At 51.4% G+C, this 230,686-nt stretch carries 193 protein-coding genes, 17 tRNA genes and 1 riboswitch (2 of these 211 only partly in view); of the genes, 94 read left to right on the plus strand and 116 right to left on the minus strand.

The window, feature by feature from the left end; genetic code table 11:
* On the minus strand, window positions 1–117 hold the start of the coding sequence (locus K0H81_RS09045) for an ABC transporter substrate-binding protein (RefSeq protein WP_220060643.1). It extends 864 nt beyond the left edge of the window; only the first 117 of its 981 coding nucleotides appear in the window; it begins with the start codon at window positions 115–117; the stop codon falls past the left edge of the window.
* A 226-nt stretch (window positions 118–343) separates the two neighbouring features.
* On the opposite strand from K0H81_RS09045, the gene K0H81_RS09050 reads away from it, so the two are divergent.
* Window positions 344–1,990, plus strand: coding sequence for a methyl-accepting chemotaxis protein (locus K0H81_RS09050; RefSeq protein WP_144203204.1), 1,647 nt, complete (start codon window positions 344–346; stop codon window positions 1,988–1,990).
* A gap of 35 nt (window positions 1,991–2,025) precedes the next feature.
* On the opposite strand, the gene K0H81_RS09055 is transcribed toward K0H81_RS09050, so the two are convergent.
* Entirely contained in the window at window positions 2,026–2,340 is a 315-nt protein-coding gene (locus K0H81_RS09055; protein ID WP_144203206.1) for a hypothetical protein, read from the minus strand.
* A gap of 209 nt (window positions 2,341–2,549) precedes the next feature.
* On the opposite strand from K0H81_RS09055, the gene K0H81_RS09060 reads away from it, so the two are divergent.
* Both K0H81_RS09060 and K0H81_RS09065 read left to right on the plus strand, forming a co-directional pair.
* Window positions 2,550–3,044: a putative 4-hydroxy-4-methyl-2-oxoglutarate aldolase gene (locus K0H81_RS09060; RefSeq protein WP_220060644.1), complete on the plus strand. Its 495-nt coding sequence runs from the start codon at window positions 2,550–2,552 to the stop codon at window positions 3,042–3,044.
* A gap of 37 nt (window positions 3,045–3,081) precedes the next feature.
* The gene (locus K0H81_RS09065) at window positions 3,082–4,926 is read left to right on the plus strand and encodes an AsmA family protein (RefSeq protein WP_220060645.1); all 1,845 of its coding nucleotides are present in this window, start codon (window positions 3,082–3,084) and stop codon (window positions 4,924–4,926) included.
* A gap of 157 nt (window positions 4,927–5,083) precedes the next feature.
* Here the strand turns inward: K0H81_RS09065 and K0H81_RS09070 are convergent, their stop codons facing one another.
* A complete protein-coding gene (locus K0H81_RS09070) occupies window positions 5,084–6,619 on the minus strand; it encodes a LysM peptidoglycan-binding domain-containing protein (RefSeq protein ID WP_220060646.1) in 1,536 nt (511 codons plus the stop codon).
* Between the two features lie 98 nt (window positions 6,620–6,717).
* Complete coding sequence (gloB, locus tag K0H81_RS09075) at window positions 6,718–7,497, minus strand: hydroxyacylglutathione hydrolase (protein WP_220060647.1); 780 nt, start codon at window positions 7,495–7,497, stop codon at window positions 6,718–6,720.
* 137 nt (window positions 7,498–7,634) lie between these two features.
* Here gloB and K0H81_RS09080 point away from each other — a divergent pair, with 137 nt between their 5' ends.
* Entirely contained in the window at window positions 7,635–8,357 is a 723-nt protein-coding gene (locus K0H81_RS09080; protein ID WP_220060648.1) for a methyltransferase domain-containing protein, read from the plus strand.
* Window positions 8,358–8,386: 29 nt separating this feature from the next.
* Here K0H81_RS09080 and rnhA read toward each other — a convergent pair whose 3' ends face one another.
* A complete protein-coding gene (rnhA, locus tag K0H81_RS09085) occupies window positions 8,387–8,863 on the minus strand; it encodes a ribonuclease HI (protein WP_220060649.1) in 477 nt (158 codons plus the stop codon).
* 68 nt (window positions 8,864–8,931) lie between these two features.
* Here rnhA and dnaQ point away from each other — a divergent pair, with 68 nt between their 5' ends.
* From dnaQ to K0H81_RS09120, 6 genes are all read left to right on the plus strand, one after another.
* Window positions 8,932–9,660: a DNA polymerase III subunit epsilon gene (gene dnaQ / locus K0H81_RS09090; protein ID WP_220042563.1), complete on the plus strand. Its 729-nt coding sequence runs from the start codon at window positions 8,932–8,934 to the stop codon at window positions 9,658–9,660.
* Window positions 9,661–9,670: 10 nt separating this feature from the next.
* The gene (locus tag K0H81_RS09095; RefSeq protein WP_220060650.1) at window positions 9,671–10,993 is read left to right on the plus strand and encodes a TIGR03503 family protein; all 1,323 of its coding nucleotides are present in this window, start codon (window positions 9,671–9,673) and stop codon (window positions 10,991–10,993) included.
* Between the two features lie 117 nt (window positions 10,994–11,110).
* A tRNA-Asp gene (locus K0H81_RS09100) sits at window positions 11,111–11,187 on the plus strand.
* A gap of 49 nt (window positions 11,188–11,236) precedes the next feature.
* Window positions 11,237–11,313: transfer RNA gene (locus K0H81_RS09105), tRNA-Asp, on the plus strand.
* A 410-nt stretch (window positions 11,314–11,723) separates the two neighbouring features.
* Complete coding sequence (locus tag K0H81_RS09110) at window positions 11,724–13,169, plus strand: hypothetical protein (protein WP_220060651.1); 1,446 nt, start codon at window positions 11,724–11,726, stop codon at window positions 13,167–13,169.
* Between the two features lie 1,367 nt (window positions 13,170–14,536).
* A complete protein-coding gene (locus tag K0H81_RS09120; RefSeq protein ID WP_220060653.1) occupies window positions 14,537–16,468 on the plus strand; it encodes a cation:proton antiporter in 1,932 nt (643 codons plus the stop codon).
* 106 nt (window positions 16,469–16,574) lie between these two features.
* Here K0H81_RS09120 and fadE read toward each other — a convergent pair whose 3' ends face one another.
* A complete protein-coding gene (gene fadE, locus K0H81_RS09125) occupies window positions 16,575–19,022 on the minus strand; it encodes an acyl-CoA dehydrogenase FadE (RefSeq protein WP_220060654.1) in 2,448 nt (815 codons plus the stop codon).
* A gap of 240 nt (window positions 19,023–19,262) precedes the next feature.
* On the opposite strand from fadE, the gene K0H81_RS09130 reads away from it, so the two are divergent.
* Window positions 19,263–20,048: a class II glutamine amidotransferase gene (locus K0H81_RS09130; protein WP_144204280.1), complete on the plus strand. Its 786-nt coding sequence runs from the start codon at window positions 19,263–19,265 to the stop codon at window positions 20,046–20,048.
* Window positions 20,049–20,290: 242 nt separating this feature from the next.
* Here the strand turns inward: K0H81_RS09130 and K0H81_RS09135 are convergent, their stop codons facing one another.
* The 3 genes from K0H81_RS09135 to K0H81_RS09145 form a co-directional block, all read right to left on the minus strand.
* Window positions 20,291–21,082 carry a DUF3108 domain-containing protein gene (locus K0H81_RS09135; protein ID WP_220060832.1) on the minus strand — a complete coding sequence of 264 codons (792 nt, stop codon included), beginning with the start codon at window positions 21,080–21,082 and terminating at the stop codon, window positions 20,291–20,293.
* A gap of 47 nt (window positions 21,083–21,129) precedes the next feature.
* Window positions 21,130–21,456: an MGMT family protein gene (locus K0H81_RS09140; RefSeq protein WP_186300680.1), complete on the minus strand. Its 327-nt coding sequence runs from the start codon at window positions 21,454–21,456 to the stop codon at window positions 21,130–21,132.
* A 365-nt stretch (window positions 21,457–21,821) separates the two neighbouring features.
* Window positions 21,822–23,543, minus strand: coding sequence for an MFS transporter (locus K0H81_RS09145; RefSeq protein ID WP_220060655.1), 1,722 nt, complete (start codon window positions 23,541–23,543; stop codon window positions 21,822–21,824).
* A 179-nt stretch (window positions 23,544–23,722) separates the two neighbouring features.
* On the opposite strand from K0H81_RS09145, the gene def reads away from it, so the two are divergent.
* The 5 genes from def to K0H81_RS09170 all read left to right on the plus strand — a co-directional run bounded on the left by def (window position 23,723) and on the right by K0H81_RS09170 (window position 31,365).
* Window positions 23,723–24,214, plus strand: coding sequence for a peptide deformylase (gene def, locus K0H81_RS09150; RefSeq protein WP_220060656.1), 492 nt, complete (start codon window positions 23,723–23,725; stop codon window positions 24,212–24,214).
* Window positions 24,215–24,573: 359 nt separating this feature from the next.
* Window positions 24,574–25,374 (plus strand): translesion DNA synthesis-associated protein ImuA, encoded by an 801-nt coding sequence (imuA, locus tag K0H81_RS09155; RefSeq protein WP_220060657.1) that lies wholly within the window; start codon window positions 24,574–24,576, stop codon window positions 25,372–25,374.
* Entirely contained in the window at window positions 25,375–27,369 is a 1,995-nt protein-coding gene (locus K0H81_RS09160) for a Y-family DNA polymerase (protein ID WP_220060658.1), read from the plus strand.
* Window positions 27,369–30,620, plus strand: coding sequence for an error-prone DNA polymerase (locus tag K0H81_RS09165; protein ID WP_220060659.1), 3,252 nt, complete (start codon window positions 27,369–27,371; stop codon window positions 30,618–30,620). Before K0H81_RS09160 ends, K0H81_RS09165 begins: the two co-directional genes overlap by 1 nt.
* A 166-nt stretch (window positions 30,621–30,786) precedes the next feature.
* On the plus strand, window positions 30,787–31,365 hold the full coding sequence (locus K0H81_RS09170) for a DTW domain-containing protein (RefSeq protein WP_220060660.1): 579 nt from the start codon (window positions 30,787–30,789) through the stop codon (window positions 31,363–31,365).
* Here the strand turns inward: K0H81_RS09170 and trhA are convergent.
* Window positions 31,339–32,034, minus strand: a complete 696-nt coding sequence (gene trhA / locus K0H81_RS09175) for a PAQR family membrane homeostasis protein TrhA (RefSeq protein ID WP_220060661.1) — start codon at window positions 32,032–32,034, stop codon at window positions 31,339–31,341. The genes K0H81_RS09170 and trhA overlap by 27 nt on opposite strands.
* A gap of 418 nt (window positions 32,035–32,452) precedes the next feature.
* On the opposite strand from trhA, the gene K0H81_RS09180 reads away from it, so the two are divergent.
* From K0H81_RS09180 to K0H81_RS09220, 9 genes are all read left to right on the plus strand, one after another.
* Window positions 32,453–33,367: a hypothetical protein gene (locus K0H81_RS09180; RefSeq protein ID WP_220060662.1), complete on the plus strand. Its 915-nt coding sequence runs from the start codon at window positions 32,453–32,455 to the stop codon at window positions 33,365–33,367.
* Window positions 33,368–33,513: 146 nt separating this feature from the next.
* Window positions 33,514–33,612, plus strand: a riboswitch (TPP riboswitch).
* Between the two features lie 177 nt (window positions 33,613–33,789).
* A complete protein-coding gene (gene thiC, locus K0H81_RS09185; RefSeq protein ID WP_220060663.1) occupies window positions 33,790–35,826 on the plus strand; it encodes a phosphomethylpyrimidine synthase ThiC in 2,037 nt (678 codons plus the stop codon).
* A gap of 2 nt (window positions 35,827–35,828) precedes the next feature.
* Complete coding sequence (locus K0H81_RS09190; RefSeq protein ID WP_220060664.1) at window positions 35,829–37,616, plus strand: bifunctional hydroxymethylpyrimidine kinase/phosphomethylpyrimidine kinase; 1,788 nt, start codon at window positions 35,829–35,831, stop codon at window positions 37,614–37,616.
* Entirely contained in the window at window positions 37,603–38,451 is an 849-nt protein-coding gene (locus K0H81_RS09195) for a HesA/MoeB/ThiF family protein (protein WP_220060665.1), read from the plus strand. Before K0H81_RS09190 ends, K0H81_RS09195 begins: the two co-directional genes overlap by 14 nt.
* Window positions 38,444–38,653: a sulfur carrier protein ThiS gene (thiS, locus tag K0H81_RS09200; protein ID WP_220060666.1), complete on the plus strand. Its 210-nt coding sequence runs from the start codon at window positions 38,444–38,446 to the stop codon at window positions 38,651–38,653. The genes K0H81_RS09195 and thiS overlap by 8 nt, the downstream gene beginning before the upstream one ends.
* Before the next feature lies 1 nt (window position 38,654).
* Entirely contained in the window at window positions 38,655–39,428 is a 774-nt protein-coding gene (locus K0H81_RS09205; RefSeq protein ID WP_220060667.1) for a thiazole synthase, read from the plus strand.
* A gap of 4 nt (window positions 39,429–39,432) precedes the next feature.
* Complete coding sequence (gene thiH, locus K0H81_RS09210) at window positions 39,433–40,551, plus strand: 2-iminoacetate synthase ThiH (RefSeq protein ID WP_220060668.1); 1,119 nt, start codon at window positions 39,433–39,435, stop codon at window positions 40,549–40,551.
* A gap of 102 nt (window positions 40,552–40,653) precedes the next feature.
* Entirely contained in the window at window positions 40,654–40,923 is a 270-nt protein-coding gene (locus K0H81_RS09215) for a chemotaxis protein (protein ID WP_220060669.1), read from the plus strand.
* Between the two features lie 414 nt (window positions 40,924–41,337).
* Window positions 41,338–42,294 (plus strand): putative metalloprotease CJM1_0395 family protein, encoded by a 957-nt coding sequence (locus K0H81_RS09220; protein WP_434086884.1) that lies wholly within the window; start codon window positions 41,338–41,340, stop codon window positions 42,292–42,294.
* Here K0H81_RS09220 and K0H81_RS09225 read toward each other — a convergent pair.
* Genes K0H81_RS09225 through cmoA form a run of 8 tightly spaced genes read right to left on the minus strand, consistent with a single transcriptional unit; the run spans window position 42,271 to window position 51,016 of the window.
* Window positions 42,271–43,182: a LysR family transcriptional regulator gene (locus K0H81_RS09225; RefSeq protein ID WP_144204298.1), complete on the minus strand. Its 912-nt coding sequence runs from the start codon at window positions 43,180–43,182 to the stop codon at window positions 42,271–42,273. The two genes, K0H81_RS09220 and K0H81_RS09225, sit on opposite strands and share 24 nt — an antisense overlap.
* 15 nt (window positions 43,183–43,197) lie before the next feature.
* Window positions 43,198–44,349, minus strand: a complete 1,152-nt coding sequence (locus K0H81_RS09230) for a DUF3541 domain-containing protein (RefSeq protein WP_220060671.1) — start codon at window positions 44,347–44,349, stop codon at window positions 43,198–43,200.
* The gene (locus tag K0H81_RS09235) at window positions 44,324–46,090 is read right to left on the minus strand and encodes a gluzincin family metallopeptidase (protein ID WP_220060672.1); all 1,767 of its coding nucleotides are present in this window, start codon (window positions 46,088–46,090) and stop codon (window positions 44,324–44,326) included. Before K0H81_RS09235 ends, K0H81_RS09230 begins: the two co-directional genes overlap by 26 nt.
* Window positions 46,053–47,009 (minus strand): alpha-L-glutamate ligase-like protein, encoded by a 957-nt coding sequence (locus K0H81_RS09240; protein ID WP_220060673.1) that lies wholly within the window; start codon window positions 47,007–47,009, stop codon window positions 46,053–46,055. The genes K0H81_RS09235 and K0H81_RS09240 overlap by 38 nt, the downstream gene beginning before the upstream one ends.
* Before the next feature lie 2 nt (window positions 47,010–47,011).
* Window positions 47,012–48,517 (minus strand): inactive transglutaminase family protein, encoded by a 1,506-nt coding sequence (locus K0H81_RS09245; RefSeq protein WP_144204302.1) that lies wholly within the window; start codon window positions 48,515–48,517, stop codon window positions 47,012–47,014.
* Between the two features lie 15 nt (window positions 48,518–48,532).
* On the minus strand, window positions 48,533–49,270 hold the full coding sequence (locus tag K0H81_RS09250) for an ATP-dependent zinc protease family protein (RefSeq protein WP_220060674.1): 738 nt from the start codon (window positions 49,268–49,270) through the stop codon (window positions 48,533–48,535).
* A 25-nt stretch (window positions 49,271–49,295) separates the two neighbouring features.
* Window positions 49,296–50,288 (minus strand): tRNA 5-methoxyuridine(34)/uridine 5-oxyacetic acid(34) synthase CmoB, encoded by a 993-nt coding sequence (cmoB, locus tag K0H81_RS09255; protein ID WP_220060675.1) that lies wholly within the window; start codon window positions 50,286–50,288, stop codon window positions 49,296–49,298.
* Complete coding sequence (gene cmoA / locus K0H81_RS09260; RefSeq protein ID WP_220060676.1) at window positions 50,285–51,016, minus strand: carboxy-S-adenosyl-L-methionine synthase CmoA; 732 nt, start codon at window positions 51,014–51,016, stop codon at window positions 50,285–50,287. The genes cmoB and cmoA overlap by 4 nt, the downstream gene beginning before the upstream one ends.
* 284 nt (window positions 51,017–51,300) lie before the next feature.
* Here cmoA and K0H81_RS09265 point away from each other — a divergent pair, with 284 nt between their 5' ends.
* From K0H81_RS09265 to K0H81_RS09295, 7 genes are all read left to right on the plus strand, one after another.
* Window positions 51,301–54,186, plus strand: a complete 2,886-nt coding sequence (locus K0H81_RS09265; protein WP_258406428.1) for a transporter substrate-binding domain-containing protein — start codon at window positions 51,301–51,303, stop codon at window positions 54,184–54,186.
* A 169-nt stretch (window positions 54,187–54,355) separates the two neighbouring features.
* Window positions 54,356–56,134 carry an aspartate--tRNA ligase gene (aspS, locus tag K0H81_RS09270; protein WP_220060677.1) on the plus strand — a complete coding sequence of 593 codons (1,779 nt, stop codon included), beginning with the start codon at window positions 54,356–54,358 and terminating at the stop codon, window positions 56,132–56,134.
* 70 nt (window positions 56,135–56,204) lie between these two features.
* Window positions 56,205–56,951 (plus strand): YebC/PmpR family DNA-binding transcriptional regulator, encoded by a 747-nt coding sequence (locus K0H81_RS09275; RefSeq protein WP_220060678.1) that lies wholly within the window; start codon window positions 56,205–56,207, stop codon window positions 56,949–56,951.
* A gap of 7 nt (window positions 56,952–56,958) precedes the next feature.
* On the plus strand, window positions 56,959–57,480 hold the full coding sequence (ruvC, locus tag K0H81_RS09280) for a crossover junction endodeoxyribonuclease RuvC (protein WP_220042535.1): 522 nt from the start codon (window positions 56,959–56,961) through the stop codon (window positions 57,478–57,480).
* Window positions 57,477–58,094: a Holliday junction branch migration protein RuvA gene (gene ruvA / locus K0H81_RS09285; RefSeq protein ID WP_220060679.1), complete on the plus strand. Its 618-nt coding sequence runs from the start codon at window positions 57,477–57,479 to the stop codon at window positions 58,092–58,094. The genes ruvC and ruvA overlap by 4 nt, the downstream gene beginning before the upstream one ends.
* Before the next feature lie 19 nt (window positions 58,095–58,113).
* A complete protein-coding gene (gene ruvB, locus K0H81_RS09290; protein WP_220060680.1) occupies window positions 58,114–59,127 on the plus strand; it encodes a Holliday junction branch migration DNA helicase RuvB in 1,014 nt (337 codons plus the stop codon).
* Window positions 59,128–60,191: 1,064 nt separating this feature from the next.
* Complete coding sequence (locus K0H81_RS09295; protein ID WP_220060681.1) at window positions 60,192–62,702, plus strand: TonB-dependent receptor plug domain-containing protein; 2,511 nt, start codon at window positions 60,192–60,194, stop codon at window positions 62,700–62,702.
* Window positions 62,703–62,759: 57 nt separating this feature from the next.
* Here the strand turns inward: K0H81_RS09295 and gloA are convergent, their stop codons facing one another.
* The 14 genes from gloA to K0H81_RS09365 all read right to left on the minus strand — a co-directional run bounded on the left by gloA (window position 62,760) and on the right by K0H81_RS09365 (window position 73,225).
* Entirely contained in the window at window positions 62,760–63,170 is a 411-nt protein-coding gene (gene gloA / locus K0H81_RS09300; protein ID WP_220060682.1) for a lactoylglutathione lyase, read from the minus strand.
* Between the two features lie 579 nt (window positions 63,171–63,749).
* A complete protein-coding gene (gene nth / locus K0H81_RS09305) occupies window positions 63,750–64,391 on the minus strand; it encodes an endonuclease III (protein WP_144204261.1) in 642 nt (213 codons plus the stop codon).
* Between the two features lie 3 nt (window positions 64,392–64,394).
* Window positions 64,395–65,093 carry an electron transport complex subunit E gene (locus tag K0H81_RS09310; RefSeq protein ID WP_144204260.1) on the minus strand — a complete coding sequence of 233 codons (699 nt, stop codon included), beginning with the start codon at window positions 65,091–65,093 and terminating at the stop codon, window positions 64,395–64,397.
* The gene (gene rsxG, locus K0H81_RS09315) at window positions 65,086–65,724 is read right to left on the minus strand and encodes an electron transport complex subunit RsxG (RefSeq protein ID WP_144204259.1); all 639 of its coding nucleotides are present in this window, start codon (window positions 65,722–65,724) and stop codon (window positions 65,086–65,088) included. Before rsxG ends, K0H81_RS09310 begins: the two co-directional genes overlap by 8 nt.
* Window positions 65,725–65,744: 20 nt before the next feature.
* Complete coding sequence (rsxD, locus tag K0H81_RS09320; RefSeq protein WP_220060683.1) at window positions 65,745–66,797, minus strand: electron transport complex subunit RsxD; 1,053 nt, start codon at window positions 66,795–66,797, stop codon at window positions 65,745–65,747.
* Window positions 66,798–66,799: 2 nt separating this feature from the next.
* The gene (rsxC, locus tag K0H81_RS09325) at window positions 66,800–69,460 is read right to left on the minus strand and encodes an electron transport complex subunit RsxC (RefSeq protein WP_220060684.1); all 2,661 of its coding nucleotides are present in this window, start codon (window positions 69,458–69,460) and stop codon (window positions 66,800–66,802) included.
* The gene (rsxB, locus tag K0H81_RS09330; RefSeq protein WP_220060685.1) at window positions 69,454–70,023 is read right to left on the minus strand and encodes an electron transport complex subunit RsxB; all 570 of its coding nucleotides are present in this window, start codon (window positions 70,021–70,023) and stop codon (window positions 69,454–69,456) included. The genes rsxC and rsxB overlap by 7 nt, the downstream gene beginning before the upstream one ends.
* Before the next feature lie 2 nt (window positions 70,024–70,025).
* Complete coding sequence (gene rsxA / locus K0H81_RS09335; RefSeq protein ID WP_144204255.1) at window positions 70,026–70,604, minus strand: electron transport complex subunit RsxA; 579 nt, start codon at window positions 70,602–70,604, stop codon at window positions 70,026–70,028.
* 82 nt (window positions 70,605–70,686) lie between these two features.
* Entirely contained in the window at window positions 70,687–72,615 is a 1,929-nt protein-coding gene (locus K0H81_RS09340) for an EAL domain-containing protein (protein WP_220060686.1), read from the minus strand.
* Window positions 72,616–72,730: 115 nt separating this feature from the next.
* Window positions 72,731–72,806 (minus strand) — tRNA-Asn (locus tag K0H81_RS09345).
* Window positions 72,807–72,830: 24 nt separating this feature from the next.
* Window positions 72,831–72,906, minus strand: a tRNA-Asn gene (locus K0H81_RS09350).
* 24 nt (window positions 72,907–72,930) lie between these two features.
* Window positions 72,931–73,006: transfer RNA gene (locus tag K0H81_RS09355), tRNA-Asn, on the minus strand.
* Between the two features lie 26 nt (window positions 73,007–73,032).
* A tRNA-Asn gene (locus tag K0H81_RS09360) sits at window positions 73,033–73,108 on the minus strand.
* Window positions 73,109–73,149: 41 nt separating this feature from the next.
* Window positions 73,150–73,225 (minus strand) — tRNA-Asn (locus tag K0H81_RS09365).
* Between the two features lie 744 nt (window positions 73,226–73,969).
* Here K0H81_RS09365 and uvrB point away from each other — a divergent pair.
* Window positions 73,970–75,988: an excinuclease ABC subunit UvrB gene (uvrB, locus tag K0H81_RS09370; protein WP_220060687.1), complete on the plus strand. Its 2,019-nt coding sequence runs from the start codon at window positions 73,970–73,972 to the stop codon at window positions 75,986–75,988.
* 115 nt (window positions 75,989–76,103) lie between these two features.
* On the opposite strand, the gene rrtA is transcribed toward uvrB, so the two are convergent.
* Window positions 76,104–76,688 carry a rhombosortase gene (rrtA, locus tag K0H81_RS09375; protein WP_220060688.1) on the minus strand — a complete coding sequence of 195 codons (585 nt, stop codon included), beginning with the start codon at window positions 76,686–76,688 and terminating at the stop codon, window positions 76,104–76,106.
* The gene (queC, locus tag K0H81_RS09380) at window positions 76,682–77,365 is read right to left on the minus strand and encodes a 7-cyano-7-deazaguanine synthase QueC (protein WP_220060689.1); all 684 of its coding nucleotides are present in this window, start codon (window positions 77,363–77,365) and stop codon (window positions 76,682–76,684) included. Before queC ends, rrtA begins: the two co-directional genes overlap by 7 nt.
* 184 nt (window positions 77,366–77,549) lie before the next feature.
* On the opposite strand from queC, the gene queE reads away from it, so the two are divergent.
* Window positions 77,550–78,218, plus strand: a complete 669-nt coding sequence (gene queE / locus K0H81_RS09385; RefSeq protein ID WP_220060690.1) for a 7-carboxy-7-deazaguanine synthase QueE — start codon at window positions 77,550–77,552, stop codon at window positions 78,216–78,218.
* 121 nt (window positions 78,219–78,339) lie between these two features.
* Here the strand turns inward: queE and K0H81_RS09390 are convergent, their stop codons facing one another.
* From K0H81_RS09390 to K0H81_RS09405, 4 genes are all read right to left on the minus strand, one after another.
* A complete protein-coding gene (locus tag K0H81_RS09390; protein WP_220060691.1) occupies window positions 78,340–79,401 on the minus strand; it encodes a PLP-dependent cysteine synthase family protein in 1,062 nt (353 codons plus the stop codon).
* A gap of 317 nt (window positions 79,402–79,718) precedes the next feature.
* A tRNA-Tyr gene (locus tag K0H81_RS09395) sits at window positions 79,719–79,803 on the minus strand.
* A 41-nt stretch (window positions 79,804–79,844) separates the two neighbouring features.
* A tRNA-Tyr gene (locus K0H81_RS09400) sits at window positions 79,845–79,929 on the minus strand.
* 31 nt (window positions 79,930–79,960) lie between these two features.
* Window positions 79,961–80,045 (minus strand) — tRNA-Tyr (locus K0H81_RS09405).
* 125 nt (window positions 80,046–80,170) lie between these two features.
* Here K0H81_RS09405 and K0H81_RS09410 point away from each other — a divergent pair.
* The 3 genes from K0H81_RS09410 (at window position 80,171) to K0H81_RS09420 (ending at window position 83,367) form a co-directional block, all read left to right on the plus strand.
* The gene (locus tag K0H81_RS09410) at window positions 80,171–80,659 is read left to right on the plus strand and encodes a VC2046/SO_2500 family protein (protein ID WP_220060692.1); all 489 of its coding nucleotides are present in this window, start codon (window positions 80,171–80,173) and stop codon (window positions 80,657–80,659) included.
* 72 nt (window positions 80,660–80,731) lie between these two features.
* Window positions 80,732–81,019, plus strand: a complete 288-nt coding sequence (locus K0H81_RS09415; protein ID WP_144204248.1) for a DUF406 family protein — start codon at window positions 80,732–80,734, stop codon at window positions 81,017–81,019.
* Between the two features lie 158 nt (window positions 81,020–81,177).
* Window positions 81,178–83,367 carry a putative bifunctional diguanylate cyclase/phosphodiesterase gene (locus K0H81_RS09420; protein WP_220060693.1) on the plus strand — a complete coding sequence of 730 codons (2,190 nt, stop codon included), beginning with the start codon at window positions 81,178–81,180 and terminating at the stop codon, window positions 83,365–83,367.
* A gap of 127 nt (window positions 83,368–83,494) precedes the next feature.
* On the opposite strand, the gene K0H81_RS09425 is transcribed toward K0H81_RS09420, so the two are convergent.
* A complete protein-coding gene (locus K0H81_RS09425; protein WP_220060694.1) occupies window positions 83,495–83,974 on the minus strand; it encodes a YchJ family protein in 480 nt (159 codons plus the stop codon).
* Window positions 83,967–84,533, minus strand: a complete 567-nt coding sequence (locus tag K0H81_RS09430; RefSeq protein ID WP_220060695.1) for a YybH family protein — start codon at window positions 84,531–84,533, stop codon at window positions 83,967–83,969. The genes K0H81_RS09425 and K0H81_RS09430 overlap by 8 nt, the downstream gene beginning before the upstream one ends.
* A gap of 485 nt (window positions 84,534–85,018) precedes the next feature.
* On the opposite strand from K0H81_RS09430, the gene smrA reads away from it, so the two are divergent.
* Entirely contained in the window at window positions 85,019–85,609 is a 591-nt protein-coding gene (gene smrA, locus K0H81_RS09435) for a DNA endonuclease SmrA (protein WP_220060696.1), read from the plus strand.
* A 225-nt stretch (window positions 85,610–85,834) separates the two neighbouring features.
* On the opposite strand, the gene K0H81_RS09440 is transcribed toward smrA, so the two are convergent.
* The gene (locus K0H81_RS09440; RefSeq protein WP_220060697.1) at window positions 85,835–87,739 is read right to left on the minus strand and encodes a M2 family metallopeptidase; all 1,905 of its coding nucleotides are present in this window, start codon (window positions 87,737–87,739) and stop codon (window positions 85,835–85,837) included.
* A gap of 219 nt (window positions 87,740–87,958) precedes the next feature.
* Here K0H81_RS09440 and psrA point away from each other — a divergent pair, with 219 nt between their 5' ends.
* Window positions 87,959–88,597 (plus strand): TetR family transcriptional repressor PsrA, encoded by a 639-nt coding sequence (gene psrA / locus K0H81_RS09445; protein WP_011865850.1) that lies wholly within the window; start codon window positions 87,959–87,961, stop codon window positions 88,595–88,597.
* A gap of 8 nt (window positions 88,598–88,605) precedes the next feature.
* Window positions 88,606–90,882, plus strand: a complete 2,277-nt coding sequence (locus K0H81_RS09450) for an acyl-CoA dehydrogenase (RefSeq protein WP_220060698.1) — start codon at window positions 88,606–88,608, stop codon at window positions 90,880–90,882.
* A 138-nt stretch (window positions 90,883–91,020) separates the two neighbouring features.
* On the opposite strand, the gene pyk is transcribed toward K0H81_RS09450, so the two are convergent.
* Both pyk and K0H81_RS09460 read right to left on the minus strand, forming a co-directional pair.
* Window positions 91,021–92,460 carry a pyruvate kinase gene (gene pyk / locus K0H81_RS09455; protein WP_144204241.1) on the minus strand — a complete coding sequence of 480 codons (1,440 nt, stop codon included), beginning with the start codon at window positions 92,458–92,460 and terminating at the stop codon, window positions 91,021–91,023.
* Window positions 92,461–92,642: 182 nt separating this feature from the next.
* Window positions 92,643–93,497, minus strand: coding sequence for a MurR/RpiR family transcriptional regulator (locus K0H81_RS09460; protein ID WP_011865847.1), 855 nt, complete (start codon window positions 93,495–93,497; stop codon window positions 92,643–92,645).
* A 308-nt stretch (window positions 93,498–93,805) separates the two neighbouring features.
* Here K0H81_RS09460 and zwf point away from each other — a divergent pair, with 308 nt between their 5' ends.
* The 4 genes from zwf to K0H81_RS09480 are packed head-to-tail and all read left to right on the plus strand — an operon-like array spanning window position 93,806 to window position 98,488.
* Window positions 93,806–95,278: a glucose-6-phosphate dehydrogenase gene (gene zwf, locus K0H81_RS09465; protein WP_011865846.1), complete on the plus strand. Its 1,473-nt coding sequence runs from the start codon at window positions 93,806–93,808 to the stop codon at window positions 95,276–95,278.
* A 12-nt stretch (window positions 95,279–95,290) separates the two neighbouring features.
* Entirely contained in the window at window positions 95,291–95,989 is a 699-nt protein-coding gene (gene pgl, locus K0H81_RS09470) for a 6-phosphogluconolactonase (RefSeq protein WP_220060699.1), read from the plus strand.
* Window positions 95,990–95,998: 9 nt separating this feature from the next.
* Window positions 95,999–97,825, plus strand: coding sequence for a phosphogluconate dehydratase (edd, locus tag K0H81_RS09475; protein WP_220060700.1), 1,827 nt, complete (start codon window positions 95,999–96,001; stop codon window positions 97,823–97,825).
* 21 nt (window positions 97,826–97,846) lie between these two features.
* Complete coding sequence (locus K0H81_RS09480; protein WP_144204237.1) at window positions 97,847–98,488, plus strand: bifunctional 4-hydroxy-2-oxoglutarate aldolase/2-dehydro-3-deoxy-phosphogluconate aldolase; 642 nt, start codon at window positions 97,847–97,849, stop codon at window positions 98,486–98,488.
* A gap of 103 nt (window positions 98,489–98,591) precedes the next feature.
* Here K0H81_RS09480 and eco read toward each other — a convergent pair whose 3' ends face one another.
* A complete protein-coding gene (gene eco / locus K0H81_RS09485; protein WP_220060701.1) occupies window positions 98,592–99,149 on the minus strand; it encodes a serine protease inhibitor ecotin in 558 nt (185 codons plus the stop codon).
* 424 nt (window positions 99,150–99,573) lie between these two features.
* On the opposite strand from eco, the gene K0H81_RS09490 reads away from it, so the two are divergent.
* On the plus strand, window positions 99,574–100,656 hold the full coding sequence (locus K0H81_RS09490; protein WP_220060702.1) for a cation diffusion facilitator family transporter: 1,083 nt from the start codon (window positions 99,574–99,576) through the stop codon (window positions 100,654–100,656).
* Window positions 100,657–100,698: 42 nt separating this feature from the next.
* A complete protein-coding gene (locus tag K0H81_RS09495; RefSeq protein WP_144204234.1) occupies window positions 100,699–101,112 on the plus strand; it encodes a MarR family winged helix-turn-helix transcriptional regulator in 414 nt (137 codons plus the stop codon).
* 160 nt (window positions 101,113–101,272) lie between these two features.
* On the opposite strand, the gene K0H81_RS09500 is transcribed toward K0H81_RS09495, so the two are convergent.
* Window positions 101,273–101,488 (minus strand): hypothetical protein, encoded by a 216-nt coding sequence (locus K0H81_RS09500; protein WP_144204233.1) that lies wholly within the window; start codon window positions 101,486–101,488, stop codon window positions 101,273–101,275.
* Window positions 101,489–101,647: 159 nt separating this feature from the next.
* Between K0H81_RS09500 and K0H81_RS09505 the strand changes: the two genes are divergently transcribed.
* Both K0H81_RS09505 and K0H81_RS09510 read left to right on the plus strand, forming a co-directional pair.
* Window positions 101,648–103,276, plus strand: a complete 1,629-nt coding sequence (locus K0H81_RS09505; protein ID WP_220060703.1) for a phosphoethanolamine transferase — start codon at window positions 101,648–101,650, stop codon at window positions 103,274–103,276.
* Window positions 103,277–103,425: 149 nt separating this feature from the next.
* Window positions 103,426–104,454, plus strand: coding sequence for a GGDEF domain-containing protein (locus K0H81_RS09510; RefSeq protein ID WP_220060704.1), 1,029 nt, complete (start codon window positions 103,426–103,428; stop codon window positions 104,452–104,454).
* 102 nt (window positions 104,455–104,556) lie between these two features.
* On the opposite strand, the gene K0H81_RS09515 is transcribed toward K0H81_RS09510, so the two are convergent.
* Window positions 104,557–107,259 (minus strand): bifunctional acetate--CoA ligase family protein/GNAT family N-acetyltransferase, encoded by a 2,703-nt coding sequence (locus K0H81_RS09515; RefSeq protein WP_220060705.1) that lies wholly within the window; start codon window positions 107,257–107,259, stop codon window positions 104,557–104,559.
* Window positions 107,260–107,552: 293 nt separating this feature from the next.
* Between K0H81_RS09515 and K0H81_RS09520 the strand changes: the two genes are divergently transcribed.
* A complete protein-coding gene (locus K0H81_RS09520; protein ID WP_144204229.1) occupies window positions 107,553–107,996 on the plus strand; it encodes a DUF3718 domain-containing protein in 444 nt (147 codons plus the stop codon).
* 107 nt (window positions 107,997–108,103) lie between these two features.
* Here K0H81_RS09520 and K0H81_RS09525 read toward each other — a convergent pair.
* The 3 genes from K0H81_RS09525 to K0H81_RS09535 all read right to left on the minus strand — a co-directional run bounded on the left by K0H81_RS09525 (window position 108,104) and on the right by K0H81_RS09535 (window position 109,904).
* Window positions 108,104–108,180 (minus strand) — tRNA-Val (locus K0H81_RS09525).
* A 20-nt stretch (window positions 108,181–108,200) separates the two neighbouring features.
* Window positions 108,201–108,277: transfer RNA gene (locus tag K0H81_RS09530), tRNA-Val, on the minus strand.
* Window positions 108,278–108,518: 241 nt separating this feature from the next.
* Window positions 108,519–109,904: an MATE family efflux transporter gene (locus K0H81_RS09535; protein ID WP_220060706.1), complete on the minus strand. Its 1,386-nt coding sequence runs from the start codon at window positions 109,902–109,904 to the stop codon at window positions 108,519–108,521.
* Window positions 109,905–109,932: 28 nt separating this feature from the next.
* Here K0H81_RS09535 and K0H81_RS09540 point away from each other — a divergent pair, with 28 nt between their 5' ends.
* A complete protein-coding gene (locus tag K0H81_RS09540) occupies window positions 109,933–110,544 on the plus strand; it encodes a riboflavin synthase subunit alpha (RefSeq protein ID WP_220060707.1) in 612 nt (203 codons plus the stop codon).
* Window positions 110,545–110,676: 132 nt separating this feature from the next.
* On the opposite strand, the gene K0H81_RS09545 is transcribed toward K0H81_RS09540, so the two are convergent.
* From K0H81_RS09545 to K0H81_RS09555, 3 genes are all read right to left on the minus strand, one after another.
* On the minus strand, window positions 110,677–110,877 hold the full coding sequence (locus tag K0H81_RS09545) for a CPXCG motif-containing cysteine-rich protein (RefSeq protein ID WP_011865833.1): 201 nt from the start codon (window positions 110,875–110,877) through the stop codon (window positions 110,677–110,679).
* Entirely contained in the window at window positions 110,874–111,620 is a 747-nt protein-coding gene (locus K0H81_RS09550) for an SDR family oxidoreductase (RefSeq protein WP_220060708.1), read from the minus strand. Before K0H81_RS09550 ends, K0H81_RS09545 begins: the two co-directional genes overlap by 4 nt.
* Before the next feature lie 148 nt (window positions 111,621–111,768).
* Window positions 111,769–112,047, minus strand: a complete 279-nt coding sequence (locus tag K0H81_RS09555) for a hypothetical protein (RefSeq protein ID WP_220060709.1) — start codon at window positions 112,045–112,047, stop codon at window positions 111,769–111,771.
* Between the two features lie 314 nt (window positions 112,048–112,361).
* On the opposite strand from K0H81_RS09555, the gene thrS reads away from it, so the two are divergent.
* The 4 genes from thrS (at window position 112,362) to rplT (ending at window position 115,496) form a co-directional block, all read left to right on the plus strand.
* On the plus strand, window positions 112,362–114,290 hold the full coding sequence (gene thrS / locus K0H81_RS09560; RefSeq protein ID WP_220060710.1) for a threonine--tRNA ligase: 1,929 nt from the start codon (window positions 112,362–112,364) through the stop codon (window positions 114,288–114,290).
* Between the two features lie 3 nt (window positions 114,291–114,293).
* Window positions 114,294–114,836, plus strand: a complete 543-nt coding sequence (infC, locus tag K0H81_RS09565) for a translation initiation factor IF-3 (protein WP_041406632.1) — start codon at window positions 114,294–114,296, stop codon at window positions 114,834–114,836.
* Window positions 114,837–114,923: 87 nt separating this feature from the next.
* Window positions 114,924–115,118, plus strand: a complete 195-nt coding sequence (gene rpmI / locus K0H81_RS09570; protein ID WP_011865828.1) for a 50S ribosomal protein L35 — start codon at window positions 114,924–114,926, stop codon at window positions 115,116–115,118.
* 18 nt (window positions 115,119–115,136) lie between these two features.
* Entirely contained in the window at window positions 115,137–115,496 is a 360-nt protein-coding gene (gene rplT / locus K0H81_RS09575; RefSeq protein ID WP_011865827.1) for a 50S ribosomal protein L20, read from the plus strand.
* Window positions 115,497–115,787: 291 nt separating this feature from the next.
* Here the strand turns inward: rplT and trxB are convergent, their stop codons facing one another.
* The gene (gene trxB, locus K0H81_RS09580; protein WP_220060711.1) at window positions 115,788–116,738 is read right to left on the minus strand and encodes a thioredoxin-disulfide reductase; all 951 of its coding nucleotides are present in this window, start codon (window positions 116,736–116,738) and stop codon (window positions 115,788–115,790) included.
* Window positions 116,739–116,869: 131 nt separating this feature from the next.
* Window positions 116,870–117,985: an alanine dehydrogenase gene (ald, locus tag K0H81_RS09585; protein WP_144204222.1), complete on the minus strand. Its 1,116-nt coding sequence runs from the start codon at window positions 117,983–117,985 to the stop codon at window positions 116,870–116,872.
* A gap of 179 nt (window positions 117,986–118,164) precedes the next feature.
* On the opposite strand from ald, the gene lrp reads away from it, so the two are divergent.
* From lrp to serS, 6 genes are all read left to right on the plus strand, one after another.
* Entirely contained in the window at window positions 118,165–118,668 is a 504-nt protein-coding gene (gene lrp / locus K0H81_RS09590; RefSeq protein WP_011865823.1) for a leucine-responsive transcriptional regulator Lrp, read from the plus strand.
* A gap of 182 nt (window positions 118,669–118,850) precedes the next feature.
* Window positions 118,851–121,376, plus strand: a complete 2,526-nt coding sequence (locus K0H81_RS09595) for a DNA translocase FtsK (RefSeq protein ID WP_220060712.1) — start codon at window positions 118,851–118,853, stop codon at window positions 121,374–121,376.
* A gap of 159 nt (window positions 121,377–121,535) precedes the next feature.
* Window positions 121,536–122,162: an outer membrane lipoprotein periplasmic chaperone LolA gene (gene lolA, locus K0H81_RS09600; protein ID WP_220060713.1), complete on the plus strand. Its 627-nt coding sequence runs from the start codon at window positions 121,536–121,538 to the stop codon at window positions 122,160–122,162.
* Between the two features lie 58 nt (window positions 122,163–122,220).
* Window positions 122,221–123,552, plus strand: a complete 1,332-nt coding sequence (locus K0H81_RS09605; RefSeq protein ID WP_220060714.1) for a replication-associated recombination protein A — start codon at window positions 122,221–122,223, stop codon at window positions 123,550–123,552.
* A complete protein-coding gene (gene crcB / locus K0H81_RS09610) occupies window positions 123,545–123,919 on the plus strand; it encodes a fluoride efflux transporter CrcB (protein WP_011865819.1) in 375 nt (124 codons plus the stop codon). Before K0H81_RS09605 ends, crcB begins: the two co-directional genes overlap by 8 nt.
* A gap of 19 nt (window positions 123,920–123,938) precedes the next feature.
* Window positions 123,939–125,225: a serine--tRNA ligase gene (gene serS / locus K0H81_RS09615; RefSeq protein ID WP_144204217.1), complete on the plus strand. Its 1,287-nt coding sequence runs from the start codon at window positions 123,939–123,941 to the stop codon at window positions 125,223–125,225.
* A 224-nt stretch (window positions 125,226–125,449) separates the two neighbouring features.
* Here the strand turns inward: serS and K0H81_RS09620 are convergent, their stop codons facing one another.
* The 6 genes from K0H81_RS09620 to punR all read right to left on the minus strand — a co-directional run bounded on the left by K0H81_RS09620 (window position 125,450) and on the right by punR (window position 128,800).
* The gene (locus K0H81_RS09620) at window positions 125,450–125,773 is read right to left on the minus strand and encodes a TusE/DsrC/DsvC family sulfur relay protein (protein WP_144199425.1); all 324 of its coding nucleotides are present in this window, start codon (window positions 125,771–125,773) and stop codon (window positions 125,450–125,452) included.
* 8 nt (window positions 125,774–125,781) lie between these two features.
* Window positions 125,782–126,063 carry a sulfurtransferase complex subunit TusB gene (gene tusB, locus K0H81_RS09625; RefSeq protein WP_220060715.1) on the minus strand — a complete coding sequence of 94 codons (282 nt, stop codon included), beginning with the start codon at window positions 126,061–126,063 and terminating at the stop codon, window positions 125,782–125,784.
* Window positions 126,063–126,419 (minus strand): sulfurtransferase complex subunit TusC, encoded by a 357-nt coding sequence (gene tusC / locus K0H81_RS09630; RefSeq protein WP_220060716.1) that lies wholly within the window; start codon window positions 126,417–126,419, stop codon window positions 126,063–126,065. Before tusC ends, tusB begins: the two co-directional genes overlap by 1 nt.
* Window positions 126,420–126,455: 36 nt before the next feature.
* A complete protein-coding gene (tusD, locus tag K0H81_RS09635) occupies window positions 126,456–126,845 on the minus strand; it encodes a sulfurtransferase complex subunit TusD (RefSeq protein ID WP_220060717.1) in 390 nt (129 codons plus the stop codon).
* Between the two features lie 153 nt (window positions 126,846–126,998).
* On the minus strand, window positions 126,999–127,658 hold the full coding sequence (locus tag K0H81_RS09640; RefSeq protein ID WP_220060718.1) for a Bax inhibitor-1/YccA family protein: 660 nt from the start codon (window positions 127,656–127,658) through the stop codon (window positions 126,999–127,001).
* A 239-nt stretch (window positions 127,659–127,897) separates the two neighbouring features.
* A complete protein-coding gene (gene punR / locus K0H81_RS09645; protein WP_144199371.1) occupies window positions 127,898–128,800 on the minus strand; it encodes a DNA-binding transcriptional activator PunR in 903 nt (300 codons plus the stop codon).
* A gap of 131 nt (window positions 128,801–128,931) precedes the next feature.
* Between punR and punC the strand changes: the two genes are divergently transcribed.
* The gene (gene punC / locus K0H81_RS09650) at window positions 128,932–130,224 is read left to right on the plus strand and encodes a purine nucleoside transporter PunC (RefSeq protein ID WP_220060719.1); all 1,293 of its coding nucleotides are present in this window, start codon (window positions 128,932–128,934) and stop codon (window positions 130,222–130,224) included.
* An 80-nt stretch (window positions 130,225–130,304) separates the two neighbouring features.
* Window positions 130,305–130,395, plus strand: a tRNA-Ser gene (locus K0H81_RS09655).
* A gap of 414 nt (window positions 130,396–130,809) precedes the next feature.
* Here K0H81_RS09655 and K0H81_RS09660 read toward each other — a convergent pair.
* The 3 genes from K0H81_RS09660 to K0H81_RS09670 form a co-directional block, all read right to left on the minus strand.
* A complete protein-coding gene (locus K0H81_RS09660) occupies window positions 130,810–133,992 on the minus strand; it encodes an efflux RND transporter permease subunit (RefSeq protein WP_220060720.1) in 3,183 nt (1,060 codons plus the stop codon).
* A 6-nt stretch (window positions 133,993–133,998) separates the two neighbouring features.
* Complete coding sequence (locus K0H81_RS09665) at window positions 133,999–135,186, minus strand: efflux RND transporter periplasmic adaptor subunit (RefSeq protein WP_220060721.1); 1,188 nt, start codon at window positions 135,184–135,186, stop codon at window positions 133,999–134,001.
* A 631-nt stretch (window positions 135,187–135,817) separates the two neighbouring features.
* Window positions 135,818–136,939, minus strand: coding sequence for an ecdysteroid 22-kinase family protein (locus tag K0H81_RS09670; protein ID WP_258406429.1), 1,122 nt, complete (start codon window positions 136,937–136,939; stop codon window positions 135,818–135,820).
* Between the two features lie 237 nt (window positions 136,940–137,176).
* Between K0H81_RS09670 and K0H81_RS09675 the strand changes: the two genes are divergently transcribed.
* Window positions 137,177–137,872: an SDR family oxidoreductase gene (locus K0H81_RS09675; RefSeq protein ID WP_220060722.1), complete on the plus strand. Its 696-nt coding sequence runs from the start codon at window positions 137,177–137,179 to the stop codon at window positions 137,870–137,872.
* Between the two features lie 58 nt (window positions 137,873–137,930).
* Here the strand turns inward: K0H81_RS09675 and K0H81_RS09680 are convergent, their stop codons facing one another.
* Window positions 137,931–139,010 carry a hypothetical protein gene (locus K0H81_RS09680; protein ID WP_220060723.1) on the minus strand — a complete coding sequence of 360 codons (1,080 nt, stop codon included), beginning with the start codon at window positions 139,008–139,010 and terminating at the stop codon, window positions 137,931–137,933.
* A gap of 121 nt (window positions 139,011–139,131) precedes the next feature.
* On the opposite strand from K0H81_RS09680, the gene K0H81_RS09685 reads away from it, so the two are divergent.
* The 4 genes from K0H81_RS09685 to K0H81_RS09700 all read left to right on the plus strand — a co-directional run bounded on the left by K0H81_RS09685 (window position 139,132) and on the right by K0H81_RS09700 (window position 142,004).
* Window positions 139,132–139,698 (plus strand): GNAT family N-acetyltransferase, encoded by a 567-nt coding sequence (locus tag K0H81_RS09685; RefSeq protein ID WP_220060724.1) that lies wholly within the window; start codon window positions 139,132–139,134, stop codon window positions 139,696–139,698.
* 61 nt (window positions 139,699–139,759) lie between these two features.
* A complete protein-coding gene (locus K0H81_RS09690; RefSeq protein ID WP_220060725.1) occupies window positions 139,760–141,091 on the plus strand; it encodes an NAD(P)/FAD-dependent oxidoreductase in 1,332 nt (443 codons plus the stop codon).
* A 113-nt stretch (window positions 141,092–141,204) separates the two neighbouring features.
* The gene (locus K0H81_RS09695) at window positions 141,205–141,480 is read left to right on the plus strand and encodes a hypothetical protein (protein WP_011865802.1); all 276 of its coding nucleotides are present in this window, start codon (window positions 141,205–141,207) and stop codon (window positions 141,478–141,480) included.
* A 191-nt stretch (window positions 141,481–141,671) separates the two neighbouring features.
* Window positions 141,672–142,004 (plus strand): hypothetical protein, encoded by a 333-nt coding sequence (locus K0H81_RS09700; protein ID WP_144199355.1) that lies wholly within the window; start codon window positions 141,672–141,674, stop codon window positions 142,002–142,004.
* Between the two features lie 117 nt (window positions 142,005–142,121).
* Here the strand turns inward: K0H81_RS09700 and gap are convergent, their stop codons facing one another.
* Both gap and K0H81_RS09710 read right to left on the minus strand, forming a co-directional pair.
* A complete protein-coding gene (gene gap, locus K0H81_RS09705) occupies window positions 142,122–143,132 on the minus strand; it encodes a type I glyceraldehyde-3-phosphate dehydrogenase (protein ID WP_144199353.1) in 1,011 nt (336 codons plus the stop codon).
* Between the two features lie 211 nt (window positions 143,133–143,343).
* A complete protein-coding gene (locus K0H81_RS09710) occupies window positions 143,344–144,150 on the minus strand; it encodes a DUF2989 domain-containing protein (RefSeq protein WP_220060726.1) in 807 nt (268 codons plus the stop codon).
* 236 nt (window positions 144,151–144,386) lie between these two features.
* Between K0H81_RS09710 and K0H81_RS09715 the strand changes: the two genes are divergently transcribed.
* The 5 genes from K0H81_RS09715 to K0H81_RS09735 all read left to right on the plus strand — a co-directional run bounded on the left by K0H81_RS09715 (window position 144,387) and on the right by K0H81_RS09735 (window position 147,955).
* Window positions 144,387–145,823, plus strand: a complete 1,437-nt coding sequence (locus tag K0H81_RS09715) for a glyceraldehyde-3-phosphate dehydrogenase (RefSeq protein WP_011865798.1) — start codon at window positions 144,387–144,389, stop codon at window positions 145,821–145,823.
* Between the two features lie 233 nt (window positions 145,824–146,056).
* Window positions 146,057–146,132 (plus strand) — tRNA-Gly (locus K0H81_RS09720).
* 35 nt (window positions 146,133–146,167) lie between these two features.
* Window positions 146,168–146,241 (plus strand) — tRNA-Cys (locus K0H81_RS09725).
* Window positions 146,242–146,279: 38 nt separating this feature from the next.
* Window positions 146,280–146,366, plus strand: a tRNA-Leu gene (locus K0H81_RS09730).
* Window positions 146,367–146,761: 395 nt separating this feature from the next.
* The gene (locus tag K0H81_RS09735; protein WP_220060727.1) at window positions 146,762–147,955 is read left to right on the plus strand and encodes an amino acid aminotransferase; all 1,194 of its coding nucleotides are present in this window, start codon (window positions 146,762–146,764) and stop codon (window positions 147,953–147,955) included.
* A 61-nt stretch (window positions 147,956–148,016) separates the two neighbouring features.
* On the opposite strand, the gene yvcK is transcribed toward K0H81_RS09735, so the two are convergent.
* A complete protein-coding gene (gene yvcK / locus K0H81_RS09740) occupies window positions 148,017–148,928 on the minus strand; it encodes a uridine diphosphate-N-acetylglucosamine-binding protein YvcK (RefSeq protein WP_220060728.1) in 912 nt (303 codons plus the stop codon).
* A 135-nt stretch (window positions 148,929–149,063) separates the two neighbouring features.
* Between yvcK and K0H81_RS09745 the strand changes: the two genes are divergently transcribed.
* Window positions 149,064–149,891, plus strand: a complete 828-nt coding sequence (locus K0H81_RS09745; protein ID WP_220060729.1) for a glucosaminidase domain-containing protein — start codon at window positions 149,064–149,066, stop codon at window positions 149,889–149,891.
* A complete protein-coding gene (locus K0H81_RS09750) occupies window positions 149,869–150,492 on the plus strand; it encodes a DUF2987 domain-containing protein (RefSeq protein WP_220060730.1) in 624 nt (207 codons plus the stop codon). Before K0H81_RS09745 ends, K0H81_RS09750 begins: the two co-directional genes overlap by 23 nt.
* Window positions 150,493–150,563: 71 nt before the next feature.
* On the opposite strand, the gene ttcA is transcribed toward K0H81_RS09750, so the two are convergent.
* From ttcA to ccoN, 11 genes are all read right to left on the minus strand, one after another.
* On the minus strand, window positions 150,564–151,517 hold the full coding sequence (ttcA, locus tag K0H81_RS09755; RefSeq protein ID WP_220060731.1) for a tRNA 2-thiocytidine(32) synthetase TtcA: 954 nt from the start codon (window positions 151,515–151,517) through the stop codon (window positions 150,564–150,566).
* Between the two features lie 84 nt (window positions 151,518–151,601).
* Window positions 151,602–152,534, minus strand: coding sequence for a universal stress protein UspE (gene uspE / locus K0H81_RS09760; RefSeq protein ID WP_144199325.1), 933 nt, complete (start codon window positions 152,532–152,534; stop codon window positions 151,602–151,604).
* Between the two features lie 94 nt (window positions 152,535–152,628).
* Window positions 152,629–153,378 carry an electron transport transcriptional regulator EtrA gene (etrA, locus tag K0H81_RS09765; protein ID WP_011865791.1) on the minus strand — a complete coding sequence of 250 codons (750 nt, stop codon included), beginning with the start codon at window positions 153,376–153,378 and terminating at the stop codon, window positions 152,629–152,631.
* Between the two features lie 55 nt (window positions 153,379–153,433).
* Window positions 153,434–154,126 carry a sulfite exporter TauE/SafE family protein gene (locus K0H81_RS09770; RefSeq protein ID WP_220060732.1) on the minus strand — a complete coding sequence of 231 codons (693 nt, stop codon included), beginning with the start codon at window positions 154,124–154,126 and terminating at the stop codon, window positions 153,434–153,436.
* Window positions 154,123–154,308, minus strand: coding sequence for a cbb3-type cytochrome oxidase assembly protein CcoS (ccoS, locus tag K0H81_RS09775; RefSeq protein WP_220042481.1), 186 nt, complete (start codon window positions 154,306–154,308; stop codon window positions 154,123–154,125). Before ccoS ends, K0H81_RS09770 begins: the two co-directional genes overlap by 4 nt.
* Window positions 154,305–156,728 (minus strand): heavy metal translocating P-type ATPase, encoded by a 2,424-nt coding sequence (locus tag K0H81_RS09780; RefSeq protein WP_220060733.1) that lies wholly within the window; start codon window positions 156,726–156,728, stop codon window positions 154,305–154,307. Before K0H81_RS09780 ends, ccoS begins: the two co-directional genes overlap by 4 nt.
* A 6-nt stretch (window positions 156,729–156,734) precedes the next feature.
* Window positions 156,735–157,214, minus strand: coding sequence for a FixH family protein (locus K0H81_RS09785; protein WP_144199317.1), 480 nt, complete (start codon window positions 157,212–157,214; stop codon window positions 156,735–156,737).
* Between the two features lie 110 nt (window positions 157,215–157,324).
* A complete protein-coding gene (gene ccoP, locus K0H81_RS09790) occupies window positions 157,325–158,293 on the minus strand; it encodes a cytochrome-c oxidase, cbb3-type subunit III (RefSeq protein WP_144199421.1) in 969 nt (322 codons plus the stop codon).
* A 2-nt stretch (window positions 158,294–158,295) separates the two neighbouring features.
* Entirely contained in the window at window positions 158,296–158,463 is a 168-nt protein-coding gene (locus K0H81_RS09795) for a CcoQ/FixQ family Cbb3-type cytochrome c oxidase assembly chaperone (protein WP_011865785.1), read from the minus strand.
* Between the two features lie 15 nt (window positions 158,464–158,478).
* Window positions 158,479–159,084, minus strand: coding sequence for a cytochrome-c oxidase, cbb3-type subunit II (ccoO, locus tag K0H81_RS09800; protein WP_144199315.1), 606 nt, complete (start codon window positions 159,082–159,084; stop codon window positions 158,479–158,481).
* Window positions 159,085–159,096: 12 nt separating this feature from the next.
* Window positions 159,097–160,524: a cytochrome-c oxidase, cbb3-type subunit I gene (ccoN, locus tag K0H81_RS09805; protein WP_144199313.1), complete on the minus strand. Its 1,428-nt coding sequence runs from the start codon at window positions 160,522–160,524 to the stop codon at window positions 159,097–159,099.
* Between the two features lie 318 nt (window positions 160,525–160,842).
* On the opposite strand from ccoN, the gene K0H81_RS09810 reads away from it, so the two are divergent.
* The gene (locus K0H81_RS09810; protein WP_220060734.1) at window positions 160,843–161,286 is read left to right on the plus strand and encodes a hypothetical protein; all 444 of its coding nucleotides are present in this window, start codon (window positions 160,843–160,845) and stop codon (window positions 161,284–161,286) included.
* Between the two features lie 186 nt (window positions 161,287–161,472).
* Here K0H81_RS09810 and K0H81_RS09815 read toward each other — a convergent pair whose 3' ends face one another.
* Window positions 161,473–163,044 (minus strand): DUF3369 domain-containing protein, encoded by a 1,572-nt coding sequence (locus K0H81_RS09815; RefSeq protein ID WP_220060735.1) that lies wholly within the window; start codon window positions 163,042–163,044, stop codon window positions 161,473–161,475.
* A 320-nt stretch (window positions 163,045–163,364) separates the two neighbouring features.
* Between K0H81_RS09815 and K0H81_RS09820 the strand changes: the two genes are divergently transcribed.
* Window positions 163,365–164,636 carry a tyrosine-type recombinase/integrase gene (locus tag K0H81_RS09820; protein ID WP_220060736.1) on the plus strand — a complete coding sequence of 424 codons (1,272 nt, stop codon included), beginning with the start codon at window positions 163,365–163,367 and terminating at the stop codon, window positions 164,634–164,636.
* Between the two features lie 1,556 nt (window positions 164,637–166,192).
* Here K0H81_RS09820 and K0H81_RS09825 read toward each other — a convergent pair.
* The 5 genes from K0H81_RS09825 to K0H81_RS09845 form a co-directional block, all read right to left on the minus strand.
* Entirely contained in the window at window positions 166,193–167,092 is a 900-nt protein-coding gene (locus K0H81_RS09825) for an AraC family transcriptional regulator (protein WP_220060737.1), read from the minus strand.
* Window positions 167,079–167,735: a flavodoxin family protein gene (locus K0H81_RS09830; RefSeq protein ID WP_220060738.1), complete on the minus strand. Its 657-nt coding sequence runs from the start codon at window positions 167,733–167,735 to the stop codon at window positions 167,079–167,081. The genes K0H81_RS09825 and K0H81_RS09830 overlap by 14 nt, the downstream gene beginning before the upstream one ends.
* Window positions 167,736–167,884: 149 nt before the next feature.
* Window positions 167,885–168,820 carry an alpha/beta hydrolase gene (locus tag K0H81_RS09835; protein WP_220060739.1) on the minus strand — a complete coding sequence of 312 codons (936 nt, stop codon included), beginning with the start codon at window positions 168,818–168,820 and terminating at the stop codon, window positions 167,885–167,887.
* A 72-nt stretch (window positions 168,821–168,892) separates the two neighbouring features.
* Window positions 168,893–169,807: an alpha/beta hydrolase gene (locus tag K0H81_RS09840; protein WP_220060740.1), complete on the minus strand. Its 915-nt coding sequence runs from the start codon at window positions 169,805–169,807 to the stop codon at window positions 168,893–168,895.
* Window positions 169,808–170,230: 423 nt separating this feature from the next.
* Window positions 170,231–171,166, minus strand: coding sequence for a GGDEF domain-containing protein (locus K0H81_RS09845; protein ID WP_220060741.1), 936 nt, complete (start codon window positions 171,164–171,166; stop codon window positions 170,231–170,233).
* A 312-nt stretch (window positions 171,167–171,478) separates the two neighbouring features.
* Between K0H81_RS09845 and K0H81_RS09850 the strand changes: the two genes are divergently transcribed.
* A complete protein-coding gene (locus K0H81_RS09850) occupies window positions 171,479–173,881 on the plus strand; it encodes a Lon protease family protein (protein ID WP_220060742.1) in 2,403 nt (800 codons plus the stop codon).
* Between the two features lie 166 nt (window positions 173,882–174,047).
* Here K0H81_RS09850 and K0H81_RS09855 read toward each other — a convergent pair whose 3' ends face one another.
* The 4 genes from K0H81_RS09855 to K0H81_RS09870 all read right to left on the minus strand — a co-directional run bounded on the left by K0H81_RS09855 (window position 174,048) and on the right by K0H81_RS09870 (window position 178,239).
* Window positions 174,048–174,968, minus strand: coding sequence for a manganese-dependent inorganic pyrophosphatase (locus K0H81_RS09855; protein WP_144199304.1), 921 nt, complete (start codon window positions 174,966–174,968; stop codon window positions 174,048–174,050).
* A gap of 225 nt (window positions 174,969–175,193) precedes the next feature.
* Window positions 175,194–175,760 carry a GNAT family N-acetyltransferase gene (locus tag K0H81_RS09860; protein WP_220060743.1) on the minus strand — a complete coding sequence of 189 codons (567 nt, stop codon included), beginning with the start codon at window positions 175,758–175,760 and terminating at the stop codon, window positions 175,194–175,196.
* 161 nt (window positions 175,761–175,921) lie between these two features.
* Window positions 175,922–176,962, minus strand: coding sequence for a porin (locus K0H81_RS09865; RefSeq protein WP_350354839.1), 1,041 nt, complete (start codon window positions 176,960–176,962; stop codon window positions 175,922–175,924).
* 29 nt (window positions 176,963–176,991) lie between these two features.
* Window positions 176,992–178,239 carry an FMN-binding protein gene (locus K0H81_RS09870; protein WP_258406430.1) on the minus strand — a complete coding sequence of 416 codons (1,248 nt, stop codon included), beginning with the start codon at window positions 178,237–178,239 and terminating at the stop codon, window positions 176,992–176,994.
* A 298-nt stretch (window positions 178,240–178,537) separates the two neighbouring features.
* On the opposite strand from K0H81_RS09870, the gene K0H81_RS09875 reads away from it, so the two are divergent.
* The 5 genes from K0H81_RS09875 to K0H81_RS09895 all read left to right on the plus strand — a co-directional run bounded on the left by K0H81_RS09875 (window position 178,538) and on the right by K0H81_RS09895 (window position 185,233).
* Window positions 178,538–179,710 carry an FAD:protein FMN transferase gene (locus K0H81_RS09875; RefSeq protein WP_220060746.1) on the plus strand — a complete coding sequence of 391 codons (1,173 nt, stop codon included), beginning with the start codon at window positions 178,538–178,540 and terminating at the stop codon, window positions 179,708–179,710.
* A gap of 162 nt (window positions 179,711–179,872) precedes the next feature.
* Window positions 179,873–181,810 carry a sensor histidine kinase gene (locus K0H81_RS09880; protein ID WP_220060747.1) on the plus strand — a complete coding sequence of 646 codons (1,938 nt, stop codon included), beginning with the start codon at window positions 179,873–179,875 and terminating at the stop codon, window positions 181,808–181,810.
* Window positions 181,807–182,406 carry a response regulator transcription factor gene (locus K0H81_RS09885; RefSeq protein ID WP_220060748.1) on the plus strand — a complete coding sequence of 200 codons (600 nt, stop codon included), beginning with the start codon at window positions 181,807–181,809 and terminating at the stop codon, window positions 182,404–182,406. Before K0H81_RS09880 ends, K0H81_RS09885 begins: the two co-directional genes overlap by 4 nt.
* A 292-nt stretch (window positions 182,407–182,698) precedes the next feature.
* On the plus strand, window positions 182,699–183,751 hold the full coding sequence (locus K0H81_RS09890; protein WP_350354841.1) for a serine hydrolase domain-containing protein: 1,053 nt from the start codon (window positions 182,699–182,701) through the stop codon (window positions 183,749–183,751).
* A gap of 102 nt (window positions 183,752–183,853) precedes the next feature.
* Window positions 183,854–185,233, plus strand: a complete 1,380-nt coding sequence (locus K0H81_RS09895) for a Xaa-Pro dipeptidase (RefSeq protein WP_258406431.1) — start codon at window positions 183,854–183,856, stop codon at window positions 185,231–185,233.
* Between the two features lie 655 nt (window positions 185,234–185,888).
* Here the strand turns inward: K0H81_RS09895 and K0H81_RS09900 are convergent.
* From K0H81_RS09900 to K0H81_RS09910, 3 genes are all read right to left on the minus strand, one after another.
* Complete coding sequence (locus K0H81_RS09900; protein WP_220060750.1) at window positions 185,889–186,638, minus strand: tRNA-uridine aminocarboxypropyltransferase; 750 nt, start codon at window positions 186,636–186,638, stop codon at window positions 185,889–185,891.
* A 169-nt stretch (window positions 186,639–186,807) separates the two neighbouring features.
* The gene (pssA, locus tag K0H81_RS09905; protein WP_220060751.1) at window positions 186,808–188,121 is read right to left on the minus strand and encodes a CDP-diacylglycerol--serine O-phosphatidyltransferase; all 1,314 of its coding nucleotides are present in this window, start codon (window positions 188,119–188,121) and stop codon (window positions 186,808–186,810) included.
* An 11-nt stretch (window positions 188,122–188,132) separates the two neighbouring features.
* Window positions 188,133–188,465 (minus strand): DUF1904 domain-containing protein, encoded by a 333-nt coding sequence (locus K0H81_RS09910; RefSeq protein WP_220060752.1) that lies wholly within the window; start codon window positions 188,463–188,465, stop codon window positions 188,133–188,135.
* Between the two features lie 230 nt (window positions 188,466–188,695).
* On the opposite strand from K0H81_RS09910, the gene K0H81_RS09915 reads away from it, so the two are divergent.
* On the plus strand, window positions 188,696–188,872 hold the full coding sequence (locus K0H81_RS09915) for a hypothetical protein (RefSeq protein ID WP_220060753.1): 177 nt from the start codon (window positions 188,696–188,698) through the stop codon (window positions 188,870–188,872).
* Between the two features lie 127 nt (window positions 188,873–188,999).
* Window positions 189,000–190,532, plus strand: a complete 1,533-nt coding sequence (dacB, locus tag K0H81_RS09920; RefSeq protein WP_258406432.1) for a D-alanyl-D-alanine carboxypeptidase/D-alanyl-D-alanine endopeptidase — start codon at window positions 189,000–189,002, stop codon at window positions 190,530–190,532.
* Window positions 190,533–190,641: 109 nt separating this feature from the next.
* On the opposite strand, the gene K0H81_RS09925 is transcribed toward dacB, so the two are convergent.
* From K0H81_RS09925 to aroA, 10 genes are all read right to left on the minus strand, one after another.
* Window positions 190,642–192,393, minus strand: coding sequence for an acyl-CoA dehydrogenase family protein (locus K0H81_RS09925; protein WP_220060755.1), 1,752 nt, complete (start codon window positions 192,391–192,393; stop codon window positions 190,642–190,644).
* 162 nt (window positions 192,394–192,555) lie between these two features.
* Window positions 192,556–193,098, minus strand: coding sequence for a DUF2058 domain-containing protein (locus K0H81_RS09930; RefSeq protein ID WP_144199286.1), 543 nt, complete (start codon window positions 193,096–193,098; stop codon window positions 192,556–192,558).
* A gap of 38 nt (window positions 193,099–193,136) precedes the next feature.
* Complete coding sequence (locus K0H81_RS09935) at window positions 193,137–193,952, minus strand: SDR family oxidoreductase (RefSeq protein ID WP_220060756.1); 816 nt, start codon at window positions 193,950–193,952, stop codon at window positions 193,137–193,139.
* Between the two features lie 63 nt (window positions 193,953–194,015).
* Window positions 194,016–194,711 carry an orotidine-5'-phosphate decarboxylase gene (pyrF, locus tag K0H81_RS09940; RefSeq protein ID WP_160793343.1) on the minus strand — a complete coding sequence of 232 codons (696 nt, stop codon included), beginning with the start codon at window positions 194,709–194,711 and terminating at the stop codon, window positions 194,016–194,018.
* Between the two features lie 35 nt (window positions 194,712–194,746).
* Entirely contained in the window at window positions 194,747–195,907 is a 1,161-nt protein-coding gene (lapB, locus tag K0H81_RS09945; protein WP_220060757.1) for a lipopolysaccharide assembly protein LapB, read from the minus strand.
* Between the two features lies 1 nt (window position 195,908).
* A complete protein-coding gene (locus K0H81_RS09950; RefSeq protein WP_041407148.1) occupies window positions 195,909–196,226 on the minus strand; it encodes a LapA family protein in 318 nt (105 codons plus the stop codon).
* 122 nt (window positions 196,227–196,348) lie between these two features.
* On the minus strand, window positions 196,349–196,636 hold the full coding sequence (gene ihfB, locus K0H81_RS09955) for an integration host factor subunit beta (protein WP_011865753.1): 288 nt from the start codon (window positions 196,634–196,636) through the stop codon (window positions 196,349–196,351).
* Between the two features lie 72 nt (window positions 196,637–196,708).
* Complete coding sequence (rpsA, locus tag K0H81_RS09960; RefSeq protein WP_011865752.1) at window positions 196,709–198,376, minus strand: 30S ribosomal protein S1; 1,668 nt, start codon at window positions 198,374–198,376, stop codon at window positions 196,709–196,711.
* Window positions 198,377–198,475: 99 nt separating this feature from the next.
* Window positions 198,476–199,168 carry a (d)CMP kinase gene (gene cmk, locus K0H81_RS09965; protein WP_220060758.1) on the minus strand — a complete coding sequence of 231 codons (693 nt, stop codon included), beginning with the start codon at window positions 199,166–199,168 and terminating at the stop codon, window positions 198,476–198,478.
* A gap of 176 nt (window positions 199,169–199,344) precedes the next feature.
* Complete coding sequence (gene aroA / locus K0H81_RS09970) at window positions 199,345–200,625, minus strand: 3-phosphoshikimate 1-carboxyvinyltransferase (protein ID WP_220060759.1); 1,281 nt, start codon at window positions 200,623–200,625, stop codon at window positions 199,345–199,347.
* 389 nt (window positions 200,626–201,014) lie between these two features.
* On the opposite strand from aroA, the gene K0H81_RS09975 reads away from it, so the two are divergent.
* On the plus strand, window positions 201,015–202,205 hold the full coding sequence (locus tag K0H81_RS09975) for an amino acid aminotransferase (protein WP_011865749.1): 1,191 nt from the start codon (window positions 201,015–201,017) through the stop codon (window positions 202,203–202,205).
* Window positions 202,206–202,272: 67 nt separating this feature from the next.
* Here the strand turns inward: K0H81_RS09975 and serC are convergent, their stop codons facing one another.
* Both serC and gyrA read right to left on the minus strand, forming a co-directional pair.
* On the minus strand, window positions 202,273–203,367 hold the full coding sequence (serC, locus tag K0H81_RS09980) for a 3-phosphoserine/phosphohydroxythreonine transaminase (RefSeq protein WP_220058218.1): 1,095 nt from the start codon (window positions 203,365–203,367) through the stop codon (window positions 202,273–202,275).
* Between the two features lie 130 nt (window positions 203,368–203,497).
* Entirely contained in the window at window positions 203,498–206,137 is a 2,640-nt protein-coding gene (gyrA, locus tag K0H81_RS09985; RefSeq protein WP_220058219.1) for a DNA topoisomerase (ATP-hydrolyzing) subunit A, read from the minus strand.
* A gap of 253 nt (window positions 206,138–206,390) precedes the next feature.
* On the opposite strand from gyrA, the gene ubiG reads away from it, so the two are divergent.
* From ubiG to yfaE, 5 genes are all read left to right on the plus strand, one after another.
* Window positions 206,391–207,179 (plus strand): bifunctional 2-polyprenyl-6-hydroxyphenol methylase/3-demethylubiquinol 3-O-methyltransferase UbiG, encoded by a 789-nt coding sequence (gene ubiG, locus K0H81_RS09990; protein ID WP_258406265.1) that lies wholly within the window; start codon window positions 206,391–206,393, stop codon window positions 207,177–207,179.
* A 28-nt stretch (window positions 207,180–207,207) separates the two neighbouring features.
* On the plus strand, window positions 207,208–207,891 hold the full coding sequence (locus tag K0H81_RS09995) for an HAD family hydrolase (protein WP_434086885.1): 684 nt from the start codon (window positions 207,208–207,210) through the stop codon (window positions 207,889–207,891).
* Between the two features lie 502 nt (window positions 207,892–208,393).
* Window positions 208,394–210,682, plus strand: coding sequence for a class 1a ribonucleoside-diphosphate reductase subunit alpha (nrdA, locus tag K0H81_RS10000; protein ID WP_220058222.1), 2,289 nt, complete (start codon window positions 208,394–208,396; stop codon window positions 210,680–210,682).
* Between the two features lie 59 nt (window positions 210,683–210,741).
* Window positions 210,742–211,872, plus strand: a complete 1,131-nt coding sequence (nrdB, locus tag K0H81_RS10005; protein WP_220058223.1) for a class Ia ribonucleoside-diphosphate reductase subunit beta — start codon at window positions 210,742–210,744, stop codon at window positions 211,870–211,872.
* Window positions 211,841–212,221, plus strand: a complete 381-nt coding sequence (gene yfaE / locus K0H81_RS10010; RefSeq protein ID WP_220058224.1) for a class I ribonucleotide reductase maintenance protein YfaE — start codon at window positions 211,841–211,843, stop codon at window positions 212,219–212,221. The genes nrdB and yfaE overlap by 32 nt, the downstream gene beginning before the upstream one ends.
* Before the next feature lie 285 nt (window positions 212,222–212,506).
* Here yfaE and K0H81_RS10015 read toward each other — a convergent pair whose 3' ends face one another.
* Window positions 212,507–212,914 carry a YciI family protein gene (locus K0H81_RS10015; RefSeq protein WP_258406266.1) on the minus strand — a complete coding sequence of 136 codons (408 nt, stop codon included), beginning with the start codon at window positions 212,912–212,914 and terminating at the stop codon, window positions 212,507–212,509.
* Window positions 212,915–213,148: 234 nt separating this feature from the next.
* Complete coding sequence (locus K0H81_RS10020) at window positions 213,149–215,164, minus strand: oxidoreductase (protein ID WP_220058226.1); 2,016 nt, start codon at window positions 215,162–215,164, stop codon at window positions 213,149–213,151.
* A gap of 165 nt (window positions 215,165–215,329) precedes the next feature.
* Here K0H81_RS10020 and sppA point away from each other — a divergent pair, with 165 nt between their 5' ends.
* Complete coding sequence (gene sppA / locus K0H81_RS10025) at window positions 215,330–217,171, plus strand: signal peptide peptidase SppA (protein ID WP_220058227.1); 1,842 nt, start codon at window positions 215,330–215,332, stop codon at window positions 217,169–217,171.
* Window positions 217,172–217,292: 121 nt separating this feature from the next.
* On the plus strand, window positions 217,293–218,306 hold the full coding sequence (ansA, locus tag K0H81_RS10030; protein ID WP_011865738.1) for an asparaginase: 1,014 nt from the start codon (window positions 217,293–217,295) through the stop codon (window positions 218,304–218,306).
* 59 nt (window positions 218,307–218,365) lie between these two features.
* Here the strand turns inward: ansA and K0H81_RS10035 are convergent, their stop codons facing one another.
* The 5 genes from K0H81_RS10035 to K0H81_RS10055 form a co-directional block, all read right to left on the minus strand.
* On the minus strand, window positions 218,366–218,647 hold the full coding sequence (locus tag K0H81_RS10035) for a YeaC family protein (RefSeq protein WP_011865737.1): 282 nt from the start codon (window positions 218,645–218,647) through the stop codon (window positions 218,366–218,368).
* Window positions 218,644–218,961 carry a hypothetical protein gene (locus K0H81_RS10040; protein WP_011865736.1) on the minus strand — a complete coding sequence of 106 codons (318 nt, stop codon included), beginning with the start codon at window positions 218,959–218,961 and terminating at the stop codon, window positions 218,644–218,646. Before K0H81_RS10040 ends, K0H81_RS10035 begins: the two co-directional genes overlap by 4 nt.
* Window positions 218,962–218,970: 9 nt before the next feature.
* Window positions 218,971–220,098, minus strand: a complete 1,128-nt coding sequence (locus K0H81_RS10045) for a M14 family metallopeptidase (RefSeq protein WP_144199255.1) — start codon at window positions 220,096–220,098, stop codon at window positions 218,971–218,973.
* Between the two features lie 125 nt (window positions 220,099–220,223).
* The gene (locus tag K0H81_RS10050) at window positions 220,224–220,904 is read right to left on the minus strand and encodes a response regulator transcription factor (RefSeq protein WP_220058228.1); all 681 of its coding nucleotides are present in this window, start codon (window positions 220,902–220,904) and stop codon (window positions 220,224–220,226) included.
* Between the two features lie 165 nt (window positions 220,905–221,069).
* The gene (locus K0H81_RS10055) at window positions 221,070–222,848 is read right to left on the minus strand and encodes a DUF885 domain-containing protein (RefSeq protein ID WP_220058229.1); all 1,779 of its coding nucleotides are present in this window, start codon (window positions 222,846–222,848) and stop codon (window positions 221,070–221,072) included.
* 832 nt (window positions 222,849–223,680) lie between these two features.
* Here K0H81_RS10055 and K0H81_RS10060 point away from each other — a divergent pair.
* The gene (locus tag K0H81_RS10060; RefSeq protein ID WP_220058230.1) at window positions 223,681–224,223 is read left to right on the plus strand and encodes a substrate-binding periplasmic protein; all 543 of its coding nucleotides are present in this window, start codon (window positions 223,681–223,683) and stop codon (window positions 224,221–224,223) included.
* A 29-nt stretch (window positions 224,224–224,252) separates the two neighbouring features.
* On the opposite strand, the gene K0H81_RS10065 is transcribed toward K0H81_RS10060, so the two are convergent.
* Window positions 224,253–225,131, minus strand: coding sequence for an endonuclease/exonuclease/phosphatase family protein (locus tag K0H81_RS10065; RefSeq protein ID WP_144199247.1), 879 nt, complete (start codon window positions 225,129–225,131; stop codon window positions 224,253–224,255).
* Window positions 225,132–225,295: 164 nt separating this feature from the next.
* Here K0H81_RS10065 and cls point away from each other — a divergent pair, with 164 nt between their 5' ends.
* Window positions 225,296–226,810 carry a cardiolipin synthase gene (gene cls / locus K0H81_RS10070; protein ID WP_220058231.1) on the plus strand — a complete coding sequence of 505 codons (1,515 nt, stop codon included), beginning with the start codon at window positions 225,296–225,298 and terminating at the stop codon, window positions 226,808–226,810.
* A 166-nt stretch (window positions 226,811–226,976) separates the two neighbouring features.
* On the opposite strand, the gene K0H81_RS10075 is transcribed toward cls, so the two are convergent.
* The 5 genes from K0H81_RS10075 to nadA form a co-directional block, all read right to left on the minus strand.
* Entirely contained in the window at window positions 226,977–227,321 is a 345-nt protein-coding gene (locus K0H81_RS10075; RefSeq protein WP_011865729.1) for a zinc ribbon domain-containing protein YjdM, read from the minus strand.
* Between the two features lie 188 nt (window positions 227,322–227,509).
* A complete protein-coding gene (locus K0H81_RS10080; protein WP_144199243.1) occupies window positions 227,510–227,701 on the minus strand; it encodes a ribbon-helix-helix domain-containing protein in 192 nt (63 codons plus the stop codon).
* A gap of 267 nt (window positions 227,702–227,968) precedes the next feature.
* Window positions 227,969–228,056 (minus strand) — tRNA-Ser (locus K0H81_RS10085).
* A 147-nt stretch (window positions 228,057–228,203) separates the two neighbouring features.
* Complete coding sequence (locus tag K0H81_RS10090; RefSeq protein WP_220058232.1) at window positions 228,204–230,192, minus strand: methyl-accepting chemotaxis protein; 1,989 nt, start codon at window positions 230,190–230,192, stop codon at window positions 228,204–228,206.
* A 313-nt stretch (window positions 230,193–230,505) separates the two neighbouring features.
* Window positions 230,506–230,686, minus strand: the 3' portion of a protein-coding gene (nadA, locus tag K0H81_RS10095) for a quinolinate synthase NadA (protein ID WP_220058233.1). The gene runs 887 nt beyond the window's last position; 181 of the gene's 1,068 nt are visible here — the last part of the coding sequence; its start codon lies off the right edge, out of view — the gene reads right to left on this strand; it ends in the stop codon at window positions 230,506–230,508.

Here is a 230,686-nt window from a genome sequence, read left to right on the forward strand (position 1 = left end):
GGTTGCAATTCTTAACTTTACAGGTGGCTCGGTAGCGGGCGCCTTGCCACCCCACCAGTTGATCGATAAGAGCCCCATAACGACTATGACCAGAAGCACTATTCCCTTAGCTTTCATCGTGAAAGATTACCCTTATAAAAAGTACTGACACTTTAGTTTAGTTGTTATCGGCCGACACAGACGAATAATTAACCAATAGGTATTATATCCTGCTTTCGACCCCTGTTTAGTCCACTAAAGTATGCATTTATAGGTAGTTAGCGGCTTTGACAAAAGGATTTGAATAGGCGAGATTTAAAGGGATGTCCTAATTATTTCTGTCACTTGCCTGAAGGTGATCGCCATGAACGCCATTTATGCCCTGTTTCGCAAATTTAAAATTGCCCATCGTTTGCTGTTTATGCTACTGCTTGCCATCGTCGCGACCGGCATCATGTTTGTATTTGCGCTGGCTAATATCGAAGAGGTCTTGGTTAAGGAGAAGCAGGCCAAGTTATCGGCGCTATCGGATGTTGGCGAGAAGGTGATCAGCCAGTTTTATGAGGCGTCACAAGCCGGCACCATGAGTGAGGAAGAGGCCAGGCGCAACGCCATCGCCGCTCTGGATGCCCTTAGGTATGAGGGTAACGAATATTTCTGGACCATAGATAGGCAAGGGATCATGGTGCAGCACGCCTTTGCCAAGAAGCTGGTGGGCACCAATGTGTTGGGGATGAAAGATCCCAATGGTGTCAGGCTATTTGAGAAGATGGTGACAGGCACGGCAAACAGCGATTATGCGCTGATCGAATATATGTGGAATCGCCCCAATGCCTCGGCGCCCAGCCCTAAGATGAGTGTGGTCAAACGTTTCGTCCCTTGGGGATGGATAGTCGGGACCGGCATCTATGTGGATGATATTCAAGAGGAGATGCAGGCCTTCATCTACAAGTATCTGCTGATCTGCATTGCGGTGTGGCTGCCGGTGATCCTGATCTTAGGGGCCATCTCCCGCAGTATCTCGGCGCCTATGGCCGACACCATAGCCGCCTTTGAAAATATCGCGCGAGGCGAGGGCGACCTTACCCTGAGGCTCGAAGAGTCGGGCCGGGATGAACTCAAACAGGTGGCGGCGAGCTTTAATGAGTTCGTTGCCAAGATACAGGCGCTGGTTAATTCGGTGAGCGCTTCTGTGACCCACAGTCGCGAACTGGCCGAAGGGCTGGCGGATATCTCGGCCCAGGCCAGTATGGTAACGGCCAACATGCAGGCGGAGACCCAAAGCGTCGCCACCGCCATCAACGAGATGTCTATGGCTTCCTCTGAGGTGGCGTCCAATGCCCAGCTTGCCGCCGATAGCGCCGGTAGTGCCGATGGCGAAGCCGATGATACCGTGGCCGTTGTCGATGGCGCCGTGGCTAAGATCAAAGGCCTGTCTAATGAGTTAGAGGTGACTGCCGATGAGGCTCAGGCGCTGCAGATAAGCTCGGGCAAGATAGGCCAGATATTGGATGTGATCGTCGGCATTGCCGAACAGACTAACCTGCTGGCGCTTAACGCCGCCATTGAGGCGGCGAGGGCCGGTGAGGCGGGACGCGGCTTTGCCGTGGTGGCCGATGAGGTGCGCACCCTGGCCAGTCGAACTCAGGAGTCGACCCAGGAGATCAATGCCATCATAGAGGCGATCCGCGCCTCGGTAGACAGTGTCAACGCCTCGGTGGCCAGGGCTAAGGCGCAGTCGGAGCAAACGGTAGGTGAAACCAGTCAGGTGGTGGAGGCGCTGCAGACCATCAAGTCTTCCATCAGACAGATCTCCGACATGAATATTCAGATCGCCACGGCGACCGAGGAGCAGAGTGCGGTGATCGCCGAACTGAATATGAATGTGACCCGGATTAACGATATTTCGCTGGAGAACCAGCAGAAGAGTGAGGAGATTGGCAGTACCAGTGAGCAGATAAAATCGGGCTCGGCGGATCTAGAATCTCTAATTTCGACCTTTAAGCTGTAGTGGAAAATAACCTGCTATCTGGCAGGTTATTTGATTTACTTAACTCCTTGCTGCATGATCTCTAACACGCGGTCGTAAGAGATGCCATATTCGCGGGACAGGTTAATCACCTTGGTCTTATAGGTCTGAATGTTTTCCTGGCGGGCCAGATTGGCCTGCTCTTCGTCGACCAGCTTGCCAACGACCTCTTGCAAAATCAGCAATCTGCGCAGATTGAAGCCTAACGATCTAAGATATTTATCCATCTGCGCATGGGTACGGGCCTGACTCAGTTCGCTGCTGTGTTTTTGCTCATAGCCATATTCGTCGAGCGCAGCCATTGCATCATGTAAATTGAGATGATCTGTCATGTGATTCCATTATCGCTTGGTCGATATTGGTCAATATCGACGGGTCTATTAGCCAGGGTCTAGTATTTATTATCTTGATGATTTAATCGCCAATCTATATTAGCGAAGGCACATTCTAAAACCGATCGAATTTAAATTCATCTAATTTTCATTTTATATTCGCCTTGTTATAGTAACTTAACTTTTCTTAGTTCTGCAGGGAGGCTGCAATGCAAGATCTACTGCCCGATCTCTTTGACCAGTATGAGACTCAACTGTCGTTATTGGCGCCCCATTATCGACAGTTTGGCCAGAAGCGAATCTTCTGGGGAGAGGTGGTCACGGTAAAGTGTTTCGAAGACAACTCCAAGGTCAAGCAACTGCTGGGACAGCCTGGTGAAGGCAGAGTCCTGGTGGTTGATGGTGGCGGTTCGAACCGACGCGCCCTGCTTGGCGATATGATTGCACAGAGTGCGGTGGACAATGGCTGGAGTGGCATAGTGATCAATGGCTATGTGCGTGATGTCGGCGCCTTGGCGCAGATGACTATTGGAATTCAAGCACTTGGCGCTAACCCCATCAAAACGGATAAACGGGATCTTGGCGATGTTAACGTTACGCTTGAGATAGATCGCGTTATAATAAAGCCAGGTATGATGCTTTATGCCGACGATAATGGCGTTGCCGTGTCGTCAGAGCAGTTGGATCTCTCGCAATTGGCCTAACGGGCCAATTGCTCACCTTTACCAGACGGAACCTGTTATGAAATTTGTAAAATGGCTACTCATAGTATTTGCCTCCCTTTTCCTATTATTGATCGCCTATCTCACCCTTATATTCGATCCCAATGACTTTAAGCCGCAAATTGTCGAGGCGGTGAAAAAGCAAACCGGGCGCGATCTACTTATCAAGCAAGACCTCAGCTGGACCTTCTTCCCCAGCATAGGGATAGCCCTTGGTGACATCAGCCTGTCGAATCCTGAGGGGTTCAAACATGACACCATGCTTAAAGTCGACGGCATAGTGGCCGAGGTAGCACTAATGCCGCTGCTGAGTAAAGAGGTGGAGATCGCCCAGCTGAATTTAGATGGCCTGACCCTAAACTTCGACAGCTATAAGAATGGCCGCAGCAGCATGGATGGTTTGACGTCCGCTGGCGAAAAGGCCGAGAAGGCTGGCGACAAAGCGGGTAGCGATGGGGCCGCTCAGGGCAGCGTGCAGCTGAGTAGCCTGAATATCGGTGGCATCGCCATCACCAACACTCAGGTGAATCTTTATGATGAGGCGACGGGTAAGACCCAGGCACTGACACTTGAATCCTTAACCTTAGGCGAGTTCTCTCTGGGGCAGTTTGCCGATCTGGGTTACAAGTTCTCCATGACCCAGCCTGAGATGAAGGTCAGCAGCCAAGGTAAGGGACAGATCAAGGTCGACCCAAGTCTTGCGAAAATCGCCATCAAGGATTTTGAGATTGAAAACAGCCTGGAAGGGGATGCGATTCCCAATAAGCGCATGAACATCAATCTCACCACTCAACTCGAGCTGGACAACAACGCCAAGACCATGGCCTTGGTGCTCTCAAGTCTGAATGTCGAGCAGATTAAGGCACAGGGCAAAATGTCGGTCAATTACGGCGGCAAGGTACCGGACGTAGTGGCCTCTATGAGTTTTGGCGATATTGATGTCACGCCCTTTATGGCCAAAGATGATGGTGCCAAGGGCGAAGATAAGACGGCTAAAGGCGAGGGCGCGGCAACTGCCAAGGAGCCCGACCTTAGTGGCATGAAGGCGGTCAATCTTAAGCTGGATCTCGATGCCAAGTCTGTGACTGCCGATAAGATCAAGACAGAAAACTGGCAGATGAAACTGACACTGAAAAATGGTGTGCTAGATGTCAGCCAGCTAAGCGCCGATCTCTATCAGGGTAAATTACTTGCCAGTGCTCAGCTAGATGGTCGTAAACCTGTGGCCAGCTATCGCTTCAACAAGAAGATCTCCGGCATCAAGGTGCGTCCTTTGCTGACCGATGCTGCCGAGGTCGACATGCTGGCCGGTACCACCAACTTCGAGGTGACAGGCAGTGGCTACAGCCTGATCCCGGATAACATCAAGCGTAACCTCGATGCCAAGGGCCAGTTTGAGGTCGCCGACGGTGCGCTTTATGGGGTGAACATTCCCCAGATGCTGCGTGATGCCAAGGCAAAACTTGGGGGGGACCTCAATGCTGCCTCCAGCGGTGAGAAGAAGACCGACTTCACCAGCCTGACCGGCAGCTTTACCATGGCCAAAGGGATAGTGAACAACCCGGATCTTAATATGGCATCGCCGCTGATTCGTTTACAGGGTAAGGGTAATGTGAATCTGCTCTCCGAGGCGATCGACTATGCGCTGAAGACTTCGGTGGTCGGCTCGTTAGAGGGTCAGGGCGGCGCAGAGAAAGATGTGCTTTATGGGGTCGAGATCCCCTTTGCCATCGCTGGCACCATCAGCGAGCCTAAATTTTCCCTTGATACCGCAGCCCTGTTCGAGTCCAAGTTGAAAAAGGAAACCGAGAAGGCGACCGACGAGCTAAAAGACAAGCTGTTTAAGAAGCTAGGTGGTCTGTAAGCGAGCGGTGTAACCGATAGAGAAGTGCTAACAAATAAGCACTAATAAAAAAGCGATGCCGAGGCATCGCTTTTTTGTGTGCGGTAATCGCTGCTTAAATAAAAGCTGTGATGCTTGTAAGTACGTGAGATAAAAGCCGAGACTTTAAATTCAGGTTTTACACTCGAGATTTAGTCACATCCACATACAGGGTCAGCTTCTGGCCTGGCTGCAGATATTTCTTGGCCGAGAGGCTGTTCCACTTCACCAACTGGCTCACGCTGACATTAAACTTAGTGGCTATCTTAGCCAGCGAGTCGCCGGAGCGTACCGTGTAATTCACCGTGCGGGTCACCGCCTTGCTGTCGCCCTGTTGCCAGATCACCAACTTCTGACCGATAGAGAGGGGATCCTTTGGCGCCATACCATTCCACTTGGCAAGCTTGGCAACGCTGACTTTGTGCTGCTTGGCGATCAGCCAGAGTGAGTCGCCAGATTTTACCTTGTAACTCAGCTTGTAACCGCTGCCGCCGGACTGACGCTTTTGCAGGCGCTGCTCGGCCGAGAGCAGATATTTTGCCGGATCCTTGGAGGAGACAGGGATCAACAGATGCTTACCTGCGATGATGCGGTTGTTCTTAATGTCATTTACCGCGCGAAGGGCCGACGGTGTAGTGTTAAAACGCTTGGCGATCAGCCCCAGGCTATCGCCGGACTTGATCTTATAGCGCTGCCACTTGAGGCGTTGGTCTTGGTCGCTGGCGGCCAACTTGGTCTCAAACAGCTCGGCGTGATCCAGGGGAACCACCAGACGATGTGGGCCTTCGGGCGCCGTCGCCCACTGGTTAAAGCCTGGGTTGAGCGAGTGCAGCTCGTTGAGCTTCATGCCGGCCATGTCGGCGGCCAGTGCCAGATCGATCTGACTGCCCACCTCGACAACCTTGAGCTGTGGCTCATTAGGAATGGGGTAGAGGGAGATGCCGTAATCATCGGCGTTGGCGATCACATCGGCCAGTGCCAGCAGCTGAGGCACGTAGCGCTCGGTTTCCCGCGGTAAGTCCAGCGCCCAGAAGTCAGTTGCCAGCCCCTTGGCCTCGTTGCGCTTAACCGCGTTGAGTACCCGGCCTTCGCCCGTGTTATAGGCGGCGATGGCGTACAGCCAGTTGTTGTGCGTCTTCTGGTAGAGATACTCCATCATATCCAGCGCGGCAACGGTGGCGGCGGGCACATCGCGGCGACCGTCGTACCACCAGTTCATCTCCAGGCCAAAGTGTTTGGCCATGGGGGCGGTAAATTGCCACAGGCCTGAGGCGGCGCCGTGGGAGTAGGCGAAGGGATCGAAGGCGCTCTCGACGATCGGCAGCAGCGCCAACTCTATGGGCAGGTTGCGCTTCTCAATTTCTTCGACGATCAGATACATGAAGGGCTCGGCGCGCTCCGATACCCTGGCCAGATGCTGAGGGTGTTTCAGATACCAGTTACGGTATTGATTGACCAGTTTCTGATCCGGTACCGGCAGGCTAAGTCCTAGGCGGATACGTTGCCACACATCGGTGATCTGAATTGGCTCAGGCTCGACAGGAGCGGTAACTTGGGGCTCGACGACCACGGGCGCTGTGGTGATCGCCGGCGCAGCCGGTTCTGGCTGGGTAAAAGTTTGACAGCCTGCGAGCAGGGAGAGTCCCCCTGCGACCAGGACAATGGATAAGCGCATCGACAATAATTCCTTACTTTTGGGTCCCTCTGGTCGAGGCGATAACCCTAGGGCAGCCTCGGTGGGGACTTAATTAGCGCGCCATTGTATAGGAATTATCAGAAATTGTCCTTCCATTGACGTAGAAGCGTGAAACTGGTGTCGTTATCTGTCACATCCTGGGCGAAATGGCGACTCAGATTCTGTTTTATGCTTGGCTGCTCTGGGCGCAGGAAGGGGTTGATCTGCTTCTCTAAACCTATGCTGGAGGGCAGACTCGGCAGGTTTTGGTCACGAAGCTGTTTAACCTTGCCGGCGTGGGCGATGAGGGCCTCATTGTCACCTTCGACGGTCAGGGCAAACGCCAGATTGGCCTGGGTGTATTCGTGGGCGGGATAGACGAGGGTATCGTCATCGAGCTGCGCCAGGGTTTGCAGGGAATGGTGCATCTGAGCTGGGGTGCCCTCAAACAGGCGGCCGCAGCCGGCGCTAAACAGGGTGTCGCCGCAGAAGAGGTGTTCGTCAATCAGGTAGGCAATATGCCCCAAGGTGTGGCCGGGAAGATGAATAATCTTGGCGTCACTATCAAGTTTTTCTGGCCTAACGGACTCAGTTTGCCCCGAGATAGGATGATTAATTCCCTTGATGTTTTCGTTATCCGGACCGTAGACAGTGAGTTTATGGTCATGGCTTGCCTGTAGCTCTTCGATGCCGCCAGTGTGATCCTTGTGGTGGTGGGTGATTAAGATGCCATCGAGCACAATTTGATGTTGCTCGAGATAGTCCAGCACCGCCTTGGCATCACCGGGATCGACCACATAATGGCCGCCGCTGTCTTTAGCATGAATGAGCCAGATATAGTTGTCGTTGAAGGCGGGAATGGGGGTAACAGTATTCATACTTGTCTCTCACAGGGATTGGGTGACACGGATTTAGTTTACTGAGCAAAGTTATTGCGTGTATAGCGCTTTAGGGATTTAATACTAAAATAGTCAAATCATTAGGGAAACCGGAAAAGTGAGTCGCGGAGTGGCCAGTGTCCTTTAATGTGATAAAACCCCAGGCGTGGCAGGAGTTGCCTAACGGCTTGTGGCTGCAAGAGGCCATCGAGGATAAGTTGATGCCCTGGTGGCCCAAGGTGTTTGGCTATCATATGCTCTGCATGGGGCCCCTCAGTCATGCGCTTGAGAAGCCTAACCTGCCAATCGGCCGTGAGTTTTCTCTGTGTGAGTCCGCCCTGTGCTGCCTACAGGGAGAGTATTCCCAACTGCCGATTCAAAATGGGGTGATCGATGCCGTGGTCTGTTCCATGTTGCTCGATTTCGAGGCCAATCCCTATAGCGTGCTGCGCGAAACCGACCGGGTGCTTATCTCCGGTGGCTATCTGTTTATCATAGGTTTTAACCCACTGAGCCCGGCTTTTTTGGGTAAGATGCTCCCCAGTCGTCAGGAAAAGCTCCCCTGGAGCGGCCGTTTTTTTACCCCCGCCAGGGTCAAGGACTGGCTCGGCCTGCTGGGCTATCAGGTGGTGGGCGATGAGCGTCTGGTTTACCATCATCTGCTCAGTGAGATCCGCGGCGATTCCATCTGGCAGCATGCGCTGCAGGCCTGGCTGCCTGGCAGTGGCAGTGTCTATATTCTGGTGGCTCGCAAGTTAGACTCGCCCATGACGCCAATCCTGGACAGGCAGAAGGTGCGTCAGCCTAAATGGTCTACCGCGCCAACCGCGGGCAGGGTCAAACAGTTTAAGCTTAAGTAATGCGGCGTTAAGTCATTAGGTGTTAAGCGCTAGCCTTTTGCCTGATAGCCGGTATCTATCTCACTCGGGCCAGCCTCGGCGGCTTCTCGCGCCAGGGTATCGCAGCGCTCATTTTCGATATGACCCGCATGGCCCTTTACCCAGCGCCAGTCTATCTTATGCTCACTGGTGGCGGCATCCAGGCGCTGCCAGAGGTCGACATTCTTAACCGGTTCCTTGGCGGCGGTGAGCCAGCCGCGCTTCTTCCAGCCATGGATCCACTGGGTGATCCCCTGGCGCATATATTGGCTGTCGCTGGTGAGAATGATCTGACAGGGCTCCTTGAGCACCTCCAGCGCCATGATGGGGGCCAGGAGTTCCATGCGGTTGTTGGTGGTCAAGGCGAAGCCGCCACTGAGTTCCTTCACGTGGGCCTTATATTTCATCACCACGCCATAGCCGCCGGGACCCGGGTTGCCCAGGCAAGAACCATCGGTAAAGATTAAGAGTTGTTTCAGTCCGTGCATCAAGTTGCTACCATAGCCAAATAGGACTGCAGTATACCCAATATTTTTTTGTAAAAGCGTGTAATTATATGAATATTATCTCCAATGCTAAGCGCCAAGTGATTCTCGATACCGAAACCACGGGTATGAACCAGGGGGCCGGTGCCGTCTATTTTGGCCATCGTATTATCGAGATAGGCTGTGTAGAGGTGATTAACCGTAAGTTGACCGGCCGCCATTTTCACGAATATATCAATCCGATGCAGGCGATCGATGAAGAGGCGATCACGGTGCACGGTATCACCAACGAGTTTGTGGCCGATAAGCCTGTGTTTGCTCAGATAGCCCCAGCCTTCCTCGAGTTTATCGATGGCGCCGAGATTGTGGCACACAACGCGAACTTCGACGTGAGCTTCATGGATCACGAGTTTTCGCTGCTCACCCCCAGGGGACCCAAAACCACAGATATCTGCCAGGTGCTGGACTCGCTGGAGATCGCCAAGTTTCTTCATCCAGGCCAGAAGAATAACCTGGACGCCCTGTGTAAGCGTTACGGCATAGATAATTCACGCCGCGAACTCCACGGGGCATTGTTGGATGCCGAGATCCTGGCCGATGTTTATCTCATCATGACGGGTGGGCAGACCAAGTTTGAACTCTCAAATGAGAAGCCGGGGCAGGAGAGCGGTGGCATCATACGTCTCGCAAATAATCGTCCAAATCTTAAAGTGATCGGCGCATCGGCCGATGAACTGAATATGCATGAGCAAAGATTAGATTTAGTCGAAAAATCAGGACAATGTATTTGGCGAGGATAAACGTCATCCTATGAGAAATTGGCTGCTACGCGCAATTTTCACCTCAGGATTATTGCTGCTTACTTTGAATGCCACGGCCCAGGTCGTGCCTTCGTCCCAGGCGAGCGAGCTTAAAAACCGTTTCAGGATCGATCATATGGTCGATGAGCTGACCCTGTTTGTGCAGCGCGACTATGGCAGCGCGCCTGTGATCATCGTGCTGCCCGACGGCAGCAAGTGGTATGTCTCGCGCCATCCAGAGTCGGTGCAGTGGGTCGATGGCTTAAGCGGCGATATCATCACCATCAAATCCCCCATGCCTGGGCCTTGGCAGCTGCTGGGTAAAGTCGCCAAGGGCTCTAAAATCGATAAGGTCTCCAAGCTGGGGATCGAGGTCGACCCTATGCCGCAGCCGCTCTATCAGGGCGAGCGAATCAAGATAACCGCCAAGCTGTTAGGCGACGAGCAGCGCATGCGCATGCCAGGACTGGACTATTTGGTGGACTGGACGGCCAAGTTTATCAGCGAGCATAGGCCCGGCGACGAGAACTTTGCCGCCGGTACCTTAATCGTCGGCAGCTATAAGGATAACGGCGAAGGCTTGGATGGCGCGCCCGACGATGGCATCTTTACCGCCGATATTAACCTCAATCAGCCTTGGGGCCACTATCGTTTTCTGGTCAGCGCCAAGAACAACACCTTTAGCCGTGAGGTTGGTGGCGACATAGTCTTGCTGCCTATGCCGGTTTCTCTCTCTGTCATCGCCCCGGAGGATCACCTCAAAGGCCGCTGGCAGGTGGAGGTGATTGTCGATGATGAGCAGTTGCAGCTGGCAAATACCCATTTCGAATTTGAATTAGTCGGCCCCGCCGGGCTGCAGCTGACCCTCCCTGTGCAAAGTGTTACCGACAAGCGTATGCAGCTGACCTTGCCTCAGGTTTCTGAGTTCGGCAGTTATCGCATCAAGGGGATTGCCGCGGCCACCTCTGTCTCGGGGCGCGAGGTGCTGCTCACTCTGCCTGAGAAGTTCTTTAATCTGGTGCCACCACCCGAGCCACCGCCAACGGCTGAAGAGCTGGCGGCCATTGCGGCCAAGAAGGCGGCCATCGCCGAGGCCAAGGCGAAAGATGATGCCATGTTCTGGATAATCACAGTCAATATAACACTGCTTATTATAGGGACGCTGGCACTCCTGGTATGGCGTAAACGGCAGAACCTTAAGCAGGCACTGGCGGTAACCGCGGCGCGTCTCGAAGAGCAGCGGGCTAAGGAGATAGGACCGACCCTGGATGAGATCGACCTGACCATGCCGGAAGAGGGGGAGCTAAAAGGCGTCGAGCCGGATAAAAGCTAGCCGCTCTTATTGATTAATCAGGCTAGGTTGGCGAATTTTTAACTGATTAGTTTGTTTCAGGAAAAAAGTTATTGACGGGACTAGGTGGCCTAAGTATTATCCTTCGCAACTTGATGTGGAGCGGTAGTTCAGTTGGTTAGAATACCGGCCTGTCACGCCGGGGGTCGCGGGTTCGAGTCCCGTCCGCTCCGCCAGTCAAGTGCCTAATTTTGATGAGATGCCAAGGCGTTTTATCCGAGTTTAGGAGCGGTAGTTCAGTTGGTTAGAATACCGGCCTGTCACGCCGGGGGTCGCGGGTTCGAGTCCCGTCCGCTCCGCCAAATTAATAAAACGGGAATCAGTCACTACTGATTCCCGTTTTTGCTTTGGGGAATTTTAGGGGAAAATTCACTATTGCCGACATTTCTCGCTTCATCGCACAACTTTCATCTTCAAGCCATTTGGCGTCCAACTTTAATGATTAGACGGTAAGCCAAGCAACACTGACTGCGTAGCGATCTATTTGTGTTAACTCAAATTTTTTGATGTTTTTACTAAATTTACTGCTTAGCTTTACTGCACTTATCAGATACATACTGTAGTATCGTTAAAATTTTCTATCGAGATGGCCATGAAACTTCTGTCAAATAAAGCTATTACGAAAGGCTTTGCTGGATTGATGTGTTGATGTGTTGATGAACGGGTTGAGTAAGTCAGCTACATAATTAAAATAAACCAAAAGGAAGAAATAATGGAACAGGGAAGTCCGACTTTTTCAAAGTCATTGAAAAAAACGGTGTTTAAACAGCAAGAAGCCGCGAGAGTAGATTCTATTAACTCAAGGGAGCATATATTGCCAAGCTTGAGGGAACGTTTTCTATTAGGTGATGAATATTCAACTGTATTAAAGTTTGATAAGCAAGTTTTTTTTCCCGTTAGTTTTAGAGAAGCTTTAAAAAGGAATTACTCTTTAATTGTCTCGTTATATGAAGAGGCTATAGATATTCATAATTCATTCATTGCAGGAGGACGGTATCCAGAAGATGGATTTGAATGGTTTAATCAACCAGAGATATCTGAGGTACAACAAAAGCTGAGAATGAATTTCTCATCGATCGGGAAAGACTTGGCTTATAGAAAAAGAAGGTTGACAGCTGCTAAAGCACAATTGTTTTTGTTTCAGAATATTCTGAAACCATTAGATGAGTTTACTTGGTATGAAGGCAGGCATTTAGAGTTCTTTTTTGAACATGCAATAGATTTGTTAGTACAGTCTTTTTTAAGTGAGTTCATTGGTGGGCATATTTCACTTCCTGTAGGTAATAATTTTTTCAACCCAGCAGAAATTGACTTTAAAGGGTTTTGTCAATTACCTAGTGAAGCCAATTTTTTAAATAACCAAATGGAATTGTATAATGTAAGGGACTATATAGTAGTAGAGCCTTGCATAATAAGGGTTGTTAATGATATTGGAGTGGCAAAGCACAATGCTTTAAGTGTAACTAGCAGCGATGATAGGGCAAATATGATTTTTGATATTTTTGAGCTGATACCTCTCTATGTCAAGTCATGGGATCCTAATAAAAATAAAATAATAATCAATAATGATTTGGCGATATTTTTATTTATGGAGTTTGGATTTCCAAGCTTTGCCATTGGTAAACCAGAAGATAATGCAGATATCCATACAACATCAACCTATAGGTTTGCTTGGTCTGTTACACATGATTTTTGGTGCATGGCTAAACAAGATTGCAAAATTAAAGAGTTAGAGATATTAGGTGATTATGTGTTAAGCGAGTTTCATGACAAACTTTTGAGTTTGTATGCGGTGCGAAAAACACAGAGTATCAATACTGATGATTTTGATAATTTGGCAGATTTCACATTTGAATACCACTCTTCATTAACTTCAAATGATAGTGAGGTTGTTTTAGATGCTGGCGGTACAACTATAAAAAAAACAATTCCATCCGTCACTATGTCATCTTTTTTTGATTTCATGAGAAAGGCTTTTGATTGTTATGTTGAAAATGGAAAGGGTAGCGAGATAAAAATTTGGCGTAAAAACTCAAGAATATATACATTGGGAAGGCATAAGAGGGAACAAAAGATACATTCGTTTATAATTTCAAAGATTTTAAAAAGGCTAGATATATCTAAGAACGATTGGCTTGAAGCATTTATTAAGAAATAGAGCTTGACGTAATAGTTTTTAGGGTGGGGTAATTATTGATTTCATGTGACTGTAAGTTGTAGTGGTAAATTAACAGTGACTAGCTAGGACGAGTCACTGTTTTTCCAATGATTGTAACTTTTTTATTTCGCTATCTACAGTATTTTAGTAGGAGAGTTAGGCATTACGTATACTAACATCATAACCAATCATTTCAGACACACGTTTAGCTAGTTTTACTGAATCAAATGCAATCCACTTTCCATAGTGTTTCTTGATCATCGAAGTGTCATAGTGACCAAGTTGACGTACAATCCATTTTATCGGTACGTGACTCGATAGCATTTGACTAGCAAATGTATGACGGCATTGATTTGGGCCGTCGATGACGGACTTTGGCTTGTTTAAGTAAACCAGTAAACCATCTTCTTACGCTATGTTCATTCCATAAAAGACCACTTTGACTATTCCTGAAAATGAACTGGATATACTCTTTTTTTGAGTAATGTTGCGTTGTCTGATAAGGATTTCTAAAGGTGAATCTGACTGAGTATATTCTATTTGACGACGCAACCAATGTTTGGCGGGATCGATTAATTCAATGATCCGAATCCTCCCTTTTTCCTTTGGCACTTTGTATTCATTCAATACTCTGGCTCTTTTAACATGAATTGTCCTATTATCTGTATCTACGTCCTCTCAAGCAAGCGCGATCAATTCGGATAATGATAGTCCTGATCAACAGCAAAACATGATCATGTTTATATCAGCTTGATGCTTTGTATCAACTAATGATATCCGTTTCATTACCGTTCTCGTGAATGGAACAGCATTGAATCTATTTTTAAGTTACTTATTCGACTAAGAGGGGTGTTCTGCATTAACCCATTTTCGAAAGCATTATGCCAAATACTGCTAAGCACTGTAAAAACATAATTTACAGATCTAGGTGATAATCCATCACTTAATGGTTTGGCTTAAAATAGTAAAAGTTCATTTCGACTTATATCTGATACCTTCCTATCACAAAAGTGATTTATCACATGATTAGCTTTGTCCTTAAAACCTATGTATGTACTCTTTGCCTTAATTATCGACTGAATATTTAACCAATCTACAACACTGTCTTTTACATTGAGTTTTGCAACGCCAACTACATCCAAGCCTCTTTGATAATGACGGAACTATCAAATCTTTCAATTATCTTGTCTCTGTAACGAGCAGACTCTCCAAACTGCCTTTTCGCTTCTAGTTGTCCTATACATTTGAGCTGACAATGTTATCTTGCAAGCAAAGGGAAAGTAGGCGTGTTATTTAATCGCCCGTCTTGGCTATACTCATGCTAGTTACTGGGGCGAGTCAGCCTTAGCGTATTAAGGATTAAAATAATGGTAGAAAAGATCACGGCCATGTTGGGGTTAGTGGGGATCTTGTCAATTGTGTGTCAGTGGCTTGGTTGGCGCCTGCGACTGCCGGCGATACTCCCCTTGTTGCTCTGTGGTCTGTTGGTGGGGCCTGTATTTAATTTGCTGGATCCCGATGCCATTTTTGGCGATCTGCTGTTTCCTGTGATCTCCCTCGGGGTAGCGGTGATCCTGTTTGAAGGCGCACTGACACTCAATTTCTCCGAGATCCGCGAACATGGCCGCATGGTGACCCATCTGGTGTCGCTCGGCACCTTAGTCACTTGGCTCTGTATCGGTGTTGCGACGCACTTTATCATGGGGTTCTCTTGGGAGCTTGCCATGTTGTTTGGCGCGCTGGTGGTGGTGACCGGCCCTACGGTGATCGTGCCTATGCTGCGCAGCATCAAGCCAAAATCCCAATTGGCCAGTATTTTGCGCTGGGAAGGGATAGTGATCGACCCCATCGGTGCCTTGCTGGCCGTCTTAGTGTTTGAATACTTGACTGTGGCCGCTGAGCCCGCCAGTCATGTGTTGCTCTCGCTGTTTTCCATGCTGGGTGTCGGCCTGGGACTTGGCGCCCTGTTTGGTTATGGCATAGGGGTGATGCTGCGCCGTGCCTGGGTGCCGCATTATCTTAAGAATACCGCCGTGCTCACCATTATGCTGGGGGCCTTCGTGGCCTCTAACCTGCTGCAGGAAGAGTCTGGCCTGCTTACCGTGACCGTGATGGGGATCTGGTTGGCGAACATGCGTGGTGTGGATATTGGTGAGATCATCGAATTTAAGGAGACGCTCACCGTACTCTTCATCTCGGGCCTGTTTATTTTGCTGGCGGCCAGGTTGGACTCTACCGCGCTAATGCAGCTGGGATGGCAGGGGCTGGCGCTTTTGTTGGTGGTGATGTTTATCGCCAGACCTTTAAGTGTCTGGTGCTGCGCCGTGGGCACCTCGCTGCCTCGCGCCGATAAATGGTTTCTCAGCTGGGTGGCCCCGCGGGGGATAGTCGCGGCGGCGGTGTCTTCGCTGTTTGCCATCAAGCTTGAGCGCCTCGGGGTGGCGGGTGCCGACAAGATTGTGCCGCTGGTATTTTTGATCATCATAGGCACAGTGGTATCGCAGAGCCTCACGGCCGGGGCCTGGGCGCGGTTCTTAGGGGTGAAGGCGGGCTCTGCTCAGGGGCTGCTGATTTTTGGCGCCTCCAAGTTTGCCAGAGAGCTTGCCAAGGTACTTCTCCAGAAGAATGTGTCTGTGGTCTTGGCAGATAACAACTGGGATAACATACGTTTATCGCGCATGGATAATATTCCCGTGTACTTTGGTAACCCCGCCTCAGAGCATGCCGATAACGCGTTGGATATGACTGGATTGGGTCGCCTCCTGGTCTTGTCTCCCTATCGTCAGCTCAATCCGCTGGTGACTTTTCATTTTCAAGATATTCTCGGCAAGAATAAGGTGTTTGGCCTGAGAAGCGGCGAGGGTAACAGCGCCCGCCATCAGTTGTCCGAGTCTTATTTAGAGCGTCTGTGCCTGTTTGGCGACAATGTTACCTATGCAAGGCTCGCCAGCACCATCGCCAAGGGCGGCAAGATCAAGAGTACCAGCCTGACGGAGAACTTTAGCTTTGCCGATTTTAAGCAGCGCTACGGTGAAGGCGCCTTGCCGCTCATCTATCTGCAAGAGGGCAAGGTGAAGCTTATTACCCAGGCGGTGGATGACTTGCCTGTGGGCATAGAGCTTATTAGCCTACTATCCGAAGAGGCGCTCAATGTGGCGCTGCTGGCCGATGAGAAGAGGGCGGCAGCGTCCATTGAAGACGGTGAATGTGTGCTTTCTACGTCAGTTGATGGGAATCAGGAAAGTAAAAGCAGTCAGCAGCCGTCAGCAGTGACAGCTGACGAGAAAGCGGCAGGTTAATGTTTTAGCTTCAATCTTTCTCGCTTGAATAATAGAGTTTGCAGTTTTGGACATAAAAAAGGAGGCGGTTGCCTCCTTTTTTTACGAATCAGCTTTCGCCTTGAGTTCAGGCGGCCTGATGTTGAGTCTCATTGTCTAGGGTCTGGGCTCTGAGCTCGGCTGGGTCGAAGTCATCGACATTGATTGACTTCATGCGGCCGATTTCGGCGCGCTCGAGCAGCGCTACTTCCTCATCGCTCAAGATCCCCAGTGCCTTACCCTCGGCGGCTAGCTTATCCAGCCACATGAAGGGGTGGCGTTTACCGGTTGCCTTGCAGATCTTATCGTGCAGCGGTTCACAGGCCAGAATGTCTTTAAAGGTCTGCTCCTGAATACCGACGGCGTTGAATGGAGACGGTGTCCAGAACTGGCCTTTACCCAGACGGTCACGGCTTGCACAAGGGGTTTGCATGATTTTAGCCACCTTATGATCCAGAACATCGCTTGGACGTTTAATTGGACGACCAAATGGGAAGAGGATGACTCTTAGCACGCGGCCCAGTCCCATCGGGAAGTTGTTGAGCAGATCGTCCAGCGAGTCTTGCAGCTTGTAGAGGGCATCTTCAACCGCCCATTGTACTAGCACAAGATCTTCACTCTGACGGCCTTCGTCCTGATAACGCTTCAGGGTCGCCGAGGCCAAATACAGCTGACTTAGCAGGTCGCCAAGACGGGCCGAGACGCGCTCTTTACGCTTAAGACCACCACCAAGGGTTGCCATGGCCAGATCCGATAGCAGGGCCAGGTTGGCACTGAAACGGTTCATGTGCTGATAGTAACGCTTAGTCTTGTCCTTGTACGGGCTGTTCGAGAAGTAGCTCGAGGTCAAGCCCAACCAGAAGCTACGCACCAGGTTGCTGGTGGTAAAGCCGATATGACCAAACAGGGCAGAGTCGAAGTCGTTCAGCGACTTATGCATGTCAGGATCAAATGCCGCTTCCATTTCGGCTAAGACATAAGGATGGCAACGGATCGCCCCTTGACCATAGATGATCATAGAGCGGGTCAGAATGTTAGCCCCTTCAACGGTAATGGCGATAGGCGCCGCCTGATAGCCGCGGCCCAGGTAGTTGTTCTCGCCCAGACAGACACCTTTACCACCGTGAATGTCCATGGCGTCGATGACGCATTTCTGCATTCTGTCGGTCAGGTGATACTTAACGATGGCCGAGATAACCGATGGCTTCTCGCCAAGATCGATACCTGTGGTAGTCAGGGTAGTGACCGCATCCATCAGATAGGCGTTGCCGCCGATGCGAGCCATTGGCTCTTCGATCCCTTCCAGCTTACCGATAGGCAGCTTGAACTGACGACGAATGCGGGCGTAGGCACCTGTGGCCACTGCCGCGGTTTTGATGCCGCCGGCTGAGTTAGAAGGTAGGGTGATGCCGCGTCCAACCGAGAGACACTCGACCAGCATGCGCCAGCCCTGACCGGCCATCTCTGGACCACCGATGATAAAGTCCAGGGGAACGAACACTTCGTTTCCGCGTGTCGGACCGTTTTGGAACATACAGTTAAGCGGGAAGTGACGACGACCGGTTTCGACGCCAGGCACATCCGTTGGGATCAGGGCGCAGGTGATGCCCAGCTCTTCCTTGTCACCCAGCAGTTTGTCGGGATCTTGCAGCTTAAACGCCAGACCCAGCACGGTCGCAACCGGCGCCAGGGTGATATAGCGTTTGTTCCAGGTCAGTTTCATCCCCAGCACTTCTTCGCCTTGCCATTGGCCTTTACAGACGATACCAAAGTCAGGGATGGCGCCAGCATCCGACCCCGCTTCCGGGCTGGTTAGGGCGAAACAGGGAACTTCCAGGCCTTTGGCCAGGCGAGGTAGATAATGATCTTGCTGCGCCGGGGTACCATAGTGCTGTAGCAGCTCGCCGGGGCCGAGTGAGTTAGGCACGCCGACGGTTGAGGCCAGCTCGCTAGAGACACCCGCCAGCTTTTGCAGTACGCGAGACTGGGCATAGGCAGAGAATTCCAGACCGCCGTACTTTTTCTTGATGATCATGGCGAAGAAGCCGTTGTCTTTGAGGTATTGCCAGATAGATTCGGGCAGGTCGCCGAGCTGATGAGAAACCTGATGCTGGTTGAGCATCTTACACACTTCCTCAACCGGTCCTTCGAGGAAGGCTTGCTCTTCTGCGGTCAGACGGGCGACCGGATAGTTGTGCAGCTTCTTCCAGTTAGGCTTACCGGCAAAGAGATCCGCTTCCCACCAGGTGGTACCGGCTTCGATCGCTTCTTTTTCGGTGGAAGACATCTCCGGCATGATCCCTTTATAGAGTTTCAGCAGCGGACGGGTGATCACGCTCTTTCTGAAGGCACCTATGTTAAGCGGTAGGGCGATGGCCAGAAAGACCAGCCAGGCAAGGGGGGAAATGCTCGCGGTTGCTGTACCCAGTGCCATCACGATAGCCGCGATGATGGTCGAGGTCAGCAGGGATACTCTAAGGTAGGCTAAGGCGCCTAACGCAAAGAGCATCACAAAAATCCAAAGTAAGCTAGTCACGGTAATTCTCCTTCAATAGCGACCGAAAGCTGCTCTATGTCAGCATTTTTTATATGACCATTATCACAATTATAGATGCTGGTCAGACCTGTGTCGCATAAAATCTAACCCTATGGCGGGTTTTATACAAGTATTTTTCAAACAATTGTTTAACTTTTTTGTTGAGGCGAGGATTCCACAAATTGGGTCAAGTCGTTAGAATTAAATAAGATAAGCAATTTAGAGTTAAGGTGTCTGTTTATGTGTGAGTTGCTGGCCATGAGTGCCAATGTGCCCACGGATATCGTGTTTAGTTTTACCGGGCTGGCAGAGCGTGGTGGCGTCACAGGTCCCCATGTCGATGGTTGGGGGATCACCTTCTATGAAGGTAAGGGCAGCCGCACCTTTAAGGATGCCTGCCCGAGTAGCCAGTCCCATGTGGCGCAGTTGATCAAGTCTTACCCCATCAAGAGTGAAGTGGTGGTTAGTCATATCCGCCAGGCTAATCGCGGCTGTGTGTCGCTGGAAAATACCCACCCCTTCACCCGCGAGTTATGGGGACGCTACTGGACCTATGCCCATAATGGTCAGCTTAGCGATTATCAGCAAAAATTTGCGGTGCGCCGTTATCAGCCTGTGGGTGATACTGACAGCGAACTGGCGTTTTGCTGGATTTTAGAGAAGGTGGTGGAGCGTTTTGGCGATCAGGCGCCTGCGGATCTGCTGCCCGTTTATCGGTTTATCGCCACCTTGGCCGATGAGATCCGCGCCCTTGGGGTGTTTAACATGATCTTGAGCGACGGTGAGCATCTGATGAGCTATTGCAGCAATAACCTGTGTCACATCACCCGACGGGCTCCTTTTGGTAAGGCCAAGCTTATCGATACCGATGTGGTGATCGATTTCGACAAGGAGACCACGCCCAACGATATCGTCACCGTTATCGCGACCAGGCCGCTGACCGATAATGAAGACTGGCATATTCTTAAGCCCGGAGAGTGGAAGCTGTTTGCCCGGGGCGAGCTTGTTTTAACTCAAGAAGGCTAAAGCCAAGAGAGCTAAAGCCAAGAGCTGAAGCCAATAGAGGTTAAGCGTAGAGAGCTTAAGTTAAAGAGCTTAGGCCAAGCAAACGGTTAGTTGTAAACGTTGGAAAAAGCGAAGGGGCCTAAGGCCCCTTTTTAATGCTGATGTTGGTAGTGCTAATCCTTTGGGCAGAATGCGCGCGTGATTCAGACAAGTAACTCAGTCTATGTTTGATTGTCTATGGCTGACTTTTTATGGCTGACTTTCTATGGGTGAGATTGGTTTTGTCTGTCTACGAGGGCCTTGGCCTGTTCACCTGTCTGTTGATTCGTCTGTTTATTTGTCTGCTCGCTGGTTTGTGCCATAGTCGGCTCGTTGTACTGATAATTAAGCAGGGTGATATCCAGTTGTTTGCTGCCCTTCTCGAAGTGGGTGAGCCTGATAGGCAGATAACCGAGTTCGGGTGACATCCAGAAAAAGGTTTGGCGTTTATCGTTGTCCCGCACCACCTCTATCTTGACCGTCTCATAGGTGCCGCTCGCGATCACCATGCGCTCCTTGCCGACCACCTTAAAGTCATACTCATCTATCTCGCCGCTCTTGAGCATCTTGTAGTGCAGCTTATTGCCGCCCTTCATGATATCTAGCCTAAACTGCAGCTGAACCATTAGAGGGTCGAAGAGATCCGGGGTATAGGGAAACTTTGCCCGTTCATCCTTGTAGCGGCTGTGCACCAGTTTCTGATCCAGTACATAGGCGGATTGTTCCTGATAGTCGGAGCCTGTACCGCTGCGGTTATGGGTGAAACGCATGGGGATTAGCTGCTCACCATCCTTGCTGAAGGTACTGATGACGGTGCGTTTATCCCACAGCATCAAGAGGCTGACGTCGCTGTCGAAACGATATTGGTACAAGTTGCCCTGAGGCGCCGGCAGCTGATAGCGCGCCTTACCCAGCTCTATGCTGCCGTAGTTCACCTGATACTCGGCTGTGTGGGGGGTCAAGGGGTATTCATCGGCCTGTGCGGTAAGGGCAATGGCACAGAAAGATGAAATCATGAATGCGGATTTGAATATCGACAAGGCCTTCTCCCGGTAACTATAGGCTAAAAGGGTAATGCAAACACTAGGGTCGCCAGATCCGGCTGCCACTCATACTTGGACAGCTTAACCCTACCTCGGTTCACTTCTATCGCTTCACTTCTTAATCTCTGCATCTGCTCGATAAAATGGGGGCTGGTCTCGGGAAATGCGATCTTGCCTTGGCTGTTGATCACCCTATGCCAGGGAAGCTCCAATGTATCGGGCGCCATCTTGAGGGCGCGGGAGACGTAGCGTGCCCGCCCGGGAAGCCCCGCGAGATCGGCTATCTTGCCATAGGAGCTGACCTTCCCCTCGGGGATCAGGGCAATCACATGCCATATCTTGGCCATGGGTGATAACTGTGTCTGATCCACGTGTTCTCCGTTTTGGCCCTAAGGCCTCTGCATATTAGGCTAGTGATCTATTGCTTGAGCCCTGAGCGTTTAGCTCAAAGCGCTTAACTTAAGCACGCCTCTGTCTGGCTCAAGGCTATGTTCTGATAGTAAACCAGATTTTTTATAATTTCTAAGGTTAAAAGGAGAGTCAAACTATCCGAGAGCCTGAGCGGCGAGAGAGGCGAGATGAGGGAGATAGTTGCTGTAGTGCTTGACCGCTAGGTTGTGAGTTGTCAGGGGAAAAAGAACAGACAGGTTCTTGTCGCTCGGCCTGTCTGTTCAACTGTCTGTTTACTTATCTGCGTAAAGCGGCGGTTTCGCTAGCCTTGCGCGCCCAAGGCGGTTGGTTGCGCCTGTGATAGCGCCTGTTTGGCACCAAAGCGGTGAAACAGTACCAGGCCTATGGCAGCCAGCAGGCCGAAGCCGCCTATGATGTACCACATCAGGGCAGGCTGCCCGGCGCCCTTAGCCACTTCGGCGTAGAGGTAACCCGATAGCGGGCCCGCCAGCAGGAAGCCGATGGCAGATGAGACGAAATAGTAGCCCATAAACATCGCCTTCTTATCCTGGGGCGCGAAGCTGGCCACATATTCCTGGCTCTTAGGAGACGCCACCATCTCGCCGATAGAGAAGACTAAGATAGAGGTGAGCACCATGGCGCCGCCCATGAGTATGCCGTGGGCCAGTCCGCCAAGTGCCGTGCCCAGTGCCAGGATGAGGGTGCCGGCTACCAGTACGGGTAGTGGACTGAAGCGCTCGGCGATGCGACTCACCATCACCTGCATTAGCACGATGGAGAGGAAGTTCAAGCCGATAAGGTATTCGGGGTTAACCTGACGATACTGCTGGACGAACTGCTGACTATATTGATTGGCCAGCTCTGGGCTTTGTGCGATTGCGCCAAGGGCTGCGCCCAGCTCCTCCCTTGGGATCATTACTTTGGCATGCACCAAGTCGAAGTAGGCCTCTGACAGACTCTGACTCCCGGTGGTGTAGGCTTTTGCCGCGCTCAGAAGCTCGTCGCTAAGCAGAGTGATATCCACGGGGGCGAAGAAGTCGAGCAGTCCGGGCCAGGAGGCGAGCATAGCGACCAGGTCTGAGGTATCGACAAAGTCACGGATATAGATGGGCAGGGTGATAAAGATCTGCTGGTAGACCATCCAGAAGCCGGAGAGGATAAGCAGGTAGATCACGAAGGGCTTGTTGCCCAGGGCGATCTTCTGTTGATACCAGGGTAGTTGCTTGTCTGACTTGGCCAGCGCGTTCCAGAGAAAATGCAGGCTAAACCACACCAGATAGATGGTGAGGCAATGCTCGCCACTGATCCACTTGGCGCCGTAGGAGAGCAGGATCACTAAGGTGCCGAAAAATAGCAGGGCGAAACGGGCGTTGCCCAGTACCTCCTGAATATCGCGTAACACCTGAGACAGTGGCTTGCCCCGTTGCTGGTGGGGATCCGTTGGCTCGCGATAGAAGAAGGTCGCCGGTATGAAGTTAATGCCTATCCAGATCGCCGACATGATGAAGACCCAGTCCCAACTGATGGCGCGGACATAACCTGCGATGAAGGGGCCGAGGAAGCCGCCCACATTGACCATCATATAGAAGATGCCAAAACCCAGGCCGCGGTTGGTGTGATCTGTGGTGCGTGCCACAGTGCCCGTCACCACAGGTTTAAAGCAGGCCGCGCCTATGGCGACCCCCATGAAGGCGATGAAGAAGCCGCTAAAGCTGCTCACCTGACCCAGGAGGAAATAGCTGGGGCACATGATGGCGTAGGCGATCAGGAACATCTTACGGTAGCCATAGCGATCGGCCAGTGCGCCGGTAAGTACAGGAAACAGGTAGAGAAAGAAGGGGATCATTCCCTGCAGCAGGCCACGCTCCTGTTCGCTAAAGCCTAAGCCGCCTTGATGGGCGGGAGAGGTCATGTAGAGGGAGGAGAGGGTAAAGAAGCCATACCAGGCGAGACGCTCGAAGATCTCCATGGTGTTGGCCACATAAAAGGTACTGGGCAGAGGGGTACGTGTAGGGGTCGTCATTATTATTCTCGTATATTGTATACATTTGTCTGATCATGCTATCGACTTGGGCGATGAAATACAAGTCGCCGGCAAGGCTTGGCCTGAAGGGAAAACCCGATTGCGGTTGCCTTTAATGTGATTTCGGTCATAATGGCGCCACTTTATATGCCTAATTTGATTAACCAGAACCTGAGACTATGCCTGTACTCGATATATTGACCATTCCCGATGAGCGCCTGAAACGTAAGGCCAAGCCCGTAGAAGACATTGCCGCCGTGCAAGGTTTTATCGATGATCTTATCGAAACCATGTACCACACAGACGATGGCATAGGGCTGGCCGCTACCCAGGTGGGCAGCGAACACGCCATCTTAGTGATTGATCTGTCTGAGGATCGCGATCAGCCCTTGGTGGTGATTAACCCTGAGTTCGTCGAGCGTTCGGGTGAGATCGTCGGCGAGGAGGGTTGTCTCTCAATTCCTGGCTACCGCGCCAAGGTGACACGTTTCGAGAAGGTGAAGGTCAAGGCGCTTAACCGTGAGGGTGAGGCCTTTGAGATCGAGAGCGATGACTTCCTGGCTATCGTGCTGCAACACGAGATGGATCATCTCGATGGCAAGGTATTTATCGAGCACCTGTCGCCCCTCAAGCAGCAGATAGCACTCAAGAAGGTAAAGAAATACCGCTAATTGATCCCGCTAATCAATAGCGATAATTGATAACCGATAAAACCACCCTAGGGTGGTTTTTTTGTGCCTGTCTGCCGCTTACTGGCTCGATGCTTTGAGGTGATCTTCCACTCAAATCTTAGCTTTCTCTGCTTGCGATCTGCCAATTTATAAATATACTGTATTTATATACAGTATTTGCGGTATTTATATTGAGCGTGACTCGGTGTGTTTGGGATAACGCCAGGTTAAGTCAGATCTAAGCCCTGGTTTAGGTCTTGGTTTAGGCCCTGGCTTAGGCATTAGTCTTGATGAGGCCTTAGCCTATAGTCCGATTTCCGAGGGGGCGCCTAACCGAACCGAATGAGAGCGGGTGCATCATGGCCTTGGCAGATCTTCAACTTGAACGTTTACTCCAGCGCAGCGATCTCTGGCGCGGCGATGCCTATCATCCCCAGCAAATGGGGCTGGACAGCGGCTATCCCGAGCTTAATCGTCATCTGGGACAGGGAGGCTGGCCTAGTCAGGGGCTGTGCGAGATCTTCTGCTCCAGCGAAGGGATCGGCGAGCTGAGCCTGGCGCTGCCTCTGATGCGCCGCCTGATCCCTAGGCAATCGAGGGAGGAAAGATCTGCCGGGTTGGTGAGTCTGGTGGCGCCGCCTCACGTGCCTTATCCCCAGTCGCTGGCGATGCAGGGGATAGATGTCAGCCGTCTCTTGTGGGTCGATACTCAGACGCCGAAGGAGCAGCTTTGGGCCCTCGAGCAGATCTTAACCAGCGGCGCCTCGCCTCTGGTCTTATGTTGGCTCGAGGCTCTCAGTGTCAGTCAGGCCAGGCGTTTGCAGCTTGCCTGCGAGAAGGGCGAGAGCCTGTGTCTCTGTTATCTGCCAAGCAAGGTCAAGGAGCAGGCTCATCCCGTGCCACTGCGGATCGCCTTGCAATCCAGCACAGAAACCAATACAGAAACGGGGAGTGCTAGGCTTTTCGAGACCCAGGTGGATATTCTAAAGCGCCGTGGTGGCTGGCCAGCGCCGCGCTTCTCCTTATCCCTGCTACCCGAGCTACTGGCCCAGAGTCTGATGCTCGATGTGACTAAACTGCAGGAGCAGGATAAGAGATTGGAAAACGAGCTTAATAAGCAGCAGAGCGGTCAGATCTTACAAGGTCCCTGGAGTGCGTAGATGTTGTGGCTGGCGGTCTATTTTCCCCACTGGTTACTCCAGTATCAAAGCTATCATCAAGGCTTGCCCCAGGGCGGCGAGCTGGCCCTCTTTGAGCGTCAGTCGAGTCAGATTCTGATCGCATCGAGTGCCGCGGCTAAGCAGGGCGTGGAGTCGGGGCAGAGCCTGGCTACCGCCCAGGCGCTCTGTCCATCGCTGCAACTGCTGGCCTATGAATCCTCCTTGAGTCAGGAGGCCAGCCATTGGCTGTGCCAGTGGAGTTATGGTTACAGTGCCAGGGTCGTGCCGCCTGTCTGCCCGTTCGAGCAGGCCCAGCAGCATAGGCTAAATAAGCCGAGTAAGTCACATAAAGCAAGCAAGTCGAGTCGATCCTCTGATGTGCCCAGTGTGGCTGATATCCTACTGCTGGAGGTGGGCTCCATGGTGAAGATCTTCGGTGGTCTGGACAGGCTCATCCGTCAATATCAGAAGAGCGCCCAAGGCTATGGGCTCGAGTGTCAGTTTGCCCTGGGGGAGAATGCCTTGCTGGCTCAGTTGGGATCCAGGTATCTGCCGCTCACTGTGCCTGTTGAAGCTGGGTGTGATGAGCATAGGAATGCGGAACATAGGAACGCGGAACCAAGCCTTGAGCCTGAAAAAGGTGTCACGGCATCTACTCATCTTGCCAAACGAGAAGTGAGAGAAGCAGTCCAAGAAGATAAGGCACAAGGAGAGGAAGGCCAAGGAGAAGAAACCAAAGCCCAATCGAAAGATGATCAAGCGGGGGCGTATTCGGTGAATTTACCTCAGATCGCGCTCAAGCAGGTCGCGTCTCTGCCGCTTTCTGTCTTGCCACTGCCAGGGCATGTGCTGCAGTCTTGCGAGAACATGGGGCTGACTCAGGTGCAGGCGCTGCTCGCCTTGCCCCTCAAGGAGCTTGGTGAGCGATTTGGCGAGCGAGTCTTGACCCTACAGGCTCAGCTTAAGGGGCAGCTGCCTCAGGTGCATGAGTTTTACCAGATGCCAGAGTCTTATCGTCATAAGCTTGAATTGCTCTATGAGGTGAGCCACCTCGAAGGCTTGGCCTTTCCCCTCGGGCGCATGCTAGCAACCCTATCGGCCTATCTGGTGCAGCGCCAGCAGGCGGTGCTGGCGCTGTCATTAACCTTAGTGTTTCGCGATCTGAGTCTGGCGCCACTGCGCTGCGAGATCCGTTATCCCTTCGCCGAGCATAGGGGGGATGCCTTACTTAAACTCTGCCGTGTGCAGCTAGAGAGCCTCACCCTGGCGGCGCCGGTGATCAGTCTGGCCATTCAGGCCGATACCCTGGTGCCGCTATCTGTGCAGACATCCAATTGGTGGCAGGGCGAGGGGAAGAGTGATGCCAGCATGCGTTTGCTCTCACTGCTTGAGGCGCGTCTAGGAGCGGATAAGGTCAAGGGGCTTGAGCACTGCAGTCATCATCTGCCGGAGCTGAGTTGGCAGAGCCGCTCGCTTTCTCAGAGCCGAGCCTCTCAAAGCCAAGTATCTCAAAGCCTAGTATCTCAAAGCCGCTCGGGTGCCCCGGGGGGCAAACTATCTAATCAAGCTGTTTCTCAAAGCACTTCTCGTCAAAGTATGTCTAGTCAAAGTATGTCTAGTCAAAGCGTTTCTACTCAAGGTGCTTCCAGCCAAAAGTTTGAAAGCCAAGCGCTTGAGCGCCAAGCGTATGATCGGTGCGCCGAGCCGAGGGCAAGCTATCAGGGCAAGACCCGGGCGCTGAGCGAGGAGGCGATCTTACTTGCAGATCTGTTTCATGGCCTGTGTGATGGCCGTATCCGGCCCAATTGGCTCCTGCGCCAGCCCGAGCCCCTGGAGCTTGAGTCGGTGAGCCTGCTTAAGGGGCCGGAGCGGCTGCACAGTCCCTGGTCGGCGGCCTCGCCGCGGGATTATTACCTTGCCCGCATGCATCAGGGAGGGCTCTGCTGGGTATTTCGCTCGCCTGAGGGATTATTCCTGCAGGGATGGTTTGGCTAATGTACGCTGAATTACAGTACGCCGAATTGCACGTCCTCTCGAACTACAGCTTCTTGCGCGGGGCTTCCCATCCTCACGAGCTGGTGGAGCAGGCCAAGCGCCTTGGTTATCAGGCATTGGCGCTGACTGACGAATGCTCCTTTGCCGGTGTGGTCAAGGCCCATGAGGCGGCCAAGCGCTGCGATCTTAAGCTGATCCTGGGCGCCGAGTTTCATCTCGACCAGGGGCTGTTCGTGCTGCTGGCGCCTTGCCGTCTCGCCTATGGTGAGATCAGCGCCCTGATCACCAACGCCAGGCGAAGTCAGGGCAAGGGAGAGTACAGGGTGAGCCTGGAGGCCATCTTGGCTCAGCAGCAGAGCCTGCTGCTGTGGCGCCCGCCCACGCTGGCGCAGTTCAGGCAGGCTGGCGAGGCAAGGAGTGACGAGGCAAGGAGTGATGAGGCAAGGAGTGATGAGGCAAGGAGTGACTTGGCCGTAAACGATACGGCAGAGAGTGAGATGGCTGGGGGCGATACGGCAAAGGGCAGTGCGGCACATAGCGATGAGCCTAATCTGTTGTCCCGTTATCGTGATCACATAGCTAGCATCGCCTCACGGCTGGTTGTAGCCTTCCCGGATCGTCTGCATCTGCTGATGGAGCGGCTCTTGCTACCGGGAGAGGCCCTTAACTTGCAACAGTGGCAATGGCTGAGTCAGACTCAGAAGGTCCCCTGTGTGGCGGCCGGTGGCGTGCGCATGCATGAGGCGGAGCGTCAGCCGCTGCTGGATATTTTAACTTGTATCGCCCATGGTCGGGATCTCGACAGCGGCGCGGCGCTATGCTCCATCAACGCCGAAGCGAGCCTCAAGCCGATTGCGGCGCAGCGTAAACGTTATCCTCAGGAGTGGATCGATAACGGCCTGGCCCTGGCCCGTCGCTGCCACTTCTCTCTGGATGAGCTCAAGTATGAGTACCCGGCCGAGGTGGTGCCCGCCGGCATGCAGGCCCGTGACTATCTGGCGCAGGCGGTGCGTGAAGGCGCCAGTCGCCGCTTCCCTAATGGGGTGCCTGATAGGGTGAAGGCGCAGTATGAGAAGGAGCTAGAGCTGATCGCGGCGATGGCCTATGAATATTTCTTTCTGACCATCTATGACATCGTCTGTTTCGCCAAGTCTCAGAAGATCCTCTATCAGGGAAGGGGCTCGGCGGCTAACTCTGTGGTCTGTTACTGCCTGGGGATCACAGAGGTGGATCCCACTAAGATCAACATGTTGTTTGAACGTTTCATCTCCAAGGAGCGTAACGAGCCACCGGATATCGACGTGGACTTCGAGCATGAGCGGCGCGAGGAGGTGATCCAGTACATTTATCGCAAATATGGCCGTGAGCGTACGGCGCTGGCTGCGGCGGTGATCTGCTATCGATTCAAGAGTGCCATGGGCGATGTAGGTAAGGCGCTGGGGATAGATGCCGAGCAGGTAGCCTTGATGGTGAAAAATATCGATCGCCGGGATCCCAAGCATCACTGGACGGCTCAGCTTGCCGACATGTTGCCAGAGGCTGGGCGCGGGCGCATGTTACTGCCCTTGGTGCAGACGCTGATCGGTTTTCCCTGCCACCTGTCCCAGCACGTGGGAGGCTTTATCATTTCGGCAGGGCCCTTGTCTGAACTGGTTCCCATTGAAAATGCGGCCATGGCGGATCGCACCGTGATCCAGTGGGATAAGGATGACCTGGAGAGCCTAGGGCTGTTAAAGGTGGATATCCTGGCCCTGGGGATGCTGACGGCGATCCGTAAGACCTTCGCCTTGCTGAGTCGCCCAGAGAAAGCCTTCTCCATGGCCGATGTGACATGGGAGGAGGCCGAGGTCTATGGCATGTTGCAGGCAGGCGACAGCATAGGGGTGTTTCAGGTCGAGTCCCGAGCGCAGAGTGCCATGCTGCCAAGGCTTAAGCCAGCTTGTTATTACGATCTGGTGGTGCAGATCGCCATCGTCAGGCCTGGGCCTATTCAGGGGGATATGGTGCATCCCTATCTGAGGCGGCGGGACGGCCTGGAGGCGGTGGAATATCCCAGCCCTGCGGTCGAGTCCGTGCTGTCTCGCACCATGGGGGTACCTATCTTTCAGGAGCAGGTGATCCAGCTGGCCATGGTGGCCGCGGGGTTCAGTGGCGGCGAGGCGGATCAGCTGCGCCGGGCGATGGCGAGCTGGAAGCGTACCGGTGAGCTTGAAAAGTTTGAGGCTAAACTGCTCCAGGGGATGGCGGCGCGGGGTTACAGCCAAACATTCGCCGAGCAGATCTACAGACAGATCAAAGGCTTTGGTGAGTATGGCTTTCCCGAGTCGCATTCGGCCAGCTTTGCCCTGCTGGCCTATGTGTCGGCCTATCTTAAACATCATTATCCGGCGGCCTTCTGCTGCGCCTTGCTTAACAGTCAACCCATGGGCTTCTATAGCCCGTCGCAGCTTATTCAGGATGTGCAGCGCCGCGACGTCATGGTGCTGCCGGTATGTGTCAATCACAGTGACTGGGATAATAGCCTGGTGACCCTGCTGGAGGCTGAGCAGCCTGCGATACGTCTGGGATTTAGGCAAGTTAAGGGACTCAGGCTGGAGGAGATCAAAGCCCTTATCGCGGCTCGCCCCGAAGGCGGTTTTACCCGGGTCGAGCAGCTCTATGAGCTAGGTTTATCTCAGGGCTGTTTGACCCTGCTGGCCAGTGCCGATGCCCTGTTGACGCTGGCCGGGCATAGATATCAGGCGCGCTGGCAACTCAGTGCCTATCAGCCGAGCCTTCCGCTGTTCGATGACTTGCCAGCTGTCGCCAGTGAGGTGGTGCTGGCACCCCCAAGTGAGATGGCTGCCATGCAGAGCGACTATCGCCATCTGGGGCTCAGCCTGGGGCGCCATGTGATGGCTCAGCTCAGAGATAAGGCGCCTTTCGTGGGCTGTCGCCGCGCCTGCGAGTTAGCCGATTGTCGTCACGGGCAGCTTGTGCGTGTGGCGGGCGTAGTGGTAGGGCGTCAGCGCCCCGGTACCGCCTCTGGGGTCACCTTTGTGACCTTAGAAGATGAGACGGGTAACATCAATGTGATCGTCTGGAGCGCCACGGCCAGGGCGCAGCGACAGCCATTTTTGACATCAAAAATTTTAAAGGTAACCGGGGTGTTAGAGACTCAGTCTGGCGTGTCACATATCATTGCAGGCAGGCTGGAAGATCTATCTGCTATGGTGAATGATTTTGAATCGAGTTCGCGGGACTTTCGTTAGTGGTCGCACGTTAATCATGCCATCCGGGCGAGCCACAGCAGGCCTTCTAAGCTTGTTCCTGTCATTGTCCTCGTCCTAGCCCTTTGAGGTATACTCATCGCCTTTGGTTTAACGATAGGCGTGAGTTTAGGCTCCAAATACCAGCAAAATGACCGGGAGAGAAAGAGTGAAGTTTGTCTTGTTAACGCACGAGCGGGAGTACGATCGTCCCAGCAACACGGGACAGCTGGCGTTAGCCGCATTCCCTGAGCTGTGTCGTCGTGTGCTCTGGTCGCGGGTTACGCCCAATGAGGCGTTGAAACAGGCCTGCGAATCGGGTGAGGCATTATTACTCTTTCCAAAGGAGCACGATGCAGACGAGACGGACTCAGCCTCGAGCGTGGGCCCGATTGTAAATGCTTCGGCCGTGAGCTCGAGCGAGAAAGAGGCTATCATGCCCGAGCAGCTTCTGCTTAAAAAAGAGGGGGAGCAGGGCGTGCGTCAGGTGATCATTCTCGATGCCACCTGGCAGGAGGCCAGAAAGATGGTGCGTCAGAGTCCCTATCTGCAAGCGGCGAAAAGGCTGACGCTGCAGGAGAGCGAGCCATCACGTTATCGCCTGAGGCGGAATCAGTTATCTCAAGGTCTGTGCACCATAGAGTGCATCATCAGCCTGATGCACAGTTTAGGGATGAGCCAAGAGGCGCTGCAACTCAATGAGGCGTTTGCTCTCTTTATGTTAGATCACCGTCAGGTAGACGCATAGGAAGTGGCTGAGGGCGCCGGCGAGGACAAACAGATGCCAGATGGCGTGATTAAAGGGGATGCGCTTACCCACATAGAAGATCACCCCGACGCTGTAAAAAATTCCGCCAGCCAGGAGAAGCTGAAAGCCTAATGGACTCATGGCCGCAAGCAGCTGCTTCATCACTATGACACACAACCAACCCATCACCAGATAGAGTACCAGGCTAAAGATCTTAAAGCGGTGAATAAACGCAGTCTTAAACAGGATACCGCCTAGGGCCAGACACCAGATGGCGATGAGAATGGCATCGGCCTCGACACTGTCGAGCAGGATCTGCATCAGCGGCGTATAGGTGCCGGCGATTAACAGGTAGATGGCGCAGTGATCGGCTATCTTGAGCTTATGCTTTAATTTAGGCGCCGAGACACTGTGATAGAGCGTTGAGCAGAGAAACAGGAGTATGATACTCAAACAGTAAAGCGCCAATCCGCTCAGTTGTAGATCGGTTAGCCTGTCCCATCCCTTGTGCAGTGAAAACGCTAGCGCCAGAATGCCTGCAATGACTCCAAGACCATGGCTGAGGGCGTTTGCCAACTCTTCTGCTCGGCTGTAGGGGGCTACCGTGGTTGCTAAGCAGGGCTGATCACTCATGCTGATCTCTTGGGGCGGCAGGGTTTGTGGTGGCATTAGACTCTCTAAAACTGGTTAGACCTCGTTAATGGTGAGTCTAACAGCATGCTGGTGCAAAAGAAATAGTTAAGCGTACACGTGTATGCTTAACTTGGGTTTTGTTTTGTTAACAGTTGAATTTATAGTATTTTAATTTTCACTCTGTCCACTATCTATTCTTGATTGAACTAATAGCATCTCTTCTTCTCTAAAATGCTAAGTTTCCTAAGGAAAGGATGAGTTGCTATTGCGAGTGCACCCCAAGGATAGTCAATCTTCCTGGCTTGACCTCAATCTTAATCTAAACCTTAATGCTGATATTGATGTCGAGCAGTTAGTCTTCTGCCATCTCGTCAACGATCCATTAGCGAGTGAGCACGCCGGGCAAGGCTATTATGATAAAAGTCCTCATGCTAAAAGCCCTCGTGTCGAAGCTATGGCGGCGAAGATTGGCTGGAGAGAGTTGTTTATCTTCTTGGTTGTCTTGCTGGCGCACCTTGCATTGCTGGCCCTGCTGAGTTGGCAGTTTAAGGGGCCATATCTGGCTCAGGAATCAATTGAGCGAGACAAGAAGGCCATCAGTGCCTATATGCTCACTCAGACAGAGTTTGACGCCATGAAGGCCAAATCTCGCCCTGCCGAGGTACCAGTAAACGCGCCAAAGCAAGATACGCTTAATCAAAGGGCTGAAGTGACAGAGGACAGTCCGGCGCCGATTTTCGCTCAGCAAAGTGCCGAGCCGATTAAGCCGAGTCCAGAGAAGGGGGCGTCAGCGACTCAAGTTACTGGTTTCCAGCCTAATGTTACCCAAGCAAGTGTTGATCCTGCCCTTGATCCAGCAGTTGAGCTCTCCGAGCCTAACATCGTCTCTAAAATCGAGGTGCCCGCTGACACTCAGAAAGAGAATGAAGCATTCTCCTTCGATGGTACGAAAGGTCTTAATCTGGAGAGGGGAGCAACAGACTCGGAAGCGGTAAGCGCTGCAACTGGTGATTATATGGCGAGGCACAGACAGGAGCAGCTGGACAAGCTAGTTGAGCACGCCGCCGACAAGGCCACCCAGAAAAAGTCGATGAGCGAGATGGATGGCAAGATGAGAGTGTTAGCCCTGCCTAAGGAGAACGAGTATGAGACGGCAATCACCTTAGACAGCAAGGTGGATCCCAATCGCATCGTCAAGATAGGGGATACCTGTTATCGCGTGGTGAGTGTGGCGACACCAATTAACCCCCACGGGGAAAACTTAGGCTTCCCCTTTAAGTGTGGTGGCGACAAGGTGAAACAGGCGATTAAAGACTCTCTCGATAAGCATCTGAGTATGATGGGAGTGAAGGTTAAAGATAAAAATTAGTGTGATATATTTTCATTCAAATAATGATTTTGGTCTTGTGTTTTCCTCAAGCTTTTGATTTTACTTGGTTGTTGTGTACGGTTAATTTGATGTTAGTATTCATTTAAAGGGGCTTGCCACCCTCAATCCCTTAGGTCTATACTGAGGCCCTCTTGTCGGAGTGCCATTAGGCTGAGACCGTTTATTCGGGATCCGTTGAACCTGATCAGGTTAGTCCCTGCGAAGGAAACAAGCATAATATGACCTTAGTGTCCCGCCGTTTTTTATCGGCCAATGGGATTAAAATCGCCGCAAATTTGGCGAGCGCAATCCCAATGACACCCAGCATATTTTTGAATCAGGCCATTTGGCCTGACTCAATGCCCTCAACGCCAAACTTCTCCAGACAAGCAACTTCATCTAACCCTATAGTGAGATTGCTTATGTCAACACGTCGCGAAATGCGAGCAGAGGCCCAGGCCTTTATCGATAACCTCAAACCCTTACAACACCCTAATTCGCAGAAATTTTATCTCAGCGGCAGCAGACCGGATCTCAAGGTCGCCATGAGGCAGATCTTTCAGTCAGACACCCTGATTGGCGGCACGGCCGAGGCGCCTGTCTATGAGAAGAATCCCTCCATCACAGTCTATGACTGCGCCGGACCCTATTCAGATCCCGAGGCCGATATCGATGTGCGTCGTGGTCTTGTTAAGCTGCGCAGCGAGTGGATTGCCGAGCGCGGCGATACCCGGGAACTCGAGCAGGTCAGCTCAGGTTTTACCCAGCAGCGTCTGGCCGATGAGGGGCTGGATCATCTGAGGTTTGAGCAGCTGCCCAAGCCAAGACGCGCCCTTGAAGGTAAGGTGGTGACTCAGATGCACTACGCCAGACGTGGCATCATTACCCCAGAGATGGAGTATGTGGCCCTGCGTGAGAACATGGCTCGCGAGACAGTGACCGACGAGGTGCTCAATCAGCGCGCGCCGGGTGAGAGTTTCGGCGCCAAGCTAGGTGAGCCGATCACGCCAGAGTTTGTGCGTCAGGAGTTGGCGGCGGGCCGGGCAATCTTACCGCTCAATATCAACCACCCTGAGGCCGAACCTATGATCATCGGCCGTAATTTCCTGGTGAAGGTCAACGCCAACATAGGTAACTCGGCGGTTACCTCCTCTATCGAAGAGGAGGTGGAGAAGCTGGTGTGGGCCACCCGTTGGGGGGCGGATACCGTGATGGACCTTTCTACCGGTCGCTATATCCATGAGACCCGCGAGTGGATCATCCGTAACTCGCCGGTGCCCATCGGAACTGTGCCCATTTATCAGGCGCTGGAGAAGGTCAATGGCGTCGCCGAAGATCTCACCTGGGAGATCTTCAGAGATACCCTGATCGAGCAGGCAGAGCAGGGGGTGGATTACTTTACCATTCACGCCGGTGTGCTCCTGCGTTATGTGCCTATGACGGCTAAGCGCCTCACAGGCATAGTCTCTCGCGGCGGCTCCATCATGGCCAAGTGGTGCCTCTCTCATCACAAGGAAAACTTCCTCTATGAGCATTTCGATGAGATCTGCCAGCTGTGCGCCGCCTACGATGTCTCTCTCTCGCTGGGGGATGGCATGCGACCAGGTTCCATCGCCGATGCCAACGACGAGGCACAGTTTGCCGAGCTGGAAACCTTAGGCGAGCTGGTTAAGAAGGCCTGGCAGTATGACGTGCAGACCATCATCGAAGGGCCGGGCCATATCCCGATGCAGCTTATCAAGGAGAACATGGATAAGCAGCTCGAGCTATGTGACGAAGCGCCGTTTTACACCCTAGGCCCTCAGACTACCGACATTGCCCCAGGCTATGATCACTTCACCTCAGGCATAGGCGCGGCGATGATCGCCTGGTATGGTTGCGCCATGCTCTGTTACGTGACACCTAAGGAGCATCTTGGTCTGCCAAACAAGGAAGATGTGAAGCAGGGGCTGATCGCCTATAAGATCGCGGCCCATGCCGGCGATGTGGCCAAGGGGCATCCCGGCGCGCAGATCCGCGACAACGCCTTGTCTAAGGCGAGATTCGAGTTCCGCTGGGAAGATCAATACAACCTGGGACTGGATCCCGACACCGCCAGGGCGTATCACGACGAATCACTTCCTCAGGAGTCGGCCAAGGTAGCCCATTTCTGCTCTATGTGCGGCCCCAAGTTCTGCTCGATGAAGATCACCCAGGAGGTGCGCGAATACGCCGCGGCCCAAGCGATCGAGGTGAGGGAGATTGAGGTTGAGCAGATTGACGTTACTGCTAGCGCGCCGAAGGTAGATATTCAACAAGGGCTGGCGCAGATGTCGGCGCAGTTTAAGCAAAGTGGTAGCGAGCTCTATCACAGCGCGGTGAAGCAAAGCCCCGCCATTGAAAGTGCCTCTCTCGAACGTGCCGCTCTTGAAAGTACTTCTCTTGAAAGTACGGCTCTCGAAAAAGCAGAAGAGGTGTAGCCATGTCCGCTGAAAAACCTATCGTCTGGACCATTGCCGGTTCAGACAGCGGGAGCGGTGCGGGCATTCAGGCAGATCTTGCGACCATGGCGGACCTGGGCTGCCATGGTTGCAGCGTGATCACCTGCGTCACCGCGCAAAACTCGGTGGCGGTTAACGGTGTCGAGCCTGTGAGTGAGGCTATCTTGCTCGCTCAGCTCGATACCTTGCTGGCAGACCTGCCGCCCAAGGCGATCAAGATAGGGCTGCTTGCCAATCAGCGTCAGATTAATCTTGTCGCCGATTGGCTGGCGACCCATATTGCGCCACTGAAAACGGGTGATGGCCTGCCTATCTCGATTATTCTGGATCCCGTGATGGTGGCCTCCTGCGGCGATGCCTTGACTGGCGAATCTGCTGTTCAGGCCTCCGCCCAGACCAAAACTAAGCTCAAAACTAAACCTAAAACTAAGCTCAAAACTAAGCCCAAGCACCTTGCCGGGTTGGATTTCAGTCCCTTCGCTAAGCTGCTTACCCTGATGACGCCGAACGCCAGCGAGTTTGGCAAATTGGTGGGGAAAGAAACGGCATCAAGTGATGAGATGCTAGGTCAGGCAAGCGCACTCTCAAAACGCTTAGCCTGTAATCTGCTGATCACAGGCGGTGACAAGGGCTCGCTCTGGCGTAGCGATAGGGCAGAAGATCTCCTTATCTGCAACGCGGTGGCGCATACCTCACCGCTGCACCAGCACACTAGCTTTCGCCTGAGCGGCGAGCGAGTGGATAACCCCAATCATCACGGTAGTGGCTGCACCCTGTCATCGGCGATTGCCAGCTTTCTGGCTCAGGGCTTGGTGCTACATGACGCCATCTTGCTCGCTAAAACCTATGTAGTCCAAGGCATAGCGTCGGCCAAGGCCTTGGGCGCCGGCGCCGGACCACTGGCGCGCACAGGTTGGCCTTCGGGCCTGGTATCGCTTCCCCGTATCACAGAGTTGACCGGCGGGACTCAGTTAAGCTCTTCAGATAGCGCTAGTGATTGTTCTTTACTAGGTTCTTCACTAAGTTCTTCGGCAGCTAATTTTTCAAGGTATAGCTTTCCAAGGCTTAGCTTTCTAAGGCTTAAGCGTCCCATCGGGGTGTATCCCGTGGTGGATAATCTGAATACTTTGGAGCAGGTGCTTGCCGCCGGGGCCACCACGGCGCAGCTGCGGATCAAGCTTGAGGATGATGGCCAAGCAGGTCGCAAAGGAGAAGAAAGCAAACAAGGGAAGGGCAAACAAGAAGAGGGCCAAGGCGCTGCCGCGTTAGAAGCGCAGATACAAGCGGCTATCGCGCTGGGGCGCAAGTACGATGCTCAGGTGTTTATCAACGATCACTGGCAGCTGGCGTTAAAGCATGGCGCCTTTGGCATCCATCTGGGGCAGGAAGATCTTTTTGAGGCGGATCTCAATAGGATCGCCGAGGCGGGGATCGCCCTGGGTGTCTCCAGTCATGGCGTGTTCGAGTTGGCGCTGGCCAGTCAGCTTAATCCATCCTATCTGGCGCTGGGGCATATCTTCCCCACACCGACGAAATCTATGCCTTCTAATCCTCAGGGGCTGAGTATGCTCGCTCGTATGGTCGCGCTTTGGAAGCCTGATTGTCCGAGAGTGGCCATCGGCGGTATAGACGCTTCGCGTTTAGAGCGGGTTAAAGCAACAAACGTAGAGGCGGTGGCCGTTGTGCGTGCAGTGACCCAGGCAGACTCGCCGGGCGAGGCCTATAAACAGCTGGCCAGGACGTGGGAGAAAGCCTATGTCACTCAATGATAGGGCGTTTATCCGATATTCGCGGCAGATCATGTTGCCCGAGGTCGGCGAACTGGGTCAGCAAAGGCTGATGAATGCAAGCGTCGCCATAGTCGGCGTCGGCGGCTTGGGCCAGCTCTGCGCCCAGTATCTGAGCGCGGCGGGGATCGGCCAATTGACCCTGATCGATGATGACAAGGTGGAGCTGAGTAACCTGCCCAGGCAGCTGCTGTTTTCCCATGCCGATTGCGGCCAGTACAAGGCGGAAGTCGCCAGAGACAGGCTGGTAGAAAAAGGCTCTGCTCAAAACAGCCCACTATCAGCACAAGTGCAGATATCGGCCAAGGTTGTGCGTCTGGAACTCCACAACGCCGAGTCTCTGCTCTCAGGTGTGGATCTGGTGCTCGATTGCAGCGACAACTTCGCCACGCGCCAGCACGTCAATGCCGCCTGTGTGGCGCTGGGCACGCCAACAGTGGTGGCGGCTGCGGCCCGCTTTTCTGGTCAGTTGATGGCGTTCGATCTGAGCAAATCCCCGGACAATGGCTGCTATCACTGTCTGTTTCCGGCCGAACTAAGGGTGAGTGAGAGCTGCAGCACCATAGGCATACTTGGGCCCATGGTGGGCACCATGGCCTCGATGCAGGCGCTGCTGGCGATAAAGCTATTGCTGGGGTTACCGGCTCTAGGTGTGCTGCATAGGTTCGACGGATTAACTGGCGAGATGCGAAAGCTCACGCTGCGGCGGGATCCCAAGTGCTCGGTCTGTGTGGCAATTAAAGAATCGAATGAAAAGACTTATGCGATACATGGCGGGACTCCCTGTTCATCGGCCTTAGGAGAAAATGATGAGTGAGATCAGATTAAGTTTGAATGGTCAGTTAATACAGGTGCCAGATAACGCAAGTCTGCAGTCCATGTTGGAGAGCCAGCAGATAGCCCCGGATAGCGTGGCGCTGGTGCGGGCAGGCGAGGTGGTCCCCAAGTCGCAGTGGGCGTTGACCCTATGTGAGGCGGGCGATGTGATTGAACTCTTTGGCGTAGTGGCAGGAGGTTAATATGTTAACGATAGGCGATAGTCGGTTCTCTTCACGCCTGTTTACCGGCACGGGCAAGTTTGCCAGCTCTGATCAGATGTTGGCGGCCTTGGCGGCAAGCGGTTCGCAATTAGTGACACTGGCGATGAAGCGGCTCGATCTTAAGGCGGGCTTCGATGATATTCTGGCGCCCATACGTCAGAGCGGCGTTAAGCTGCTGCCCAACACCTCGGGAGCGCGCAATGCCAAGGAGGCGATCTTCGCCGCCGAGCTGGCTCGCGAGGTGCTGGGTACCTCTTGGATAAAGCTTGAGATCCATCCCGATCCTAAGTATCTGATGCCGGATCCAATAGAGACCTTTAACGCCGCCAAGGTGCTGTGTGAACGCGGCTTTACCGTATTGCCCTATGTGCATGCCGATCCTGTGCTCTGTCGTAATCTGGAATCTGTGGGCTGCGCGGCCGTGATGCCGCTGGGAAGCCCCATAGGCTCAAATCGCGGACTGGAGACGGCGGCATTTTTGAAGATCATCATAGAGCAGGCCAAGGTGCCCGTGGTGGTCGACGCTGGGATCGGCTCACCCTCTCAGGCGATGGCGGCGATGGAGATGGGGGCGAGCGCCGTACTGGTGAACACGGCAATTGCCGCCAGCCGCGATCCGGTCAAGATGGCGCTCTGCTTTGCCGATGCTGTCGCCACGGGGCGTAAGGCCTATGAGGCGGGCCTGGCCCAGGTGCACCAGAGGGCGATTGGCACCAGCCCCCAGCAGGCGCTCACCGCCTTCTTATCGGAGTAAGCCAATGAGTTTCTTGGATATCTTGAGTGGGCTCTCTCGCGAGCAGCTGCGAATGGCGCTCTATTCCACTTCGCCGGCCCAGGTAGAGGCGGCGATCGAGGGTGAGCAGGGAAACTTGAGTCATCTGTTGGCGCTGCTGTCGCCTGCCGCCGAGGAGTACCTAGAGCCGATGGCGCAGCGTGCAGCCGCCTTAACCCGGCAACGATTTGGTCATAACATCGGCCTCTATCTGCCGCTCTATCTCTCAAATCTCTGCGCCAACGAGTGTGACTACTGTGGTTTTACCATGAGCAACAAGCTTAAGCGCAAGGTGCTCAGCCATGATGAACTGGCGGCCGAGATGGCGGTGATCAAGCCTCAGGGATTCGATTCCATCTTGCTGGTTTCTGGCGAGCATGAAACCAAGGTCGGTATCGACTATTTTGCCGAGGTCTTACCCTTGGTGAAGGCGGAATTTAGCCATGTGGCCATGGAGGTACAGCCGCTAAGCCGTGAACACTATGAGATTTTGGTAGAGAAGGGGCTGGATGCCGTGATGCTTTATCAGGAAACCTACGATCCTGAGACCTATCGCAAGCATCACCTGAGGGGCAATAAACAGGACTATGGCTATCGTCTCGAATCGCCGGAGCGGATCGCCCAGGCGGGCGTAGATAAGATAGGCCTAGGGGTGTTGCTTGGGCTCGATGATTGGCGCATGGACGCACTCTTGATGGGCTATCACCTGGATTATCTTGAGCGCCGCTTTTGGCGCAGTCGTTACAGCATATCCTTGCCCAGGCTTAGACCCTGCGTCGGCGGTATCACGCCCAAGGTGCAGTTGACCGACAAGGGCCTAGTGCAACTCATCTGCGCCTTTCGTCTCTTCAACGAGCAGCTTGAGATCAGCCTCTCGACCCGGGAGACGCCTAGTTTGAGAGATGACCTGTTAGGGCTCGGCATCACCCAGATGAGCGCCGGTAGTCGCACCGAACCGGGCGGCTATGTCAATCCGGCCGCTCAGCTAGATCAGTTTGAGATCAGCGACGAACGCAGCGCCGCCGAGGTTGCCAGTGTCCTTCGAAGCCGAGGCTTTACCCCAGTTTGGAAAGACTGGGAGGCAGGCTGGATAGGCGCAGGCTAACCAATTCAAGATGTTAGCCGAGCCCTCTGTAAAGCTGTACTTTGCTTTGCTTTTGATTAATAATTAGCCATAACTGAGATTCATGAAAAAGGGCCATTAACTATGGAAATACCATCGAGCTTTTCATCCGGTCTGACCGGCTTGCAGAGCGCCCAGTCTGGCCTGACTCAGGCTACTGTGGATGTCGCCAAACCCAGCCAGCCTCAGGTGAGTGAAGCAGGCGGCACAGAGACGACTAATGCGGTCAACGCCACAGATAAAACTGAGGCCCTGGTCTCAGCCATCGAATCGAAAAACCAAGGGGAAGCCGCGGTTGAAGTATTAGAGACCGCAAACGAAACCCTAGGTACAGTGATAGATATCAAGGTGTAGGCCATGGCTGGCGCCATGACAACGCCATCTCTTACGGCGATGCGCCTCGGTGCATTGCCGTCTTCTTCTGCTTCAACTTCTTCATCCTCTACAGCTTCTTTATCTTCTTCAAATAGGGCTTCAAGTTCTGTAAGTGCTGTTTCAACGCCAGCAGTCACTCAACAAGCGTCACATGTCAGCCTAAAGGCCAACACCGCGGTTTCCTCGACGCCTTCGGTAGCAACCAGTGTTCTTACATCTGGTCACTTAAGTTCTAGCCTGTCAACGCAAAGCGGCTCAAGTAAGAGCCAGCCTATCTTCAATGGCAGTTCGTCGGCTCAAGGGGGGTATAGCCTCTCCAGCGGGCCGCTCGGGGTAGGTGGCCTACTCAACCAAACGGCGAGCTCTGGTTTTAGCAGTGGCTTGAGCAAAGGTATGGGCAATGGCGGCGGGACCGATGTTGCTTCTACACTACCGGATGCGGGAGGTAGCGCAGCAGGCTCTGGTTTACCCCCAGGTTCGGGAGGTAGCAATGACAAACCAAATGCGAGTATACCAGGCGGACAAGGCGGCGTTGACGTTAGTCGCGGCAGCTCAAATGAGGGTGAAAAGCCGGTAGTCGATATCTTTGGTGTGGCCGAGGAAACCCGCGGCGAGGCGTACAACCCCTTCGCGGATAAGCAAGAGGGGAAAGCCACACCAGGCGATGAGAGTCGCTCACAAGACCCGGAGCTTGCCCGCCAGGAAGCTGAGCTAAAAGAGCTGTCTAGACGTGACGCCGAGGTGAGAGCCCATGAGCAGGCCCATGCTAGCGTTGGCGGCACCTTCGCGCGCAGCCCAAGTTTTAAGTATGAGCAGGGGAGCGATGGCAGACGTTATGCGGTGGATGGCGAGGTGGCGATCGACATCTCAACCGTGCCAGGAGATCCACTTGCAACGTTGAACAAGATGAAGCAGGTTTACGCGGCGGCGATGGCGCCCGCGACCCCTTCGATGGCAGATATCCGGGTGGCCAGCGAAGCTCTGCGTAAGATGAATGCGGCCAAGGCCGAGCTTGCCAAAACGCGTCAGCAAAGCGCTATTACCCCAGACCAGATGAAGCCACTTATCGATGCCGGTAAGAGTGAGCAGCAGCGTCAGCTGCCTGAGCCTGTGACGCCTAAGGTGAGCGGTAGCGTGGATGATAAGGGCAAGATCTCTGCGGCCAGAGTCGATTCACTCTCGCCGCTGGATGATGACAGGAGCCCTTCACAATCGATAGAGCGGATAAGTCGCCAGATCTTGGCGGCCGATGGTCTTTTGTTTACCTCAGAAGCCCTGTCGATGCGCTACCAAGCGGGCGAGTCTGACTCTTCTTCAACATCCTCCTCATCCTTCGCCTTCTCCCTCTAAGACTGAATGATTCTTGAGGATCAACTGCTCCAGCAGCTGTGAGGCGGGTCCTTGCTTGTCGCGGTTGGGGATAACCAGGCTGAGCGGCACCTGACGATGACTCGAGCCCTTGAGCGTCAAGCGGGTGAGGCGACCTTCCTTGATGGCATCGCAGATCAGATGACTCGGGATCCAGCAAAAGCCAAGTCCCTTGGACAGCACTACAAGGGCCTCATGGAAATTGGCTACTGTCCAGCGCCGCTCCGCCTTGAGCCAACCCAGCTCGCCGCGGGCTATCTGACCCGTATCTTTAATCACTATCTGTAGCTGCTCAGCCAGGGTCTGGTCGTCCAGCGGCAACTCCATGCTCGCCAGGGGGTGAGAAGGATGACAGACCAGGTGAAAATCGACGTTGCACAAAGGCTGAGCCAGATGACCCTTCGGCGGCGCGCCGCCTATGATGGCGAGATCCACGGCTTCCGACTCGACCAGCTCTGCGCTGCCGCTGATCACCGAATCTAAGATGGTGATCCGGGTGCCACGCCCCTGAGGCTCAAACTCGGCCAGGGCGTCGATGAGGTGCTCCATGGGATAGATCATCTCGCGGGAGATCATCAGGCTCGGTTCCCAGCCTTTCTCCAGGTTGCTGGCTAACTGCTCCAGCTCACTCACCGAGCGGGTGATGTGGCGAGAACGCCTGAGCAGCACCTCGCCGCTCTCGGTGAGATAAGCCTTGCGTCCTCTGACTTCCAGCAGCGCGACTCCCAACTGGGTCTGCAGTTTGGCCACCGCATGGTTAAGGGACGACTGGCTTTTGTTGAGCTTCTCTGCTGCTTGGGCGTAGCCACCGCAGTCGACGACTGCCTGTAGGATGCGCCACTGCTCGAAGGTCGATTTTGCCTGACTCATACTGCTCCTGCGCTCCTAATGCTTTTCGGCTTTAGATTTTGCTTTATCGGTTTTTGCCTTTGCAGCATCAGCCTTGATGCTGACCAGCTTAGGCAGGTACTTCTTGGTCGCCTTAAGATTATGGAAATAGGGGCCCTGATGCAGGGTCTTAGGCCAATCTAACAGCATCATGGCTAACACGTTGCGGTGCTCACCCAGGGCGAGATCTGGGTTGCCATGGGGTGAGGGTATGGTCTGCACCTCAGGATCGAAGGCGGCCATGATGTGGGCTTGGGTCTTCTTCACTACGGGATTGTCCGACATGCCTGCCAGATGGAAGCTGATGCCGACTTCGGCGATGATATCGTCGGTGGCATCTTTCAGGATCCTGTCTATGTTGGCCTCGAAGTAATCTAAGATCCAGGCAAATTCCTTTCTATCGACCGAATGCTGATAATACTCGCTGGCGGCAAAGATAAAGTGGGTCATGCCGTAGATCTTATTGCGAAACTGCTTCTTGTCGAGTTTGGCGTCGCGACGCTGAGGATAGACGCGATTGAAGCCGTCCTTATACTCCTGCACATAATCGCCAACACCAAGCTGTTTCGCCCAGTAAACATAGTTCACCAGCTGCGCCGCCCAGGCTTCGATCATCGCCTTGTCGGTGAGCCCGCGTTTAAGATCGGTGGCCTTTAGCGCCTTGACCAACTTGTCGTGGCAGGGACCTTGTAGACCAAACTCATCGATGCGGCTTGAAAACCTTAGTAGCACGTCGGTATAGAAGAGAAACTCGGGGAAGGGAGCCAGCGCCTTCTTACGGGCCTTGGCTCTGGGGCCCTTACCCAGCACGTCGATGGCGGCCTGAGCTTCTTGCTGGATAAAACCCGGCTTATCCAGCTGACAGGCATAGAAGGCCTGAGACTCGGTGACAGCGTACAGATCGACCAGGGCCGCATTGGCATACTTGTCATCGCCCGTCATGCGATAGAGGCGGATGCCGTAATGTCCCTGCACCCTCGGTGGCAGCTGGTAGAGGTTATCTTCTAGGTTTTGTTGGATCGCCTGTTTGACACCCTGTGCGTCCTGTGATGCTGTTGTCTTAGCCGAGGTAGGTAGACTAGGGAGCAGCAGGGCGGAGCTGAGTGCGAGTGCCCCAAAGATTCTAGTGTACGGGCTTAAGTTGATCATGTTGGCTCCTTTCTAGGATGGTGGCGACAGATTGCGCGCTGCCAAAAATTGCGGTGAGTTGCTCATCAAGGGACTGTTGCTGCTCGTTGATGAGAAGGAGATCAAAAACGCTTGTTGCCTCCAGCTGAGAGTCACTCAAGATCTGCTCCGCCAGGCGTTGATGCCATAGCGTGAGGTAATAGAGTGGCCCTTGAGTCACCACACCGGTAAAACTGTAGAGGGCGTCATCAGCACTTGGCCAGGGCGCGCCGAAACTGGCACCAAATTCCTGGCTGAGATCCCGGTAGAGTCGATTATCGAAGGTTTGATACGCAGACAAAGCCAGCTTGCTGCGAAATACCTTTAGCTGCTTGGAGAAGGCCTTAAGCTGGGCTTCGCGGCTATTGGATGGCAGCTCGGGCAGCAGCTGTTGGCTTAGATATTGACTCAGCCAGAGACTGGCGATCGCCTGACCATCGCCTAAGGTGTTGTTGAGATAGTAGCGCCCACCGGTGAGCAGGCGAGACACCATCTCGGCCACCGCTGTGATGAGTTGTTCCTGACTGCGAAAATCATTTAGCTGATCTGGTAGGGTCAGGGTCAGCTGACCAAATTGTTGTCCGACCACGGTTTGTCTCAGGGGGCTCAACTGGGCCTTAGATTCCTTAAACGTCGGCGTCTTAAGTGTTACCGCCTGCGCTTTCTCTGTTGGGGGTTGCTCTTGTTTTCCTAACGGCGGATTAGCTAGCTGCGAACCTGCTATTTGGGATTTGGGCGGGCGATCGAGAAAAACATCCCCCAGTAAACGCCCCTTATGCCAAAGCCGCAGCATATTGACGTTAACGGCTTCAAATTCAAGGCCGAATGGAGAAAGTTCGGCCTGAATATTATCCAGCAGCTGCTCACCCGAGCGCGGTGTTACATCGACCTTGGAAAGCTTTGCAAGTAGGGCCCCGAGTGCCCAAGGGGCAGGAGCTAGCTGGGTCTGGCTGTCCAGAAAGCGTTTAACCTGTGCGGGATTGGCGAGCAGCTGATGGCTCAGGGCCCAGCTTGCATAATCGTCGGCGCCATGCTCGAGTGCTATCGTCTGCTTGGTCGTCAATATGAGGGAGATGGCCGCCTGATTCTTCTCCTTGGCCCTTACCTGGTAGGCTAGCCACACCTGACGCTTACAGCTTTCATCTTGTTGATGAATAAGGTAGCTGGCTATCGAACTATCGAAGGCCTGTTCAGCTTGTTCAGTTTCGCCATCAGTAAGGCGGCACTGACTCTGCCCCATGCTGAGCGACAGGTCTTTCTGCTTCAGGCCGTGGGCGACGCTGGCCTGGGCGGTATGGATCTTCGCCTTCTGCTGCTGGTCAATCTGCTCGGCGATCTGCTGCGTCAGCAACTGACCAAACTGGCGCAGCCCTGGCGCGTCGCTTTGAGACCAGTTCTGACTTTGGGTCTTGAGCCAAGGCTCCTGTGCCAGGCGGTCAAACTCATCGGCCAGATGCAGCTGACACTGCAGCAGCGCCTCTTTATCTTCGGCATTTAAGGGATAGTGGCGATAGAAGCGCACGCTGTCTTTGAGGTTGAACAGGCCGATCAACTCGCGTTCGAGTCGCACACTGGCATCGAGCGGCGTGCCGCTCTCCTGTGCCTGAGACAGGGAAACCCGATAGTCGATACACTGCTCGCTGAGCAGTGTGATAGGAGAGGCGGCCAGGGCCGCCGGACTGAAGTTAAGCGCTAGGGAGACTGCTAAAATGCGTTTTAGCATAGGCGACGCGCTCTTCCACTGACATAGATTTGTTCTTCATCTGCTCGACATGTTTTAGTCTTGGCAGCAGGCCCTGGCCGTTGGCGATCTGAATCGCCAGACCCGGACGGGCGTTGAGCTCAAGCAGCAGAGGACCAAGCTTTTGATCCAGCACCATGTCGGTACCCAGATAACCCAGCTCACTCATCTCATAGGCCTTAGAGGCCGTATGCAGTAGGGTATCCCAATGGGGTACCTGGATCTCGGTGAGCCTCTTGTCGGTATCCGGATGCAGATCGAGCGGACGGTCAAACTGCACCGCATGCAGGCCGCGGCCGGTGCCGATATCCAGGCCAACGCCCACGGCGCCTTGGTGCAGGTTAGCCTTACCGTCGGACGCCGCGGTGGATAGCCTGAGCATTCCCATCACAGGGAAGCCCTTGAAAACGATCAAACGAATATCGGGCACCCCTTCGAAGGAGTAGCCGTCGAATACGGGGTCGAACTCGATGAGTCCCTCGACGATGGCCACGTCTGGCTTGCCGCCCAGGGAAAAGAGGCCGCTCAAGATGTTAGAGATATGGCGGTCGATCTCGCTTGGGGTCACCTCATGACCGTTAGGCTTGAAATAGTGGCCATTTTCCACCTTAGTGATCACTAAGATCCCTTTACCGCCCGAACCCTGTGACGGCTTGATCACGAAGCCGTCACGGTTGTTGACCATCTCGGGAATGTGCATGATCTCATGTTGCTGACAGACGGTGCCGATAAGCGCCGGCACGGCGATATCGTTCGCCAGAGCCAGTTGCTTGGTGGTGAGCTTGTCATCCACTCGCTTGTAGAACTTGCGCGGGTTATAGCGACCTATGTAGTCGATGTTGCGCTTGTTCATGCCAAGTACGCCGTTTTCCTTCAGCTTTCGGGGCTTTGCAAACAGCATAGTTATTCTCCCGCTAAAGGTCTAAAGCGTCTAAGTTCCAATAACTTATAACCTGTGTACTGGCCCATCAGGAGCACAGTTGCCAGGATCACCAGATGGATACCCAGGAAGTTAAATACCCAGTGTTGTACCCAGGTGGCGCTCATGGCCAGGTAGGCTAAGGTGGCAACAAACAGGCTGCCGCCGCCCTGAACCATTACCTCTTTGGCGCCTTCCTCTTCCCAGAGAATCGACATACGTTCGATGGTCCATGCCAGGATGATCATCGGGAAGAAGGTGATGGTGAGACCCTCGCTTAAACCGAACTTATATGAGAGCAGGGTAAACAGGCCTATGATGCCGATCACCACTATGATCACCGCGGAGATCCGCGAGATCAGCAAGAGGTTGAGATCCGACAGATAGGAGCGGATCATCAGGCCGAAGGCGACGATCAGCAGGAAGCCAACAAGGCCGGTCAGCAGGGTAGTCTGAATAAAGGCCAGGGCGATCAGCACGGGCATGAAGGTACCCGAGGTCTTGATACCGATGATCACCCGCAGGAACACCACCACTAGCACACCAATTGGGATCAGCAAGATACCCTTAAACAGGCTCTGCTCTTCCAGCGGTAGCTGATAGAGGGAGAAGTCCAAGGCATTCTTGTTCTTCAGCATATCGATAGAGGTGGCGAGCGCCGAGCGGGTGTCTTGCAACATGGAGAAGTTAACCTGAGAGTTAACCCCGCCCACTACGTCCAGTGTCGACTTGGCGGTTCTGTCCCAGATAAGCAGGTTGTCAGGGCGTCCCTGAGTACCATCGTTGGGATTGAAGATGATCCACTGACCCTGATGATAGACCTCAACATAGTTGGTCAGCTGCTGACGACGACGTTGATCTTCTAAAAACAGACCACTGACCTTCTTGGCCGGGATCCCCTTGCTGTTGAGCATGCGGATAAACAGTTCGGCGCGGGAGTTACTGGTCAGCAGTAGCTCAAGGTTCTGGCTGCGCTCGGTGGCGTTGAAGCTCTTGTTAAGCTGCTGAGCAAATGACAGGTTTGTGGCGCTGCGCGACCAGATCTCGTTCATCACCTGCTCGGCGGCGGCCAACTCGGTGGCCGGCCAGTTATAGGCCTGCGGCGCGTCGGGTTCTTTGTCGGCCGGGATCTCATTCTTGCCGGTCGGTACCAGGGTGACCTTATAGTAGAGATCTTGCTGACCGATCGCCTCGCGGGTCGACCAGGTGACCTGACGGCCGGTGTCATCTTCTGTGGCTGACAAGCCGTAGCCTGGAGAAGTGGCGTTTTCCGCTAAGATCTCAAAGGCAGGATCCTTGGGCAGCGAGAAGGTCACCTCGGCAGGCTCGCCGGTGCCCTGAAAACTCACCTTGGCATCCACGGCCCAGCTCTGTACCTGCTCGCCCGGGAGGAAGGGGACATTATGTTCTATGCCACGATAGACGCTGGCGGCCATGCCCGCAATAAACAGCAGGGCCACTAAGATATAAAAAGGTTTTTTAGAGTGCATCGAATTTACATCCTGTTATTTGGCTGTTTTTGATGGATTGTTCTTACCGTGCACAAAAGTCTGTCCTACATCGACGACGGCAATGTCTTGCATAAACTTACGTCCCAGCAGCAACTGATAGTCGAGGTGACTACGATCGACCAGGTTGAGATCGGTTTCCGCCTTGTAATTGCCAATCTGCAGATGGGCATGGATCACCGGGCGTCTGTCATTCTTATCATCGGCATCTTGCTTGATGCGTACGAAGCGCTCGACCTTAGACTCGAAGGTCTGTGATGGCTTATCGGCGCCTTGAGTGAAGACATCGAAGCGCACCCACTGCTTGCCATTACGTTCGAACAGTATGATGTTGTGGGCATCGAGCGATGAGGATTCGGCGCCGGTATCGATACGGGTCTCAAAGCCAGCCTTGATCTCATCGACATAGACGTGTTCTACCGCGCCCAGGATAAACTTGTCACCGATTGGGGACGGGTCGCACTGCATAGGGACCTGCACCACCTGCTTTTCAGGATGGGACTTGACAGCCGCCACCTGCTTGGACAGCTGCTCTAGCTGGGCTGACAGGGAAGTCAGCGCCGCCTGCTGTTCGCTTTGGCTGGTGCTTATCAGGGTGACTAGCTCGCTCTTCTGCTCGCTCAGGCTGGCATTGAAGGTGTCGACATCGACAGGCGCGGGCTGCTTAGGATCTTGGGTGGCTGCGCAGCCTACCAGGCTGGTTACCAGGGCGAGAGTGGTCATCTGTTTTAACATAGTGCTTCCCGTTTACTATTTTTGTTTAAACCAAATCTTTGTTGGGTTGATTTTTTACGGCGATAAAAGTGGCGCGTTTGGGCGCCGGATACCCCTCAACCGTCAGGCTGACATCGTTAGGATCCAGGTAGTCCACCAAGGACTCATTAGGCATCCATTCTGTGCTGCGTTGCTCAGCAAGCGAGGTAACGTCGATATCGACGCAGCGAACATCGACAAAATCCGCCTTCTTCAACCAGGCTTCCAGCGCCTTGGCCGACGGCAGGAACCAGACGTTGTTCATCTTACCGTAGCGCTCCCCTGGAACCAGTACGGTATTTTCATCGCCATCGACCACTAAGGTCTCGAGGACCAGTTCACCGCCGGTTCTCAGTTGATCCCTCAGTTGCAGCAGGTGATCTATGGGGGAGCGTCTGTGATAGAGCACGCCCATGGAGAAGACGGTGTCGAAGGCATCCAGTGGCGGTAGCTGTTCTACGCCCAGAGGCAGCAGATGCACTGGGTGGTCGTTGCCCGCCAGGCGTTTTACCGCCTCAAATTGACACAGAAACAGCGGCGAGGGGTCGATACCCACGACGCGTTTGGCGCCGTCACCCAGCATACGCCACATGTGATAGCCGCTGCCACAGCCGACATCCAGCACGGTACGATTCTTCAGCGGTGAGATATGGGGCTGAACCCGCTCCCATTTCCAATCTGAGCGCCATTCGGTGTCGATATGGATACCGTGCAGATCGAAGGGGCCCTTGCGCCAGGGGCAGAAGAGTTTAAGCAGGTTCTTAAGTTTCTCCTGCTGACCCTTGCTGAGCTGATCGCCGCTGCCGACCTCTACCTTAGTGGTGAAATCGATTCTGTCCGGCGCAGGATAGTGCAGCTTGTTGAGCACCTTCTCCCACTTGGGTAGGTTGCCATGCTTATGTTCACGTTGCCACTGGCCGAGGATCGCCGGCAGCTCTTCTAACCAATGTTGAAGATTAGAATCGGCAATTTGTTGATAAAAGGAGCTGAAGCTGATCACTTGATGGCCACCATAGATGCGAAATTAAAACATTGGAACCAGACGCTGAAATGGCTAAAGCCCTGGGCTTTAAGCCTTTGCTGATGCTGGGGCAGGGTGTCAGGTTTCATCACATGCTCGAGCGAGCTGCGCTTTTGGCTGATCTCAAGTTCGCTGTAGCCATTGGCGCGCTTAAAGTCGAGGTGTAGCTCGTCCAGCAGATGCTGCACAGGTTCATCTTCGAACACTAATTTCTCTGACAACACCAGAATGCCGCCGGGCTTGAGTCCCTGATAGATCTTGGCTATCAGCGTCTGTCTGTCTTCCGGGGCCAAAAACTGCATAGTGAAGTTGAGGATCACCATGGAGGCATCTTGGATATCGATATCGCGAATATCGGCGCAGATAAGATCGACCGGGGTTTCACTGACATAGGCGCTGAGGTTCTGTTGACAGCGCTCGATCATAGACTCGCTGTTGTCGACGGCGATGATCTCACATCCGCGACCTTCGATGCGGCGACGAACGCTCAGTGTGGCCGCGCCAAGGGAACAGCCTAAATCATATATCTTGCTATTGGGGGTGACACATTTGTCGGCGAAATCGCCCAAGGTGTTGATGATCTGTCCATAGCCGGGAACAGAGCGGCGGATCATATCGCTAAAGACGCCTGCGACTCTATCGTCGAATTGAAAGTCACTGATATGTTCACAGGCCTGCGCGTAAATAGTATCTTGAGTTGAGTTCATCAGAGTTTTTTGAGTAAATTCAATATTTCATTCTAGCTAATGATAACAGTTCGCAGCAAGTCTGGTACTGGTAATTAGGAATAAAATTCTGTCTAATATCCTAATAACAACATATATTTTACAGCGCGGTGACTTTGCGCTCGACGCAAGGATGCTAAGGTTATTTTTTGTAGCCAGCTTGTAATATAAGCTGCCTTTTATAAGCCCTTTTTATAAGGCGCTGTTTTAGAACAAGTGATAGCTTGGCTTGATATAAAAATGATAATAGAAACTGGGGCCTACCTTTGACACCACTACACTCTTTTGCTTCGGCCTGTGTTGCCTGGCGACGTCTGCTGTCGGCATGCATAGTCTTTGCGCCGCTTATGATGGCCCGTTTTGTGCTGGGGACGGCCACGTTAGCGCTAAGTCTACTGGTTAGTTTTCATGCGTCTGCAGAAGAGCAGCAAGGCCCGCTAGTCTTGGTAATGGGGGAGGACAGCTACCCTTATCAGTTCGTCGATGAGAATGGCGATGTCAAGGGTGTCTTGGTGGATCTTTGGCGTGAGTGGTCGTCTCAGACTCAGGTGCCCGTTGTATTTGTCGCCCGTCACTGGCAGGACTCCTTGAATCAGCTGGCGCAGGGGGATGCCGATATTCACATCGGCCTTGGGATCACCAAGGAGCGGGATAAAGATTTCGATTTCGCCGCGCCCATCGCCTATGTCAGTACCTATCTCTATGTGCGTAACACGCTAAAGGGTAAGAAGAGTTTTAGCGATCTGCAGCCCTATCGCATCGGCATAGTGACGGGGTCATCCCATGAATCCATACTCAATCAGCAAGTTAACGGATTAAGTTACCGCTACTATAATAGCCGCGCCGAACTGCTTCGTGGCGTGGTGGCAGGCGAGGTCGATGTCTTCGCCGGCATGGAAGGCTACTTAAAAGATAACGCCGTTAGCCGCGCCGTCCTGGAAGAGTTTCCCCTGGATAATCGTTTGCTTATCAAGAAGACAGCGCTGGTGCCCGCCGTCAGCAAGGGACGGCTGGATCTTATCACAGAGATCAACCGTGGCTTTGACCGCTTGAGCCAAACCAGCCGCGCCGAGATAGACAAGCGTTGGCTAGGTTTTAGCCGTGATGCCAACACCTTAGTGATTGCCACCACAACAGGTATTCAACCCTTTGTCGATACCGGCGGCGATGGTGAGCCACACGGTCTCTATATCGATATCTGGAAGCTCTGGTCTAAGAAGACGGGCATAGAGGTAGAGTTTCGCCCCGCCGCTATGGAAGATGGCCTGGATGAACTCAAGTTTCACCGCGCCGATATCCATGTGGGGTATCCAGAGAGCGACACCATGAAGACCAATCTCACCCGTGCCTGGCGCACCTATCAGGTGAAGAGCCGACTGTTCAGTTATGGTAAGGCGATCAATAGCCTGGATGAGCTAAAGGGTAAGCGTGTCGGCGCGGTGCCTACCGCGCCTTATCTGGATAAACTCAAGCAGGCGCTGCCAAACTCTGAGCTTAAGCTCTATTCCGATGTGACCCAGATGATCCAGGCCGCCCAGCAGGGGCATATCGCCGCCTTCGTGGCCGCATCGGCTTGGACCCAGCACTATCTGCTGCGCGCCGAATCCTGGTCTGATTTTCACCAGTATCGCAAGCTGGCCTTCACCACAGACATCTATGCCTTGACTCGCAACGAGGACAAAGGGCTGGCCCAACGTATCGCAGCGGGCTTTCGCCTGATCAGCAACGCCGAGCTCGCCGCCATTGAGAATAAGTGGATCTTGGATAGAGATGACAGGAGCGTGCAGTCCTTGCTTAATCCGCTCTCAATCACTGAGGAGCAGCGCCGTTATCTAGACAGTTTGGGTACGCTTAAAGTGGGCTATCTTGCCGCCTGGGCACCCATGGAGTATGAAGGGCCATCCGGCGAGTTTATGGGGATCAACAGTGAGATCAGCCACTGGGTCGCCGAGCAGTTGGGGTTAACCATTGAGGGGGTGCCGTTCGATCGCTGGAGCAGTCTGCTAGAAGCACTTAAACAAGGCGAAATCGATATCGTTGGTAGCGTCGCCCATACGCCAGAGCGGGAACGGGAGATGCTCTTTACCACTCCTTATTGGCCATCGCCCTGGGGCCTGGTAACCAACCTTAGTCAGGTGACTGTGTTTAACCTGAGTCAGATGAGTGGAAAGCGCCTGGCGATTGTCGAGGGGTATCATCTGATTGCCAACCTGATGAACAAAGCGCTGGGCATCGAGCTGGTGATTGTGCCCAACAGCCGCGCTGGCGTCGATGCGGTGGCCCAGGGCAAGGCCGATGCCTTCATCGAGAAGGTGATCAACATGGCCATGGTGCTAAAGGAGTCAGACTACAAGGCGCTTAAGATGTCTGTGCTGGCAGATTTCTCCCAGCAGCAGAGCCACTTCGCCCTGAGCCCTAAGTTTGATGCGCTGGTGCCCTTATGGGATCAGGCCATCGCCCAGATCACGCCAGAAAGGCAAGAGGAAATTTATCAGCACTGGGTAAAAGAAGAACCCAGTAGCTGGAGGGCCTGGGTGAACTATCAGAGTGCCTTCTATCTTTTGGCGCTACTCAGCTTTGTGGTGTTTGTCTATCTTATTTGGCGTGCTCAGCGTAGCCGCTTGGCGGCGGCCAAGGAGCTTGCCCATGAGCTGACGCGGGCAGGGCAGTTCGATGCACTCACCGGTTTGCCGAATCGCAGCCTGCTCGATGACAGATTGCAGCAGTCCGTGCTGCTACATCGCCGCGAGATGCAGCCCTTTGCCGTACTCTTTATCAGCTTCGATAACCTGCGTGAGATCAACCAGACCTATGGCCATCAGGTTGGTGACAGGGTGCTGGCCAAGGGCGCATCGCGACTCAAGGATGCGGTGCGTAAGTCTGATACCCTGGCGCGTTTTGGCGGCAACGAATTTGTGATGGTGCTTAATCGCAGCAAAGACCTCGATACCGTGTGTCAGGTGGCCGACGGTATAGTCGGTGGCTTTAGCGCCCCCTTTGCGATCAACGGCCTGGATGTGGCACTATCGGTCAGCATAGGGGTGGCCATGTTCCCGAATGATGGCGACACTGTGGTGGAGCTACTTAAGACCGCCGACAAGTTGATGTCGCGGGCGGTGAAACAGGGCGGGCGCTGTTACCAGAGCGCCTGATCTGTGACCCCAGTTCAGGATTTGATGGATATTTATCCAACCCAAAGGTTTACTTCATTTTAAGCGGATGAAGTTGTTTTGAAATCGGCAATATTTCACTATAATGCCGCTTTTGTCATGTATTGAATATCCTCAAGCACGGCCTTGACGGATGAAAGGAAAGTGTTAGATGCGCAGTCATTATTGTGGAGACGTTAATCGGTCTCATGTTGGGGAAGAAGTTACTCTCGTAGGTTGGGTAAACCGCAGTCGCGATCTCGGCGGCGTGGTTTTTCTGGATTTGCGCGACCGTGAAGGCGTGATTCAGGTAGTCTATGATCCTGATCTGCCAGAGGTATTCGATGTCGCCAGCACACTGCGCAGCGAGTTCTGTGTTCAGGTGAAAGGCTTGGTACGCGCCCGTCCCGACAGCCAGATCAACGACCAGATGCGCACAGGTGAGATTGAGGTGCTGGGTAAGGCCCTGACCATACTCAACAGCGCACCGGCACTGCCGATCAACATGGACAAAAATCAACACAACACCGAAGAGCAGCGCCTGAAATATCGCTACCTGGATCTGCGTCGCCCAGAGATGGCCGAGCGCATCATCTTCCGCTCTAAGGTGACCAGTGCCGTGCGTCGTTTCCTCGACGGCAATGGTTTCCTCGATATCGAGACCCCAATTCTGACCAAGGCAACCCCAGAGGGTGCCAGGGACTATCTGGTGCCTAGCCGTACCTACAAGGGCCAGTTCTTCGCACTGCCACAATCGCCACAGCTGTTTAAGCAGCTGCTGATGATGTCTGGCTTCGACCGTTATTACCAGATCGTGAAATGTTTCCGCGACGAAGACTTACGTGCCGACCGTCAGCCTGAATTTACCCAGATCGATATCGAAACCTCTTTCATGACCTCAGCGCAGGTGATGGACAAGACTGAAGAGATGGTACGCGGTCTGTTTAAAGAGCTGCTAAACGTCGACCTAGGCGAGTTCCCTAAGATGACCTTTGCCGAGGCGATGCGTCGTTATGGTTCAGACAAGCCGGACCTGCGTAACCCGCTGGAGCTGGTCGATGTTGCCGACCTAGTCAAAGAGGTCGACTTCAAGGTGTTCCAGGAGCCAGCCAACGACAGCGAAGGCCGTGTTGCCGTGCTGTGTGTACCGGGTGGTGCTAGCCTGTCACGTAAGCAGCTCGATGAGTATGGTAAGTATGTCAACATCTATGGCGCCAAAGGCTTGGCATGGATGAAGGTCAACGAGCTGGAGAAAGGCCTGGAAGGCATTCAGTCACCAGTGCTTAAGTTCCTCAGCGAAGAGGTGGTTAAGGGGATCCTGGAGCGCACAGGTGCGGCCAACGGTGACTTAATCCTGTTCGGCGCTGACAAGGCGAACATAGTGGCCGAAGCCATGGGCGCGCTGCGTCTCAAGGTAGGTGAAGATTTCGACCTGCTACAAGGCGACTGGAAACCACTATGGGTGGTTGACTTCCCAATGTTCGAGCGCACCTCTGACGGTGGCCTGCACGCCATGCACCATCCGTTCACTGCGCCAAGTGGTATCACGCCAGCCGAGCTAGAAGCAGATCCAACGGCGGCCATCTCTGACGCTTACGACATGGTGCTTAACGGTTGCGAACTGGGCGGTGGCTCGGTACGTATCTACGACGCCGAGATGCAGTCGGCCGTATTCAGAATCCTGGGGATTAACGATGAAGAAGCGCAAGAGAAGTTTGGCTTCCTGCTCGAAGCGCTCAAGTATGGCACGCCGCCACACGCAGGTTTGGCGTTCGGTCTCGATCGTATGGTGATGCTGATGACAGGTGCCAGCTCGATTCGTGACGTGATGGCCTTCCCTAAGACCACCACGGCAGCCTGTCCGCTCACCAATGCCCCTGGCTTTGCTAACCCAGTACAGCTCGAGGAGCTTGGGGTGAGCGTAGTGGAAGCGAAAAAAGAGCAGGAATAAATCAAGATTGAACCAATAAGCCGAGCATCTTGCTCGGCTTTTTCGAGGCAAACTCGAATAAGGAGTCCCTATGGCCGGTCACAGTAAATGGGCCAACATCAAGCACCGCAAGGCGGCACAAGACGCTAAACGCGGTAAACTCTTCACCAAATTCATTCGCGAACTCACGGTAGCGGCCAGAGAAGGCGGCTCGGATCCCGATTCCAACCCGAGACTCAGGGCGGCAATCGATAAGGCGCTGTCAAACAACATGACTCGCGACACGGTCGAGCGTGCCATCAAGCGCGGTGCCGGTGAGCTTGATGGTCAGGTGCTGGAAACCATCATGTATGAAGGCTATGGTCCGGGCGGCACCGCCGTGATGGTCGAGACCATGACAGACAACCGTAACCGTACCGTCTCTGGCGTACGTAACGCCTTTAGCAAGTCGGGCGGTAACCTGGGCACAGATGGCTCTGTGGCCTATCTGTTCGAGAAGCGTGGCGTGATCTCTTACGCCGAAGGCAGCGATGAAGACACCATCATGGATGCGGCGCTCGACGCCGGCGCCGAGGATGTTGTGACCAATGATGATACCTCTATCGATGTCTACACCACGCCTGAGGCCTTTGGTACGGTTAAGGATGCACTGGATGCAGCCGGTCTCGAGGCGGTAAACGCCGAGGTGACCATGGTGCCTTCTACTAAGGCAGAGCTTGATGCTGAAACGGCGCCTAAATTCCTGCGCCTCATCGATAACCTTGAAGATCACGACGATGTACAAGAGGTCTATCATAACGCCGAGATCTCAGATGAGATCTTAGCCAGCCTCGAATAGGCAGACTATGCCGATAATCTTGGGGGTGGATCCTGGCTCGCGGATCACAGGCTATGGGGTGATCCAGTGCCAGGGTAGGCAGCAGATCTACCTGGGCAGCGGTTGTATTCGTACCCAATCCGATGATCTGCCTTCCCGTCTCAAGGTAATTTTCGATGGGATAAGCGAGATTATTCGCCAATACCAGCCGGATGAATTTGCTATCGAGCGGGTGTTTCTGGCGAAGAATGCCGATTCGGCGTTAAAGCTCGGTCAGGCGCGCGGGGCGGCGATCGTCGCCGCCACCAATGCTCAATTGCCTGTGGCCGAGTATTCGGCCACCCAGATCAAGAATGCCGTGGTCGGCACGGGACGGGCGCAGAAGAGTCAGGTACAGCACATGGTGCAACAGATCCTCAAATTGCCGGCGGCGCCACAGGCCGATGCGGCCGATGCGTTAGGCGTTGCCCTGTGCCATTTCCACACATATCAGAGCCTGATCGCCATGGGCGGTAAGGCTAGCGCGAGAACTTACGGAAGATATAGATGATAGGTCGTTTACGGGGATTACTCGTCGAGAAGCAGGCGCCCGAGGTGCTGATTGAAACTGGCGGTGTCGGCTATGAGGTACAGATGCCGCTCACCAGTTTTTATGAACTGCCAGATTTAAACCAAGAGGCGGTGATCTACACCCACTTCGTGGTGCGTGAAGATGCCCAGCTGCTGTACGGCTTTATCACCAAGCAGGAAAGAGCCCTGTTCAGACTGCTGATCAAGACCAATGGCGTCGGTCCTAAGCTGGCACTGACCATACTCTCTGGCATGACGGCGGGCGAATTTGTGAAATGCGTCGAGCATGACGATATCGCGACACTGGTTAAGCTGCCGGGTGTCGGCAAGAAGACCGCCGAGCGTCTGCTGGTTGAGATGCGCGACAAGCTCAAGAGTCTGATGGAAGCCTCCCATGGCAACGAGCGCGAGTTTGTGTTGCAGTCTAATTATACTCCTGCGCCTGTGGTCAACACCGCCGAAGAAGATGCCATCTCGGCGCTTTTGGCGTTAGGATATAAGCCGGCACAGGCCAGTAAGGCGGTGTCCAGTGTCTTCGAAGAGGGCATGGATTCAGAAACCTTGATTAAGGCATCGCTGAAATCGATGCTCTAGCGCTCAGAGTGAGAAATAGATGATTGAAGCTGATAGGTTAGTTCACGCCCAGCCCCAAGGCACAGAGGAGCGGGACGAGCAGATAGATAGGGCGATGCGTCCTAAGCTGCTGGACGAATATACGGGCCAGGACGATACCAGGGCTCAGCTCAAGGTGTTTATCGAGGCGGCGCAGAAGCGCGGCGAGGCCCTTGACCATATGTTGATCTACGGACCACCAGGCCTTGGTAAGACCACGCTTGCCATGATCGTTGCCAACGAGATGGGGGTGAACATTAAGTCTACCTCGGGCCCTGTGCTGGAGAAGGCGGGTGATCTCGCGGCCCTGCTTACCAATCTCGAAGCCGGTGATGTGCTCTTCATCGACGAGATCCACAGACTAAGCCCTGTGGTGGAGGAGATCCTTTACCCGGCAATGGAAGACTATCAGCTGGATATCATGATAGGCGAGGGTCCGGCGGCGCGCTCCATTAAGCTAGAGCTACCTCCCTTCACCCTGATTGGCGCCACCACTCGTGCCGGCGCACTGACATCGCCGCTGCGTGCCCGTTTTGGCATCCCCCTGCGTCTCGAGTTCTACAACGTCAAAGATCTCAGCAGTATCGTCACGCGCTCGGCCAAGGTGCTTGAGCTGCCGATCGATCCCGAAGGCGCGGTAGAAGTGGCAAGGCGTTCTCGCGGCACGCCGCGTATCGCTAACCGTCTGCTTAGACGAGTGCGAGACTACGCCGAGGTGAAGCACGATGGCGAGGTTAACAAGCTAGTCGCCGAGAGCGCTTTGGATATGCTGGACGTGGATGTCGAAGGCTTCGATTATATGGACCGTAAGCTGCTGCTGGCCATCATAGACAAGTTTATGGGCGGTCCTGTGGGTCTGGATAACCTGGCCGCGGCTATCGGCGAGGAGCGCGAGACCATCGAAGATGTGCTCGAACCCTTCCTGATCCAGCAAGGATTCATTCAGCGCACCCCAAGGGGTCGTATTGCGACAGCCAGAGCCTATCAGCACTTCAACCTGATCAAGCCGGAATAATCGCTAGGCGGACGGCTATAATCTTTCACATTAGTGGGTTGAGCGTTAAAAAGCGTGGTCGAAAGACTGCGCTTTTTTGTTTTCACCTACTGACTCCAAATACGACGCCTTTGCTGTCTACCCAGTACCTCCCTGTCTGACATTCAATCAAAGCTTTCAATCAAAGCCTTCAATCTGAGACGCTCATAAACGTCTTCATGAGTGTGCCTTGAGCATCATAATCTTGCGGCTTTCTCTCTGTCGTTGCTGGGGACGCACTCGAATTTCTATTCAATCAGGCCGACTATTCGAGTCGGTTGCTGTCTGCCAATTCCTGAATCCTACTCCTGAATCCCTTGGTTTAAAATTTAAGCTAAAAGAGTTCCTGTAAAAGGAATAAAAGATACAAAGCGTTACACATATATAATTTGATAAGCCTACTTGTTAGTGACTTTGTTAATTTCCAACAAAGATTGAGTGTATTTAAATTGAAGCTTGATTTATATCCATTTTATTAATTCCGCACTTGGTTACTCCTTAAAATTAAATGCGTTAAGTCAGTAATTGATTTAATGCAGTGGCGTGGAAGCTAGGTAGAGAGATAAGTTCACTAACGCTGAGTTTCTGCGCGTTTGTAAAATATTGTAACAAGCACGCCTGATCACTGCTCAGCATCCTTATTCATTTAAGCCTCAGGTCGGCGGATTTGTTAATGTTGGCGTGCTTATGTGCTGTCGGCGTAAAAACGTCAGATTGAAACAAGTGTTTAGACAGTCATTTTGTGATGGGTGTCACACTTTTGTCTTTTGTGTGCGTTGTGATTGTGTTGCAACTCTTGCGGAAGAAAACACTGGCTCGGATCAAATTTTCTAGTTAATTAAACCAAGTGAATGCTTATTCACTCATTTAGTAGAAATATTAAACTTGCGATGTTACTTAAATAATACTTTGTATTAACTTTTATTTTTCATTGGTTAATTAATTGGTGGATTGACGCATTTGGGGTGAAAGGAGAGTATCGAATCGAGCGTTGAATAAATAAAAGAACGGCGCCGAATAAAAATTGAATTAGGGAGTAGACTTACATGATTAAAACAAGCAGATTAGCTGCGGCAGTTAAATTTAGTTTAATTGCGACAGTGTCGACCAGCGGATATTTTGTTGCCAACAATGCAGTTGCTGCCGAAGAAAGTGCCTCTTTTGAACGTATCGCGGTAACGGGTTCACGCATCCAACGTCAAGACATGGAAACGGCTTCACCTGTTACCGTTATCGACGCCAGTGCTATTCGCGCCGAGGGTTACAATTCGGTCGATGAGATCCTACAGGCGCAACCTGCCATGGCGGGTATGGCAGTAGGCTCTACCACTAACAATGGTGCGGACGGTGTCGCCCAGGTGGATCTACGTGGTATGGGCGCCAGCCGTACTCTGGTGCTGTTAAATGGCCGCCGTATGGTGAACTCAGGTTCGGGCGCCGACAGTGCAGTGGATCTGAACACTATCCCAGTGGCGATGATCGCCCGTGTGGAGATCCTGAAGGATGGTGCCTCAGCGGTTTATGGCTCTGACGCGATTGCCGGTGTAGTGAACATCATCACCAAGAAAGATTTCGAAGGCTTCCAGCTGGACATCAATGGCGGCGCGACCGACAAGGGCGACGGCGAAAACGTTGAGATCAGTGCGCTTTACGGTTTCAACACAGACGGTGGCAACTATACCTTTGGTGTGGCTTACTCTGACCGCGGCGGCGTGATGCAAAAAGATCGCGACTGGGTAGAGAAGGGGGCCAGTAGCTTTATCCCAACCGGCTCATTAGGCGGCAAGGTACAAGACGAGAACGGCAACTGGGTCGATCGCACCGAAGGTTATGACTTTACCCAGGACAGCTGGCTACAGACGCCTAATGAGCGTTACAGCTTCTTCGCCAACGCGACCCAAGAGTTTGCGAACGAAATCGTCTTTACCGGCGACCTGCTTTACACCAAGCGTCAATCTGAGCAGATGATGGCGGCTCAGCCAGCTTCTGTGATGTTAGATGTGTGCACGCCGACTTCTACAGGTAACTGCATCACGCTTACCGACGAGATGGTTGCCGGTGGCATCACGCCTGACGACCAAGGCCGCGTCGAATATCGCAGAAGAACCACTGATGCGGGTAACCGTATCTATGAGCAAGACACAGACACTCTGCGTGTCTCAGCGGGTCTGGCCGGTGAGTTCGATGTTCACACAGGCATCGCATGGGATCTTTCTTACACCTATGGTAAGAACAAGGCAGAGACTTGGGTGCACAACTCAATCAACGCTAAGAACATGGCGCAGTCTGTCTATGACAACCAGGATGCCTGGTTCAGCGGTGACCCACTGTCTCAAGCCATCGTCGATGATATCAGCTACCTGGAAAGCACTACAGGTGGTAACGAGCAGCACATAGTATCAGGCGTGATCAGCGGCGAAGCCTTCGACCTGGAAGCGGGCCCAGTAGCATATGCGATTGGCGCCGAGTATCGCCATGACAGCGGTTACTACAATCCAGATCCAGTGATCGTTGCCGGTGAAGGCACAGCAGCCCAGCAAGATCCTACCGATGGTAGCTACAGCGTGGTGTCTGTCTATCAAGAGGTGAGCGTACCTTTCACCGACAAGCTAACCGGTGAATTTGCGCTGCGTTTCGACGACTACTCAACCTTCGGTAATGCGTCGACCTGGAAGATAGGCTTGACCTATGAGGCGACCGATGATCTTATGCTTCGCACCGTGGCGGCTACCGGTTTCCGCGCGCCAAACGTGAGCGAGCTGTATGGCGGTAACGTGGGTTCATACGACTACCTGGACGATCCTTGGGGTAACGAGCAGGACCCACAGATTTTGGTGAACTACACCTCAGATCCCGATCTGAAGGCGGAATCGTCTGAGTCTTACACTGCTGGTCTGGTCTACTCGCCAAGCTACATCGACGGCATGTCACTGACGCTGGACTACTGGCGCTTCAAGATCAAAGACGCCATCTCGCGTCTGGACGTTCAGGCGGGTCTGAATGCTTGTCACGCAGGTGATACGACAGCTTGTGAAACCTTCGGAATTACCCCTGACGGTAACCTGGAGAACCTGACTAACCCGCTAACCAATGTGGGCTATCAAGACACCAGTGGTATCGACTTTAACCTGGCTTACCGTTTCGAAGGCCTGGGTCTGGATTGGAGCATCAGCAACGATCTGACCTACCTGCTCGAGTTTGAACAGGATGGTATCGATTACACTGGCACTATCGGCGGTATGTTCGGTGGTTACGCTAAGGTGAAGAACAACTTCAGCGTTAAAGCCGGCCAGGGTGACTGGAGTCTGATGTACTCTAACCGCTTTATCGGTGAGATGGATGACATTAACTACGGTGACACAGTTGATTCAGTGCTGTACCACAACATCTCGGGTATGTACCACATCAACGACAGCATTACGGCAAGCCTGGGCGTGAAGAACTTCACCGACGAGAAGCCAGTGATGGTGGCAAGTGGTAACGAGGCTGGCACAGTGCCTGAGGTTTACGACACTATCGGTCGTCAGATCTACGGCGGTGTAACCGTTAAGTTCTAACGAGCAGTTTGAAATAAAAAAGCGCCCTAGGGCGCTTTTTTTATGCAAGTATCAAAATTAGCCTAAGCCATGCTGGGCAGATCTCATCTGAATGAACTCAATCTTGTAGCCATCTGGGTCTTCCACGAAGGCAATCTCAGTCGTGCCACCGGCAACCGGCCCTGGCTGACGGGTCACCTTGCCACCGGCGGCTTCGATAGCGGCGCAGCGACTGTAGATATCCTCTTCGCCAATGGCCAGATGACCAAAACCGGTACCGAGGTCATACTTGTCTGTATCCCAGTTGTAAGTGAGCTCGACCACAGCGGCACCAGTTGCCTCTTCGTCGAAGCCAACGAAGGCCAGGGTATAGCGGTATTCTGGATTCTCGGACTTGCGCAGTAGCTTCATGCCCAGGATCTCGGTGTAAAAATGTATGCTACGATCGAGATCGCCGACCCTCAGCATGGTGTGTAAAAGTTGTGCCATAAGGACCTCTTTTTAGGGGAATGCTAGGCCCAAGTATACCTTATTTATCCGCCATTTAAATCTGCGCTATCGGTTTGCTTGCTCAATGACAGCCTGGGAAGAACAGGCGTAAATCGACATGATCCTTGTCACAGAATGGGGTGATGTCGCTGGCGTTAACCCGGGCTACAGGGATAATTGAGCTTGGTTACTAGAGGAGTTGTCGATGCCAAACGAATTGAAAATGGCCCTGGGATTAACGGTCACCATAGCACTGTTTCTATCTGTGTTTTTTGTCTGTATGTTTTGATACCAATCGTAGTAAATACCTGATCACTCTAGCGTGTTAAAACGTCCGATAACGGTGTTACCATTTGTGATTGTAGAATAACTACTTATCAAAAAATGCTGCCTTGTTCTCGAACGTTTTTCCCGTGCTATTTCTTATCACTTACTTACCGTGATTGGTATAGCTCAGCAGCGAACCCTCGCTATTGAGCCTGAAAAAAGCCGCATCTGCGGCTTTTTATCTTTGAGAGCTTATTTTTATTCAAGAGTTTGCTTAAGAGTTTACTCAAGAATCAGCTCAAGCATGAACGCCTATTCGTCCGGGTAGACCTTCTCTTTAAACTCACAGTGCTCTTCAATCAAACAACTGCCGCATCTTGGCTTACGGGCGACACAGGTATAGCGACCGTGAAGAATAAACCAGTGGTGCACATCTACCTTAAATTCGGCCGGTACTACCTTTAACATCTTCTGCTCGACCTGATCCACGTTCTTGCCCATGGCAAACTTGGTGCGGTTGGCGACGCGGAAGATATGGGTATCGACGGCAATGGTCGGCCAGCCGAAGGCGGTGTTTAACACTACGTTGGCCGTCTTACGGCCCACGCCAGGCAGGGCTTCGAGTGCCTCTCTGTCTTCGGGCACCTCGCCGCCATGCTTCTTCAGCAAGATCTCACAGGCCTTGATGACGTTGATTGCCTTGTTGTTATACAGGCCTATGGTTTTGATATATTCCTTGAGCCCCTCGACGCCTAGGTCATAGATGGCTTGGGCGGTATTTGCCACGGGAAATAGCTTGTCGGTGGCCTTGTTGACGCTTACGTCCGTGGCCTGGGCCGACAGGGTGACGGCAACCAGCAGCTCGAAGGGAGAGGAGAAGTTAAGCTCGGTTTCTGGCTTAGGATTGTTATCGCGAAAGATCTCCAGGATCTTACGACGTTTCTCGGTATTCATTACTTAACTCACCTTGGTAATGCGGGCGCGGGTGACGGCTGGCGCGGCCTCTGGGGCTGGTTTACGCGCCTCGAGCTGCTTGTCGATCATGTTCTTGATAGCGATGAGAAAACCCATGGCGATAAAGGCGCCAGGCGGTAGCATGGCCAGCAGGAAGTTGGTATCCACCTGCCAGAGATGAACCGTTAGTCCCTTGGCCCAGTCGCCAAGCAGCAGATCGGCACCGTCAAACAGTGTGCCCTGGCCCAAAATCTCGCGGCAAGCGCCTAACAGCATGAGCACTAGGGTGAAACCCAGTCCCATCATCAGGCCATCAAACGCCGCCTTAACCACGCTGTTGCGTGAGGCGAAGGCCTCGGCGCGGCCAATGATGACACAGTTGGTGACGATAAGCGGCAGGAAGATCCCCAGTGACAGGTAGAGGCCATAGGCATAGGCGTTGATGAGCAGCTGCACACAGGTCACCAGCGCGGCGATGATCATCACAAATACGGGGATGCGGATCTCTTTGGGCACAAACTCCCGCACCAGAGAGACGAGCACGTTGGAGCCGACCAAGACCACAAGTGTCGCTAAGCCAAGGCCGATGGCATTGGTAAGGGTAGCGGTGACCGCCAGCAGCGGACACAGGCCCAGAAGCTGTACTAGGCCCGGATTATTCTTCCACAGTCCTTGCCAGGCGATATCACGATAGTTACTCATACTGGACCTCACAGTTGGCAGGGCGGTTTAACAGGGTCTGCTTGTTGGCGTTGAAATAGGTCAGGGTGCGCTTAACCGCGCCGACATAGGCCCTTGGCGTGATGGTAGCGCCGGTAAACTGGTCAAACTGACCGCCATCTTTCTTCACAGCCCAGCGCTTATCTTGCTCGCCCTGAATACTCTGGCCCTTAAAGCCGAGTACCCAGGAAGACTTACGCAGATCGATCTTATCCCCAAGGCCCGGCGTCTCGTTATGGTTAAGGGTTCGCACGCCTAAAACCTCGCCCTTGGCATCGATGGCGACGATCAGCTTAATCTGACCGTTGTAGCCGTCTGGCGCGACGGTTTCCATGGCGATGGCTACCGGCTCACCACCTTGGCTGGCGATGTAGGCGGGCAGGGGCTCATCTATACCCAGCACATCGGCGTCCTGGATCAGGATGCAGTGCTCAATAAGTGCGTTGTCATGCATCTCATCTGGGATGATCTGATGCAGGGTGCGCATCAGCTCGAGATCTTGCTGCTGCTTGATCCGCTCGAAGGTGAACTGGTTAACCAGGGCCACCAAGGCGGTACACAGGAGGGCGAATAATCCCAGTAAGCTAGCATTTTTGACGATAGAACGTTTCACTTCATACTCCTGCCGTGGGCTTAGCGGCTTGCTCTGTGGCCGTAGGCTCGGGGTTTGACATAATAATCGATAAATGGCGCGCACAGGTTTGCCAGCAGCACGGCAAAGGCAAAGGCATCGGGATAGCCACCGAAGCTGCGGATCAAGTAGACCAGGAGACCGATCAGGGCGCCAAAGATCAGTCGGCCGCGGGTGCTGGTCGCCGCGGTCACAGGATCGGTAGCGATAAAGAAGGCCGCTAACATGGTGGCGCCTGAAAACAGATGCAGCATTGGGCCCATGTGGGTATCAGGGCTTAGCAGATAACCTATGCTGGCGCAGACAAATAGACTGGCCAAGATGGCGGTGCTTATCTGCCAGCGGATCAGCTTAAGCTTGAGCATCACCAGACCGCCAGCCAGGTAGGCCAGGTTTATTAGCGCCCAGCCGATGCCAAAGCCGTTGCTAAAGCTGGCCTTAGTTAAAATCTCATCCAACGTCAGGCCGGTGGAGAGGCCTGTCTTGACCGCATCGAGAGGCGTGGCCATGGTCACGCCGTCTATGCCGACGCGATAGGCGAGGATCTGCTCGGCGTCGGCGCCCTGAAAGATGACACTCAGGCTCTGCAACAGCCCCAGGTCATGCAAGGCGGCGCCGCTTGGGGCGACCCAGGTGGTCATCTGCACCGGGAAGGAGATCAGCAGCATCACATAGGCCGCCATGGCCGGGTTGAAGATGTTGTTGCCAAGGCCGCCGTAGAGCTGTTTGACCACTAAGATGGCAAAGACAACGCCTATGGCCGCAATCCACCATGGCGCAAGCGCGGGAATCGCCACACCTATGAGCAGGCCTGTGAGGGCCGCGCTGTTGTCACTGATGGTCTTACCCACGGGACGCGCACGTAACTTTAATACCGCCGCCTCTGTAGCCACTGCTATGGCGATCGCCAAGGCTATCTGGATCAGGGTTCCCCAACCGAAAAAGTAGCACTGGGCTAGCGCGCCGGGCAGGGCGCACAGCATGACCTTAAACATCAGGCCACGGGTTTGTGCCTTGGTGGATAGGTGTGGCGATGAGGCCAACTTAAATGCCATGATTAATCCTTGTGCTCATTGTTTGGGCTCTCTGCCTCGGCCTTAGCCAGTTTCTTCGCCTTGGCCTTGGCGACAGCGGCGGCTATCTTGGCCTTCTTGATCGCCTCTGGACTGCTGGCATCGGCAACATCTTCGGTATCGGTCTGGCTTTCACTGGGCGCTAGTTGTTCATTACTTTCGCTTGCCTGAGCGGCTTTTTTCGCCTTGGCCTTGGCGACAGCGGCGGCTATCTTTGCCTTCTTGATAGCTTCAGGACTGCTGGCCTCGGCATCATCGTTCGCCTCAGCTTTAGCTGGCTCTGCATCAGTTGTGACTTCCGCTTTTGGCTCATCGCCTGATCCGGCCTGCTGAGCCTTCTTGGCTTTAGCCTTGGCGACAGCGGCGGCTATCTTGGCCTTCTTGATGGCCTCAGGACTGTTGGCCTCTGCATTGTCTATCGCTTCAGCTTGTACCTGTGCCGCTGGATCTAGCTCTGCATCAGTTGCGGCTTCCGCTTTTGGCTCTAGTCCTGATCCGGCTTGCTGTGCCTTCTTGGCTTTAGCCTTAGCGACGGCGGCGGCAATTTTTGCCTTCTTGGCTGCCTCTGTATCTGCCTTCACGATGCCTTCGGCATTGTCTGCGTTAGCACTACTCTGGTTTTCGCTGGGCTTAGCAGTTTCGCCGCTGCGTTCAATTGGCTCGTCGCTGCGTTCAATTGGCTCGTCGCTGTGCTCAACAGTCGCGGCTTGCTGCTCATTAGAGCCTGCCTGAGCGGCTTTCTTGGCCTTGGCGCGGGCGATTGCCGCCGCGACCTTTTCTTTCTGACTTAACGGTTCAGTCTCAGCACCTTGCTGAGCGGGCGCTTGGCTTGCTTCAGTTGTATCGATCGTGTCTTGTGCGGCTTTCTTCGCCTTGGCTCTCGCGATGGCGGCGGCGACTTTCTCTTTCTGACTCAGAGGAGCGGATGTACTGCCGGCGGTACTCTCGGCATTTGATGCTGATAGCTTGCTCGTCTCAGTTTCTGTTTCGCTGGAAGCTTTCTGCGTGGCTTTCTTAGCCTTGGCCCTCGCGATAGCGGCGGCGACCTTGTCTTGTGGCTTATCTGTTGTAGCGCCTGCTGAGGCTTGCGCTTCTGCAGCCTTCTTGGCCTGGATTCTTGCCATGGCGGCGGCGACGGCATCTTTATCAGAGCCGGTCATCTGCGCCTTGCGACGCTCAGCCGCCTGTTTGGCTTTCTCTTCACGCGCCTGTTTCTCCTGCTCGAGGCGCAGGGTGCGGGAATCGAATCTCTGCTTGGCAAGCTCCGCCTGTTTCTTCTCTTCTGCCTCTTGGCGCAGGGCAGATTTGGCGACGCGATAATATTCCACTAGTGGAATGTCGCTCGGGCAGACATAGCTGCAGCAGCCACACTCGATACAGTCGCGTAGATTGTAGCTGGCAGCCTTGTCATATTCCTGGGCCTTGGCATGCCAGAACAGCTGCTGGGGCAGCAGCTGCGCTGGACAGGCCTGGGCACACTCGCCGCAGCGGATACAGGGCTGCTCCGGACTCGGCGGTGCAATCTCTTGCTCGCTCGGCATCAGGACACAGTTGGTGCCCTTGGTGATAGGCGCCGCCACATTCGGCAGCATGTAGCCCATCATGGGACCACCGATGATCACCGGGGCATTGGCATCGCCCCTAAACTGACCCACCTCTAGCAGGTGCTCGACTGGCGTGCCGATAGGAACCCAGTAGTTGCCGGGCTTAGCGATATTTTGGCCTGTCAGTGTCACCACGCGCTCGATCAGCGGCATGTTGCGATAGACTGCTTGGGCGATGCTGTAGGCGGTGCCCACGTTTTGCACCAGAATGCCCAGGTTGGCCGGAATGGCACCCGATGGCACCTCCTGTCCTGTGAGGATCTGGATAAGTTGCTTCTCGCCGCCCGACGGGTAGAGGGTGGGGATCTTGCTCACTCGCGCGCAGTGACTCGGTAGCTGGCTGCGATTGAGCGCATGGCCCATCTGCTCGATGGCCTCAGGTTTATTGTCTTCGATGGCGACAATAATGCGTTTCGGGCTGAGTAATTGATGGACTATCTCTATGCCGCGGACGATCTCATCGCAGCTTTCCTGTATCAGCTTGTCGTCTGAGGTGATATAGGGTTCACACTCGACGCCGTTGATGATCAGCAGTTCAATCTCGCTAACCGGTTTGAGCTTGATATGGGTTGGGAAGGCCGCGCCGCCAAGGCCCGCTATGCCCGCCGACTGAATCCGCCTGATGATGGCGTCGTTGTCCATCTCGGCCACTTGCTCAAGGCTTAGGGGCGCATGAACGCTTTCGATCCACTGCTCCTGATGATCGTTTTCAATTACGCAGGTGAGCACGGGGAGTGCAGAGGCGTGGTTGCTGGCACGCTCCTCGATGGCGACGACTTTGCCTGAGACAGGGGCATGGACCGGCAGATGGCGAAAGCCTTCGCCCAGGGTCAGGGGCTGCCCTTTGCTCACAGTGTCGCCGACTTTCACGGCTAAGGTGCAGTTTTCGCCGACGCCCGGGACAGGAATGAGGTAGTGGTCCGCAAGGGGCAAGCGGCTTATCTTGCTCTGATTGGAAAGCGTTTTATGTTCGGGTGGGTGAATACCGCCGGGGATACGCCAGAGTGTGCCTTTATCTATCTGTTCTAACAAGGTTAACACTTAGATTCCTCGCTAATATTGACCACAGGTATGGCATTGAGCTGCCAGCTCCAGTTTTGCAGCGTCTCGGCAACTGGGATCATGTCGATACAGTCTACTGGGCAGGGCTCGACACACAGATCGCAACCTGTGCAGTAATCTGTGATAACCGTGTGCATCTGCTTGCCTGTGCCTAAGATGGCATCTACCGGACAGGCCTGAATACATTTAGTGCAGCCGATACATTCGGCCTCGCGGATAAAGGCGACCTTCTTCACCTGGGTCTCGGCGCTGGCGCTGAGCGGCTCGGGATCGACGCCCATCAACTCGGCAAGTTTCTCCATGGTGGCGGTGCCGCCCGGTGGACACTTGTTGATCTTCTCGCCGTTGGCAATCGCCTCGGCGTAGGGACGACAGCCTGGATAGCCGCATTGGCCACATTGGGTTTGCGGCAGCAGTGCCTCGGCCTGGTCGATAATGGGATCGCCTTCGACCTTAAATTTTTCGGCGGCGTAACCCAGCAGCGCACCGAAGGCGAGGGCGAGTAATCCTAATAGGATGATGGCAATAATAACTTGGCTCATGCTTAATTAACCAAACCTGTGAAGCCCATGAAGGCCAAAGACATCAGGCCTGCAGTGATCATGGCGATGGCGCCGCCTTTGAAGGGCGCCGGAACATCGGCGGCAGCGAGGCGCTCACGCATGGCGGAGAAGAGGATTAAGACGATGGAGAAACCGACCGCCGCGCCAAAACCATAGATGGCCGATTCGATAAAATCGTGCTTCTCGTTGACGTTGAGCAGAGCAACACCCAGAACGGCGCAGTTGGTGGTGATCAGCGGCAGATAGATCCCCAGGGCCCTATGCAGGGCGGCGCTGGTCTTCTGTACCAGCATCTCGGTAAATTGCACCACGACGGCGATAACCAAGATAAAGGCCATGGTGCGCAGATAGCTGAGATCGAAAGGGGTCAACAGATAGTTGTCGACCAGGTAGCTTAAGATAGAGGCAAGGGTGAGCACGAAGGTAGTCGCCATCGACATGCCGATAGCCGACTCCAACTTACTCGAGACTCCCATGAAGGGGCAGAGGCCGAGAAATTTAACTAATACAAAGTTGTTGACCAGCACTGTACCGATCAATAGGAGGAGATATTCGCTCATCTCAATGGGTTATCTATATCTAATTTACGGGTATTATCAGCCTTTCGGCCGGGATAAACAACACAAAGAATGAAGGGATTATTTATCCCGCCGTCTGACTGCGCGCAGATTGTTCATCCTTTAGGGTGAATGGTTTAGGCTTAGCGATGTAAAAGCCTTGTAGGCCGTCCACCAAAAGCTGCTCCAGAGCAAACTTCTCTTCCTGACGCTCGATACTGGAGGCGATCACCTTCACCGACTGTTTACGGGCCACATCGACTATCATCTTCACGAAGAAGCGATTGTTGCTATTTGTGTCTATTGCTTGAGAGTAGCTGCCATCGAGCTTAATAAAGTCGGGTCTGATCTCTTTAAAGAACTTGAAGGAGGTGAAGCCCATGCCAAAGTGCTCGACCGCCACCCGAGCGCCGACACTGTGCATGTCGCGCACAAACTTATGGGCCTGACGAATATTGGCCTGCATTCCTGCCTCATTTACTTCCAACACCAGGCGTGAGGCGATCTGGCGTTGACGTACGAAGATATCTTTCAGCCAGGCAGTAAAGGCGGGCTGGTTGACCGAGGCGGTACTGATATTGATCCCCAAAGCGCCGGTGAAGGTCGGGGTGTCGAGCAGCAAGCGTAGGGTACTGAGTATGATGATCTTATCAAGCTCTACGCTGAGCCCATGACGCTCGGCCATGGCGATCACTGTGCCTGTTGGTAGAAACTTGCCCTCGCTGCTATAGAAGCGCGACAGCAACTCGCGATAGACGTTGTCGGCGCCGCGACAGGGTTGAATATCCTGGGCGTGAAACTTGATGGCGCGGCGCTTGATAATATCTTCGATGGCCAGCTTCCAGTGGGAATCGCCAACCAGCTCCTCGTCGCTCAGTTTTTCCTGCACATGATAGCTATTGGGGCCGAGTGTCTGGGCGATGCTTACGGCGGCATCGGCAATATAGACCAGAGACAGGGCGTCGCCGCCTTGCTCGTAAGGCACCATGCCAATATAGGCGACCGAATCGAGATCGCTGCCTTGCTGGTACTCATCGAACTGGGCTTTTAATTTCTCCAGCGGCTGCTGGGCATCCTTTAATACCAGATCCGGTATAAAGACGGCAAAATCGGCGCTGCTGATCCTAAACGCCTCGATATTAGGCATTCCCTGCAGTGCCTTACGGATGCAGGTCGCAACACCCGCGAGATAGTCATCTCCCGCTGCGCGCCCCTGGCTCTGGTTAACATGACCCAGTTCGGTGGCCTTAATCATTGCCATGAGTCCGATGCGCGACTTGCCTGGCTTGGCGAGGGCGTCGAGCTTCTCGGTAAATTTAGGGCGGGTGCCAAATAGGGTAACGGGATCTTGGTAGGCCTCGCGATTGAGCTGCTCTGTCTGTTGCTGTAGCTGATCGATTTTATCGTGCACGGCAATGCGGCAATGTTCCAGTGCCTTACCTAAGGGTTTGAGTTCACCGTGAAAACGTGACTGGGCGATGGCATCAAATTTAAGCTCGGCGAAGCCGTCCAGGGCATTGACCGCATAATTGATGGCCCGTTTCTGTCTGGCCATCAACAGGGTAAAGAGTACCGCCAGGGCCAGATAGCCACCGACTATCCAGATAAGAGTTTGGGTAAAATGAGTCAGTGCATCCTTGGCTATGGTACGGTTGGAGAGTTTAACCTGCAGCCGGCCTTGGGGCAGTGCCTGGGTATTTTCCCTTGGCTGATTAAAGAGTGCAGTTGCCAGATCTGTTTTTGAGGCGATCAGCTGGCCCTGGGTGTAATTGAGGTTGCCGTCTAACTGATGCACATATTGAAAGAATTGAAACTCATATTGCTTAGTTAGCAGAGCATAGAGCGCCTGGCCTTGTTCGGGCAGGGGCTGTTGCCAGATGGGATCGGCCTGATATTCCTTAAGTTGGAAGTCGGCTATTGCGGCGATTTCTTGTCGCTGGTTGAGATACGCCAGTGCCGTTAAGGCAAGACAAGCCGTTATCAGCAATAGATGTATAGATTTTCCAACGCCCATAAAAAGTAACCTAAATTGATCGACTTCCCATTCTAGCTAAATTTGAAACAGATAGTCTAACGCTTTATGGCCGATGAGTTTTTTAGGTTAACGCTGAGGATAAAACTTAAGAAGGTGGCTCCCCAGACTGGACTTGAACCAGTGACATACGGATTAACAGTCCGCCGTTCTACCGACTGAACTACTGGGGAATCGAGAGAGATATGATAGTGAAGTGGCTCCCCAGACTGGACTTGAACCAGTGACATACGGATTAACAGTCCGCCGTTCTACCGACTGAACTACAGGGGAGTAGATACTTCTCTATGCTATAAGTGGCTCCCCAGACTGGACTTGAACCAGTGACATACGGATTAACAGTCCGCCGTTCTACCGACTGAACTACTGGGGAATTGATACTTATATGGTTAACTATATTGGCTCCCCTGACTGGACTCGAACCAGTGACATACGGATTAACAGTCCGCCGTTCTACCGACTGAACTACAGGGGAACATCTTATATAGCTAACTCATCCTCTTCAACTTGACGCTTTGGCTCCCCAGACTGGACTTGAACCAGTGACATACGGATTAACAGTCCGCCGTTCTACCGACTGAACTACTGGGGAATCGTGTAAGCGACTCGTCGTTGAAGACGGAGCGCATATTAAATCGCTCTTACACATGAGTCAACTCGACTTGGCAAAAAAAGTGTAATTATGCTGTTAAGTGCTCATCTAATGCGCACAGTGATCGCTAAGTGCGCATTTTGCTGCTTTAACGGCCATATCTGGCTGAAATTTATCGGCTATTGGCATTTTATGCTGACGCTATATGACAGCCGACGACACTCCTCTGATAGGCTGGGTTTTCAAATGTAGTAAAATTACATCCCTACAGCGAAAAGGGCGGCTATGTGTAAAAGGGGCTAAAGCCGCGATTATCCTGAGGTTGCGGGAGTTATCCACTAAATCTGTGGATAAGCCTGTGGGTTAGGCACTAAATCGCCGGGCAAACGCAGTGGCTCTGCGGGTTGTACTTAAAATGACAAGAATTAGCGCATCTTAATATTGGCACCAATTATCAACAACTTATGAAAATCAAGCCCCTTTATACATTTATCTGCATGACGTTACAGATATGTAATGAGTTTTGGCCCTTTACTTGTGTATTAAATTGGCTACAGGCGTGAGTTTTAGCCTGTTTTTTGACCATGAAGCGTGAATTTGCCCTTTGTACAAAACTTACATGACAAGAGTATGACATTTATGGGGCGTTTAGGTGAATTCTGCCGATTAAGAAAATGGCGTGTCTCATTGGCTAATAGCTGTGGGTACTTTAAGATAGGTGCACAGCTATAAAGGAGTGCACCATTGAGTGAATCAGCATTTGATCTCGTTTCGCAATACGCGCCGGCTGGCGATCAGCCCGGCGCGATCAAGCAACTTGTCGACGGCCTGGATGCCGGGCTGGCAAGCCAGACACTGCTTGGGGTTACGGGATCCGGCAAAACCTTTACCATCGCCAATGTTATCAAACAGATGCAGCGCCCAACTATCATCATGGCGCCCAACAAGACTTTGGCGGCCCAGCTCTATGGCGAGATGAAGGAGTTCTTTCCTAATAATGCCGTCGAGTATTTCGTCTCCTACTACGACTATTATCAGCCCGAAGCCTATGTGCCGTCGACCAATACCTTCATTGAGAAGGATGCCTCGGTCAATGCTCATATCGAACAGATGCGACTCTCTGCAACTAAGGCGTTGCTTGAGCGGCGCGATGTGGTGCTGATCGCCTCTGTGTCGGCCATTTATGGTTTGGGCGACCCTGAGTCCTACATGAAGATGTTGCTGCATCTGCGTCAGGGCGATTTTATGGGCCAAAGGGAGATCCTGCAGCGCCTGAGCGAGCTGCAATATACCCGTAACGATATCGAGCTGGATCGCGGTACCTTCAGGGTGCGCGGTGAGGTGATCGATATCTTCCCGGCCGAATCTGACAAGCAGGCGATCCGTGTCGAACTGTTCGACGATGAAATTGACCGTCTCAGCCTGTTCGATCCCTTGACCGGCCATATTCTGCAGCGCATCGCGCGCACTACCGTCTATCCTAAGACCCACTATGTGACGCCCAGAGAGAAGATCCTGGCGGCTACAGAGGATATCAAGCAGGAGCTCAGAGAGCGAAAGCAGTATCTGCTAGACAATAATAAGCTTATCGAGGCGCAGCGGATCTCTGAGCGGGTGCAATACGATATTGAGATGATGACAGAGCTGGGATACTGCTCTGGCATCGAAAACTACTCCCGCTATCTCTCTGGCAGACGCCCGGGTGAGGGGCCGCCGACCCTGCTGGACTATTTGCCAGCCGACGGCCTGTTGATCCTCGACGAGTCCCACGTAACAGTGCCGCAGATCGGCGCCATGTATAAGGGTGACCGTTCGCGCAAGATGAATCTGGTGGAGTATGGTTTCCGTCTGCCCTCGGCGCTGGATAACCGTCCGCTCAAGTTCGAAGAGTTCGAATCCCTGATGCCACAGACCATCTTTGTGTCGGCAACCCCGGCGCAATATGAGCTGGATAAGAGCGACGGGGAGATCGCCGAGCAGGTGGTGCGGCCGACAGGCCTGCTGGATCCCGAGATAGAGGTGCGCCCGGTCGCAATTCAGGTGGACGATCTTCTGTCTGAAGCCAACAAGCGCGTCGCGGTGAACGAGCGGGTGTTGGTGACCACGTTAACCAAACGTATGGCGGAAGATCTTACGGAGTATCTCGATGAGCATGGTGTCAAGGTACGTTATCTGCACTCAGACATAGATACGGTAGAGCGGGTGGAGATCATCCGCGACCTTCGCCTGGGTGTATTTGATGTGCTGGTCGGCATCAACTTGCTCAGGGAGGGCCTGGATATGCCCGAGGTCTCCCTGGTGTGCATCTTAGATGCCGATAAGGAAGGCTTCCTGCGCTCAGAGCGCTCCCTCATTCAGACCATAGGTCGCGCCGCCCGAAACGTGAACGGTAAGGTGATCCTCTACGCCGATAATATGACTAAGTCGATGGCCAAGGCGATCGGCGAGACTGAGCGTCGCAGGGAGAAACAGCACGAGTTCAACCTGGCCAACGGCATCACACCGAAAGGGGTGTCGAAGAAGATTGCCGATGTGATGGATCTGGGTGACTATAACGAGCATACCGCCAAGGTGTTGCCGAAATACCAGAAGGTTGCCGAGTCCAGGACTACCTATGCCAAGCAAGATGCGTCCAGCCTCAGCCATCAGATCGATGAGCTGGAGAAGCGTATGCACCAACATGCCAGAGATCTGGAGTTTGAACAGGCGGCAGCGCTGCGTGACGAGGTGTTGGCCCTGCGCGAGGCGCTGATTAAGGCTTAGTCTGATCACGCTGCAGAGATTCATAAAAGAAAAGGCTCACCTAGGTGAGCCTTTTTATCTTTTCAGGGCCAATGTTATAAGCAATGCCGTTAACTCGGTTATTAGCGTTAGGTCATTAGCGCGCCAGTCGCCTGATGAGACGATAGAGCAAAAATACCAGCACGCCGCTGATCACACCTACCAAATGCGCCTCTGTGGCGACCCTGGCATCGATCAGCTTAGTGATCTGATCCGTGGCGCCGTAATATTGCTCATAAGCCACCTTGAAGCAGACGCCGGCAAATAGCAGGTAGCCGGAGCGGATCTTCATCTGAATATCTTTTAGCGCGCCGTAGGCAAACAAACCATGCAGCATGCCGCTGAGGCCTACATAGCCGGCTAAGGTGGGGAAAAACCAGTAGAGGCCTAGCCCCTGAAGTAGGCAGAGCAGGGCAAACAGTAGGGTGAAATTACCGGCGCGGTAGTGGTTCTCGTGCAGAAAACTGATTACCCACAGACCCGCTAGATTCATCAACAGATGCCAATGATTGGTGTGCAGCAGATTGCCGCTAACCAGGCGCCACCACTCTCCGTGCGCAATGGCACTGCGGCGAAAGGCGAGCGTGCCGTCCAGGTGGAGAAAGTAGAGCAGAGTGCAGAGTATGCTGATCCCCAGCACCACGCCATAGGGCGTAGCGCGCGACGTCAGCCGACCTAACATTTTGCGTCCAGTTCGGCCATGACGCCTGCTTTGTCATCCAGATAGTCATTCAGTCCCTTGGCTCTCAGCAGGCAGGCGGGGCAGGTGCCGCAGCCACTGCCGACGATACCGTTGTAGCAGGTGAGGGTCTGGTCTCTAACCAGCTCAAGGCTGTGGTATTTGTCTGCCAGTGCCCAGGTCTGGGCCTTGTTAAGCCACATTAAGGGAGTGACAAGCTTAAGTTCACGATCCATACCCTGTTCGAGCGCCGACTGCATCGCCTTGATAAACGAATCGCGACAATCTGGATAGCCGGAGAAATCGGTTTCACACACGCCGGTGATCACACTCTCGGCGCCCAGCTGATAGGCATAGATCCCGGCTAAGGTGAGAAACAGTATGTTGCGGCCGGGCACGAAGGTGTTGGGCAGGCCGTTTTCCATCAATTCATTCGACACAGGAATGGAATCACGGGTTAGGGCTGAGATTGCCAGCTCGTTCAGCACGGTTACATCTAATATCTTATGGCTGGCAACCTTGAGATCTTTGGCCAGCTTAGCGGCGGTGGCGATCTCTTCGCTGTGGCGCTGGCCATAATCGAAGGTAACCGCATGCACTTCATCATATTGATTCAGGGCTTGAATTAAACAGGTGGTGGAGTCTTGTCCGCCACTAAACACAACAACAGCTTTAGACATCTGATCTGTCCAGATAGAAAATTTGTCGATAGTTTAACTGACCCACAAGGCCTTGCAAAATTTCTTGTGGCGATCCGCCTAAGCCATGGGCAAATTGGTGAAACCTTGGGGAATTAATGGGGTTATACTTGCTTGTAGGGGCAAAATCTTCTATAAAAGCCGCCCGCAAGTGACGAGGTTTAAGATGAAGTATCCTGTTAATGAAGTTTTTGAAACCATCCAAGGTGAAGGGGTTTACACGGGCGTGCCGGCGATCTTCGTCCGTCTGCAGGGCTGCCCTGTGGGGTGTTCATGGTGCGATACCAAACATACCTGGGAAACCTTAGCCGAGAACCGCGTCTCCTCCGAGCAAGTGATCCAGGTGGACGGCGCCATCGGCCGCTGGGCCGAGCTGGATGCCCGTGAGCTGCTGATGCACTTCAAGGTGCAGGGCTTTAGCGCCAAACATGTGGTGATCACCGGCGGCGAGCCTTGTATCTATGATCTTATCGACTTGACTCAGGCCTTTGCCGATGCGGGCATGCAGTGTCAAATCGAGACCAGTGGGACCTTCGATGTGTTGGTGGACCCTCGCGCCTGGGTGACGGTATCGCCTAAGATCAACATGAAGGGCGGTTATAAGGTGTTAGAGCAGGCGCTGGAACGCGCCGATGAGATCAAACACCCGGTCGCAAAGGCTTCGCATATCGAGGAACTCGACGAGCTGCTCAAAGGTATAGACACTCTTGGCAAGACCATCTGCCTTCAGCCGATTAGCCTGAAGCCCCGCGCCACCGAGTTGGCGATGAAGGTCTGCATCGAGCGCAACTGGCGCCTCTCTATTCAGACCCATAAATATCTGAATATCGATTAAGTATCAGGGATACATAAGTTCACATAAAAAAACGGCGCATCGGCGCCGTTTTTTTTAATGACTCCTTGAGCCTACTTATCTTCTCTAAAGTTCCTGCTTGAGAATTGGTCAGATAGGCCGGCTATTCCAAATGCCCCGACTCATTAAATGCCGCTAGCTTGGCCTGATACTCAGTGATGTCGCCGATATGCTCATCTACCCATTGCTTGTCGTAGTAGGTATCGAGATAACGATCTCCCGAGTCGCATAGCAGGGTAACGATTGAGCCAGTTTGGCCGTTGGCATGCATCTCGCTGGCCAGTTGCAGCGCGCCATAGAGGTTGGTGCCGGTCGAGGGGCCTGCCTTGCGACCTATCAGCGTCTCTAACCAATAGATGGTGGCGATCGATGCGCTGTCGTCTATCTTGACCATATGGTCGACAACTCCTGGAATAAAAGAGGGCTCCGCCCGCGGCCGGCCTATGCCTTCGATACGGCTGGCGCCGGCGCAGCTTATGCTGGCATCGCCACTATGGTAATAGTCGTAGAACACCGAATTTTCTGGATCCACCACACAAAGCTTGGTCTTAGCACACTGGTAACGAATATAGCGGCCTATGGTGGCCGAGGTGCCACCGGTGCCAGGGCTCATCACGATCCAGCTGGGGACGGGATGCGGCTCTCTTTGCATCTGCTCGAAGATGGAGTTGGCGATATTGTTGTTACCGCGCCAGTCGGTGGCCCGCTCTGCGTAGGTAAACTGATCCATATAGTGGCCCGATAGCTCGTCGGCCAGGCGTTGTGACTCGGCGTAGATCTGACTGGAATGCTCGACGAAATGGCAGCGTCCACCATAAAACTCGATCTGTTGGATCTTCTTCTTGGCAGTTGAGGCGGGCATCACGGCGATAAATGGCAGGCCCAGTAGGCGCGCGAAGTAGGCCTCTGATACTGCGGTACTGCCGGATGAAGACTCTATGATGGGTGTATCTTGGGTGATCCAGCCGTTACACAGGGCGTAGAGAAACAGGGATCGCGCCAGACGATGCTTGAGGCTGCCTGTGGGATGGGTGCTTTCATCTTTTAGGTAAATGTCGATGCCGGGGAGCATAGGCAGTTCCAGCTTGATCAGATGAGTGTCTGCACTGCGTTGATAATCAGCCTCGATCTTTGCGATGGCCTGGTTGACCCAAGATTGATCCATTGTGGCTCCTGAGGTTATTGAGCGGATAGACGTTATAGCTTAACGAAATAAATTATAACGAAAAGGAAAATCGAAAAGAAATGCGACCGAGCGTCGAGGGCACTTGTCGTGACGATTGAAGGATCGACTGGAAAATGGCTTAAGCGGTATGTTGCAGTGGGTAGCAAACGGGATGAATTAGTTTTGCTTAAAAAAGATGCGTTTTATGGCAATAGGTAAAGCAAACGGGGAAGCTAAGTTTTAAGGGGAAGCTAAGTTTTAAGGGAAAGCTGAAGTTTAGGGTAAAGCTGAGAGATGAGATAACGCAGGAGAAAAAATGGTGGAGGGAGAAGGATTCGAACCTTCGAAGGCTGAGCCGTCAGATTTACAGTCTGATCCCTTTGGCCACTCGGGAACCCCTCCATATTTTTTTACAGCAAAACAAGGTAATAACAAGATAAAGATGGTGGAGGGAGAAGGATTCGAACCTTCGAAGGCTGAGCCGTCAGATTTACAGTCTGATCCCTTTGGCCACTCGGGAACCCCTCCACGAGTATCTCTTTATTACATTGTAGGCAAATGGTGGAGGGAGAAGGATTCGAACCTTCGAAGGCTGAGCCGTCAGATTTACAGTCTGATCCCTTTGGCCACTCGGGAACCCCTCCTCAATTGCGGCGGCCATAGTAGTCAGAATCGTTGGCGCTGTAAAGCCCCAATTTAAAATAATTACTAAAGTTATGGCGCAAGCGGTCGATTAAATAGCAACGAGCTGTTTTATTGATGTTTTTTTATGCGAACTAGTCAGTTGATCATCAACGAAAATCAATTGGGGACCCGACTCAATCAGGCGATAGTCGATCATCGCCGGGGCGAATTTGGTCTACTGTTAGCCATGCTGTCTAACGACGCCCGCGATATGGCGCAGTTTAACCTGGATCAAACACCCAGTGATGTTGAAACGAAGCTCAAGCGTCAGTTTGAGTTACCGGACGCTCAGCCCCTGACCAGCGCACTGCATCTGGGTAAAGACAGAGATAATAGTGAGCGGTTTCATCAAGCGGGCCTCTGTGGTTTTCATCTACAGCAATACTTAAATCCTGAACCCTTGGTACATAGAGGGCGAGATCCATTGGCGATGCAAGAGGTGTTGGCTAACTGCGATCCCGTCACTTTGGCGCGTTTTCATAATGAACTTGACGCCGATGCACCTGTGATGGAGCTGCCCCATTTTACCGAGCAGATCGTCAGGCAACGTGCGTTAGGAGACATTTTGGCTTAGTTTTAAGTGCGAACGCTTGGGTTTTGCTATATATAGCTAAGAGCATTTTCAGTTAAAAGGTTAAGCGTCAAGATGAAGAAGATTCAAGAAGGTCAATCCGAGTTAGTCAATGATACCTGTAACGATTGTGGCAGCTATGCCGACATAGGCGCTGTGATAGACGAGTTTGACACAGTACTGACTCTGGTTCGTGAGGGTGACAAGGCCCAGAGTGAGTTGCAAGCCATGGCAGAAGCGGCCAAACAGCGTTTCGAGGGTGTAGAGAGTGAAATTAAGGCGGTTGAAGGCGGCCAGGAGCTACGTCTGACCTTTGGTTACAGCGCCGAGAAGATGATTTTTCAACTCGAGCATGGCCTCTAATAAGGGCCTGCTATATTTGCTTGCTAATTAGCTAGTTATTCGTGTAATGTGCACAAATTGAACGTTAAATAATAACAATAACATCTATGTTGTACCGTCTTTGGCGGTTTTACCTTGATAACCTTTTTATTGGCAAAGGTTATCGGCAGTAGGATTTTATGACCAAGCGACAATTTCAACATCTGCTTGAAACGATAGTCAATTCGACGCAGAAACAAGAAGGCCAGTTTAAAGAGACGGCCGAGCTTGCCTGTGATCTGCTCAGTCAATCCCTGAAGGTCGACAACATAGGTGTTTGCCTGTTTTCCGGTTGCGAGACCAGTGAGCTCATAGCTCTTTCGGGTTCTCAAAGCCAAGCATCAGTTAATCTGTCTTCTCAGAATCATGTTTCGCGTCCCGCACAGGGTCTTTGTCCTAACTATTTCGAACAACTCAAACGCGGTCGTATCATAGATGTGCTCGACGTGGAGCAGGACAGCCGCGTCGCCGAGATTCGTGAGCATCTACAGGCCAGCGCCGTGGTGTCACATCTCGATGTGGCGATTCGTATCAATGGCCATCTGGAAGGTGTGCTCTATCTAGAGTCTTTACAGCCCCATGAATGGCCAGAAAGCGAGATTCATATCGTTTCCCAGGTCGCCGATCAGCTTGCGTTGACCCTGGCCACCCAGAGAGCCTACGACACAGACGAGCGCCTGAGTCTGTTCTTGAAGGCGATAGAGCAGTCTGAACAGATCAGTATGGTCGTCAATCTGGCCACGGATAAGATTGAATACGTCAACGGCGCCCATCACGCCATCTCTGGGGTGCCTAAGCAGCAGATCTTAGGCAAATCGCTAACCTGTCTGGATTTCTTTAAGCAATCGCCGGTGCAGGCCGATGCGGTACTGGCCCAAGTCAAGCAAGGCAAGATCACTAAGGGAAACACCCAGTTGACCCGCCGAGACGGCGAAAGCTATTGGCTGCGCTATCGGGTGCGTCCCTTCACCACGCCAAGGGGCAATCATTACGCCCTGGTGACCGCAGAAGATTGCTCGGAAGAGCTGGTACAGCAGAATGAACTCGAGCGTCTTGCCTGGCGCTGTTCGCTGACGGGCCTGTATAACCGCAGCTATTTCAATCGCGCCTTGGAAAAACTCCGTAGCGGCCACCTGATGTTGATCGATCTCAGAGGCTTTAAGCGCTTCAACGATACCTATGGTCACGAGAAGGGCGATAGCCTGTTGATCGAGGTGGCGCGTCGTATCAAACATTTCGCCAGCGTCAAGAAGGCGGAGCTGATGGCCCGTGTGGGCAGCGATGAGTTTGCCCTGGTGCTACAAGGAGTAGAGGATGAGCAGAGCCTGGATTATGCCATCAAGCGCCTCTATCATCAGCTGAGCCTGCCTGTGCAGGTGGGCGCCGAATCATTTGAGGCTAAACCTGCACTCTCAGTGGTCGAGATAGATGCCCTGGAGGCAGGGTTCTCTGCGCTTACCTGCGCCGATATCGCAGTGCAATATGCCAAGAAGAAGCAGGGCAGTGCGATACAGATCTTCAACCATGCCCTGTTAAACACCTTCAAAGAGGATGCACAGATCGAGCGGGATCTGCAGGCGGCGCTGAAGAATCGCGAGTTTGAACTCTATTATCAGCCGCTTAAAGATCTCGGCCGACAGGCCTATATTGGCGCCGAGGCCTTGATCCGTTGGCATCATCCCAAGAAAGGGGTGCTCTATCCCGGCGCCTTTATCGATATCGCCGAGCAAACCGGCATGATTGCCGCCATAGGCGAATGGGTGTTAGAAGCCGCCTGCCGTCAGCTCAATCTGTGGCAGCATCATAACATCAACATCTCCATGCATGTGAATGTATCGGCGCGGCAGTTTTTCAGTACTCAGCTCTATGATCAGGTATGGCAACTGGTTACTCGTTACCGTATTCGCCCCAATACCTTGATCTTAGAGATCACCGAGACCGAGCTGATGGAAGATGTGGTCTATGCGACTAACCTTTGTAAAGAGTTGGCCGAGTTAGGGGTGGGGCTGGCGATCGACGATTTCGGCACGGGTTACAGCTCAATGCGTTATCTCAAGCAGTTCCCCATCTCTAAGCTTAAGATAGACAGATCCTTCATATCAGATCTGAGTGTCAGTCGTGAGAGCCGCGAGATCGTCAGCGCCATCATCGCCATGGCCAAGGCGCTCAATCTGTCATTGACGGCCGAAGGTGTAGAAACCGCCGAGCAGGAATCTTTCCTGTCGGCATTGAGCTGTCATCAGGCCCAAGGTTTCCTTTACAGCCCAGCCCTTAGGGAAGCCGAATTCAGCCAGTTCCTGCGAGCCAATGCCGAGACGCCGCTGCATTAAAGCAACCAAACTAATGCCACAGTAATGCCACCGCTCTGTAGTGAGCTAGCGGTGAAAGTTGGCGTGGGGGCTCAGGTTTGTGGTGTATAAGCGGTCGTAGCCTGTTTGGCTAAATAGCTTAATCTGACTATTTAAGACAGCACTGCTTAAATTTCTTGCCGCTCTGGCAAACACAGGGATCGTTGCGTTTGGGGGGTGTGGGCACAAGTTGCTCGCCCTGGGTGTACCACCAGCGGCCATCCCGTTTCACAAAGTCTGAGATCTCATGAATGGCATCCAATCCGTTGACTCCCTGGTACCAAGCGTGAAACTCTACCATTCCCTCATCTTGAGCGCTGCTGCTTCGATTGACGCTCAGCCCCAGCCAACTCGTATGATTCTCTTCATCGAGGATCTCGACACTCAGGCCGTTAAGATAGTCGGGATGATGGGTATCGATAAGATACTGATGGCGTTTGAGCACAAACGCCGAATAGCGGCTACGCATCAAGGATTCGGGATCCGGCGCAATGACCCCGAGATGAAAAGGTTCACAACACTGGCTGTAGCTTAGGGGTTTATCTTTCACCGACCTGCCACAGGGGCAAGGGAGGGAGGGGTTAATCATGATTGCTGTTTGACTCGTTTAGTGTCGAAAACTGACGGCCGTAATAGAGGTTAGGTAAGGGCTTGGCGCTATAGTAAAACGACGGTTCCGAACGATTGTTGGTATCTACCGTGAGGTACCACTTGCCATCGGCCTTCTTTTTGGAGACGGTGACAAACTTGCCGGCGAACTCACTCACGGGTTCTTCGGTTTCTTTAGGCGGATAGAAGCGGATAAGATAATAGCCCACATCGGTCGCCTGTTGTTTGTCTAGCTGGCGCTCGACCACGCGAAAATCCACCTCTATCTGGGCATTCTTATGTTTAATCTTGCCAAAGAAGCGTTTGTAGAGCTCGATAATGTTATCGCGCCCCATGGTGATCTCTTTGTTCTGTTGCTCGGGAATGTAGCAGGCATTCTCCGCGTAGATATCCTGAATGACGGCCGCGTCCAGCTGTTCAAACGCGATGCTGAACTGCTTATAGAACTGATTTAAGGCATCATTGTCATTCTTTTGGGCAAAGGCTTGGAAATTGAGAGCACAGAGCCCCAAGACAAGGACAAATTTGAAGAGTTTCATTTAGCTATACGCTGCTGCTATTACTAGGGTCACTATAATCCATGGCCTTTTGATGCGAAAGATTTAGTTCTTAACAAATTGTGTCTCTGGTGCTAGGCGATGTTTTTTTCTGCAACTTTGCCGCTAATCACCTCTTTTCTCGACGTTTACAAGCATCAAGGCGTCTGAGCTTTTTATGGCATGAAAAGCAAAACCTACCAGGTTGCTGACCTTAGACTGGTGAAATTTGAGGCGCTTGAAGGGCCCCGCCCGATACCGTACTTGAGTTTTGCTGAGCCTAAACGGATACTTTTACCTGACCGGGCGCTTGTATGCGGTAATTGGTTTAACAACTGATGTAGCGAATTGGCCTAGCGGATAACTCTGCGAGTGACTTAGTGATTAGCTTATGCATTGAGTGAGCTTTTAGGTGGTGTGCCTCGTAACAATAGCAACCATAGCGGTTCCCGGCGTGTTAGTGAAAGACAGAAGTGGAGGAGATAGGCATGAGTGAAGATGAAAGCGCTTTATTTCTCGCTTCTATGCAAGGTGTTAAGCCGTTAAAGGCAAGTAATGCGGTGACGCCAGTTAAGAGCGGCTTGAGCACTGAGGGGCAGAGGCGTCACCATGATGCGCAGCGGCGCTTAGCGCTTGAGAAATTGTCCCTCGAATTAAATGATATTACGCCGCTGGAGCCATACGCCGTGGTGAGCGTTAAGAAACAGGGCGTGCAGGGACAGGTGTTTAAGCTGTTTCGCCAGGGAAAATATGAGGTGCAGGCGGATCTGGATTTAACCGGCCTGAGTTTAATCAGGGCCAGAGAGCTGCTTTTCGATTTTGTGATAAACAGTCAGGCGTCAGGGTTAAGAAACCTTATCGTGATCCACGGCACTGGAGTAAATAGTCAGCCTATTCCCGCCAAACTCAAATCTTATGTTGCTGCCTGGCTTGCCGAGATAGAGGTGGTGCAGGGATTTCATAGTGCGCCACCGGCCTGGGGCGGCCCAGGTGCCATGATGGTGATGCTAACGAAATCGGAGCAAGATAAGTTAGACACCGCAGAGCAACATGCTAAGGGCACGCACCGCTGGGCCTAACACTTGTGAGCCTAATGCGGCGGCTTAACTCTGAAGGGCCTATTGCTAAGGGCTTGGTGATGAGCCAGTTTGCAGCTCCCTAGGGCCTAATGCCGATGTTTTAGCGCTTACATAGACAAAAAAATCACCTCCGAGGAGGTGATTTTTTGTTTCTACTCTCTCAAAGCAGGGCTATGTGCAGAGCCATGTTTACCTGCATCAGCACCTGTTCGATGAGACTGCCGCTTACCAGCCACACTGACGGTTAGCCTGCTTGTTCTGCTCATCCAGCCATACTTTTAGCGGCGCAAAGTAATCGAGTACCGCAGAGGCATCCATGTTTTGCGAGCCAGTGACCACTTCAAGGGCTTCTGGCCAAGGTTTACTCTGACCCATCTCTAACATGGCGTTTAGCTTAGCGCCCGCGTCCTTGTTACCATAGATGCTGCAACGGTGAACCGGGCCCTTATCGCCGGCGATATCACACAGCGCCTTATGGAACTGGAACTGGAGAATATGCGCCAGGAAGTAGCGGGTGTAGGGCACGTTGCCGGGTACATGGTACTTGGCACCCGGATCGAAGTCGGCTTCGCTGCGGGCGATTGGCGCCTTAACGCCCTGATACTTCTCACGCAGCTCCCACCAGGCTTGGTTGTATTGTGCTGGAGTGATCTCCCCGCTAAATACCTTCCAGCGCCATTGATCTATCATGAGGCCGAAGGGCAGAAAGGCCACCTTATCCAGTGCCTGTCTTAGCAAGAGACCGATATCTTTGGAGGCATCTGGCACCTCTTCCAGTAGGCCGATCTGCTTCAGGTAGTTTGGCGTGATCGACAGGGCGACCGTGTCACCAATCGCCTCGTGGAAGCCGTCGTTGGCGCTGTTCTTAAAGATGAAGGGCTGCTCTTTATAGGCGCGTTGATAGAAGTTGTGCCCGAGTTCATGGTGAATAACGGTGAAATCTTCCGCCGTCTTCTGGATACACATCTTGATACGAATATCATCCAGGTTGTCTAGATCCCAGGCCGAGGCGTGACAGACAACATCACGATCCTTGGGCTGCAGGAAGAGCGAACGGCTCCAGAAGGTTTCCGGCAGTGGGTCGAAACCGAGCGAGGTGAAGAAGCTCTCGGCCTGTTTAACCATCTGATGCTCATCGTAGCCCTGTTTGGCCAGCAGCTCGGTCACATCATAGCCAGGATCGGCATCTTGGGGCGCCACCATGTCATAGACGTTACCCCATTGCTGGGCCCACATGTTGCCGAGCAGATGTGCCGGAATAGGGCCTTGGTTCGGTGCGACTTCATCGCCATATTTTTCGTTCAGCTCGCCCCTGACATAACAGTGCAGCGATTCATACAGAGGTTCGACTTGACCCCAGAGTCTGTCGAGCTCTGCAGAGAATGCATCGGGCTGCATGTCGTACTGGCTGCGCCAGAGTTCAGACAGGTTGGCATAACCGAGATCTTTAGCCCCTTCGTTGGCTAACTCCACCTCGCGCTCAAACAGCGGACGCATAGGTTTGGCGATCTCGCGCCAGCCTTTCCAGATCTCCTCAAGCTCTTTTGGATCACGTGAGCTGGCCATGATGCCTGAAAGCTCAGGCTGAGTGAGACAGCGTCCATCGGCCAGGCAGTATTTGCCTTTACCATAGAGGCCATTTAGCTCGGCGCTGATATTGGCAAGCTCGGCATTCTTCTTAGGATCCAGGGGCGCTGGCAACACCAGTGCGCTACGTAATATATTGAGTTTACGGGCGTTGACCTCATCCAGAGGTAGCTGGCTATAATTGGCGGCCTGGGTGGCAAGTTGTACCGATAGGGCGGTTTGGCGTTCGCCGACAGAGGCGGCAAGGGCGGCCGTGTCTTCTGTGATAAAGTTGCTGTAGATCCACTCGGCGCGGTTTTGTTCGATAGACAGATCGGCGAGTTGGCTCTCGGCATTGCTGATAAACTGTTTGGCCTCGGCCAGCTTATCTTGCTCAGAGGTTTGCTGTTTTAGACCATCTTGCCCTGCCGCCTGCTGGGCCTTGCTTTCTGTCTTGGCATTGCTTTGTGTATTGACATTGCTATTGTCGTTACAGCCGCCGATCCCTAGAGAGAGTGCGATGACCACGGCAACCGGGGTCAACTTGGCACAAATTGGTTTCATGAATGCTTCCTTTGTTATTTTTGTGTGGCTTTTTGTGGGGCATAGTTTACTCAATTCCACCAAATTTTACAGTTGATCGCGCTTTTCCTTATCTGCCTTAGCCATTAATGGTCCCCATGCCTGTGCAAGGCTTCGCAAAGCTTGTTGATTTCCATTTGACAATAGGTGAACCAGTGTTTAATTTAAACACACGTTTAAATCAGAGTTGTAGGTCACGGAATGGCAAATCGATCCGACACGAAAACAAGAATACTGGATGCGGCAGAAAAGCTATTCGCCGAGCGCGGCTTTTCAGAAACCTCCTTGCGGCTGATCACCAGCAAGGCAGAGGTTAACCTCGCCTCGGTAAACTATCATTTTGGCTCTAAGAAAGAGCTGATCCGCGCCGTACTCGCGCGCTATCTGGATCGTTTCATGCCAGAAGCCTCAGATGCCGTGGTGCAATTAAAACAGGCTAGCGAACCTAGCCTGAATGAGATCTTCTCGTCATTGGTTAAACCGCTCCTCGAGCTTAACAAGTTTAAGGCCGACGGCACCCGCACCTTTTTGCAGCTGTTGGGCCGTGGCTATATCGAGAGTCAGGGGCACCTGAGATGGTTTATTACCACGCATTATGGTGAGCATCTGAGCGAGTTTGTGAAGGCGGTTGCCGAAAGCGCGCCACATATTCCCCCCGCAGAGATGTTTTGGCGATTACACTTTACCTTAGGCACTGTGGTCTTCACCATGGCCTCGGCCGATGCCTTGACCGAAATTGCCGAGGCTGATTTCAATGAGCACAATGATATCGAAGCCGTGATCCGCAAGGTTATTCCATATCTGGCTGCCGGTGTGGCAGTGCCTGTGACAACGCAGTAGGGGGCAACATGACACTCTTTATCCTGGCACTATTGGTTATCATAGTGCTTTTTGGCGTGAAAAATATTCGTATGCAGTGCATCACGCGGCCCGTATTCGCTTTCTTTAAGAAGGTGTTGCCGCCGCTCTCCGATACCGAGAAAGAGGCGATGGAAGCCGGTGATGTGTGGTGGGAAGCAGAGCTGTTTCGTGGCAAGCCTAATTGGGATACGCTGCACAGCTACGGCCGTCCAAGGCTGACCGAAGAGGAGAAAGCCTTTATCGATGAGCAGGTGATGACGGCTTTAACTATGATTGATGATTTCAACATAGTGCAGGAGCGTAAAGATCTGCCGCCCGAGCTGTGGGACTACTTCAAGAAAGAGGGCTTCTTCGCCCTGATCATCCCCAAAGAATATGGTGGTAAGGCCTTCTCTGCCTATGCCAACTCAACCATCGTCAGTAAGCTTGCCAGTCGCAGCGTCAGCGCAGCGGTGAGTGTTATGGTGCCAAACTCCTTAGGTCCCGGCGAACTGCTGACCCACTATGGCACCAAGGAGCAGCGCGATCATTGGCTGCCGAAACTGGCCAGCGGTGAAGCCGTGCCTTGTTTTGCCCTGACAGGCCCCGAGGCGGGTTCAGATGCGGGCGCCATTCCCGATACCGGCATAGTGTGCCGTGGTGAGTTCCAGGGCGAAGAGGTGTTAGGCCTCAAGCTTAACTGGGACAAGCGCTATATCACTCTGGCTCCGGTATCTACCGTATTGGGCTTGGCCTTCCAGATGCGTGACCCTGAAGGCCTGCTGGGAGACAGAGAAGAGATAGGGATCACCTGTGCCCTTATTCCAACGGATCATCCCGGCGTTGAGATAGGTAATCGTCACAACCCGCTTAACATGGGCTTCATGAATGGTACGACTCGCGGCGAGGACGTCTTTATTCCGCTGGATTGGATCATTGGTGGGCCGCAATACGCGGGCCGTGGCTGGCGTATGTTGGTCGAGTGTCTCTCGGCCGGTCGCGGCATCTCGCTGCCCGCCTTGGCGACGGCTTCCGGTCATGTGACCACGAAAACCACCACTGCTTACAGTTATGTACGCCATCAATTTGGCTTGTCCATCGGCCAGTTTGAAGGGGTGCAAGAGGCCTTGGCGCGTATTATCGCCAACACCTATCAGCTAGAGGCGGCGCGCCGTCTGACTACCACGGGGATCGATCTTAAGGTCAAGCCTTCAGTGGTTACCGCCATCGCCAAGTATCATATGACAGAGATGGGCCGGGATGTGCTCAACGATGCCATGGATATTCAATCGGGCAAGGGGATCCAGCTTGGGCCTAAAAACTATCTAGGTCATGGCTATATGGCCACGCCGATATCGATCACGGTAGAAGGGGCGAACATTCTTACCCGCAGCCTGATGATCTTCGGACAGGGAGCGACACGTTGTCATCCTTATGTGCTGGCCGAGATGGAAGCCGCGGCCATGGAAGATACCGGCGAGGCGTTAGAGCGCTTCGATAATCTGCTGCTGGGTCACATGGGCTATGCGGCTCGTAATGCCCTGAGCTCACTATGGGGCGCCTTAACCGGCAGCCGATTCAACTCGGCACCCGTATCCGGCGAAACCAAACAGTACTACAAGGATATGACTCGTCTGTCGGCGGCACTCGCCTTCGTTACCGATCTCTCCATGTTGGTGATGGGCGGCGATCTCAAGCGCAAGGAGATGTTGTCGGCGCGCCTGGGTGATGTGCTCAGCGAACTCTACCTGGGCTCGGCCACCCTCAAGTTATTCGAAGATAATGGCCGTCAGCAGGACGACCTGCCGACCGTACACTATGTGATGCAGCTTAGGTTACAAAGGGCGGCTAAGGCGCTTTATGGCGCGCTGCGTAACTTCCCTAATCGCCCGCTGGCCTATGCGATGCGAGCCTTGGTGTTCCCACTGGGTAACCATTTCAATGGTCCGGACGACAAGCTCACCATTGCCGTGTGTCAGAGCATGCTCAGACCCGGTCCGGCCCGCGATAGGTTGACCCATCTTTGCCCAGATTTCGAAGGGGATAATGGTGGTATTGCCGAGGTGGAAGATGCGTTTATCGCTCAGTACAAGGCCAAGCACCTGTTTAAGACGCTGCGCAATGCTCAGAAGGAAGGCAAGCTGGAGCGCAAACAGGCAAACGATGCCCTGTATGCCCAAGCCTATGAGCTTAAGATCATCACTGAGGCCGAGCGCGACACGCTACTCGAGGCCGACAGGCTACGTAAGATAGCGATCGCTGTGGATGAGTTTGAAAGCCTGTAAAGCTTTATGATCTTGAACTTTCAGCTCTAATATTCAGGCGTTGACATATAGGCATAAAAAAAGGTACGCATTGCGTACCTTTTTCTTTTTCAGGCGGTTCATCTAGATTAACGAACCACTAGGTTGTCGCTGAAAGTCTTAGGCGACGATCAGAACCTTACAGGTGTTAGTGCCACCGATAGTTTCCATCGCGTCACCCTTGGTCATCAGTACCATATCACCGGATGTGAGGTAACCCGCTTCGGTCAGGGCTTCAAGTGCCTTCTTCGCTAGCTCGTCTGCGCCGTAGGCAGTTGAGTCGAAGTAGACAGGTTGTACGCCGCGATACAGTGCCATCTTAGCCAGAGTCACGTCGTGACGTGACAGCGCCAGAATAGGCAGGGCAGAGCTGATACGAGACATAAGCTGAGGCGTCGCACCAGATTCTGTCAGGGCAACGATAGCCTTAACGCCTTCTAGGTGGTTGGCCGCATACATAGTCGATAGGGCGATGGTTTCTTCAACAGAGGTGAAACGCTCATCCATACGGTGCTTAGACACCTGAACGCTTGGGTGTGCCTCGGCGCCAAGACAAACGTTAGCCATCGCTTTAACGGTTTCTTCTGGGAAGTCACCGGCAGCGGTTTCGGCCGAAAGCATCACGGCGTCAGTGCCATCGAGCACGGCGTTAGCCACGTCCATTACTTCGGCGCGGGTTGGCATTGGGCTGGTGATCATGGACTCCATCATCTGAGTCGCGGTGATCACGCTCTTGTTCAGCTGACGAGAGCGGCTGATCAGTTTCTTCTGCACCGCAACCAGGGCAGCATCACCAATTTCAACACCCAGGTCACCACGGGCAACCATTACGGCGTCAGAGGCCAGGATCACATCGTCCATGGCTTCATCAGAGGCGACGGCCTCGGCGCGTTCGACTTTAGAGACGATCAGCGCATTGCTACCAGCCTTCTGGGCCAGTTCACGGGCGTAGTTAAGATCGGCGCCGCTGCGTGGGAAAGAAACTGCCAGGTAGTCGACCTTGATGGCCGCTGCTGTGATGATGTCTTGCTTGTCTTTCTCGGTCAACGCCGCGGCAGACAAACCACCACCTTTCTTGTTGATGCCCTTGTTGTTAGACAGGGGACCGGCAACCGTCACTGTGGTGTGAACCTTATTACCTTCAACTTTTTCTACTTTAAGCTGAACACGACCATCGTCGAGCATCAGGATATCGCCGATGGTGACATCTTGTGGTAGCTCTTTATAGTCAATACCCACTTGGTGCTCATCACCTTGGCCTTTTTCGAGATCGGCATCTAGGATAAATGCCTGACCGATATCCAGTTGCACCTTCTTGTTGTCTTTGAAGGTTGATACACGGATTTTAGGGCCTTGTAGATCACCCAATATGGCAACGTGAACACCGAGTTCTTTGGCGATATTTCGCACGTCGGTGGCACGTTTCAGGTGATCTTCAGGTGAACCATGAGAGAAGTTTAGGCGAACAACGTTTGCACCAGCTTTGATGATACGACGTAGATTGTCGTCACGATCGGTTGCTGGACCCAGAGTCGTTACAATTTTGGTTCTGCGGAACATGAGATACTCCGTTAAGTTTTAAATAATCTTACTCTATATTAACAGACAAAATGGAGTTTTGTAGGAAAATTACAAACAAAATGATCTATCTCAAATTATTAATTTTGTGAACTGCTGCGATTAAAAGTGAAAAAAAGGCGGCCCCTTATACAAGGGCCGCCTAATATCCTTACAAAACTGGACTATAGTGTCGCTTCTTTGTCTATGCGAGACTCTTTCAACACCTCTTTTACCCGCTTCAAACTTTCTCTGAAACGTGGGCCGCGGCGCAGGGTAAAACCGGTTGCCAATACGTCGACAATGACCAGTTGAGCCAGGCGTGAAGCCATGGGCAGATACATGTCGGTATCTTCGGGGACTTCCATGGTCACAGGCAGGGTACATTCGGCGCTGAGCGGCGAGTTACGAGAGGTGATGGCGATCACAGCAGCGCCGTTCTCACGGGCCAGGCGGGCGATATCAATCAGTGACTTGGTACGGCCTGTGTGGCTGATCAACACCACCACGTCACCTTCGCTGCTGTTGATACAGCTCATGCGTTGCATCAAGACATCGTCGAAGCAGATCACTGGGACGTTGAAGCGGAAAAATTTGTTCTGTGCGTCATGGGCAACAGAGGCCGAGGCGCCAAGGCCAAAGAAGGAGATCTTCTTTGCCTGAGTAAGAATGTCGACCGCCTTATTGATGGCTGCTGTGTCCATGCTCTGTCTGGCGGTATCCAGTGCCGCCATTGAAGATTCGAAGATCTTAGTGGTGTAGGAGTCTGGGCTGTCGTCTTCTTCGACGTGGCGGCTGACATAAGGCGTACCGTTGGCCAGGCTCTGTGCTAAGTGCAGCTTAAAATCGGGGAAGCCTTTAGTGTCGAGACGGCGGCAGAAGCGGTTCACAGTAGGTTCACTCACGTCGGCCATCTTGGCCAGGGTGGCGATGCTGGAGTGAATCGCGGTTTGTGGTGACGCCAGGATCACCTCAGCCACTTTACGTTCCGACTTACTGAAATGTGTTAGGTTTTTCTGAACCTTTTCTAGGGTATTCATATGCGTACATCCACTGGATTGTAATGTAATTATATTTATTCTTTTATGTCATGATAGAACCAAACAAAAAGTGCTACAGTTTGGTTTATATGACGAATTATGATCTAACTACAGAGCAAACTTTCTACTATATATAGTAATTTAATCACAAAAAGCATATCAGATTTTGGTGTCTCGTTGCTAGTTTACTAATAGGTCATTTTTTGCAAAATTTAGATGCAATTAACAAATTCTGTTGTTATATTACAACAAACATGTGAGCTTCTCATCGAAACGATGGGACACAGTACATAGGAGATTTTTAAGCTATGGGCATGACATCACCAGAAGCCAAAGCTTGTGATTTTGTATTGTTCGGCACCAAAGGCGATCTCGCCAGACGTAAGTTACTCCCTTCTCTTTATCAGCTGGATAAGGCTGGTCTACTCAATGAGGAGACTAAGATAGTCGGAGTAGCCAAAGACGCCTTTAGCCATGATGAGTATCAGGAGCTGGTTGTCACGGCATTAAAGAGCTTCGTTAAAGAAGCCCTGTGTGATGAAACCCTCGAGCGATTCCTAAAGCGCTGTGTTTATATTGGGACTAACTTCACCGAGGCAGAAGGTTACAGTGCCTTCCATGAGATCCTCGAGCCCAAGAAGCGCGTCATGGTGAACTACTTCGCGACGCCGCCGGCTATCTTCGGCGATATCTGTCGTTGCCTCCATGAACAAAACCTTATCTATCCCGATACCCGTGTCGTCCTCGAAAAGCCCATTGGCTCAGATCTCGCTTCTTCTAAAGTCATCAACGATCAAGTCAGCGCCTACTTTAATGAAAACCAGGTCTATCGTATCGACCACTACCTAGGTAAAGAGACGGTACAGAACCTGATCGCGCTGCGCTTCGCCAACTCCTTATTTGCTTCTAAGTGGGATAACCGCACGATAGACCATGTACAGATCACCGTGGCCGAAGAGGTGGGGATCGAAGGGCGTTGGGGCTATTTCGATAAAGCTGGTCAGATGCGCGACATGATCCAAAACCACCTGCTACAGGTACTTACTTTGGTCGCCATGGATCCGCCGGTAAACCTGGATGCAGACAGCATTCGCGATGAGAAGGTAAAAGTGCTTAAGTCACTGCGTAAGATAGATGCCGATAACATCTATGAAAACACAGTGCGCGGCCAGTACTCGGCCGGTTTCCTCAAAGGGGCGCCAGTGCCTGGTTATCTTGAGGAAGAGGGCGCAAATACTCAGTCTCACGCCGAAACCTTCGTCGCCCTGCGTGTCGATATCGACAACTGGCGCTGGGCCGGTGTGCCTTTCTATCTGCGTAGCGGTAAGCGTATGCCGACCAAGAGCTCTGAAATCGTTGTGTATTTCAAGAACCCACCACACAACCTGTATCGTTCAAGCTACCGTAACCTGCCGCCAAACAAGCTGACGATTCGTCTGCAGCCTCACGAAGGGGTTGAGATCCAGATGATGAACAAGGTGCCGGGTCTTGAGCAGAAACAAAGACTACAAACCACTAAGCTGGACTTGAGTTTCTCCGATACCTTCAAGAACGACCGCATCGCCGATGCCTATGAGCGTCTGCTGCTCGAAGCCATGCTGGGTAATCAGGCGCTATTCGTACGCCGCGATGAAGTTGAACAGGCATGGACCTGGGTCGACGGCATCATCCAGGCGTGGGAAGAGAGCAATGAGAAGCCTAAGCCATATCCAGCCGGGAGCTGGGGCCCTGTGGCATCAGTTGCTTTGATCGCTAAAGACGGCCGCTCTTGGGACGAATAAGGGAATTTTAAGATGATTAAAGAATCCGTATTCAAATCTTTTGATAGCAAAGACAGCCTGGAGGCACAACTTGCCGACCGCATCGCCGAGCAGCTTCAGGCGGCTATCGATGCCCGTGGTAAGGCGAGCCTAGTAGTGTCTGGCGGCTCTACACCGCTGGCACTGTTCAAGCTGCTGAGTCAGAAGGCGATTGAGTGGAACGATGTCTATATCACTCTGGCCGATGAGCGCTGGGTCGATAGCGAACACAGCGATTCCAATGAGCGCTTGGTGAGACAGCACCTGCTGCAAAACCGCGCCGCGGGCGCCAAATTTCGCGGCCTGAAGAATATGTTCGCCACCCCAGAGGCTGGCGTCGACATGGCCATTGAGCAACTCGCCAACTTCCCGAGGCCCTTCGATGTGGTGGTGCTTGGCATGGGCAACGACGGCCATACCTGTTCCTGGTTCCCGTGCGCTAAGGAGATTGAACAGGCGCTGAGCACCCAGGCGCTGTGTCTGGCGGTGAATCCGGGCGAGGCGCCACATGGACGCATGACCATCTCTAAGCAAGGGATTTTAGCGTCACGCCAAATCTATTTACACATAGTCGGTGAACAGAAGCTCGCCGTTTACCGACAAGCGCTTGAGAATGACGATGCCAAGGCGATGCCGATACGTGCGGTACTTGCCCAGCATAAGACACCCGTCGATGTTTATTGGAGCGCTTAAGGAGCGATTATGCATTCAGTAGTACAGTCAGTTACCGACAGGATCATTGCCAGAAGCCAAGCGACTCGTGCAAAGTATCTTGCGGCGCTGGGCGAAGCAAAAGCCAATGGCGTTCATCGCAGCAGCCTAAGCTGTGGCAACTTAGCCCACGGTTTTGCCGCCTGTAGTCCGGCGGATAAGAATGCCATCAAGGCATTCAACAAAGCCAACATAGGTATTGTCACCGCCTTCAACGACATGTTGTCGGCCCATCAGCCATACGAGCATTACCCTCAGCTGCTGAAAGACGCCTGTCACGAAGTTGGCAGTGTTGCCCAGGTAGCAGCCGGTGTGCCCGCCATGTGTGACGGTGTGACCCAAGGGCAACCCGGCATGGAGCTCAGTCTGCTTAGCCGTGAGGTAATTGCCATGTCAACGGCTGTGGGTCTGTCTCACAACATGTTTGACGGCGCCTTGCTGCTGGGGATCTGTGACAAGATAGTTCCTGGCCTGTTGATCGGCGCTCTGAGCTTCGGTCATCTGCCTATGTTGTTTGTGCCAGCCGGTCCGATGAAATCCGGTATTCCTAACAAGGAGAAGGCGCGGGTTCGACAAAAGTTTGCCCAGGGGCAGGTGGATCGCGCCGCGCTCTTGGAAGCCGAGTCTAAGTCTTATCACAGCGCGGGCACCTGTACCTTCTACGGTACGGCAAACAGCAACCAGCTGATGCTGGAAGTGATGGGCCTGCAACTACCAGGTTCCTCATTCGTGAATCCTGACGATCCGCTGCGTGAAGCCCTCAATAAGATGGCGGCAAAGCAGGTGTGTCGTCTGACCGAGATGGGTACTCAATACACACCAATCGGTGAGGTGGTTAACGAGAAATCTGTGGTCAATGGCATAGTTGCCTTGCTGGCAACGGGTGGCTCAACCAATTTGACCATGCATATCGTTGCCGCTGCCCGTGCTGCCGGCATTATCGTTAACTGGGATGATTTCTCTGAGCTGTCTGATGCCGTGCCGTTACTCGCCCGCGTTTATCCTAACGGTCACGCCGACATCAACCACTTCCACGCCGCTGGCGGTATGGCCTTCCTGATCAAGGAACTGCTCGATGCAGGATTGCTACATGAAGATGTGCTGACGGTGGCCGGTCCTGGTCTGCGTCGTTACACCCAGGAGCCACGCCTTATCGACAATGAATTGGTTTGGGTCGAAGGCCCAAGTGACTCTCTGGATACAGAGGTGCTGACGGGCGTGGCGTCGCCATTCCAGGCCAACGGCGGATTGAAGCTGCTTAAGGGTAACCTGGGCCGCGCGGTGATCAAGGTATCAGCGGTTGCCGAATCGCACCGATTTGTCGAGGCGCCAGCCGTGGTGATCGACGATCAAAACAAACTCGAAGGCTTGTTCAAGGCAGGAAAGCTCGACAGAGACTGTGTCGTCGTGGTTAAAGGCCAGGGGCCTAAGGCGATAGGTATGCCTGAGCTGCATAAGTTAACGCCTATCCTGGGCTCGCTACAGGATAAAGGCTTTAAGGTTGCGCTGCTGACCGATGGCCGCATGTCTGGTGCGTCCGGTAAGGTGCCTGCGGCGATCCATCTGACGCCAGAAGCATTAGACGGTGGTCTGATCGCTAAAGTTGAAAATGGTGACCTGATTCGTGTCGATGCCAATACTGGTGAGGTGAGCCTGCTGGTCGATGAGGCTGTACTGGCGAGTCGTGAAGCGGAAAAAGTCGATCTACGCAGTACCAGTTTCGGCATGGGCCGCGAACTGTTTGCGGCGCTGCGTTCCAATTTAAGTAGTCCAGAGACGGGTGCACGTTGCACCACGACCATAGACGAGAATTATTAATCATTGAGGAAGCTTTTAGCAATGGCTGAGAATAACTGGTCAATTCAACCCCAAGATATTTTTAAACGTAGCCCGATCGTTCCCGTCATGGTGATTAATAAGATTGAGGATGCGGTTCCACTTGCCAGAGCCCTGGTTGAGGGTGGTATCAGCGTATTGGAAGTGACGCTGCGTACCCCTTGTGCGCTAGAAGCGATCACCAAGATCGCCAAAGAAGTGCCCGAAGCCCTGGTTGGTGCGGGTACCGTGCTCAACGAAGCGCAGCTGCAGCAGGCTATCGATGCCGGCGCTCAGTTTGTGATCACCCCGGGCGCCACGCCCGAGCTGCTAAAAGCGGCGATGAAAGGTAGCGTACCGCTTATCCCTGGGGTTGCCAGCATCTCTGAGGTGATGGCGGGTATGGCCTTGGGTTACACCAACTTTAAGTTCTTTCCAGCGGAGGCATCTGGCGGCGTGAATGCGCTAAAGGCCTTCTCAGGTCCGCTAGCCGACATACGTTTCTGCCCAACTGGCGGCATTACTCCGAGCAGCTACAAAGATTATTTGGCGCTTAAGAATGTCGATTGTATCGGCGGCAGCTGGATTGCCCCAACCGATGCGATGGAGCAGGGCGACTGGGCGCGTATCACCCAGTTGTGCAAAGACGCTATCAACGGTCTGTAATAACTGCTTGTAAATACAGAAAGCAATATAAAAAACCTCTGCCTAGGCAGAGGTTTTTTTGTATCTGATTAATATGAGCTATAGGCTGTAAGGCTGAACAGAACTACTTGGCTTCGCTGTACTGGTAGTCGCTGCTGGCCTGCCAGATGCGGTATCTAAGCTGAGCACCTGTTGGCAAGTAAAACACCTTAGGTAAGCGACTGTCGTAGGCTAAGGTAAGCTTCTCAGGCAGGGTGAGAAACGCTGTCTTCTTTGCCTTATCGAAACAGGCCATCATGGTGCTAGGACCTTGATGTATGGCATCAACCTGATAGTAGTTATAGCCCCAGCCTTTTACCGTATGCTGAGTTATCTCCCCCGACAGCCCATGCTTGTTGCAATCTACCTCTTCGCTACGGCCGATGGCGATCTCCAGGCGATAGTCGCCCTCATTGGCAAGCTTTGGAAGGGTAAGAATATGTTGCACCAGGCCTTCAGTTGGCGCAGGAAACATCTTAGTAGCTTCCTCGGCTTGATAATCGCTTGCAGAGTAGCTTATTGCGACGGGCATGGTTAACTGCTGTGGCTTGGCGGGACTGGTCGCCTGGGCACAGAAGGTGCTAAGGGAGAGACCCAGGCCGATTAATAGGGCAGATGTATATTTGTTCAATGGTAATTTCATGAAAGCTCCTAGCGTTAAATTGAACGGTTATACCAGGTATAAACGCTAGCATAGAGGAAAAGGGTTAAAAGCAAAGAAATAAATTTAATTAATTGTTTTTAGGTAATTTTTAAGATGGTTTGTGACGAGAATGGCACTTTTCTATTCGAGCATCTCATATTTGTTTACTTTGAAAATCAAACTAGTTAATATGCTGACTGTTTGGTTTTCAAAGTATTTGGGCTGAGCGTCTCGGGTACTGATAAACACAAACTGCTAGCTTCGAATCAATATACGAGACTAAGTACGGGCCTATCTACGAACCTATATACGAACCAGTAGAAGTTAACCGTTAAAAGCTAAACAACCCAAGTTAACTAGCCAAAGTTAATTAACCAAAGTAAACAGCAAAAGCTAACCAATAAAAACGAATAGAGAAACATTCATGCCTAACGTAAAGGATCATCTAGCCCCCTGGCAGCACAGCCACCAGTTCGCTAATTTAAACAGTGATGGCGAGCGCAACACCCGTTATGTGTTACTGCTAACCCTATTTACCATGATTGCCGAGATTGTTGCTGGTACCGTATACGGTTCGATGGCCTTATTGGCCGACGGTTGGCATATGGGTACCCATGCCGCAGCGTTTCTCATTACCCTGTTTGCCTATCACTATGCGAAGAAACATGCCAACAGTCCTGATTTTGCCTTTGGTACAGGTAAGGTAAGCGTCTTAGGGGGCTTTACCAGTGCCGTCGCGCTCGGACTGATAGCGCTGCTTATGGTGGTTGAGTCGGTGAGCCGCCTGTTTAACCCAGAACAGATCCACTTTAACGAAGCCATCTTTGTGGCGGTGATCGGCCTGACGGTCAATGTAATTTCTGTCTTTTTGCTAAAAGACCACCATGGACACCACCACGGGCACCATCATGATCACAGTCATAACCACAGTCACGGGCATCATCACGATCACAGCCATGAGCACGATCACAGCCATGAGCACGATGATAGCCACGAGCATGACGCTCATCACCATGAGCATAAACATGAGAAAGCGCATGCACACGGTGACAAGGGTCATCATGATCACAACCTGCGCGCTGCGTATTTCCATGTGATGGCAGATGCTTTGACCTCTCTGCTCGCCATTGGCGCCTTACTGTTCGGTAAGTATCTGGGACTGACTTGGTTAGATCCCGTAATGGGCGTGGTTGGCGCTGTGATCATCACCAGCTGGGCGTGGGGCTTAATGAAGCAAACTGGGCCGATTCTGCTCGATGCCAGCATAGAGAAACAATACGTGAAGCAGATGGTTGAGTTGATTGAGGCCGAGCAAGATCATCAGGTGAGCGACATTCACGTCTGGCGCGTTAGCGCCGATCATTATGCCGCCATGGTCTCTATCGTTAGCCATGCGCCGAAGGAGCTGGATTATTTCAAGCAGAAGTTGGCCAAATTTGAACGTATTGACCATCTGACGGTCGAACTCATCACTTGCCGCCAAGTAGCATGCCAAGGGGCAGAATAAGCTTAAGTTTCGAACTCTTTAAAAAGGAATTGTGCGTTAACGATGAATAATGACCTATTGAGCCACACCATAGTCGAATTTTATGAAAAGCTCTCGTCTTGGGAGATGGCCGTAGTCAAGGATGCCGGCTACTCCTTACCTCAGATCCATGCCGTAGAGATTTTGGGCGGCAATGGTGACATGCGGATGAAAGAGTTGGCGGAGAAGATGGGGATCACCACAGGTACATTGACGGTGCAGATAGATAAGATGGAGCAGGCGGGTCTGGTGGCGCGTAAGGCCCACCAGCAAGACAGACGCTCGATTTTGGTTGGATTAACCCAGCAGGGTCAGGCTGTCTACAGGGAGCATGACCAATTGCACCATGGCTTGTCTGATCAACTTACCGCTAAGTTCTCCGACAGCGAACGTGAGCTCTTGTTGAGTTTTTTCCAGCGCATGAACAGCGAGTTTTAACCCGCTACTCATGTACTGGGTGAGTAGCGTTTGTAAAAACACTTTTTTTTCACTTCGGGTGTGTAAACTCCCGAGTGTTACTTCAAAGTGCTAAAGCCTTGCTCGTCAATAGTCTTATGCGATTAACAACTGGCAATTAACAACTGGCAACTAGTAGCTGTCAGTTAACAAATAGCCTTTCAGCTATCACCCTTAAGTCATAGCTGTTAACAAAGGTGATCTGTGCCTGTGTTGGTAGGCGGATGGCGATTACAATTGTGGCGCGGTGTGTTGATTGGTAATATTGCCGCAACATTTCTGCGCCGAGGCTATCTGAATTTTGACTAAAGGCAAATTTTTGATAGCTAATTGCTACTTCGCTAAGTGCTTTGAGCATGAATTGCTTCTGACTCAGGCCTAGTTTGGTTCTGATGCGGAAGATGATGCAGAAGATGAAAAAGAAGTCTTGGCGTTAATGGACTAACAGGCCGTTGTAACAGGCGGCTTGGTTATTTTTTTAACGTCATTTTTGGTTTATTTACAGAGAGAACACTCAGTGCTGTCACGCGTTAAAACCCTTTCGGCGAATCAGTTTACGCTGGTCACCGCCTTATTTTATGTTGGCATATTTAATATTCCGCTGTTTCAGATCGTTAAGCAGGGTATAGAAAAACAAGCCGAGGTTAATTACCTCTTCATCGCCACCATTCCGCTATTTCTTATCTTCGCGTTAAGCTTCATCTTCTCGCTTTTTTCGGTTAAGTATCTACTTAAACCGTTTTTTATCATCGTTACTCTGATCTCTTCCAGCGTGTTTTTCGCGGCGCTGCAATATGGCGTCGTGTTCGATTATGGCATGATTGAAAACACAGTGCAGACCAACAGCGCCGAGGCCTTAACCTATCTTAACTGGTCATCAATTTTAAACTTTACCCTGACCGGATTGTTGCCGGCGCTGCTGATCTTAAAGGCCGATATCGTCTACAAGCCTTTTGTCAAAGAGCTGCTGCATAAGCTTGCCTTTATGTTCGCCATGCTTGCCGGCATCGCGGTGATTGGCTTCTTCTATTATCAAAACTATGTCGCCTTTGGTCGTAACAACGATCAGATGAAGCGCTACATAGTCCCTACCTATGCCATCGGATCTATGATCAAGTATGTCAAGGTTAACTATTTCCAGGAACCGCTGGTCTATAAGGTGCAGGGCAAAGATGCCAAGAACCAGACCCTAGATCATAACGGCAAGCCTAATCTGGTGGTGGTTGTGGTCGGCGAGACCGCCAGGGCCCATAACTATGAGTATTATGGCTATGACAAGCCAACCAACGCCCATACCAAGGCCTATGACATGATAGCTTTTAAAGATACCGAGTCATGCGGCACGGCGACCGCGGTGTCACTGCCTTGTATGTTCTCGAGTATGGATAGAGAAGATTACGACGCGCGCCAGGCACGGGCCCAGGACACGGCCATGGACGTGCTGGATCACGCCGGTATCTCGCTTAACTGGCTGGATAATGACAGTGGCTGCAAGGGCGTGTGTGACCGCGTTACACACATCAACATAGATCTCAATAGCGACCCAGAGCTCTGCGATGGTCACTACTGCTACGATCAGGTGCTGCTGAATGAACTCGATAAGCGGCTTGCCGAAGGTGTCAGCCAAGATACCCTTATCGTGCTGCACATCATAGGGTCACACGGCCCGACTTACTATTTGCGCTACCCAGAAGCCCATCGCAAGTTTGTGCCCGATTGTCAGCGTAGCGACATCCAAAACTGCAGCGATGAAGAGCTGATGAATACCTATGACAACACCATCTTGTATTCCGACTATATTATCGCTCAGGTGATCTCACGCCTCGAGGCGCAGCAGAACAAAGCCGACACTGCCTTGCTCTATGTGTCCGACCACGGCGAGTCGCTGGGGGAGAGTGGCATGTACCTTCATGGTGCGCCTTACGCCATTGCGCCGGATGAGCAGATCAAGATCCCTATGTTAGCCTGGCTCTCAGCGGATTTTGCCTCCGACAATGGTTTAGACAAGCAGTGTCTGCGTGAATATGCCACCAAGGGCGGCTTCTCCCACGATAACCTCTTCTCCAGCTTGCTCGGGTTGATGAACGTATCGACCGAGGTGTATCGCAAGGAAATGGATCTGTTTGCGACGTGCCGGGTAAAATAGTGGTTTGTAACATAAAAACAACAAAAAGAGCTGGTAAGGCTTAAAATTTTCGTTATTGTAGAGATTGCGCCTTCATTCACTAAGGTACTCGGATGAAGGCGCCTAGTGTGCACTAGTGTTTCTCTAATAATAAAATGGCGAAAATCTCTATGAATTTGGCTAAACAACTTACCGAGACCGAACTTTCCGCTAAAATTCTCAGGCATGCCGTTCCGCGCATGTCTGAACTCAATATCCCAGTAACCCCAGATAATTATGCCGTTTGGTATGAGTATTTCCGTGGGGTCAATCTGGATCTTAAGCGCGCCATCGACACCCTGGTGGCCAGCCGCGCCCAGTTTACCACCGAGGTCAATGCCGACCTCTATAACAGCTTCATTCGCGAGCAGTCACCCGAAGTGATCGAGAATGTGCAGATAGAGACGCAGATCTTAATCAATAATTTTATGACCCGTTTATCCGAGGTCACTGCAGGTACGGCGCAATTTAACCTCAGCCTGACCACCTTTCAGCAGAACATCAGCCAGGACCCAGACCCTAAGACCCTCGAGCGCCTGGTCGATACCCTGGCCGAAGAGGTGTCTCAGGTGGTGATCAGCAATCGTCAGATGGAAGCGAATCTGAAGACGATGAATCAGGAGGTTGCTGCCCTAAAGGCAGAGATGGAAGATCTCAATATTGCCGTGATGACAGATCAGCTTACCTCGCTGCGTAATCGCCGCGCCTTCGATGAGGAGGTGCTGGGTCATATTCAACGATTTAGAAGAGAGCAGCGCCTTAGCAGCTTGCTGCTGGTCGATATCGACAACTTTAAGCAGTTTAATGACACCCACGGTCACCTGGTGGGAGACAAGGTACTTGCCTATATCGCATTGGCGTTAAAGCAAGGGGTGAAGGGGGATGACTTTGTCGCGCGTTACGGCGGCGAAGAGTTTGTGATCCTGCTGCCCGATACCGAGCACTCTGGTGCAATGGTGGTGGCCGAGCAGCTTAGGGCACGTATCGCCGAGCGCCATCTAAGCATAGGCAAAGATAAGAAGCTATCACTTGGGGCGATCACCGTCTCCATCGGGGTGGCGACACTGCGCCACGATGACGACAGAGAGTCTTATCTGGTGCGCGCCGATGAAGCCCTATATAGAGCCAAGTCGGCGGGCCGCAACTGTGTGAAGGGCTAACTCAGTAAAGCGCTAGCCTTGCTGTCAGCGGCAGTTTAAAGCAGATGTTAGCCGCTAAGCATGTTCGGTAAACAAGCTCAGCGCATAAGCTGGGCGTACCAGCTAGTCTTGTTTCGGCTTGAGGGGCATGTCCATCTTGATCAGGTGCTCCTCCATGTCGAAGGTCACACTAAAGCCCAATTTCTTCGCCAGGCTTGCCATGTTGCGGTTTTCAAACATGGTGAAGCCAGTAAGCACCTCAGTGTCATTGGCCTTGTAATAGGCGATCAATTTTTCCAGTAATAGTTTACCTATGCCTATCCCCTGATGATCGCTGCGCACCGCCATGGCAAACTCGGCCTCGGTATTGTCGGGGTCTATAGAAGCCCTCACGGCGCCTAAAGTAATATCATCGCCATCGGCACCCTTAGTGGTAGCGATAAAGGCCATCTCCCTGGCGTAGTCAATCTGTGTCAGTACCGCCATCTCTTCATGGGTCATCTTAGAGCGCACGCCAAAATAGCGTTTATATCTGTCTTCGTCAGAGAGGGAGTTATCAAAAGCCAGATGCTTAGGCTCATCTTCCGGCAAAATAGGCCTTAGCATGATCTCGAGGCCGTTTTTCAATACCGCATGTTCTTCAAGCTCCTTAGGGTAGGGGCAAATCGCCAGGCGGTTGGTATTGTCCTGGGCATTGGCATTGAGCTGAATATTCACATCTAACAGGGTGATCTGCTCACCGGCGCACAACACAGGGTTAAGATCTAAGCCCGCGATCTCGGGGCAATCTATGATGAGATGGGAGATCTGGGTGAGCATGACGCACAGGGCGTTCATGTCTAAGCCCAGCGGCAGATGCCTGTCTTTGAGCTTGTGAGTCTTCAGCGCCTGGATCACCATGTAGCGGGCCAGGGTCATATTCAGTGGCGGCAGGGCGACCGCCGCATCTGTGGTGGGCTGCCACTCGGAGCCGCCTTCACCAAGCAGAATCGCCGGGCCGAATACGGGATCGTGTGTCACCGCGACGCGGATCTCCTGGGTGCCGGCAGTGAGCGCCATCTTCTGCACTATCAGCCCCTGGATGTCGGCGTCCTGGTTGAGCGAATGTACCCGCCCGACCATGGCATCGGCGGCCTGTAACACCTCTTGATGGGAGGTGAGATTAAGCATGACGCCGTGGACATCGGATTTATGGTGAATATCCGGTGACTGCACCTTGAGGGCGACGGGATAGCCTATCTGCTCGGCGATTTCAGCGGCGCGCTCGGCACTGGCGGCAAAATGCGTCTCTATGGTGTTTAGCCCGTATGCCCTGAGGATGGCACTTGCCTCGTGGGTCTCGATCACCTGCTTGTTGTCGGCAATCGCCCGTTGCAGCAAAGAGCGCGCAAGTTGGGCATCGGTTGGAATATTATCCGGGATAGATTGCGGTACTTCCTGCAGCAATTTTTGGTTACGTCTGTATTCCACCATGTGCATGAAGGCGCCAACCGCACCTTCTGGCGTGCGATAAGTCGGCACCCCGGCGCGGTTAAAGTGTTTACGGGCCTGGTAGGCCGAGTCTTCGCCGCTCCAGTTGGTGAGCACATTAACCTTGTGACGCCTTGGATGTTTTGAGACGAGCTCTATAATGCTGTCGGCGATCTCTATGCTATCGCCGAGGGCAGAAGGTGAGTGCAGCACCAAGATGGCATCGGCTACATCGGCGTTCATCAGAATATCCAGGCTCTTCGTATAACGCTTGGCATCGGCGTCGCCTCCGATGTCTACTGGGTTTTGCCCGGACCAGGTATCGGGTAGCAAGGCGTTAAGTTTGTCGAAGGTATCATCATCTAAGGTGGCGGCTTTACCGCCGCCGAGAATTAGCTGATCCAGGCCTAATACGGCGGGGCCGCCGCCATTACTGAGTATGGCCAAACGCTCGCCTTGCAGGGGCGCCGAGTGGGCCAGGGTTTCTACCGCGGCGAAAAGCTCCACCAAATCGTTTACCCTCAGCATACCCGCGCGTCTGAAGGCGGCCTCGTAGACGGCGTCGTTACCTACTTCTCCGCCTGTGTGAAGCTTTGCGGCTGTGGTGCCCTCCAGGCTTCGACCCGATTTGATCACTAATATCGGCTTGTTCCGTGCTGCAGCGCGGGCGGCAGAGAGGAAATGGCGCTTCTCGTTGACAGAGTCAATGTAGAGCATGATCGCCGTAGTACGCGAGTCTCGCCCGAGAAAGTCCAGCAACTCGTCGAAATCGATATCTGTGGCATCGCCCAGGGAGATAAAGGAGGAGAAGCCAATTCCCTTGTTGTTGGCCCAGTCCAGGACCGTGGTGCAGATGGCGGCAGACTGGGAGACAAATGCGATTTTGCCGGGCAGGGCGCTGGTGTGTGCCAGGCTGGCATTGAGCCCCAAATTGGGCAACATCATCCCCAGGCTGTTGGGGCCGAGGATACGCATGCCGTAGCGTTTGGCGTGGGCGCGGGTCAGCGTCAGTAGATTCTGGCCCTCTTCATCGAGCTGATTGGCCATGCCGGAAGCATTGATAATCGCTACCTTGCAGCCAAATTGGGCGAGACGTTCGACGATTGCGGGGACGCGGCTGGCTGCGGTGCAGATGATGGCCAGATCTGGCTTAAGCGGCAGGGCTTCGATATTGGGGTAGGCTAGCACGCCCATCACGGCATCGTATTTTGGCGTGACCGGCATGATAGGCCCGGAAAACCCGCTGGAGAGCAGGTTGCGCATTACAACATTGCCGGCGCGCTTGGCGCCGTTAGAGGCTCCAATGATGGCCACCGACTTAGGTTTAAATAGGGTGTGTAATGTACGCTGGCTCATTCCCGGCTCCTGTTGTCACTCGCCAGCAAACAGTGTACCTCAGTTGTACTTTTTTTCTCTAGGATTTTAGTAGGATAAGCAGCGTTTACCACTCCCATCATCTGGGCTACACAGCTTGCAACACTTTGACATCAAGGGTTAACAACCTTGACGCGGTTTTTGGGCTTTACTTGAGGGGATCTGATGCGCCGAGGCGACTGGCAATGCAATGAGATGCAGACCTAAGTGCCTTTGCGGATCGGCAATAAAAAGGTATCGCGGTGCCTTTATCAATAAGGCTTAAGGAGTTGAAGATGAAAACAGGGGCGTTTGTATCTATCGGTGTAGCTGTTACGGCTTTAGGTTTAGGCTTGAGTTCTCAGCTGGCAGTGGCTGAAGAGGCAGCAGCCGCTGCTAATACCAGCACTAACACCAATGCCAATTATAGATTTGTGGCGCAGGACAGTAGTGCCGAGACCAAGATCTGTATCGCGGCAGGTAGCGATAACAGTTCGGCGTTAAAGCGTAAACTGGTTAACTATGACCATAACATGCGCTTCGGGGTAAATAGCATCTCCTGCAATGGCGTGAGTCTGGCACAGTTTGCCCACCAGTATCAGGCATCACAAAGCTTTCAGTTTCTCGAGCGTCACTCCTCGATCGCCAATCGAGTGAAAACCAAGGTGAGTATTACCGATCTTGCCAGCAATAGATCCGGCGGTGGTGAACCAATTGTGGTGATGGTGAGTGCAAAGTAGGTGAGTGGCTAGCGACGGTGTCGGGGCAATAGATGTGAGAGCGAGCAGGTAATAGCAGGAAGCAGGCATAAAAAAACCAGCTTGCGCTGGCTGATATTTTTACAAGATGGTACAACCGAGTGGATTCGAACCACCGACCCCCACCATGTCAAGGTGGTGCTCTAACCAACTGAGCTACGGTTGTACTGTTATCTCTTGTAAAATTGGTACAACCGAGTGGATTCGAACCACCGACCCCCACCATGTCAAGGTGGTGCTCTAACCAACTGAGCTACGGTTGTACTGCTTTACTGTTCACGACCTCTCGGCCAGCGAACGAGCGCTATATTACGAGGGATGTGATGTGAGTTGCAAGTAAAAAATCGTAATTTTTCAATCAAGCGGTGATTTGCTGCGCAACTTGATCTTTTTAACGCCAAAGCGTCGTTATATTCGGCAAAGCGTTTAAATAAAGATACAGGCAAGATGATGATTATTTAGCTAAACATGAGCTAAACATCACCTTGCCTGTGTTGATCTTGGCTACAGGTCGGCGTGATTAATCGGCTGGTCAACCAAGGCCAGTTGCTTTGGATGCTTTTGAATATACTGAAGCCTTAAGGCAAACAGCAGTGCGGCGCTGGTGAGGCCGGCGATCAGACCAATCCAAAAGCCGTGGGCGCCCATGGCGGGCACCAGAAAGTCGGTTTCTGCCAGCAGATAGCCGAGCACCATGCCGATGGCCCAATAGGAGACAAGGGTAATGTAGAAGGCGCTGCGGGTGTCGTGATAACCCCGCAGGGCACCTGCAGTAACCACCTGCACCGAGTCAGACAGCTGATACAGAGCGGCCAGAAACATCAGGCTGCTCGCCAGGGCGACCACCTCGGGGTTCTGGTTATAGAGCAGCGCGATCTGAGTGCGCAACACCACAGTAATGATGGCCGTGCAGGCGGCTAGGCTAAAGGCGATAACCAGACCGACCTTAGTCACTAGCTTAGCCACGTCCGCCTTATCTTGGCCGAGGTAGTATCCGACCCTAATCGACACGGCGATGCCGATTGAGAGGGGCAACATAAATACAATGGATGAAAAGTTAAGCGCGATCTGGTGGCCTGCCACTACATCGGCGCCCAAGGGAGCGAGCAGCAGCGCTATGATGGCAAACAGGCTTACCTCGAAAAACAAGGCCATGGCGATGGGCATTCCGTGTTTGGTCATTCTCTTCATGGTCTTAAGATCCGGCAGGTGGAAGGCACCTAGCGGCTTGATAACGGCGAAGCGCTTATGCCACTGCATGTATATGGTCATGGCGATAAACATGGCCCAGAACACCAGGGCCGTTGCGATACCACAGCCCGCACCGCCCAGCGCGGGCGCACCTAAGTGGCCATAGATGAAGATATAGTTGGCGGGGATGTTTACCGCCAGGCCAACAAACCCTATCACCATAGTCGGTAGTGTGTAGGAGATCCCCTCGCTACATCCTCGCAAGACCTGATAAAGCACGAAAGCGGGGACGCCCCAGGCAAATCCATGGAGATAACTGACACTCAGCTCGGCTAGTTCGGGAAACAAATCCATCAATTTGAAGATCTGTGGCGCAAAAAGCAGAAAGCTTATCACTACGGCGGCACCGATTATGGCAATATAGGCTGCCTGAAAAGCCATTGGCCTGATAGCGTTCTGATTATCGGCGCCATGATGGCTGGCAAATACAGGGGTAAAGGCAACCAGCAAACCCTGTACGAACAGTAGCGCCGGCAGCCACAGACTACCGCCGATGGCCACCGCGGCCATATCCAATGCGCTGACACGTCCGGCCATGACGGTATCGATAAAACCCATCATGGTTTGGGTGACCTGGGCGATCAGCACAGGTAACGCAAGATGGACGAGCTTTTTGGCTTGAAAGCCGAATTGATTCATGAAAACGCCTTAATGCAGAGAGTAAAAAATGTTTACAGGTATTGTTCAAGCCACATGTGAAGTGGTGGCTATCCATAAAAAAGATGGTCTTAATACAATCGAAATTGCGATGCCGTCACACCTGAAGGAAAACTTGCAGCGAGGTGCAAGTGTCGCCAATAACGGCGTCTGTCTGACCGTTACCGAGATGGCAGATGATAGGGTGTTTTTCGATGTAATGGAAGAGACATTGAGGCTTACCAATTTGGCCGGTCTGTCGGTGGGTAGCCAGGTTAATATCGAGCGTTCTTTGACCTATGGTAGCGAGATAGGTGGCCATGTGTTATCGGGTCATGTGCACACTCAGGCAACCGTGGTCGAGGTGAATCATACGCTTGCCCATTTTGATATTCGTCTCGAAGTCGACCCTAAATGGATGAACTACATTCTCTACAAAGGTTTCGTTGGCGTGAATGGTTGTAGCCTAACCGTAGGAGAGCTCAGCGAAACGGGCTTTATGCTGCATCTGATCCCTGAAACCCTGGCGATCACCAACTTAGACGAGGTCGCTGTCGGCACCATGCTTAATATCGAGATAGACAGTCAGACTCAGGCTATCGTGGACACGGTAGAGCGGGTATTGGCCAAGCGTTTGGGTTAAACGTCTTGGTTAACGGATAAGGCTTGGTGTTGAGGCGCAGATTAAGGCGTAGCCAGGTGCGGGTAACCTAATCTCGCTAAATTAACACAGCAGCACTGAGTCTTAGTTGGCCTACACTGAGTCTTAGTTAGCCTAATAGTACTGCTCATCGTCCGAGTCCACATAGACCTCAATTTTTTGCCGGGAATCGTCTATGTGGGTTCGAAAATGGATAGGGTTACAGCAGACTCGACAATCGTCGTAGTAGTCCTGATCGCCACAACTGATATCCAAGTTGATATGTTGATGGTGCCCACAGTGGGGACAACAGATCACTTTATCAAAAATTTTCATCCGTCGGCTCCTGTATATCCGGTTGCGCTACGACCGCCATCGATAGCGATGACCTGGCCATTAAGGTAGGGGCTCTCAAGGATAAAACATACGGTATCGGCGATATCCGAGGGGCTGCCGGCTCTCGCCAGAGGAATGGCCTGAGTGACGCTAGCGATAGCCTCTTGATCGCTCTGGGATGGCCAGAGTATCGCGCCTGGTGATATGCCGTTGACCCTGACTTTAGGCGCTAACTCTTGAGCCAAGGCCCGGGTCGCCATGTTTAATCCTGCCTTAGATATTGAGTATAGCCCATGGCGTTTTAAGGGGCGGTCGCCGTGAATATCCACCAGGTTGATAACGCAGCCGTGATTGCTAGCAAGATTATCACTAAGTGTTGTGGCTAACAGATAGGGCGCGAGCAGATTAAGGTTTAACAGCCGCTGGCTAGACTGCCAGTTTTCAATACTGCTGTCTGGTATAAACAGCGAGGCGTTATTGATAAGAGCCGCAAGCGGAAGTTGTTGGTCATTAATGTGTTGGACAAGGCTAAGTGGGCCTTGTTCGGTAGCAAGATCTGCCTGCACTGCCACGCAGGAGTTGGCGCGGCTGAGGTTAAGCTTGCCTGCGAGAGCCATTGCATCGCTCTCAGATCCGTTATAGTGCAGCAGTATATTGAAGCCTTTCTTATGCAAGGCTAATACGATCGCTTCACCAATACGTTTGGCGCCGCCGGTTACCAGTGCCCACTTGTTCATTGTCATTTAAGTAGCTCATTACCTTTTGAGCACAATCTTGGATGACTTTCCCCGGTATAGCAATAGCTTGGCAATACCATCGCAAGTGTTTGGGTAATAGCTTGCCTATAGTGCGGTTGCAGCCCCGGACTAATGACCAGTTTACCTTTAATCGTTATCGATTTTGGTTGGCGAGCAGCTCCTGATCGCCGCCTTGCTGCGGCAACTCGGCATGTAGCGCCTTGAGCTGCTTGTCGAGTTCAGTAGCTATCTCACTTTCCAGTTGGCTCACATCCAGGCCTAGGTTTGACGCTTGCAGTTCGATACCTTTGGCTTCGAAAGCCTGTACTTGAGTTTGCGGTGCAGCAGTTTCCAGCATAGAGGCGCCGCGTGTACCGTCATTAGGGTACAAAGGCTGATAGAAGAGTGCGGTCAATAATATAAGCTTCATCATGGTCGGGCTCCTTAGCGAATTAGCCATAACGATATGGCGGCTAGAGTAGGGGCCGTCCATGACTTTTCGATGACATCCAGATGGACAATTGGTGACAGATTTAACCAGCTGTAGCCGGCTAGTCAGATTAGCGGCTATTTTAAGGCGAAGCGGCGGCCTTAAACCTTGCGATTTGCCTGATGCGGCCCTAGAATGTCAGGCCTGCGCTGAAGTAGATCAAAACTCCGGTAATGTTTTGCGCTTCAGTTGCTTAAATTTTTCTCAATATGACCAAGTGGCCCTACGTAGGGGTCACCACTGGATAAGGATTATACATGCCTGTAATTACACTTCCCGATGGCAGCAAGCGTGAATTTGCTAACGCCGTTTCTACCCTAGATGTCGCCGCGGACATAGGTCCTGGTCTCGCAAAAGCCTGTATCGCAGGTCGCGTCAATGGCGAGCTGAAAGATGCGTGTGACTTGATCGAGACAGATGCCGATCTGGCTATCATCACCGCAAAAGACGATGAAGGGGTAGAGATCTTACGTCACTCATGTGCTCACTTATTGGGTCACGCCATCAAGCAGATGTGGCCTGAAACCAAGATGGCCATCGGCCCGGTGATCGATAACGGTTTTTACTATGACGTGGATCTCGACCATAAGCTGACCGAGGAAGATGTAGCCGAGCTAGAAAAGCGTATGCTGGCATTGGCTAAGACAAACTATGATGTGGTTAAGCGCGTCGTCAGCTGGCAAGAAGCCCGTGACACCTTCGAGTCACGCGGCGAAAGCTACAAGATGGCCATCTTAGATGAGAACATCAGCAAAGACGACCAGCCTGCGCTCTATCATCACGAAGAATATACCGACATGTGTCGTGGCCCCCATGTGCCTAACATGAAGTTCTGTCATCACTTCAAGCTGATGAGTGTTGCCGGTGCCTACTGGCGCGGTAACTCAGACAACAAGATGCTGCAGCGTATCTATGGTACCGCTTGGGCAGACAAGAAGGCCCTTAAGGCCCATCTGACTCGCCTCGAAGAAGCGGCTAAGCGCGACCATCGTAAGATAGGTAAGCAGCTTGACCTGTACCATATGCAGGAAGAAGCACCAGGCATGGTGTTTTGGCACAACGACGGTTGGAGTCTGTTCCTCGAGCTTGAAAGATTCATTCGTCAGAAACTGGGTCAGTACACCTATCAAGAGGTGAAAGGCCCCTTGATGATGGACCGTGTATTGTGGGAGCGCAGTGGTCACTGGGATAAATATTCCGAAGCCATGTTCACTACTCACTCTGAAAACCGCGAGTACGCGGTGAAGCCGATGAACTGCCCAGGTCACGTGCAGATCTTCAACCAAGGTCTCAAGTCTTACCGCGATCTGCCACTGCGTATGGCCGAGTTTGGTTGTTGTCACCGTAACGAGCCGTCGGGCTCTCTTCACGGCTTGATGCGCGTTCGTGGCTTTACCCAGGATGATGCCCATATCTTCTGTACCGAAGAGCAGGTGCAGCAAGAGGTAAGTGGCTGTATCAAGATGGTCTATGACACCTATGCGACCTTTGGTTTCCACGATATCGTGGTGAAACTCTCTACCCGCCCAGAGAAGCGTATCGGTGACGATGCCATGTGGGACAGAGCTGAGCAGGCATTGATGGATGCGCTGAAAGCCAATGACATCGAGTATGAGATCCTACCGGGCGAAGGTGCCTTCTATGGTCCTAAGATCGAATTTACGCTCCATGACTGCTTAGACAGGGCATGGCAGTGCGGTACAGTGCAGCTTGATTACGCCTTGCCTGGACGTCTGGGTGCGACTTATGTTGCCGAAGATAACAGCCGTCAGACGCCAGTGATGATCCACCGTGCGATTTTAGGCTCACTGGAGCGTTTCCTGGGGATTCTGATTGAGGAGTACGCAGGTAAGTTCCCAACTTGGTTGGCACCGGTTCAAGCTGTTGTGATGAATATTACTGACAAACAGTCTGAATATGTTGACGAAGTGGTCAAATTATTTAAAGATCAGGGAATTCGTGCCTCGAAAGACTTGAGGAATGAAAAGATTGGCTTTAAAATACGCGAACACACCCTAAGGCGTGTTCCCTATCTATTGGTCGTGGGTGATCAAGAGATGGAAAATAGGGAAGTCGCGGTGCGAACCAGAGATGGTGTTGACCTAGGTAAGATCAAAATCGATCAATTTGCTGCCATGGTTAAAGAACAGATTTCGCTCCGTAGTCTAAATTTGTTGGAGGAATAGGTCATAAAGATCAAGAAAACAGACGTGCGTAAAGCAGCGGCGAATAGAATTAACGAACTCATTGTGGGCGTATCAGAAGTACGACTCAATGGATTAGACGGTGAAACTATCGGCATTGTAAGTCTTCGCGAAGCGCAAGAACTTGCAGATGAAGCGGGCGTAGATCTCGTAGAGATCAGCCCAAACGCTGAGCCGCCTGTATGTCGCATAATGGACTACGGAAAGTATCTTTTTGACAAGGCTAAGGCCCAAAAAGAGCAAAAGAAGAAGCAGAAACAGATACAGGTGAAGGAAATAAAATTCCGTCCCGGTACTGACGAAAACGACTATCAGGTAAAACTACGCAACCTGAAGCGTTTTCTAGAAGACGGCGACAAGGCGAAAGTAACGCTGCGTTTCCGTGGTCGCGAGATGGCTCACCAGAGTCTTGGTATGAATCTTTTGAATCGTATTAAAGACGACCTGGCTGAGATAGCGGTTGTGGAGGCTTTTCCAAAAATGGAAGGTCGCCAGGCTGTGATGGTACTCGCGCCGAAAAAGAAATAGTAAGGCAAATTTAAAAGTAGCAGAGACCTCTCTGAGGGCCTCTGCTCGCCTTGCGTTTTATTAATTTCCCAATGCGGAGTTTTAGCAATGCCTAAAATGAAAACAGACAAGGGTGTACAAAAGCGTTTTAAGAAAACCGCTAACGGTTTTAAGCGCAAGCAAGCCCATTTACGTCATATTTTGACCAAGAAGAGCACTAAGCGTAAACGTCACTTACGTGCTAAATGTTTAGTTGCGAAGTCTGATGTGCCAGCTATTGCACGTCAACTACCATACGCTTAATTAGAGGAGTAAAGAACAATGCCTAGAGTTAAGCGTGGTGTAACCGCTCGTGCTCGTCACAAGAAAGTATTAAAACTAGCTAAAGGTTATTACGGAGCTCGCTCACGTACTTACCGTGTTGCTAAGCAAGCAGTAACCAAAGCTGGCCAATATGCTTACCGTGACCGTCGTCAGAAGAAACGTCAATTCCGTCAACTGTGGATTGCACGTATCAACGCGGCTTCTCGTCAAAATGGTCTGTCTTACAGCCGTTTCATCAACGGTCTGAAAAAGGCGTCTATCGAAATCGATCGTAAGATTTTGGCAGACATCGCTGTATTCGACAAAGTGGTTTTCGCCACTCTAGTTGAAAAGGCAAAAGAAGCTCTAGCTAAGTAATTAGTGAGCTTTGCTTTGAAAGGGACCCCTGGGTCCCTTTTTTTGTGCCCGATCATCGCAAATTTATTTGGCTGATCTTATACCAATCGTAGTAAATAACTGTTCACTCTAGCTTGTTAAAACGTCCGAAAACGGTGTTATCATTTTTGATTGTAGAATAACTACTTATCAAAAACTCTGCCTTGTTCTCGAACGTTTTTCCCGTGCTATTTCTGAGCACTTATCTACCGTGATTGGTATTAAAGACAAAAAAAGCAGGCACAAGGCCTGCTTTTTCATTATGAGTAACGCTTACTGTGCGTCTAAGAAACGCTCTGCGTCCAGGGCAGCCATACAGCCGGTGCCGGCAGAGGTGATCGCCTGACGGTAATGTTGGTCCATCACGTCGCCTGCGGCGAATACACCAGCAATGCTGGTTTGGGTGGCGTTGCCGCCAAGACCGCTCTGCACCTTGATGTAGCCGTTGTTCATCTCTAGCTGACCTTCAAACATCTGAGTGTTTGGCTTGTGGCCGATGGCTACGAATACACCCATGACATCAAATTCTGTGATGGCGCCATCTTTGGTGCTTTTGATCTTCACACCTGTGACGCCCATGTTGTCGCCTACGACTTCGTCTAGGGTGCTGTCGAGATGCAGTACTATGTTGCCGTTCGCAACCTTGTCCATCAGGCGTTTGGTCAGGATCTTCTCTGAGCGGAAGCTGTCGCGACGATGGATAAGGTGCACCTCTGATGCGATGTTGCTCAGGTAAAGCGCTTCCTCAACGGCCGTGTTACCACCACCGATCACCGCAACCTTTTGGTTACGGTAGAAGAAACCATCACAGGTGGCACAGGCCGAAACACCTTTACCCTTGAAGGCTTCTTCCGACTCAAGACCTAAGTACATGGCCGAGGCGCCGGTTGAGATGATTAGCGCATCACAAGTGTATTCGCCGCTGTCGCCTTTTAGTTGGAAAGGGCGCTCTTGCAGGTTAACTTCGTTGATGTGGTCGAAGATGATCTCTGTTTCGAATTTTTCGGCATGCTTCTGCATACGCTCCATCAAAGCTGGACCGGTTAGGTCGTCGGCGTCGCCTGGCCAGTTTTCAACTTCGGTCGTGGTCGTTAGCTGACCACCTTGCTGCATACCTGTGATCAATACAGGCTTTAGGTTTGCTCTGGCAGCATAAACAGCGGCGGTGTACCCAGCAGGGCCCGAACCCAAAATTAATAAGTTACAGTGTCTAGCTTGGCTCATCTTTTTCTCCGTGCCTTTAGCGAATTGCAGCGATTGTAGGGAATTTCCCCTAAGGGGTAAAGGCAATCTTTTAGATTGTTCTAATCGAAAAAGGGAGCCATTGGCTCCCTTTGTTTACACTCTTTACTTGATTAAGCGAGTAGTACGCTAGGATCAACAAATTCGAAGTTCAGGGCTTCGGCAACTTCTTTACAGGTTACCTTGCCATGCATTACGTTCAAGCCGTTTAGCAGGTGCTTGTCTTGACGCAGTGCTTCGCGGTAGCCCAGGTCAGCCAACTTGATGATGTAAGGCAGGGTCGCGTTGTTTAGCGCGAAGGTAGAGGTACGAGCCACTGCACCTGGCATGTTAGCCACACAGTAATGTACCACTTCATCAACGATATAAGTTGGGTCTTGGTGAGTCGTTGCATGAGAAGTCTCAACACAACCACCTTGGTCGATGGCAACGTCAACGATTGCGCTGCCTGGCTTCATACGCTTGATGTGATCTTTGGTCACTAGTTTAGGTGCAGCTGCACCAGGAACCAATACGCCACCGATCACCAGGTCGGCTTCTAATACGTGCTTCTCAATGGCGTCAGCTGTTGAGTAGATTGCCTTAACGCGGTTATCGAACTGAGCGTTCAGACGACGCAGCGCATCGATGCTGCGATCTAGGATAACAACGTCTGCGCCGAGACCAACGGCCATCTGCGCCGCGTTGGTACCAACCATGCCGCCGCCGATGATAACGACTTTAGCTGGCTCAACACCAGGTACGCCGCCAAGTAGCATGCCGCGGCCGCCCTTAGACTTCTCCAGTGCCATGGCACCAGCCTGGATAGACATACGACCGGCAACTTCAGACATTGGCGCCAGTAGCGGCAGGCCGCCACGGGCATCGGTTACTGTTTCATAGGCGATACAGACGGCACCGCTCTTAATAAGATCTTCAGTTTGTGGCAGATCGGGAGCAAGATGAAGATAAGTGAACAGCAACTGATCTTCACGCAACATGGCACGCTCGACCGCTTGAGGTTCTTTTACCTTAACGATCATTTCTGCTTTCGCAAAAACTTCAGCTGCAGTGTCTAAGATTGATGCGCCTACATCGACATAGTCTTGATCGCTAAAACCGATCCCAACACCTGCATTCTTCTCTACAAATACTTCATGACCTTTTAGGGTCAATTCGCGGACACTTGACGGCACCATACCAACACGATATTCGTGGTTTTTGATTTCTTTAGGTACACCAATTATCATCTTCGAGCCTCAAATTGAATAAAAACCCATTTATTCTGGGTTGAATTGTTATTTTATAGGTCCTGAACGTGATTGTTTCAGGGAAATCTAGTATAGTATCACTTCGGCAGTTAATGCTGCTGAACTTTTGACATACGTAGCAGTAAATGTTGTTTTAGTGATAAAGCAAGGTTAAAAATATGGTTAATAATAAAAAGAGTCCTATAAAAGACTTAGATCGGATCGATCGTAACATCCTTAACGAGTTGCAAATCGACGGCCGCATTTCCAATGTGGAGTTGTCAAAGCGTGTAGGGCTGAGCCCCACTCCCTGTTTAGAGAGAGTTAAAAGACTCGAAAAGCAAGGTTACATCAATGGATATACTGCGCTAGTAAATCCCCATTATCTTGGGGCCTCATTACTTGTGTTCGTAGAAATCACGCTAAATCGCGATACTGCAGAAGTATTTGATAAGTTTAATCGTGCCGTACAGCTGCTAGATGATATTCAAGAATGTCATCTTGTTTCTGGCGACTTCGACTATTTATTGAAGACCCGTGTTTCTGACATGTCTGCCTATCGTCGCTTGTTAGGTGAAACTCTACTTAAGTTGCCCGCTGTTTCTGATACTCGTACCTACGTTGTGATGGAAGAAGTCAAGCAGACCAATAGAGTTGCAATCAATGTAACGCTTGAGTCTTAAAAACGATTTATGTCGTAAAAAAGGAGCCGTAAAGGCTCCTTTTTTTTCACCTCGAATAGTTTTTCACCAATGAAGGCCTTTTGCCTTGCTATTGTGCTGTAAAGGCAGGTAAAACGCTGCATAGCACGAATTATTTTGATATCTTAGGCTCACCTTTTCGTTTTTGCTTTGTGGGTTGTCTTTTGTCTAAGGGAAATAGTGTCAAAACACTCAGCGGTCTGCAGCGTCTGCTTGAAGGCGGACTCATCCTCTGCTGCATGGTCGCCACCTATATTCTGCTTGCACTGAGCAGCTTTCATTCGTCTGATCCTGGATGGAGTCAGTCTAATTTTGAAGGTGAGATTAAAAACGTTACCGGCGCCGTGGGAGCATGGCTTGCCGATGTCCTCTTCTATTTCTTCGGTTATACCGCCTACCTAATTCCTATCATAGTGGCGGTCACCGGCTGGCTGTTGTTCAAACGTATTCATCGCCTGTTGGAGATCGACTATTTTTCGGTAGGCCTAAGGCTGATTGGTTTCTTGTTGATCACCTTCAGCCTAGCGTCCCTGGCCAGCATGAATGCCAATGACATTTACGAGTTCTCGGCCGGCGGTGTATCCGGTGATGTGATCGCCGATGCCATGTTGCCTTATTTTAATCAGCTGGGCACCACCTTGCTGCTGCTCTGTTTCGTCGGCGCCGGCTTTACCTTGCTGACCGGCATCAGCTGGTTAACCGTGGTCGAAATGGTCGGTTTTGCCACCATCTGGTGCATTAGGCAGCTAAAACATATTCCAGAGAAGTTCTCCAGCGCGCCCGAAACAGATGATACCAAGGGGTTCATGTCGGTATTTGACCGATATAAGGAGTCTCGTCGTCAGAAGGCTTTGGCTAAGGCAGAAGAGGACGCCTATGAGGACGAACAGGATGATTACGATGATGAATATGACGAGGATGAGGCTCAAGAAGCTTCTTCTCGCGGCCGGATAAAGGAGCCGAGCTTTAGCCTGCCAACGGCAAAACCAGCTGCCGAGGTAGAAGCGCAAGAGCCTGCTTTGAGCTTTAGTGCTCAGGATGATGAAGTCTCCATAGACTTCGATGCCAAGCATTCAACCGGCGCTGTGCTGCCCAAGAAACAGCCCAAAAACCAGAAGGTCGAGCAGGCGAAAATTGTCGATGGCATAGTCGTCTTGCCGGGGGGGGAAGAGGCTCAACCGAAGAAGCCTGTTACGCCGCTGCCAGATATTTCACTGCTCGATGTGCCAAACCGTAAGACAAACCCAATCAGTCAGGAAGAGCTGGATCAGGTGGCGCGTCTGGTCGAGGTCAAGCTTGCCGACTTTAACATTGTGGCCAAGGTGGTCGGGGTCTTCCCTGGTCCTGTGGTTACCCGTTTCGAGCTTGAGCTCGCGCCAGGTGTCAAAGCGTCTAAGATCACTAATCTGTCGAAAGACCTCGCGCGTTCACTGCTAGCAGAGAGCGTTCGTGTGGTCGAGGTGATCCCGGGTAAGGCCTATGTGGGTCTGGAGATCCCTAACAAGTTCCGCGAAACCGTGTTTATGCGTGACGTGCTGGGCAGCGAAGCCTTTGAGCATAGCAAGTCGCACCTTAGCATGGTGCTGGGTCAGGATATCTCGGGCGAACCTGTGGTGGTGGATCTTGGTAAGATGCCACACCTTCTGGTGGCCGGTACCACTGGTTCGGGTAAGTCTGTGGGGGTCAACGTGATGATCACCAGCTTGCTCTATAAGTCGGGTCCCGACGATGTACGCTTCATCATGATCGACCCTAAGATGCTGGAGCTTTCTGTGTATGAAGGCATTCCACATCTACTCTGTGAGGTGGTTACCGACATGAAGGAAGCCGCTAACTCCCTGCGCTGGTGTGTAGGCGAGATGGAGCGTCGTTATAAGCTGATGTCGGCCTTAGGTGTGCGCAATCTTAAGGGTTACAACGCCAAGATCAAGGAAGCTAAGGAGCGCGGTGAGGTGATCACAGATCCGCTGTGGCGCTCACAAGACAGCATGGAAGAGCAGGCGCCTGAGCTGGATAAGCTACCGTCTATCGTGGTGATCGTCGACGAATTTGCCGATATGATGATGATCGTCGGTAAGAAGGTGGAAGAGTTGATCGCTCGTATCGCCCAGAAGGCCCGCGCTGCCGGTATCCACCTCATCCTGGCGACCCAGCGTCCATCGGTTGATGTGATCACGGGTTTGATTAAGGCCAACATACCAACCCGTATGGCGTTTCAGGTGTCATCCCGTATCGATTCGCGCACCATCTTAGATCAGCAAGGTGCTGAAACTCTGTTGGGTATGGGTGACATGCTCTACCTGCCGCCGGGGACCAGTGTGCCTATCCGTGTTCACGGCGCCTTTATCGATGACCATGAAGTCCACGCTGTCGTCGCCGACTGGCATAGCCGCGGTAAGCCGCAATATATTGATGAGATCTTGCAGGGCTCGGCAGAAGGCGAACAGGTACTGTTGCCGGGTGAAGCTGCGGAGAATGATGAAGAGATGGATTCACTCTACGATGAGGCGGTGGCGTTTGTTACCGAGACCCGTCGTGGTTCTATCTCCAGCGTGCAGCGTAAGTTTAAGATTGGCTATAACCGCGCCGCTCGCATCATAGAACAGATGGAGATGCAGGGCGTAGTCAGCTCTCAAGGCCATAACGGTAACCGTGAGGTGCTGGCGCCTCCACCGCCGAAAGATTATTAAGCTCTCGTTAATATTTCTCGTGACAAACTCGTGAGACACTCTCTGATGAAAAGGTGAGAGTTAAATATAGAGAGTTAACAGTCCTGAGTAAAAAGTCCTGAGTTAATAGGGACAGTAACCCGAGTGAATAGCGAGCGCTTTTACATGAAAGGATTTGAAATGCTAAAACCCTTATCTCAATTAGTCTGTGCCTTGCCTTTAGTCGTGGCGGCATCAAGCTACGCCGATGATTCGGCAGCCCTAAAGGACAAACTTGCCAAGCTTGATAACCTCAAGGCCAATTTTAGCCAGCAGGTAACCGACGTTAATAATAAGGTGATCCAGCAAGGCACGGGCACCTTCGCCCTGGCGGTACCCAATCAGTTTTATTGGCATCTGACCCAGCCGGATGAATCCCTGATTGTCGCCGATGGCCGGGACGTGTGGATCTACAATCCTTTCGCAGAAGAGGTGTCTGTGTTGGATTTCAATCAGGCCATCGATGCTTCGCCGATCGCGCTTTTGGTACATCGCGACGAAACGACCTGGTTGGCCTATCAGGTAAAGCGTCTGGATGATTGCTATCAGATCACCCCTAAGGCCGTCGATGCCAGCGTGACTAGCGTTGAGGTCTGCTTTAAGGACGAGCAACTCGAGGTGATGAAGCTGACTGACCAGCAGGGTAACCTTAGCGTCTTTAATCTGTCAGCCCAGGCGCCATTGATGGACGCCGATGCTAACCTGTTTCAGTTTACCGTCCCCGAAGGCGTCGATATTGACGATCAGCGCCTCAAGGCATTGGATTAAGCCTTTGAATTAGCGGTTAGAATAAGCCATTTGAATAAGTCATTAGATAAGGTCATTTGTGTCTAGCTTAAGTTTCGATTTCGCGCCAGACTTCCGCCCACTTGCCGCGAGAATGCGGCCGGAAAAATTGTCGCAATATATAGGGCAAGATCACCTATTAGGTGAGGGTAAGCCGCTGCGTCAGGCTCTCGAGGCCGGCAGGGCCCACTCCATGATGTTCTGGGGACCACCGGGTACCGGCAAGACTACACTCGCCGAACTGGTAGCCCATTACGCCAATGCCCATGTCGAGCGCATCTCTGCGGTCACCTCCGGGGTGAAAGAGATCCGCGCCGCCATCGAGCACGCCAAGAGTGTGGCCCAGTCACGCGGGCAGCGCACCTTGCTGTTTGTCGATGAGGTGCACAGGTTCAACAAGAGCCAGCAAGATGCCTTCTTGCCCTTTATCGAAGATGGCACTGTGATTTTTATCGGTGCCACCACGGAAAATCCGTCTTTTGAAATCAACAACGCGCTGTTATCCCGCGCCAGGGTCTATCTGATCAAGCGGTTGCAAGACGCTGAGATCATCAAGATAGTCCGTCAGGCGCTGGAAGATGAGGAGCGTGGTCTGGGTAAGCGTCAGCTTAAGATGCCTGATGAGGTAGCAGAGAAGTTGGCCAGTCTCTGTGATGGCGATGCCCGTAAGGCCCTCAACCTTATCGAGTTGATGAGCGATATGCTGCCGGACGGCGGCGAGTTTCATCCCCAGATGCTTATCGAGGTGGCCGGGCAACAGCTCGCCGGATTTGATAAGAATGGCGATCAATATTACGACCTTATCTCGGCTGTGCATAAGTCAATTCGGGGCTCGGCGCCGGATGCGGCGCTCTACTGGTATTGCCGCATGCTCGAAGGGGGCTGCGATCCGCTGTACGTTGCCCGTCGCCTGCTGGCAATCGCCTCGGAAGATATAGGTAACGCCGATCCTGTGGCCATGTCGGTAGCGGTCAATGCCTGGGAGTGTTTCCATCGGGTCGGACCGGCCGAAGGGGAGCGTGCAATTGCCCAGGCCGTCGTCTATCTCGCCTGCGCGCCCAAGAGTAACGCCGTCTATACCGCCTTCAAGGCGGCGCGCCTGCTGGCGCGGGAGACCGGCAGTCAACCTGTGCCGAATCACCTGCGTAATGCGCCGACTCAGCTGATGGCCGATATCGGCCTTGGCGAGGGGTATCGCTACGCCCATGATGAACCTAATCATTATGCCAGCGGTGAGTGTTATTTCCCTGAGCCGCTAGCAGGCACGCAGTTCTACTACCCTAGCGAGCATGGTTTCGAGAAACGCATCAAGACCAAGTTGGCCACCTTGGCAGAGATGGACAGGGCAAGTGAGGTGAAACGCTATGAATAATCTCATTTTTGTGGCCCTGGGTGGTTCTATTGGTGCGGTATTTCGTTATCTTATTTCAATATTCATGATTCAGGTGTTTGGCTCTTCTTTTCCTTTTGGTACACTCATGGTCAATGTGATCGGCTCCTTCCTGATGGGCGTGATCTATGCCCTAGGTGAAGCGAGTCAGGTCAGTCCTGAAATCAAAGCATTAGTAGGTGTTGGGTTATTAGGAGCACTTACGACGTTTTCAACTTTTTCGAACGAAACCCTGTTATTGATGCAGCAGGGCGCCTGGTTGAAAGCATTTACAAATATCGCTCTGAACCTATGTCTATGTTTATTCATGGTTTACTTAGGACAGCAGTTGGTTTTTTCTCGCATTTAACTATTAAGAAACTAAAAACATGTTAGATCCCAAATTTTTACGTACTGAATTAGAAGCGACCGCCGAGCGTCTCGCCACCCGTGGTTTTATCCTGGATGTGGATCGTCTCAGCAAGTTAGAGGAAAAGCGTAAGTCACTACAGGTGGCGACAGAAGAGCTGCAAGCGTCCCGTAATGCGATCTCCAAGTCTATCGGTCAGGCTAAGGCAAAGGGCGAAGATGTTGAGCCTATCATGGCCAAAGTCGGCGATCTTGGCGCCGAGCTAGACAGCAAGAAAGCCGAACTCAACCAGTTACTGGAAGAGTTAAACGCCATTGCCATGAGCGTGCCTAACCTGCCGGACGAGTCAGCGCCTATTGGTGCGGACGAAAACGACAACGTCGAGATCCGCCGCTGGGGTGAGCCTAAGCAGTTTGATTTCGAAGTGAAAGATCATGTGGATCTGGGTGAGCAACACGCTGGTCTTGATTTCAAGAGCGCCGTTAAGATCACTGGTTCTCGTTTCATCGTGATGAAGGGGCAGATCGCCCGCATGCACCGTGCGCTAACCCAGTTCATGCTGGATCTGCACACCACAGAGCATGGTTACACAGAAACCTATGTACCGCTGCTGGTTAACGAAGACAGCCTGCTAGGTACCGGTCAGCTGCCAAAGTTTGGTGAAGATCTGTTCCATACCAAGCCTGCTACCGAAGAAGGCCAGGGCCTGAGCCTGATCCCGACCGCCGAGGTGCCGCTGACTAACCTGGCCCGCGATACCATTATCGATGAAGATGAGCTGCCGATTAAGATGACGGCTCATACGGCTTGTTTCCGCAGCGAAGCCGGCTCATACGGCCGTGATACTCGTGGTCTTATTCGTCAGCACCAGTTCGACAAGGTCGAGTTGGTTCAGCTGGTGAAGCCTGAAGACTCTATGGCCGCGCTCGAGAGCCTGACTCAGCACGCCGAAACTGTACTGCAACGCCTGGGCCTGCCTTACCGCACCGTTGTGCTCTGTACTGGTGATATGGGCTTTGGCGCGGCGAAGACCTTCGACATCGAAGTCTGGCTGCCGGCGCAGAACACCTACCGTGAGATCTCATCTTGCAGCAATATGCAAGATTTCCAGGCTCGTCGCATGCAAGCGCGCTATAAGGCCAAATCTGCCAAGAAGCCGGCGTTGCTACATACTCTGAACGGTTCAGGTCTTGCAGTCGGCCGTACCTTGGTGGCCGTGCTGGAAAATTATCAGAATGCCGATGGTTCAATCACAGTACCTGAGGCGCTACGTCCATACATGGGCGGCCTGACTCAAATAGGCTAACGTGATAAAGAGATAGTGTGAAACATGGATAACGGTGGGCGCTATTTTCAGTGGCTGACCTATGTCGTCATTATCTGTATCTTCGTCGCAGTAATGTTAGCAACATTTGGGAAAGCGATTATGTTAGTGATGAAAAATCTCTAACCACAAAAAAACCTTCGCGAATGCGAAGGTTTTTTTATAGCTCAATACAATTAATTAAACTGTAATTAACGGCTTAAAGATTAGATACACTTGGCAGGCTTAGGTAGCCCAGCGATCTTAGTGGCCTGTTTCGCCGGGCCGAGGGGGAAGAGGGTATAGAGATACTTGGAATTACCCTTTTCGGCGCCGAGCTTCTGCCCTATGGCCTTGACCAGCACACGAATGGCCGGGCTTGTCTTAAATTCCATGTAGAAATCGCGTACGAAATGCACCACTTCCCAGTGCGCTGGCGTTAGGGTTATCTCTTCTTCGGTGGCGATAAGTACTGCCAGTTCCTCATTCCAGTCACTGACATTTTTCAAATAGCCCTGGGGATCCGTGGGGATCTGACTATCGCCATACATAATAAAATTTACCAAGTGATCACCTTAGCGTGAGTTAATGTGTAGTGGACAAATTCAGCCTGACTAAGCTGCTTATATTGGCCCAAGCGAGATTGTAAGCCTCTGGCGACCACATCTTGCTCAAGCAGACAGATCTGGGTGTCTGCCAAGGCATGTTGCCATTTTTGTAGTAGCAGAGCGTTTACGCCATCGCCGAGCAACAAGAGGGTGTCTTGGGGCTTAATGTAGCGTAGGCAGGTGGCAAGGGCGTTATCTTGAGTCGCCGAGTATTGAACGATATGCAGTATCATCAGTAGACAAAGACCTCATCGGCTTGAGTTAGCAGCTCACCTATCTCGGCTGGGGATTTAATCTCCAGCGGGAAGGCCAGGGCTAATTCATCTAGTTGATAGTCTGCCAGGCTCTGATGACAAGCATAGACGCACTCGATATCGTAAAGGGGCAATGCCTTGAAGGCTGCCAGGAAATCTTTGGCGCCTATTACTTCAGGAGTCTGAAGCGGCAGCAGATTAAGTACGCCTTCATCGACGAAGATGAGGCTGACCTCTTGCTCGAAACTGGCGCTGAGCAGCGCAAAATCCAGTCCTTCCCGACCTTTGGCACTGCCATGGGGCGCGTGTCTGAAGATAATGGTGATCTTTTTCATCATTTTTCCAAAAAGCGAATGCTTAACATCTGGCGTTTAAAAACAGATCACGCGATCGGCTTGCTCTATACCGGTCACGAGTTCGCCAAGGCCGCCCATCTGAAAGGGGGGCTCGAGATTCCAGTGCTGCAACTGGTTTTCAGCCGATTCGGCCGCAGACAACACGCCACGACGCAGCGCCGCCGATACGCAATTGACCAAGGGCACTTGATGTGTCTGTCCAAGCTCACGCCAGGCCTGGTAGAGGGCAAATTCATCGGAGGCGGGCGATTGCAGATGATTGGTCGATAATACGCCGTCTTGATAGAAGAAGACCTTGACCACTTGATGGCCGGCATCGATAGCCGCCTTAGTAAATTGCAGTGCCTGATAGCTGCTACCCTGGCCGTAACCAGCTTGGTTGACTTGAATGATGAGCTTACTCATTAACCCTAACTTAATATTGCGCCGTAAGCGCTCGGCTTTGAGCCGCTATTCTATCTGTTTTTTAAATCGATCCCAAATGTCAGGTGGATACGGCGGTAGTTTTGTCATAAAAAAAGCCCGCCGATGAGGGCGGGCTTTCTAAGCTTAGGTTGCTTAATCGTCGCTACCTGCACCAAGCAGGTGCAAAATAGAGATAAACAGGTTGAGGAAGTCCAAGTACAGTGACACGGTGGCGCGTATGTAGTTGGTCTCACCGCCATTGACGATGCGGCTGGTGTCGAACAGGATAAAGCCTGTCATCAACAGGGCGATACCCGCGTTGAGGGCCATGAACACTGCACCGCTACCGATAAAGATGTTGGCGATGCCGGCAACGATGGCAATGACTAGGCCAGCCAGCAGGAAGCCACGCATGAAAGAGAAGTCTTTCTTGGTGGTGATGGCATAGCCACTCAAAGCAACAAACACCACTGCGGTTAGGCCTAAGGCCTGCATGATCAGCTGAGGACCGTTGGCCATGCCGGCATAATGGTTAAGCATGTAGCCTAAAGAGGCACCTTCCATTCCGGTAAAGGCGAATACCCAGAACAGACCCGCGGCCGACTCGGCTTTTCTCAGGGTGACAAACAACAAAATGAAACCACCGATCGACAGACCGATAGACATGAGAGGACTGATTTGCAACACCATTGCCAATCCTGCACAGAGCGCAGAAAAGCCCAGTGTCATCGAGAGCAGCAGATAGGTATTTTTAAGCAGCTTATTCACTTCTTGTGTCGAAGCATGGCTTGCATATAGTGTTTCTTGCGTCATCTTTATCTCCAGTGACTATCACTAACTTGATGGTTTATTTGAGTCAAATCGGTCGCAAGAGTTCCATTTCATGAACCGGATTTAACTTGTTTTGCAAGGCTATTATCATAACCGAGCCAAGGGGAGGGCGAAAGCCCATCTGCTCGATAAGTGGTTAATTAAGCCAGGTAAATTTAACGCGTTCAGTTTAGAGCGCGTAACTAAACATAACTAACTTAAACGTGACTGATTTAAAGAGTTTAGTTAAACCAGTCTCGCTGCAGTTTTTCGCTATCGCCGAGATAATCCAACACCCAGGCCATGGCGGGGGACATGTTGGCGTCGTTCCAGGCCAGGCAACAAGGGCTTGGTGCCTTGGGACGCTCCAGCTCTTTCTCTATCAGCGCGCCGGCCTGCACAAAAGGGGTCGCGAAGTGCTTGGGCATGTAACCTATGCCCAGGCCTTCGCGGAAACAGTTGATGGCGCGGATCCAGTCTGGCACGACTAAACGGCGCTGATTATCTAACAGCCAAGTCATGCGTTTTGGGATCTCGCGAGAGGTGTCTTCCAAGCAGATAGAGGGGTAGCTGCGTAGCTCATCATCAAGCAGCGGCCTATCTATGGCCGCCAGTGGATGATGCCTACTTACCAGGAAGGTCCATTCGATATCGCCCATATCCTTAAAGCGATAATCACCGCCTACTGGAATCGCGGTGGTGGCACCGATGGCGATATCGCTGCGGCCAGTGGCGATCGCCTCCCAGACGCCGTTAAAGACCTCGATGCGTATGATCAGCTCGACATTGTCGAAATGGCGATAGAAATCGGCGATCAGATTACTGATCTTGTCGGCGCGCACTATGTTATCTAGCGCTATCGAGAGTGTGGGTTGCCAGCCGTTGGCCACACGTTTGGTGTCTTCCTTTAGCGACGCCAAGTGGGTAAGCATGGAGCGCACCTGCTTGACGAAATGTTCGCCTGCCGGGGTGAGGCTCACGCTTCTGTGGTGGCGCTCAAACAACACGACCCCCAAATCTTCCTCAACCTGCTTCACGGCATAACTCACGGCAGAGGGCACTTTGTGTAACTTGTTGGCCGCCGCGGTAAAACTGCCGACTCGGGCCACCATATCAATTAATTGCATCGACTGTTCTGAAAGCATCTCGAATTTGCTCCTAAATTTGCCGTGAGAATATTTGAAGGCTGTAAGCAAAAATAAACGTTTCACAAGCAATTGGCAAGTCAATAGACTCACCGACTTCTTTGGTTAGTTAAAGTGAATCTTCTAATTTTATGAATAAAATCGCTAATTTTTCTTTTCTTATCTATCTAGCGCTACTCAGCATGTTGGGCTTTATTGCGACTGACATGTATTTACCTGCTTTCAAAGCAATTGAAACAAGTTTAGATGCCAGTGCCACTCAGGTTGCCAGCTCCCTGACTTTCTTCCTCGCTGGTCTGGCCTTGGGGCAGCTCTTGTATGGCCCCTTGGTACAGGCCATAGGTAAACGTCTGAGTCTGGTATTGGGTCTCGTTCTGTTCGGCGCAGCCAGTTTGGTGATTGCCAATAGCGACTCTATCGCCATGTTTAATCTGGCGCGCTTCTTCCAAGCTTTGGGTGCCTGTAGCGCCTCGGTGATTTGGCAGGCGATAGTGATCGATCGTTATAAGGCCAGCGAGGCGCAGCAGGTATTTAGTAACATCATGCCGCTCGTGGCCCTGTCGCCGGCCTTAGCGCCTATCCTGGGCGCCTATCTGCTGGAGTGGCAGCAGTGGCACAGCATCTTCTTTATCCTGGGTGGCTTAAGCTTGCTGCTTATCCTGGCGACCCTAGCCTGGGTCGATAGTAAGGAAAGCCTCAATAGTAAGACCGACGAGGCAAGTAGCCAGCAAGGCTGTAAAGACACACTAGTTCAACAGAGTGCGCGCGTGAGCTATTTGGACATGCTGGCCAGGCCCAGATATCTGGGCAACGTGCTGGTCTTTGGCGCCTGCTCGGCAGCTTTTTTCTCTTACCTAACCCTCTGGCCGATAGTGATGGAGCAACATGGTTATGAGGCTAAGGCGATCGGTCTGAGTTTTGTTCCGCAGACCGTGATGTTTATTCTCGGGGGCTATCTGAGCAAGTTGTTTATTCGTCGCTTAGGCGCCGAGGTGACGCTGACCTGGGTCTTACTGCTGTTCGGCGGCTGTGTTGCCGGTATTGCCCTGGTCACCCTGTGTTACCCATCTAGCACTATCTGGCCTTTGCTCAGTATCTTCTCTGTGATGGCGGCGGCCAATGGCGCTTGTTATCCCATAGTGGTTAACTCGGCGCTGCAGGTGTTCAAGCAGGCATCGGCCAAGGCGGCGGGATTACAAAACTTCTTGCAGATCAGCATCGCCTTTGGCGCATCCTCACTTGTGGCGTTATGGGCCAGTAGCGGCGAGAAGGCAATTGGCGTCGGGATAGTCGTCAGCGCCATAGGCGTGCTAATCGGTTACCAGGTGAGGGGCTACGATAGCTGGCGAGCCGTGTTCGGCGCTATTTCTACCCCAGATCCGGCGAAAATTGCGCTGCATCAGGAGGAAGATTCGACAAAGTGAACGTAAGTTCGCCAAATGCGCCTTTTCGTTATATTTTCCCTTTACAAGTGAAATAGGGCGCTATATTATTCGCGGCGTTCGGAGAGATGGCAGAGTGGTCGAATGCACCGGTCTTGAAAACCGGCACGGGTTTATAGCCCGTCTAGGGTTCAAATCCCTATCTCTCCGCCACATTAAGAAAAAAGGCTTCCAGATATGGAAGCCTTTTTTCGTTCTGACAGGCAATTACCTAAATTCTGTATATGGGAATTATTTGAACCCAGGGTTCCTAATGCTCACTCTCTTATAGAGAACGCTGGCTATCGCTCTGCCACATTAACAAAGCCCGCTAACAAGCGGGCTTTGTGCTATCTAGCATATAGGAAATGAGAAATAACCGGGTTCCTAACGTTTAAGCCCTGCTATCTTTCCGCCACATTAAGAGAAAAGGCTTCCTGATATGGAAGCCTTTTTTTCGTTTCTTTTCTCATTTGAAATTACTGTCTGAATAATATTGCCAGAAGCTTTCAGGCACTGGAGAACAGCTTGGTTGTAAAAAAGCCCGCTGTTACGCGGGCTTTTCTGTTTTAGCGAGTGGCAATCAGACTACTGCTCTGAAATCACAGGCTGGTTCACCTTAACGCCGGTAATTCGGTTGTATATCCAACTAAACGCAGACTTGGTATCTTCGATCGCGACATAGAGACATGGAATGAGTACCAGAGTCACTATGGTGGCGAACAGTACGCCGAAGGCGAGCGATACCGCCATAGGGATCACCATCTGCGCCTGCATGCTGGTCTCGCTCATGATGGGCACCAGGCCGATAAAGGTGGTCAGCGAGGTTAGCAGGATCGCCCTGAAACGACGACAACCTGCCTCAATCACGGCAACCTTCATGCTGATACCGGCCAGTCGGGCGCGGTTGATGTAATCCACCATCACCAAGGAGTCGTTCACCACCACCCCGGCGGCGGCTATGATGCCAAAGAGGGAGAGGGCGCTTAGGTCTATCCCAAGTAGCATGTGGCCAAGCACTGAGCCTATGATGCCAAAGGGGATCACTGACATGATCATCATGGGCTGCACATAGGACTTAAGGGGCACGGCTAACAGGCTGTAGATCACCAGCAGCGAGATGATGAAGTTACGCATCTGGGTATTGGCGCTGTCGATCTGCTCCTGAATGTTACCTGAGACTTCACTCTTCACTCTTGGGTATTGACGCAGCAGCTCGGGGATAAAGTTATCGCGAATGTCCTGGGCTAGCTTAAATGGCTCGGCCTGTGACGCGTCCACCGAGGCCCAGACATTGATGGTGCGGTTGCCATTTTCACGTCTGATCCCGCTGACCCCTTGCGTAACCTGGATCTCTGCAACCTCGGAGAGCGGGATCTCTGCGCCCTGTGGCGTGAGGATCATTACCTCAGTCACATGGACGATAGAGTTACGCTGCTCCTCGGGATAGCGCAGCATCACCTTGAGCTCCTCGCCGTTGCGTAAAATACGCTGGGCCTCAAGACCGTAGAAGCTGGCGCTTACCTGAGAGGCGACATCGGCAAGGGTAAGGCCGACGCTGTTGGCCAGCGGCTTGAGGCTAAATTGCACCTCTTTGGCGCTGGACTGGCGGCTGTCGTTGACATCGCCAACGCCCTGTAGGCTGTTAAGCTTAGCCTTGAGCGCCTTCGCCGCGGCGATGAGTTGAGCCTCGTCTTTGCCTTCGAGACGGAAGCTGATGTCGCCATCGTCGCGGCCGCCACCGAAGAGGTTATCCTGAATATTGAAGGACTTCACCCCTGGGATCTGCGGAATGGCCGAACGCCAACGCTCGGCGAGGGCAAAGGTATCAATAGGCCTTAGCTCTGGGGTCACTAGTTTGGTCATCACCTGGGCACGGGTTCTGCCTTGAAGATCGACTTGCATGTCGGCGATCATTCGTTGGCCAAACTCCTGTTCCAGCTGATCATCGACCTTATGCAGCGCCGCCTCGATCGCCAATGCCGCAGACAGGGTCGCTTGCTCTGATGAGTCCAGGTTCATCTCAACGCTGATGCGCGGGAAATCATGGGGGATCTTAGGTTGTCCCACGTAGCGTAGGATCCCGCCGGAGTAGAGGCCGGCGCAGACCAGAATTAAGGAGATGAACAGGGCAATGATCATGTATCTGTATTTCACCGACAGTGTCAGTGAGGGTTTGTACAGGCGATAGATCACAAACTGCAATCCATTGTCCACCTTATCCTGTAGGTAGTTCACCCCGATACGCAGCAGGTTGATGGGATTTTTCGAGCCCGGCTTAACCTGGGTTTTATGTTTCATCTTGGCTAAGTGCGCCGGTAGGATGAGCTTGGATTCCACCAGCGAGAATAGCAGGCACAAGATCACCACATAGCCGATTGACTGGCCGAAGGCCGAAGAGGGGCCATCGTCCATGGTGATGGGCAGGAAGGCGGCTATTGTGGTCAACACGCCGAAGGTGGCAGGCATGGCTACTTTTTTCACGCCGCGGATCACATTGTCAATGCTCTGGCCTTTCTCTTCACATTCGGTATGGGCGCTCTCGCCCATGACGATGGCATCGTCGACCACTATCCCCAGTACCAAGATGAAGGCAAACAGGCTGATCACGTTGATGGTGACATCTATCATAGCGGTCGGCATCAGCAGCAGAGTGCCTAAGAAGCAGACCGGTAGCCCCATCATCACCCAAAAGGCCAGGCGAACCCGCAGGAAGAGGGCCAGCATGATAAATACCAAGATGGCGCCGCTCTTCATGCTGTCGAGCATCAAATCCAGACGGCCCTGCAGGTAATAGGTCATATCGACCCAGGTCTCCAGGTTCAAGCCCTGGGGCAGTGAGGCCTGTTTATCTTCGACGTATTGGTTCACTACCTTAGCGACATCCGTCATGCTCTGATCGTTTGACGCGCCCACGAAGAAAGTCACCGAGTTCTTACCGTTGAACTTGGAGTATTGAATACCCTCTTCGAAACCGTCGACCACATTGGCCACATCGCCAAGCAGCAACTTGGTGCCATCTTCTAAGGTGATCAACGGCAGATTCTCAAACTCGTAGCCGACATAGGCTTGGTTTTGCACCCTAAGGCTGATGTAGCCGTTCTCGGCCTTGATTTGGCCAGCCGACATGTTGCGTGAATAACCGCGAACCGCCTTGGCGACATCGTTGAAGGAGAGGTTGTATTCGCGAAGCTTATCCTTGCTGACTTCGATGGACATCTCATAGTCCAGACCACCATAAAACTCAGTGATGTTCACCAGCGGCAACTGCATCAACTCATCGTGGATCTTCTCGCCGAACTCTTTGAGCTGCTTTGGCGGCAGGTCGCCATAGAGGCTGATATAAAACACCTCCTGTCGATTTTTGATCCGCTCAACCCGCGGACGCTCCATGCCATCGGGGAAACTCGAGATAGAATCGATCTCAGATTTAATCTCATCCAAGACCACCTGAGGGTCGTATGAGTCTTCGATACGAAAATAGCCCGATGCGGAGTTACGGTTAGAATAGGTGATAACCCGCTTCAGGCCTTGCACACGCTCCAAAGCTTCCTCGACCTTAATGGTGATCCCTTCCTCTACCTCTTGGGGCGCGGCGCCGGGATAGAAGGCACTAAACTCGACCCAGTTGGTCTCCGTCTGGGGAAAAAACTGTTTGCGTATCGTGCTGGCGGTCAGCAGACCGCCGATAATGATGATGATCATCAGTAAGTTTGCCGCCACGCTGTTGCGGGCAAACCAGGCTATCAGGCCTTTATTTGGATCTGGCATTCGCCCTTACTCCTTGTCTTCCATGGCCAGTTGTTCGGCGACGGCTTCATCTCGGGTCGGCGTCTGCTTGTCTTCGGCCAGGGCGAGTTTCATCCCTTCGATGGGGTAATCCAGCGCCGAGGTGATGAGGCGCATGCCATCATCTAACCCGTCTCCGATAACTACCTGGGTGCCTTGCTGACGCAGAATATCTACCGATTTAAATGCCAGGGTGTTTTCAGGCGTCATGATGGCGACCTTGTCGTTAACCACCAGGTGTCTGGCGATGGTGGTGACATCCTGGGCCTGTGAGCCGTGGATCTGCGCCGTGATATAGCTGCCATATCTCAGCGGCTGCTTGTTGTCCTTGAGTCCATAGGGATCGATCACCTCGGCCACCAAATAGGTCATGCGGCTACGATTGTCGATAACCCCTTCGCTGCGCACTATCTGACCTTTCCAGGCGGTGTTCTCACCGGCAAAGTTTCCCTTGACCATCACCTGGGCTCCCAGGCCCTTGTTGTCGAGGTAACGTATCTCCTTATCGGGGAGGGGAAGACGGATCTCGGCTTTTTCCGTGCTGAGCAGCTTACCCACTTGGGTACCGGCGGAGACGTATGAGCCCAAACCTATATGGCGGCTCTCGATCAAGGCATCATAGGGCGCCTTGATCACAGTGCGTTCAAGATTACGGGTCGCGCGCTTAAGGCCCGCTTCAGATGAATTTAGGCGGGCAACTTCTTGAGCCAGCTGGGGTTTACGCAGGCTCAGCTCGGTAGGGGTGCCATTTTCGATTCGTTTCCACTCTTCGGCGGCCACCTTGCCATAGGCTTTTTCTTGTACCAGAGTCGCCTTTGCACTGGCGACCGTGGCCTTGGCATCGATAAGCGCGGCCTCGTAATCGCTGGGATCTATCTTTGCCAGTATCTGGCCTTTCTTCACGAAGCCACCGCGAACGAAAGCATCGCTTAGGTAGACGATCTCGCCAGTGACCTGAGACACCAGGTCGGTCTCATACTTGGCGTTGACGATACCGTAGGAGTTCACGGTAAAGGTCATGGGCTCCTTGTCGATAATCTCGACGGCCACGACGGGCGTATTGTCAACGACAGGTTTTTCTTCTGGTGGTTTTTTCATCGATGCAAGCACGGCAAAGGTGCCGCCCCCGAGTACTAGCACGGCGATGGGCAATACGAACTGTTTTACGGTAGCCACAAACACTTCCTCTTGTTGGAGCTAAGATAATAAATTTATTAATAAAAACGCTTTTATACTTAGGCGAAAGATTTTTTGCAGGATAAATGTTATCGAAATGGGTAATTTGTTAAAGCGCTTAAATGTAAACAGGTATGTAATTTGCGTTGTATGGGGCATTCGCAATTTTCGCCTGAGGCGCAAATGACCTGAACAAAGTAGCAAAAAAGGTAAAAGATAAGGCAAGATTGAGCCAACAAAAACGGGCAAAAGAAAGAGAGTGTGATGCCGCGTTATTGGCTAACTTAGATAGCACATTTGGGTACTCACCCGTTTGCGTATATCGAGCACTCTCTTAGTATGATTGTAGCCCTTTTGGTGTAATTTGCCCGCTGTTTTCGGGCCTTTTGGGGCCTTGGGGGAGTCAGTAATTCTGGGCTAGTTTTGGTGTATGGAGGCCCTTGCTGAAGCTGCTCAACATAGACTCAATGGCTCTACTAATCGTCTTAGAACAGTCGTCTTAAATCAGTCGCCTTAAACCAATAAACTTACACAACAATCTTAGACAATGGGCTCAAGCAATGGACTTAGCCAATGCACTCAAGCAAAGAACTTAGACAATAGGCTTAAACAATGGACTTAGCTACCGTATTTAGCTGAGCGCCTTCAGTGCTCTCTGAGTCATATGGTGGCTAAAGCCGTTACGTTTATGATGCTCTGGCTGCCAGCCAGCAAGAAAGCGCTCAAAGTCGGCCCAGGCGAAGGGGAGTAGATCATGCCACTCAGTAACCAAAGCCTCAATTTGCTCCGTTGGCCAGCGGCCAGAAAGCTGCTGTTTGAGGGTCTTAAAGTAGTGGCTACAGGTTGCATCATAAATAGTCACCAACTGAGCCTCGTCCAGGCAGCTACCCAGCAGATAGATAAGGTCTTTTACGCCAATGCCGGCGCCGACATATTGAAAATCTACCACCGCCACACCGTCAACGCCCAAGGTCTCGATCTCTTTGTGAAAGCAGAAGTTGGCGACCTTAGCATCGCCGTGCACTAAGGTTTGAAACCTGGCGTGATTGAGTCTAGCGTCGATCGCCTCTGCGGCGCGTTTCAAAGGCACATCCGCCATAATTTCAAGCTCATCGGGTCGGGTTGCCAGGTGCCAGTAGGTACCGATTGGCCAAAGGCCAACGCACGGCGCTGCATTTTGAAATTCCTTTTCTGACGGATGGTCTTTTGTTGAAGCTTCATAGGCAAATTCATTGGCAAGTTCATAGCCAAGTTCATCGGCAAATAATGCATGAAAACGCGCCAGCCATTCTATGCATGCGTAAAGCTCGGCCTGGGTCAGGTTGAAGCGGCGTTGATCGAACCCTTGAGCGTCGAGGTCACTCATAATGAGCAATATCTCTTGGGTCTCAGTATCTTGCTCAGCCGCAAGAAGTTGGGGGAGGTTAACCACGCCCTGACAACGACGAGCGAAGTCTCGATACCAATTGAGCTCTACCTGATAAGAGCGCATCTTGCGTTGATGAGAGATCTCTGTGTCCCATTGGTGGGGATGGCTGCTCCGTGTTGGCGGCGCGATATGCTTAACAATGACAGTTTGCGAAGCAGGCTTGTTAATTAGATCATCACAGGAGCTGTCATGCGGTCTTTCAGGCAGGTAATGCAGCATAAAGCGTGCTATCTCGCCATAGCCACTCCAAAGGGTCTGCAGTTTGCCCAGCTTTATGACTTTTTCGCATGAGAGTGTTTCGCAAAGCAGTTGCTCAATATTCAAGATAGAGGATTCCTAGCTAGTCACTGACAGAGCGTGCTGACACGACATAGGGTGTCATCAAATTGTCCCTATTGTCGCAGACAATAAAAACTGATGAAAGGCGGCTTGTCGTCTTGCAGGTTTAGCCGCTTGTATATCCAGCGGTTATAGACGCGCAGAAGAAGGGTAAAACAGGCAAAACATCGAACCTTAGGTTATGATTCTTGTTGTTAACTATTGATGATGTAGGGAGTTGTTATGACAAAGCATGTGGTGATCACAGGTGCAAATCGCGGGATAGGCTTAGGCTTTGTCAGGCATTATCTGGCTAAAGGCGATAGAGTGAGTGCCTGTTGTCGGCAGCCCGCTCAGGCAAGTGCCTTGATCCAACTGGCGGAGATCCATGCCAAGCTCAATATTATTCAGCTGGACGTCACAGATGATGCCTCTGTGCACGCCTTGCCCCAGCATCTTAATGATGCGGCCATCGATATCTTGATCAATAACGCCGGCTACTATGGCCCTAAGGGGATAGGTTTTGGTCAGCTAAGGGCGGCAGAGTGGCAGAAGGTGCTTGCGGTTAATACAATTGCGCCCATCATGGTGACCCAGAGCTGCTATCCCATGTTGCAAAAGGCGACTAACGCCAAGGTGATCTGTATCTCCTCAAAGATGGGGAGCATAGCGGATAATCAAAGTGGCGGCAGCTATCTCTATCGCTCATCAAAGGCGGGACTCAACGCCGCGCTTAAGAGCCTGGCTATCGACTTGAGCAGCGAGGAGATCTACTGCCTGGCATTTCATCCTGGTTGGGTACAGACAGACATGGGCGGCCCCAACGCGCTGATCACAGTAAATGAGGCGGTAGATCAGATGGCTAGTTGTATCGATAACCTGGACGCAACTCAGTCAGGACAGTTTTTAAACTTCGATGGCCAAGCGATCCCCTGGTAGGGTTAAGCAAACTGATAACTGGCTTGGGCGCTATGATTAACACCCAAACTCATTTAGCCTATTTGGCCGGAAAAGCCGGTGAAATACATTTTCTTACGGTAAAACGGTAACGGTATTTTGCCGTACTGTCTGGCACCACCTCGAGAATTTCATAGTCGTTGAGTTCGACCACGTTGGCTTGTTCATTCTTCTCACAACGAGAGCGGCTATCGGCCTCGAGGCGGTAGGCGAACTCGGCGATTAACTCGCGGATCTCACCCTGATAGGCGTGACGTAGCGAGGCGTATTCTTTTGCTAACGATGCCTCGCTCTCTGCTTGGCGAGTTTGCTGTTCATCTGGCTTTCCTTGGGCTGATTCGGTGTTTGATAACGCTTCATCCTTCTCTGGCGCTTCAGCCCCGGGTTGCCCCTTTATTTCTAAATTGGCGCCCACCTCTTCTGTGTTTTCTGCTGGCTGCTTGTCTTGGCCTTTGTTCGACTCGCCCTTTACCGATTCCTCAATGGTTTTTAAATCGCTCAGCGCAGATTCCACTCTCTCCTCCACATCACCGATAAGCAAGATCAAATGGTAGAGCAAGACTGAGGAGAGTACAAACCTCACCATCAGGGTGGTGAAACGGTAGTGACTGTTGCCGGCAAGGGAAAATAGCTTGATACCAATGGGTTTTAATACCAGGGCTATCATGAGATAGAAAGGCATCAACAGCTGGACAAACAATAGTCCGATGGCGCTAATTCCCAGGATCCAGGCGGGCAGGAGCAGTAAGATGGCAAAGTTATGAGTGTAATTAAAGTGCGTTGCCGGTACGCCCACTACCTCGTTAACAATGGCCCCAGCCATTGCAAGGGCATAGTTCGCCACAATAGCGTAGAAGAGCAGTAACACTGCCTTACCGGCGAGCGAATGCCAGACACGCTCAAATACAGGCCAAAACTCCAGGGTGAGGGCAATTGTGGTAATGATGGCCACTAAGCCTAAATGCTCGCTCATCAGCAGCAGCGCAGCCAGAAGGTAGAGCCTTTGTGGCAGAGTGAGACGTTGCCACACATTCTTGAGGCCCTGGTTGAATCTTTGTGGTATCGAAGTGATCCGGTTGAGTTTGTCTTCCAGCGCAGGTTTTGAGAAATCTATATTCACCCAATTACTCCATTATGATTTGGGATTGTTCAAGAAATATCCGCTTAATCGCATCCTTACTTCATTCAAGGGTTTTTATGTTACCTTGAGGTTAATTTAAGGTAAACAAACGAGTAAAGCGATGACTAGCCAAGTAGAGATAAAACCCTTAGCGCAGGAAGATTTTGAGCGAGTCATCGCCCTCGGTAATCTGGTTCATGGCGATGGCTATCTCGATGAACAGATGCTTAGCGAGATGCAGCATAAGGCTTTTAAATCTGGCCTCAATGCAAACTTTGTTGCCTACTTAGAAGGTGAGTTAATCGGCTTTCGGCTGACCTACGCGCCAGGCAATTGGACGCTGGATCGCTGGTGCTCGCCAGCGCTATGGCCTCTAGCACCCGAACAGTGCTGTTATTTTAAATGTAATACGGTCGCCGAGGAGGCTAGGGGACTTGGCATAGGTAAAGCCCTGCTTGAAAGCTCCGTTGAAACCTGTAAGGCCCAAGGCGCCTTGGCTGGGGTGAGCCATCTCTGGAAACAGAGCCCAGATAACTCAGCTGTGGGGTACTTTACCAAGGCCGGAGGCAAGCTTATCAAGGAACATCCTGAGCGCTGGAACAATAACCCAGATCATCCCGACTATGTCTGCGTGCTGTGTGGCAGAGAATGTCATTGCGTCGCCTGCGAGATGATCCTGATTTTCTAGGTTAGGGAATTAACCAGCCATAACCTTCATACGTCATCACTTTCTAAAAGCCATAAATAATATGTCCTACGATCCTTTACTCAATGACTTTCCCGATGGTCAGCCCTGGCCAGACTCTTACTGGGCGACGACCGTCTCTCGTCCTGCACGCTTGCCAGCCCTCACTGGCCGGGTGCAAACCGATGTTGCCATCGTCGGTGGAGGCTTTACCGGTTTGCTGACTGCCTATTATCTTGCCAGCGAATTTAATATTGAGGCCAGGGTGTTAGAGGCGAATCAGATAGGCTTTGGCGCCAGCGGCCGCAATGCCGGTTTCGTGCTCAAAGGCTCTGGTCGCATGGGTTATAGCCAGATGGCCAAGAAGTGGGGCATGGAGACCACCAAAGGGATCTATGGTGAGTTTTCGGGCGCAGTGCGCCGGGTCGAGCAGTTGATTGAACAGCATGAGATTGCCTGCGATCCTCAGCCTAAGGGCTATCTTAAGATAGCGCACAACGCCAAGGCCTATAGCACATTAAAGGGAGCGGCCGACTTCATCGCCGAACATCTTGGTGATGACGCTCAGTTTCTCACGCCCAGTGAGCTTAAAGAAAGCTACATGGACAACCATCAAGCCTATGGCGCGCTGCGCCTCAACGATGGGTTCGGTGTCAATCCCCTAAAACTCTGTTTGGGCTATAAGCGCGTGGTGCAATCCCTTGGCGTACCCCTGCATGAAGAGAGCTGCGTGCGGCAGTGGTTAAGAGAGGGACCTCAACACAGACTCATAACCGATAAGGGAGAGCTGATCGCAAAGCGGGTAGTCAGTGCCGGTAACGCCTATACACCTAAGCGTTTTAATCAAGCGGTTGATAATCGCTACCTGCCCATACTGAGCAACATCATAGTGACTGCGCCTCTCACTGAGGCGCAGCTTGAGGCGACAGGCCTTAAGACGCATCAGGTGGTGATGGATACCCGTAGGCTCAAGTACTACTACCGCCTGCTTAGCGATAATCGCTTACTGTTTGGGGGGCGCGGCGCAATAAGTGGCGCCGATGCAGGCGATCCTCGTTATGGAGAGCGATTAAAGCGCGCCATGACAGATTGCTTCCCGGCACTAACCGATATAACGGTCGATCACAACTGGACCGGATGGATCGCCGCAGCCTTAGATGATATGCCACACGTTTTTAGCCAGGGAGATATGGGTTATAGTCTGGGCTATTGCGGCTCAGGCGTCGCCTTCTCGGCACAGGCCGCCTATCGGCTGGCCCAGCATATTGCCGGTGAGCGCTTGCCCGAACTTCCCCTTTACCAATCACTACTGCCTAAGTTTCCCTTCGCGCGACTGCGACGCTTAGGACAAAGTGCCTATTATCAATATGCTTGGCTCAGGGACAGGTACAGTTAGGGCTTAATTTTTGATACCATAGCTCAACCACACGCAAAGCCGATGAGATGTTCTATAATTTTCTACTGTCGTTTTTTAAACAGGTTAGAACTCATCGATAAAGGTTACCCGCTATGAAACATGTTGTAGATAAGATGCTCGATAAACATCAGAAACTGGTGCATTCAGAGGGCGTGAAAATTTTATCCCATACCCAGAGAGAGATTGATGAATGGGTGCAACATACGGTAACCATAGAAGGCTGCGATGCCCCCTTTAAGTTTCGCCGCACCAAGAAGTACCGCAGCCTACAGGGACACAAGGTAAATATGACCTATTACCCTGAGACAGAAACCGTTGCGGGCTTCGATTTCGAAGTGATGAAAGTGGTGCGTATCAAACGTTTCTAGCTTGATGCTATGTGCATAGTACAATTCGAGACGATAGTGAACGGTTGCTGGCTAGGTTAGGCAGATCTAGTTAAAGTTTTGGCATCAGAACTGATTTAAAAGCTGATTAATCCATTTCGGGTAAGCCGCTGTTCAGTTTATAGCCAATATAATAGTGAAACGAAATAAGCGTTAGGCTTAAGAGGTTCACTATGCAAGCAAATGCCACCCCAAGACTCCAAGCACAACTCAAACATATTCCAGCGGCGCAGGCCAGCGCATTGCACGCTGCCAATAGCCGGGCCTATTTTATCAAGCGCCTTATTCAGAGCGATTGCCAGAGGGTCACAGATTGCCTGGCGGAGCATTACTTCTTACCCGGCGCTATCGGTGTTAAGCAGCTCCTTTCCTATAAGAGTCGATTACTCGAACTCTATCGCTATGTGCTGTCGGCTGATCTTAGCAGTGCAGAGACAGACATTCTACTCGGGTATCTTTCGCAGGGGATAGCGAGCCTGGATGATGCCATGACGCGTACTGTATAGCGCGATTAAAATCACACTAAGCCATACGACGAAACAGAAAAAAAAGTTGAAAGACTGACACAAAAAAGGAGCCATTTAGGCTCCTTTTTTATGAATGTAACTCAAATATAACTTTGCTTACTTAGCAGTCATCAGCGCAACTGCGTTGTCTAGCATACGGTTACTGAAGCCCCATTCGTTGTCGTACCATGCCATCACTTTAACCAGGCGACCATTTACACGGGTCTGTGTCGCGTCGAAGTTAGAAGAGAATGGGTTGTGGTTGAAGTCGATAGAAACCAGAGGCTCTTTGTTTACCGACAGCACTTCACTCATAGGTGCAACGCTTGCGGCTTTCTCGATGATGGCGTTGATCTCTTCAACAGTGGTGTCGCGCGCGGCAACGAAAGAGAGATCTACCAGAGATACGTTTACTGTAGGTACACGTACCGCCATACCGTCGAACTTACCAGCCAGCTCAGGTACCACAAGACCAACGGCTGCAGCAGCACCAGTCTTAGTTGGGATCATAGACATAGCGGCGGCACGTGCACGGCGTAGGTCTGTGTGATAAACGTCAGATAGACGTTGATCGTTAGTGTACGCGTGGATAGTGGTCATCAGACCCGATTCGATACCAATCTCGTCGTTCAGCGGTTTAGCGAAAGGCGCCAGACAGTTAGTGGTACAAGAAGCGTTAGAGATCACTGTCATGTCAGAGGTGATCACATCGTTGTTTACGCCGTAAACAACAGTCGCGTCAACGTTCTTACCCGGTGCAGAGATGATCACTTTCTTCGCGCCAGCGTTTAGGTGTGGCTGAACCGCTTCTTTAGAAGTGAAGATACCGGTACATTCGAAGACCACGTCAACTTCAAGCTCGGCCCAAGGCAGTTTAGCTGGGTCACGCTCAGAGAAAGTTTGGATCTTGTCTTCGTTGACGTAGATAGCTTCGTCGTCGTGCTCAACTTTGGCGTTGAAGCGACCGTGTACAGAGTCGTACTTAGTCAGGTGAGCGTTGATTGAAGCATCACCCAGGTCGTTGATGGCAACGATTTGGATGGGGTACTGCTTTTCGCTTTCATAAAGTGCGCGAAGTACGTTTCTACCGATACGGCCATAGCCGTTAATTGCTACGCGGATAGTCATCTCATATCCCTCAGGTAAATGTATAAAAATATCTGGTAGTAAAATTACCAAATTGACAGCTATCGTCAAGCGATATCGGGTTTTATTGGCTAGTTAGCTTAACAAATTTGCTGTTTTCTTTACAAAGATCAGATTTTTTACAAAAACCGGCTCGAATTCTGTAAAAAAAATACTAGTGGCAGACATTTTGCCAGCAAGGAGAATGGCTCAATTAAGACGAGGTATTTAACTGAGCGCGGATCTCACTAGAAGCGTAGTCACCGTTTTTCAGATGTTCCACTAAGGTTTCGGCTTGTTCATCTAAAAATTGCGCCAGTTGCTGGTTGCCATTGATTAAGGCGTTCATTTTGGCATCGGATGCCGTGTTGCGCGTCATCAATACGTTGGCTTTTGAGAAGAGATAGGTTTTTTCCAGATCGTTTTGCTGGTGATAGATGCTGGCAAGGCCTAATAGCCAGTCCGGATTAAAGCTGTCCGGATCGGCACTGTCTAACAGCTGTAGATAGAGCGCCTTGGCCTTGTCGAGATCGGACTTCTGGTAATAAGAGGCGAGACTGGCCAGGATCTGGAGATCTTTTATGCTACCTGCCTGTTGTGCCTTTAATACGCGAGACAGGGCCGCCTGGTCATTGAGGCGGATCCAGTGATAGTAGGAGAGATAGAGATCCGGGTTGTCTTTGGTCGTATCTCTCAGCTGTGCCAGGTTTTGGGCGCTGATGCCGAAGGCTCGCACTCGGTCGTTGGTGCGTTCGGGGTGCATGATGTGCTGCACGCCGGCGGCCAGTTCGATGCATTTGCTGTAATTTTCAAGATTGATTAGATGCTGATAGATCTGCTTGCCGGTGGGCGAGGGGGTGTTTTTAAGGGTGTAACGCTTCTGGATCAGGTCGGCTCGCTCATATCGACACCAGCTATCACGATGTAAATCGTCGCAAAGCTCAGGATTATTTTTACAAATCGTGGCGGTATTAGCAGCATTATCACAGCCAAACAGGCTGAAAAGCGCCAAAAGAGACATAATTGGTGTAATGATTACAAAATTTATTCTCAAAAGCGTGTCTCCTTAGGATTTTATCTAATAAAATTACACGGTTAGAGAAAATATCTTACTAGATCGCAGGCTCACTTTTCATTACAATGGCGCCGACCAATAACAGGATTGACGTCCGATAATAATAGAGTATTGGTCTTTTCTTTTTGTTACTCAATCATTTCTACAATAAATGTAGTAAAAGTGAGATAAAGGATCTGTAAATGACCGCTGATAAACACCTACAAAGCTGGCAAGAACGTTTCGAAATGGCGGAGGCAATGCAGCCTCTACTTGGTAAGTTATATCGTAACCAAGGTGTAGAAGTCGTTCTATACGGTAAGCCACTTCTTAATGCTTCCACTATCGAGATCATTAAGTCACACCGTTTAGTGCGTCGTCATGTGGGTGACAAACTCAGATTACGCGAAAGTTTCCCGTTTGTTGAGGCACTTAGCAAACTAGCGGTGAAGCAATGTAAAGTTGATATCGGTAAATTAGCGGTTAACTACTGGCGCGAACATAAAGATGCGAGCCAGATCGAAGCCTACATGTCACAAGAGCTGGCTTCGGCAATCGATCATGAAGACAACCAAGAAGCACGCGATGTAGTGCTATACGGTTTCGGCCGTATCGGTCGTCTGCTTGCGCGTCTGCTGATCGAAAGAACGGGTGTGAGCAACAAGCTGCGTCTTCGCGCTATCGTTCTGCGCGGCGGTCGTAAGGGCGATCTAGAGAAGCGTGCCAGCCTGCTGCGTCGCGACTCGGTACACGGTCCATTCAACGGCTCTGTCGAGGTAGATGAAGAGAACAACGCTATCATCGCCAACGGCACCTATATTCAGGTGATCTACGCCAACTCTCCAGATGAAGTGGATTACACTCGTTATGGCATCAACAATGCGCTGGTGGTCGATAACACTGGTATCTGGAAAGATGAAGACGGTCTGGGACTCCACCTAAGATGTAACGGCGCCTCTAAGGTGCTGCTGACTGCACCGGCCAAGGGCGCGATTAAGAATATCGTTTACGGCGTTAACGAAAACGATATCCTGGATGAAGACACTATCGTTTCGGCGGCAAGTTGTACGACTAACGCCATCACGCCAGTACTGAAGGCGGTCAACGACAAGTATGGCATCGTTAACGGTCACGTTGAAACGATTCACTCATATACCAACGATCAAAACCTGATCGATAACTACCACAAAGCGGATCGCCGTGGTCGCAGTGCGCCGCTAAACATGGTTATCACCGAAACTGGTGCGGCCAAGGCTGTTGCTAAGGCGCTGCCTGTGCTTGCGGGTAAGCTAACCGGTAATGCGATTCGCGTACCTACACCAAACGTGTCTATGGCGATCATCAGTCTGAACCTAAATGGCGAAACCAGCAAAGAAGATATGAACGAGTACCTACGTAATGTTGCCCTTTGTTCTGAGCTACAGAACCAGGTTGACTTCACCGAGTCTACAGAGATCGTCTCTTCTGATCTGGTTGGTTCTCGCTACGCGGGCGTTGTCGATTCACAGGCGACCATCGCCGAGGGTAACCGCGCCATTCTTTATGTTTGGTACGATAACGAGTTCGGTTATAGCTGCCAGGTTGTTGGCGTAATGCAGAAGATGCTGGGTCTAAACTACCAGTCTCTACCTGCTGCTTAAGCGTAAACGCTAGATAAATCTAAACGCCTCGGTAAGTACCGGGGCGTTTTTTTATCCATAAGAAGTTGAATATGCTTAACAAAGAGTCACAAAGGTGATTAATGCAGCAGTTGATGCAACAAACCCTGTTTAAGCCCTAAATAGACGTTGACACTTTTAGGTAAATCGGTAGAATTCCTTTCCGCAGTCAGGGGAAAGCTCGATAGGGCACTTGGCTGGCAAGCGTTTCAGATGCGACATTAGCTCAGTTGGTAGAGCGATACCTTGCCAAGGTATAGGTCATCGGTTCGAACCCGATATGTCGCTCCAAAATTACGGTAACACCGTAAACCGCTTCAGATAAAGGCGCGATGGCAGAATGGCTATGCTGCGGATTGCAAATCCGTCGATCTCGGTTCGACTCCGGGTCGCGCCTCCACTTTTCGTTTTAACGTAAATCACGATAAAACACACTAGGCCCGAGTGGTGGAATCGGTAGACACAAGGGATTTAAAATCCCTCGCTGGTAACAGCGTGACGGTTCAAGTCCGTCCTCGGGTACCATCATAATCAAAAGAAAATGATTGAAAAGAGCCTCGCTAACAAGTGGGGCTTCGTTGTGTTTGGGCAATCTCTTTCTTATCTAACGTTAGAGTTAGCGTTCCATTTAATGTCAGCACTGCAACACGGTTCTTATCATCAGCAAGTGTAAGTGCGTAAGTCTACTCCTTTAAATAAAGCTAATGTGAGCAGGATCTCATCTTAAGGGATCTGCTAAATTTTGCTCATATCGTTCGATAATCCCTAAAAGAATTACGCTTTGACCCTTTAAAAATCAGGAAAGCTAGGGCGGTATAAGAAAAATATTGATATAGAAAAATATCCGCTTTGAAGGGCGATGAGACAGTGGTATAACTAGCCCCGAACCCCTTCTTATATTGACGTTTAGGAACACCACCATGATATTTAACCAGGTTGTACTGGCCCCCGCAGATCCCATTCTAGGTCTTACCGATGCTTTTAAGGCCGATCCTCGCGCAGATAAGGTTAATTTAGGTGTTGGCATCTATAAAGATGAATCTGGCCAGACGCCGATCCTCAAGTCAGTTAAGTTAGCCGAGCAAAAATTGCTGGAAACCGAAACCAGCAAGAGTTACCTGGGTATCGATGGCGTAACAGCCTATAACCAAGCCGTACAAGGCTTGTTATTCGGCGCAGAGCACGGCGTGATGAGTGAGAAGCGCGCGGTAACGGCGCAGGCGCCGGGCGGCACAGGTTCGCTTAGAATGGCGGCCGAGTTCGTAGTACGTAATACCGATTCTCGCACCGTTTGGGTGAGCAATCCAACCTGGGCAAACCACAACAACATTTTCCAGTCTGCTGGTTTAACCGTTAAGCAATATGGTTATTATGATGCCGCCAGTCACGATATCGACTTCGATGCCATGCTTACCAGCCTGGAGCAAGCCAACAGCGGCGATCTACTCCTGCTGCATGGCTGCTGCCATAACCCAACGGGTATCGATCTTAACATCAGTCAGTGGGAAGTGATTGCCCAGCTTTGTGTCGACAAAGGCCTGATCCCTTTGTTTGACTTTGCCTATCAAGGTTTCGGTGCCGGCGTTGAAGAAGACGCTCAGGGTTTGCGCCTGGTCGCGAGCAAGGTGCCTGAACTCTTGGTGGCTAACTCATTTTCCAAAAACTTTGGTCTCTACAATGAGCGTATTGGCGCCGTGACCTTAGTCGCCGAAAACGAAGAGACGGCCAAGCGTGCCTTTAGCCAGATCAAGAGCACCATTCGCAGCAGCTATTCTAATCCGCCGGCACATGGTGCATTGATCGTGGCGACCATTCTCGGCGACGCCGAGCTGCGCAAGTTATGGGAAGAAGAGCTAACACAGATGCGCGAGCGTATCGCAGAGATGCGCGTACTGTTCGTTAAGACATTGTCTGAGCAGGGCGTTGAGCAGGATTTCAGCTTTATCTCGGCGCAAAACGGCATGTTTAGCTTCTCTGGTCTTAATAAGGAGCAGGTGGCGCGCCTTAAAGAGGAGTTTGGCGTCTATATCGTAGGTTCGGGCCGCATCAGCGTTGCCGGCATGACCCGCGCGAACATGGATACCATCTGCCGCGCTATCGCACAGGTGCTGTAACCTTCATAATAGGTAAAACACGATTAACAAAGACGCCACGCTAGCAATAACGTGGCGTTTTTTATGCCAATGCGTCGAGCGCTTGCGGCTCAACGATGAGAGACAGGGCGTCTGCCAGCGCGGCTCTGTCGTGGAGCGCCTGATGATGACGACTACGTAGCGGGTAGCGGGTGACTATGCCTGTGGTGAGATATCTGTCACCGTGACAAAGTACATGATCGACAGCCTTATTGCCCATCACCTGTTTAAACCAGCCAAGGCGTTTCTCCAGGCTGAAGTTTGCCGCGGCCGAGGGCTCCTGAGTGAGATTGTCGATTAGAATCACTTTCGCCTTAGAGGCATGCAGCGCCTCAGCTAGCTTAGGCAGTAGGAGTGGCGGCATTATGCTGGTCAAAAAGCTTCCTGGGCCTAAGATGATGAGATCGGCTTGACGAACCGCCTCACAGGCCTCAAGGGTGGCATCCACCATAGGTTCCAGCGATAGGGCGATAGGGTCTTCACACTTCTGGTCCACCTCGACTTCGCCGAAGATACGATTGCCACAAGACTGAATGGCAACCAGATGGGTAGGCTGCTCCGACATGGGGATCACCTTGGTCTCTATGTTGAGCAGTTTGCGGATCAGATTGACCGCATCTAACGGCCGTACACAGAGGTCGTCCAGCGCCATCAGCACCAGGTTACCCAGATTGTGATTAGCAAGTTCACTCTTACCGCCGAATCGATATTCAAACAGCAGTGAGCCGACGGAAGGGCGGCTGGCGAGCTGGGACAGGCAGTTACGCAGATCGCCCCAGGCGATGCAGTCTTGCTGCTGGCGTAGTCGTCCTGTAGAACCACCATTATCTGTGGTCGCCACTATGCCCGTCAGTTTAGGGCCGAGAAATGAGAGAGAGGATAGGACTCGGCCCAGTCCGTGGCCTCCGCCAATGGCGACGACATGTTGATATTGATTGATGGCACAATCGCGCATTTCGGGTATTTCCTTCCTGAATCCCCTTTTACCTGTCGGTCATTATAACTATTTCCCCCTCTAGGTATAGCGGTTTTGTTCATCGCGTAGATGACATATAATGCCGCCCATGAACTCATAATAAGAGCGAAGCATTTGAGAACAGGTCACATCAACAAGTTGATACTATCCCTAGGGATCGTTGCGCTGGCGGTATTGGCGGTAAAGCTATTCTTGATTGAGCGTAAAACCGAGCCAGACCAAGCGCCCGGGACGATTTTGAAAAATCGCAGTCAGTTTAGTGCCATCCCAGATTTTCAGTCGATCGGCGATGTCGGCATGAAAAAGCAGGCCTTCTTCGATTTCCTTCGCCCGGCTATCAGGCATCACAATGCGGTGATTAGCGATGAGCGCAAGTTTCTGGAACAATCTCGCGCCCACCTAGCAAACCAGCAGCCCCTGTCCGAGGCCGAGGACTATCGTATCTTGCAGCTCGCGAGCAAATACCAGTATTCGATGCGCACAGCTACCCTGGAGTCCCTGGATGAGCTATTAACGCGGGTCGATACCATTCCCGAAGACTTAGTACTCATTCAGGCGGCTAACGAGACAGGTTGGGGCAGTAGCCGTTTTGCCAGAGAAGGGATGAACTTCTTTGGCCAATGGTGCTTTAAGAAGGGCTGCGGTCTGGTGCCGCAATCGCGAAGCGAAGGGCTAAGCCATGAAGTGGCCGTCTTTAAGAGCGTCGAAGATTCGGTGGGCTCCTATATGCGTAACCTCAACTCAAATGCGGCTTATTCGCTGCTGCGTGCCATTCGCGCCGATCTAAGAGCGCAGAATCAGCCGGTTAGTGCCGAGAAGTTGGTGTACGGCCTAATGAATTACTCAGAGCGTCAGGAAGCTTATGTTGAAGAGCTGCTTGATATGCTACGTCATAACAATCAATTTTTGGTGGAAAATCATGAACAAAGGCCTGCTGTGTAGTTGCCTGCTTCTGGCAACGAGTGTTGTTCAGGCAACGCCCATTTCTCTCGACTATCAGGGCTTCTATCAAAGAATGAAGCAGATGAACAAAGGCAACTATTCGCTTATCGATATCGCCTTTTCCGTCCCTAAGGCGAACGGCTGTGTTATCGAGAGTGGCTCAATCACCACAGAGAAACGCGATTATCCGCTGACGATCTCCAATGACCAACGTCTGTATATTCCGTTCGATGAGACGCTAAAGTCTGAGCGTGCCCTGATCAATCTGCAGATGAAAAATGATGCCACCCGCTGTGGTGTCGCCATGCAGATCCGCGCCAAATCACCATCGAGCGAATATAGCCAGGCAGCACTTAGCGAGCTGGCAACCCAGATGGATGAGCTGCTCAAGCAGATGCAGGGCTTTCCGATGAAATATTTCGCCGAGGATATTGCTGGGGTCAGCTTTGAGTTTGCGGATAAGGCGCAGGTGACGATCGATGGTAAAGCGCAGCAGGTTGATGGAATCTATCGCTTAGCAAGTGATGAAATAAGCGCGCTAACTAAGATTAGCTTTAGTGAAACGCCTAAGGTGATCAGCCCTTGGGTGAAAAGCTCCTAGAGTCAGCGCCTCATTGACTGAATAATAAAAAAGCCCTCATTTGAGGGCTTTTTTATATCTGAGATACGCGCCTAAGGCGTATAGGTGCTCACCACGTCGATTTTAAGCAGGTCACTGCTGCGTTTAGCTGCATCGAGATCGATATGACCGCTGTTGGCCAAGTCGAGGAAATCGAATGCCGGCAGGTCCGACTCGGCAACATCACCTTTCATCGGCGCATCGGGATCTTGCTTCAAAGAGACGAAATCAAACTGGTCACGGTCGACGCCCTGTGACGGGCTGGTATTTTGCATTGCGGTGAAGATGGTTTCGATGCGGCCGGGGAACTGCTTATCCCAGCTCTTGAGCATCTCTTTGACCGCCGCACGCTTAAGGTTTTCCTGTGAGCCACATAGGTTACAAGGGATGATAGGAAACGCCTTTAACTCGGCATATTCGGCGATATCTTTTTCGCGACTGTAGGCGAGGGGGCGGATCACTACGTTAGCGCCGTCATCTGATAGCAGCTTAGGTGGCATCGCCTTGAGCTTACCGGCGTAGAACATGTTGAGGAACATGGTTTCTATGATGTCGTCTCTGTGATGGCCCAGGGCAATCTTAGTGGCACCGATCTTCTGAGCAAAGCCGTATAAGGTTCCACGACGCAGACGACTGCAGAGCGAGCAGGTGGTCTTGCCTTCGGGGATCTTATCTTTAACGATAGAGTAGGTGTCCTTCTCGAGGATATGGTAAGGCACCTTTAGGCTATCTAAGTAGGCTGGCAGAATATCTTCTGGGAAACCTGGCTGCTTCTGATCCAGGTTGACGGCCACCAGGTTAAAGTTAACCGGCGCTCTCTGCTGCAGATTAACCAGGATGTCCAGCATGGCATAACTGTCTTTGCCGCCAGAAAGACAGCACATGACGGTGTCGCCCTCTTCAATCATGTTGTAATCGGCGATGGCACTACCGACTTCGCGCCTTAGGCGCTTTTGTAGCTTGTTTAGCCGAGTTATCTGTTTCTTTGAGAGGGTTTCTTCAGACATAATAAAAAACGCGCCTAGTATCGTAAAATTCTGGGCGCGTAGTATAGCTTAAAAAATGGGGCTAAAGAAGATGGCCTAAGGCGATCATTCCTCTTCTAACGGTGACTTATAACCGTCGGGCTTAATCGCCAGCAGGTCGCAGTTGATGCTGTCGATCACATGCTCGGCGGTGTTACCAATAAGCGCCGCTGAGAAACCGGTGCGACCCACGGTACCTAAGATCACCAGCTCGGCATCCAGTTGCTCGGCGAGCTCAGGTATCACATCCTCCGGCAGACCTTCCTTGATGTGGCAGAAGTCGCTGGAGATACCATAGTTGCTGGCCAGGTAACAGACCCGCTGCTCGTGCTGCATGCGAATGGTTTCGCTATAGGTGTGCGCATCGAAGTCAGGCAACTCGATGGCCAGGTTAACTGGGGTACCAGGGTAACCATTCACCAGATGTACCTGAGCATCGAACTTCTTGGCCAGATCCAGGGCATGTTCGATGATCTTACCGTTAAGGGTTTGATGATCGTCATCTTCGGAGGCCACGTTGATGGCGCACAGGATCTTACCGGCCACAGGCCAGTCATGTTCTTTCACCAAGAGCACAGGCACCGGCGCTTTACGCATCAGGTGCCAATCGGTAGGGGTAAAGATCACCGACTTGAGTTTGTCGTGTTCGTGTGTGCCTTTAACGATCAGATCATAACCGCCTTCGATGGCGTGTAAGATGATGCTCTCGAAAGGACGATTGTGCCAGATCACTTCGCTGTCGATGGCAACGCCGCTATCTTTGTAACCGGCCAAGATATCGTCCAGCCAGGCTCTGCGCTGGGCAATCACGCCTTGGCGCATGGCCTCACGTTCATGACCGGACAGGATAGAGGTCATCTCGTAGGAAAAATCGAAAATAGAGAGAAAAACGGTGATTGACGCTTGGTTTTTAGAGGCTAGTTCGACGGCTCTGGCGAGGGCAGATTGCTTGTCGCTTGTTGGATCCACTACAACAAGGATCTTATGATAGTCCTTCATAGATTCTTCCTTTATCTGAGGTGGTACTTAAATAATGAGCGATATAGGGCAAATTGCCTTGTTTTAGATCAAATTTGCCCAGAAAATCGGCTAATTAGCGGCCTATCTTGTTGTTACCGGCTAACTTGTTGAGCGAGTCAAAATCGACGATGGTAATGTACTTTCCTTTTACCTCGATCAATTCTGCTTTTTGGAAGCGTCCCAGGAGACGGCTGATGGTTTCAACAGTCAGACCAAGATAGTTACCAATATCACCGCGTGTCATGGTGAGACGGAACTCTTTGGGCGAGAAACCACGGCTGCCGAAACGGCTGGCCAAATTACTGATAAATGCCGCTAGACGCTCCTCGGCGTTCTTCTTGCTGAGTAGCAAGATCATCTCTTGGTCGCTTTGGATCTCGTTGCTCATCAGACGCATGATCTGCTGTCTGAGCTTAGGCATGGTGCCGGAGAGTTCGTCTAAGGTATCGAAAGGAATTTCACATACCATAGAGGTCTCTAGTGCCTGGGCAAAACTCTGGTGGATCTGAGAGTGAATGCCATCGAAACCTATCACATCACCGGCCAGATGAAAGCCTGTGATCTGCTCATCACCCTGTTCGGTAATGGTGTAGCTCTTGATGGTTCCTGAGCGAATCGCATAGAGAGATTTTAACGAGTCGCCAGACTTAAAAATTTGCTCGCCTTTTTGTATCGGTTTCTTACGTTCAATAATGTCATCAAGCTGATCTAGCTCGTTGTTATTCAACGTGAAAGGGATACACAAAGTACCCATGCTGCAGTCATGACAATGAATGGCGCATCCGGGTACAGCCGAACGACGACTTTTAATATTATCTGTCATAATCTCTCTCGAATTTCACAATTAGGCTTATGTTAAACTAATTTAATAGTCACAGCTAGCCTAGCTGCGCAAATGCAATATACAAAGTGTGTATGCCAAAGCTTACTAAGATTAAGCCGCTGATAAACCTTACTTTTCGTGCCTGTACTAGCTGGGCAAAATAGCGTGCAGCGATGCCTACGCTGACCAGCGCCGGCAGGGTGCCTAGACCGAAGGCGGCCATGATCATCGCCCCTTGCTGCGCCGAGTTTGCCGCGACCGCCCAGGTTAAGGTGCTATAGACCAAACCACAGGGCAGCCATCCCCATAGTAGACCTGCCGCAAAGGCTTGTTTTAAATCTGCTATCGGTAACAACTTATTCGCAATAGGACCGATGAAGCGCCACAATAATTTCCCTACACGTTCAATCTGCACCACACCTGACCAGATCTGCGCGATATACAGGCCGGTGACTATCATCATCACACCAGCAAATACACGCATGCCAATCAGGTAAGCATCGATACTGAAGAGGGTGCTGAGCAGGCTGGCCGAGCCGCCCACCAGAGCGCCGGCCGTGGTATAGCTTAAGATCCTCCCCAGGTTATAGCTGAGAATAAACTTAAGCTGAGCCAGCAGAATATTATCGCTGGCTTTTTTAGGGAGCTGCTGGGAGAAGGCGCCCACCAGGCCACCACACATGCCGATGCAATGGCCGGCGCCCATCAGGCCGACGAGGAAGGCGCCGGTAATGCTAAAGTCGATCAACGTGGTGTCGACTCATCGCTTGATTCGCTTGGCTTCTGTTTGATGTCGTCATCGAACAGAATTGACACGCTCTGCCTGTCGAGATCGTCAAACTGTTCAGATTTAACCGCCCAGAAGAAGATGCCTACGGCAACCAGCACGAACAGCATGGCGATAGGGATCAAGACATAGATAATACTCATAAACGAACCTTTAGTAGTCTGAGGCTATTGGCGACAACAATTAATGAGCTGGCCGACATACCTATGGCGGCAATGTAGGGTAACACGTGTCCAGTTACCGCTAAAGGAATGATAAGCAGGTTATAGCCAAGCGCCCAGATCAGGTTTTGTCTGATGATCTGCTCGGTCATCTTGGCGATGCGAACCGCCTGAGGAAAGCGTGATAGTTGATCGCCGAGCAGGATAAGATCGGCGCTGTTTTTGGCGATGTCCGCGCCGCTGCCCATGGCTACCGACAGATTGGCTCCGGCAAGTACCGGCGCATCGTTTACACCATCACCGAACATGACGACCTGCTTGCCCTCATCTTTTAGCTGATTGATAAGTTTAAGTTTATCTTGAGGCTTAAGGCCTTTGTGCAAGTTTTCTATACCCACTTCTCTGGCAACTTGCTCTACATGTTCACTGGTATCACCACTGGCGATACAGGTAGCAAAGCCCATCTCCTTGAGGGTTGCCAGGGTTGCCTTAGCATCTTCTCGCACCGTATCGCTCAGGGTAAAGCCGGCGAGTAGCGCATCGTTATCGGCAAGATAGACGCTGTGCTGGCCGTCGATAGCGGTAAGACCTGTGTTTTGGCGGATAAAATCCGCGCTGCCGAGAAAATAGCGAGTGTCATTGACCTTAGCCTGCACGCCCGCGCCGGCGACGTACTGACTGTCATCCAAGCGATAGCCAGTCTGGTAGTATGGCGCAAACGCTTTAGCGATGGGATGAATCGAATGTGATTCCATGGCGGCGGCGATGGCCAGCACATCGCGAGAGGCGTCCTGGTTAAAACGCTGAGTAAATTTCTTAGTCTCGCGCAGAGTGAGGCTACCGCAGGTGAGAGTTCCGGTCTTATCAAACACCACCTGATCGACTTTGGGTAGTTTCTCAAACACACCCGTGCGGCGAGCAACCACACCAAGCCTGGTAAAGAGGCCGGTTGCACAGGTCACCGCAGTCGGGGTCGCCAACGCCAGCGCGCAGGGGCAAGTAGCGACTAAGACGGAAAGCGTGACCCAAAAGGCATCTTCTGGCCAATAGTGTTTCCACACCAGATAGGTGAGGGCGGCAACCACTAAGATGGTCCAAGTGAAATAGTTGGAGATAGTATCGACGTAGAGCGCCACCTTAGGCTTGTTGTTAGATGCCGCCTCTTGTAGGCGAATGATTTCGGCAACCAATTGGTCTTGCCCGGTCGCGGTGACTTGCACCTTTATCGGATGATCTACATTGATGGTGCCCGCATACACCTGGCTGGTGATATTCTTGGTCACCGGCATCTGCTCGCCGGTAAGCATGGCCTCGTTGACGCAGCTCATCCCCTCGACGATATCGCCATCGGCGGCGATCACCTCACCGGGCTTGACCATGATGAGATCGCCAACCTTGAGGCGCTTGGCTGGGACTTCGGTCTGGTTGCCGTCAACATCGAGTAAGTTGGCGGTGAGCGGGATCAATTTGTGCAGGTTATTGGAGCTAATGGAGGCCTTCTTCCGCGCATTTTGTTCGAAATAGCGTCCCAGCAGCAGGAAGAAGGTAAACATGCTGACGGATTCGAAATAGACTTCGCCCTGGCCAGATACCGTAGCGATACAGCTGGCGATATAGGCGCCGCAGATGGCGATGGACACAGACACGTCCATGTTGAGCCGGCCGGATAACATGGCGCGCACGGCGCTAAAATAGAAGGGCTGCGCCGAATAGAAGACCACGGGCGCGGCGAAGATCATGCTGACCCAGCGAAAATAGTCCCTGAACTCCACGTCGAGATCGGTAAAGTAATCAGAGTAGAGCGCCAGAGCAAACATCATCACCTGCATGGTGGCAAAGCCTGCCAGGCCGAGTCTGAGCAGGAACTTACGACTGTTCTTCTTGCTCTGGATCTCTTCGTCATCCACCTGATAAGGGGCCGCCTGATAGCCGATACGGCTGATCTGCGCCAAGATCTCTGACAGCTTGAGCTTTTCGGGATCCCAGCTGACCTGGGCCCGCTCTGTGGTGGTGTTGACCGCAATCTTATTGATGCCATCGAGATGCTGCAGCTTATGTTCGATCAACCAGGCACAGGCCGCGCAGGTAATGCCATCTATGGTAAGAGAGGTACTGGCACTCTGCTTGTCTTTATGCAGGTCTTGATGCACAAAGTCTTGCTGCACCTCTTTAAGATCGAAGGCGGAAAAGGCATTGAGGGCTTCGGGCACCAGCGCCGTCTGCTTGCTGCCTGGCTCGGTGCGATACTTATAATAGTTAGTCAATCCCGCTTCTATGATGGCGGCAGATACCGCCTGGCAGCCGGGGCAACACATGGGCTGAGGGACATTGTCGATGAGGGTCTCGAACTGGCGGCCGGTGGTTACCGGCTCGCCGCAATGAAAGCAGTTTAACGCATCCATACAAGATTAATTTAACCAGTATTGTTGATTATCTTTTAGCTCGAGACGTTTCTGGATGCGCCATGTGCCATCAAACCCTTCTAATCTGACTTCCCAGCTGCCCTGAAGCGGCGAGTTGAGCGCGATATGGTAAACCTGATTACCGTCGGCGGTGGCTACCTCGGCAAAGTCTTTCTCTTGTAGCGTTGGATGATAGAAGGATACGTTGAGCGCAGCTGTATAGGGCTCACCGCCATGTTGGGTGAGGGTGAGTTCATCTTGGGTTAGATGCAACTCAAATTGCAAGCCAAGTTGCTTGGCGTGTTTAATCTTACGCAGGTCCATATTAATGGCCTTGCCGTCTTTGTAATAGTCTTCCGATACCAAGGAGTCTTTATTTTCGACTGCGAGGAACATCAAATACACACTGGCAAATACGGCACACAGCGGCAAAATAATCAGAAACCAAGGCCAAAACTGTTTATACCAAGCTTGTGGTTTATTCATGGATACTACCTGTTATTTTTGTTGGCCATATCTTACCGTTAAAAGGCAGTGATAGCACTTAAAAAAAAGGCCTCGATCTGTTTCGAGGCCTTGGTGTTACTTATATGTAATTACTTGTTTGACAAGCTATAAACATAGGCTGTGATGACGTGAACTTTCTCTTCGCCCAAGACATCTTTCCAAGCAGGCATTACACCAGAACGACCGTTCTTAATGCTCTCTTGGATCACACCGCGACTACCGCCGTATAACCAGGTGTTGTCGGTGAGGTTAGGTGCCCCCATGAACTTGTTACCAGTACCGTCCATACCATGACAGGCGAAACAACCTTTCATGAATGATGCCTGACCTTGAGCGGCTAGGGCTTCATCGTGGTCGCGACCAGACAGTTTAACGACGTATTCAGCCAGGCCTTTCAGCTCGCTGTCCTCGATTGGTAGACCGCCTTTTGGTGGCATCATGCCGTGACGACCGTTCATGATAGTGGTCTTGATAGTGGCAAGATCGCCGCCATATAACCAGTCACCGTCAGTCAGGTTAGGGAAGCCCTTGCTACCGCGCGCGTCACTACCGTGGCACTGAGCACAGTTTTGTAGGAACAGACGACCACCCACTTTCAGGGCTTCTTCGTTCTTCACTAGCTCTTCGAGCGGTGTTGCCAGATAAGCCGCGAAGATCGGGCTGTACTTAGCATTGGCTTTCTCAACCTCTTGGTCATACTGAACCCAGCGCTTTTCATTTGCAGCCAGTTCAACGGCAGCGGCAGAATCTTCCTTGATACCTTTGTCGGTACCAATGCTTTGGTTCGAGCTTGACCAGCCTAGGAAACCTTTATAGTTACCAAGACCTGGGTAGGCTGCCAGATAGACCACACCGAAGATGATGGTGATGTAGAACATATAACTCCACCACTTAGGCAGCGGGTTATTGATCTCTTCAATGCCATCAAAGCTGTGACCCATTGATTTGCCTTCTTCAACACCTGTGGTGTTTTTAGAGACAACAAACAGTAGGATGAAACATCCTGCGATTACCACAATTGTGAGTACGGTAATCCAAATACTCCAGAAGCTACTCATCATCACTTATGTTCTCCTGAGTCCTTGTGCTTCTCATCATCTGAGAAAACAAGGTTAGCGGCCTCGTCAAACTGCGCTTTACGGCGACCGCTATAAGCCCATGCAAAAATACCGACAAACGTCACCATGACAACAATGGTAATAATCCCTTGTACTGTGCCGTAATCCATATTTATGCCTCCAATTTATTTCAGTGCGTGACCTAGCGACTGCAGGTATGCAATTAATGCCTGCATCTCAGTCTTACCTTCAACCGCTTTCTTAGCGTTGTCGATATCATCTTGAGAGTAAGGCACGCCGAAACCACGGAACACTTCCATCTTCTTAGCCGTTAGCTCGCCATCTAGGACGTTCTCGGCCAACCAAGGGAAGGCAGGCATGTTTGATTGTGGTACTACTGCGCGAGGATCAAGTAGGTGAACTTCATGCCACTTGTCGCTGTAACGACCGCCAACACGGGCCAGGTCTGGACCAGTACGCTTAGAACCCCATAGGAATGGGTGATCCCAAACTGATTCACCGGCAACAGAGTAGTGACCATAACGCTCAGTTTCAGCACGTAGCGGACGAATCATCTGGCTGTGACAACCTACACAACCTTCACGAATGTAGATGTCACGACCTTCGAGCTCAAGTGCCGAGTATGGACGTAGTCCAGTTACTGGCTCAGTAGTGTCTTTTTGGAAAAGCAGGGGAGTGATCTGTACCAGGCCACCAATACTGATAGCAATTACGGTAAAGATACCCAGCAGACCGATGTTTTTCTCGACTATCTCATGATTAAATTTCATCAAATCTACTCCTTATGCTTCAGCCAGCGCTGGCAAAGATTCTTTTGGCGCTTTTACTGTCTTAACCACGTTATATGCCATTAGCAGCATACCAGTGACGAAGAACAGGCCACCTAAGAAGCGAACAAAGTAGAATGGGTATGATGCTTCCAAACCTTCAACGAAGCTGTAGGTTAGGGTGCCGTCAGAGTTAACTGCACGCCACATCAGACCTTGCATAACACCCGAGATCCACATTGAAACGATGTAAAGTACAGTACCGATAGTCGCTAACCAGAAGTGAACGTTAATCAGTTGTGTGCTGTACATACGACCGTGACCGTAGATTGCAGGGATCAGGTGGTATAGCGAACCGATAGATACCATAGCCACCCAGCCTAGCGCGCCTGAGTGAACGTGACCTACGGTCCAGTCGGTGTAGTGAGACAATGCGTTAACTGTCTTAATGGCCATCATAGGACCTTCGAAGGTCGACATACCATAGAATGACAGAGAAACGATCAAGAAACGCAGAATAGGGTCTGTTCTTAGCTTATGCCAAGCACCAGACAGGGTCATGATACCGTTGATCATACCGCCCCAAGAAGGTGCGAACAGGATCAGAGACATCACCATACCCAATGACTGTGTCCAGTCTGGTAGCGCTGTGTAGTGCAGGTGGTGTGGACCCGCCCAGATGTACAGTGCAATCAAGGCCCAGAAGTGAACGATAGACAGGCGATAAGAATAAACAGGACGACCCGCTTGCTTAGGTACGAAGTAGTACATCATACCCAGGAAACCTGCGGTCAGTAGGAAGCCAACGGCGTTATGGCCATACCACCATTGCACCATGGCATCGACAGCGCCAGAGTATAATGAGTATGACTTGAACAGGCTGACTGGTACTGCCATAGAGTTCACGATATGCAGTACTGCAACCGTGATGATGAAGGCGCCGAAGAACCAGTTTGCCACATAGATGTGTGACGTGGTTCGCTTAACAATTGTGCCAAAGAACACAACGGCATAGGCTACCCATACTATGGTAATAGCGATGTCGATAGGCCATTCAAGTTCAGCGTATTCTTTACTGCTGGTTAGACCAAGCGGCAGAGTAATAACGGCTGAAAGAATAATGGCTTGCCATCCCCAGAAGGTAAATGCAGCTAACTTAGGTGCAAATAGGCGGGTTTGGCAGGTACGCTGGACGATATAATAGGATGTTGCAAATAACGCTGAAGTACCAAACGCGAAAATCACGGCGTTTGTGTGCAGAGGTCTTAGACGACTGTACGTTAGCCATGGAGTTTCGAAGTTAAGTTGTGGCCAGATTAACTGGGCCGCGATCAATACACCTACTGTCATACCGATAATGCCCCACAAAACTGTGGTGAGGGCAAATTGGCGGACAACAGTGTAATTGTAATCAGCGCCTTGAGGCTGGGAATGGTTCATCATATTGCTTCCACTGCTTATTACTTATACTTATTGTTTGAGTAAAGCGGCACTTTACCCGGTAAAATGACATCAAAGGCTTGTTTCCCTACGAAACAAACAAGATTGTGTCAATGTGTCACGCAACATTAACGCAAATTAATGCCGAGTAACGCAATGATACTTGAGCAATATCAAAAAAGATAGGAATTATGCGGCCTGGGATATTGATCCAGATCAAACTACCTGGATAGAATGTAAACACTATGATTCAAAAGGTTAATAATTGTGCTACTGAATCGACAAATCTCACTAATTACGCTGACTGCAAGCCTATTTTTAATGACCCTGTTAACGGGCTGCGAAAAGGCGCCAAAAGCACCTGAACAAGATGTAAAAGTCGCTAGCGAATCTGCCTTAGAAATCGACCCGAGCTTGTGCGATTTTCATCAAAACAGCTGCGATAAAAAACTCGGTGAAACGCTTATTTCGTTGGAGATCTCCCCAGAAAACACCCCTAGCGAGAAGCCCTTAACGGTAACCTTGACCAGTAGCGAACGACTGGAACATCTCAAGGTGCGAGTGGAGGGGAGAGATATGTTTATGGGGGTTATCCCACTTATTTTAAGTGAAGCTGGCAAAAACACCTATCAAGGAACGCTAATATACGGTTCTTGCAGCAGCAATTATATGGTGTGGCGTCTTATCGCCAGTTTCGAGATAGGCGGTCAATCTAAGACCATTATGTACGATTTTTTGGCCGATAATCCGGCTAAAAATGGCTAAAAGCTGTGCTAATCGACTCAAGCTGCCTTATATGGAACAACGCCTGTTAGGCAGCTAGCTTCATCTAAACCACCGGACTCAAATGGCCAGACTCATATAGCCGGACTCCAATAACTAGGCCCAACTCACTAGATCAATATAACCCGCTCACGCCGACTACTGATTGTTTAAGGCTAATCGCTATCTTTAATTGCTATCAGTTAGGGCCAATCGCACCTTATTGAAGCGTTCTATGTTATCGATAAAGAGCGAGGTAAGGACAGGATCGAAGTGGGAACCCGCACCTTTTGCGATCTCGGCTATCACTTCATCTAACGGCCAGGCCGGTTTATAGCAGCGCTCGTGGGAGAGCGCATCGAACACATCTGCGATAGCAACAATGCGCGCAAAGATATGAATCTCTTCGCCTTTTAAACCATCAGGATAGCCGCTGCCATCGTACTTCTCATGGTGCTGCAAGGCAATGATAGCGGCGGCGTTGAGAATAGGGCGCTCTGAATTGCCCAAGATCTGGTGGCCGATGGCGGGGTGCTGACGCATGATCTGCCACTCTTCGTCGTTTAGTTTACCAGGCTTTAACAGCACGGCATCCGGCGTCGCTATCTTACCTATGTCGTGCATGGGCGAGGCGTGTTTAATGAGATCGGCCTGTTGGTCATCGAGCCCGGCCAACTTCGCCAGGATATAACAGTACTCGGCCATACGCTTGACATGGTTGGCGGCTTCCTTCGAGCGGCTCTCGACCACATCTCCCAGGCGGAAGATCAATTCAGACTGGGTATCTTCTAGCTCTTTGTTCAGCAGTAGATTCTCGAAGGCAACGCCAACATTGATGGCAAAGATATCGATAAGTTTCTTATCCAGATCGCCGATGGCATGTATGTTGTCCATATACAGCAGGTTGATCCAGCCACTCTTGGCCGGGAAGTAACCCACAAACAGATTGTCTTCATAAAGACATGTCTGCTCTTGGAGCGCCCGTTTAAGCAGTTTCTCGATGGGCTCGGGGATAGCTTGTTCATGGTGGCTGGCAAATTGGCCGGTACCGGCCAGGATATGGAGTTTGTCAGTACTTAAATCCTTGCTCATCGCATCGATGGCATTGCAGGTTAGCAGCAAGGTTTCATTGTTGAGGTTTAGCAGGTTGGCGACCTGAGTCAGCAGGCCGTCGGCAAAATGATGCAAGGTTCTGAGTTCAAACAGGCCAGAGGTTGCCTTGACGACCCGCTCGAGCCCTTCGCGGTAGCGGATTTGCGTTTGTTTCGCCGCTTCGATCTCCATGATATCGCGGTAACTTCTCAGCGCAGAGTAGACGCTGGTGATCAGCTTACGTGAATCCAATTCAGCCTTTGCCTTGTAATCGTTGATGTCGTAATTGACGATCACATCTTCTTCGGGCGCTTGTCCCGGCTGACCGGTACGCAGGATTAATCTGATGCTGCGGTTGTTATGCTCTTCGCGGATCCATTTGACCAGCTCAAGACCGGCGTGGTCGCTCTCCATAACCACGTCGATAAACGCCATGGCCACGTCATTTTCATCTTGTAATACCCGCTTTGCTTCCTCACCGCTATAGGCGTTAATGAACTCTATGCCGCGGTTATCTAGCTTAAACCGCGACAGTGCGAGTTTTGTTACTGTGTGTACATCGGGCTCATCGTCGACGATCAGTATGCGCCAGGCCGGTCCTGTTTCTGTTTCGGCTGCTTTCTTCTTACCTGAGAACAGTGGACTCTTTTTCGCCATATCAATTAGCATCCGTACCCCTCTTAGGTGAACTAAATTGACCTTATTTATTAGTGTAGTAACTCACGTGACATTTAGCTGGAGAATTTAGAAGGTGAGAAATTGAAATTGCAGATTAAATGAGGCAGTTAGCCCTGTTTGTTGCGTATAGCATGGCGATAACAGCGCAGCTAACACTTGCGCGGTAAACATATACTTGTGTTTACCGAGCAAGCGCTATTTAATCTAACCGATCAAATACTGAACTAAGGCTACAATTTTATTGAATATTTTTGTTTTTTTGTTGCTATAGTGCGTAGGGCATCCCATAGCGTTTTTAATGGAGTCAACTCTTGCACGCCTTACCTCTATTTGAATCGATCGATTATATCGAAGCTGGCAATCCCATCATCAATCAGCACATTACGGCGATAGCCATGAATAGCGTCGAAGATGCAGGCTTGGTTTATGAGTTGGCATCCGATCTACTGTTCGCCCAGCGGGAAAATGAGAACAGTTATAAGAGTTTTCGTAGCGAAATCACCTGTTTTCTACATTGGTGTTTCGATGTGGTGCAGCAGTCGCCAGGACAGATAAGCAGACGTGACATGGATAAATTCGTGGCCTACTGTCAGTCGCCACCAAAGGCGCTAATCGGTCAATTTAACGTTGCACAGTTTAAACTCGACAAGGCGAGTCAACAGCGCGTACCCAATCCGTTATGGCGACCCTTTGTGGGAAAACGAGGGGAAGAATATCGCCTTAGCGATAACGCCCTCAAGACTAAGATGGCGATACTCTCCTCATTCTATGGCTTCTTGATGGCGGAAGATTACTGTGAGCGCAACCCTGCTCAGTCCTGGATGAACCATTCAAAGTTTGCCCATAAACGAAAGTTCGCCATGAGTGAAGAGGAGGGCAGTGGACTCGCCTTTACCGAATTGCAATGGTCCTACGTTATCTCAAGCGTCGAACAGCTTGCCATCGTGGAACCTGAAATTCATCAACGTAGTCTGTTTCTTATCAAGTTGATTTACGGCTGTTATTTGCGTGTATCTGATGTGAGTGCGCGAACCGGTTACAGCCCTATCATGGGACAGTTTAAGCAAGATAAGCAGACAGGGATTTGGCGTTTTCATATTCCCAAGAGCAAAGGGGGCAAGCAGCGGCAAATCCCATTGTCCAATGCATTAATAGAGGCACTCAAACAGTACCGCGAACATTTGGGGCTGTCACCTTTACCCGGCTATCAGGAACAAACACCGATTTTCGTGCGCCATAGGGCCGCTGGACGAGGACGTGAAGCGGGATTGGTCGACGCAAATCTGGGTATTCGCCAGGTGAGGGAGGCGGTACAGTCGCTTATTAATCACGCCGCAGACAAGGCTACAGCGGACGGGCTTTTGGAAGATGCAGAGGTAATGCGAAAACTGACAGTGCATAGCATCCGTCATACCGGGATCACCCATGACATTAATCTCAATGGTCGGCCTTTATCTCATGTCCAGGCGGACGCAGGGCATGAGAGCATCGATACCACATCTCAGTATCTGCACACATCTCAGGCCGAAAGGCATCAGAGTGCAGCTAATAAGCCTATGGACAGATTAGCCGGCATCGAATGATCAAAAAAGCCCGTGTCCGGGCAGACACGGGTAGGGAGCCTAAAGCGGTCGCATCGCTTAAGTATCTCAACAAGAAAAGACTTAATAGACAGGGCTCTAATTTGAGTTGACGATAATAGTTTAAACATGCTGTTTTGCGATTCCGTGTCACTCAGATGACGCTTTAGTTAATGGTTAACTAAAGGTTTCTGCCAATCTATAAACATTATGATGACCGGGCGCGTAAATTTTAACCAGACTTTTAACTATTAGAATGGCGTGCCATTTTTCAAATCGCTTAATGCCGATAAGTATCATTATCGGCATCTGACTAAAAACTTGTTTTAGCTATTTCTCTAGCTAGTAACTCTCATTCTATATGACGATTATCAATATCAAGAGGTCTAAGTTACTTAGGTTACTTTTGAACCTTTGCTTCTGCGAGTCTAGATCTGAGACATTTGATTAGTGCGGATTGGTAACCAGACTCTGAAACGCAGTTAAGTTAGTCATACACTGAGTTTCGCATTACTCTTTTAAAAGCACTCCGTTTAAACATCTAAATGTCAGGCATTCCATTAATGCATTCAGAGTAACGCACCCAAACGATCAAACCGGCAAGCCTGGTTGGTTCCTAACTAACACCCGTAACACTATGAGCATCTAAACTAACTTTAGCTTTCCAAGTACTTGCTAATTGAAGGCTATGTCTGCACTAGCTTTAGTAGTTCGCAAAATTCTTGCGTTATTAAACAAATAGCTGACGCAGGGAAAATCCAACACAATTTTCACGCGTCGCTACGTGCATGAAATTACTTAAACAAGGGGATTCCCGCCAGATTTCACGTAGCGACGCCTAATGATTGAGCAATCCATGGCAAGTAAAACCCTGGATGCTGATTAGAATGCTCCAAAGAAAGAATATCTCAATGCGATAGATACCATTAAGGACTTTAGAAAAGCTAAGACGATTCTTTAACGGAATTCAGCCAAATGAGTTGAATCTCTGTTGCCATAAAAAGAGCTAGCACTGATAAAAGAAAGAGAAAGGACTTAGTATTATTCAATGAGTTCATTCTATTGGGCGTATTCGAGACAGATAGCTTTCAAGCTATAAGCCGATAAGGCAAAATTAAAAGTGAAAGTAGAAATGGCATATAGGCTAGTCTTTGTAAGATTGATATCTGGCTCACTCTCCACCACAGTCTTAGACATATAATTGTGCGCACAATGTATATTATGTTAAATGCGGTATGTGAGTTAAAATAGTTCCCGGAAAATTTTTGGGCATTTTCATTCAGACTGCGAATCTCGTTCACCGCATAACTAATTCAATAATCCACCACTCTGCTACAGCGCTTCACACGATAACTGTGTTAGATGTTGAGGATTTACGCTAGCAAGGCTGCTACGACAATGTAAGAAAGCTTGATGATTTGGTTGGGATTTAATTGGCTCAGATTCTGAGTTTAAGTGAACATTTCCATGGAGGTTGTCACAAGCCTGCAGATGACCTTTTCCGATACAAGTTACCCGTCGCAATGTCGCGTACCACTCTAGGAACACAACATTATTCATTACGCCTGACGTAATCGCTGGATATCCTTTTGTGGAGGAAGCCCAAATAGCCGACTGTATTCACGGCTAAATTGAGATGGGCTTTCATAGCCAACGACTCCGCTTGCCTGGCTGGCATCTAAACCATTTAACAGCATCTGGTCCCTCGCTTCCTGCAGGCGCAGATGCTTGAGATATTGCAATGGGCTGCTACCCGTCAACGCTTTAAAATGTTGCCGAAAGGCTGATGCACTCATATGGGCTTTGTCAGCTAATTCATTGATGCCTATCGCTTGAGCGAAATTCTGCTTCATCCAAGCCACTATCTGTACGATTTGCCTGCTCGGCGAGCCAACCGACGCCAAATGTCGCAAGTGCATTCCATGTGGGCCATGGAGCAATCGAATAACGATTTCCTTTTTATACAGTTGTGCCAAGCTTTCGATATATTCAGGCGTGTGATGTAACCCCAGCAAACGGCTCATTGCATCACACAATCCAGTATCGACATCTTGGGTAGAAATGGCTTGATATCTAAGATCTTTGGATGGTCTTTCCAGATTAAGTTCAGTGCAAGTCTGGGCAATTAATCCATAGTCCAACTTCAAGACTAAGCCGATAAACGGATGATGCCTTGTCGCTTCTGTTACATGGGAAATGACAGGCAAATCAAATGTAGTCAGCATAGATTGTCCTGCGTTACAGACGCGCAAACTGTCGTCGATAGCGACTTGTTTACTGCCTTGCAAGATAAGCGACAGACTCAAGGTATAGATACAGTGCAGTGGCTCGGTCGGGTTGTTTCTGATGTGAAGCGTCAGGTCAGGGATGCTGGTGTCATGGTCACCTTCCCTTCTCCCGTAAGCAAATGCTTTATCTGCTAGAGACTGAATCATGCTGTTACCGCTAGTGATTAACATAGACATGCCCTACTTGCTTGACCTCTGTTGATTGCGCGTCAAATTCTTTCAGCATCTGCTGCTGTGAAATTTGATCGCCCATACGTCCTCGTTTTACGTACCTGTGCTTGAATGATTTGGCGCCTTTAGCAAAAACCAATTTAGCAAAATCATCAATGTATTGCTGCTTAAACTTGCTGTTGAAGGTATTAAATAGCACGACGTTTTTGCCAGTAAAATCGTTGTTTTTGACAAACTGCCAAATCGGTGGTGCCGGGCTATAGAGCCAGATCGGCGAACCTAGATAGACAGTGTCATAAGGCTCGAGATCAATATGAGATGGCGAAATGTCGGCGACATTGCTTCTTGCGTCTTTCAGCGCGTTAATCCAGCCCGGGATCCCAAGTTGGTAACTCTCGGCCGTGATCTCATACACATGACCAGCGGTTTGCTGCGCAATATGGTCCGAAAGGACGCCAGTATTGCCAGAGCGGGAGAACACCACAATAACCGTACTGACCATGGCCACTCGACCGGTCGGTGTGCTGGTCAGATGCGATCTATTTTTGGCGTCCTGGGCGTTTTCAATCTGCGTCACGACTAAGGCAATTAATGTTACTAATGCGAGCACGATCAGCAAACCAATCAATATCCAACGACCCATAGTTGCTTCCTTTGTTACTTTTGGCTATTTATCGCTAAAGCCAATATGCCTTAGCGCAAACCCGCTGCCTTGTAAAAAGAGAACGTGCCCTCGTCAGCGTTCAGGACACGTTCACCTCTTTGGTTAGCGGTGTTGGTTAGAGGTGTTGGTTAGAGGTGTTGGCTCAGGAAAGGACCAATTTTTTCCATTGCCAGACTCACCGCTTGCGGATGGTCATACAGATCGTAGTGGGACCAATCTTGCAATTCGACCAACTGGCGGTCTTTGGACACAATTGAGCGGCCATAGATCTCGTGTCCGTCACGATACGCGCCAAATGCACCTACTTTTTGACCGACAACTGCCATCATTGGTTGCGTCATCAGGGTTTCCGCAAAGGCGAAAGCATCCCAACTCAGCGTTTTTTGCGCATGAGAGAACAACATACGCGTTGCCCCGCCCTCGGCTTGCCCTCTAGGTGTTTTATAGTAATCTGTGGCTTCGAACAGGTCGCGTTCGGTCATTCCATTTTGTTTTGCAAACTCAGGACTCGGCGGCAGAAGCTCATTGACCTGTAGCTCTGCGCCCCTCGCTTCAGCAGTACGCTGGGTGGCCATAGCTTCTAGAGCTCCGATTGGATTGTACTGGCTGAATCCTTCTCGGAATAGACGTCCTAAGTTTACCGGGGTGATACCAACAACCGCCTTCAAACGCTTTTCCGTCAGAGCGGAGCTGAAGATATAAGCGCCGCCACCACAGATACCAAGACCACCGATTCTGTCTTCGTCGACATAAGGTAAACTAACGGCATAGTCGATCACACGGCTGATGTCTTCTACCCGTTGGCTTGGGTCTTCTACGTAGCGAGGTGATCCGCCAGATTCGCCCTGAAAACTGGCGTCAAAAGCGATCACCACGTACCCCAGCTCAGCCAGCGCTTTACCGTACACGGCACTGGATGTTTGCTCTTTACAGCTACCAAATGGATGGACACTGACCATAGTTGGGTAGCGTTTTGACTCGTCAAAGCCTTCCGGCAACAGAATGAGTGCCGCCATATCCCAGGCCATATCTGCATTTCTGAATGTCACTTTTCGGATGTTCATAATTAAAACCTTATCTGATAGAAAGGCCTAGTAGCACTAAGCCTTTCTATTGGTTAATACTTTGGCGCGTGGTTACAGCGTGCGCTGGAAGAATGGTGCTAGCACACCGATAGCTTCGGCAATTGGGGACTCACCATCATAGAGATCCATGTGATTCGCGCCGTCAACGACATACATTTGTTTGTCGCTACTAGCAGCGCGCGCCATCAAGTCATCACTCATCCACTTACTGCCGGCATCACTACCGACAACGGTAAGCAGCGGTTGAGTCAAAAAGGCCTCCGCCTTGAAGAACGCATCGTAGGTAATGATTTGCGTCAAACTGCGTGCTGTCGCAAAGCCCGGCGCAGTGCAATAAGCTGCGCGATCGGTGTGGTAGTATTCCCAGGCTTGGCGGAGTTCTTCGTTAGGTGCGTCTTCTTCTTTTAACGGGGCCATTGGAATGGTGGCGATTTCTGCGCCGCTGGCATCTGACGTTCTGGCACCAGAGCCTGCCTCTATGTATGGCAGAGCATCGCTATCCTTAACATTGTTATCCCAGCCGTTGCGGAACATCTGACCGATATTAACCATACTCACGGTACCGACCGCCTTAATGCGGCGATCGTTTATTGCTGCATTAGCTGTGTAACCTGCGCCCGCACAAATGCCCATGGCTCCAATGCGATCGTTGTCTACATAGTTCAGCGTTGTAAGATAATCAATTACAGCGCTAACATCTTCGGTGCGCACATGTGGGTTTTCCAGCTGACGGGGTTCACCAGTACTTTCGCCCTGGTAAGAAGCATCATACGCGATAGCGATAAAACCGTTTTCGGCCAGTTTTTTAGCGTAAGTGCCCGCAGTCTGTTCTTTTACACCACCGCCAGGATGAGAAACGACGATCGCTGGATAGGTTTTATTCTCATCAAAATCTGCAGGGAAATTGATTAGCCCAGCTAGGGTGATATCTAGGCCATTGGTATTTGGAAAGGTAACTCGGTTCATCTGCTTTACTCCGTACTCGTTATCGGTAGCAGGAGAGAAAATACGTTCAAGTATCTGCCCTCCCGACTTACGATTCAGTATAGGAATCACAGCAGAGGTGGGTTTGCACAAAGTGACTTATTGATTGCCTAAAATGACATATCCGCTCAAAGATAAAATAGGCGCTAGATAAACAAATGCAAATAAAGTGCTGAATATTATGAAATAATTAATTAAGCGTGACAACCTGGTCAGGCTGAAAACGCCAAAATATCAGTGTTACCAAAATATAGGTTAACAAAATATCAGTACTACCAAGAGACTCTTAAATTAGCGTCGTAAGATTTACAAGCCATGAGACGCTTAAATGGGGCAGAACGAGTATTAGCCTGAAGCAACGTTAGCAACTTTTACGTTAAAATAACAACCTACCAAGTCAGCCAACTACCAGCTTACATTATCGCGACCAGCATCCTTTGCCCTATAAAGCGCAGCATCTGCATCGTGTAGCATCTGCGTCAGGCTCTTACCCGGCTCGAACGCGCTTAGGCCACAGCTAAAAGTGATCTGCAGCGCGTCATCACCGATCTGAAATCGATTTTCTCTTATAGCATCACAATAGACCTGCGCACGGGCCTCGAGATAAGTCTCGAAGTCTTGGTCTGTGCCAAAGGGACGATTAACCAAGACGACAAACTCTTCGCCGCCCCAGCGCATCAGCACATCTTCGGGATCCTGCTGTTGCTTTAAGGTCGCGGCAATATGGCGCAGTGCATCATCGCCGACCATGTGGCCGTAGGTGTCGTTGATCAACTTGAAATAATCGACATCGATAAGGATGACGCCCAGTTCTCCCTGCTGCTGACTACAGGCATGATGCAGACGCTCGCCAATGGCGATACCCTCGCGGCGGTTATAAAACTGCGTGAGGTCGTCATAGATAGCATGGTGTGTCAGCTGGGCTTCCAGGGCCTTTAACTCAGTGATATCGAATATCACACCGATGAGGCCGGCCACCTCACCACGATTGTCGTTAAAACTTGTCTTATGAAAACGCACAAAGACAGAATCACCTTCACGGGTCTTTATCTGTTTCTCATAGATCTGCACGCCAGGATTGTCGAATAACGCCTGGTCGGCGCGTTGGTAGACTTCGGCGAGCTCTTCGTCGAACAGTTCATAAACGCTCTTACCAATTAATTCTTCCCGGGTGAGCTTGATGAAGGATTCAAATGCCTTGTTGCAGCCCAGATAAACGCCTGCCTTATCTTTATAGAAGATAGGCACAGGTAAGGTATCCAATGTCAGTTGCAACAGATAACTGTCACTGGCCAGACATTGGAGCAGATCTGGATGTAGATTGGGCGCATCATACGGCATATTTAGGGTCTCTTCTTGTTTAAATTGACGTTCCCTGTACCTAACAAGAGTATAGTTGTGTTAACTACGAGTGCTATATTAACAAGTTATCTCGGCGCTGCGGGATTTATCGACTCGTTTTTGTGGTCCTGAATCGTCAAAATAATCATCTTGAGCCGCTTTACTTCGAAAGCGTTAACGATTTGTACAGATATTGAGCGAACAATTCAATTGGCGCGCCTAAATACCTCTTTCAACATAAAAAATGATTGTAAATTGAAAAATGAGCTGCCTACACTGGGGTTAACATTTGTCATATGAGGGCACTCGCCTATGTCCATTTCTCCTCTTGCCAGTGACAAGCTATATCGTTCTTCCACACTTGCCCTACTCGATCCCAGCATTAAATCGACTAAACAGCTGACGCCGCTCAACGAAATTGTCGGCCAGGAACGCGCCCAACAGGCGGTAGAATTTGCCATGTCGATGAAAGATAAGGGCTACAACATCTACGCCATCGGCCGAAATGGTCTGGGTAAACGTACTATGGTAATGCGTTACCTGGACAGATATGACCCAAATGGGCATCACCAACTCTTCGATTGGTGCTATGTGGTGAATTTCGACGATGCCCGCACGCCTAAGGTGCTTAAACTACCTCGTGGTCAGGCCCAGGCCTTCAAGGCTGATATCGAAAACTTGATGAAGCGCCTGGTTAAGGCCCTGCCGTTGGCCTTTGACAACGAGCTTTACTATTCGCGGGCCGAGAAACTAAAGACACAGCTCGCCGAGAAGCAAGAATCGGCGCTGGGGCAGATAACCAAAGAAGCGGCCGCCAAGCAGATCAGCCTGTCCATCAACCCACAAGGCAGCTACGAGCTGGTCGCCATGAATGGTGAGGAGCCACATACCGAATCGAGTTTCGCCGAGCTAAGCAGTAAAGAACAGGCGAAGCTCGAAAAAAATATCGGGTCCCTCGAATCTAAGCTTAGGGAAGTGGTACGCAAGTTTACCGCCTGGGAAGAGAGTTATTCGGACAAGCAGCAGAAGCATGATGAGCAGGTGGCTCAGGAAGTCTTGGTGCATCTGCTTGACTCCCTAAAGGAGCGTTACGCGCAATATCCCGAGGTGAAGGCCCATCTTAATGAGATGCACAAAGATATCTTAGATAATCTGGATATCTTCCTTGAGCAAAATGAGGAGCAGATCGCCCTCTCCTACGCCTCCCTGGCTAAGAAGATGCCGAGGCGCTATCAGGTCAATGTGTTAGTTAATCATGCCGATATCCCCATGCCCATAGTGATTGAGGAGAGCCCTAACTATCACAACATCTTCGGCTATATAGAAAACGCTACCTATAAGGGCACCATCTTTTCTGATTTCTCACTAATCCGTCCTGGCAGCCTGCATAAGGCTAACGGCGGCGTGCTGATGATTGACGCCATCAAGGTGTTGGAGCAGCCCTACGTATGGGACGGCTTGAAGCGCGCCCTGCGCTCTCGTAAGTTGAGTCTCAGCTCATTAGAGCGCGAGGTGACGCTATCGGGTACCATCTCGCTGGACCCCGAGGCCATCCCATTAGATGTGAAGATCATTTTGTTTGGCGACTATCAGACCTATCAGCTGCTGCAACATTATGATCCTGAATTTAAAGAGCTATTCCGAGTCACCGCCGACTTTGAAGATGAGATGCCACGTACCGATGCCTCTGAGGTGCAGTACGCGAAATTTATCTCTAGCATAGTGGTGGGCAACAAGATGCTGCACTGCGACCGCGGCGCCATAAAACGTGTCATAGAGTTCAGTGCGCGCCAGGCCGATGCGCAAAATAAGTTGTCCCTGCATTCGGCGGATATTGCCAACCTGCTGCGGGAATCTAATTATGTGGCCAGGACGAGTAAGTCGAATATGATCCGAGCAGGCCATGTTGAGCAAGCACTGCATAATCATGAGCTCAGGGTCTGTCGCCTGCGTGATCATGTGATGCAAAGCTTCATCAATGGCACAACGCTCATCGATACCCAAGACAGTGTGGTTGGTCAGATCAATGCTCTGTCTGTGGTGGCGACCTCGGACCATCAGTTCGGTGCCCCCAGCCGTATCACCGCCAGTGTCTCACTCGGTGAAGGCGCCGTGTTTGATATCGAGCGCAAGGTAGAACTTGGCGGGCAGATCCACTCCAAGGGGGTGATGATTCTAACGGCGTATCTCGCGACGATTTTCGGTCAGACGGATAAGATACCGCTAACCACTCACCTCACCTTCGAACAAAACTATTCGGGTGTCGACGGTGATAGCGCCTCAATGGCGGAACTGTGCGCCATCGTCTCCGCCTTTGCCAAGGTGCCACTACGCCAGGATGTTGCCATCACAGGTTCGATGAACCAGTTTGGTCAGGCACAGCCCATCGGCGGCGTGAATGAGAAGATCGAGGGCTTCTTTGATGTCTGTAAGATCAAGGGTCGTCATAAGGGCCAAGGGGTGATCATTCCGCGCACCAATGTGCAAAATCTGATGCTTAGAGCCGATATCGTCGACGCCGTGAGCAAGGGAGAGTTCTCCATCTGGGCGATCGATCATGTCAATGAAGCGGTTGAGATCTTAACGGGTATTCTGGCTGGTGAACGTGATTTTGAGTTCGAAGATTATCCGAAGGACAGCCTCTACGCCATGGCCGATGCCAGATTGCAGAAACTGAGGGATCATGTGAAGCGCACTCAAAAGGCTAAGGTTTAAGAGCGAAGATTTAAGGAAAAATTGTTAGGGTTTGAGGATTAAGGTTTAAGTGCCGATTTGAGACTAGAACCCAAATCATTAGCCAATAAAAAAGCCGGTATTTAACCGGCTTTTTTAATTTGCTTTATCGTGAAGCGACTAGGCTAATGCTTTTAAACTGATGTTATTAAGCGAAGGCTTCTTGCAGCGGCGGAACCACCTGCTTCTTACGGCTGAGTACGCCATCTAACCATACGCGACCGTTTTCGGTTGCCTTACCATAGGCGCGCTCGGTGAGGTCAGCATCATCAGACACGACCAGCATCTCAGAGCCTTCTTTCATGATATCGGTCAGCAGCAAAAGCACGCTGTGGCGATTGCCTTCAGCCTTAAGCGCCGCGATATCGGCTTCGAGTTCAGCCTTAACCTTATCGAATACTGATAGATCGATAACTTCAAGCTGACCAATACCGACCAGGTTCCCGTTCATGTTGAAGTCTTTAAAGTCACGCATCACAAGATCGCGAACCGGCGTGCCTTCGACAGCCGACTTAACCTTGAACATCTCCATACCAAGCGCCTTGTAGTCTTCTATGCCGGCGATCTCAGCCAGAGCTTCGACACACTTGATATCGGCTGTGGTGCAAGTTGGCGACTTGAAGATCACTGTGTCGCTCAGGATGGCGCACATCATGATGCCGGCGATATCTTTCGGGATCTCGACATTGTAGAAATCGTACATCATCTTGATCACTGTGTTACTACAGCCCACAGGACGGATCCAACACTCAAGCGGTGTAGAGGTCGTCAGGTCACCCAGTTTGTGGTGATCGACGATACCGACAATAGTGGCCTCGGCAATATCGTCCGGTGCCTGGGTCAGCTCAGAGTGATCAACGATGTAAACCTGCTCACCGGCGTAGTGCTCTTTATACAGCGGGGCTTCAAAACCAAAGCGTTCCAGGATAAAGGCGGTCTCTGGTGATGGCTCACCCAGTCTTGCGGCAATGGCTTCTTCACCGATCTGGTTTTTAAGGTAAGCCAGTGCAATCGCACCACAAATTGAATCTGAATCTGGGATCTTATGACCCACAACGTACATTGGCATAATTAACTCTCACAGTAAATTTTGCGGCATTTTACCAAAAGGAAAATCAATTTACATTACTCCCCTGCCTTTAATTGGTTAGACGCTAGTCTAATGCAGGGGTTCAAGATAAATGTAACGCCCCAGTAGGAGCTAAATAAACGTTATTTATGGATAGCCTAGCTGAAAATGCCCTTGCTCTTAGGTTTAAGGTGCTAAACCTTGCAGCCCATAAGTTAGCTTGCGTTAAACCGCCATGCGGTATAACACCACCTCGACCTCGCCTTCCGGGGTATCGACGCTAGTATTTTTAATATACTCCATGCCAAGCTTGGTCATGATATTGATTGACCCCTTATTATCCGGGTCTGCGATGGCGCTGAAATGAGTGATTGCCTTGCCATTACCACTAGACTGCTTAACTAGCGCGTGACAAACCGCCTTGGCAGCCTCTGTGGCGTAGCCCTTTCCCCAACTCACTTGCGCAAAACGCCAGCCCACCTCGAGATCCGAATGCTTTGGCTCATCGGTATAGAAATCCATCGGCCGCACCAGGATCCAACCGATAAAGGTATCGCCAAGTTCCGATTCACTGGCTAACGTGGTGACTTTCCACAGACCCCAGCCGTTTTCGCTATTGGTAAAGCCTTGGATCCGCGGGATGAAATAGTCCTCAATCTCGGCCATGGTTGAAGGCTTGCCACCATTGATGTAACGCATCACTTCAGGATCTTGGTTAAGATCAAACAGTAACAGTGCGTCTTCTTGTGTGACTAATTCAAAGCGTAAACGCTCGCTGTTTTCAATTTGCATGTGAGTCCTTGTTATTATTGCTTTTCATTTTAGTCAGCCGATTATAATAGCGACTTTTGATAAGCATCAGCAAGGCCGCTGAGCATTGAAGGGAAAATAAACCAGGAGGGTCGATAATGGCGCATCCTTGCGCCGGGGGAGAATTTTGCGTGAGCTATAAACTAGAAATCGTAACGTAAACCTAAGCTCATGACTGTGTCATCAAAGTCTTCATACTGCTTAACATCAAATTGACCTATCTCAGTATGGATACGAGCAGACTTAGATAAACGGTACTCTGCGCCAACTGCCCACTGAGACACCTCAGGTACAGCAGCAACTGACTCGCCGAGTACATCATATACGCGACCTGCAATTTTTCCCGTACCCGAATCATCGCTACCGTATTGAGCTTTCAACAATAGTTGTTCAATCTGATAGGTTGCACTTACGATGTAACCGACACCATCACGCTCTTGATAATGTGTTTTAGTCGGGTTAACGAGTTCAGTTTGCTGAATTATGGTGCCTAGCTTCAGTTTATCGAACTTAATATGACCCACTAAACGGGTTGCTTTAATGTCTTCGATACCGTCTGAATAGGCGACGCCAAAATAAAAGTCACTAGCTTTAAAAAACTTGTCAGCATAGGTTACCGCAACTTGATAGTTACCGTTATCTTTACGTAGATCAGAGTCGTTAAAGTAATTGTCCTCCATCAGGTAACTAACACCCAATTGCAACTTGTTCCACTTAGGACTATTGTACTCTAACGAGTCACCGTGACGCTTATCACCAGGCATTAGCCGATCATGCTTTAGACTATAGTTGTCAAACGCATCGGCAAAACCTTTACTCATTTTGAACACAGGATCGATGCGCCCGATCGCTAACTGGCCAGCCTTTGAATGTTTAAAGCCAATAAAAGTCGGACGGGCAGAAAAAGGATTGTTGCTTTTATCTTGAGAAGCGCCATTCACCCCAACCTCAACTTTGTAAAATAATGACCAATCTGCGCTCAGTGCAGTCTGGCCTTTTACCCCTATACGGCTGAAGTTGTTTTCGAGAATAGTACCGTTTTTACCGCTATGAGTTGCACTACCACTATCGGAATGAGTTACCGAGTAATCGAGTCGGCCATAAAAATCGACAACTTCTTCGGCTATGACCTGAGGTGCGACAAACAGGCTACCGGCTAATAATGTTAATGTGAAAGTTTTCATGATCATCATCTCTTTTGGACTATGTATTGTTATTTAGAAGCAGGATGCTTATGCTCGGCTATCACGCCATCTTGGCGCATCTTCTGGTAGAGCTTCTCGGCTTGGGCTAGGTAGAGGTCCCAAGAACTTGAGCGTTTGGTAAAGCCGGTGGCGGCATAGTTACCGGTATCGCCAGTCGCTGGCAGATCATTGATATCAAATAGCGAGCCACCGTCCTGAAGGTGTGTATTTAACGCATCGATCATAACGTTGAAACCTATGCGCGCCGGTTCTGAATAGTGAATAGAGTCATATTTAGATTGGCGATAAAACTTCTTCAGCGAAGCATCTTGAATCTGCTCCTTTTCATCGGCGAAGATCTCATCGAAATGGGCCTTGACGATCTGCCTAGTGCTAGGATCGACCACGATACGTAACATGGCCGTTATCCCAGTCCATTGTCCCTTCTCGTCGAGAACCTTCTCGGCTAGCTGATAGAATTTCAACGAACTGCCATCTGTATGAATACGATGATGAATCTTTGCGGTTAACGGGATCATAGATTGTTGAATGCTGTTTGAAGCACCGGCAACAATATCTATGCCTAAATATTTAAGGCGATTAGGTTCTTTTAGCTTATTGGCTAACTTAGGATCGTGATTGGGGTTGGGCTCGAAGGTTAGCTTATTTTGTTCCACCATAAGCTTTTCCATCGTCAGGGCCGACTGTACCCATGCCGTGCCCTTCTTCTTACCCATAGAGAAGTTGTACTCAGACATACGTTTAGGCACATCTTGATACAGGCGCGTATAGTAGTTAGGACGACCACTTTCATTAAACTCAGCTAAGATAACGTCATTTTTATCCTGACTATCGGTCACTATGGTCATGCTCCCCATGTGACCTTGACGGAATCTAGCCTCCTCAAAATAGTAGTCACCGACCAGCAAGCCTAATTTAGGTTGAATCGACCACTTCAGCTTAAAGTCATCGCTGCCCTGTTTATCTTTCGACCCTACGGCAACATACTCTGGCTGAATGCCACTGCTACGTGGTAAAGCATTGACTGCCTTTAGGATACCGTTTGACGAGTAAGTCGCTCCAGATACTGCGTCTATCCCTTCGTGGCCATTATTTTTAACGATAGCAGGCAGTAGACGCTCGGCGTTTAGATAAAGGGACTCGGTTTCCTTGTGGGACTTAGTCTTGATGTCGACTATCTTGCCTTGCTCCACCTTTACCTCTAGCACAATTTGGCTCTTCTTCCCCTTTGCCTGAACCTGATGAACACCATCCACATACTTTCCATGTGTAGACTGAGAGGCACACCCCAGGGCCGTAAGCGTCGCTAAACCTATCGTTGAAACGATAAAACTTTTTTTAAATTTGTTGGACTTAGCCATTATATTATTACCTGTACTGCATGAAGTTAATTACCAGCATAAGCATTGAATAAATGGCGGCAACTACGGAAAACCGCAGTTTAAGGAACTGAGATTAATAATTTTGAGCTGGTTAACAAAACAATGAAAATATGATTTATCCAAAGTCTTTAGAGGCTGATAATTAATTAACCACCAATTTTTATATAAATTTATGAAAAAGACTCTATTACTAATTTTCCTTGCAGTTTCACTACTATGTGTCACGACCAAACATGTCATAGCTAGCGAAAAACAGCACTTTCGTTTGGCGAAAGAGAAGTATTCGTCGGAGGTATTGGCCCAATTTTATCTCTGCGATGATAATGCGATCATTAATACAGAGAAAGATCGCATCACGCTGACAACCTTGAACTATTTTGGTACCTCCATCAGCATTACCCTCTATCAAGCGGCCAATGAACAGACCGAGGCGACACTGTGTAACGCCTTGTCTGTGATACAGGATTACCACTATCTCGCATCAAACTATGCCACCTACCCCCATGTCACTAACGTCAAGACGATAAACCAAGCACCCACAAGCACCCATAATATCGACCCACAACTCACTGAATTAATAGCGAACTCTATCGATTGGCATAAGGAGAGCCAGGGCTACTTTAATGTGGCGCTTTTGCCTGTCATCGATCTCTGGCGAGAGAAACGTTTTAGGTGCCTGAAAAACCGTGAGGCCTGCGAATTGCCGAGCGAGCAGTCCTTGCAGCATGCTGCGGAACAGGTCGACATAAATAACATCATATTAGACAGACAGCACAACACTATCACTATGGCCAAAGGGATGGGCATAGACCTTGGAGGGGTTGCCAAAGGCTGGATGGTAGAAAAACTCTTTGATCAACTTAGGCGTGATGGTGCGACTCGATTTGTGATCAATGCAGGTGGAAACATTCGGCACTACGGACAACATCCCAGTGGTCGCAACTTTATTACCGCGATAGAAGACCCTGTTTGCAAACAGAGTGAATATACACTAGAGAAGTGCCAGACCCAGCAAGGGCTTTATCACGAGATCATCGCTGGTGAAAACCTTACTGTGGTTAGCAGCGGTAACTACTTAAGATATTTCAAGGTCAATGGCAAGCAGTATCATCATATTATCGACCCTAATACCCTCTATCCAGAAACAGAAGGTGTTGCGGTTACCGTAATAATGTCGAATTACCATATATATGCCGATATCATCTCGACCATGTTATTTTTAATGCCAGTTGAACAAGGGCTTGGATATGTAAATGAACGTCCTTGGATAGAAGCCGTTTGGTATTTGAATAAACAGGGTGATAAAGTAAGGTCGACAGGGTTTAATAAATACAAGATAAGATGATATAGGCGCTGATAAATAAGCCAAGTTTATTTTAAATAGCTATAGTGGTTTTCCGCAAGTTTATATCTGTTGTGGACAAGATCACCATAGCCGAACAAGTTATTAAGATTTCATAAAATAATGAGTCATAATTAGCCTAGCGTTTACCCTCAAGATGAGCCTATGAAATCCCCCTGGTCAATTGGCAGTTTAGAGACAAAGTGTCCTGTTAACCTTAGACGAGAAAATACCTATAGCCTAAAGAGACCACTGCAAGCTTGGCGCATTGTCCTGAGTGCTGCTCTCCTGTTCATCGGGTTTATCTGCCATGCTGATCTTGCACTAGCGAGCGCTGACACTCGCCAAGATAGCAATGATGAGAGGCGAAAATATACCGTTGGCGCCCTTGCCTTTGCCGATCCCGATACGGTTTATCGACGCTGGGCACCGTCTCTAGCTAGGGTGTCGGCGCAAACAGGCATCGAGTTAGTCTTAGTCCCCCTTAGGCCGGATGAGCTGGTAGAAAGAGTCTCAAAGGATGCTCTAGACTTCATCATAGGCAATGCGCTGATCACTGTAGCTCTTAAAAAAGACTATGGCGTCAGCCACCTACTTACCCTTGTTCCAACTATACATGCTAACCCGGAGCAAGCCGTTGGAACGGCGATAATTGCCAAAAATACCATTGAGATCAATAATCTAGAAGATCTTAAACAGCTTGAGTTAATTTCTTCCGATCCCAATGCCTTCGGTGGCTTTCAAATCTTCGCCGGCGAACTAATCAATCAGGGGATCAGTCCTTTTAAGGATCTTGAACACCTCGATTTTGTCGGCTTTCCCCAGGATAAGTTGCTCGATCACATACTAAGGGACAGTGCTGATGTCGCCATATTGCCTAGCTGCGTACTCGAGTCGGCAATCGCATCGGGTAGGCTTGAAGAAGGTCAACTTCATGTGTTGTTGTCTCAGGTTCACCCTGGGTTTAATTGTCAGACGTCAGGTTCCCTTTACCCTGGTTATGCCTTCTCCAAACTAGGGAATACTGAACATCAAATAGCCCGGCAAATTGTCCGTGCTCTGCTCGATATTACTGAGCAGGATCCAGAGGCAAAACTAGGGCGCTACCGTTATTGGTCTGTTCCGGTAGAAGATAGCCAGGTATTTAATTTGCTTATGCGCTTGGAGCGATGGCCGTTTGTCACAAACTGGCAGCGCCTGGTCGAGAAGGCCATCCCCTGGGCGCTAGTTATCACCATCATCTTACTCTTGGGCTACTTTCATCACCTCAGAGTAAAACGCCTGGTCATTAAACGCACCCAGGCGTTGAGTGATGAGATGACCCAGCATGAGAACACCCAAAAGGCGCTGTTCGAACAGCAGAAACAGTTTTATCGTGCCCAACGTATCCTGTTGACGGGAGAGATGGCGTCTGGCATTGCCCACGAGGTCAATCAACCACTGGCTGGCATCCGATATTTAGCACAAGGAAGCATCTATCGACTCGGCGATAGCCAATCCGAATTAAAGCAGGCATTAACCAAGATGTTGCAACAGGTCGATCGTGCGCAAAATACCGTAAAGCGCTTTCGCCAGTTCTGCCAGCAACCCAGCGTCTATCAAGCATGTGATCTGAAAGAGCTAATCGAAGATACCCTCAACCTGATGCAACCAGATTTCAATCGTATAAATCTGAAGCCAAGGTTGTTTCTCTGGCCGCTTACGGTAAATGTGGATGCCAGTCTAATGCAGCAGGTGTTTGTCAATTTGTTACGTAACGCCTTAGATGCTATGGAAACCAGCCCCGTCCCACAGTTGGCAATAGGTGTTAGCAACGACTCGACGAATGCTATCATCACCTTCAGCGATGCTGGTACAGGCCTGAGCGAAGCCGCACTTAAGCGCTTATTTTTTCCTTTTGAAACCTCAAAGGCTAATGGTTTGGGTCTGGGTATGGTGGTGTGCAAGCGTATCGTCGAGGAACATGGTGGCAAGATCCAAGCCTTTAACAATCAAGCTTTCCCCGAGACAGAAATCATAATGCGTGATCTCGGTGAACACTTTCCCCGATTCAACACCGGGTTAACCATTATTTTGACCCTCCCCTTAAAGGAAACAAGATGAGTAGGCTCTATTTAGTCGATGACGATCAAGATGTATTAGATTCCCTCAATTGGATGCTTGAGGGAATGGGCTATACGCCTGAAACCTTTTTAAACGCAGATAGTTTTTTGGCAAAGGTCGACCTTAAACAACCTGGCGTGGCTATCTTAGATATCCAGATGCCGGGAATAGATGGACTCGAACTACTAAGGCGAATTCGCCAACATGAGAGTCCTCTTAGTATCATCATGTTAACGGGTCACGGCACCATCTCTATGGCAGTCCAGGCGATACAAGAAGGTGCCTTAGATTTTTTGGAGAAGCCCGCCGATGGCGACAGGCTAATAAGTTTATTGAAAAAGGCTAGCGAAGCGACTGAGGATGCTTTTACACAACAGCAGCTCAAGCAGCGTATTATTCAGCGCCTGGCCTTATTGACCCCGAGGGAGCAGCAGGTGATGTCCTGCGTATTAGCCGGTAAGCTTAATAAAGTCGTCGCAGCTGAACTAAATGTGGCCCAACGAACCGTTGAACTTCATCGCCAGAAAGTAATGCAGAAGATGCAAGTGAGTAACGTGGCAGAATTGGCCTATCTAATGGCAGTACATAATATCTAGTAGATATTTTGATGGTTTTAGATGGACAATATTTCGGCGTATGTCGTGCTAATGTACGAACATTAACCGTTATGGGCCGCAATAAGCGAGTCGATGACTTACATCTTAAGGGAGACGCGGCTAGTATAAAGAGTTCGAGCCAGCTTTTACGAGCCCAGGCAAAGCGACAATAATCATAACAACGGGTGTTTAGTGTTCCATGTCTCCCAAGCCGCTTTTTTCAATACTGACTCTTTGCAGTACCCTTTTCTTCCTGCAAACAACTCATGCTCAACCACTTAGCTATAAGGCATTGGGTGATGAGTTTTCCAAGACGTTCAAACAGAGTCTTGAACGGGTTAAGGTGCCCGGCGGCGCCTTTGTGATAGTCCAGGGCGACAACATAGTTACTCTGGATACCTATGGTAAACGCCATCAAGGCGGTAGCAAGAAGATCAATGCCGACACTGTGTTTCGCCTGGCATCCGTCTCAAAAACCTTTGCCGGGGCGCTGGCCAGTCAATTGGTGCACGAACATAAACTCAGCTGGCAACAACCTATCAATCAATACCTTCCTGACTTTTCCCTGGCGAAGCCTGCCGATAGTCAGGCGATCACCCTGGGCCATGTGATAGGCCAAAGCACGGGCCTGATGCCAAATAGCTACGATAACTTGGTTAATGCCAATGTTAAGTTAAACAAGATCATTCCCAAATTTGCCGAGCTGACCCCTATCTGCCCGCCGGGCGTCTGTTACAGCTATCAAAACGTCGCCTTCTCATTTATCGAGCAGGCGATCGAACAGGAAAGCGGACAACCCTATGAAGAGTTGATCGACAAGCGTATCTTCGTCCCACTTGCCATGAAGACGGCCTCTATCGGCTATGAGGCCTTTACTCATACCAGCAATCGGGCCGAGCCTCATATCAAGACGAAACATGGATTTAAACAAGTTAAGGTGAAACCTAACTATTATCAGCTCGCACCAGCGGCTGGAGTCAATGCCAGTATCAAGGATATGGCCAAATGGCTGATGGCCAACATGGGACATAAACCTAAGGTGCTCTCGCCTCAGGTGCTCGAAGATATCACTACCCCAGGGGTTCGCACCACTAAGGAGTTGCGTCGCCGCGATTGGAAACCCTATCTTGACGATGCTCACTATGGCAAGGGCTGGCGCATCTACCAGTTTAACGGCCATCGGCTGATCTATCACGCGGGTTGGGTCGCAGGTTATGTGACCGAGATGGCCTACTCGCCAGAGCTGGATCTTGGGATCGCCATCTTGCTCAACGGCGAGTCACGGGTTATCAGCTCCTTAGGTGCCAAATTTTGGCAGCAGGTGTTCGCCTCTAAGCAAAGTTAACGGCTAAAGTGCACTGACGTTAAAACTTACTCGTCTATTCGCTTTAATATGACTTAAGATGGTTCTTGCGTTACCCATTAATAACAATAAGGAAAACCTATAATGTCGCAGCGCCCCTTTGATGATTCTCAGCAAGGAGCATCTTTGTCCCTGCTTGCCCTAACCAAACCTTTGAGCACACTTGCGCTGGCCTTAGCGGTAGTACTGCCAAACTATGCTCAAGCTCAAGTCCAAGCAGAGACCCAAGCTCAGACCCAAACTCAAGCACAAGAGCAAGACACCTTGCTACTTGCTAAAGGCTATGTGGACGTCGCTAAGGGAAAGACTATCGAAGATGCAGCCATAGTGGTACGCGGCAATCAGATAGTCTCGGTCGGCCATCAAGGCCGTGTGGCTAAACAAGGCGATTATCGGGTGGTCGACCTTAAGGATAAGTATCTGCTACCTGGAGTCATGGATATGCATGTGCATCTCTCCAGCGATGCCGAGGATAACTTTCTCGAATCGATGAATTACTCCATTCCGAGACAGACGGTGAAGGCAGTTAAGAATGCCCGTAATACCCTGATGGCAGGTTTTACCACTGTGCGGGACTTAGGCGCCTCTGGCTACTCAGTTATCGCTACGCGCGATGCCATAGACGCTGGTGAGATCCCCGGGCCCAGGATCTGGGCCGTTGGCCATGCGCTCAGTATCACTGGAGGCCATTGTGACGATAACTTTGCCGCGCCAGAGGCGCATAGCGTCGCAGCAGGTGTCGCCGATGGCCCCTGGGCTGTCAGACAGAAGGTGCGCGAAAATATCAAATATGGCGCCAATGCCATTAAGATCTGCGCTACCGGCGGCGTTTTCTCAAAGGGGACCAAGGTTGGCGTGCAGCAATATAGCGAGCAAGAACTGGCCGCGGCGGCCGACGAGGCCCATCGCCGCGGTTTAGTTATTGCCGCCCATGCCCACGGCACCAGTGGCATCAAGGCCGCTATTCGCGCCGGCATAGATAGCATTGAACACTGCAGCTTTATGGATGAGGAAGCGATTAAGATGGCGGTTAAAGCCGGAACCTACCTGTCCTGCGATATCTACAATACCGAATATACCCTGGCCTTTGGCGAAGCCAATGGTGTTCCTCAGGCCAACATAGAGAAAGAGAAACAGGTCTCTAAGGCCCAGCGTGATAGTTTCAGGCGTGCCACCTTAGCCGGGGCCAAGATGGTGTTTGGCTCGGATGCGGCAATCTATCCCCATGGTGACAATGGCAAACAATTTTCGCGTATGGTTACCTTTGGGATGACGCCAGCCCAGGCGCTGCAGGCCGCGACGGTCAACAGTGCGGCGTTGATCCAGCAAGAAGACAAACTCGGTCAGCTCAAGCCAGGCTTCTATGCCGACATCATTGCCGTGGATGGCGATCCTTTAGCGGATATCTCTTTGATGGAACGGGTGAGTTTCGTTATGAAGGATGGTGTGATCTACAAAGATTAGTCCGTAGGGGGCATTTGTCAGTTGGCTAGCGAGTTGTCTCAATAGCGAATAAGTCGGCAAGTTAACAAGTTAAATAGGCAAATGCCCCCTCGCATCTAGTTGCTTCTCTGGCTCAGCCCGCAGATACAGTAAGCGTGTCAGTAAGCACAATTGAGATAGTTATTCTGAGATGCAAAACACCTATCTTGAACCGCTGAGCTGCGCTAACTAAATTTCAGGACTCAAACCTTAGGCGAGTCGTGTAGCACTTAGCTCGCCCCAACTTTGGCAAAACGCCCAGCGATTTTGTTTGCAAAAATAGATGGCTTGATACCTGTTGTAGCTCACGGTATCGAGAGTAATAGCCTGATTTGAACTGTAATCAATTTGACTTGGCGTACCACAGCCCATTAAGAGAAAGATTCCGAACAAGAGTGAGTAGCCGCCCGAAGAGAAACTATGCCCACTTATGCGCAAGTTTCTATGTAGAGGTATATTTAACATAGCTACTCCTTATTTTGTTTGATGCCTACACCCTTTTGAGCAAGCCTATATCGAATAACCCCGATTCAAAAACACCCAAGCTCGGATATAGCCCCTTATTTCACTATATGAGAATATTCCCCTTAGCGCAAAAACCAGACAAGCTTGTGACTTTAAGGCTCTACTTTAATGTTTACTTTAAAGTCTCTAGGAAAGCGTCTTTCAAACTGTCGAGTGGCGCCAGATCTTTAGGACTCTTACGGCTGCGGCTATAGAGGGATGATTCGATAAACAGCGAGAACCAGGCCGATAGACTGGCTGCATTCTCAGGCTCTGCGGCTGCGCTAAGCACCAGACTAGCTACCTCGGCGGTACCGAGCTGAAATTCACGGCTCCCCTTACGCAGGCCATATCGCGCTGCGGCATCCGGTGCAAACGACAGCATGGGCAGATGGTGCAGATATTCACTCTTGTTAAACATCTTGATCGCCTCACGCCAGCTGCCATCGAGTAACACAAACAGCGGGCGTTTGGTTTCCGAGGCTAAGCGCGTTTTAAGCGCTACATCGGGCACTACGGCCTGAGATGGCATGGCATATTCGCTGGGGAAAACCAGATAAGGTTGATATTCGCTCGAGTCGAGTAACGCCAGGAGCTTGCGATTAGTCCGGGTGCGATCCCAGATATAGGCATGGGTATCGGGGATCAGGTCGGCAATTAAGCGCCCGGAATTACTGGGTTTTAACACCTCATCGTCATACATCACCAGCAAAAAACTAACCTCGGATTGCAACAGCGCGCGGGTATCGCAGGTGCAGTAGCGCTGAGCCAGCAGGCAGGCCTCACAGCGCTCAAGGTTTTTCCCCCGGGCATTATAGGGTCGGGTAGAGATCGCCTTTCGATATTGGTAGCGCTGATGTACCGCATGGGGAGGAAGTGTCATTGGATAACCTATTAAAAACTTGGGGCTTACTTGTCACGGCTTGCTTGGTTAAGTATAACCCGGGCAACACCATTTAAATCTCATTCATAAAAAAGGCGAACCATGATGTTCGCCTGTTTTTATGCTAACTCATTATCTATACGCTACGACAACGATTCGCCTTCATGCTTTACAAGATACGGCGTAGCAGGAAATCGGCACGCAGACGTCTGATACGATTCATGATCTTGCGTACCGGCTTAGGATAGTTATTTAAGGTATCTATCTGGCTGTAATGATAGAGGCGCTCTGTATGCTCTAGGATATGCGCCTGTTCCTGTTTGAACTCTTCGGTCCAGGCTTGGGTTTCATCTTGCAGCAATAAGCCGTTTTCTAAATCCAGCGCCCAAGCTCTTGGGTTAAGGTTAGAGCCAGTGATCAGATGCAGGCGATCATCGGCGCTAATCCCTTTAAGGTGATAGCTGTTGCGATCATGCTTCCACAGATGAATGTTGAGTAGCCCGGCATCGATGGCCCATTGCTGACGCTTGGCAAATTTACGCAGCGATTGCTCATACATGTAGGGCAAGGCACCGATAGTCGAAAATTTCTCTTCTGGCGGAATATAAAAGTCATTAGCCGTCTTATCGCCAACCACTATGTCGATACGTTTTCCCTTTCGCAGATGCTTAGCAAGCGCTCTGGAGAGAATATAAGGCGGATTAAAATAGGGCGTGCAGATAAACAGTGAGCGCTGAGACTGGGATACCAGATCGATCACTAGCTTGTTTAGCTTATTCTTCTTGCGCCCTAAACCAACCACAGGAGTGATGCGATTGCCCGTCTTGGTGCTCGCAAAACGATATTTGGCCTTAGCCAGACGCTGTTTCAGGCTGCGAACATCATTTTTTTCTGGCAGCTTTTCGGTCGCTCTATCTTGGGTGAGCGAGGTCACGGCTCTGTCGCTGGCGATGTATTCCATCACCATGTTACGCATGGATTCTGCCAATGGCTTAGATTCGATCACATGGTAACGGTCGAAACGGTATTTCTCGCCCTGATGCAGATAGATGTTATTCAGGCTGGCACCGCTGTAGATGACGGTGTCATCTATGATGAAACCTTTAAGGTGGAGTACACCCATAAATTCTCGGGATTTTACCGGTACACCGAGAATATTGATCGGATGCTCGGCATTGTTAACCACCTCTTTATACATGAGGTAGTTGCCACTGTCACCCTTATGGCCGATAAGCCCACGTCTGGCGCGATGAAAATCCACCAGAACGGTAACATCCAATTCTGGTCTGGCCGCCTTGGCCGCCATCAAGGCAGCCAACACTTCCCTACCCGCCTCATCGTCTTCAAGATAGAGTGCGGCAAGAGTGATAGCTCGTTTAGCGTTCGCGATCTGTTTGAGTAGTTCGGCTTTAAGCGCCGCAGGCGTTAGCAACCAACGTATGGCGTCGGCGGGTAACGCAATTCCACCTAGCTTATCCAGCAAGGTATCCTCCTTTAAAAATGCTGCCCATCACGGTAGTAGCATTGTGGCGTGAGCGCCATAAACATGATTGAGATATGTTTTGCAGGCGAATAGTCCGCTAATACGGCCTGACGAATGATCTGCTCTACTGCGTGACGAATTTCGGGATCTTTAGGAAACCAGAGCACCTCGACTTGCACGAATGCCGTATCGACCTTGCCGGCTCGATAGCTGACGCTTGACTCCCAATCTAAGGTGAAGCTGTCGGCCTTGATTTGACAAAGGCTTGCAAGCTCATCGAGCAAGGTCTCACTGATTCGACATACCGCCTCTTGCGGTAAACCGCGCATACGAATGTGTGGCATACTGGTTCCATCCCAAATCTTAAGGGGTAGAAATTACCCATTTACCGGGTTTGGGGCAAGGGTTTTCTGTTGTTGTCAGTCGCACTTGGGACAAACCGGGTTAAAATTAAGCAGAATCAGCGGCTAAAGCGCTAAGTTTTGCATCCTTAGTCTTAATTCTTGTTTAACACTCCGACATCAGGCGTAAAACACCTTACAATAGGTTTATCTGTCTACGTTTAGGTTCTAGCATGAACAAAACCATTCTTCTTACCTTGGCATTAACCCTGTTAGCCGCGTGGGTTATCTTTCATTTTAAGTCGCAGCTTGGCTTTCTGGTGCTGCCGCTTTTTATTGTATTAGTGCTATTTGTCACCCTGCGTTTATACCGTTTGATGGAAAAAGATGAGCCTTCAACGGACGATTAGCCAAAACCGAAAACAAGGATCTGTTTCGACGCTTATGTTTACAAGATTGACTAGAGGGCTGAGCGCCCTTCCCCGTAATTTCTCATGCTTGCTGACTAAGGCGATTCCGGCTGTAAAACCATTCGCCTTGTCTCTAGCTATTGCGGCTGCCTTTATACCTGCAGCCAGCAATGCCGGTGCCGACGTTAACACCAATACCAATACCAATACCAAGCAGCTTGATAGCAAGGGTTATGATGATCAAAGCTATTATGACAACCTCTTGTCGGTGATCGCGCCGCCTCACTCGCAACTGTCTATTTTTGCCCAGGATCTCACCAATAATGAGATACTGTATCAGCACAACGCCGATACCCTGTTGCTGCCTGCCAGTACGCAAAAATTACTCACGGCCGTAGCCGCAATGCGGGTATTGGGTGAAGAGTTCAGCTTTGCGACCCAATTTTCAACTAAGGGGCGCTTGTCTCACGGTGTGTTAACGGGCGATCTTTATCTCTCCTTTAGTGGCGACCCCACCTTAACCACTGACGATCTACGAGCTATGTTAAAGAGCTTGAAAGACGCAGGCATTCATACCGTTAAGGGAAATCTCTTGCTTGTGGGGCAAGCCAAGGAGCAGACGCGCGCCCCTGGCTGGGTATGGGACGATCTCGGGATTTGCTACGCTGCGCCGGTTTCCAGCTTTATCATCAATCAAAATTGCGTCAAGGGCCAGTTAAAACCAAAGCTGGCAAGCAGCGCCAGCCAACTCAACTTTCCGCGATATCTGCCCATCAAGGTGTCGACAACGGCGGTGTTTGATAAGATGCAGCAAGAGCCTTTCTGTGAACTCAACTTAGCTAGGCTGCCCGATAATCATTACCACATCAGTGGCTGTTATCCGGGTGATAAGCCGCTTAATCTGGCTATCGCCGTGGATGACCCTGCGCTCTACGCCAAAGAGATGCTAACGCGGATGTTAAAGAGCGCCCACATCAAAATGAGTGGCCAAGTGGCCGTCGCGCACAGAGTACCGTTTGGCCTTAAGCCTTTGGTCTCTCACAAATCGGAAGGGCTCGAGCCACTCCTTCGCACCATGCTGCTCGATTCAGATAACTTGATTGCCGACAGTCTGTTTAAAGCCGTAGGCGCACACTATTACAAGGTGCCAGAAAGCTTTCATGCCGGCGCAAGGGCCGTTAAGGCGATACTCGAGGCGGACGGGATAGATCTTAGCCACTCGCAGATCATCGATGGCTCGGGCCTTTCTCGCTATAACCTTATTTCGGCCAGGCAACTGGCTGAGGTCCTGGGCCTGATGGCGCAGGATGAAAAATTAAGGCCGCTAATCGCGCTGCTGCCGGTCGCCGGAGTTAGCGGTACCCTCAACTATAAGCGGGGGTTTCAGCAGCCCCCCTTGATGAACAAGGTCTCTGCCAAGACGGGATCGATGCAGGGCGTCGATAACTTGGCAGGTTACCTTTCACTCGATGCAAGTCACCAATTTCTCTTCGTGGTCATGGAAAATGGCCAGAGCCAGAAGAGTAAGAAACAAAGCCCAGCACCCTTTAGTGCCCTCTTTCTGCAAAGCCTGCTGGATAATCAAGGGCAGACAGTCAAAAGCCGAGGTAATGAGGACGAGGATAAGAAGAACAACCCAAAAACGCTCAGTGCGCAATAACATGCACTTAGTAAAATATGCTTAGTAACATGCGCTTAGTAAAATAGGTGAAAAGAAAAAACGCCCGGGCCTAATGAACCGGGCGTTTTCGTTTTATTAAATCTAGCTGCTAAAACAGCTCTTCTGCCATCGCCATCACGCTGGCATCGCCGGCGTTGACCTGCGCCAGATGGTAGTCGACCTTAGGCAGTAGCTTGGCCAGATAGAAATCGGCCAGCTGTTGTTTCGCCGTGCTAAAGCTTGCATCTTGGTGATCGGCAGCCCTATCGGCCATCAGTAACCAGAAATAGCCATAGATCAGATGACCAAAGGCATCGAGGAAATCGACGGCGCAGGCGTTGATCAAGGCCGGATTGCTTAGCTTATTGGCGTTGATATATTCACCGCTTGCGAGTAAGGCGTCGAAACGCGATGTGATAAGCGCCTTTTGCGCATCCGTAACATGGGTCATGGCTGCCAGCTGACTCTGGCACTCACCAACAAATTCAGTCAATGTACGCAGATCGTCTCCTGTGGTCTTTCTACCCAGGAAATCGATGGCTTGAATACCATTTGTACCCTCGTAGATCTGGGCGATACGGGTGTCACGAACCAGTTGCTCGATACCTGTCTCACGAATATAGCCGTGACCACCAAACACCTGCTGCGCCATTACGGCGGCATCTAGACCTCTGTCACTCAAGAACGCCTTGGCAACCGGTGTAAGCAGGCCGACATAACGCGCTGCCTTCTCCTGCACCTCACCATCTGCATGTTTAGCGAGATCCAACTGCTGACCGGTAAACACCGACAGCGCGCGTCCCGCTTCGGTATAACAGCGTATGGTCATCAGCATGCGGCGCACGTCGCCGTGTACCAAAATAGGGTCGCTGGCATTGTCGCTGCCACCTGCCGCCTGGCCCTGCAGACGCTCCTTGGCATAGTCGCTAGCCATCTGGTACGCCGCCTGAGAAGTGCCTAGTCCTTGAATACCAATCGCCAGACGCTCATAGTTCATCATGGTGAACATGCACACTAAGCCGCGATTCGCCTTGCCGATCAGATAGCCCTGGGCGTCGTCGAAGTTCATCACACAGGTTGCCGAGCCCTTAAGCCCCATCTTGTGCTCGATAGAGCCTACGGTGACGCCGTTGGTTTCACCTAGCTCGCCGTTATCATCTACCTTGATCTTTGGCACCAAGAAGAGTGAGATACCGTTCGAGTCCGGCAGCTTTGCCAGTACCAGGTGAATGACGTTTTCGGTGAGATCATGATCGCCACCCGTAATGAAAATCTTACTGCCAGAGACAAGATAGCTGCCATCATCCTGCGGCATAGCCTTGGTGCGGATGTTACGCAGATCCGAACCCGCCTGTGGCTCTGTCATGTCCATGGCGCCGGCCCATTGACCCGAATAGAGGTTAGGCAGGTACTTATCTTTGAGCTCGTCACTGCCGTGGGCATTGATACAGAGGGCTGCACCCGCGGTGAGTGAACCATACAAGGTAAAGGCGTTGCAGGCGCTATAGGCCATCTCATCGACCAGCACGCCAAGCATTTTAGGCATACCCATGCCGCCAAACTCAGGATCGCCGCACAGCCCTACCCAACCGCCTTCGGCATATTGGTCATAAACCTCACGATAGCCATCGGGTGTGATCACCTTAGCATCTTCAAAGCTTACGCCTTGCTCGTCACCGGGACGGTTAATAGGATGGATAAGATCCCGTGATATCTTCTCGGCCTCATCGAGGATCGCCGTTGCCGTATCCATATCGACGGTCTCGGCCAAGGCCGCTAGTTCACCCCAAGTTTGTGGAGCATCGAACACGCGCTCCAACAGAAATTTCATGTCGGCCAATGGCGCCTGGTATGGATTCATCTCGCCTCTCTTAAACGTAAGATTAAAACAGTTGTTTTAATCTATCTCAGTTGCGGCTGAGAATAAAGCCCTTTAGTCAAATATTGTCCGCCAGCGCAAATAAAAAAGCCCCGCGTAGATTGCGAGGCTTCTTAAGTTACAGCTAGTTACCAAATGAGGGACTTACCACATCAGGTCGTCTGGGATCACATAATCTGCGTATGGGTCGTCTTCTTCTACCACTTGGGTGGCGTCTTCCGCCTGCCACAGGTAACCGCACCAGTCGGGCACCAAGAGGTTAACTCGCTCGGCAAGCTTATGAGGTACCAGGTAGCTCACCTCTTCGTGGCGCACTATCCCTAACTGGCCGTTGAGCAGCTGGCTCTGCAGTTTTTCGTTCACGTACAGGCTAAAGATCTTAGTGCCTAGGGTGTAGTTAAACTTAACTTCGGCATCCTTTGGCGGCTCGATGGCGCAGCGCTTAAATTCGGTGATTAGCCCGCGCACCTGGCCCTTCTCCATCGCCTCGGCGAAACGTTGCTCGTTTAGCGCCTTATCCTTATCGATCTGCGCCTGTTTCTTTGCGGCGATCTCTTGTTTCAAGGCCTCTGAGCCATCATCGACCTTAGCTTTACGATCGCGACGCTTCTGGGTCTTGGCATCGCGAACCTTCTGTTTGCTGACCAGGCCAGCCTTGAGCAACTGCTCTTGAAATGGGTTTGCCATCTTTCTTCTCACTCATTGGGTAACACTATCTGCGCTACCTACTTCTCTTTAGGTTGTTGGGCCAATTTGCCTAACTGACTCATGGCCATGCTGGCACCGCCGAGGGACCAACCGCCATCTACTGGCAACACGGTGCCGGTAATGTAACTGGCCATTTCTGATGCGATAAACATCACCGCGTTGGCAATATCATCAGTGCTGCCGTTGCGCTTAAGGGGCACGCTTTGGGCTACGGCCTGTTGCAGCGCATCGCTGGGTGCCAGGCGATTGAATCCTTCGGTGCCGCTGATGGGGCCGGGTACAATGGAGTTAACCCTGATACCCTCAATACCCCACTCCAGTGCCAGACTCTTGGTCAGCATGTCGACTCCGGCCTTGGCCGCGCTCACATGGGACTGCATTGGCATGGCAATATAGGCCTGAGGCGCCGAGATCTGTACTATGGCGCCGCCGGGACGACGCATCAAGGGATAGGCCTGTTTGAGCACCTGAAAACTGCCCAGCAGATCGATATCCATCACCGACTTGAAACCGTTTTCGGAAAGCTCCGCCGCTGTCGCCGGGAAGTTTCCGGCCGCGCCACTGACCAGCACATCCAATTGGCCATATGCATCGGCTATCTGCTTAAAACCTGCCTTTAGCGCGTCGAGATCCCGCACATCGAAGGCGACGCCAAGCATCTTACCTTGACCGTTAATCGCGTGCAGCGCCTCTACGGCTGCATCGACCTTTTCCTGACGGCGGCTGGCCACGGCAACGTTAGCGCCCGCCTTGGCAAAAGCCTTGGCGATACCCAGATTAATGCCACTGGTACCGCCCACTACAAAGACGTTTTTCCCTCGATAATCGAACATCTTCTTTCCCTGTCTAATAAAACCTTAAGAGTTAAATTAGGAGGCTCGAAGTGTCAGGTCAAGCTATTTAAGCGATGCATGAATCTCTGTTAGCGCCGCCAATGGATTAGCCGCCTTGGTGATAGGACGGCCAATCACCAGGTAATCGGAACCCGCTGCCAGCGCCTGCGTCGGCGTCATCACGCGGTGCTGATCGCCCTTGTCGCTGCCGGCTGGGCGAATACCCGGTGTAACCAGCTTAAAGTCAGCGCCAAATTCGGCCTTTAGCATGCTGGCTTCCTGGGCCGAACAGACGATACCGTTTAGTCCTGCCTGTTTGGTGAGGCTTGCCAGACGCTTGACATGCTCGGCCGCCGGCACATTAATGCCAAGCAGTGCGAGCTCTTCGTCGCTCATTGAGGTCAGTACCGTCACGGCGATCAGCAGCGGCGCCTTGTCGCCATAAGGAAGCAGCGCCTCGCGAGCAGCCTGCATCATGGCCAGGCCACCGCTGGCATGCACGTTGGTCATCCACACCCCTAGCTCTGCCGCTGCGGCGACGGCCTTGGCGACGGTGTTCGGAATGTCGTGGAATTTGAGATCCAAGAAGAGGTCAAAGTCGCGACTGTGGATCTCTTTGACCAACTCAGGACCAAAGAGGGTGAACATCTCTTTGCCTATCTTGAGGCGGCACATGTTGGGGTCGAGCTGATCGATGAGCTGCAAAGCTTCGGATTTATTATCGTAATCTAGCGCCACTATAATAGGTTTGTTGCTCATGCTGTTCTCCTGTTGCTTTGCATTTTATTGTCTATTTACTCCCCGTCGAGTCCGCGGATCCGCTTGATGGTGCCCCAACTCTTACAGGAAGGGCAATGCCAGTAGAGGGTGTGGGACGGGAAACCACACTCGATACAGCGGTAACTTGGACGAAATTTTATCTGCTGCTCAACCAATTCGGCGAGCATGTTTAAACTTTGTTTTGCCTGACCATCTTCGGCGTGTTGGATCTGCATCTTCATCAGATGCTGGAAACTCTTCATGGTCGGATGGCGATAGAGGCCGTCGAGGATCAATTTCTCAGCATCTTGGTTTTCCCCCTGAGTGATCATCTGCTGCGCCAGAGTGATGGCCACACTCGCGCCAGCACCCTGCTCTAACGCTTCGCGCAGCAATTCACGATAGGCACCAAGGTCCTCGGTCGATTGATAAACTTCTTTGGCGATGGCGAGCGCTTCGGGAAAGAGCTCAATATCGGCATCTTTCAGGCGGCAGAGCATCTCTTTGGCGCGGCTAAACTCTAGCTGGGCAAGGAACAGTTTGGCGCTGGTTAACATGGCGCGGCCACATTGGGGATCTTGTTTTATCGCCTGCGCCAGGTGTTTAAGCTTGAGCTCGCAATCGCTGGCCTCATCGGCAAGCTCACAATAGAGATGGGCCTGCAGGTGTTTAAGCGATTGCTGACGCTTACGCTTGAGGCTCTTGATGATATCTATTGCCTTCTGCCAGTCTTTGGTCACCTGGTAGATGGCGATCAGCTGATCTTCGGCCTCTTCGCTGTGATCCTCCTGACGAACCAGATTAAGGAAGATCTCCTCAGCCCTGTCGTAGAAGCCGGCGGCCAGATAATCTTTGCCCAGCTCCATCATGGCGATGTCACGCTGCTCGGTTGTCAGAGTTGGCCGGGCAATCAGGTTTTGGTGAATTCGAATCGAGCGATCAACCTCACCCCGTTTACGAAACAAAGAGCCGAGGGAGAGATGGGTATCTATGGTGTCATCATCCACGTCCAGCATGGAGATAAAGAGATCGACAGCCTTGTCTGATTCATTAGACAGAAGGAAATTAAGGCCGGTAAAGTAATCTCGGCTTAACTGCTTACGTTTACTATTCTGCTTATGCCTGATACTACGACGACCCATGTACCAACCGTAACCGGCGGCTATGGGTAACAACAGAAACAGAATCTCTAACATATTAAGCGTTTACTTCCTTCGCTTGATGTTCGATTTGGGTAGATGGTGGGAGTATCTCAACCGGTAACTTGGCTTCTAACTGCTCTAACTTCTTATTGGCCTTGCGCAGTTGCAGCCTTACCTTAGTAATATGGTAGATGGCAAACAGCCAGCTAACCAGGAAGCCTGCCAGAAACACCACGCCGAGCACGACAGGCAGTCGATATTCACCCTGAGCGACAAAATAACTTATGGTCACCAGCTGTTCGTTGCGTGCACCAAACAATAAAGCCAAGACGAAAAACAGGGCGACAAGCACGGTCGCGATAAATGACTTCACGTTACTCTCCATAAACCCGTGATGATGGGTTGATTATCCAAGAAATTTAGCGAACTAGCTAGCCATACCTAGAATTTAGGCATAAAAAAACCTCCTTTCGGAGGCTTTTAAAACAATGTCATTTACGAGTTGATAGCATCAACGCGCTCACGCAGTTCTTTGCCAGGCTTAAAGTGCGGTACATACTTGCCTTCCAGCTCAACTGAAGTCCCAGTCTTAGGATTACGGCCTGTACGTGGTGCACGATAATGAAGGGAAAAACTACCAAAGCCACGGATCTCGATACGGTCACCGCCTTCCAATGTCGTTGCCATCTGCTCCAACATCTCTTTAATAGCGCTTTCTACTTCTTTTGCCGACAGCTGCGACTGCCTAGTGGCAAGTTTTTCGATCAGTTCGGATTTAGTCATCCTGTACCCTCTATAATCAAGCCAAACACAGTCACCTAGCGGGGATGTTACCGTCCCCGAACTTCAGGCGAATTATTTGCGAGCCGCTTTGAACGCTTCAGCCATGGCATTGCTCATTGCAACGTCATCTTGCTTGTTCAAGTTAGCCATCGCTTCCTTCTCATCAGCTTCGTCTTTCGCACGGATAGACAGGCTGATAGAACGGTTCTTGCGATCAACACCCATGAACTTAGATTCAACAGTGTCACCTACTGAGTATACAGTAGATGCATCTTCGATGCGCTCACGAGAGATGTCAGAAACACGTAGGTAACCTTCTACAGTTTCAGCCAACTCGATAGTAACGCCTTTCGCGTCTACTGCAGTAACAGTACCAGTTACGATAGCACCTTTCTTCTTATCTGCAAGATAAGCGTTGAATGGATCGTCTTCAGTCTGCTTAACGCCTAGGCTGATACGCTCACGCTCTGGGTCAACTGACAGTACAACTGCGCTGATTTCGTCGCCTTTCTTGTAGTCAGATACGGCTTCTTCGCCAGTACCATTCCAAGAGATGTCAGACAGGTGAACCAGACCGTCGATGCCGCCGTCTAGACCGATGAAGATACCGAAGTCAGTGATAGACTTGATCTTACCAGTAACCTTGTCGCCTTTCGCGTAACGCTCTGCGAAATCATCCCATGGGTTAGTCTTACATTGCTTCAGACCTAGAGAAATACGACGACGCTCTTCATCGATGTCCAGAACTAGAACTTCAACTTCATCACCTAGGTTAACAACCTTAGATGGGTGAATGTTCTTGTTAGTCCAATCCATTTCAGAAACGTGTACCAGACCTTCAACACCTTCTTCGATTTCAACGAAGCAGCCGTAGTCAGTTAGGTTAGTTACGCGACCAGTCAACTTAGTGTTTTCTGGGTAGCGCTTGCTGATTTCTAACCATGGGTCTTCGCCAAGTTGCTTAAGACCTAGTGAAACACGAGTGCGCTCACGATCGTACTTAAGTACTTTAACGTTGATTTCGTCGCCAACGTTTACGATTTCAGATGGGTGCTTAACGCGCTTCCAAGCCATATCTGTGATATGTAGAAGACCGTCAACGCCACCTAGGTCAACGAATGCACCGTAGTCAGTCAGGTTCTTAACGATACCCTTAACTGCTTGACCTTCTTGTAGGTTTTCAAGTAGCGCATCACGCTCTGCACTGCTTTCAGATTCGATAACAGCACGACGAGAAACAACAACGTTGTTACGCTTCTGGTCTAGCTTGATAACCTTGAATTCTAGTTCTTTGTTTTCTAGGTGAGCAGTGTCGCGAACTGGGCGAACGTCAACTAGAGAACCTGGTAGGAATGCACGGATACCGTTTAGTTCAACGGTGAAACCGCCTTTAACCTTACCATTGATGACACCGATTACAGTTTCAGCATCTTCGTAAGCTTTTTCTAGAACGATCCAAGCTTCGTGGCGCTTAGCTTTCTCACGAGAAAGTTGAGTTTCACCGAAACCATCTTCAACAGAGTCAAGGGCTACGTCAACTTCATCACCAACAGCGATTTCTAGAACGCCTTGAGCGTTTTTGAATTGGTCAGCTGGGATTGGGCTTTCAGACTTAAGGCCAGCGTCAACCAGTACCATACCGTTCTGGATTGATACTACAGTACCACGAACGATAGAACCTGGACGGAACTCAAGTTGTTGAAGGGATTGTTCAAATAGATCAGCAAAAGATTCAGTCATGTTAATTTACTTTAAGTAATAAACCACGGCCCATCCTAGACGTGGAGTCAGATTAATCATTTGTCGCATCCATGTGACAAATCGTAACGACCCTGCTCCCTAGAGAACAAGATCAGGTAATTTTTCTTTGATGTGAGCGAGCGCGAGCTCAACCACTTCATCAATGCCTATGCCAGTCGTATCGATCACCAGCGCATCCTCGGCAGGAACCAAAGGAGCGACCGGGCGATTCATATCACGCTCATCGCGTTCAACGACCTCGGCCAAAAGACGGTCGATATTAACATCGAAGCCCTTGTCCTGCAACTGATTATAGCGCCTTTGGGCCCTTTCCTCAGCTGACGCGGTTAAATAAAGTTTAGCTGGAGTTGTAGGAAAAACGACCGTGCCCATGTCGCGACCATCAGCGATCAAACCTGGCGCCTCGGCAAAGGCGCGCTGACGACGAAGAAGCGCCTCACGTACGCGGGGAAAAGCCGCGACTTTTGAGGCTGCATTAGAGCACTCTTGGCTACGGATGGCGTGGGATACATCCTCGCCTTCCAGGACCACTTTAATGCCATTGCCATTAGCCGTAATGAATTGCACATCTAAATGCGCGGCTAACAGGGCCAGCGAGGCTTCGTTGTCTAACTCGACGTTATGGTGAATTGCCGCGAGGGCCAAGACACGATATATGGCACCGCTATCAAGCAGCTTCCATCCTAAACGCGAAGCAAGTATCTGACTAATAGTGCCTTTACCTGCACCGCTTGGGCCGTCAATAGTGACGATGGGAGCCCGTTGTGACATATGATTCTCCAAATTAAATCTATCTTCCCTAAAGATCCTGAATGTCGTCCACGAAAAAACTGCGCGCGCATTATAAACTAAAAGCAATCATAAAGCGGCAAAAAGTTACGAATTAACATAATTGGATCACTTATTATCGCGGGTCAAAAGCACTGACCCGCGATGAGAGACTGAGCCTACTGGGCAAGCGCCGCAAACTGGGCGAAGTAGTCGGGGAAGGTCTTGGAGGTACAATCGGGATCGTTAATGGTTATGCCACAATCGGCAAAGGCCATCAGTGAGAAACACATGGCCATGCGATGATCGTTATAAGTATCGATTTCGGCCGTATTTAACTGAGCCGGCGCCGTGACGCGAATATAATCATGGCCCTCTTCTACCTCGGCGCCAACTTTACGCAGCTCGGTGGCCATGGCAGCGAGACGGTCTGTCTCCTTGATACGCCAGTTGTAGATATTACGCAGCGTCGTGGTGCCTGTGGCAAACAGCGCCGTGGTCGCTATGGTCATGGCAGCATCCGGGATATGGTTCATGTCGAGATCCACCCCATGTAGCGGCGCACTTCTGGCGATGATGAAATCGTCGCCCCACTCTATCTGTGCGCCCATGGCTTCGAGGACGTCGGCAAACTTAACATCCCCTTGAATACTTTTCAGTCCAACACCGGTGACTTTAACCTCACCGCCTTGAATGGCTCCAGCTGCCAGGAAGTATGAGGCCGATGAGGCGTCGCCTTCAACCAGCACAGTACCGGGGGAGACATATTTCTGGCCTGCAGGAATCTCGAAGCGCTGATAGTCGTGATTAATAACCGTCACGCCAAACTGCGCCATCAACGCGATAGTGATGTCGATATATGGTTTGGAGACCAGCTCGCCTTTAATCTTGATATTCACCTGATCCTTAGCCAGTGGCGTCACCATCAGCAGCGCGGTTAAAAACTGGCTGGACAGGTCACCAGCGATCTCAACATCGCCGCCATTGAGTCCGGTGGCATTGATGGTTAGCGGCGGAAAGCCGGGCTGTTTCAGGTAGCGTATATCGGCACCAAGTGTGTTTAGGGCATCGACCAGATCACCTATGGGACGCTCCTCCATTCGCGGCTCGCCCGTTAAGGTAAATTCGCCCTGACCTAAAGTCAGCGCAGCACATAAGGGGCGCATCGCCGTGCCGGCATTACCCAGAAACAGTGTCTGGGCTGTGTCGCTATTAATTACGCCGCCCAATCCATCGAGTTCGCAAACCCGGTTATTGTCAGATAATTGATAGTTAACCCCGAGCTGCTTGAGGGCAGTAAGCATGTGACGAATGTCGTCAGAATCGAGCAGATTGGTCAGTCGGGTTTTCCCTTCAGCTAAGGTCGCCAATAACAGAGCGCGGTTAGAGATACTCTTAGAACCGGGAATATTCACGGTACCATGAACCTTAGATATGGGATCGAGTCGTAGTTGTTTCATTAATCACTTCTTAATTGGTTGCAGCCCGGATCGACCGCGGATTATTGATACTGTTAGATACTAAAAACTTGCCATCACGACAAAATGGCCATCTGCTCAATAGACCTGAGCCTCGTGGTTATAAAATTACTGATTGAGGCGGACTATTCAACCCTTTTTTACGATTTATGGCCTTTAATGAGTAATTTTCTTTCTTAGCACTTTGCATGCCCACAAAAAATCACCAGAAATAGACCCGTCTCCCGCCGCTGGCATGAAAATTTGCCAAATTTAAGTTTCGATAAAATCTCGCATTGCGCTGTAAATTCCGCGCAAAATTAGTTTATCCTAAGGCTACGCACAGCGAAGGCCATTTAGGGCCTATAACAAGACATAAGGTAGTTGGAGCCATGTTCGAGAATCTTTCCCCTATGCCCGCCGATCCTATCCTAGGGCTAATGACAAAATTCCGTGAAGATCCCCATGCAAACAAGGTGGATCTAGGCGTAGGTGTATACAAGGATGAAGCGGGAAACACCCCGATTTTAGCCTGTGTCAAACGCGCCGAGCAGCACCGTATCGACACAGAGGCAACCAAAGTTTACATAGGCCCAACAGGTTCTCCTGCCTTTAACCAACTGATGGGCGAACTAGCGTTTGGCCAGGACAACCCAGCACTGCTAGCCGATCGCATTCGCACCGTATCGACTCCGGGCGGTACGGGCGCCCTGCGCGTCGCGGCCGATTTCATCAAGCGTGTTAACCCAAATAGTGTGATCTGGGTGAGCGACCCCACCTGGGCCAACCATACGGGTCTGTTTGAAGCCGCCGGAATTAAGGTCAAGACCTACCCTTACTACGACTATCAAAACAAGACTCTGAAATTTGACGAGATGCTGGCAGCCCTTTCCCAGATTGGCGCCGATGATGTGGTCTTGTTCCACGCCTGTTGTCATAACCCAAGCGGCATGGACCTCACTAACGAGCAGTGGGATCAGGTGATCGCGCTGACCAAGCAACAGGGGTTCACCCCGCTCATCGACATGGCCTATCAAGGCTTTGGCGATGGTGTCGATGAAGATGCCTATGGTGTGCGTCAAATGGCCGCTAACGTCGATGACATGATCCTGTGTAGCTCTTGTTCGAAAAACTTCGGCCTTTATCGTGAGCGTATCGGCGCCTGTTCTATCGTCGGCAAAGACAGTCATTCGGCCAATGTGGCCTATTCGGTGCTGCTCTATGTGGTGCGCTGCATCTACTCTATGCCGCCGGCCCATGGCGCCGCCATCGTCGAGACGATTCTGGGATCGAGTGAGCTTAAGCAGCAATGGCTAGATGAGTTGAAGGTCATGCGCGATCGCATTAACGGCAACCGCGCCATGCTGGTCAATAAGCTGATCGAAAAAGGTGTCACCCGAGACTTTAGCTTTATCGCCAAGCAGAAAGGCATGTTCTCCTTCCTCGGCGTTACCCCAGAGCAAGTCGCTAAGCTTCAGGCGGATCACAGCATCTACATGGTCGATTCTAGCCGCATCAGCATCGCAGGTATTGGTGAAGGCAATGTCGATTATCTGGCGGAGTCTATCGCCAAGGTGTTGTAATACAGCTTGAAAACTCATAAAAAAGGGGACCATTTGGTCCCCTTTTATGTTCTGATGTTCTTTAAAGTTAGGCCGCGTGTTTTTCGGCGAAGGCTTTCATGAAGCTCACCAAGGCCTCGACACCCACTAATGGCATGGCGTTGTAGAGGCTGGCGCGCATACCGCCGACACTGCGATGACCTTTTAGCGCCACTAAGCCAGCGGCCTTAGCTTCTGCCAAAAACTGCTCATTCAACGACTCATCTTTCAGATAGAAGGTCACGTTCATCTTCGAGCGGTTAGCAACCGCGACGCGGTTTTCATAGAAATCGCCGCTGTCGATATAGGCATAGAGCGTCTCGGCCTTACGATCATTGACCTTGGCAACCTCTGCCACGCCACCCTGTGCCTTGAGCCATTTGAAGACTTCTGCAGCCAGATACCAGGCAAAGGTCGGCGGCGTATTGAACATGGAGTCATGTTTTACGGCCAGGCGATAGTCCATGATAGATGCCTGGGTGAGCTGCGGATACGCAAGTAAATCGTCACGAACGATGACGATGCTTAAGCCCGATGGTCCGATATTCTTCTGGGCGCCGGCATAGATGAGTCCATAACGGCTGACATCTATCTCGCGCGACATGATGTTTGATGACATGTCGGCAACGATCGGCCAAGGTGAATTAATCTCTTCAAAAATTTCGATGCCATCTACCGTCTCATTTGGGCAGTAGTGCAGGTAACGATAATCTTGTTTAATCTCATTAAGATCTGGCACAACGATACGGCTGATACCATTGACTTTTTCGACAATGTTTAACGTATCTATCTGGGCGTCGCCGGCCAATTTTTTGGCTTCTTCAACCGCGGCAGATGACCAACTGCCATCGACCAGATAGAGGGCCTTACCCTGTTGACCCAAAAAATTATTCACAACTGCGGCGAACTGTCCGCGGCCACCACCATGCATAAAGAGTACATGGTAGTTGCTGGGAATATTCATCAAGTCTCTGATGTCGGCCTCGGCCTGCTCGGTAAGCGCGATAAACTCTTTACTACGATGGCTGATCTCCATTACGGAGACACCTTGCCCGTTCCAATCCAATAACTCCTCTTGTGCTTTTTGCATCACGGGCTGAGGTAACATGGCCGGCCCTGCACAGAAATTATATGTCGCGCTCACTGCTTTCTCCTTTGCTCTTCTTTCAACTGTGTTGCGTCAAATTAAATGCCATTGGCGTATTTTATTATCGGGTTTCACTTGCCGAAACAAAACGAGCGTCCATAAGGACGCCCGTTAATTTCGCTAAACGTTATTCATTTGGCTCAACGTCTGGCTCGGCCTCGGGCGCTTCGCCTTCGACTTGCTGCTCATCGACAGTATCCGTGATGATAGGGTTGCCCTCTTCGTCAAACTCCTGTTCATCCTGGATCTCATCGATACGCTGCAGCCCAACGACCGTCTCGTCGGTAGCCGTACGGATAATGGTCACACCTTGAGTGTTACGACCAATAGTCGACACACCAGATGCCGGTGTACGAACCAGGGTACCCTTGTCGCTGATCAACATGATCTCATCGTTTTCGAGTACTTGTACCGCTCCGACGACAGCGCCATTACGCTCGCTCACCTTGATCGATACTACACCCTTGGTCGCGCGGCTCTTAGCTGGGTATTCATCCAACTCGGTACGCTTACCATAACCGTTCTCAGTAACGGTCAGGATTGCACCGTCGTTCTTAGGTACGATGAGAGAGACTACACTCTGGCCATCTTCGAGCTTGATACCGCGAACACCTGTAGCGGTGCGGCCCATGCCACGAACCTGGTCTTCGCTAAAGCGAACTACCTTACCTTCGTTAGAGAAGAGCATCACCTCGTTGTCACCGTTGGTGATGTCGACGCCGATCAGCTGATCGCCATCTTTCAGGTTAACGGCGATGATACCGTTGGCTCTTGGACGAGAGTATTGATCCAGCGAAGTCTTCTTCACGGTGCCGTGAGAAGTCGCCATGATCACATACTTGTCGGCGTCATATTCACGCACCGGCAAGATAGCGGTGATACGCTCACCTTCCGCCAGCGGCAGCAGGTTGATGATAGGACGACCACGGGCCTGACGGCTTGCCAGCGGCAGTTGGTACACCTTGAGCCAGTACATCTTACCGAAGTCAGAGAAACACAAGATGGTATCGTGGGTGTTGGCGACCAGCAGTTTCTCGACGAAATCTTCATCCTTCACCTTTGTCGCGGCCTTACCCTTACCACCACGGCGCTGGGCCTGGTAATCGCTCAAAGGCTGATACTTGGCGTAACCCAGATGCGACAGGGTCACTACCACATCTTCTTCGTTGATCAGATCTTCAAGGCTGATATCGACCGCAGAGGCGTTAAGCTCGGTACGACGTTCATCGCCAAACACTTCTAGCACTTCCTGAAGCTCTTCTTTAATCACTTCCATCAGACGCTCAGGGCTGCGGAGGATATATAGCAGAGCTGCGATCAGCTCTAGCAGCTCTTCATATTCGCTTAGGATCTTCTCATGTTCCAGACCGGTCAGCTTGTGCAGACGCAGATCCAGAATCGCCTGAGCCTGTTGCTCAGTCAGGTAGTAGAGACCATCACGAATACCGAACTCTGCCGACAACCACTCTGGACGCGCCGCATCATCACCGGCCTTCTCCAGCATGCCTTGTACATTGCCAAGGGCCCAGCCTTGAGAAACCAGCTTAGTCTTGGCTTCGGCCGGTGTTGGCGATGCCTTGATAAGCGCAATTATAGGGTCGATGTTAGCAAGAGCAATCGCCAGTGCTTCAAGGATATGAGCACGTTCGCGTGCCTTACGCAGTTCGAATACGGTACGACGGGTCACCACTTCACGACGGTGAAGGATGAAGCACTCGAGCATCTCTTTAAGGTTGAACAGCTTAGGCTGACCATTGGTCAGGGCCACCATGTTGATACCGAAAGAGGTTTGCAGCTGAGTCTGGGCGTAAAGGTTGTTGAGGATCACCTCACCCACTTCGCCGCGTTTTACTTCGATAACGATACGCATACCGTCTTTGTCTGACTCGTCGCGCAGTCCGCTGATGCCTTCGATCTTCTTATCTTTTACCAGCTCGGCGATCTTCTCGATCAGACGAGCCTTGTTTACCTGATAAGGGATCTCGGTAACGATAATGCGCTCACGACCGTTGTCTTCAGTCTCAACGGTTGCGCGGGCACGCATGACCGCCTTACCACGACCCGTCTTATAGGCATCTTCGATACCCTTACGGCCGTTGACGATCGCCGCCGTTGGGAAATCTGGTCCTGGAATATGTTCCATCAGCTGCTCGATAGAGAGACTAGGCTCATCGATCAGTGCCAAACAGCCGGAGATCACTTCTGACAGGTTGTGAGGAGGAATGTTGGTCGCCATACCTACGGCGATACCCGATGAACCATTCACCAGCAGGGCCGGAATACGGGTTGGCAGTACCGCCGGGATCTGCTCTGTACCATCATAGTTAGGTACGTAGTCGACGGTTTCTTTCTCTAGGTCAGCCAGCAGTTGATGCGCCAGCTTGTCCATACGAATTTCGGTATAACGCATGGCCGCTGCCGCGTCACCATCGACCGAACCAAAGTTACCCTGACCATCGACCAAGGTGTAGCGCATAGAGAATGGCTGCGCCATACGAACGATGGTGTCGTAAACCGCTGAGTCACCGTGCGGGTGATATTTACCGATAACGTCACCGACGACACGCGCCGACTTCTTATAAGGTTTGTTCCAATCGTTCTTCAACTCGTTCATCGCGAATAATACGCGGCGATGAACCGGCTTTAGACCGTCACGTACATCGGGTAACGCACGGCCCACGATCACGCTCATGGCGTAATCCAAATATGAATTCTTTAATTCGTCTTCAATATTAATTGGTGTTATAGATGAAGCCAGATCAGTCATAAACTGCTCGATCCCTTGAAATTTAGCCGACAAAATACTGCTTAAAAACCAGGCAATATTTTACCAAGCCTGAAAACGTGATTTGGCATTCTAACACAGATATTTAAAGGTGCTAGACCCTATTGAAATTTCACGCCAAATATCTGTTTACGACCGAAAACCCGGGCCAGTTTCAGGCAAGATGAACGCTTTAGCAGCAATCTGATGACTAAGCAGACATTTTCGCCGGGTTCTCCTTTGTTTATCTAAGGCGATGGGTATAATAGCTACATCATTTATTCCCTTCAGAGGACTCTCCGTGTCTAACCTATCTGAGACAAATTTTTCTGAGACTAATAATGCCAATGTCGATCCACAAGAAATCGCTAAGTTTGAGAAGATGGCTGCCACTTGGTGGGATCCCGAAGGAGAATTTAAACCCATCCATAAGCTCAATCCCCTGAGACTCAACTATATCGATCAAGCCGTCGAAGGCCTGTTTGGTAAGCGTGTGCTGGATGTCGGCTGTGGCGGCGGTATTCTCTCTGAGAGCATGGCACGTCTTGGCGCCAAGGTAGATGGTTTAGACATGGGCGCCGAGCCCCTCGATGTCGCGAAACTTCACGCCTTAGAGATGGGTGTCGAGATAAACTATATCCAGGACACGGCGGAGCATCACAGAGATAGTCATCAGGGCCAGTATGATGTGGTCACCTGTATGGAGATGCTCGAGCATGTGCCCGACCCTGCCTCTGTTATCAAGGCCTGTAGCGACATGGTTAAGCCTGGCGGCTATGTGTTCTTCTCGACCATCAACCGCAACATCAGAGCCTATGTAGAGACAGTGATTGGCGCCGAGTACCTGCTTAAGATGCTACCAGTAGGCACACACGATCATAAGAAGTACATCAAACCTGCCGAACTTATTGGCATGGCGGATGCGGTAGATCTTGAGTGCGTCGATGCGACCGGCATCACCTACAATCCGCTGACGGAAATTTTCCGCTACACCAAGTCGCTAGATGTCAACTATATGATCGCCACGGTTAAGCAGGATGACTGATCAAATTGTGCCAGGTGCTATCGCTGAAATGATTGATGGTAAGCGAACTGCCACTAGACCAATAAAAGGTGTGCTGTTTGATCTCGATGGCACCCTAGTGGATACGGCGCCAGATCTCGTGCTGGCGCTTAACTTGGCGCTAAAAGACTTTGGGCTGCCGAGCCAACGACTGGAAGATATTCGCTTTGCCGCTTCCCATGGCAGCCTGGCGTTAGTTAACGCCGCCCAGCCTCATCTTAATGATGAGGAAAAAGCGGCCATCCAGCAGGCGCTGCTTGAGCACTACCATAATGTTAACGGCCAAGAGGCCAAGCTTTTCGATGGCATGAGTGCCCTGCTCGAGCACCTTAGCGAGCAACGCATTCCCTTTGGGGTCGTCACCAATAAGGCGGCGCGCTTTGCGCGGCCTTTGCTGCACAGGCTTGCCTTAGCCAACAAGATGCCAGCCATCATCAGCGGCGACTCCACCACCCAGAGTAAACCCCATCCGGCGCCTATGCGTTTGGCAGCGTCGCAAATTGGCGTCAGCTGCCAGGGAATTCTCTACCTAGGTGATGCTAAGCGCGACCTCGAAGCGGCCCGCAATAGCGACATGCTGGGGGGCATTGCCCATTGGGGTTATATTGGAAACAATGATCAGGCGCACCTCTGGCCCCACGACTTTGGCTTCGACACCCCGGTATCCGTGCTTGAACTCCTAAGACAGGGCTAAGTCGCAGTTAAATCGTGCATAAGTAGCGGTTAAGTCACGATTAAATGAGATGCGTCACGCGCTCTGGTGCTAGGGCGTGTGACACGTCAGTAAAAAGTCGTCCAGGCTGAGATCGCGATCCTTTTTCGGCGCCAAAAGATCCTCAGGATCTGGCCAATATTTTAGCTTTCATGATAGGGAGAAGCAGTCGCCTAAAACTTGACCCGCCGGTGCTATCGTAATTGAAAACAAGGGTTAAAGGTAAGCCATTACTAACCCTTTGGTTTACCCCCAAGATATCCACAACTTGTCCCCTAAAAACCCGCTTGCAATATCCCACCAACCTCACTATCTTGTATCCTATAAAAGAAAAAACACCATATCTTGTGTATGGGCGGCGGTCGAAGCCACTAGAACTGCAGTAGTGCTCAGGTACTTTTTTTAACATCTTCGATTGTTTTTACATGGAAACGTAGGGTGGAGTTTTCCCTCCCAGCGATATTTAATTCAAGGCTTATCTTCAATGAACAGCAATATGCAAGTCACGAAGCGCAGTGGCGAACGTGAAACCATCGATCTCGATAAGATCCACCGAGTGATCACTTGGGCGGCCAAAGGACTGAATAACGTCTCAGTATCGGAAGTCGAATTACGTTCACACCTTCAGTTTTATGATGGAATTCCAACTGAAGCGATCCACGAAACCATAATTAAGGCCGCTGCCGACCTTATCTCGCCAGAGTCACCAGACTATCAATTCCTCTCTGCACGTCTGGCCATCTTCCACCTGCGTAAGAAAGCCTTCGGTCAGTTTGAGCCGCCTTCGCTATACGACCATGTGGTGAAGTTGGTTGAGCTGGGTAAATATGACACGCACATTCTGAACGACTATAGCCGCGAGGAGTTAGATACACTCGACAGCTATATCGACCACTGGCGCGACATGAACTTCTCTTATGCCGCGGTTAAGCAGTTGGAAGGTAAGTACCTGGTTCAAAACCGTGTGACTCACGAAGTCTACGAGAGTGCGCAGTTCCTCTATATTCTGGTAGCGGCTTGTCTGTTCGCCAACTACCCGAGAGAGACGCGTCTTCAGTACGTTAAAGATTTCTATGACGCGACCTCGACCTTTAAGATCTCGCTACCGACACCTATCATGTCAGGTGTGCGTACACCAACACGCCAGTTCAGCTCTTGCGTGCTGATCGAGTGTGGCGACAGCTTAGACTCAATCAATGCAACCGCCTCTTCTATCGTGAAGTATGTGTCGCAACGTGCCGGCATAGGGGTCAACGCAGGTCGTATTCGCGCGCTGGGTAGCCCAATTCGTGGCGGCGAGGCATTCCACACAGGTTGTCTGCCTTTCTATAAGTATTTCCAGACGGCGGTGAAATCTTGCTCACAAGGTGGCGTTCGCGGCGGTGCGGCGACCCTCTTCTACCCTATGTGGCACCTGGAAGTTGAGTCTCTGCTGGTACTTAAGAACAACCGCGGCGTCGAAGATAACCGTATCCGTCACCTGGACTACGGCGTTCAGCTGAACAAGCTGATGTACCAACGTCTTATCCAGGGTGGCATGATCACGCTATTCAGTCCATCAGACGTCCCAGGGCTGTACGATGCCTTCTTCGAAGATCAGGCAGAGTTCGAGCGTCTGTATGTGAAGTATGAGCAGGATGAGAGCATACGTAAGAAGCAGATCAAGGCGGTAGAACTCTTCTCCTTGATGATGCAGGAGCGCGCCTCTACCGGTCGTATCTATATCCAGAACGTCGATCACTGTAATACCCACAGCCCGTTCGATGCTAAGGTTGCCCCGGTACGTCAGTCGAACCTGTGTCTTGAGATCGCATTGCCGACCAAGCCGCTGAACAACATCGACGATCCAGATGGCGAGATCGCCCTGTGTACCCTATCTGCGTTGAACCTGGGCGCCATCAAGAAGCTTGATGAGCTGGAAAGCCTGGCAGATTTGGCCGTGCGCGCGCTCGATAGCCTACTCGACTACCAAGACTACCCTATCATCTCGGCACATAAGGGCTCGATGAACCGTCGTACCCTGGGTATAGGCGTGATCAACTTTGCCAACTACCTGGCTAAAGAAGGCGTGCGTTATTCAGACGGCAGCGCCAACGGCATCACTCACAAGACCTTCGAAGCGATCCAGTACTATCTGCTGAAGGCCTCGATGAATCTGGCGAAAGAGCAAGGCGCTTGCCCTGCCTTCCACGAGACCAATTACGCCAAGGGTATCCTGCCAATCGATACCTACAAGCGTGACCTCGATAAGATCTGTGACGAGCCACTACACATGGATTGGGAAACCCTGCGTGAAGAGATCAAGACTCACGGCCTGCGTAACTCGACCCTGTCTGCTCTTATGCCATCTGAGACCTCATCGCAGATCTCTAACGCGACTAACGGTATCGAGCCGCCACGTGGCCTGATCAGCGTTAAGGCCAGTAAGGATGGTCAGCTTAAGCAGGTAGTCCCTGATTTTGAGAAGTACCAGTACAGCTATGAGCTGCTGTGGCAGATGCCAGGCAACGAAGGTTACCTGCAGCTGGTCGGTTTGATGCAGAAGTTTGTTGACCAATCTATCTCGGCCAACACCAACTATGACCCAAGCCGCTTCCCAGGTGCCAAGGTACCTATGCAGGTGCTGCTGAAGGACCTGTTGACCGCATATAAATACGGTGTGAAGACACTTTACTATCACAACACGCGTGACGGTGCGTCAGACAAATATGACGATATCACCTCCATTGAGAAAGAAGACGATAGCTGCGCAGGCGGCGCATGTAAGATCTAACTCTACGTGTTTTAACCTTTTATCAGGGGGCTTTGCCCCCTTTATCGGAAGATAGAAAAATGGCCTATTCAACATTTTGTCAAACACCTAACAATGCCCTGCTGGAACCTATGTTCCTCGGTCAATCGGTTAACGTTGCCCGTTACGATGTTCAAAAATATGAAGTGTTCGAGAAACTAATCGAGAAGCAACTCTCCTTCTTCTGGCGTCCAGAAGAAGTCGACGTCAGCAAAGACAAGATCGATTACGCGGCGCTGCCGGACCACGAGAAGCATATCTTCATCTCTAACCTCAAGTACCAGACCCTACTGGACTCAATTCAAGGCCGCTCGCCAAACGTCGCCTTCCTGCCGCTGGTGTCGCTGCCGGAACTTGAGACCTGGATCGAGACCTGGTCTTTCTCAGAGACGATTCACTCACGCTCTTACACCCACATCATTCGTAATATCGTTAACGATCCTTCGGTCGTATTTGACGATATCGTACAGAACGAAGAGATCCTCAAGCGCGCCAGCGATATCGCCGATTACTACGATAATCTGATCGAGCTGAGCCAGATCTATCACCTCATGGGTGAAGGCACCCATGAGATCAACGGCAAGACTGTTGAGGTCACCACCCGCGCGATCAAGAAAGCCCTCTACCTGTGTATGATGTCGGTTAACGTGCTCGAGGCGATTCGTTTCTACGTCAGCTTCGCCTGCTCATTTGCGTTCGCCGAGCGCAAGCTGATGGAAGGTAACGCCAAGATCATCCGCCTCATCGCCCGTGATGAAGCCCTGCACCTTAACAGCACCCAGCATATTCTTAAGCTGATGCAAGGTGGCAAGGACGACCCAGAAATGGCCGAGATCGCCAAAGAGTGCGAACAGACGGCGATCGACATCTTCGTTAAAGCGGCAGAGCAAGAGAAAGAGTGGGCCAAGTACCTGTTCAAAGACGGCTCTATGATCGGCCTAAACGAGCAGATCCTCTGCCAGTATGTCGAGTACATCACCAACGAGCGTATGAAGTCGGTCAACCTGGCAAGCCCATATGCCGACCAGAGTAACCCGCTGCCGTGGATGAAGAACTGGCTGGAGAGTGACTCGGTACAGGTTGCGCCGCAGGAAGTTGAGGTGTCTTCTTACCTGGTTGGTCAAATTGACGCGTCTGTGGATGAGAGTGAGTTTGCCGACTTTGATCTCTAACAAGATGGTCTTTAGTCAGGCCGTCTTTAAGAAGGCTCCGATCGTGAGCCTTCATGGACAGCCTGTACTCCTCTATACCAGTAACCACCAGAGCCTGTTGGCGGCACTCGAGCAGAAGAAGGTACGTATCTTCTCTGAGTGTCGCAACGGCTTTTGTGGTGCCTGCAAGACGAAGATTAATCGCGGTAGCGTGGTCTACCACACAGAGCCGCTGGTCGAACTGGAGGCAGATGAGTGTCTGCCCTGCTGTTGTCATCCCGACGGCGATCTCGACCTGGCACTTTCTGCCCAAGGCGCAGAGGTGGTCACGACTCACACACCAGAGCCCTTTGCCTGCACCGCCGAATAGCGCGCGACTGAAACTAAGTCTGACCTGAATCTAAGTCTGACTAGGCTTAACCAAATCTCGCCTCAAACATGGCCTAAACTTACCCTTGGCGAAAACAGTCAATCTCCAAGCTAGTTCCAAGCAAACTCCAAGCTATCTCCAAGCAAAATCCCTGGTAAAACTCTGATTACATTCTGGCAATCCTTTGCCGTTTCACTAGAACGTTCTATTAAACAGATACGATAAGTGATGCAAAGGACAGTGGCAAAAGCGCAGATGGGTAGAACAGATCCGCGAGATAATCTGTTAAATCGCTTTCTTTGCCAGCTTATGGTGTAGTCGGTTTACCTCCATTAGGGCGGCGCTGCCATACCAGGGGTGCAGTTCCATCACCAGACGTCCGGCCTTAATGGCGGGATCAGACTCGGTTAATGCCTTGGCCTCCTCGACACTGGTGACGTTAAAGATATAGATGCCTCTTAAATTGCCCTCTTCCAAGAAGGGCCCTGCCAGCACCAGTTTACCCTCCTCGGCCAGTCGGCCGATATTATCCAGGTGTGCCCGCTGCAGCCGCTCTGCCTCTACTTCAGATTGGCTTCGGTTAGGGCCGCTCTTGAGCATAGCCATCACGTAACGCTTCATGCCATACTCATCGGCGCCGACTCTTGCCGCGAGCTCGGCATCATAGCTTTCGGCTCTAAGAGGCAAACTCACCACCAGAGCCGCTACTGCGCCCAATAAGGTAACAAGCAAGCGATGGTTTTTGGTACTCGTTCTAGTATTCGCTATTGTTCTAGTTTCGTTCATTATCTAATCCACTTAGTAAGCATTAGCTTAAGTTATGCCAAAGCCATAAAAAAAGCTAACCCAAAGGATTAGCTTTTCACATTTTATAACCGCAAGCTAGTTTAATAACCACAAGCTAGCGGTAGCCAACTTCTAAGTTTCTTAGATGCTTGCGGCCAGCTCAGCACCTTGGCGAATAGCCCGTTTGGCATCGAGCTCGGCGGCAACATCCACACCGCCAATCAGATGCACTGGCAGACCTGTGTTTTTCATCTCATCGACCAAGCTGCGATTAGACTCTTGTCCGGCACATAACACCACATTGTCTACCTCTAGAACCTGAGCCGCCTCACCGACTTTGATATGTAGGCCTTGTTCATCGAACTTCTGGTAGCTGACACCGTTTAGCATCTCGACATCATGGTGCTTAGCCACAGCGCGGTGGATCCAACCTGTGGTTTTACCGAGTCCCTTGCCCATCTTGCTGGTTTTACGCTGCAATAGGTAAATTTTTCGGCTTGTGTGTTCCAGCTGAGGCGTGGTTAAACCGCCTCGCTCACCATAGGTTTTGTCTATGCCCCACTGCTTGAGCCAGGTATCAGGCTTGAGTGTGGTAGACTCCTGCTCTCCGAGATAGTGAGCCATATCGAAGCCGATACCACCGGCGCCGATCAGAGCAACCCGCTCGCCTACCTCGACCTCGCCGTTCAGCACCTGTTGGTAATTCACCACCTTGGGGCTGTCGAAACCGGGCAGGTCGAGCGCTCTTGGCACAACACCGGCGGCGATCACTACCTCATCGAAGGGCTCGTCTCTAACCACTGAGGCGTCCAGTCGGGTGTTGAGCCTTAGCTCGACCTTGTTGAGCTTCATCTGCTCGGTGAAATAGCGGATGGTTTCATCAAACTCCTCTTTACCCGGGATCTTACGGGCCAGGTTAAACTGACCACCGACCTCCCCCTTGGCCTCAAACAGCACCACCTGATGGCCTCGGCTAGCAGCATAGATGGAAAACGCCATTCCGGCTGGGCCTGCGCCCATGACGGCAATGCGTTTCTTGTGCGTCGCCGACACAAAATTAAGCTCTGTCTCATAACAGGCTCTGGGGTTGACCAGACAGGTGGCGCGTTTCAGCGCAAAGGTATGATCCAGACAGGCCTGATTACACCCGATACAGGTGTTGATCAGCTGACTCTCGCCCGCGGCCGCCTTATTGACAAACTCGGCATCGGCCAGGAAAGGGCGGGCCATAGAGACCATATCAGCCTGACCCGAGGCAATGATCTGCTCGCCGATCTCAGGGGTATTGATACGGTTAGTGGCGATAAGCGGCACGCTCACCTCTTGCTTGAGGCGCTCAGTCACCCAGGCAAAGGCGCCGCGGGGCACACTAGTCACAATGGTAGGTACCCGGGCCTCATGCCAGCCTATGCCTGTGTTGATGATGGTCACGCCGGCGCTCTCCAGCCACTTGGCCAGCTGCACCACCTCCTCCCAGGAGGAGCCGTTATCCACCAGATCAAGCATAGAGAGGCGAAACACTATGATGAAATCTCTGCCGACCCTTTCACGGATCGCCTTGACGATCTCCACCGGGAACTTGGCTCTTTGGCTGAACTCACCGCCCCACTCGTCGTTGCGCTTATTGGTTCTGGCGCAAATAAACTGATTGATTAGGTAGCCTTCAGATCCCATTACCTCCACGCCATCGTAGCCCGCCTTCTTGGCCAGCGCCGCCGTGGTGGCGTAGTCTTTGATGGTGCTTCTTACCTGACGGGCCGACATGGCCGAAGGGGTAAAGGGGGTAATCGGCGACTTGATCTTGCTGGGCGCCTGTGAAAAAGGATGATAGCCGTAACGTCCGGCGTGCAGGATCTGCATACAGATCTTACCGCCCGCCTCATGTACCGCGCTGGTGACGACCTTATGCTTGGCGACCTGCCAGGGGAAGCTTAGCTGACAAGCATTGGGCGCCAAACGACCTCTGAGGTTAGGCGAGATCCCGCCAGTCACAATCAGGCCAACACCACCGGCAGCACGTTCTTGGTAGAATTTTGCCAGTTTCTCAAAACCGCCCTTTTCTTCTTCGAGCCCGGTGTGCATGGAGCCCATGAGCACACGATTCTTCAGTTGTGTGAAGCCGAGATCTAAGGGTTCTAATAAATGCGGAAACGACATTTAAACATCCTTTTTAAACAAGTGATTTAAATCAGCATACCCGCTGTTTGGATTTAGCTCAATACTCAATGCGTGCCAAGCCTTAAGATTCATTTACAATTGTGTTTCGCCCCTATGGCCGTTTTCAGTTAGCATAGAGGGATCAGAGTCATAAAGGAGTGGATAATGTCCGCTAAGCCCTCAATATTTAAACGGATCTTTTCCACCTTGTGGAAGGTGGTTAACACCACACGCAAGGTGATCTTAAATCTATTCTTCTTCGGTTTTATCGCCCTCTTGTTCGTGATCCTCGCCGGTGAGGAGAGCCCAACAGTCGAAGAGGGTTCAGCATTAGTGCTTGATCTATCGGGTAACGTGGTAGAGCAGAAACGCCAGGTGGACCCCATAGAAGCGGCCATGAAGAGTGGTAAAGGGGGCCAGAGCGATGGCGAGATCCTACTTGCCGATCTGCTAAACGCTATCGACAATGCGGCCAGCGACAAACGCATCTCCGCCATAGTGCTCGACATAGGTCACCTTAGATGGACAGGGATCAGCAAGTTGCAGAGCATTGGTGACGCATTGACCCGCTTTAAGGCCTCAGGCAAGCCGATTATCGCCATGGGGAACTGGTATGGCCAAAACCAGTACTTCCTAGCCAGTTTCGCCGATACCATCTACCTCAACCCTCAGGGTTCGGTAGAGATAGAAGGCCTGAGCCGCTATCGCCAATATTTCAAGTCGGCCCTGGATAAACTCAAGATCAAGGCGCACGTTTTCAGGGTGGGCACCTTCAAGTCTGCGGTCGAGCCCTTTATGCGCGACGACATGTCTGAGGCGGCTAAATCGGCCAACCGCGAGCTGCTACAAGATATCTGGGACAGCTTCGAAGCCACGGTCAGCGAAAACCGCGGCATCAAACAAGATGACCTGATGCTGAGCGCCGAGCGTTATCTTGCCGAGCTTAATAAGGCCAATGGTCGCTCATCCGAGATGGCCATCAACCTTGGCTGGGTCGATAAGCTCGCCACTTCCGAGCAGTTCCGTCTGGACATGGTCGAGCGTGTAGGTGAAGCCAAAGAAGGGCACAGCTTTAAGCAGATCAGCTTCTATGACTATCAGAGCGTGATCCAGCAGTTCCCGCCAGTATTGATGCACGACGCCGTCGGCATCATAGTCGCCAAGGGCAACATACTCAATGGTCACCAGGCAGCGGGCCAGATCGGTGGTGAGAGCACCTCTGCCCTGCTTCGCAAGGCGAGATTCGATGACAAGGTGAAGGCTGTGGTGCTGAGAGTCGACAGCCCTGGCGGCAGCGCATTTGCCTCCGAGCAGATCCGTCAGGAAGTGCTGGCCCTCAAGGCAACCAACAAGCCAGTGGTTGTCAGTATGGGCACCTATGCCGCATCGGGTGGCTACTGGATCTCGGCAAGCGCCGACTATATCTACGCCACACCAACGACGCTTACCGGCTCTATCGGTATCTTCGGCATGATGACCACCTTCGAAGACTCACTGGCAGAACTTGGGATCCACACAGACGGCGTCTCCACCTCAGGCTGGACCTCGTTCTCCAGCACCCAGGGGATCAGCGATGAGCTCAAGGAGATCATTCAGCGCCATATCGAGCGAGGCTACCAGGACTTCATCTCGCTTGTCTCAGAGGAGCGCGGCATGAAACCCGAAGAGGTGGATAAGATTGCCCAGGGTCGTGTCTGGTCCGGCAAACGCGCACTTGAGCTTGGCCTTGTCGACGAACTTGGCGATCTTGAGCAGGCGGTGACTAAGGCGGCCGAGCTGGCTAAGCTTGAGAAGTTCGATACCAAGCTGATCGAACAGGAGCTATCGCCACAGGAGCAGTTCATCCAGCAGATGTTTGCCCAGGCTGTAAGCTACATGCCACAGACTCTGTCTCAGAGCAGCCTAATCGAACAACTGCTTGGTGAGGTGAGCAGCGTAGTCGAAGAATTTAACGCCTTTGACGATCCAAACGGCCTCTACCTCTACTGCGACAGCTGTAACTACTAATCGCTCTGCTGTACTCGCAGCAAAGACGCTATCACAGAAAAGCCCGCAGATGCGGGCTTTTTTATTGGCGCTTTCCTAAGTATAATCCCGCCAATCCTGCATCAATAAAGCTATCACTATAATGAAAAAACCCTCCATCTATGTCGCCTACACAGGCGGCACCATAGGCATGCAAAAGACAGATAATGGTTTCGCGCCGGTACCGGGATTTCTCACCGACTGCGTCAAGGCCATGCCCGAGTTTTTTCATCAGGAGATGCCAGACTTTGTCATCAGTGAATATTGTCCACTGATCGACTCTTCAAACATGGCGCCGACGGATTGGCAGATGATCGCCGACGATATCAAGGCAAACTACGACAAGTATGATGGCTTCGTGATCCTCCATGGCACAGATACCATGGCCTTTACCGCCTCGGCGCTCTCCTTCATGCTGCAAGGGCTCACCAAACCCGTTATCGTTACCGGCTCGCAGATCCCGCTGGCCCAGCTGCGCTCAGACGGCCAGACCAATCTGCTTAACGCCCTCTATATCGCCGCCAACTATCCGGTGGCCGAGGTATGCCTCTTCTTTAACAACAAGCTGTTTCGTGGCAATCGCACCACTAAGGCCCATGCAGATGGCTTCGATGCCTTCGCCTCGCCTAACTTCCCTATTCTGTTAGAGGCAGGCATTAAGATCCGCCTCAAGGCGGGCCGCATCAGCGAGAGCAAGGCCAATACCCTGACGGTCAACAAGATAAGCCCGCAGCCCATAGGCGTGGTTACCCTCTACCCAGGGATCACCACAGAGATCATCGATAACATCTTACAGCAGCCGGTAAAGGCGCTAATTTTACTTACCTACGGTGTCGGCAATGCGCCGCAAAACCCTGAGTTACTGGAGTGTCTGCGCAAAGCCAACGAGCGCGGCATCATACTGGTGAATCTAACCCAGTGTTTGCAGGGGAAGGTCAACATGGGCGGCTATGCCACCGGCAACGCGCTGGCCAAAGCCGGGGTTATCAGCGGTTTTGACATGACCACGGAAGCGGCGCTGACCAAACTGCACTACCTGCTATCTACCGAGCTTTCACCGAGCGATATTCGCGTGCAGATGCAGCAAGATCTCTGCGGCGAGCTCACCGAAGACTAATTGGTTTAAAACTAACAATGCGAAATAAAAAAGCCCCTGTCATCAGGGGCTTTTCACTCTTAGAGGTCTTGCTCTTTGAAGGCGGCGATACTCTCGCCCTTGAACTGACGTTTCAGCTCGGCCTTTGACAGTTCGTTCAATTCACCTTGGTTATTAATGGTGAAATGATCTGTCTGGTTCAACCTGCGAGCCTGGTACAGCATCACCAGCTGCAGTGTCGAGTCTTTCTGCTCATCAGACAGCACTGTACCATCTTCCCACTTGCCGAGTTCGGCGGCGCTGAGTAATCGCTCGTATACCTCTTGAGGCATATCGTCGATCACTTTATTGATATCACTCATATACTCTTCCGTTTATGTAACACTATGCGGACTCTGGCTATCAGATAGCCGACGAAGCCAAAGACGAAGCAGATGCCGGCGATATTGGCTCTGAGCCCTTCCGCCGGCTCGCCGCCCCAAAACCAGATCACCACACCGGCAATAAACAGCGTCATCGCCAGAAAGCTCTGGTTCATCAGCTGATTGGTACGCTTGATATGACTGATCCGATTGAGCGACTCGTTATCCCCTGACAAACCCGAGGAACAGTGAGGGCAGCTCTTAGCCAAACTCGATATGCGCTTTTGACAACTTGGGCATTCTACTAAGGCCATTGCGGACTCCTATCTTAGCTTATCGACCACGGCCAGCATGGCGAGCAGTGACGCCTCACCCAGGTAGATGCAACGCTCAGGTGACCAACCAGACATAGGATCTGGCATGTTGGCGTTATCTTTAAATGGCATCTCTAGGGTGTTAGAGAGACAGCCGAAGGTCTGCGCTACCCAGTTTGACGCAACCGTCAAGTTAGCCTGGCCTGGCTCGTCTTTATCATAGCCAAACTCATCCTGGAAATCGGCGCTCGCCATCAGCAATGCCTTAACGAAATCGGCCTGCTGATCCGCCATCTTTTGATTGTAACCCGGCACGCCTTCACAACCTGCGAGGAACACATATGGCAGGCCTTCGTCACCGTGTACATCATAATAGAGATCGACGCCCGTCTCTTTCATGCGATTGACCACATGATACACCTCAGGGCTCTTCTCTAGCGACGGACTCTGCCATTCGCGGTTAAGGTTAACGCCCTTGGCATTGGTTCTCAGGTGGCCACGCACGCCGCCATCCGGGTTCATGTTTGGTACGATATAGAAGTTGGCCTTATCCAGCAGCGCCTTAGCCGTCGGACAATCACCATCGAGAAGGTTGTTCAGCAGGCCTTCCACCAGCCACTCGGCCATGGTTTCACCCGGATGTTGTCGCGCGGTGATCCAGATCTTAGCTTTCTCTTCATCTTCATCACCCACCTTAACCAGGGTCATGTCGCGATCGTCTAAGGTCTTACCTAGATGCTCGAGTGAGACGAGTGGATGCACCTGAACGGCGCTAAGCAGATCCTGATGACGCTCGTAGCTATAGGGCGCGAAATAGGCAATCTGGATCATCTCGCAATCCAGTTCCACCTCTATAGTGAGCTTGCCATCTTGATACTGAGTCGGCAGGCGGAACCATTGCTGTCTGTCGTAGGTAGCCACGGCCTGATAGCCTTCCCAGCCCTTAGTGTAAGAGGCTTGGCCCGCGTTGATGATATTCAGGGTATAGCGCTGGCCAACTTCACCTTGCAAACGAAAGTTGAACCACTGGAAAAACTCGCCCCCTTCATCGGGTCTAATGGCCAGTTGCACATTATTGATATCATCTTGGTTGATGACCTCAATATTACCGCCGTCAAAATTGGCACTGATTAGCATATCCATTCCTTCATTGAGTTAAGGCAGACATCTTGGGTCTGCTGATCCCCTAAGGATAAACTAATTCGCCCCGTTTTCGCACCGCTAGCGCTAAATAAAAGCCAGTTTTTTTGCTGTCATTTTGACTAACACAGAAAGCTGTAACCCTGACCACGAACGGTATTGATGATGGTTTTTGGCAGACAGATCTTGGCAAGTTTACGCCTTGTATTACTGATGTGCATATCCAGGTTTCGATCAAACTGTCCCAGATCTTTCTTCAGCACACTTTTCTGCAACTCCTGTTTGGTTATCACCTCTCCTTTGCGATCAAACAGGTATTTGAGCAGCTTAAACTCGGTCTGAGTCAGGGATACGCGCCGCTCAGCCACCTCTATGCTGAAATCATTCTGATTAAAATAGATCGCCTTTATCGGTAGTGGCAGAACGTCGGTCAGCTGCGCTTTGGTGATGGCCGCACGGCGACGCAGGGCTTCGATGCGCACCACCAGCTCACGTACACTCACAGGTTTAGAGAGAAAATCGTCGGCGCCGAGACGAAACCCTTTAACCCGCCGCTCCTCTTCATCGGTAGCCGAGATCAGGATCACCGGCAGGTTGTCGCTGCGTGACTCTAGAAACGCAAAGCCATCCACAAGGGGCATCTCGATATCCAAGATAATGAGATCGATCGCCATTTTGCCTAAAATAAGCAGTGCTTCCTGGCCATTACTGGCACAATGCACCTGATACCCGCTGGCGACTAGGCCAAGATAAAGGACTTCGCGCGCAAAGGGATCATCATCAACGAGTAACACTCTTTCCATTTAAGAACCTTAATGATAATAGTTATCATTAAGGTTACATTAACTCATCAGGCCAATCCAGTCCTTTATACCTCTAAAGAATAAAACTTTGACCAGTATCCCACCACATTGTTACTCGCGACATAAAAAAGGCCCCTTTTGGGGCCTTTAGCGACAAATCCAATTCTACTTGAGCATCAACTGGCGAATGTATTTCACCGGCGCGCTACCATAGCTTAAGAACTGTTCGTGGAAGCCTTTTAGGTTAAAGTCCTCTCCCTGCTTGGCCTTTAACTCCTCGCGGAAATCATAGATCTCACGATAACCCGCATAGTAGCTGGTGAGCTGCACCTGGCTAAGGGTTGCGCGGCGCCACTTGCCTTCGGCCTCAGCCTGTTGTTGGAAGGCTTCCTGAGTCATCAGCGCAATCGCCTCCTCCTCTGTCATCCCCTTCACCTGAATGCTGTAGTCCAAAATGGTGTTGGCAATGACCCTAAGGTTCCACTTGTAATACATGAGCCACATCTCTGGCTCGAAGTTACCATAGCCCTCTTCCAGCATCATACGCTCGGCGTAAACCGCCCAACCTTCAACCATGGCACCGTTACCAAACAGGCTCTTCACTAGGCTTGGCGACTCATTAGAGTAAACCAGCTGGGTGTAGTGACCCGGGATCGCCTCATGAATATTAAGCACCTGCAAGATCCAATGGTTGTATTCTCTCAGGTAACTCTCGGCAGAAGGATCGCTCATGCCATCCAGCGGTGTGACGTTGTAGTAGGTATTCCCCGTCTTCTCATAGGGGCCCGGTGCGCTAATCGAAGCGCCGGCGAAACCACGCATATATTCTGGGGTTTCACGCACCACCAAGGGCTTGTTAGGATCTAACGTCACCAACTGCTTGTCGTTGACAAACTTGACCAACTCGGGGATCTGGGCGCGCACCTCGGCAACAAAGTCTTCGCGTTTCACATGGCGGGCCGACAGCTTATCAATTAGCTGACGAGTCGCCACCTTAGTGTCACTGGGCATCTCTGTCTTGAAATACTTGCTCCACAGCTGTGTGGTGATCTTAGCCATCTCGCCCTGGACTCTTGCCTTATCGGCCAGGGCCTTTTCATAGAGCTGCTTGGCCGACATGCCAGACTGAATATCGAAGGCAAACTTCTGCTCATAAAGCTCTTCACCAATTCTAAAGCTACGGGCGCCCTCTTTAGTCAGCTTGGCTTCCAGGCCAGTCAACCAGTCGATATGTTGATTAATGGCATCGACCGCGAGCTTGAAACGGCTATTGAACAGGGTTTTCTCATCATCGCTGAGACCCGAGGCGGCAACCTGCTTCAATAGGTCATCAGAGAAGACGCTGAAGGCGCCGCGGTTTTGCATTATGGCTAACTGGGTATGCTCTAGGGTCGGCTTGTCAATATTCTCTTTTGCCGCAGCATAATAGGCGGGTACATTTTCCATGCGAGCCAGGAAGGAACGTAGACGCTCATCAAGCGGTGCAAAGTCTTCGTTAACCAGCTGAGCGAATCCACCGGCTACGTTGTAGTTCGCGGGGTTCCATTGCCAAGACTTGAAGGTGTCTATCTCCCAGCGATCTTGCTGCAACAGGTTCTCAATCAACTTGTAGTCGATAAGCTCACTCGGGGTTAGCGTATTCACATCAAAGCCATTTAGCAGTTTAAGTTGGGCCTCGACGAAGGCTAAGCTCTCGATGCGGCTTTGGGCATTGGGCACCTTAAGCACACCGTCATATTTGTGATAACCACTGTAGAGCGCCCAGGTCGGCGACTGCTGCCACAAGGCATCGATAAATTGATTAGAAAACTCGGCAAAACTCAGTGCCTGTACCTCGGTAGCACTCGCCATCTGAGGAGTTGCAGTTTCGCTAGTGTGTGTCTGACAGGCGGTAAGACTACCTAACCCCAGGACGATGGCGGCAGCGATGACGCTATTCTTCATGATTCTTCTTCCCTTCATTCTTATTATTAACGGCTTTCTCTTAACGACTTTCTAATAACGACTTCTTAGATTGCAGCTTAAAACATGCCTTTAACGGCCTTACTCGAGGTTTTGAGCAGCAGAGATACTTGAACCGATAGATGAGCCAATACATGAGCTTAGCCCAGCTGGCCCATAGTAAATCACGTTGCCAGGAAAATTGCAGCTATCACACCACCTTAGACAAGCTTTGTTACAAAGGTATTTGCCAGGCCTAACGTGTCTAAGGCAAGCACTCAAATCTTGGCTAGCACCACAGTGATGCCCTTAGCTAACCACAACTAAGCAGCCAAGCCTCAGCAAGAGCGCACCCAATTGCCGCTAGACCCACAAGCAAGGTGTTAAGTAAGCGGTTTTGACAGCGAGTTCTAGGGCACTACACTGAATTTAGAGCCTCAAGAGGTTAGCCATGTCTAATTACGCCCAGTCGACAGCCCAGATAAGAGCGCAAAAAACAGCTCAATTGAATGCTCAGATTAGAACCTGGAGAAGTGCCCAATCTAGGCAACTTTCTTTACATCAATTCGTTGTGAAAATATTTTACGCCACTCTGATAGTGTTAGGGGCGATGTTATTCACCTCCAGTAATGGCGGAGCTGTAGAGACTCAAAATAGTTCATCACAAAAAGAAGAGGCTAAGCTTGTAACTCCTAAGCTTGTAGCTCCTAAACTAGTAACTCCTACGCTAGTAACAATAGCAACGCAGGAATGGGCGCCCTATCATAGCCAGGAGAGAGACGCTCAGGGCGTCGCCCATCAAGCTGGGGTCGGGCTAGCTGCGCTCGATTGTGTCATGACAAAAATCGATCAACCCTATAGCGTGATCTTCCTCCCCTGGGGCCGGGCTCAAAACAGCGTCAAGCAGGGAAAATATGATGGCTTCTTCTCCGCCTCACGCAACGAATGGCGCGATCAATTTGCCGTACAGAGTAATACTTTCATTCAACAGGAATGGAACTTCTATTACCACAACAAATATCGGATCCCGACCAGCATGAATAGCCTGAAATCCGATACCCTGTTTGGCGCCCGCATCCATTCCAATAGCGCCCACTGGTTAGCCAAGAATAAGTTCAGAAAGGTGAAGATTTTTCCCACCATTAACGAGCTGGTCAAATTACTGGATGCCAGGCGCATAGATGGTGTGATGGAGAATGCGCTGCTGTTCGAGGAGCAGGTACGTCAGTCGCACCTCTCAATGGACGCCTTCGTCAAACGCCCGAACATGCGTATCGATCTCGGGGTCTACTTTGGTAAAACCTTCCTGGAGAAGCATCCTGGCTTCCTCGCCAGGTTCAACCGTCATACGGAGGAATGTCGTTTCGACTATCAATGAGCTTCAACTGGTGGTGAGGTATCGAGGGGCTAATGTGCCATTGGCTTTAACCTGAACTCAGCCCAGATGGGATTGTGATCCGATGCCTGGCTAGTAAAAGACTCGGCCGCAACCAGATTCAGGCCACGATAATAGAGATGATCCAGCGGCAAGCCGAACACCCGCTGACGCTTGTCTTCCTCATATACCGCCTCCTTCAGCCTGAGCTGGTGGGCGAGCTGCTCGATATAGGCCATGCGCTGCCCACGCCAAGTATTAAAATCACCACCTAATATCACGGGGCCCTGATGCAGATTGATTTTCTGCACTATCTGCTGCCACTGGGCGCGATAGCTCTTAAGCTGCCAATCGAAGTTGATGCCGTGTAGATTAACCACCAGAAGGGTCTGTCCATTAGACAGGGGGTAACGTGAAATGAGGGTCGACTTGGCAAAACGGATCCAGGGCTCCACCGCATGATAGGCGCAGGCATCGCGCGCCTGCTCTGTGGCGAGGTTCATTACCCCCACGGGGGATTTCAGCAGCGAGAATGCCTTAGCCATCACCAGATGCAGGCTTGAGCCGTTCAGGTACTGATTAAAGCCTGCGTTTAACTTAGCTTCCTGCAACAACATGAGCTCGCTACGTTGGGCGATTTTACTGAGATCCTGCTGCCAGCCACGCTTTTGCTGCTTATAGATGTTCCACACACCGACCCTGAGTTGCCCATCATTATCGAGCGCCTGGCTACCTGGCGCGGCAACACATTGGGAGACAAAAACCGGTTCAACCTCACTCATCATCACCTCAGGCTCACCGTTAAGATAGGTCACCACGGCCACATAAGCAGCCGCACTTAGGAGTAATAATAGTAATGATTTTATCCCCCAGCGCAGTAAACGCGGCGAATTGGATCGGTTTTGGCTCACAGAGTTACTCTACTGTCGAAGTGGCTGTCATTACATCTAAATGGTAAAAATAGTGCTTTAGCACCAGCAGCTTAGCCTATATGATAGCGATCAGGCTATATTTAGATTCAACGCCATTATCGAATCATACTCGAGCGAGTGCAATCCAGGCTCAAACAGACATTATGGAAAATGTACATCAAATCCTCGCCATTGTAGGCGTATTCATCTATTGGTTGTTTCTTGGCGCCATCGCGCTGCGCTTGGTGATTAAACGCCGCACCATAGGGGTCTCCTTCTCCTGGATATTGGTGATCTATTTTCTCCCCCTCGTCGGTATCATCGCCTACATCCTGTTTGGCGAGCTGCACCTGGGGCAGACCCGAGCGAGTCGCTCCAAGTCGATGTTCAAACCCTACGGCCAATGGTTTGCGGCCCTGTATCAGCATCCGCTGCACACGCCAGAGCGGCAGAGTGACCACGCCAAAGCCATCAGTCAGCTGTGCGATACTCAGCTCGGCATACCCTCGCTCAGCGGCAACCAGCTCTGCTTGCAGCATACGCCATCTAGCATACTCAACTCCATCATCCAGGATATCGAGGCAGCCAAAGAAAACATCGTCATGGAGTTCTATATCTGGCATCCTGGCGGGCTAGCCGATGATGTCGCCAAGGCAGTCATAAAAGCCTCAAAACGTGGCGTCGCGGTAAAACTCCTGCTGGACGCCGCCGGTAGCCGCACCTTTTTTAACTCTCCCTGGCCAACTCTGCTACGCGCGGCCGGCGTAGAGATATCACAGGCCCTCAGCGTTAGTCCCTTGAGGATGTTCTTCAGACGCTTAGATCTTCGCCTTCACCGTAAGATAGTGGTTATCGATAATCATATCGCCTATACAGGTTCGATGAACCTGGTGGATCCTAAGTACTTTAAGCAGGGAGAAGGCGTCGGCCAGTGGATCGACGTCATGGTGCGCATGGTGGGGCCAGCAGTACCGCTAGTCAACACTGTCGCCGCCTGGGATTGGGAGGTGGAAACCAGCGAGCGTTATTTGCCCGAGCCACCAGGTATTCCAGAAAAACCATATGCATCATCACACGAGATATCATATGAGATATCATGTGAGCCATCAGGTGAAGTGAGCCGTGAGGCAGATTCCCTGGTACAGGTGATCCCCTCAGGGCCTGGGATGCCTGAAGAGGTGATCCACCAGGTGTTGCTACAGAGTCTCTACCAGGCTTGCCGTAAAATAGTGATCACCACCCCCTACTTTGTGCCCAGCGAGAACCTACTGGATGCCCTGGTGACTGCGGCGGCGCGGGGCGTCGATGTCAACATCATCATTCCCCAGAAGAATGACTCGACTATGGTCAAATGGGCCAGCCGCTCCTTCTTTGCCGAGCTGCTCAAGGCCGGGGTGAAGATCCATAGATTCAGGGGCGGCCTGCTGCATACCAAGTCTGTGTTAATCGATGATGAGCACAGCCTCATTGGCACGGTTAACATGGATATGCGCAGCCTTTGGCTCAACTTCGAACTAACCCTTGCAGTAGATGACAAGGTATTTGCCGAAGCCTTAAGAGTGCTGCAGCAGGGCTATATCGACAATGCCGAGCAGCTTGAATACAAACGTTGGCAGAGTAGACCACTATATCAGCGGGTGATTGAACACCTCTTCTATCTCTTCAGTCCTTTGCTTTAGTATGCTCACGTCAACTGCACTGGATCTGCCACTGGCAATCGTCGCTATCTTTAACGAAGCTCAAACTCTCGCTAAGTACAAAAAGACCTGCCAGTTGGCAGGTCTTTTTATTGAATCTTTGGGCTTAGCCTAAAGCTAAAACTTAACCTAAGCCTAATCAGAGATCTTAGCTCTGCTTCTTCACGAACTTAGATTTCAGCATCATCTGGCCGTGACCATCAACCTTACAGTCAATATCGTGGTCGGCATCGACGAAACGGTTGATCACCGCCTTGGTACCCACTTTCAGGGTCAGCGAAGTGCCCTTCACCTTAAGATCTTTAATCAGGGTAACCTTGTCACCCTCTTCTAACAGGTTGCCTACCGCATCTTTCAGGATGATGGCATCGGGGTCGACAGCCACTTCGTTAGGGTTCCATTCATGAGCACATTCTGGACAGATCAACAATGAGCCATCTTCATAGGCATAAGGTGACTCACATTTTGGGCATGGTGGAATTGTATCGCTCATAACTCTTTCTCTTTCTTTAAAAAGGTAAGGATCGGTCTAAGTATCAGGCCTGTCACTCGAGATGACTTTGTGGCTTTCTGCTGGAAACCGCTCACAATGATAATCGTATTATAATAAAATTATCATACTCAGGCCAGCTAAGATTCTAGGCGCCGAACTTGGCTACACTCTGACCGTTAAAGTTGACCTTAAGATTTAACCTTAGGATTCTTGGTCGGCTCGGCCTGACCATAGCTTACGCCATGTTGCTCTAGATAACCGCGGATCAGCTGTCTGACGACCTGTGATGGTGTCAAATCCTGAGAGGCGCACAACTGTTCGAATGCCTGTTTCTTGCTAGGGTCGAGTAACACGGTAAAGCGTGCCGTCTTATTTTCCATTGCCTACTCCTCGAACTGAAAACATTATCATTTGATTATAATCTTTAAGGCACCGCCTGCCTATAGCCTGCCCCAAAGCGTTGAGAAAGAATTACCAAGCTAAGAAGGCTGCCTTAAATATCCAGTTAGCTTTCTCTGTTTGGACGAATAACTTATTTTATCTGGAATAAAAATTAGGAGAGAGTTGACAGGCGTCGGGCATAAAAAGGACAGGCGTCAAATAACAGGCATAAAAAAGACGCCCTTAGGCGTCTTTTTTATTGAATGTGGCGGTGAGTGAGAGATTCGAACTCTCGATACGTTGCCGTATACACACTTTCCAGGCGTGCTCCTTCAGCCACTCGGACAACTCACCGAATCTTGATGCGCACTTTCCTAAAAAACCTTCAAGGAACTGCATCAACGGAGCGGTACTTTACGCAAATCGCTAAACAGGGTCAAGCTAAAAAACTGTCCACTCAGGCATTTGCGTAATAGATCGCCAATTCGCTGCATATCCGCCCTATTTGAACTTACTCACCAGTTCCGACATGGCGCTCACATCGTTAAGCAGTGACTCGTTGAGCTGGCTGAGACGATCGGACACCTCATGGGTATTACGATAGATGTCGCTGATCTTCATCGCGTTTTGGTTCACCTCTTCGGACACCGCCGATTGCTCATGGGTCGCCGCCGCGATCTGCTCGTTCATGCTGTCGATGACGCTCACCTCGCTAACGATACGAATAAGCTCCTCACCGGCGCGCTTGGACTCGACCACGCTGATCTCCGCCTTGTTGCGGCCACTCTCCATCGCCTTCACGGCTATCTTGGCGCCACGCTCCAGTCTTTCGGTCATGCTGCGAATATCTTCGGTTGAGGTCTGTGCCCGCTGCGCCAGGCTGCGCACCTCGTCGGCGACCACGGCGAAGCCACGGCCCATCTCGCCAGCTCTGGCTGCCTCGATCGCTGCGTTAAGCGCCAGCAGGTTGGTTTGCTCCGCGATACCGCTGATCACCCCAAGCACATCGACGATACCTTTGATATCCTCATCCAGGTTATTGATGGCCTGCGCCGCATCGGCGATCTCCTGAGCCAGTTCATTGATGGACTCTGCGGTGCGCTCCACCTCCAGGCTACCCTCTTTCGCTTCCTTGTTGGCCTGGGCCGAGGCTTCAGAGGCCTGTACCGCATTTTGGGCGATCTCTTGTACTGTGGCGCTCATCTCTGTCATCGCCGAAGCAACCTGATCCACCTCGCTGTGGCCCAAGGCCACATCTTCACGCATGATACGGGCGCAGCCTTCCATCTCTTGAGACGCTGTGAGCAGTCCTTGGGTATTGGTTCTCACCATGCCGATCACCTTCTCGAAATCGGCCATCATGTGGTTGAAGGCTAAGCCCAGCTGACCTATCTCATCCTTACCCTTAAGGTCGACCCGCACGCTGAGATCATAATGTTTCTGCGACTCGGTCACCTTGTGATACAGATGTCTGAGAGAGGCATGCAGGTAACGTCCGATAAACAGCGATAGCAAGATCACAATGAGGCCTGATACCAACATCAAGACGATGATGCTCACCATCAACGACTTGGCATTGGCAAGCGCGCTGCGGGTATCGGTTAACAGATGATGGGACAGTTGACGCTCGAACTGACGCAAAGCGTCGATGCGGGCGGTGGATTTGGCAAACCAGTCGGTAGAACTCTGACCGCTAAGGGCGCCTGCATCCTGGCTCATCGCCTTGTCTCGTAGAGCATTGACCGCCATAAAGGTAGGCGAAGAGGCTACCTGCTGATAATCGGCGTTTACCTTGTCGGTCGCCAAGGCTAAGAAACGCTCCTGATAGGTGTTCTGCTCGGAAACCAGATTGACAAACTTGAGGAACATGCCGGGTTTAAAGGCGCTGTTACCAAAAGTGGAACTCAACACGGCGCGCTCGATACCGGCGCGCTCTTTCATCTGTAGATAGGCGGCAAAACTGGCTGACTCCACCGCGATCTGACGACTAGCCCCCTGCTGACTGGTCTGATCCACTATCGCCAACAGCAGGCCGTTGAGCTTGGTGTAATAGGCCACCTCTTCCGGCACAGAGATGCTTAAGCTGTCTACCCTGCTACGGATATCGCCGAGCTGGTTAATCATCTGATTGACCTGGCTCATCTGCTGGGCAAACGCCTTGGGCAGCTCATGGCTGGCCGTAAAGGCCTTGAAGTTATTAAGCTGCTCGTCACTCAACTGACGCTGCGTTGGTAGCTTATCGCCAAAGCTCTTGCCTTTGGAGCCGAGAAAACCGGCGCTCATGCCTCGCTCTTTTTGCAGCTCATGCACAAAATCACTGTTCACCACAGCCAGCTCGGAAAGCGTCTCTACCTGACTCAGTCCCTGATGCAACTGATATTGGCCATAGACCACAAACAAACCGAAGAAAGTTGCCCCCAGAATGGGCGGCACTATCACCAGCAAAAGCTTATTTTTTATATTGAGATCACTGATCCATTGCATATTCATCTTGCGTTATCCCTAACCATCGCGGGTTGATAGAGTGGCGTTGCGTCACTTCATAGACAAGCCCAGTTAACGCCTTGCCCATTACCGTATTAACACTAGCATAAAAATCTGACGTTAAAGTAAAACTCGCCTAAAAACATGCACTAAAGGCACCAATAAAATGACACTATTCACTTTTTAACATGCCTTAAGCCCCCTCACAATGCCCATAAAGTCTAGTATAGCCGGGGCACTGTCTATCGACTGGCAACAAAAAAGCGCCCTAGAGGCGCTTTTAACGTTAGCAAAAGTGTTTGCCAAACTTGTTTAACGCCTAGGCGTTACCTTTAACCTGCATGTTCAACGTCTTGGCAAAATCCAGCATACGATCGAGCGGCAGTAGTGCACGCTCTCTGAGCGACTCATTAACGAAGATCTCGTGTTGCTCCGAGCCGTCGTTAAGTAGCGCCGCCTCGATCGCCTTAAGGCCGTTCATCGCCATCCAAGGACAGTGG

The sequence above is a fragment of the Shewanella halotolerans genome, from assembly GCF_019457535.1.
Lineage (GTDB): Bacteria > Pseudomonadota > Gammaproteobacteria > Enterobacterales > Shewanellaceae > Shewanella > Shewanella halotolerans.

What these genes read in the sequence shown, in the direction of transcription:
- smrA (WP_220060696.1), top strand. Translation starts at nt 85,019, where the DNA reads ATGAGTGAAGATGAAAGCGCTTTATTTCTCGCTTCTATGCAAGGTGTT.
- tusD (WP_220060717.1), bottom strand. Translation starts at nt 126,845, where the DNA reads ATGAGTAAGCTCATCATTCAAGTCAACCAAGCTGGTTACGGCCAGGGT.
- def (WP_220060656.1), top strand. Translation starts at nt 23,723, where the DNA reads ATGCCTGTACTCGATATATTGACCATTCCCGATGAGCGCCTGAAACGT.
- K0H81_RS09935 (WP_220060756.1), bottom strand. Translation starts at nt 193,952, where the DNA reads ATGTTCGATTATCGAGGGAAAAACGTCTTTGTAGTGGGCGGTACCAGT.
- K0H81_RS09815 (WP_220060735.1), bottom strand. Translation starts at nt 163,044, where the DNA reads ATGCTAATTGATATGGCGAAAAAGAGTCCACTGTTCTCAGGTAAGAAG.
- K0H81_RS09420 (WP_220060693.1), top strand. Translation starts at nt 81,178, where the DNA reads ATGACCAAGCGACAATTTCAACATCTGCTTGAAACGATAGTCAATTCG.
- rpmI (WP_011865828.1), top strand. Translation starts at nt 114,924, where the DNA reads ATGCCTAAAATGAAAACAGACAAGGGTGTACAAAAGCGTTTTAAGAAA.
- K0H81_RS09460 (WP_011865847.1), bottom strand. Translation starts at nt 93,497, where the DNA reads ATGAATACCCTAGAAAAGGTTCAGAAAAACCTAACACATTTCAGTAAG.
- K0H81_RS09110 (WP_220060651.1), top strand. Translation starts at nt 11,724, where the DNA reads ATGGAACAGGGAAGTCCGACTTTTTCAAAGTCATTGAAAAAAACGGTG.
- K0H81_RS09490 (WP_220060702.1), top strand. Translation starts at nt 99,574, where the DNA reads ATGCCTAACGTAAAGGATCATCTAGCCCCCTGGCAGCACAGCCACCAG.
- K0H81_RS10040 (WP_011865736.1), bottom strand. Translation starts at nt 218,961, where the DNA reads ATGGCCTTAGTAGAATGCCCAAGTTGTCAAAAGCGCATATCGAGTTTG.
- K0H81_RS09860 (WP_220060743.1), bottom strand. Translation starts at nt 175,760, where the DNA reads ATGCAAATTGAAAACAGCGAGCGTTTACGCTTTGAATTAGTCACACAA.
- ccoO (WP_144199315.1), bottom strand. Translation starts at nt 159,084, where the DNA reads ATGAAATTTAATCATGAGATAGTCGAGAAAAACATCGGTCTGCTGGGT.
- K0H81_RS09235 (WP_220060672.1), bottom strand. Translation starts at nt 46,090, where the DNA reads ATGCTAAAACGCATTTTAGCAGTCTCCCTAGCGCTTAACTTCAGTCCG.
- ruvA (WP_220060679.1), top strand. Translation starts at nt 57,477, where the DNA reads ATGATAGGTCGTTTACGGGGATTACTCGTCGAGAAGCAGGCGCCCGAG.
- gloA (WP_220060682.1), bottom strand. Translation starts at nt 63,170, where the DNA reads ATGGCACAACTTTTACACACCATGCTGAGGGTCGGCGATCTCGATCGT.
- K0H81_RS09660 (WP_220060720.1), bottom strand. Translation starts at nt 133,992, where the DNA reads ATGCCAGATCCAAATAAAGGCCTGATAGCCTGGTTTGCCCGCAACAGC.
- K0H81_RS09310 (WP_144204260.1), bottom strand. Translation starts at nt 65,093, where the DNA reads ATGAGTAACTATCGTGATATCGCCTGGCAAGGACTGTGGAAGAATAAT.
- queC (WP_220060689.1), bottom strand. Translation starts at nt 77,365, where the DNA reads ATGTCTAAAGCTGTTGTTGTGTTTAGTGGCGGACAAGACTCCACCACC.
- K0H81_RS09795 (WP_011865785.1), bottom strand. Translation starts at nt 158,463, where the DNA reads ATGGATTACGGCACAGTACAAGGGATTATTACCATTGTTGTCATGGTG.
- gap (WP_144199353.1), bottom strand. Translation starts at nt 143,132, where the DNA reads ATGACTATCCGCGTAGCAATTAACGGCTATGGCCGTATCGGTAGAAAC.
- K0H81_RS10045 (WP_144199255.1), bottom strand. Translation starts at nt 220,098, where the DNA reads ATGCTAATCAGTGCCAATTTTGACGGCGGTAATATTGAGGTCATCAAC.
- K0H81_RS09515 (WP_220060705.1), bottom strand. Translation starts at nt 107,259, where the DNA reads ATGAGCCAGCGTACATTACACACCCTATTTAAACCTAAGTCGGTGGCC.
- thiS (WP_220060666.1), top strand. Translation starts at nt 38,444, where the DNA reads ATGAGTGAGATCAGATTAAGTTTGAATGGTCAGTTAATACAGGTGCCA.
- K0H81_RS09780 (WP_220060733.1), bottom strand. Translation starts at nt 156,728, where the DNA reads ATGGATGCGTTAAACTGCTTTCATTGCGGCGAGCCGGTAACCACCGGC.
- eco (WP_220060701.1), bottom strand. Translation starts at nt 99,149, where the DNA reads ATGAAATTACCATTGAACAAATATACATCTGCCCTATTAATCGGCCTG.
- K0H81_RS09450 (WP_220060698.1), top strand. Translation starts at nt 88,606, where the DNA reads ATGACACTCTTTATCCTGGCACTATTGGTTATCATAGTGCTTTTTGGC.
- etrA (WP_011865791.1), bottom strand. Translation starts at nt 153,378, where the DNA reads ATGACAGATAATATTAAAAGTCGTCGTTCGGCTGTACCCGGATGCGCC.
- yvcK (WP_220060728.1), bottom strand. Translation starts at nt 148,928, where the DNA reads ATGCGCGATTGTGCCATCAATCAATATCAACATGTCGTCGCCATTGGC.
- ihfB (WP_011865753.1), bottom strand. Translation starts at nt 196,636, where the DNA reads ATGACTAAATCCGAACTGATCGAAAAACTTGCCACTAGGCAGTCGCAG.
- K0H81_RS09915 (WP_220060753.1), top strand. Translation starts at nt 188,696, where the DNA reads ATGAACAAAACCATTCTTCTTACCTTGGCATTAACCCTGTTAGCCGCG.
- K0H81_RS09845 (WP_220060741.1), bottom strand. Translation starts at nt 171,166, where the DNA reads ATGCCGTATGATGCGCCCAATCTACATCCAGATCTGCTCCAATGTCTG.
- K0H81_RS09840 (WP_220060740.1), bottom strand. Translation starts at nt 169,807, where the DNA reads ATGAACCGAGTTACCTTTCCAAATACCAATGGCCTAGATATCACCCTA.
- K0H81_RS09545 (WP_011865833.1), bottom strand. Translation starts at nt 110,877, where the DNA reads ATGAAAATTTTTGATAAAGTGATCTGTTGTCCCCACTGTGGGCACCAT.
- nth (WP_144204261.1), bottom strand. Translation starts at nt 64,391, where the DNA reads ATGAATACCGAGAAACGTCGTAAGATCCTGGAGATCTTTCGCGATAAC.
- thiC (WP_220060663.1), top strand. Translation starts at nt 33,790, where the DNA reads ATGTCAACACGTCGCGAAATGCGAGCAGAGGCCCAGGCCTTTATCGAT.
- K0H81_RS09230 (WP_220060671.1), bottom strand. Translation starts at nt 44,349, where the DNA reads ATGATCAACTTAAGCCCGTACACTAGAATCTTTGGGGCACTCGCACTC.
- ubiG (WP_258406265.1), top strand. Translation starts at nt 206,391, where the DNA reads ATGGGTATAATAGCTACATCATTTATTCCCTTCAGAGGACTCTCCGTG.
- trhA (WP_220060661.1), bottom strand. Translation starts at nt 32,034, where the DNA reads ATGCCACCACAAACCCTGCCGCCCCAAGAGATCAGCATGAGTGATCAG.
- K0H81_RS09070 (WP_220060646.1), bottom strand. Translation starts at nt 6,619, where the DNA reads ATGCGCTTATCCATTGTCCTGGTCGCAGGGGGACTCTCCCTGCTCGCA.
- K0H81_RS09785 (WP_144199317.1), bottom strand. Translation starts at nt 157,214, where the DNA reads ATGAATAAACCACAAGCTTGGTATAAACAGTTTTGGCCTTGGTTTCTG.
- rnhA (WP_220060649.1), bottom strand. Translation starts at nt 8,863, where the DNA reads ATGCACGGACTGAAACAACTCTTAATCTTTACCGATGGTTCTTGCCTG.
- K0H81_RS09340 (WP_220060686.1), bottom strand. Translation starts at nt 72,615, where the DNA reads ATGGGCGTTGGAAAATCTATACATCTATTGCTGATAACGGCTTGTCTT.
- K0H81_RS09695 (WP_011865802.1), top strand. Translation starts at nt 141,205, where the DNA reads ATGAAACATGTTGTAGATAAGATGCTCGATAAACATCAGAAACTGGTG.
- rsxB (WP_220060685.1), bottom strand. Translation starts at nt 70,023, where the DNA reads ATGAGCCAAGTTATTATTGCCATCATCCTATTAGGATTACTCGCCCTC.
- K0H81_RS09295 (WP_220060681.1), top strand. Translation starts at nt 60,192, where the DNA reads ATGATTAAAACAAGCAGATTAGCTGCGGCAGTTAAATTTAGTTTAATT.
- K0H81_RS09495 (WP_144204234.1), top strand. Translation starts at nt 100,699, where the DNA reads ATGAATAATGACCTATTGAGCCACACCATAGTCGAATTTTATGAAAAG.
- K0H81_RS09095 (WP_220060650.1), top strand. Translation starts at nt 9,671, where the DNA reads ATGAGAAATTGGCTGCTACGCGCAATTTTCACCTCAGGATTATTGCTG.
- K0H81_RS09180 (WP_220060662.1), top strand. Translation starts at nt 32,453, where the DNA reads ATGGCGGCGAAGATTGGCTGGAGAGAGTTGTTTATCTTCTTGGTTGTC.
- punC (WP_220060719.1), top strand. Translation starts at nt 128,932, where the DNA reads ATGAATAAAATCGCTAATTTTTCTTTTCTTATCTATCTAGCGCTACTC.
- K0H81_RS09640 (WP_220060718.1), bottom strand. Translation starts at nt 127,658, where the DNA reads ATGACGCAAGAAACACTATATGCAAGCCATGCTTCGACACAAGAAGTG.
- K0H81_RS10050 (WP_220058228.1), bottom strand. Translation starts at nt 220,904, where the DNA reads ATGGAAAGAGTGTTACTCGTTGATGATGATCCCTTTGCGCGCGAAGTC.
- K0H81_RS10080 (WP_144199243.1), bottom strand. Translation starts at nt 227,701, where the DNA reads ATGGAAAATAAGACGGCACGCTTTACCGTGTTACTCGACCCTAGCAAG.
- K0H81_RS10055 (WP_220058229.1), bottom strand. Translation starts at nt 222,848, where the DNA reads ATGAAGAATAGCGTCATCGCTGCCGCCATCGTCCTGGGGTTAGGTAGT.
- K0H81_RS09165 (WP_220060659.1), top strand. Translation starts at nt 27,369, where the DNA reads ATGTACGCTGAATTACAGTACGCCGAATTGCACGTCCTCTCGAACTAC.
- ansA (WP_011865738.1), top strand. Translation starts at nt 217,293, where the DNA reads ATGAAAAAACCCTCCATCTATGTCGCCTACACAGGCGGCACCATAGGC.
- dnaQ (WP_220042563.1), top strand. Translation starts at nt 8,932, where the DNA reads ATGAATATTATCTCCAATGCTAAGCGCCAAGTGATTCTCGATACCGAA.
- K0H81_RS10060 (WP_220058230.1), top strand. Translation starts at nt 223,681, where the DNA reads ATGACAAAAATCGATCAACCCTATAGCGTGATCTTCCTCCCCTGGGGC.
- K0H81_RS09850 (WP_220060742.1), top strand. Translation starts at nt 171,479, where the DNA reads ATGTCCATTTCTCCTCTTGCCAGTGACAAGCTATATCGTTCTTCCACA.
- ald (WP_144204222.1), bottom strand. Translation starts at nt 117,985, where the DNA reads ATGATAATTGGTGTACCTAAAGAAATCAAAAACCACGAATATCGTGTT.
- pyrF (WP_160793343.1), bottom strand. Translation starts at nt 194,711, where the DNA reads ATGAGCAACAAACCTATTATAGTGGCGCTAGATTACGATAATAAATCC.
- K0H81_RS09215 (WP_220060669.1), top strand. Translation starts at nt 40,654, where the DNA reads ATGGAAATACCATCGAGCTTTTCATCCGGTCTGACCGGCTTGCAGAGC.
- ttcA (WP_220060731.1), bottom strand. Translation starts at nt 151,517, where the DNA reads ATGTCTGAAGAAACCCTCTCAAAGAAACAGATAACTCGGCTAAACAAG.
- K0H81_RS09995 (WP_434086885.1), top strand. Translation starts at nt 207,208, where the DNA reads ATGATTGATGGTAAGCGAACTGCCACTAGACCAATAAAAGGTGTGCTG.
- K0H81_RS09910 (WP_220060752.1), bottom strand. Translation starts at nt 188,465, where the DNA reads ATGCCACACATTCGTATGCGCGGTTTACCGCAAGAGGCGGTATGTCGA.
- gloB (WP_220060647.1), bottom strand. Translation starts at nt 7,497, where the DNA reads ATGAATACTGTTACCCCCATTCCCGCCTTCAACGACAACTATATCTGG.
- K0H81_RS09900 (WP_220060750.1), bottom strand. Translation starts at nt 186,638, where the DNA reads ATGACACTTCCTCCCCATGCGGTACATCAGCGCTACCAATATCGAAAG.
- K0H81_RS09430 (WP_220060695.1), bottom strand. Translation starts at nt 84,533, where the DNA reads ATGAAACTCTTCAAATTTGTCCTTGTCTTGGGGCTCTGTGCTCTCAAT.
- K0H81_RS09875 (WP_220060746.1), top strand. Translation starts at nt 178,538, where the DNA reads ATGAAAAAGACTCTATTACTAATTTTCCTTGCAGTTTCACTACTATGT.
- K0H81_RS09410 (WP_220060692.1), top strand. Translation starts at nt 80,171, where the DNA reads ATGCGAACTAGTCAGTTGATCATCAACGAAAATCAATTGGGGACCCGA.
- K0H81_RS10075 (WP_011865729.1), bottom strand. Translation starts at nt 227,321, where the DNA reads ATGAGCGATACAATTCCACCATGCCCAAAATGTGAGTCACCTTATGCC.
- K0H81_RS09735 (WP_220060727.1), top strand. Translation starts at nt 146,762, where the DNA reads ATGATATTTAACCAGGTTGTACTGGCCCCCGCAGATCCCATTCTAGGT.
- edd (WP_220060700.1), top strand. Translation starts at nt 95,999, where the DNA reads ATGCATTCAGTAGTACAGTCAGTTACCGACAGGATCATTGCCAGAAGC.
- K0H81_RS09885 (WP_220060748.1), top strand. Translation starts at nt 181,807, where the DNA reads ATGAGTAGGCTCTATTTAGTCGATGACGATCAAGATGTATTAGATTCC.
- rplT (WP_011865827.1), top strand. Translation starts at nt 115,137, where the DNA reads ATGCCTAGAGTTAAGCGTGGTGTAACCGCTCGTGCTCGTCACAAGAAA.
- K0H81_RS10090 (WP_220058232.1), bottom strand. Translation starts at nt 230,192, where the DNA reads ATGAATATGCAATGGATCAGTGATCTCAATATAAAAAATAAGCTTTTG.
- cmk (WP_220060758.1), bottom strand. Translation starts at nt 199,168, where the DNA reads ATGTCACAACGGGCTCCCATCGTCACTATTGACGGCCCAAGCGGTGCA.
- rsxD (WP_220060683.1), bottom strand. Translation starts at nt 66,797, where the DNA reads ATGGCATTTAAGTTGGCCTCATCGCCACACCTATCCACCAAGGCACAA.
- K0H81_RS09690 (WP_220060725.1), top strand. Translation starts at nt 139,760, where the DNA reads ATGTCCTACGATCCTTTACTCAATGACTTTCCCGATGGTCAGCCCTGG.
- thrS (WP_220060710.1), top strand. Translation starts at nt 112,362, where the DNA reads ATGCCTGTAATTACACTTCCCGATGGCAGCAAGCGTGAATTTGCTAAC.
- K0H81_RS09225 (WP_144204298.1), bottom strand. Translation starts at nt 43,182, where the DNA reads ATGAGTCAGGCAAAATCGACCTTCGAGCAGTGGCGCATCCTACAGGCA.
- K0H81_RS09700 (WP_144199355.1), top strand. Translation starts at nt 141,672, where the DNA reads ATGCAAGCAAATGCCACCCCAAGACTCCAAGCACAACTCAAACATATT.
- K0H81_RS09930 (WP_144199286.1), bottom strand. Translation starts at nt 193,098, where the DNA reads ATGGCAAACCCATTTCAAGAGCAGTTGCTCAAGGCTGGCCTGGTCAGC.
- tusB (WP_220060715.1), bottom strand. Translation starts at nt 126,063, where the DNA reads ATGATACTGCATATCGTTCAATACTCGGCGACTCAAGATAACGCCCTT.
- K0H81_RS09160 (WP_220060658.1), top strand. Translation starts at nt 25,375, where the DNA reads ATGTTGTGGCTGGCGGTCTATTTTCCCCACTGGTTACTCCAGTATCAA.
- K0H81_RS09855 (WP_144199304.1), bottom strand. Translation starts at nt 174,968, where the DNA reads ATGCCAATGTACGTTGTGGGTCATAAGATCCCAGATTCAGATTCAATT.
- K0H81_RS09415 (WP_144204248.1), top strand. Translation starts at nt 80,732, where the DNA reads ATGAAGAAGATTCAAGAAGGTCAATCCGAGTTAGTCAATGATACCTGT.
- K0H81_RS09425 (WP_220060694.1), bottom strand. Translation starts at nt 83,974, where the DNA reads ATGATTAACCCCTCCCTCCCTTGCCCCTGTGGCAGGTCGGTGAAAGAT.
- K0H81_RS09240 (WP_220060673.1), bottom strand. Translation starts at nt 47,009, where the DNA reads ATGCTGTTTGCAAAGCCCCGAAAGCTGAAGGAAAACGGCGTACTTGGC.
- K0H81_RS09480 (WP_144204237.1), top strand. Translation starts at nt 97,847, where the DNA reads ATGGCTGAGAATAACTGGTCAATTCAACCCCAAGATATTTTTAAACGT.
- K0H81_RS09500 (WP_144204233.1), bottom strand. Translation starts at nt 101,488, where the DNA reads ATGCTCAAAGCACTTAGCGAAGTAGCAATTAGCTATCAAAAATTTGCC.
- K0H81_RS09390 (WP_220060691.1), bottom strand. Translation starts at nt 79,401, where the DNA reads ATGGATCAATCTTGGGTCAACCAGGCCATCGCAAAGATCGAGGCTGAT.
- K0H81_RS09205 (WP_220060667.1), top strand. Translation starts at nt 38,655, where the DNA reads ATGTTAACGATAGGCGATAGTCGGTTCTCTTCACGCCTGTTTACCGGC.
- K0H81_RS09130 (WP_144204280.1), top strand. Translation starts at nt 19,263, where the DNA reads ATGTGTGAGTTGCTGGCCATGAGTGCCAATGTGCCCACGGATATCGTG.
- K0H81_RS09220 (WP_434086884.1), top strand. Translation starts at nt 41,338, where the DNA reads ATGGGCAATGGCGGCGGGACCGATGTTGCTTCTACACTACCGGATGCG.
- K0H81_RS09685 (WP_220060724.1), top strand. Translation starts at nt 139,132, where the DNA reads ATGACTAGCCAAGTAGAGATAAAACCCTTAGCGCAGGAAGATTTTGAG.
- pyk (WP_144204241.1), bottom strand. Translation starts at nt 92,460, where the DNA reads ATGTTCCGCAGAACCAAAATTGTAACGACTCTGGGTCCAGCAACCGAT.
- K0H81_RS09535 (WP_220060706.1), bottom strand. Translation starts at nt 109,904, where the DNA reads ATGAATCAATTCGGCTTTCAAGCCAAAAAGCTCGTCCATCTTGCGTTA.
- thiH (WP_220060668.1), top strand. Translation starts at nt 39,433, where the DNA reads ATGAGTTTCTTGGATATCTTGAGTGGGCTCTCTCGCGAGCAGCTGCGA.
- tusC (WP_220060716.1), bottom strand. Translation starts at nt 126,419, where the DNA reads ATGAAAAAGATCACCATTATCTTCAGACACGCGCCCCATGGCAGTGCC.
- zwf (WP_011865846.1), top strand. Translation starts at nt 93,806, where the DNA reads ATGGGCATGACATCACCAGAAGCCAAAGCTTGTGATTTTGTATTGTTC.
- K0H81_RS10035 (WP_011865737.1), bottom strand. Translation starts at nt 218,647, where the DNA reads ATGAGTGATATCAATAAAGTGATCGACGATATGCCTCAAGAGGTATAC.
- K0H81_RS09135 (WP_220060832.1), bottom strand. Translation starts at nt 21,082, where the DNA reads ATGATTTCATCTTTCTGTGCCATTGCCCTTACCGCACAGGCCGATGAA.
- rsxA (WP_144204255.1), bottom strand. Translation starts at nt 70,604, where the DNA reads ATGAGCGAATATCTCCTCCTATTGATCGGTACAGTGCTGGTCAACAAC.
- yfaE (WP_220058224.1), top strand. Translation starts at nt 211,841, where the DNA reads ATGAGAGTGAGTTTGCCGACTTTGATCTCTAACAAGATGGTCTTTAGT.
- rpsA (WP_011865752.1), bottom strand. Translation starts at nt 198,376, where the DNA reads ATGACTGAATCTTTTGCTGATCTATTTGAACAATCCCTTCAACAACTT.
- K0H81_RS09540 (WP_220060707.1), top strand. Translation starts at nt 109,933, where the DNA reads ATGTTTACAGGTATTGTTCAAGCCACATGTGAAGTGGTGGCTATCCAT.
- punR (WP_144199371.1), bottom strand. Translation starts at nt 128,800, where the DNA reads ATGCTTTCAGAACAGTCGATGCAATTAATTGATATGGTGGCCCGAGTC.
- K0H81_RS09830 (WP_220060738.1), bottom strand. Translation starts at nt 167,735, where the DNA reads ATGGGTCGTTGGATATTGATTGGTTTGCTGATCGTGCTCGCATTAGTA.
- nrdB (WP_220058223.1), top strand. Translation starts at nt 210,742, where the DNA reads ATGGCCTATTCAACATTTTGTCAAACACCTAACAATGCCCTGCTGGAA.
- psrA (WP_011865850.1), top strand. Translation starts at nt 87,959, where the DNA reads ATGGCAAATCGATCCGACACGAAAACAAGAATACTGGATGCGGCAGAA.
- serS (WP_144204217.1), top strand. Translation starts at nt 123,939, where the DNA reads ATGTTAGATCCCAAATTTTTACGTACTGAATTAGAAGCGACCGCCGAG.
- K0H81_RS09865 (WP_350354839.1), bottom strand. Translation starts at nt 176,962, where the DNA reads ATGAAAACTTTCACATTAACATTATTAGCCGGTAGCCTGTTTGTCGCA.
- nrdA (WP_220058222.1), top strand. Translation starts at nt 208,394, where the DNA reads ATGAACAGCAATATGCAAGTCACGAAGCGCAGTGGCGAACGTGAAACC.
- K0H81_RS09975 (WP_011865749.1), top strand. Translation starts at nt 201,015, where the DNA reads ATGTTCGAGAATCTTTCCCCTATGCCCGCCGATCCTATCCTAGGGCTA.
- uspE (WP_144199325.1), bottom strand. Translation starts at nt 152,534, where the DNA reads ATGAAGGACTATCATAAGATCCTTGTTGTAGTGGATCCAACAAGCGAC.
- K0H81_RS09555 (WP_220060709.1), bottom strand. Translation starts at nt 112,047, where the DNA reads ATGATGAAGCTTATATTATTGACCGCACTCTTCTATCAGCCTTTGTAC.
- aspS (WP_220060677.1), top strand. Translation starts at nt 54,356, where the DNA reads ATGCGCAGTCATTATTGTGGAGACGTTAATCGGTCTCATGTTGGGGAA.
- pgl (WP_220060699.1), top strand. Translation starts at nt 95,291, where the DNA reads ATGATTAAAGAATCCGTATTCAAATCTTTTGATAGCAAAGACAGCCTG.
- K0H81_RS09835 (WP_220060739.1), bottom strand. Translation starts at nt 168,820, where the DNA reads ATGAACATCCGAAAAGTGACATTCAGAAATGCAGATATGGCCTGGGAT.
- K0H81_RS09880 (WP_220060747.1), top strand. Translation starts at nt 179,873, where the DNA reads ATGAAATCCCCCTGGTCAATTGGCAGTTTAGAGACAAAGTGTCCTGTT.
- K0H81_RS09050 (WP_144203204.1), top strand. Translation starts at nt 344, where the DNA reads ATGAACGCCATTTATGCCCTGTTTCGCAAATTTAAAATTGCCCATCGT.
- cls (WP_220058231.1), top strand. Translation starts at nt 225,296, where the DNA reads ATGGAAAATGTACATCAAATCCTCGCCATTGTAGGCGTATTCATCTAT.
- K0H81_RS09550 (WP_220060708.1), bottom strand. Translation starts at nt 111,620, where the DNA reads ATGACAATGAACAAGTGGGCACTGGTAACCGGCGGCGCCAAACGTATT.
- K0H81_RS09250 (WP_220060674.1), bottom strand. Translation starts at nt 49,270, where the DNA reads ATGTTAAAACAGATGACCACTCTCGCCCTGGTAACCAGCCTGGTAGGC.
- K0H81_RS09925 (WP_220060755.1), bottom strand. Translation starts at nt 192,393, where the DNA reads ATGAATCCATACCAGGCGCCATTGGCCGACATGAAATTTCTGTTGGAG.
- K0H81_RS09510 (WP_220060704.1), top strand. Translation starts at nt 103,426, where the DNA reads ATGAATTTGGCTAAACAACTTACCGAGACCGAACTTTCCGCTAAAATT.
- K0H81_RS09620 (WP_144199425.1), bottom strand. Translation starts at nt 125,773, where the DNA reads ATGTATGGCGATAGTCAGATCCCCACGGATCCCCAGGGCTATTTGAAA.
- K0H81_RS09120 (WP_220060653.1), top strand. Translation starts at nt 14,537, where the DNA reads ATGGTAGAAAAGATCACGGCCATGTTGGGGTTAGTGGGGATCTTGTCA.
- K0H81_RS09440 (WP_220060697.1), bottom strand. Translation starts at nt 87,739, where the DNA reads ATGAAACCAATTTGTGCCAAGTTGACCCCGGTTGCCGTGGTCATCGCA.
- sppA (WP_220058227.1), top strand. Translation starts at nt 215,330, where the DNA reads ATGTCCGCTAAGCCCTCAATATTTAAACGGATCTTTTCCACCTTGTGG.
- trxB (WP_220060711.1), bottom strand. Translation starts at nt 116,738, where the DNA reads ATGAGCCAAGCTAGACACTGTAACTTATTAATTTTGGGTTCGGGCCCT.
- K0H81_RS09145 (WP_220060655.1), bottom strand. Translation starts at nt 23,543, where the DNA reads ATGACGACCCCTACACGTACCCCTCTGCCCAGTACCTTTTATGTGGCC.
- ccoS (WP_220042481.1), bottom strand. Translation starts at nt 154,308, where the DNA reads ATGAGTATTATCTATGTCTTGATCCCTATCGCCATGCTGTTCGTGCTG.
- K0H81_RS09245 (WP_144204302.1), bottom strand. Translation starts at nt 48,517, where the DNA reads ATGCACTCTAAAAAACCTTTTTATATCTTAGTGGCCCTGCTGTTTATT.
- K0H81_RS09195 (WP_220060665.1), top strand. Translation starts at nt 37,603, where the DNA reads ATGTCACTCAATGATAGGGCGTTTATCCGATATTCGCGGCAGATCATG.
- K0H81_RS09750 (WP_220060730.1), top strand. Translation starts at nt 149,869, where the DNA reads ATGAACAAAGGCCTGCTGTGTAGTTGCCTGCTTCTGGCAACGAGTGTT.
- K0H81_RS09520 (WP_144204229.1), top strand. Translation starts at nt 107,553, where the DNA reads ATGAAAACAGGGGCGTTTGTATCTATCGGTGTAGCTGTTACGGCTTTA.
- K0H81_RS09140 (WP_186300680.1), bottom strand. Translation starts at nt 21,456, where the DNA reads ATGGCCAAGATATGGCATGTGATTGCCCTGATCCCCGAGGGGAAGGTC.
- cmoA (WP_220060676.1), bottom strand. Translation starts at nt 51,016, where the DNA reads ATGAACTCAACTCAAGATACTATTTACGCGCAGGCCTGTGAACATATC.
- K0H81_RS09065 (WP_220060645.1), top strand. Translation starts at nt 3,082, where the DNA reads ATGAAATTTGTAAAATGGCTACTCATAGTATTTGCCTCCCTTTTCCTA.
- K0H81_RS10020 (WP_220058226.1), bottom strand. Translation starts at nt 215,164, where the DNA reads ATGTCGTTTCCGCATTTATTAGAACCCTTAGATCTCGGCTTCACACAA.
- imuA (WP_220060657.1), top strand. Translation starts at nt 24,574, where the DNA reads ATGGCCTTGGCAGATCTTCAACTTGAACGTTTACTCCAGCGCAGCGAT.
- ccoN (WP_144199313.1), bottom strand. Translation starts at nt 160,524, where the DNA reads ATGATGAACCATTCCCAGCCTCAAGGCGCTGATTACAATTACACTGTT.
- lrp (WP_011865823.1), top strand. Translation starts at nt 118,165, where the DNA reads ATGGTTAATAATAAAAAGAGTCCTATAAAAGACTTAGATCGGATCGAT.
- lolA (WP_220060713.1), top strand. Translation starts at nt 121,536, where the DNA reads ATGCTAAAACCCTTATCTCAATTAGTCTGTGCCTTGCCTTTAGTCGTG.
- K0H81_RS09895 (WP_258406431.1), top strand. Translation starts at nt 183,854, where the DNA reads ATGTCGCAGCGCCCCTTTGATGATTCTCAGCAAGGAGCATCTTTGTCC.
- K0H81_RS09810 (WP_220060734.1), top strand. Translation starts at nt 160,843, where the DNA reads ATGACCCTGTTAACGGGCTGCGAAAAGGCGCCAAAAGCACCTGAACAA.
- K0H81_RS09675 (WP_220060722.1), top strand. Translation starts at nt 137,177, where the DNA reads ATGACAAAGCATGTGGTGATCACAGGTGCAAATCGCGGGATAGGCTTA.
- K0H81_RS09190 (WP_220060664.1), top strand. Translation starts at nt 35,829, where the DNA reads ATGTCCGCTGAAAAACCTATCGTCTGGACCATTGCCGGTTCAGACAGC.
- rrtA (WP_220060688.1), bottom strand. Translation starts at nt 76,688, where the DNA reads ATGTTAGGTCGGCTGACGTCGCGCGCTACGCCCTATGGCGTGGTGCTG.
- K0H81_RS09710 (WP_220060726.1), bottom strand. Translation starts at nt 144,150, where the DNA reads ATGTCTCTTTTGGCGCTTTTCAGCCTGTTTGGCTGTGATAATGCTGCT.
- queE (WP_220060690.1), top strand. Translation starts at nt 77,550, where the DNA reads ATGAAGTATCCTGTTAATGAAGTTTTTGAAACCATCCAAGGTGAAGGG.
- K0H81_RS09825 (WP_220060737.1), bottom strand. Translation starts at nt 167,092, where the DNA reads ATGTTAATCACTAGCGGTAACAGCATGATTCAGTCTCTAGCAGATAAA.
- ruvC (WP_220042535.1), top strand. Translation starts at nt 56,959, where the DNA reads ATGCCGATAATCTTGGGGGTGGATCCTGGCTCGCGGATCACAGGCTAT.
- K0H81_RS09055 (WP_144203206.1), bottom strand. Translation starts at nt 2,340, where the DNA reads ATGACAGATCATCTCAATTTACATGATGCAATGGCTGCGCTCGACGAA.
- gyrA (WP_220058219.1), bottom strand. Translation starts at nt 206,137, where the DNA reads ATGACTGATCTGGCTTCATCTATAACACCAATTAATATTGAAGACGAA.
- crcB (WP_011865819.1), top strand. Translation starts at nt 123,545, where the DNA reads ATGAATAATCTCATTTTTGTGGCCCTGGGTGGTTCTATTGGTGCGGTA.
- K0H81_RS09060 (WP_220060644.1), top strand. Translation starts at nt 2,550, where the DNA reads ATGCAAGATCTACTGCCCGATCTCTTTGACCAGTATGAGACTCAACTG.
- ruvB (WP_220060680.1), top strand. Translation starts at nt 58,114, where the DNA reads ATGATTGAAGCTGATAGGTTAGTTCACGCCCAGCCCCAAGGCACAGAG.
- lapB (WP_220060757.1), bottom strand. Translation starts at nt 195,907, where the DNA reads ATGTTAGAGATTCTGTTTCTGTTGTTACCCATAGCCGCCGGTTACGGT.
- K0H81_RS09275 (WP_220060678.1), top strand. Translation starts at nt 56,205, where the DNA reads ATGGCCGGTCACAGTAAATGGGCCAACATCAAGCACCGCAAGGCGGCA.
- ccoP (WP_144199421.1), bottom strand. Translation starts at nt 158,293, where the DNA reads ATGAGTAGCTTCTGGAGTATTTGGATTACCGTACTCACAATTGTGGTA.
- aroA (WP_220060759.1), bottom strand. Translation starts at nt 200,625, where the DNA reads ATGAAACAACTACGACTCGATCCCATATCTAAGGTTCATGGTACCGTG.
- K0H81_RS09715 (WP_011865798.1), top strand. Translation starts at nt 144,387, where the DNA reads ATGACCGCTGATAAACACCTACAAAGCTGGCAAGAACGTTTCGAAATG.